The organism is Micromonospora sp. NPDC023888, assembly GCF_040639415.1.
Taxonomy (GTDB): Bacteria; Actinomycetota; Actinomycetes; order Mycobacteriales; family Micromonosporaceae; genus Micromonospora.
Genome location: NZ_JBEZZW010000010.1, coordinates 1 through 207,240 on the forward strand (window position 1 = coordinate 1; position 207,240 = coordinate 207,240).

Genomic DNA, 207,240 nt, shown 5'->3' on the forward strand with positions numbered 1-207,240 from the left:
ACGGTATTCCGCGAAGGCGATATTAGGTGAGGCCCGGGGACACTGAGTCACACCGACACCCTCCACAACCAGCCAGGCCCGCGCGTTGTTCCCCATCTACTCCTGACCGTCCGGCGGCGCGAAGGCGACCCTGGAGCGCAACTGCCGGAACCCGGTCCGTTCCAGTTCCGCGAGCACCGCCACCCGGTGGGCGTCCACGTCGGCGATGACCTCCCGGGCGCCGCCGGCGGCCAGCACCCGGACCGCCTCGGCCAGCAGCTCGGGTCGGGCCGCCTCGTCGAGCAGGCCGAGATAGGCAAGCAGCGGGTAGCAGGCGTCTCCGGCCGTGCCGACCAGACCCACCGGCTCCCCGGCATCAAGGGCGATCCGCCATTCCTCGGCCGTGTCGCCGAGCCAGGCCAGCGGGTCGGTGGCCAGGTCGACGCCGGCGACCGCCCGCGCGATCTCGACGCCGGTCAGCACGTCCGGCTCGGCGATCCGGGCGACCAGGGCACTGATCTCCGCCGTGTCGGCGGGCTGCCGGAAGTCGTAGCGCCCGGAGGACGCCGGGAGCGGGGTGCCGGCCCAGGAACACCTGAGCCGCTCCCCCTGCTCCACCAGGCCGGCGAGCCGGGCCGCCGCCATCGGCGCCCGTACCACGGCCAGCACCTCCGCTCGTCGGCGCCAGTGCGCCGGCAGCGCGGCGTAGTACCGGCCGGGACCGCCGAGCGCCTCGTGGGCGGCGCGCAGCAACTCGGCACCCACCTCCGGCTCGGCGTCGAGATCGAACCGCTCCAGCCAGGGGGCGCCGACAGCGCCCGGCGGGAGCAGCCAGGCGGCCCGGCCGACCACCCGGCCGGCGCGCAGGGCGACCCAGGTGGTCTCGGGTCGGTAGCCGCCGCCGGCGATCCCGTCGGCGTAGCCGACCTGGCGCAGTTGGGGCAGCGGATCAGGCATGGAGTCGAACAGATTTTCCTCGCCCGCGACGAGCGGACGGATGACCAGATCAGTCATGGGTGGGGCCTCCGGGAAGCGCGCGCCCCGGATCAGATCCGCGCGGACGCCGGAGCGCGGAGGGGGCGCAGAACATCGGACATTGTTCTGACCTCCTTCCAGCTCGACGGCGTGCCAGCAGACCATACGCGGGGCAGTCGTCGAGCCGCAATGGATCGTCACAGCGTCGGGTTGGTCTCCGACCCACGCCGGTGGGCTCGCTGGTCGAAGACGGCGATGGTGGCCAGGATCAGCGCCGCCGAGGCCGCCACGGCGACCGGCGGGAGCAGCACCATCGGTAGCGCCGCCACCAGCAGCGCCCCCGCACCGACGTACAGCATCCGGCAGCGCGGCGCGGATGGGCTCTCCTTCTCCAGGAAGCTCCGCCCGATCAGGAACAGCACCGGGCCACCGAACATGATGACGACCAGGGCCCAGTCGATCGGCGGGTGCGGGTCCTCGATGACCTGCCCGAAGCCGACCGCCGTACAGATCATGCCCCCGACGATGATCAGCAGGCTGTAGCTCGCCCACCGCGACAGCTGGATCCCCTGCCCGCCCGGGGTCGCGGCCTGACCGGACCGGACGTGGTAGAAGTAGATCCGCCAGAACGAGACAGCCGTCACGAAGGCGGCGACGAGGGTGACGGTCCCGTTCATGGTGAAGCCCGGAAAACTGACGGCGGCGCCGGCTTCGAGCACCACCTCGGCGAGAGCGATCATGAAGAACTGGTTGTAGCGCTCCGCGAGGTGTACGTGGGAGACGGCGACCCCCGTCCTGCTGAACCACTTCGTGCCGAGTGACGGTACGGGCCAGGTCGTGGCGGCGCCGGTGAGCTCGACGGCGAGCGCGAGGGTCCAGAAGACCCCCCGACCGAGGCCACCGCTGATGCCGCCACTGATCCAGAGCACGCCGGAGGCCGTGTGCCAGGTCAACACCCGGACCGCCATCGCCCGAGCCGGGTGACCACGCAGGGCGAACGTCAGGAAGAGCGGTCGACCGATCTGGATGAGGACGTAGGTGCACGAGAACACCACGCCGCGCCTGCCGAACGCCTCCGGCAACGAGACGGCCAGCACCAGCGTGCCGAACATCGTCGCCAGCAGGACGGCCTGGAGGTCCGCGCGGCGAGGGTCGTAGGTGCTCGCCAGCAGGGCGTTGAGCGACCAGATCATCCACATCGCCGTGAAGAACAGGACCGTCTGGCCCGCCTCCGACAGCAGCGTGTGCCGGACGATTGTCAGGTCGTCCGCCACCCGCCCGGCGAGGCGGGCGAGCGCGAAGACGTAGACGATGTCGAACAGCAGTTCCAGGACTGTCGCCGAGTCGGGGCTCCTGCTGTCGCCGAGCCCACGCAGGAACCCGGGGCGCGTCAGCACGGACGGCGGGACAGCTCAGCCGGCCAGAGCCGCCGGCACGGGCACGCCGGGGCGGTGACGGTGTTCGGCGACCTGCTCCGCTGCCATCGTCCCGGACCCTCTCGCCGACCGTGCCGCCTGATTCCTCCTGCGTACTTTATCCGGGTATATGAGAGTCTTCGTGGTTATGCCGGATAGCCCCACCCGCGGACCGGGCCGGCGCCCCCTCGCCCCCACCGGCGGTACGGGCGATCATTCGTGCCGTCACCCCCCGGTAGGAGCGGGGGTCCACGGGGAGCAGCCACTGCCGGGCCCGGGTCAGCGGGCCGAGGTTGAGCCCCAGGTCGTCGAGCACCTCGTCGATGTTGTGCATCGAGAACGGGATGATGTTCGTGCCACGGGCGTGCCGCCCGTTGGTGCGCGCCGCCATCCAGGCCAGCCGGGCGCGCACCTCGTCGCGCATCCGGGCCTCGGCCGGCAGGGTGATCCCACCGCGCAGGTACGCGGCCGTCCACACCGCCGCCATCTCCGCGCCGAGCGGGCTGAAGAACGACGAGTTGTAGCCGGCGAACGTCAGCCGTGGCACGCCGATCGGCAGAATCTGGCGGTAGAGCTGGAAGTTGCCCGCGTCGTCCTCCAGCCGGGCGTGCAGCGCGTCGTCGAAGAACGGCACGTGCTGGCGGAAGCCGGTGCCACAGATCACCAGGTCGGCGGGGAGCACCGTGCCGTCGGCCAGGCGCGCGGCGGGCCGGCCGTCCTGGACAAGCAGTTCGGTGATCTCCTGGTCGCGGTGTACGACGATGCGACCGTCGGCGACGCGCTCGAAGAAGCCCTCCGTGGCGAGGCTGACCGTGCTGCGGGCGATGTCCTCGAAGCTGCCCTTCGGCACCAGACCCAGCTCACGCAGTTTGAGCTGCCTGGTCGCGACCGAGCCGACGCTGTCGACCATCCGTTGGCGCAGGCCGTTACCCGGACCGTGCAGGAACCGCTCGAAGCCCTTCAGGTGGAGGTAGCGGAACAGGGCCTCACCCATCCGGGTGAGCAGCAGGTACTTGTAGTTGAGCGCGCCGCCGAGCTTGCGGGGCATCTTCCAGAGCAGGCCCCGGGCCACCACGTGGGTCTGGGCGGCGAGGTCGCTCAGCGGGACCGCCACGTCGCAGGACGACTTGCCGTACCCGACGACGAGGACGTTCCTGCCCCGGGCCGCCTCGACGTCGTGGAACTCCCCCGTGGCCAGGACTCGCCCACCGGCGGCGGCGAAGCCCGCGTGCCCGTCGAACGACGGAACGACCGGGTCGGAGAAGATGCCGTTGGCGACGATCAGGTGGTCGTACCGCTGCACCGTCACCGGGCCCTGGGCGCCCGTCGGCCGCGACGTGATCAGCCACCCGGTGTCGTCGTTGATGAGCTCGGCGGAGGCCACCTCCGTGGACAGCTTCAGCACGCTGGCGAGCCCGAACTTCGCCACGTAGCTCTCGAGGTACCGCTGGACCTGCTCACCCGAGGGCCACTGCGGATAGTCGGCGGGCATCGGCAGGTCGGACAGGTGATAGGTGCCCTTGTCGTTCTGCGTGTGCAGGCCGGGATAACGCCGGGTGCGACTCCACACCCCACCCACGTCCGGCGCCTTCTCGAACACGGTGACGTCGAACCCGCTCTGCCGCAGCACCTTCGCTGCGCTCAGCCCGGCGAATCCGGCGCCGACGACGGCAATCCTCATGGCATCCTCCCCAAGCGCGTGAACCACAGCGGCAGCGGTGGTGAGCGCACGCTAACGAGCAGGCCGCGACCGTCGCTATCCAGTGCGCGCGAGGTGTGTCCGCTGCGCGCAGCGGACCGGCCCGTGTCGGGTGCACGGCATTCCGGCACCGTCCCTCCCGGTCCCGCCTTATGGTCAGCGCACCAGGACGCCCGGGAGGGGTCGGATGGAGGCCGTGACGGTCCGGACGCAGGACGTCGACCAGGCCCGCGCCGAGGTCGGCAAGGTCTTCTGTCCGCACCGGCTCACCCCGCAGGCGGGGGTGCGCACCGTCGAGCTGCGGATGGCGGCACGCCGGGTGGGCGGGGTGGGCGTCATCGACCTGGACTACGGGCAGGCGGTACGGATCCAACCCCCCGCCCTGGAGAGCTTCTATCTCGTCCAGATCCCCCGGGCCGGCAGCACGCTGGTCCGGCACTCCGGCCACACCGTGACCTCGACACCCGACGTCGCCTCCGTCCTGTCCCCGTACGACCCGTCGGACATGCGGTGGTCCGAGGGGTCGCCACATCGGATCTTCTACGCCGACCGGCGCGCCGTCGACCGGGAACTCACCCGCCTCCTGGGCCGCCCGGTGGACGACCCGGTCCGCTTCGACATCGGCATGGTCATGACCACGCCGACCGCGCAGGCGTGGGCGCGCGGGGTGGCGTTCCTCGCCGACGAGCTGGCACAGCCGACGGACGCGTCCCTGTTCGACCACCCGCAGGTCGCCGCCCGTTTCGAGCAGGGGCTCATCGGCCAACTGTTGCTGGCCCACCGGCACACCCATTCCGACCTGTTCGCGGAGCGAGGCCACCACCCCAACCCCGGCCGGCTCGTCCGCCGGGCCTGCGCCCTGATCGCCGACCACCACGGCGAGGCACTGACCGTCGGTGATGTCGCCGAGGCGTTGCGGGTAAGCGTACGAACGTTGCAGGACTGCTTCCGGCGGGAGCTGCGGACAACCCCGACGGCGTACCTGCGGGCCTGTCGCCTCGACGCGGCGCACCGGTCCCTGCGGGCGGCCGAGCCGGGGGTCTCGGTGACGACCGTCGCGCTGCGGCACGGGTTCGTGCACCTCGGTCGGTTCGCGACCGAGTATCGGACCCGGTTCGGCGAGGCACCGTCCACGACCCTGCGCCGCTGACGGTGGTCCGGTCGGGTTGCCGCCGGGCCGATCGCCGCGCCGTCGTACCGTTCCCGGTGCCGGCTGGAACGGTACGACGGCGCAGACGTCAGGCCAGCCGACCGACTCCGGCACCTGCGGTGACCAGCGCCGGGACATCTGCCGCGGGGTCGAGCTGGTACGGGTAGTAGGTCCGCGGCTCGACCACCGTGCCGGCGGTCTCGGGCTGGCCGGAGTTGACGAAGACGTTGCCCCGCTGCACGGCGCGGCCCGGCCCGCTGTCGGCGTATCCGCTCGCGGAGTGCAGCGGGTACGGGACGTCCCGGAAGTAGTTGCCCTCCACCAGGACGCCGGCATTCTCCGTCGACGCGACGCCGTAGAGGGAATTGCCGAGGAAGTAGTTGTTGTAGACGTGCACCGGATCGCCGAACCGGACCCGGGGATGGCGTTGGCGGCTGTGGTCGAAGAAGTTGTGGTGGATGCTCACCTTGAGGTGCCCGATGTCGGTGGACGCCGCGCCGTCGGAGTGCCCGATCAGCATGCTCTTGTCGGCGTGGTCGAAGTGGTTCCAGGACACCGTCACGTAGTCGGCCCCCCGAACGATGTCGACCGAGCCGTCGATGGCGCCGGCGAAGCGGTTGTGGTCGATCCAGATGTGGTGCGAGTTCTGCCCGACGTTTATCGCGTCGTCCTCGGCCCCCGTGAAGTTGATGTTGCGGACGATCACGTTGTAGGACCGGTAGAAGTCCAGCCCACCCCCGGTGATCTCGGCGTTCCCGACACCGATGATCGTCTTGTTCGGCCGTACCCCCTGCTTGCTGCTGATCCGGATCACGCCGCTGACCTGGATGACCATCGGTCCGATGGTGTCGATGTGGTCGAGGAAGTCCGCCGCGTTTGTCGCGGTGACCACCGGGCCGCCGGCCCCGCCGGTCGTGCCGTTCTGGCCGAGCGCGACGACGCTGGCGAACCCGTCCGGCTGACCGGCCGGCACCGCGCTCGGCGAGGCGGCGGCGAGCGTCGACGGCAGCTTGCCCACCCCGGCACCGGCCGGAACGGTGGTCGGGACGTCGGCGGCGGAGGTGAGCTGGTACGGGTAGTAACCGCGCGGATCGGGAACGGTGCCACGGGTCTCGATCGGATGGTTGCAGGCGACGAGGATGTTTCCCCGTGCCACGATCCGGCCCAGGTCCCCGCTGAATTCCACCCGTCCTGGGTTGTTGACGGAGTAGAAGTAGTTGTTCTCCATCAGCACGGCGGCGTCGTAGGTGGACGCGACTCCGTAGCTGTTGTCGTAGTAGTAGTTGTTGTAGACGTGGGCCAGCGCGGAGAAGCGCACCCGGGGGTTGCGTTGGTCGGATCGGTCGAAGAAATTGTGGTGGTAGGTGACCCGCAGTCGGCCGATGTCCTGCGGGCCGGCGTCCTCGTCATGGCCCAGCAACAACGTCTTGTCGTGGTCGTGGAAGTGGTTCCAGGAGACGGTGACGAAGTCGGATCCCCGTTTGATGTCGACCGCGCCGTCGTCGCCGTTCGAGAACTCGTTGTGGTCGATCCAGATGTGGTGGGAGAACATCTGCACGTTGATCAGGTCGTCGCTCGCGCCGGTCAGGTGCAGGTTGCGGATGATGATGTTGTGCACCGCGTTCGCCGGTGGTGCGGTGACGTCGTCGTCGACCGGCACACCGATGTTCAGTCCTCCGCCGGAGAGTGTGGCGGTGGCGCCGAGGCCGATGATGGTCTTGTCCGAGGCGACGTCGTGCATTCCGTCGCTGGTGCCGGCGGGCAGGTTGATGGTGCCGGAGACCTGGACGACGTAGGGCCCTGGCCGGGCGATGTAGTCCAGGAACTGGGCGGTGGTGGTGACGGTGACTGTGGGTCCGCCGGCTCCACCCGTGGTGCCGGTCTGGCCGAGTGCGGCGACACTGGCGAAGCCGTCGGCGGGACCGGCCACGGCGCTGGTGGCGGGGTTCGCCGCGGCGGTGGGGCTGGCTTCGGCCAGCCCGGGCGGAGTGAGCAGGACGGTGGCGAGCCCGACGGCGGCGAGGGACCACCAGCGCGACGGGGCACGGCGAGCGGACGTGGCGAACATCTGGCTGCCTTTCGCGGGGCGAATCGCGGACCGGGCGGCGTCCGACGGGCCGCGGCGGCGGGCCCGAGCCGGTCCGCGACGCCTGGACGTCGGCGTCACGGGGCAGGGGCGAGCGCCGGATCGGCCGGCGATCCGTGGCGGTGGGTGGCGAGGTCGGAAAGCGCTTTCCAGCACCCATGCTAGGCACGGTGATTAATTCATGTCAATCAACGGATCTTCGTTTCCTGCAAACGGTTGTTGCATTGATCATGGTCTACGTTGCTCATCTCGCCACCGGCAGGCGGCAGCAGCACGGCACCCATCCTCACCAACGCGGATAAATGCCGCAGGTTCGCGACAGGGCATTGACGTCGATCCAGCTTCTGTGATTCCTTCGCTGCAAACCTTTGCAGGCTCGGGGGGTGAGTGCCGGTGCCGGTCGGGGCCATCGACCGCGGCCTCCACACCCGCGCCGGCACCCCTGCCGCACCGCGCGGCGGGTTGTTCGGCTGTCGGCAGGCGCCGGCCGAGGCCACCCGCCGGACCCGCGCCACGAACGACCCGGTTGATCGAGGAAAGAGCCCGACAATCGAACACCAGCCGTCGCGAAAAAGCGTTGAGAGACTGCGAATAACGCGCACGACTGTTCGGTGAGAACCGGACCGAATATTGGTCAGCTCGGCCGCCAGCGGCCGGGCAATACGCATTTCCCGAATAGGCTGCAACATACCTGCACACTCAATGCATTGACTCTCACCACTATGTCTCCCTACCGTTCGGGTATGGCTCATTTCCTATCCGTTACGCCGACGGATATCTGAGCCCGCCACCACCATCAGGGAGGCCCATGATGAAATCAACGAACCCTCGGGGTCGGCCGGGGCCGCGGCTGATCGCCGCGACGCTGGCCGCCGGTGCGCTCGCCGCCGCGGCGGTGCTCGTCGCCACCCCGCCCGCCTTCGCCGACACGCTGTTCGGTGACGACTTCTCCGACGGCAACTCGACCGGTTGGTCGCGGTCCGGGGGCAGTTGGTCGGTGGTGACCGACGGCTCACTGGCCTTTCGGCAGTCCGGCACCAGCAGCGACGCCCGGGCGTTGACCCCCGCCCCGGGCTGGGCGGACTACGGCGTCCAGGCGCGGATCAGGCCCACCGGGTTCGGCGGCACGAACCGGCACGCCGGGGTGATCGCCCGAGCACAGAACAGCAGCAGCTACTACGCGCTGGCGGTCACCGCCAGCGGCGGCGTGCAACTGCTCAAGCGGGCCGGCGGAGACCCGGTGGCGCTCGACTCGGCCGCCGGCGGCGTGACCACCGGCAGTTGGGCCACGCTGCGACTGGAGGCAGTGGGCAGCACACTGCGGGGCTACGTCAACGGCGCGCTGGTGGTCGAGGCGACCGACAGCGCGTTCGCCACCGGCCGGGCCGGGCTCGCCACGTCGTACGCCAGCGCCTCCTTCGACGACGTCCGGGTGGACACCGAGACCGGGGCGCCCGGGGAACCGCCGGGCGAGCCGACGCTGCCACCCACCGAGCCGCCACTGGACCCGGGCGCACCGCCGATCGGCTTCGCGTCGGTGAACGCGCTCGGCCAGAACGGCACCACCGGCGGCGCGGGTGGCCCGACCGTCACCGTCGACACCGCCGCCGAGTTCCTCGCCGCGATCGGCACCGTCGGCGCGTTGAACATCCGGGTCAGCGGAGTGATCGCACTGCCCGGCCCGATGCACGACGTGACCTCGGACAAGACGATCGTCGGCGTGGGTGCCAGCTCGGGCATCACCGGCGGCGGCCTGAACATCGGCCTGCCGGTGAGCACCGCGACCAGCCCACCGGCCAACGCCGTGCACAACGTGATCGTCCGTAATTTGAACTTCCGCAACACGGTGGACGACGCGATAAACGTGCAGATGTTCTCGCACCACATCTGGATCGACCACAACGACCTGGCGTACGGATACGACGGTCTGATCGACATCAAGCGCGGCGCCAGCTACGTCACGGTCTCCTGGAACCACACCCATCACCACACCAAGAACATGCTGCTCGGACACGACGACAGCAACGCCGCCCAGGACACCAGCTATCTGAAGGTGACCTACCACCACAACTGGTTCGACCGGACGCCGCAGCGCAACCCACGGGTCCGTTTCGGTGAGCCGGTGCACGTGTTCAACAACTACTTCGTCTACAACACCGACGTCGGGGTCGCCTGCCAGCTCAATTCGGGTTGCGTGGTCGAGGGCAACTACTTCGAGGACGTCGAGGTGCCGTGGTCGATCAGCTACGCCGGGGCCAAGGGTCGGCTGATCGCCCGGAACAACGTGCTCGCCGGCACCAGCGAGCCGGGTGACGCGGGCGGCACGGTGCAGGAGCCGAGCACCTACTACCCCTACACCGTCACCGACCCGAACACGATCAAGTCGGTCGTCTCGGCCGGCTCCGGCACCGGAAAGCTCGGCTACTAGCAGCGGCGACGGGGGCCGGACGACGGCACCGGCCCCAGCCAGCAAGGGACCACGCCGCTCACATTAATTGATGTCTATCGATTAATTACCACCACCAAGGAGGTTCCGTGCACACCACCGACACCTGGCGAAGGCATCGCCGAGGTCTCTTGATCACGATCGGGGCCGCGCTCGCCGCGGTCGCCCTCGCCCTCGGCATGGGCGCCACCGGCGCCTACGCCGACACCCTCTTCACCGACGACTTCGAGGACGGCAACGCCACCGGATGGACCGCGTCCGGGGGCAGCTGGACGGTCGCCACCGACGGCTCCCGCGTCTACCGGCAGTCCGGCACCAGCAGCGACGCCCGGTCGTTGGCCGGTACGGCGAGCTGGACCGACTACTCGGTCCAGGCCACCGTCAAACCGACCGCGTTCAACGGCTCCAACCGCTTCGTCGCGCTACTGGCCCGGGCGCAGAGCAGCACCAGCTACTACTACCTGGCCCTGCGCAGCAACAACACCGTCGAGCTCAAGCGGCTCAGCGGCGGCTCCAGCACCACGCTGGACAGCGCCAGCACCACGGTGACGGTCGGCACCGCGTACACGCTGCGGATCGACGTCGCGGGCAGCTCGCTGAAGGGCTACGTCAACGGCACGCTGCTGACCGAGGCGACCGACAGCCAGTTCGCCAGCGGCCGGATCGGCGTGGCCACCTTCAACGCCAGCGCGAACGTCGACAACGTCCAGGTCACCACCGCTACCCCCGGACCGGACCCGACCACCCCGACGCCAACCCCGACCGGCAACCCGGGCACGAACGTGGCCGACGGCTGGGCCTCGGTCGACGCCTGGGGTCAGAACGGCACCACCGGTGGGGCCGGCGGCCCGACCGTCACGGTGACCACCGCGGCGCAGTTCGTCGCCGAGGCGGCCTCGGCCGGCCCGAAGATCATCCAGGTCAGCGGCCTGATCGCCCTGCCCGGCCCGATGCACGAGGTCACCTCGGACAAGACGGTCGTCGGGCTCGGCGCCAACTCGGGCTTCACCGGCGGTGGCCTCAACATCGGCCTGCCGATCGACAACGCGGTCACCAGCCCGCCGGCGAACGCCGTCCACAACGTCATCCTGCGCAACCTGAACTTCCGCAACTGGGCGGACGACGCGATGAACGTGCAGATGTTCTCCCACCACATCTGGATCGACCACAACACCTGGACCACCGGCTCGGACGGCGGCCTCGACATCAAGCGCGGCTCGTCGTACGTGACGGTGTCCTACAACCACGCCGACGGCACCAACAAGAACATGCTGCTCGGGCACGACGACGGCAACGCCGCCCAGGACACCGGGCGGCTGAAGGTCTCCTACCACCACAACTTCTTCGACGAGACCCGCCAACGCAACCCCCGCGTCCGCTTCGGCGACCAGGTGCACGTCTACAGCAACTACTACCTCAACACCGGTGACTACGGCGTCGCCGCGACGGAGAACTCCGGCGTGATCGTGGAGGGCAACTACTTCGAGAACGTCGACGACCCGTACCACCTGGCCGAGGCCGACTCCGGCCCCGGTCGGCTCGTCGCCCGCAACAACTGCCTCGTCAACTCGGGCGCGGGCGAGACCGGCGGCAGCGTGACCAACCCGCCGTACGCGTACACCATCACCACCGCCTGCGACATCAAGGCCGTGGTGACCGCGCAGGCCGGGGTCGGCAGGGTCGGCCTGCCGGGCGGGCCGACCACCCCGCCCCCGACGACCTCTGCCCCGACCACCCCTCCCCCGACCACCCCGGCCCCGACTACCCCGCCGCCGACCACCCCGCCGCAGACCGGCCTGGTCGGCTGGGCCACCCAGAACGGTGGCACCACCGGCGGCGCGGGTGGTCAGACGGTCACCGTCTCCGACGGCCCGGCGCTCGCCGACGCCCTGGAGTCGGCGGCACCGCTGGTCATTCGGGTGCAGGGCTCGCTCACCATGCCGGACAAGATGAACGACGTCCGCTCCAACAAGACAGTGCTCGGCGTCGGCAACGCCACGCTCGACAACGGCCTGAACGTCAGCAGCGCCACAAACGTCATCATCCGCAACCTCACCTTCCGGGGCTGGGACGACGACGCGGTGAACGTACAGAACTCGCGCAACGTCTGGATCGACCACAACACCTTCGACGGCGGCTACGACGGCGCGTTGGACATCAAGCGGGAGTCCGACTTCGTGACCGTCTCGTGGAACCGGGTCATGAACCACACCAAGAGCATGTTGCTCGGCCACGACGACGGCTTCACGGCCGACATCGGGCACCTGCGCGTGACCTACCACCACAACTGGTTCGACGGCAGCAAGGAGCGGCACCCCCGGGTCCGGTTCGGTGACCCGGTGCACGTGTTCAACAACTACTACTTCGGGGCGGACTACGGCGTGGCGTCCACCATGGGGGCCGGCGTGCTCGTCGAGGGCAACTACTTCGAGAACGTGACCCGGCCGACCGCAGTCGGCTACGCCGAATCTGACCCGGGCGACCTCGTCCAGCGCGACAACGTCTTCGTCAACTCCGGTGCGCCGGAGAGCGCCGGCGATGTCGCCGCCATCCCGTACGCCTACCAGCTCGACGCCGCCAGCGGCGTGAAGGCGAGCGTCACCGCGGGTGCCGGCGCCGGACGCATCACTGTCTGACCCACCGGTGGGGCGGCGGTCGTCGGACCGCCGCCCCCTTCCCGTGCGCCTGCCGCTCACCCGGGCAGAAACCGTTATCCCGGCCCGGGCGGCCAGTCTCCTGAGGGGAAGGTGGGGGCAAGATCTCCCGCCACCACCGCGTCGGGTAGCGATGCGACCACACCGAGGAGTCGAGACGATGCGCACAGCCGGTCAGGGTGGAACGGACGCCGCGAAGGGAAATCGGGGCGTCCACGCGCAACCCGGACGCGGGTTGCTGGGCCGCCTCCCGATCGGTGCGAGGCGGCTGCTGTGGCCGCTCGCCGTGGCCGCCGTGGTCGTCGTACTGGTGACCGGGGTGATCGTCGTGGTCCAACCGACCGGGCCGGCGCCCGCTCCGGCGGCGGCCCCACAGGCCGTCGACGAGCTGCTGGCCACGGGCGCGGTATCCGCACCTGCCACCGCTACCACACCCACTGCCACGCCGAGCCCGACGAGAGCGACAGCGACGCCGATCCCGACGCCGACGGCGAAGCCGACGACCGGGCGCTCGGTCGCCCCGGCGGCACCCGCGGTGACCTCGAAGCGCAAGGGTGTCGGCGTGTGGACCTTCGACGGGGTCAGCCAGGCACTGGCCAGCTCCGGGGCGAGTTGGTACTACACCTGGGACGTGGCACACCCCGGCGTCACCAGCCCGAAGAACGCCGAGTTCGTCCCGATGATCTGGGGGGCGAAGAGCGTCACCGCCGGCAACCTGCAACGGGCCAAGCAGAACGGCGGTTACCTCCTCGGGTTCAACGAGCCGGACCTGAAGGGTCAGGCGGAGATGACAGTGGAGCAGGCGTTGGAGCTGTGGCCGCAGTTGGAGGCGACCGGGCTACCGCTGGGCAGCCCCGCGGTGGCCTGGGGCGGTGACCGGCCGGGCGAGTGGCTCGACCGCTTCATGGCCGGCGCGAAGCAGCGCGGCTACCGCGTCGACTTCATCGCCCTGCACTGGTACGGCGGCGACTTCACCACCGCCAACGCGGTCAACCAGCTCCGGTCGTACCTCCAGGCGGTGCACGACCGTTACCGGCTGCCGGTCTGGCTCACCGAGTTCGCCCTGATCGACTTCGCCAACGGCGTTCGCTTCCCGACCCAGGCGCAGCAGGCCGCGTTCCTCACCGCGGCGACCCGGATGCTGGGCGGCCTGTCCTGGCTGCACCGGTACGCGTGGTTCGGCCTGCCCGCCACCGACAAGGACCAGACCGGGCTCTTCCGCACCGGCAGCGAGGCCACCGCCGTCGGCCGCGCCTACCAGGCCGCGCGCTGAGGACGGCTACGCCTGATCCACGTGGTCCCGCCACGAGTGGCGCGGCTCGTATCCCAGGACCCGGCGTGCCTTGTCGATGCTGAGCAGGGTCTCGTGCTCGCCCAGCTCCTTGCGGATCTCGACGCCCGGGTAGACCTCGGCCAGCAGGCTGGCGCTGGACCTGCTCATGACGGTGTCGGCGTTGGCGATGATGAACACGTCGGCGCCGGGCCGGTCGTGGGCGAGGGCGCGCTCGACCGCCTGGGCCCCGTCCCGGGCGTCGATGTAACCCCACAGGTTCCACCGGCGCAGCCGCGGGTCGGCGTCGAAAGAGGGGAACGGCGCGTAGTCCTCGACGTCCATCACGTTGGAGAAGCGCAGACCCACCATGACCAGCTCCGGGTCCCAGCGGCAGAAGTGCCGGGCCATCTCCTCCTCAAGGGCCTTGTTCAGCGAGTACGTCGACTCGGGCCGCGGCGCGTACTTCTCGTCGACGGGCGCGTACGGCGGTGGGGTGTCGAACGGCAGCCCGAGCACCGTCTCGCTCGACGCCCACACCACCCGCTTGATGCCGGCCGCCCTGGCCGCGGCGAAGACGTTGTACGTGGCGGCGGAGTTGTTGGCGAACGTGGCCGCGTTCGACATCAGCCCGGGGGCCGGGACCGCCGCCAGGTGCACGATCGCCTCCACCCCACCGGCGTGCTCGTCGGAACCACCGGTGAACGCCTCCACCACCTGCCCGTAGTCGGTCAGGTCGACCAGGAGGAACTCGCCGTTGACGTCCCGCGGGTCGCGGCCACCGGCGCGGTCCACCGCGAGCACGTCGACGCCCACGGCACGCAGGTGGGCGACCACGGCACGGCCGAGCTTGCCGGTGGCACCGGTGACGACGACACGCCTGGGCAGTGCGGAGTTGGTCATCACCACATCTTCGCCGCCAGGGGCCGGAGGTCGGCACGGGGGTCCCGCGCCACCTGCGGCGGTGGGCCTCAACTCCTCATACCACGGTGGTCAGGATGGTTGGGTGCGTAACGTGCAGGGGTAACCCTGACGCGACGAGGAGAGACTGCATGTCCAAGCCACCGCTGCCCGAGCCCGCGATCGCCATGCTCCAGAAGGCGAACCCGGCCGTGATGACCACGCTTCGCAATGGCGGTCAGCCGGTCTCCGCCGCCACCTGGTACCTGTGGGAGGACGGCCGGATCCTGGTGAACATGGACGAGAGCCGCCGCCGGCTGGAGCACGTCCGCAACGATCCCCGGGTGTCGCTCACCGTGCTCGACGAGGCCGGCTGGTACACCCACGTCAGCATCATCGGGCACGTCGCCGAGCTGCGCGCCGACGAGGACCTGGCGGACATCGACCGGTTGTCGAAGCACTACACCGGCAACGCGTACCCGCGCCGGGAACGTGCCCGGGTCAGCGCTCTGATCGAGATCGACCGCTGGCACGGTTGGGGCTCGCTCAAGGACAACGACCAGGTCGGCTGACCACTGCCGCCCGCCCTGTCGCCCGGACGGCTGCCGTCCGGGCGACAGGGCACCGACCGGTCAACCCTTGACCGTGGAGTGTGGTCGGCTTAACTTCATCAATCAGATAAGTGTCTTTACTGATTGTGCGCCAACCCACGTGGGAGTGTGCCGATGCGACAGTTCCGCCACCGCCGTCTCACCGCCGTCGTCGCCCTGGCGACCCTGTTGATCACCGCCACCCCGCCCACCGCCGCCAGTGCCGGTGACCACCAGCAAGGCCGCGCCGGCTACCACCGGGTCGGCTACTTCACCCAGTGGGGCATCTACGGGCGGGCCTTCCCGGTCAAGAAGCTCGACACCTCCGGGGCGGCGAGCCGCCTCACCCACGTCAACTACGCCTTCGGCAACGTCAGCGAGGACGGACGCTGCTACCTCGACGGCGGGCCGGGCGAGGGCGACGCCTGGGCCGACTACCAGCGACCCGTCCCCGCGGAGGAGAGCGTCGACGGCGTCGCCGACGCCCCCGGTCAGGCGCTCAACGGCAACTTCGGCCAACTCGCCAAACTGAAGGCCAAGCACCCCAACCTCAAGGTGCTGATCTCGCTGGGCGGCTGGAGCTGGTCGACGTACTTCTCGAACGCGGCCCGCACCGACGCCTCCCGCAAGGCGTTCGTCGCGTCCTGCATCGACCTCTACCTCAAGGGCAACCTCCCGGGGGCCCCGGGCGCCGCCGCCGGGGTCTTCGACGGCGTCGACCTCGACTGGGAGTGGCCCAACTGGGCGGGCGAGCCCGGCAACGTCATCCGCCCCGAGGACCGGGAGAACTTCACCAAGCTGCTCGCCGAGTTCCGCCGGCAGCTCGACGCGTACGGACGCACGACCCGGGCACACCACCCGCTCACCGCGTTCCTGCCGGCCAACCCGGCCACCATGGACGCCGGCTACGAGGGCCGCAAGATCTTCAAGTACCTGGACTTCGCCACCGTGCAGGGGTACGACTTCCACGGCGGCTGGGAGGCGGTGGCCAACCAGCAGTCGGCGCTGCGCGTACCGGCCGGATCGCCGGACAACCCCGACTTCTCCGTCGAGGTCGCCATCGACGGCTGGATCGCCCGGGGCGCGCCGCGCGACAAACTCGTTCTCGGCATCCCGTACTACGGTCGGGGCTGGACCGGCGTCACCGGCGGCGGCAACGGCCTCTTCCAACCGGCCACCGGGCCCGCGCCGGCCACCTTCGAGCCCGGCTACGAGGACTACAAACAGCTCAAGACCCTGGCCGGCAACGGCTACACAGTGCACCGCGACCTGCGCGCCGGGCACGCCTGGCTCTTCGACGGTACGACGTTCTGGACGTACGACGATCCGGCCGTCGTGTTGCAGAAGACGCTCTACATCCGCCGAGCCGGTCTGGCCGGCGCGATGATCTGGTCGCTCGACGGCGACGACGACAACGCCACGCTGACCAAGACCATCGGGCTCGGCCTCACGACCTGGTAGGGGTATCCCTCACGGACTGTTTTGAGGGGTGACCGCGCGCACCGCGGCGTCGATGAGCGCGGTCACCTGGTCCATGTCACGCGCCTGACGAACGTCCACGTCGGCCGTCCATCCGTTGGGCCGGGCGAGCCGCACCGTCACGTCCTCACGGCGGTGGATGAGCCAGCCGGCGATCGCCTGCACCAGCACCATGGCCGCGCCCGCGTCGTCGACCGCCACCCTCAGCGGGGACGTGCCGTCGGCCGACGGCTCACCGGCCGGCGTCTCACCGGCCGGCGTCTCACCAGCCCGTGGCTCACCGGTCGGTGGCGAGGTCACCCCGTCGCGCAGCCGGTCCTCGGCGCGCAGCCAGGACGCCAGAGAGCGCCGAGCATCGGCGGACGGCAGATCCGGATGAACCGAGAGGGTGATCATCTCTGGCATGTGTCCTCCTCCTCAGACGACGACAGGCACACGCCACCATCCTGCCACTCCGCATCGGAACCGGCACGCCGTGTAGTCAGCAATGTCGATCAGACCTTGACCGCCGTGTCGGCGGGTTCATAGGCTCCGGCCACTGCGAGGCTCTCCCCGAGAAGGGACCCGAAACATGGCCCCATCGTCACGTCCGTTCTGGATGGTCCCCCCGAGACGGCTGGCGGGTGCCGCCACGATCGCGCTCCTGCTCGGCCTGACCCCCCTGCTCGGCGGCACGCCGGCAGCGAGCGCCGCGCGGCCCGCACCGTGCGTCGACGACCCGACCGCCCGGTTGGGCACGGTGCCCGCACCGGAGGCCGTGTTCGGCTTCCCGCTCGGCGTGGGTCAGGAGCGGGTCGTCACCAACGAGGAGGTCCGCACCTACCTGACGGCTGTCGACCGCGCCTCGGACCGGGTCGTCACCGGAGTGCTGGGCACCAGCGTGACCGGTCAGCCCCTGCCGTACGCGGTGGTGTCGAACGAGCGCAACGTGCGGCCCGCAGCGCTGCGCCGGATCGCCGACGACGTACGGGACCTGCGTGATCCACGTCGGACCAGCGCGCGGACGGCCGCCCGGACGGCGAAGGACAGCCCGGCCATCGTCTGGGTCACGGCGAACGTGCACGGTGGCGAGAAGAGCGGCACCGACGCGGCCCTCAAGACGCTGTACGAGTTGGCGGCGGGCCTGTCCTGCGCGGTCGCGGACCGCAACGACAACCTGGTCACCATCATCGTGCCGACCCAGAACCCGGACGGCCGCGACGCGACCCGGCGGCAGAACGAGTTCGGCTTCGACCTGAACCGGGACTGGTTCGCCCGCACCCAGCAGGAGACCGACGGCAAGCTCGAACTGCTGCGCCGCTACCCGCCGCAGGTATTCGTCGACGCCCACGAGATGGGCGGCCGGCAGTACTTCTTCCCGCCCAACGCCGACCCGATCCACCACGAGATCGCCGGCGAGGCGGTGGACTGGATCAACCGGATCGGCGAGGCCAACAAGGCCGGCTTCGGCTACAACGGCGCCTGCGACGAGACAGTCACCACCGAGTGCTACTTCAACTACGACACGTACGACATGTTCTTCATGGGTTACGGCGACACGGTGCCGACCACCGGCTTCGGCGCGGCCGGCATGACGTACGAGAAGGGCAGCGGGTCGGCGGTGGCCGACCGGGTCCAGCAGCAGTTCCACACCCAGTGGTCGACGTTGGGTTGGGCCGCCGCGAACAAGCGCGAGGTGCTCAGCGGCTACTTCGACATCTGGACCGACGCGCTCGCTCAGGGCCGGGCGGGCACCCTGGAGCCGAACGAGGTGGTGCAGCCCACGAACGAGGTCCAGTTCCCCGTACCGGACATCAAGATCCGCTCGTACTTCCTGCTGCCGGACCGGCAGCTCGCCGACGTCCGCCAGCTCGTCGAGCGGCTGCGCCGGATGGACGTCGAGGTGTACGAGGTGCAGAAGCCGACCCGGGTCCCGACCGCGCGGGTCTTCGGCGGGCGGACCGCCACGAACGTGACGGTGCCCAGGGGCGCGTACTGGATCCCGATGGACCAGCCGCAGAAGCACTGGATCCAGGCCATCATGGGCGAGGACCCGTACACGCCGTTCCCCTACTTCTACGACGTGTCGTCCTGGAGCAACCCGCTGCTGATGGGCATCTCCACCATCTACACCGGCGACAACGTCCGGCCGCAGGCCCAGCTCGTCCGCGCGATCTCCGGCGGCCGGACCGCCCCGGCCTGGCCGTGGGGCTCCTACACGTACCCGCTCGACTCGGCGGCCGCCGCGGAGCTGACGTTCAGCCTGCTCGGTCGCGGCGTTCCGCTCGTACGGGACCTGACGACCAGCCGGGTCGCCATCCCGGCGACCAAGCTGAGCCGCACTGTCGACGAGCTGGCCGAGTCGTTCGGGGTGACCCTCACCCCGGGCGGGCGACCCACCGGCATCCCGCTCGCCCTGCCCGACGTGGGGCTGTTCCAGGGCACCGGCATCTCCACCACCTCCGGCTCGCACGGCGAGGCCCGCTACGTCCTCGGCAAGCGGTGGGGGCTCGACCTCACAGCGGTCACCACTGCCGACATCAACGACAACACCGAGGCGTTCACCGGGCGTACCGTGCTGCTGGTCCCCGACGGCAGCAGCGCGACCGGCGGCCTGACCGCGACCGGTCAGGCCAACCTGCGCGACTGGATCGCCCAGGGCCACACCTACCTCGGGCTGCGCAACGAGGGCACCCGGCTGGCCCGCGCCGCAGGGCTCACCTCCACCACCGAGAAGACCAAACCGGCCGACTACCTGGTGATCGGCTCGCACCTGCGGGTCGACGTGGACACCGACAGCCCGGTCGCGCTGGGACGCCCGGCGGAGGACTTCGAGTTCAACAACAGCGACCCGATCCTCAACCCGAGCACCACCGGGACGAACGTGCTCAGCTACCCGACGGGTGACACGTTCTGGGCCAACGGCTACACCGTCGGCGAGGACGCCCTGAAGGGCACGGCGGCAGTGGTCGACGAGCCGACCGGTGCCGGGCGGGCGGTGCTGTTCGCGTTCAATCCGCTCTTCCGGGCGTACAACGAGAATGGCCTGCACCTGGTTGCCAACGCGCTGCTCTACCCAGCGGGCACGCCGGCCGCCCGGCGCACGGCGGGCATCGACCCGGCGCGCGCCAGCGCCGCCGCCGCGCCGGTCACGCCGGACCTGGGCGGCGGGTGGCGGCCGATCACCGTCGAGGTGGCGGCGAGCGACCTGCCGCGCACCCGGGCCATCGTCGAACGCTTCACCACCGACGCGAGGACGTCCGCGAAGGACAGCTCGGCGTACGTGGTGATCCCCAACCCGCAGGGCCTCCAGGTCGACGAACACCCGTTCGCGAGCGAGCTGGTACGCGCGCTACGCGAGGCCAAGGTGCCGCTGCGGTCGGTGGTCGGCTGACGAATCCCGCACAGCGAAGCGCCCGTCCCTCGATTGGGGACGGGCGCTTCGCTGTGTTGAGCGGCTACGACCGCCGGGCGACCTCGGTGACGAACGCCCGCCAGGCCACCGGCCCGAAGAGCAGCGCCGGCCCGGTCGGGTCCTTGGAGTCCCGCACCCCGACGACGCCCGGCAGGTTGTCCGCGACCTCGACGCAGTTTCCGCCGCCGGAGCCGCTGCGGGTGGACGTGCGCCACACAGCGCCGATCAGGTCCATGACGTCACCACTTCCTTCATCAGATCCAGTGACTGCCGGCGGGGTAGCGCTTCGCTACGAACCATCTCCCACCTCGACATGAGGGTATCCACATCGTCGTCGCGGTCGATGACCACGCCACCGAGTTGGTTCTCCATCTCGGCCACCCACTTGTGGTCGGGCAGTCGCGCCAGGCTGAACGGCCCGGTCAGGCCGACGTGCATGCTGACCTCGTCCGGCAACAGGTGAACACTGATGTTCGGTCGCTCCGCGAGGGTGGTCAACTGCTTGATCTGCCCCGCCATGATGTCGCGGAAGTCCGCGCGGGCGCGCCGGAGCACCGACTCGGCGATGACGGCGACGAAGTGCGGGGCGGTCGCTTTCGTGAGGCTTTCCTGCCGGCCGATCCGGTGGGCGAGCCGCTTCTCGACCTCGTCGTCGCTCAACGTGTCGTTGCAGCGGATGACGGCACGGGCATAGCTCTCCGTCTGGAGCAGGCCCGGTACCAGGCTCGGCTGGAAGCACCGGAGCTGCGTCGCGGTGCGCTCCGCGTCGAGCCACGGCAGGAACCAGGACGGGGTGCCGAGCTTGCCCACCATGCGCTCGAACAGGCCGCCGTTCTTGAGTGCCCGGTCGGCGCCCTTGATGAAGTCCATCGTCAGCGCCCGCGTCTCACTCTCCACGGCGCTGACATGGGAGGCGCTGAAACCGGCACCCCGGCCGAAAGACTCCTGGGTCATCCCCGCGGCCCCCCGGGCCCGGCGGATCTCACCCACGATGAACGCGGCGAGCGGGTGCGGCAAGTCGGCCATGCGAAGCTCCCCCAACCGGAAGATCGACTACTCACGCCGCTTACCGGCGTGGCACGTTTCGCCAGCTCACTCCGCACCGGCGAAACACCGCCCGAGCGTAGCGACCTCCACAGCGGAGTGTCACCAACGGCGCGACAGGCCGCGATCCCACGCTGAGGTCGGCAACGATTCACGCGGGCGGTGACGAGGACGCAGCTCCCGAGGGCAGCTTGTCCGGGTCGACGATCAGGTCGATGGCAGCAATGCGATCGCCGCGAATGGTGACGCCGACCACGGCGACGAGCTTGCCGCTCCGGTCCCGGGCGACGACGCCAGCGAGCCCGTTGACAAGCGCGGGAACGCAGAGGCGCGCGAATCGTGGCCCCGCGTCGGCGGCGCGGGCGGCCACGGCGTGCGCGCCGGTGAGCAGGGCGGGTGCGAGCCGCGCTCGGCGTCCGTGGTCGGCACGGAACACCACGTCGGGGTCCAGCAGAGCCAGCAGAGCGTCGAAGTCACCGGCGCGGGCGGCGGCCAGAAACGCGTCGACGACACGTCGCTGGGCGGGCAGTCCCACCCTGGGCTGCGAGGCATGTTCACGCAGTCGTCGCCGGGCTCGGCTGGCCAGTTGCCTGGTGGCCGCTGGTGTACGCCCCACGACGGTGGCGACCTGCTCGAACGGCATACCGAACATGTCGTGCAACACCACCGCGAGCCGCTCGGCGGGCTCAAGGCTGTCCAGCACCACAAGCAACGCGATGCCGACCGCGTCGGCGTGCAGGCTGGCCGCCTCCGGATCACCGTACTCGCTGACCAGCGGCTCCCAGGTCGCGCCGAGCAACTCGCGGCGCGCCTGCCGGGCCCGCAGCATGTCGATGCACACCCGGCCGACGAGCGTGGTCAGCCACGCCGCGGGATTGGTGATCGTGGCCGGGTCGGCGCGCGTGGTACGCAGCCACGACTCCTGCAACGCGTCGTCGACCTCGGTCGGCGACCCCAGCAACCGGTAGGCGACAGACCGCAGACGCGTGTGGTGTTGTGCGAACTGCTCCGCGAACCACTGCTGGTCGTCCATCTCTTTATTTCCCGAACGCTTCGCGGCGCAGCATCGCCCAGAGTGTCGGAGCGCCCTCCGCTGTGGTGACAGCCACGGTCCGGTCGACCCACGCGGTGTCGGTGGCCTGGGCCAGTAGGCAGGCCGCCAGGTCCGCCCGGCTGGTGAAGACACCGTCGGCGCGATTCTCGGAGAGCCGGTAGCGGGTGATGTTGTCGCTGTCGAAGAGCCCCGACGGGCGCACGATCGTCCAGTCGAGGTTGCTGTCGCGCACAAGCGCCTCCATGACGCGCATGTCGTCGTAGGTGGTCCTGCCGATGGTGGCTGTGACCAACGGCTGGATGACGCGGTTGAGGAGGAAGCCGCCCTCGGCGTGGTGATGCGGCTCGGTGGCGCTGGAACTGACCACCACGAGCCGCCGCACACTCGCCCGGCGCATGGCGGCCAGGACCGTCGCGGTGCTACGGCTGTAGAGCATCACCGGTTGCCGGGTGAACGGCACTCCGAGCGTCGACAGCACCACCTCGGCGCCACCCACCGGAGCCTCCACTGTGACATCGGCGGCCACCACTTCCAGACCCGGACCGCTGACCGGGAACGACTGCGGCTGCCGGGTCACCGCCCGTACCTCATGGCCGGCGTCCAACGCCTGCTGTACCAGGCGACGGCCCGTGCCCCCGTTCGCGCCTAGAACGACGATACGCATCCGGTGTGCTCCCTCCCGAGGTGGTCTTTCGAAGGGAACGTCGATCCACGCGGTTCGGTTGTGACAAACCGCAGGTCACGGCGAGGGACGTGCGGCCACCTGTTGACCGGAGGTCCGGCCGGCCCGAGCGAACGGGCCAGCCGGACCACGGCTGTGGTGTCAGCCGGTCGTGCAGACGGTGCCGTTGAGGGTGAACGCCGTGGGCAGCACGTTCGGCCCGCTGTACGCCCCGACGAAGCCGGCGCTCACGCTGCCGCCCGCCGCGATCTGCCGGTTGTCGTCGGTGGGTGTGACCCGGACGGCGGTGCCGACCTGCTCCCAGGTGGCGCTCCACCCGCTGCTCACCTGCTGCCAGCCGGTGGGCCAGGTCCAGGTGAGCGTCCAGCCGTTGATCGGGCTGGTGCCGTTGTTGACGATCTCGACACCGCCGATGTAGCCGTTGCCCCAGTCGTTGTTCGTGGTGAAGCGGACGGTGCACGAGCCGTCGGCGGGACTGCCGGTGGCGAAGGTGAGCGGCGGTGAGGCCCAGGACACCCGGCCGGCGGTGTCGCGGGCCAACACGTTGACTGTGTACCTGCTGCCCGGCACCAGGTTGTCGACAGTGAACGAGGTGCTCGTCGACTCGCCGAGCTGCTCGCTCACCGCGCCGTGCTGCCGGTACACCTCGTACTTGGCGATCGGGCTGCGGCCCGGGGTCGCCGCCGGCCAGGAGATCGTCGCGGCGCGGTCGGTGACGTCACTGACGGTGGGTTGGCCCGGCGCCGAGGGGCCGCCGGCGGTCGCGCCGGCCGGGCGCAGCACGAGCGTCGTCAACGAGTACGCCGGCAGGGTCCGACTGGTCGCGGAGCCGGACTGGCTGGTGGCGATGCCGCTGGCGCCGTTGGTGAGGGTGGAGACGGTCGGCGCGGCGGCGGACGGGGTGAACCCGGCGTAGTCGATGGCGACCTGGTGCGCCGCGTCCGGGTCCTTGTTGACGAGCAGCACCGCGAGATCGCCGTTGCCCCGGCGCACGGCGTGCGCGGTGACCAGCGGTTCGTCGGTGCCTGCGCGGACGAACTGGTCGCCGGCCCTGGCGAACAGCTTCATCATGGTCAGCCCGTGGTACGGCGCGAACGGTGTGTTCAGTGGCGGCTCGCAGACCGAGCCGTCGGCGGTGCAGGTGCCGCTGGAGAGCATCCCGAAGTCGTTGTAGTCGGTCTGGCCGGCCACCTCCGACACGGTGCCGATGCCGTTGTGCACGTTCCACCACTGCACGGTGAAGATGCCGTTCTCCAGCAGCTCGCTGTAGGCGTCGGCCAGGAAGAGCGCGGCGGGTTGGGTGGCCCGGCCGGCATCGACGTTCAGCTCGGTGAGGCTGATGCCGATGCGGTCGGCGTTCGGGCCGGCGTACCGGCTGATCTGCTGCCGGAGCAGGTACGTCGCGTCGGGGATGTGGCTGGTGCGGGCCAGGGACTCGGCGGCGGTGCCGCCCGGGTACCAGTGCACGTCCACGAAGTCGATCTTCGGGCCAGCGAGGGAGAGCACCGTCTGGTTCCACGGGCCCGGGTCGCTGCCGGCGGTGATCCCGTCCGGCCAGTTGCCCGGCATCGTCAGCACCGCGCCGACCTTGACACTCGGGTCGACCGCCTTCATGGCGTCGGCGTACTCGACGACGAGCCGCGCGTACTGTGTCGCGCTCTTGTCCGGGTGGTCGTCGGCCTCCCAGGCCGACCCGTAGTGGCCGTTGCCGTAGTTCTCGTTGCCGACGGCCCAGTACCGCGCGCCGTAGCCCTTCGTCACGTTGGCGTACCGCACCCAGTCGGCCGCCTCGGCGGGAGTCCCGGTGCCGTAGTTCGCGATGATCATCGGCTGTGCGCCGACCCGCTTGACCGCCGCCATGAAGGTGTCGAAGTCGGTCCCCGGCGCGACGTAGCCGCCGGGCGCGGTGTGGTCCTTCCAGTGGTAGATGTCGGCGTACGAGCCGCCGGGGTACCGCATCATCTGCACACCGGCGTCGCGCAGGAGGTCCGACGTCGCCGTGGTGCCCAGGTTCTGGTCCCAGATGGCGTGGTTGACGCCCAGTGCGGTGTCGGGCACGGTCGCCAGCCCCGCGCGGGCGTTGACGGTCACGGTGACCGGGTCGGGAGCCGCGCTGGCCGTCGGCGGGTTGATGCCGGCGAGCGCGGTCGCGGCGAGCAGCGCGCTCGCCACGAGGGACACGCGCCTCTTCTGGTTCTGCATGGGCTGGGGTTCCTTCGCGGGAATGAGTGCACGGATGGCTCTCGGCGGTCCATCGCTCGTCGCACCGTCCCCCAGCACCCGTACCGGATCCTGGTTGCCCATCGGACGGACATCGGCCCCGCGCGCGGCCTGTCATCGACGCACAAGAATGTCACGGTCGGCTCGGGAATCTCAAGGCCGAGCCGGTCGGCTGACGTCATACGTTACAGCTTGACGAACGGCATGTTATCGCTCACAGTCGATGTCGAGGCGAACAGCGTTCGCGGCTCGCCGGGAGAGCCCCCGCTGGTCAGCCTCGGTGTCACGACGTCCCCGGGCAGGCGGGCGTCGCATCAGGACTTGACCGCGGCTGCCGACGACGCGCGGCGGACGACGCGCGTCCGCGCCCCACCGGAGCACCCCGTGCTGCCGCCGAGTCCCCGACCCAGCACAAGAGGAAGCGCCGATGAAATCAAGGATCGCACTGCTGGCCGCCGCGCTCGCGACGGCCCTGGCGACGACGACGGCCGTGGTCACGGCCGCCACCCCAGCGTCGGCCGCGACGCTCACCCAGGTGACCAACTTCGGCACCAACCCGACGAACCTACAGATGCACCTGTACGTGCCGGACCGGGTCGCGGCCCAGCCGGCCCTCCTCCTCGCCCTGCACTACTGCACCGGCAGTGGCCCGGCGGTGCACTCCGGCTTTGGGCTCAGCACCCTCGCCGACCGCTACGGCTTCATCGTGATCTACCCGTCGGTGACCCGGAGCAGCAAGTGTTGGGACGTCTCCTCCCCGCAGGCGCTGCGGCGGGACGGCGGCAGCGACCCCATCGGCCTCAAGTCCATGGTCGACTACGTCCGGGCCCGCTACCCGGTCGACGCCAACCGGATCGCCGTGGGTGGCTTCTCCTCCGGCGCCATGATGACGAACGTCATGGTCGGCCTCTACCCGGACCTGTTCAACGCCGGCTTCAGTTCCTCCGGGGTCCCGTTCGGCTGCTTCGCCACCACGAACGGCGCCGAGTGGAACAGCGAGTGCTCCGGCGGGCGCATCGTCCGGACCCCGCAACAGTGGGGTGACCTGGTGCGCAACGCCTACCCCGGCTACACCGGCAAACGCCCCCGGGTGCAGATCTGGCACGGCACCACCGACACCACCCTGAGCTACGTCAACTTCGGCGAACAGATCAAGCAGTGGACGAACGTCCAGGGCGTGTCGCAGACCCCCGCCTACACCGACTCGCCGCAGACCAGCGCCACCCGCACCCGCTACGGAGGCACCGGCGGCACGGCACCGGTGGAGGCCATCAGCTTCCAGGGGTACGGCCACTCGATTCCGTTCGACGCCGCGCAGGCCATTCGGTTCCTCGGATTCGACACCACGAGTCCCACCACACCGCCACCGAACCCGACCACCCCGCCACCGGGCGGCACGGCAGGGCCGCTGCGCAACGTCAACGCCGGTCGTTGCCTGGACGTCCCGTCGAGGTCGCAGACGAACGGCACCCAGGTCGCGTTGTGGGACTGCAACGGCGGCACCAACCAGCAGTGGACGCCGACCGCCGCGAAGCAACTCCAGGTGTACGGCACGAAGTGCCTGGACGCCGAGGGCGCGGGGACCACGTCGGGCACCCGGGCGATCATCTGGGACTGCAACGGCGGCACCAACCAGCAGTGGAACCTCAACACCGACGGCACGGTCACCGGGGTGCAGTCCGGCCTGTGCCTCACACCGAACGCGGCCGGCACCGCCAACGGCGCCCAGGTGGTCCTCTCGACCTGCAACGGCACGAACAGCCAGCGGTGGACCCGAAGCTGATGCGGTGAGCGGCACCGACGTACCCCGTTTGTCGCTCGGACGACCGGTGGCCCGGCTCGGGAGCCTTCCCGAGCCGGGCCATTGGTCTGGTCGTGGCCGCCGGTGGTGGGTGTGCCTCAGCCCACATGGGAGTCCCGCTGCTCGGGCCCGGACTCCGAACAGCGGGACTACCAGACGCCCCGGCCACCCTGCCGCGAACCGATAATGGCCCCGGCTGTTGCTCTGCCCCGCGCGTCTGTGGCCGACCATGCCTCGAACGGACGGCGCGCGGGTCACCCGGTGGTGAGCCGGGGCCGTCCCGCGTCGGCCACGTCCCACCCGCCCCACGCCGTCGGCGTCTCCGGATCAGGAGTCGGTGCGCTCACCCGGAGCCAGTCGAGAATCGACGACTGTCGGCCACGTTAGCGCTAACAGGACACGCATGTCCATAGACAATTATCGTTGCCGAGGGGCGTCATCGGTCGAGGCGCAGCAGGTGACGGCCGGGGAACGGGCCGCCAGGGGCTACGCCGACGATGCCGGCCGTCGCGGTGGCGCGGCACTGTCGCGCACGATGAGCTCGGTGGCGAGTTCGACCCGAGGGCTTTCGGTCTTCTCCCCGCCGGCGAGGCGCAGCACGGTCCGTGCGGCCAACATCCCCATCTCGGCCAGGGGTTGACGGACGGTGGTCAGCGGCGGCGAACACCACCGGACCTCCGGCAGGTCGTCGAAGCCGACCACGCTGATGTCGTCGGGCACCCGCAGCCCGCGCTTGCGGACCGCCTCGTAGACGCCGAGCGCCATCTGGTCGCTGGAGGCGAAGATGGCGGTCGGCGGGTCGGGCAGGGCCAGCAACTGCGTACCGGCGCTGAAGCCGGCCTCGTGGTAGAAGTTGCCGGGGCGGATGAGGTTGTCGTCGACGGGAATGTCGGCGGCGCCGAGGGCGGCACGGTAGCCGTCCATCCGAGCCCGACTGCACATCAGGTGCGGTGGCCCGGCGATGAAGCCGATCCGGCGGTGGCCGAGGCTGATCAGGTACTGGTTGGCGCTCAGGCTGCCGGCCCAGTTGGTGGCGCCGATGGTGGGCGACTCCTGCGGGTCGACTCCGGCCGGGTCGATGATGACCACCGGCAGGTGGAGGCGACGCAACTCGGCCTGCAACGGTGGGTTCACCATCGAGGTCACGAAGATGATGCCCTCGGTGGAGCGCGTCCGCATGTTGTCGAGCCACTGCTTGGCCGAGGAGATGCGCCAGTGGATGGCCGACACCACGGTGCCGACGCCGCTGGTCTGGCCGACGTCCTCCACCCCACGGATGATCTCCACGGCCCACGGGCTGTCCAGGTCGTTGAAGACCAGGTCGATGAGCGCGGCGTCGGTGCGCCGGGCCGGCGACCGGCGGCGGTAGCCGTGCCGGTTGAGCAGCGCCTCGACACGTTCCCGGGTGTCCGGGGCGACGTCGGACCGCCCGTTGATGACCCGGGAGACCGTGGGCACAGAGACACCGGCCAACCGCGCGATCATCGCGATGGTGACGTTTCGGCCGTTCTCCGCGCCCACGGTCGCTCCTTCGTCTGCCGGGAAGCTTCAGGTCTGCTCGCGGTGCTGCGATGTCATCCCTTGACGCTGCCGGTGAGGCCGCCGATGAGCTGCCGTTCGGCCACGGCGTAGAAGCCCAGGGCCGGCAGCATGGACAGCACGACGTACGCCAGCACCCGGGCGGTGTCGTCGGCGTACTGGCCCTGGAACGCCTGGACCCCGACGGGGAGGGTCCACCAGCTCTGGTCGCTGAACACGACAAGCGGGAGCATGAAGTTGTTCCAGCTTGTCACGATGGCCAGCACCGACACGGTGGCCAGGGCGGGACGGGCCATCGGCAGCAGGACCCGCCAGAAGAACCCGAACGAGCCGCAGCCGTCGAGGACGGCGGCCTCCTCGACCTCGGCCGGGATGGTGCGGAAGAACTGGCGCAGGATGATGATGGTGATCGGCAGCCCGAAGGCGGCCTGGGGCAGGATGACGCCGAGCGGGTTGTCCAGCAGGCCCATGCCGCGCAGCAGGACGAACAGCGGCAGGATGGCCACCGCGAACGGGAACATCAGGCCGATCGCGAACAGCGTCACCAGGAACTCGCGGCCCCGGAAGGCGTAGCGAGCGAAGACGAACGCGGCCATCGCCGCCGCGCCGACGACGATGACGGTGCTGCTCACCGCGATGAGGAGACTGTTGCCGAGCTGCCGCCAGAACACGCCGTTGCTGAGGATGTCGAGGTAGTTCGGCACCCAGGGGTCGGGCCAGCCCAGCGGGTTGGTGGACAGTTGGCCGTTGTCCTTGAAGCCGCCGAGCACGCCGAACCACACCGGCACGACGATGAGCGCGCCGACGGCGATGCAGACGAGGTGCAGCACGACGCTGCGGGTCCGCTGGGCACGGCTCGCCGTGGCGGTCATCGCTGGCCTCCCTGGTTGGTGATCGCGCCCGCGGTGTCACGACGCAGCACGATGCGTTGGTAGAACAGGGCGAAGACGAGGCTCAGCAGGAACATGACGATGCTGATGGCGCTCGCGTAGCCAACCTCGAAGCGGCGGAAGCCGTACTGGTACATCGTGACGGCCAGCGTCTCCGAGGTGTGGATCGGACCACCGCCGGTGAGCACCCAGACCATGTCGAACAGTTGGATGGTGCCGATGACGGACAGGAAGATGCTGATCCGGATCGTCGGGCCGAGCAGGGGCAGGGTGACGTGTCGGAACGCCTGCCAGGCGGTGGCGCCGTCGGTGACCGCGGCCTCGGACAACTCCTTGGGGATGCCCTGTCGGGCGGCCAGGAAGAGCATCATGTAGAGGCCGAAGTACTTCCAGGACACCACCAGGAAGACGGCGAACAGCACGGTGTCCGGGTCGGCGAAGACCGCGCCGGCGTCGGCGCCCAACCACCGGGAGACCCCCTCGCCCAGCCCTCGGTTCGGTGAGAAGACCAGGGTGAACAGGACGGCCGTGGTGACCTCGGAGAGCACGTACGGGGCGAAGAAGATCAGCCGGTAGAGGGCCCGGCCGCGAAGCGGCTGGTTGAGGAGCATGGCCAGGGCCAGCGCGGCCGGAAGCTGCACGACCAGGGACAGCACCACGAGCACGAGGCCGCGCTGCAGGTCGCCCCGGAAGGTGGGGTCGCTGAAGGCGCGGGTGTAGTTGTCCAGCCCGATGAAGTTCTCCGGCAGCCCGAAGCCGTTCCACTTGTAGAGGCTCGCGTAACCGGCCACCACGATGGGGGCGAGGACAAGTAGCACGAACAGCGCCAGGGCAGGCGCCAGGAACACGGCGAGGACGCCAGCCCGGCCCGGCCGGGGCTGGCGGCCGCGCAGACGCGCGGTGCCCGGCCCCGGTGCCGGCGGATCGGTCGCCGTGTCGCCGCGCCTCGTGTCCGACACGGTCGATGGCCTGGTCATGCCTGCTCCACTCGGGTTCTACGGCCGGCTACGGATGGGTGCTGGATCACGGTCAGACGGTCTTCGCCACCTGCGTGATGTCCTTGAGGATCGCCGCCGGCGACTTCTTGCCGGCGATGATCTCGGCGACGCTGTCGTTGATCTGCTGCCCGAGTGCGGGCGCGTACGCCTGGTCGAGGTAGAGCTGGAAGCCGGTGTTCTTGGCCAGGGTCTCCGCGACGACCTTGTTGTTGGCGTCGCTGATCGCCGAGGTGGCCTCCTTCACCGTGGGCAGCACCGCGCCGGTCTGTGCGGAGCGCTTCTGGTTGTCGACGCTGAGCAGGAACTTCAGGAAGTCGATGGTGGCGGCCGGCGCGTCCTTGCCGACGGCGAAACCGTTGCCGCCACCGAAGACCTCGGTCGCGGAGCCCTTGCCGCCGTCCACGGCCGGGAACGGGAAGAAGCCCAGCTTGTCGCCGAGGCCCTTCTTGCTCGTGGAGCTGGACGCCTGCACGGCCGGCGCCCACTGCCCCATCAGCTCCATGCCCGCGCCGCCGTTGCCCATCGTGGCGGCCTGCCCGTCGGGCGAGCCGAACTCGGCGCCCAGGAACCCCTTCTGGAAGGGTTGCAGGTCGACAAGCTCCTTGAGCCGCTCGCCGGCGGCGGCGAGGTCGGGGGTGTCGAAGTTCTTGTCGTCGACGGCCTTCTGCAACGCGCCCACGCCGCCGATGCGCATGGCGAGGTAGGACCAGTAGAAGTGGGCCGGCCACTTGTCCTTGCCGGCCAGGGCGACCGGGGTGATGCCGGCGGCCTTGAGCTTGCGGACCGCGTCGAGCAGGGCGGCCCAGGTGGCGGGGGCCTCGGTGATGCCGGCGCGGGTGAAGAGGTCCTTGTTGTACCAGAACCCGACCATGCCGATGTCGAACGGGATGCCGTAGATCTTGCCGTCGATGGTGTAGGGCTGCATGGCGGCGGGCAGGATGCCGCCGACCAGGTCCTTCACGTCGTCGGTGAGGTCCTTGACCAGGCCCGCGTCCACCTGCTGCTTGAGCACGCCTCCGCCCCAGGACTGGAAGAGGTCCGGCGGGTCACCAGCCTGCGTGGCGGTGGTGAGCTTGGCCTTGAACGCCTCGTTCTCCAGCGGCTGGATGTCGATGGTGACGTTCGAGTGCGCGGTCTTGTAGTCGTTGGCCAGCGCCGCCCAGACCGGAAGCATCGGTTCGGTGTTCTGGATGTGCCACCAGTTGATGGTCTGCGGCGCGTTGGGGTCGCTGGACTTCTCGTCGCCGCTACAGGCGCTCAGCAGATAGGCGCCGGCGCCGGCACCGGCGAGGCCGAGCAGCGTTCGGCGGGAAACGTGCGTAGTCATGATCCATCCCTTCGGGGACTCACGGGGTGCTCGGACACCGGCCAGGCCGGCGGTGGGACTTATGGATCTCCGGAACTTTCATTGCTTCGCCGGTATTACCGGTCGATGGCCGGCACGCTACGAGCTGTGGCCGCAACGGTCAAGACCTCTGTCCTATTGCGAAAAGACCGGCTAGCGTAGGCAGGACTTCCAGTGATCCGGGACCGCAAGTTTCCGGAAGTTCCAGACAGTCGTCCAGAGGAGCCCTCGTGTCGACCGACATCGCTAACGTGGTGACCGCTGCCCGGTCGATCCGCAACCCTGTCCTCGCCGGGTTCCACCCGGACCCGTCGATCCTGCGCGTCGACGATGACTACTACCTGGCCACCTCGACCTTCGAGTGGTACCCAGGCGTGCGTGTGCACCATTCGCGTGATCTCGTGAACTGGCGCACCCTGGGCGGGATCATCACCGACCGCCGCCTGCTCGACCTGCGCGGCTGCGGTGACTCGAACGGCGTGTGGGCACCCGACCTGACGTACCACGACGGTCAGTTCCACCTCGTCTACAGCGACGTGGCCAGCTTCGCCAGCGGCTACTGGGACCCACAGAACTTCCTGGTCACCGCCGACGACATCGCCGGCCCCTGGTCGGATCCGGTGAAGCTGCACGGTCGCGGTTTCGACGCCGCCCTGTTCCACGACGACGACGGCACCACCTGGCTGCTGAGCATGAGCGCGGACTGGCGGCCCGGCCGGGACCGCTTCGGCGGTATCGAGATCCAGCAGTACGACCGGGCCGCGCGCCGCCTCGTCGGCCGGCCCCGCATCCTGTTCACCGGCACCCCGGTCGGGGTCACCGAGGGCCCGCACCTGTACCGCCACGACGGTTGGTACTGGCTGATCACCGCCGAGGGCGGCACGAGCTGGGAGCACCAGGTCACCGTGGCCCGGTCCCGGGAGCTGTTCGGGCCGTACGAGGTGGACCCGGACGGCCCGCTGCTCAGCTCGGTGGGCCGGCCCGACCTGCGGTTGCAGAAGGCCGGTCACGGCAGCCTGGTACGCACCCAGGGCGGCGAGTGGTATCTGGCCCACCTGGTGGGTCGCCCCTACTCACCGCTTGGCAGTTGCGTGCTGGGCCGGGAAACCGCGATCCAGCGGGTCGAGTGGCCCTCGGATGGCTGGCCCCGGATCCCCGGCGGCGTGCCGGCGGACGAGGTGGTCGCACCGGACCTGCCCGCGCACCCGTGGCCGGCGCAGCCCGACACCGACCACTTCGACGCCCCCGAGCTGGGTTTGTGCTGGTCGACGCTGCGCCGGCCGGCCACCGACGACTGGATCGACCTGCGGTCGCGTCCGTCGCACCTGCGGGTGCACGGCGGGCAGTCACCTGTCGGTCGGCAGGCTCCCAGCCTGGTGGCGCGACGTGTGGAGGCGACGCACTGCTCGCTGGAGACCGTTGTGGAGTTCGACCCGGTCGACCACCGTCAGCTCGCCGGGGTCACCGCCTACTACAACACCCTCAACTGGCACCACCTCTACCTGACCCGCGCCGACGACGGGCGGACCGTGCTGGAGCTGCTCAGCTCCGACAACGGGCGACGCACCCCGTACCCCGAGCTGACCGTCGACGCCAGCGGGGTCACCCGGGTCGGTCTGCGGGCGGTGTTCGACGGGCCGGTGGTGCGCTTCGACTACGACCTCGGCGCCGGTTGGCAGCGGCTCCCGGTCGAGCTGGACGCGACCATCCTGTCCGACGAGCACGCCGCACTGATCATCGACGGCGAGCCGGCCGCGTGGGGCTTCACCGGAGCGTTCGTCGGCCTGTGGGTGCAGGATCTCGGCGGCGACGGCGCGTACGCCGACTTCGACCTGGCCACCTACCGCGAGCAGTGAGCACGCGGACGGCACCCCGGCGGGGTGCCGTCCGCGTCCCCCGTCGACCTACCTGACCTGGGCGGTGACGGCGCGGAGCTGGTCGAGGGTGGTGCGGAAGCCGTGGCCGGACGCGGCCGGGTCCTCGGTGACCAGGCCGCTGACGGCCATGGCCTGCGAGCGGGACACCACGACCGCGTCGTCACCGGTCCCGGCCACGTCGAACACCCCGAAGTCGCCGCTGAGCGTGCGGAACGTCGGCGCTGCCGGGTCCTTGGCGAGGTAGAGCACCACGACCTGACCCGCCGCGAGCGTGGACATCTGGGCCATGTCCGCCACGCCGCGATCCAGGCTGGCGAGCGTGATCCGCGTCCCGGCCCCGACGGACGATCCGTTCGCCGCGCGCAGCACCTCGTCCACCCGGAACCCGGTCGCCTCGACCTCACCCCGTACCACCAGGTCAGCGGCCTCACTGAGCTGCCGCACCGTCCCGTACCCGCGCAGCTTGCCCTTGGCCGGCGGGAGCGCGGCTGCGGACAGCGTGGCCCCGGTCGACGCGGCGGCGCTCGGCGCGCCGACCGGGTCGGCGGCGTCGGTGCTGCCGCAGGCGGACAACGCCGCCACGGCGAGCACGGCGGCGGCCGTGGCCCACAGGAACCGGGTACGGCGGAGGTGGACTGCCATCAAGCGCTCCTTGCGTGTCGGTGCCGTCCCGGGTCCTCTCGCCCGGGAACGCGGCACTGCTCACGCCATCTAACTGGGTGCTCCGGGGCTCGCGTACCCCGGTGGCCGTCCTAGCGCACAACGCCCGCCGACAACGAGATGAACATGCGTTGTCACGGCCTGCGGTCGTCGATTGACGGCGCCCCGACGTACTGATATCTGTTAATACAGTTTCCAAATGCTCGCGGTGCCCGCCGGGGCCGATCGCCGCGCCGGGCCACCGACCGGCCGGCGGCATGCCGCCCCTTCCCCGAGGAACACCATGCTGCACAAGAGAACAGCCGCCTACGTCGTGGGCACCCTGCTGATCGGCGTCGCGGCGGTCGGCTACGGCCTGCCGTCAGCAAGCGCCGCGACCGCCGGCCCGATCACCGGCCTCGGCGGCAAGTGCATCGACGTCGCCGGGGCCAATCCGGCGAACGGCACACCGGTGCAGCTCTACGACTGCAACGGCAGCGCGGCCCAGACGTGGACGGTCGGCAACACCGACGCCTCGATCCGGGCACTCGGCAAGTGCCTGGACGTCACCGCCGCGTCGACCGCAAACGGCGCCAAGATCCAGTTGTACGACTGCAACAACACCGGCGCGCAGAAGTGGACGCCCAGCAACGGCGCCCTGGTCAACACCGCCTCGGGCAAATGCCTCGACGTGACCGACAAGAGCACCGCCAACGGCGCCAGGTTGCAGATCTGGACCTGCGGCGGCACCACCAACCAGCGGTGGACGCTGCCCGGCGGCGGCACACCCACCCCCACGCCGACCGCCACCGTGCCGGCCGGCGCCAACCTCGACGACCCGGCGAAGAAGGACGTCGCCATGCAGCTCGTCTCGGCCGCGGAGAACTCCTCGCTCGACTGGCGCGCGCAGTTCTCCTACATCGAGGACATCGGCGACGGTCGCGGCTACACCGCCGGGATCATCGGCTTCTGCTCCGGCACCGGCGACATGCTCGAACTGGTGCAGGCGTACACGAACACCAAGCCCGGCAACGTGCTGGCCGGGTACCTGCCGGCGCTGCGCGCCGTCAACGGCACCCCCTCGCACTCGGGTCTCGACCCCAACTTCCCCCGGGACTGGCGGGCCGCGGCCAACGACTCGGTGTTCCGGGCCGCGCAGGAGGCCGAGCGGGACCGGGTCTACTTCAACCCTTCGGTACGCGACGGCAAGAACGACCAGGTCCGGGCACTCGGTCAGTTCGCCTACTACGACGCGGCGGTCATGCACGGGTACGAGGGGATGCGGCAGATCCGCAGCCGCGCCCTCTCCCGGGCGAAGCCCCCGGCGCAGGGTGGCGACGAGCGGACCTGGCTCAACGCGTTCCTCGACGAGCGGGTCATCGAGATGAAGAAGGAGGAGGCCCACTCGGACACCTCCCGCGTCGACACGGCCCAGCGGGTGTTCCTCAACAACGGCAACTTCAACCTGAACACGCCCCTGGCGTTCGCCGTCTACGGCCAACAGTTCCGCATCGGCTAGGGCCCTCCCGGCACGCGCAGACGCTCAGGGCGCCGCCTCGCGGCGCCCTGAGCCGTCCCCGGGGCGCGACCTTGCCTTGACGCTGACGACAAGGTTTAGCCTGGTCGCGACGGGCAGGTCGAGGAGGTCTGATGCTGATCGGTGAGCTGGCGGAACGGGCCGGCACGAGCACCCGGACGCTGCGCTACTACGAGGCCCACGGCTTGGTACGCCCGCAGCGCTCGGCCAACGGCTACCGCGTCTACGACGAGGCGGAGCTGCGTGTCGTCCGGGAGATCCGGGCGCTGCTCGACGTCGGCTTCGGCCTCGACGACGTCCGTCCGTTCGTCGCCTGCCTGCGCGCCGGAAACGCGTCCGGCGACGTCTGCCCCGATTCCGTGCTGGTGCTGCGGCGCAAGCTCGCCGAGGTCGACGACTACCTCGATCGGCTCACAGCGGTCCGCCAGCAGTTGCGCACCCAGCTCACCCACGCCATCGCAAACCGGGAGGAAACATGCAGCAGGAGACGACCGTCGGCTCCCTGATCACCGTCACCGACGCCACGTTCACCGAGGTGGTGCTGACCAGCGACCGGCCCGTCGTTGTCGATTTCTGGGCCGAGTGGTGCCCGCCCTGCAAGATGATCGAGAAGAGTCTCGTCGAGCTGGCACAGGAGTTCGGCGACCGCCTGACCATCGCCAAGCTCAACTCCGACGACAACCCGCAGGCCACGCGGCGCTACGCGGTCATGTCCCTGCCGACGCTGCTGGTGTTCCGCCGGGGCGAGGTCGTCGGCTCGGTCGTCGGGTCCCGGCCGAAACTGCACCTGCGGCAGAGCCTGACCACGCACGCCGGGCTGTGAGGGTCACGGATCGAAACGCAGCCCCACCACTGGCACACTTGCCGACATGGTCGACTGGTACACCCGAGCCGAGGCGGGTAGCGGCGTCATCCGGATCTCGGAACCGCACGTCAACGAGCTCCTGTCGGCGAACTTCTGGTGGTTGCGCGGCGACGATCGCGACCTGGTGATCGACGCCGGGCTCGGGGTCGTCGCCCTCCGGGAGGCGATTCCGGCCATGTTCGACCGCGATCCGATGGTCCTGCTCACCCACGCGCACCTGGATCATGTCGGTGGGGCCGTCGAGTTCGCGGACCGGGCCGCGCACCCCGCCGAGGCGGAACTCCTGACCGCGGGGGTGCCGGCGAGCCTGTACGGCGCGGAACTCTACGACAAGCTCGGGATCGACGCGGCTGGCGAACCGGTCCCGGAGCTGATGATCGACGTCCTGCCCGATCCCGACTACGACCCGGCCACCTACCGCATCGCACCCCTGACCCTGCACCGCCTGCTCGACGACGGCGACCACGTCGACCTGGGCGGGCGAACACTTACCGTGCTGCACCTTCCGGGCCACACACCGGGCAGCATCGCCCTCCTCGAGGAGCGCACCGGAACCTTGTATTCCGGCGACATCATCTACGAGGGCACCCTGATCGACGACCTGCCGAACTCCGACGTGGCCGCCTACCGGCGCAGCATGGAGTTTCTCGCCCACCTCGACGTGTCAGTCGTCCATCCCGGCCACGGGCGCAGCTTCGACCGGACACGCCTTCGCCAGTTGGCCGAGACCTACCTGCGCGCAAACGCCTAGGTCGAGTCGCGGGCCGACCGCCGGCCGGCCCGCGCACCATCGGCATCAGCCTCATCGGCGAGGCGCTGGCCGTGACCCGCCGGAGCGGGCCACCGGCTCAGCTCTCGACCCAGCCGTGCGAGCGGGCGTGGTCGACAAGCGACTGCCGGATCGTGGAGACCTGGGCCGCGGTCAACGTCGGCACCCGCTCGATCAACAACTCCGTCACCTCGTAGCTGAACTCGCGCGGCGACAGGACGTCGCACAGGCCGTCGTCCTCACCGATCTGCCCGGTCCGCGCCGGCGCGACGTCCGGTGCCCGTTCCGGCCGGGAGACCGCGACCGGTTCGACGATCCGCAGGGACGCCACCTTCAGCCCCCGGTCGCCGGCCTCCACCTGATATTCGACGCGCATGCCGGGATGCACGAGATGCCGTTGCTCGCCGAAGTCGTTCGCGTGGACGAAGATGTCCTCGCCGCCTTTCGACGGTGCGATGAAGCCGTAACCACGCGCCTCGTCGAACCGGATGACTTTACCCGCCGCCCACACAGCCACCACCCACTCCACCACTCAACCAGGACCTCGACAGTGTCCGCACACTGCCCGCCAACGATACCGGAATCTCGCGGTGACCTGGCATCCACCAATCACCGCATCGCCCCATTCCGCGCAGCGGGCGCGGCTGGCATCCTGTTCGTACCATCGCCTCACAGGTGTGGGAGGTCGTCGTGTCGATCGAGGATCGGGCAAGGAAGCCGAAGCTACCGCCGCGCTGGTTCATCCGGACGGCCTGGTCCGTGCACCGGGGCCTCTACCGGGTCTTTCGCGGCCGAGTCGGGCTCTGGCGGCCCCGCCCGGACCGGTGGGGCACCCTGCGGCTGACCACCACCGGTCGCCGCAGCGGGCAACAGCGCGGTGTGATCGTCGCGTACCTGGAGGATGGGCCGAACCTGTTCACGTTGGCGATGAACGGTTGGGGCGAGGGTGAGCCCGCCTGGTGGCTCAACCTGCGGAGCCATCCGGAGGCCACAGTCGACCTGGTGGACGGTCAGCGGCTCGTCCGGGGGCGCGCCGCGACCGGCGACGAACGGGCCCGCCTCTGGGCCCGCTGGCGCGACATCGACACGAACCTGGACGCCTACGCGGCGCTGCGCTCGTCCGAAACCGCGGTGGTGGTGCTCGAACCCCGCTCCGGTGACGAGGGCGTTGTCAGCCAGCCGTAGCTCGATGCGGGTCCCGCCCGCTCCCGGCGCGGTGAGTTGACCTCAAGTTTGGGTGAGGTCCTAACCTCCGTATCGGAGGTACGCATGAGTATGGAATTTACCGCGTGGACGTCTCTGCACCACGCGATGAACGCGCAGGAAGAACGACCGCTTTCCCGTGTCACCCTGAAGCGCATCGTGGGATTCGCGCGGCCGCACCGGGCCCTGATCGTCAGGTTCCTGCTGCTGAGTGTCGTCACCGCGGTCCTCACGGTGGCGGCACCGGTCCTCGCCGGCCGGGTGGTGGAGGCCATCGTCGACGGCGCCGACAGCGGCGTCGTGATCCGGTTGGCGGTGCTGATCGCCGTGATCGCCCTGGCCGAAGCCGGCCTGGGCCTGGTGACGCGGTTCCATTCCGCCAGCATCGGTGAGGGGCTCATCGTCGCGCTGCGGACGGCCGTCTTCGACCACGTCCAACGCATGCCGGTGGCGTTCTTCACCCGGACGCGCACCGGTGCGCTGGTCAGCCGCCTGAACAACGACGTTATCGGCGCGCAGCGGGCCTTCAGCGACACCCTGTCCGGGGTCGTCGGCAACACGGTCACCCTGGCGCTGACGCTGGCGGTGATGCTCAGCTTCTCGTGGCAGATCACGGTGCTGGCGCTCGTGCTGCTGCCCATCTTCGTCCTCCCGGCGCGCCGGATGGGTTCGAAGCTCGCCCAGTTGCAGCGTGAGGCGGCCGAGCACAACGCCGCCATGAGCACACGGATGACCGAACGTTTCTCCGCGCCCGGCGCGACCCTGGTCAAGCTGTACGGGCGGCCGGCTGAGGAGTCGGCCGAGTTCGCGGCACGGGCGCGTCGGGTGCGGGACATCGGCGTCCGTGCCGCCATGCTCCAGTGGGTCTTCATCACCGCGCTCACCGTCGTCGGCTCGCTGGCGCTGGCCCTGGTCTACGGGCTCGGTGGTCTCTACGCCCTCCGGGGCAGCCTCGACGCCGGGACCGTGGTCGCCCTCGCGCTGCTGCTGTCGCGCCTCTACGCGCCGTTGACCTCGCTGGCCAGCGCCCGGGTGGAGGTGATGAGCGCGCTGGTGAGCTTCGAGCGGGTGTTCGAGATCCTCGACCTCAAGCCGCTGATCCTCGACCGGCCCGACGCGCGCCCGCTTCCCGACGGGCCGGTCGCGGTCGAATTCGACGACGTAAGGTTCGGCTACCCCTCGGCGGACAAGGTGTCGCTCGCGTCCCTGGAGGACGTGGTGAAGCTCGATGCCCGCGGCGGCGAAGAGGTGCTGCACGGGGTGTCGTTCCGCGCCGAGGCGGGACAGATGGTCGCCCTCGTCGGCTCCTCCGGGGCGGGCAAGTCGACGATCGCGCAGCTCGTCCCCCGCCTGTACGACGTCGAGGACGGCGCGGTGACGCTCGCCGACGTCGACGTACGCGACCTGTCGGCCGAGTCGATCCGGACGGCGCTGGGCGTGGTCACCCAGGACGGGCATCTCTTCCACGAGAGCATCCGCGCCAACCTGGCGTTCGCTCAGCCGGACGCCACGGAGGACGAGATGTGGGAGGTGCTCCGGCGGGCCCGCCTCGACGACCTGATCCGCTCACTTCCCGACGGGCTCGACACCGTCGTCGGTGAACGCGGGTACCGGCTGTCGGGCGGGGAACGGCAACGGCTCACCATCGCCCGGCTGCTGCTGGCCCGTCCGCGCGTGGTCATCCTCGACGAGGCCACCGCGCACCTCGACTCCACCTCCGAGGCCGCGGTCCAGGAGGCCCTCGCCGAAGCTTTGACCGGCCGGACGAGTGTGGTCATCGCGCACCGGCTCTCCACCATCCGTGCCGCGGACCAGATTCTCGTCGTCGAGGACGGCCGCATCGTCGAGCGTGGGCGACACGGCGACCTGCTCGCCGCCGGTGGCCGGTATCAGGAGTTGTACCGCACCCAGTTCGACCAGGCCCAGCCGACGGTGCAGGAGCAACGCGTCGCCATCTGAGGCGACGTCACCGGACGCCTGCTCCACGACGCGAGCCGCCGCCCGCCCCGGGCGATCCCCGTGACGGGCGGCGGCAGCGGACGGTCAGTCGTCGTCGTCCTTGTCGTCGGACCTGTCGTCCGCGTCGTCGTCGTTGTCGTCGTCATCGACCGGCTCCTGCTCGGCCTTGACCACCGAGCCGTTGTCCCGGTCGACGTCCACCTCGTGCTCGGTGTCGCCGGCGACGATCTCGACGCTCCACACCGGCCGGCCGTTCTCCTGCTCGGCCTCGACCTCGACGATCTGGCCGCCCCCGGCCTTGGCGAGCGCGATCTCACCGGCGCGCCTCTCGTCGACCGCGCTGCCCGCCGGCGCGCTGCCGGTGGTCGGCGTACCGCTCGACGGCGTACCCGATGGGGTGCCGGCCGACGGCGTACCGCTGGGCCCCGGCGTGGTCGCGCCGCCCTCCGGCGCGTCCGTGACCGTCGGGGCGACGGTCGCCGCGGCGAGTGCCGTGCCGCCCGTCCGCGTGTCGTTCGCGGCGTCGACGCCCAGCGCGACCCCGGCCACCGCCAGCACCGCCGACCCGCCGACCGTCGCCAGAAGCAGATTGGTGCGCTTCATCGTGGTGTCCACCTTTCCTCGGTTGTCGACTCCGAGGATCGGTCGGATCGCGATAGCACCGCGCTGTCCGAACGCTAAGGCCGGGTTAAGCCGCGTGGGCCCTTGGTCCGAGCGCTCCGGGCTCCACGACGGCCCGCACTGGTCAGAGCGCCATCCGCATGAAGACGTCGGCGCGGGCGTACGGCGGCAGCGGGATCTCTTCCGGGCTGACGTGCTGGAAGCCGGCGGTTTCGTAGAGGTGCACGGCGTTCGCGAGCTTGGTGTTGCTGCCCAGGAACAGGGTGGCCGCGCCGAGCTGGCGGGCGCGCTCGATCGCCGCCGCGATGAGCTGACGACCGAGGCCCTTGCCGCGCACCGCAGGCGTCACCGTCATCTTCGACAGTTCGAAGACGTCGTCCGAGCTGCGGACCAGGGCGACACAGCCGACGATCTCCCCGCCGTCGCGGACGATCAGGACGTCGCCGCCCGGGTCGACGATGGCGGCGAACGGGTCGTCGAGCGTTCGGCGGTCCGACTCCTCGATGGTGAAGAAGTGGGAGATCCATTCTTCGTTGAGCGTGCGGAAGGCCTCGGCCTCCTCGGCGGTCGTCATGGACGTGACGGTCAGCGTGCTCAAGTTCATGGTTCGATTCTCCGACCACCGCTATTCGAACGTCCAATATCTTGTTCGGGGTCATTCGTATCCTTGACGTATGGAACCTGAGTTGCGTCACCTGCGCTACTTCGTCGCGGTCGCCGAGGAGCTGCACTTCGGCCGGGCCGCGGTGCGGCTGCGGATGGCCCAGCCACCGCTGTCGCAGCAGATCCGCCAGCTCGAGGCGATGATCGGTACGCCGCTGTTCGTCCGCACCTCCCGATCGGTGGCACTGACGGCAGCGGGTGAGGCGTATCTGGACCGGTGCCGGCGGGTGCTGGCCGCGGTGGCCGACGACGTGCACGAGGCGGGCCGCATCGGGCGCGGCGAACAGGGACGCTTCGACATCGGTTTCGTCAGTTCGGCGATCCAGCTCGGGCTGGCGGGGCCGATCCGTCGTTTCCGCGAGCGCCATCCGGCAGTCCACCTACGCCTGCACGAGGCGTACACGGCGCACATCGTCGACCGGTTGTTGAACGGCGAGGTCGATCTCGGCGTCGTTCGGGACGCGGACGACCACGACGACCTGGTCGGCGTCACGTTCGCCACCGAGTCCTTCGTCGCCGTCCTGCCAGCCGATCACCCGCACGCGGGAGACCGCGATCAGCGCCGCGGTGCTGCGGGACGACCCGTTCGTCTTCTTCCCACGGGTGGCCGGCGAGCGGGCCTACCAGCGCAATCTCCGGCCGTGCCTGGAAGCCGGCTACACACCGCGCATCGTCCAGGACGCCACCAGTTGGGCCACGGTGGCGCACCTGGTCGCGGCCGGCCTCGGGGTGACGATCGCACCGGCGAGCGTCTCCGCCGTCGTGCCCGCCTCGGTGGGAGTGCTGCCGTTGACCGACACCGAGGCCACCACCGAGGTGCAGATCCTGCGCCGCCGCGATGACGGCCGGATCACCTCGACGGGCTTCGGGGCCGCGCACCCCGACCCGGTGCCCAACCAGTCACCCCGGCACCGCTAGCCGCGCCTGTTGAGTTCCGCTTCGAGGCGCTGGACGAGCGTCTTACGGTCCTTGCCGGCATGCTCGTTGCGCAACGCGGTCCTGAGCTGCCGCGTGTCGAGGCCCCGGACCAGCTTGGCGGCCTCGGCGACCGACATCTCCGACATCCGGCCGGCCGTGGTGGCGTCTCGACGCGCCCGCTTCGCCGGCCCGGTATTGGCGACGAACTGCTTGCCGGATCGAGAGGCGGCCCGCTTCTTGGAGTCGGTCGCGCGCTTCTGGCTGTCCGACATCTCGTCCCAGGCCTTCTTGGGCAGGTAACGACTCGTCGTGTCGCCCTTGCGGGCGCGGGTGTCGCCCTCTTTCGTCTGCCACTTCTCGTTGCCCCAGCGCTGGAGCGACTTCTGCCGCTCGTCCTTTTCGCCCAGGAATCCCCCGCCGCGCCTCTTGTACTCCTGAGTGACCAGCTGCGACTTGCGCGCCGACCACTGCCCCGGCCTACCACCCTTGTCGGAAGCCTTGATCTCTTCCTTGATCTGCTCTCTGAGCTCGGGTTTCGTGTACCGCGCCATAGCTGGCAGCTACCCGGCACCGCAGCGCCTATGCCTGCCCCCGCGAGCTTGGCGGACCGAGCCGCAGCAGCACCTGCGCCCCGCCCCTCGGGCCGGCGCGCACCTCCAGGCAACCGCCGCCGGCCTGCGCGGCGCGCCGGGCGATGTCCAGGCCGAGGCCTGTCGACCCGGCCGCGCTGGCGCCCCGCCGGACCGCGCCCAGCGGCATGCCCGGCCCCTCGTCAACGACGGTGAGGACCACCTGCCCGCCGTCTCGCGCGAGCCGGACGGCGAACGGCGTTCCGTCGGGCGTGTGCGCGAAGACATTTCCGAGCAGGGCGTCCACGGCCGCCGCCAGGTCGTCGGCCGCCACACCGACCGGCAACGGGCCGGGAACCAGGTCGAGGGTGACGGCCCGGCCGGTGTCCTCGGCCAGCACCGACCAGAACGCGACCCGGTCGGCGACGATCGCCGCCGCGTCCGAGGCGGCCGGCTGCGCCGCCGGCGAGTGCCGCCACCGGGCCTGGCGGATCAGCCCGGTCACCGCGCGTTCGAGACCGTCGGCCGCCGCGGTGATCCGGGCGGCGTCGTCCCGGTCCCGCAACGACTCCGCCTCCAGCCGCAACGCCGTCAACGGAGTACGCAACCGGTGCGACAGGTCGGCGACCTGCTCGCGTTCCTGCACCAGGAGCACCTGGATCCGGGTGGCGAGGTGGTTGAGCGCCCCGGCCACCTCGCGCAGCTCGGCCGGGCCGGCCGGGGTGACCCGCGCGTCCAGCTCGGCGTTGGCCAACCGGTGTGACACGGCGGAGAGGTCGCTGATCGGCCGGACCAGGTCACGGGCCAGCCGGTCGGCGACCAACAGACCGATCAGCACCAGCAGCACACCGAGCAGGGCCAGCACCAACCAGGCCCGGGTGACCCCGGCGGTCAGCTCGTGCCGTGGCACCACGATCCGGATCACCCCGGTCCCGTCCGCCCGACCCTGCACGGCGATGACCACCTCCCGGCCGGCCGCCGACTCCCCGGTGAGGCTCTGCCCGCGCGCGGCCAGGGCCACCGCCGGCGTACGGGGGGTCTGCGCGCCGAGCACCGACCCGTCGGGCAGAAAGACGCTCACCGGTCGCCCGGACTCCGCGGCGAGTTGCTCGACGGTGAGCCGGATCGTCGCCGCGTCGGCGGTGCCGACCACCGGCACCAGACTCTGCGCGTCGGCGGTGGCCGCGACGGTGGCCCGGTCCTCCGCGACGGTGCGCACCAGCAGTGCCAACGGCACCAGGAACGCGATGAGGGTGAGCACGCTCACCGCTGCGACAAGCAGCGCGAGCCGGGCCCTCACGGCTGCGCCGCCGGCGCCTCCAGACGCACCCCGACCCCGCGCACGGTGTGCAGGTAGCGCGGCTGCTGGGCATTCTCCCCCAGCTTGCGGCGCAGCCAGGACAGGTGCACGTCGACGGTCTTGTCCGCGCCGCCGTACGGGATCTGCCAGACCTCGGTGAGCAGTTCACGTTTGGTCACCACCTGGCCTGGCCGGCCGGCCAGGTGGTGCAGCAGGTCGAACTCGCGCGGCGTCAACTCCACAGAGGTCCCGTCCAGGGTGACCTGTCGGGACCGGGGGTCGACGCGCAGCCCGCCCACGACGAGCGACGGGTCCTGCCCGTCCGCGCCGGCCGGGCCCCGCCGCAACACCGCCCGGACACGGGCGTCGAGCTGCGCGGCGGTGAACGGCTTGACCACGTAGTCGTCGGCGCCCGCGTCGAGCACCCGGACGATCTCGGCCTCGTCGTCGCGGGCGGTGGCCACGATGACCGGCACGGAGCTGACCGCGCGCAGCATCCGCAGCAGCTCACGGCCGTCCAGGTCGGGAAGGCCCAGGTCGAGCACGACGAGATCGGGCCGGTCCTCCAGGGCGTCGCGCAGGCCGGCCATCGCGGTCGAGGCGGCGGCCACCGCGTGCCCGCGTTCCCGCAACGCCCGGATCAGCGGCGTACGGATCGTCAGGTCGTCCTCGATGAGCAGTAGACGCGGCACACCTCGCAGGCTAGCGGCTCACCGCCTAGGACCACGCGATCTCGCCGTGGCGGTCGACGAAGCGACCCGAGCCGTGTCCCGGGCCTTCCGTCGCGAGCGCGACGATGGCGTCGGTGCCCTCGGTGACGGTCTGCGGACCGCTGTTTCCGTTGAGGTCAGTGGCGGTGTATCCGGGGTCGGCGGCGTTGATCCGGATGTCCGTCAACGCCTTGGCGTACTGGGTGGTCAGCATGGTGAGCGCCGCCTTGGAGGACGTGTAGACGGGGGCGATGAGTCCCGATTCGGCTCGCGACCGGTCATGGGTGGCGGCGAGTGAGCCCATCGCACTGCTCACGTTGATGATCACCGGGTCGGGTGAGCGGCGCAGGAGCGGCAGGAACGCGGTTGTCGTCCGCACCACGCCGAGGAGATTGACATCGAGGACGGCCAGCAGGTCGCCGCTGGTCAGTTCGCTCGGGTCACCGAACGGGCCGTGGATGCCCGCGTTGTTGATCAGCACGTCGATGCGGCCCTCGTGCTTCTCGACCTCGGCGGCCGCGGCCGCGGCCGAGTCGTCGTCGGTGACATCGATCTGCACGAAACGGGCTCCGAGGGTGTCTGCCGCAGCAGCGCCCAGCTCGGGGTCGCGAGCGCCGACGAGAACGGTGTGGCCCAGCTCGATGAGGCGGCGGGCGGTCTCGCGACCGAGCCCCTTGTTGGCCCCGGTGATGAAGGTGATCGTCATGCACCCATCGTTTGCCGCCGCGCGGGTAGGTGCCAGGGACGTCGCGACGGTAGGACAAGCAATACCACCCTCTTCGTGGTGGGGTGGGAAACAATCGAGGCGTGATGACGCAGGCCGCGGGACTGGGGGCGACGATCCGTGCCTGGCGCGACCGCCTGTCGCCGGCCTCCACCGGGCTGCCCGCCGGCCATGGACGCCGAGCCGCCGGGCTGCGACGCGAGGAGTTGGCCGAGCTTGCCGGGGTGTCGGTGGACTACATCGTGCGCCTGGAGCAGGGTCGGGCGACCACACCCTCGGCACAGGTCACCGCCGCGCTCGCTCGCGCCCTCCAACTGACCTCCGCGGAGCGCGACCACCTGTTCCGGCTGGCTCACCTGGCTCCCCCGGCGGACGACCAGATCACCGATCACATCCCACCGGGCGTGCAACGGGTGGTGGGTCGTCTCGGTGACGCGGCCGTCGCCGTGTTCGCCGCGGACTGGCAGGCGATCTGGTGGAACCGGAGTTGGGCCGCACTGCTGGGGGATCCGTCGATGTCCCCGCCGGTTCGTCGCAACTTCGCCCGCGACACCTTCCCGGTGGACTCCGACGGGCCGGGGATGTCGCGCTGGCCGGTGGTCTCACTGGACGCCGACGCCACGAGCGCCGCAGTCGTGTCCGACCTCCGGCGCGCCACCGGCCGGTTTCCCCGTGATCGCCGTCTGGCGAGGCTCATCCGCGAACTCACCGAGGGCAACGAGCGGTTCGCCGAGCTGTGGGCGGCCGGGACGGTCGCCGCACACCGCGAGGACCGCAAGATCATCGAGCATCCGTCGGTCGGCGCCGTCACGGTCGACTGCGACGTTCTGACCGACGGCGACGCCGAGCTGAAGATCGTGATTCTCACCGCAGCTCCGGGCACCAGCGACGAGACCAGCATCCGCCTGGCCACGGTGGCCGGAGTTCCCGACCCGCCGAAGCCCGGCGATCCCGGCGACACAGCCCGGCACCACAGCAGGCGTTAACCGTCCCTTACACCAGCCGGAGGCGCAGCGCGCGGTTCCCGGTGAACTGCGGCGAGCACGACGGCCCGATCAGCAGCAGGTCCCCGATGTTGAGCGTGGTCATGGCACCCACCCGAGAAAGCGCAGGCGGAGCGCGCCCGGTGGAGTCCAGCTGATGTCCCGCTCAGCGGACAGCAGGAGTACGCCCATATAGACCGCGAGCGTGAATGGAGCGTCGGCGTACTCGCCGGCGCGCGAGGGTCATCGCCACTGACAGCAGGTAATCGTCAAACCGGGCTCTTCGCACCTGACCTCCCACAGTCCATCGCCCTTCGCAACCGACCGTAGACCAGCCTGTACATCTAGTACAGCCTGCTTAACCTGTTTAGGACGAGTAGCCCGTACCCGACGCTCAGCCCGTATGAGCCGTCCATAGGCTGCCGATCATGGTCGACGAGATGTCCCCGGTGCCGTTCTATGTCCAGCTCGCGGATGCTCTCGCCAAGCAGATCGAGAGCGGGAAGTTGAAGCCGCGCCAGCCGCTCCCGAGCGAGTCGACGTTGCAGCAGGAGTACGGCGTGGCTCGCGGAACGGTCCGGGCGGCGGTGCGTCTGCTGCGCGAGCGCGGACTGGTCGTGACGTTCACCGGTCGGGGCACGTTCGTCGCGGAGCGATAGACAGGCGGATACCCCTCCCCCGCATTGCGGCTGCACGTTCGGAGGTCCGGCGAGAGCCCGCAGGGCGTCCAACCCGGATGATGGGCCATCCGGCGGAGGCCGGATCTGTACAAGACCTAACCGTTCTTTAGGGTCCGCATGTGCCGGCAATCACCCCGGATCGGGGATAGTCAGCGCATGGGCCGCCGTTCGATTCTCGTCGCCGCCGGGTGGGTGACCACGGTCGCCGTGGCCACCCTGATCGGGTTGGGCGCGATCCAGCTTGTCGGGGAGAGCATCACCGGCACCCCGGGTGGGGTGCGCAGCGAGACGGAGATCGAACGGGCGCTCGCCGCACCGGAGCCGGTGCCCACCGGCACCACGGGCCTCGGCTCGGCCGCTCCGGGCACGACGGGCACCGCACCGAGCGCCAGCCCCGGGGTCCGTCGCGTGTTCGCCACCGACGGCGGCACGGCCGTGGCCGAGTGCGGGACCGGCGGCGTACGCCTCGTCTCCTGGGCGCCCGCGCAGGGCTACCGGGTCCGCGACGTGGACCGGGGCCCGGACGACGACGTCGAGGTCACGTTCGCGGGGTCGACAGGCGAGTACGAGCTGAAGGTGCGCTGCATCGGCTCGGAGCCGGTGGCCGTGGCCGACGACTAGCCGCACCGCGCGAATCTGAAGGCCGTTAAGCTCTCGGCCGTGATCCGCACCCTCGTTGTCGCCTCCCTGCTGCTGGTGACCGGCTGCTCCTCGGCCGAAGCGCCCTCCCCCACTCCCAGCTCCACCACGCCCTCGGACAAGTCCGCCGCCAACGCGTGCACCCGGGTCGTCCTCGACATCGAATCGAGCGCTCCGCCCTTCGGGGACGCGGGCACCGCGGTGCGCGCCATCGAATCGACCGATCCCGGTGTCCGGGAGGCCGGTCAGCGGCTGGGGTCGACCGCCAAGGAAGTCGCTGAACTCTGGGTGCTGAACGACCCCACCGTCGACAAGGGGCCCGCCACCCAACGCGTGTCCACCGCCCGGCAGGGTCTGCTCACGGCGTGCACCAACCTGTTCGGGGAGTACCCGTGGCCGTTCACCCGGACGCCCGCGCCGACCCCCAGCAGCTAAGTGCCGGACGTGGCCGGCACGGGGTGCCCGTGCCGGCCACGTCGGCGGTGGTGGTTCAGCTCGTGTACGCCTCCACCTCCCAGAGCGAATGGCCGTATCCGGTGCCCCGGGCGGTGCCGTAGATCCGCAGGTAACGGCCGTTGGCGCCGAGCCCGGTGTGCTCGTCCACACCGCCGTCGGCCCCGGTCACCGTCTTCGCGGTGGTCCAGGTGGTGCCGTCGTTCGAGGTCTGGATCTGGTACGCGCTGCTGTACGCCGCCTCCCAGCTCAGCTTGACCCGGCCGATCGCGGTGGGGCTGCCGAGGTCGACGCGGACCCACTGCGGATCGGAGAACGTGCTCGACCAGCGGGTGGTGAGGTTGCCGTCGACCGCCTGGGCGCCCGACACGTCGGCGCCCTCGTTGCTCGACGTCGACGTGGGTTTGTTCAACAGCAGGTTGCCGCCGGTCGAGCCGCCGGTGCCGCCGTACACCTCGAACTCGAACAGCGAGTAACCCCAGGCGGTGCCCCGGGTGGTGCCGAGCAGCCGAATGTACCGGCCGGAGCCGGTGAGCCCGGTCAGGTCGTCCACGCCGCCGTCGCCGCCGGTCACCGTGCGGATCGTGGTGAAGGTGACCCCGTCCGGCGAGGTCTGGATCTGGTACCCGCTGCCGAACGCCGCCTCCCAGGTCAGCTTGACCCGGTTGATGGCGTACGAGGCACCGAGGTCCACATCGATCCACTGCGGGTCGCTGAAGGAGCTGCCCCAGCGGGTGCCGGTCGCGCCGTCGAACGCGTTGGCCGGGGTGTAGGCCCCTTCGAAACTTGACGCGCGGGCCGGCTTGCCCCGCGCCAGGTTGGCGCCCGGTTCGGGATCCGGGTCGGGGCCGGGTCCACCGGGGCTGGCGGAGAGGGTGAACTCGTCGATGTCGAACCACGGGCCGGCGCCCTTGAAGACCAGGAACAGGGTTCGGGTGCCGGTCGGGGCGGTGACCCCGCCGGTGACAGTGGCGAAATTGGCGTACCCACCGGTGGGCGAAACGGTGGCCGAGCCGACCAGGGGCCCGGTGGGCGAGTCGACCCGCAGCTCAAGCGTGCCGCCCCCGCCGGCCGGGGCGCCGACCCGGGCGCTGAACGACTGGACGCCGGTCAGGTTGTACGGCCGGAACGAGATCCAGTCGTTGTTGTCGATGTAGCCGACCGCCGCGCCGCCGTGTCCGGCCGCCCCGGAGACGACCTGGACGCCTGACGAGTCACCGAAGTGCTCGGCCTGACGGACCCGCGGTTGCAGCACCGCCTGGGTGTGCGTGGTGAGCGCCGGTTGGCCGCCCCCGCCCAGGTCGGTGTACTCGGCGTCGATGATGCCGAAGATGTTCGCCGCCGTGTCGTGCTCGCCGTCGGCGGTGGTCTGGATGACCCCGGTGCAGCCCTGCGCGCTGCCGAGCTGGTGGCCGTGCGAGTCGTGGCCGAGGACGTAGTTCACCTTCACCCGGGCGCAGTTGATCGCACCGTCCTGGGCGTCGGTGACCGTGACGCTGAACGGCACGGCGTCCCCGAAGGCGAACGTCTGCCCGTTCAACGGGGTGTTCACGGTGACCACCGGCGCGCTGTTGCCGACCGTGACGACCACGCTCGCGGTGGACGTCTTGCCGGTGGTGTCCCGCACCGTCAGTGTCGGGCTGCGGGTCCCGTTCGTGGTGTAGGTGAAGCTCGGGTTCGCCGCGGTCGAGTCGGTGCTGCCGTTGTTGTCGAAGTCCCAGGCGTAGGTGAACGGGTCACCGTCCGGGTCGAGGGTGCCGGCCGAGGAGAAGGCCACGGTCAGTGGTGCGGTGCCGCTGGTGGGGGTGGCCGACACCTTCGCCACCGGCGCTCTGCCCTCGCGGGCGTACTCGATGCGGTAGAGCGCCGAGTTGGCGTCGCCGTTGAACCAGCCGGTGCCGTAGTCGAGCACGTAGAGCGCGCCGTCCGGCCCGAACTCCATGTCCATGACCTGCGTGCCGGTCCACGGGAACGGGTTGATCTTCAATGGTTGGCCGGCCGGGTCGAGCTTGATGTTCTTGATCCAGCGACGGCCGAACTCACCGGCGAAGTAGGTCCCGTCGTAGTACTGCGGGAACGCCACCGGCGAGGTGTTGTTCGGGTCGTACCGGTAGACCGGACCGCCCATCGGTGACAGGCCGCCGCCGGTGAACTCCGGCGGCGAGCCGGAGCCGCCGTACGGCAGCCACGCCGGGATGGCCGGCGGCAACTGGGTGATGCCCGTGTTGTTCGGTGAGTTGTTCACCGGCCCGCCGGCGCAGTCGAACTTCGGCCCGGACGGACCGGACGGGAAGGTGTAGTCGTTGTAGGCGTCGTTGCGGGCGGTGCAGTACGGCCAGCCGTAGAAGCCGGGCCGGTCGATGCGGGCGAACTCCACGTTGCCCGCCGGCCCCCGGTTCGGGTCGGCGGTGCCCGCGTCGGGACCGTAGTCGCCGAGGTAGACGACGCCGGTGGCCTTGTCCACGCTCATCCGGAACGGGTTGCGGAAGCCCATCGCGTAGACCTCGGGACGGGTCCGCGCGGTGCCCGGGGCGAACATGTTGCCGGCCGGGATGGTGTAGCCGCCGGCCGCGCTCGGCTTGATCCGGAGCACCTTGCCGCGCAGGTCGTTGCTGTTCGCCGAGGTGCGCTGGGCGTCGGAGGCCGGGTTGCGCCCGGCCCGCTCGTCGATCGGGGTGAACCCGGCCGAGTCGAACGGGTTGGTGTCGTCACCTGTGGACAGGTAGAGGTTGCCGGCCGCGTCGAAGTCCATGTCGCCGCCGACGTGGCAGCACATGCCGCGACTGGTCGGCACGTTCAGGATCAGCGTCTCGCTGGCCAGGTTTATGGTGTTGTCGGCGTTCACGGTGAACCGGGCCAGCCGGTTGACGCCGTCCCAGACGGCGAAGTCGGCAGGGGTGCCGGTGGCCGGGGCGCCGCCACCGGGGGTGTTCAGTGGCGGGGCGTAGTACGCGTACACCCAGCGGTTGGTGGCGAAGTTCGGGTCGGCCTTGATGCCCTGGAGGCCCTCCTCGTCGCCGGTGTAGACCGGCAGGGTGGCGGCGACCTTGGTGTTGCCGGCGGCGTCGGTGTGCCGGATCACGCCGTTGCGGGAGGTGTGCAGCACGCCTCGGTCCGGCAGGACGGTGAGGCTCATCGGTTCACCGGTCTCGGCCGCGCCCTTGGCCAGCTCCACCTGTTGGAAGCTGCTGGTGACGGTGGGGCCGCAGTCGGCGTCGACCGCGCCGGCCGCGGTCTGGATGCCGCCGAGCAGGTGCTGGCGGAAGTTCGCCTCGGTGTACGACGCGTCGGTGTGGCCCAGGCCCGTGTACCAGGCGCGACCGCCGGAGTAGTTCTGGCACCAGGAGATCGGGTGGTCGGCCCCCATGCTTCCGCCGGTGTAGGTGCTCTCGTCCAGGGTGGCCAGCACGTGCGCGGCGCCCCGGGGGTTGGTGCGGTAGTTGTACAGCTCGTCGAACCGGCTCCAGCGCTGCGGCAGGGTCGCGGTGGACGGGTGCACCTGGTCGGCGACCTTGACTGTGACGTTCTGCTCGGCCGGGTGCGAGGCGAAGTACGCCCCGACCAGTCCGCCGTACCAGGGCCAGTCGTACTCGGTGTCGGAGGCGGCGTGCACGCCCACGTACCCGCCGCCGGCGGTGATGTAGCGCTCGAACGCGGCCTGCTGGGCGGCGTTGAGCACGTCGCCGGTGGTGGACAGCCAGATCACCGCGGCGAACCGGTCCAGGTTGGCGTCGGTGAACTGGGCGGCGTCCTCGGTGGCTTCGACTGTGAACCCGTTGGCGGCGCCGAGTTGCTGGATGGCGGCGATGCCCGGGGTGATGGAGCCGTGCCGGAATCCGGCGGTCTTGCTGAAGACCAGCACGGTGAACGGTGCGGCGCTGGCCGTGGGTGGCACGGCGACGATGCCTCCGGCCACGAGGATCGCGCTCAGCGTGACGCCGAGCCACGATCTCAGGGATCTGCGCACGGTTGTCCTTTCGTGGTGCGAGGACGGCGTGCGCCGATCACGCCTGGCGGTGGAGCGAGGTATGTGAATGCATCGTTGCGGTCGGATCACGGGCGCGTCAAGCCTCTTCCGCCATCCGTGAGAGCGTTATCTCCGCAGGTCAGGCACGACCGCGCCGAGCAAGATCGAATAACGGTTTTCGAGGCGGCGATCCACGCCGGTCACCCCCGTCACCGGTCCGGGACCTGCCGTCGGGCTCTCAGCGACCGCCCGCCACCAGCTCGGCGATCATCCCCTCGCAGCTACGGACGACGACCTGGGCTCCGCGCCGCTGCGCCAGCGGAAGCAGCGGGTCCTCGGCCCGGTCCCGCCACCGCCACTGCGCGTCGGTGGCAACCTCCCAGAGCCGCTGCACTGTCGCCTCGTGCTCGACACCCAGCCGGGCCGCGAGGCCCACCCCGTCACCCCCGACGAGCCGCTGCGCCTCGGCGGCCAACTCCGCGTCGAAGCCGAGCCGGGCGTTGCGCAGCGCGACAAGCAGGCGTAGCTCGCGGAACTCGTGCGCACCGGCGAGGATCCGCTCGACCGCGCCGGCCAGCTCCGCGGAACCCGGGATGGGCTCGGACCGCAGCAGCGTCTCGACCGCGGCCAGCGCCGACCGGGCCTTGAGGGTGTCGCCGCGGTCGATGAAACAGCGTGTCACCGACTCACGCAGCTCGGTGAGACCGCTGCGCCGAATGAGTTCCGCCGAGAGTTTCACCCGGCTGTCGAAACCACTGCGCACCAGTGTGGTCGCCAACCGGACGCCGAACAGCCCGAACCGATCCAGCAGCGCGGCACGCACCTCGGTCTCCAGCCGCACCGGCAGCTCGCCGTGGAGGAAACGGTCGGCGGAGATCAGGTGGGGGTCCAGCTCGGCCCGGGGCACCCGGGCGACGGTGGCGAGCGCGGCGAAGTCCGACTCACCGAGCATCCGGCCCGCCAGGCCGATCATCCCACTGCACGCCACCACGTTCACGCTGAGCGCGTTCACCCGGGGGTCGCGGTAGTGCCGACGAGCGAGCTGGCGGGCGGTGAGCAGGCCGTCGATCCGGCCTCCACCGATCTCGTCCGCCCGGGACAACACCATGATCACGTTGACCGGGGCGGCCTGCCCGACCACGCCGTCCCGTCCCGACTCCAACGCCCGCAGATCACTGTCGCGAGCGTCACGGGTCAGATACAACACCGCGTCCGAGTCCCGCAACACCCGCTCCAACACCGGCGCCCGGCCCTGCTCGACGGTGCCGGTGACCGGCGGGGTGTCGATCAGCGTGACCTGCCGCAACGCCCGCGTCGGCCACCGCACCACGATGTCGTGCACGTCCCCCGCGCCCCAGCCGAGATCCACCCGCAGGCCGGTCGCGGACTTGACCACAGTCAACTCCTGCGGAGGCTGACCGACCGGATAGGCGGTCGCGTGCGGCTCGGCGCCGTCCTCGTACCAGGTGAACGCCCCGTCCGCCCGCTCGACCGGCGCGACCTCCTCGCCCATCAGGGCGTTGAGCACCGTCGACTTGCCGGAACGCCAGGGCCCGGCAACCGCGATCCGCAGCGGCTGCTCCAAACGGGCGACCTGACGGCGTAGCTGCGCGACGGCCCGCGGGTGGCCCTGGTAGAGGTCGATGGCCTGGTGCAACAACCCCCAGGCCGCCTCGTCCAGGCGCAGGCCCACGGTCATGCCTGCGGCTCCAGCAGCAGCGGGGCGGAACGGGTGCCGGTCAACTGCTGAGCCTGCTCGTAGAGCGCGGCCAACCGGGTCATCTTCAGCCGGATCTCGCGCTGCCGCTGCTCACGCAGCGAAGCATCGGTGTCGGCCTCCTGCTTGGCGCTGCGAAACGACTGGACGATGGCCTCCTGAAGCTCCTCGGTCAGCCCGGTGAAGTGGTCCCGCAGCATCCGCTGCACCTGGCGGGCGGTGTCCCGGCAGTCGCGGATCATCCGGACGAAGAAGTCGTCGACATGACGCTGGATGGCCGTCTTGACCGTCGCCTGACGGCGACGGAGCAACTGCTTGCTCTCGTCGCGGATGCTCTTGCCCCCGAACAGGGCCCCGATGCCGACCGAGACCGGGTTGATCATCGGCATGCCGGCCAGGGTGGTCGCCAGACCGAACATCAGCATGCCGCCGTACGAGCCCTTCATACCGGTGAACAGCTTCTGCCCCGTGGTGAACCTGTCGATCGTCGGCATCTGCAACTCGGGCACCCGCTGCCCGATGTCCTCCGGCATGGTCATCGACCAGGGCGGCAGCACGTCGTAGCCGTACCTGTTGAAGTTGGCGGCCACCCGGCGGGCGATCCAGTCGCAGCGCTGGATCAGCCACTCGTGGTTGGCCTGCGCCGCCTCCACCAGGCTCCGCTCCAGCCAGTCCTGGAACGTGTCCCAGGCGACCAACGGATCGGCCGTGTCGAACGCCTCGTCGACCGTACGCAGGATCTCCCGGGTCCGGTCGCGCAGGTCGTACTCGATGTCGGACAGCAGATCGCCGATCTCGTCGCTGAGGGTGTTCTGCCACCGGGTCGAGCACCGGCGCAGCTCGTCGACCTCACGCTGCGCCGCGTGCAGCCGGGAGATCGGCCCGGACTGCTCCTCGGCCTCCTGGGTCGCCAACTCGGCGCGCAACGGGGCTGCCAACTGCTCCACCACCGTCCGGGCCACCGTCTGCACCGAGGCCCGGGCGAGCTGGTCGGCCTTGCCGGCCAGGTCCCGTTGCAGTCGGGCGATCAGCACGGGAAAACCGGACTCGGCGTTGAGGTCCCGGTCGTCGGCCCCGGCGGCGCGCAGTCGCAGCGTCGCCGAGACCGGGATCAGCGGGGCCGGGATGCCCGCCTCGGCCAGGTGCTGCCGGTTACGCTCGGCCACCGCGCGCCAGTCCGCCACCAGATCGGTCTTGCTCTGCACCACCACCACGTTGGGGTGTGCACGCATCACGTGCAGCAGCATGTTCAGCTCGGCGACCGACAGGTCCCGGGTGGAGTCGGAGACCAGCAGCACGGTGTCCGCGCGGGCCGGCGCGGCGACCGAGGCGGCGGCACCGATGCCGGAAACCTCGTCGGTGCCGGGGGTGTCCACAAGCACCAGCCCGGCGCCGAGCAGGGCGCGGGGCACCCCGACCTCGACGTACGCCGGGCCGCCACCGGGCCGGCGTCCGACCAGGCCGGCCACGCTCTCCGCGACCTGGTTCAGTGCCACCGGGGTGCGCTCCACGGCCACCGCGACGGCCGCGCCGCCCCGGGCCGGCGGCGGAGCCTGGGCGACCGCGACCGACGGGGCCTCGGCGTGCTGCACCACCGTTGGCAGGACTGTCGTGCGGCCGTCGCCGACCGGGCAGGCCGGCGCGTTGATGATCGCGTTGATCAACTGGCTCTTGCCCTGGTTCGGCTCACCGATGACCAGGACGCGCAGCGTCGGATCCAGCAGTTGGGCGCGCTTCTGCCGGACCGTCTGGAGCAGGTCACCGCGACCGTGTGCACTGCACGTACGGGCGATGTCGTCGAGCACGTCCAACCAGATCCCGGCCATCACCGCACCAAGTGTGCTGATTTCGGCTCAATTATCAAGAGGTAGCCGACGGGGAACCGGAGAGGGCCGGATCGTCCGAGACGATCCGGCCCTCCGCTCCGACCGGAGAACCGGATCAGAGCAGGCCGCCGGTGATGCCCAGCAGCCCGTGATCGGACGAGGCGTGCGAGTCGCCGCCGAGCACACCATCGGTGACCCCGCCGGTCACGTCGCCGACCGTGTCGTGCACACCGGGGAGGAGGCTGTCCACCTGGTGCGTCACGCCGCCCACCGCCGACGGCACGTCGAGCGGCGGGACCACGCCGCCGACGACACCGTCGCCGTGCCCGAGGCCCAGCCCGCCGAGGGTGTCGTCGACACCGAGCGAGCTGACGACCCCGCCGATCTGACCGTGGGCGCCGGAGAGGACGCCACCGGTCAGGTCGCCGCCGATCAGATTCGGGTCGGTGCCGCCGAGCAGGCCGCTCGGGTCACCGACGGTGCCGGTGACGTCACCGAGCACCGGGTCCGCGATCGCGTCCACCGGCTGCACCACGTCCGCGTCGAGGGTGTACGCCACGTCGGAGACGCCGGCAAAGTCGGTGTCCAGGCCGGACGGCCCGACGCCCAGGCCGATCCCCGGCAACACGGTCACCCCGGCGGCCGCCGTCGACGGGTCGACCGCGATGGCACCGAGCACGCCGGCCTTGACGTCCACGCCGGTGGGCGAACTCGTGACGCTGATCTGCTGCGCCACGCTCTGCAACTGACCCACCACGTCGGTGCTGTCGGTGAGCAGCGGGTCGAGGCCGAGCTGCCCGACCGGCGAGGCCAACGGCGCGAGACCCGCCCCCGGCGCGTAGTCGACGACGAGCGGCACGACGTCCTGCACATCCGCCGCGGTGATGTCGGTGAGCCCCGCGCCCCGCAGCGCGCCCTCGGGGTCGAGGTCGAATGCCGACCGCGCGTCGGGGTTCGTCAGCAGGTCGAGCACGAAGTCGTGGAGGGTCTGTTGCGAGTCCATGTGCCGGTTCTCCTCGGAAGTGGCGCCGTCGTACGTCGACAGTGACGCTATTGCCGGGGCCCGTCCCCGGGCATCGGGGCTCAGCCCGCATCCGGCCCGGTTGAACTAGGGGCTCCGCGACCTCGTACGTTAGGGGGACAGGGGGAAACCGTCCCGGCGAGATTAGGGTCCCGACCAGGGGCTGATCTCTGGTACGAACGTAGGAGCCCGCGGGGTTCGCCGGGGGTGGGTCGTCGGCAGCACCGACACCATCGCCACCGGCCGGCCAACTCACGGGGGGAGAAGAGACGATGCCGTACGTCCTGGGGATAGACATCGGGAGCACCAACACCGCTGCCGCGGTCGCACGGCGCACCGGCGCGACCTGGACGCGTCCCGAGCCCGTACCGCTGCACGTCGACTCCCCTCTCGTACCGTCGGTGCTGTGCCTGGCCGAGGACGGCTCGCTGCACGTCGGCGAGCCCACGACCGACGACGGCAGCCGCACCACCCGGGACTTCGTCCACCGCATCGGTGACGACGTGCCCCTGCTGCTGGGCGGCGAAGCGTGCACACCGCAGACGCTTGCCGCGGAACTCGCGGCGTGGGTGGTGGAGCGGGTGCACGCCCTGGAGGGCGGCCCGGCCGAGGCGGTCGTGCTCAGCCACCCGGCGGGGTGGCGCCCGTACCGCCGGGAGGTGCTGCACCGGGCCCTGTCCGACTTCGGCCTGCGGCACGTGACGTTGCTGCCGCGCACGGTCACGGTGGCCGAGAGCCACGCGGCCCGTGGGTTCGCGGGCACCACCGCCGCCGTCTACGCCCTGGGTGGCAACAGCTTCGAGGCCGCGCTCGTGCGTCGCACCGCGCGCGGCACCTACGAGACGTTCGGCACGCCGCAGGGTCTGGACTCGGTCGGCGGCGCCGACTTCGACGAGGCGCTTGCCGGACATGCCCGTACGGTGCTGGCCCGGGAGCTGGCCAGCACCGCCCGCCGCGGCACCCAGGCCGCGCTGCGCGGGCTGCGCGCGGAGTGTGACCGGGCCAAGCGGGCGCTGACCGTCGACCTGACGGCCGACGTGGTGATGGCCCTGCCGAGCGGCCCGGCACGGATACCGGTGACCCGGGCGCAGTTCGAGCACATGATCCGCCCGATGGTGCAGACCACCGTCGACCTGCTGCTGCGGGCCGTGCAGAGCGCCGACCTGACGCCGGCGCAGCTCGACGGGGTCCTGCTGGCGGGCGGCTCGACCCGCGTTCCGCTCGTCGTCGAGTTGATCAGCGCGGCCCTCCCGGTGCCCGTCGAGGTCGAACCGGACTCGCAACTGACCGCCGCCGTCGGCGCGGCGCTGGCCGCCTGCCAGGTGGTGTCGCCGCGCCCCCGCCAGCCGGCACCGGTCGGCGACGCGGTGCGCAGCGCCGGGCGGGCCACCATCCCGGCACCGCGCCGCCCCCACCACGACACCGTTCCGGGCGATCCGCCACCGCGGCCCCCGGTCCGGGTCCTCCCACTGGACCTGCCGAAGCCGTCCCGCCTGGCGCTGGCCCGCAGCCGGGGACGCGAAGGATGACCCCAATGATCATGAACGACATCGCCGCGCCAGGGCTGACGCTCGACAAGGGACCACAGGCCCTGCTGGACACTGTCGCGCGGGACCCGAGCGGCCCACTGGCCGTCGGCATCGCCGGCCCCGGCGGTCACGGCAAGACCGCGCTCCTCGCCGAGCTGGCGCGGGTGCACCAGCGGGCCGGGATCACCGTGCGCACGGCCGCCCCGGAGCCCGGCGAACCGGTCGACCCCGACACGCTGGTGCTTGTCGACGACGCGCACCTGCTCGACGACGCCCGGATCGAGGTGCTCCTGCGCCTGGTCGGCGCCCGCCGGCACCGCCTGGTGGTCGCCCACCGCCCGTGGCCCCGGTCGGCGGCGCTCAGCGAGCTTGTCGACACCCTTCGGCGGGACGGGCAGGCCGTGCTCCTCACGCCGTTCACCCGGGAGCAGACCGCCACCTACCTCACCGCCACCCCGGAGCTGGGCCGTGGCGACGACCTTGTCGACTTCGTCCACACGCAGACCTGCGGCGTACCCCGGGACGTGGAACGGCTGGCCCGCGGCCTGGCCGGCGCGGAGACCCGGACCGGCACGCTGGTCAACCCACCCCGGTCCGTCGTCGCCGAGTTCGGCCCGGACCTGGACGTGCAGCCCGCCGCCGTCCGACGGCTGTTGCTCGCCGTCGCGGCCGGCGGGTCACTGCCGGCGAACATGCTCGCCACGCTCCTCGGCGTGGACCCGTCGGCGGTGGACGAACTGATCGCCACCACGCGGGCGGCCGGGCTGCTCGGCGCCGACGGCCGGCTCGCGCCGATCGTCCGGCGGGCGGTCACGACGCTCAGCCCCACCACCGACCGCACCGCGGTCTGGCGGCGGCTCACCGAGGTACAGCTCGCCCGGGGCGGCGCGGTGCTGCCGCTGGTCCGCTCCCTGCTCGCGGTCGGCGCGCTCGGCGACTGCCCGGCCTCGACCCTGACCGCCGCGGCGGGCGAGGCCCTGGCCGACGAGCCGGCGTTCGCCGCCGAACTGTTCGCCGCCGCCACCGCGGCTGGGCAGCCGGCCAGCGCGCAGCAGGCGCTCGCCGCCGCGCTCGCCGGAAACCTCGACGACGCCCTGCGGTTGGCCGACCGGCTGCTTGCCACCGCCGCCCCGCCCGACCGCTCCGAGGCGGCCGTGGTGGCGGCGACCGCCCTGGCGCACCGGGGCCACGTCGGCCGCAGCGTGGAGCTGTACCGGTGGTCGGGCACCGCCTCGGCGCTGGCCTTCGCCGTCGTCGGCGGGCTCGCCACCGGGGACCCGCACGCCGCCGCCGAGCCACCGGCGGGTGACCCGCTGGGCGAACCACCGACCCTGCACGCCAGCGCCGCCCGACTGATGGCCGGCGGAGTACGCGAGAGCGTGAGCGGCCCGCCGACGGCCGCGCTCTCCGCGCTCGTGCAGGCCGCCGCGCTGCTGGAGCCGGACGGACGGGCGGCCCTCCTCCCGGACAGCCCGGCGGCGCTCGCCGCGCTGACGGCGGTGCACTGCGGTGAGCTGGAGATCGCCGAGCAGGTGCTGCACCGGGCCCTGGGCGCCGGCGTCGGTGGTCCGCTGATGGCTCGCCGCCACCGACTGTTGCAGGCCTGGATCCTGATGGTCCGGGGCGAGACGCGCGCCGCGAGCGAGCACCTCGCCGCGGTGACGCTCGACGGGCGGCAGTTGGAGTCCCGCGACCTGCTCTTCGCCGCCGCGATCCGGATGGGCGTCGGCCGCCGCACCAGCGACATCGGGGCGCTCAAGCGTGGCTGGGGGCAGGCGCTGGAGGCGGTGGTCCGGCACCCCGTCGACCTGTTCACGCTCCTGCCACTGGGTGAGCTGGCCATCGCGGGCGCGCGCCTCGGTGACCTGGCCCGGCTCGAACCGTACCTGCGGGAGGCGCACGCGTTGCTCGGTCGGCTCGGCAATCCACCACTGTGGAGTGTTCCGTTGCACTGGAGTGGCCTGCACGCGGCGATCCTCACCGGCGCGCCGGCCGTCGCCGACGAACACGTCGCGGCCCTGCTGGCCGCAGCCGACCACAGCCGGTACGCCGCCGTGGTCGCCGCCGCCGCGGAGTGCTGGGTGGAGGTGCTCCGGGGTGTCGTCGACCCGGCCCGCGTGGAGGCCGCCGCCCGAGCGTTGCACGACACCGGACTGCGCTGGGACGGTGCTCGCCTCGCCGGCCAGGCCGCCATCCGCACCGCGGACCGGCGGGCGATGACCACCCTGCTGGAATGTGCGCGGGCACTACAGGGGCGACCACCCGGCGGCCACGGCGAGCAGCCGCCGACGACCACCGAGAGCGCCACGCGGGCCGCCGGCCCCACCCAGCAGGGGCTCAGCGACCGCGAGTACGAGGTTGCCGAGCTGGTGCTGGCCGGGTTGACCTACCGCGAGATCGGCGACCGGCTCTTCATCTCGGCCAAGACGGTGGAACACCACGTGGCGCGGATGCGCAACCGGCTGAACTGCGCCAACCGCACCGAGTTGCTGGCTCTGCTGCGCACCCTCGTCGCCGACCGGGCCAGCGACACGGCCGGGCAGCCGTGGCCGCAGCGGGCGACCCGATGAGGGCCCCACGCGGGGGACGCCGCCGCACCGAGCGGAGCGGGACGTGACGCCCAACGAGGTCCGGCTGATCCGGACCAGGCTTGTCGTGCTGGCCGCCGTCCTGGTCACCCTCTGGTCGTACGCGGCCTACCTGACCAGCCAGGACGCCGTCGACCTGCTGCGCGTGCGGGCCCTGGCGGACACCCTGGGCCAGCCCATCGACCGGCTGGTCCTGAGCCTGCAGGCCGAACGCCGGGCCAGCGCCGAGACGATCGCCGGAGCGACGGCGAGCCCGCTGGGCGGGGCGCGCGAGGTCACCGACCGGGCCGTCGCCGAGCTTCGCAGGTTCACCGCGGGCCGCGACGTCCGGTTGCTCAGCGCCGGCGAGGTGCGCGACCGGGCCGACGAGCTGGTCCGCCGGCTCGACGGGCTGAGCACCATCCGGTCCCAGGTGGACGCCGGGCAACTCGACCAGGCCGAGGCGGTCGACGGGTACGACCAGGTCGTCGACGTCGCCTTCCGGGTGTACGGCCCGGAGTGGGGCGCGTACGAGAGCAGGCTGGCCGCCGACACCCGTGCGGTGATCGCGCTGGCCCGCGCCCGGGAGTTGCTCGCCCGGGAGGACACCCTGGTCAGCGCGGCCCTCACCGCCGGACGGCTCGGCGTGGACGACCGACGCCGCCTGACCGAACTCGTCGACAACCAGCGATTCGCGCGGGCCGAGGCGGCGGCCGGGCTGCCCGACGACGGCCCGGTCGAGCACCAGCGGATCGCGACCAGCCCCGAGTTCGCCGAGCTGATCGCCCTGGAGGACAGGCTGTCGCGGGCGGACGCCGCAGACGCCCTGGCCGGGACCACCCTGGAGACCTGGCGGGCCGCCGCGGACGCGGCCCTCGGCGCGTTGCAGACACTGGTGACGAGCACAGCCCGCAGCAGCGTCGAGCGGGCCACGCCGGGTGCCGCCGTGCTCGTCGCCCGGACCGGCGTCGTGCTGGGGTTGGGCCTCATCGTCGTGCTCGTGCTCCTGGTGAGCTGGGCGAGCACCGTCCGACGGCTGACCGACGAGTTGACCCGGCGGCCCGTCGACGCCCCGGCCCCGACCCCGGATGCCGTGGTCACGCCCGACGGCCCCGACCGGGAGCTGTTCCTGCGAATCACCCGCCGCAACCAGGTCCTGCTGCGCGATCAGCTCAACCTGCTGGACGGGATGCAGCGCCGGGAGCGGTCCGCCGAGGAGAGCGGTGAGCTGTTCCAGCTCGACCACCTGACCACCCGGGTCCGGCGTAACGTGGAGAAGCTGATCGTCCTCGCCGGCGCGAGGCCCGCCCGCCGCTGGCGGCGCGCGGTGCCGCTGCTCGACGTCGCGCGCGGCGCCGTCGCCGAGGTGCCGGACTACCACCGGGTCCTGATCGCGCCGCACTGGCCGTGGTCGCTCACGGGCCCGGCCGTCACCGACGTCGTCCACCTGCTGGCCGAGCTGATCGAGAACGCCCTCTCCTTCTCACCGGCGGACACCACCGTCCGGGTCAACGGCGAGCACCGACCACAGGGGTGCGCCGTCGTGGTCGTCGACGACGGGCCCGGCCTGGACGCCGCCGCGCTGGCCGACGCGAACCACCTGCTCGGCAACCCGCCGGCCGGACCACCCACGGGCCCCACCGGCCTGTACGCCGTCGCCGTGCTCGCCGACCGCTGTGGCGCCCACGTCTCGCTGCATCCCAGCCGGCGCGGTGGGACGGCGGCGGTCGTGCTCCTGCCGGCCCAACTGGTCTCGGTGACCGACACCGGCCGGGGGCCGGCCACCGCATCCCCCACCACCCCGTACCCGCCGGCGCACCACGGCACCGGCCGGCCCGACCCGAACGGCGACGGCGCGCTGCCGACCCGGGTCCGTCAGACCGGGCCCACCGGCCCCGAACACGGCAGGGCCGGCCTCGACACGGTCGAGATGCCGGCCGCCAGAGCGACGAGGAGAAACCCATGACCTCCGCAGTGGTCACCGACGACGGCCTGACCGGTGCCCTGGACCGCCTGGTCGACCGAGTGCACGGCGCGGATTTCGCCGTCGTGCTCTCCCCGGACGGGTTGCCCCTCGGCGGCTCCCGCCAGGTGGAGCCGAAACTGGCCGAGCAGATCTCCGGCGTCGTCGCCGGTCTGATCGCGTTGGGGCTGGCCGCCACCCGGACCTGCGACGCTGGCGCTCTGCGTCAGGTCGTGGTGCAGATGGCCCGAGCCTTCCTGTTCGTCGCCACCATCCCGAACGGGACCATCCTCACCGTGCGGATCGCCGGTGACGACGTCAAGGTCGGCGACATGGCGTACGAGGTGGCGCTCTTCGTGGGGCAGGCCGAGCGGCACCTGCCGATCACACTGGGACCGGCCTCCTCCGCGACGATCGGGGACACTGGTGCACACCAGCGGCACCGCTGACGAGGCGTGGTACGACGACGACGCGGGCCCGGTCGCCCGGCCCTACACGATGACCGGCGGGCGTACCTCTCCCACTCGCGGTCAGTTCGACCTGATCTCACTTGTCGTCGCCCGGCGGGCGGCCACGCCTCCCACACCGCTCTTTCCCGAACAGGCGCGGATCGTCGAGCTGTGCCACCATCCAGTGTCGGTCGCCGAGGTCGGCGCCGAGCTGGACCTCCCGCTGGGAACCGTCCGGGTGTTGCTCGGCGACCTGCTCGCGACCGGGCTTATCGAGACGCACGATCCGCCGATGCTGTCGGAGCTGCCGACCGAGGATCTGCTCGAGGCGATACTCGTCGGGCTCCGCGCCCTGTGACAGGGCAGGTGCCATCCGCGACCCGGACGGGTCGCGGGCGTCATCCGGCGACGAACTGAAGGGGAGACAGGCAGTGCCGGCAACACCACCCCAGCCACGCCGTACCGTGGCGATCATCCTGCTGGACCGGATCGTGGCCCTCGCCACGGCTGCCCGGCGGGTGCTCAGCGGTCGGGACGACGCCTCGCGGGTCACCTGGGTCGTCGTCATCGCGGTGCTCGGGGTGCTTGTCGCGACGGCCGTCCTCGTCACCGGGGTGCTGCGTACGCCGGGGAAGCTGGCGCCGGTGACTCTCGACCCGCCACTGTCGGTCGACCAGGTGAGCACACCGCCGGCCGGCACTCCTCGGGCGCAGGCAAGACCGGCGGCCACCAGCCCGGCGGTGGCCGCTCCCCCGCCGTCGGCCTCGGTCACCGCGGTCCCACCGAGCGTCGGGGCCACGACCAGGCCCGCGCCGACGGGTTCGACAGTGGCGCCCACGCCGACCGCCCTGCTCGCCGACTTCGCCATCGAGGACAACGCCCTGCTCAGCTACGGCGCGGCCGTGACGATCACCAACCCCGGGCCGGCGTCGGCGTCACCGTGGACGCTGGTGCTCACCTTGCCCCGGGAGTCGCTGCGGGTCAGCGCCGTCGAGGGCGCGCGGGTCAGCCACGACGGTGCGGTGTGGACGTTCGTGCCGGACGAGGGTGCCGGCCAGGTGCCCGGCGGCGCGTCGGTCCGGGTGACGTTCCGGGTCAACGGTGCGCCCGCTGGCGCCGCCCCCGACGCGTGCACCATCGACGGAGCCGCCTGCGCCGGGCTGTCGAACTGAACGGGTCCTCAGTGGACCGAGATGGGCAGATCGGCGCGCTCCCCCTGCTGCCCGAGTGCCGGCAGCGCCGGCGCGAACGCCAGCAGCATGGCCAGTCCGGCGACGGGTAGCAGGTCGAGAGTGACAACCGGCAGGACGATGCCGGCGATCAGGAGCGGCACGCTCCACCACGGCAGCCGCCGTCTCGCGGCGAGCATGCCCGCGAGGACGACCAGACCGAGGAAGAAGAACTGGGGTACGACGTCGTAGAAGGCCATCTCGACGCCGGGGATGTCCTTGAAGTCCGCGCCGAGGGCCGACATCTCGGCCCGGTCGGCGGCCAGGAGACCCTCCACGATGTCGGCGCCGAACTGCACCATCGTCGCGGCGAGCCCCACCATCGTGAGGGTCACCACCCCGGTACGCCAGGGGCTACCGGGCAGGAGGCGGGACAGCGCCAGCACACCCGGGACGAAGCACACCATGCCGGCGAGCGCGACCAGATGAGCGGCCTGCCAGTCGATCCCCGGCCCGTACACACCGTCGGATCGTGCCCACAGGCGGACCAGGCCGTAGGCGGCGATACCGGCCGGTCCGGCGATCACGTAGAGCGCAGCGCGTTTCATGGCGATCATCATCTGATCGTCGGCGCCCCGCCGGCCTCCGGGAACATCCCTCGGCCGGCCCTGGGTTCCGGCTCAGGTTTTCCACCGAGCGGACCCCCGGTGCCCAGGCGGCGTCCGGCCTCAGGCGCGCCAGATCGGTTGCGCGGCGGCGAGCGCGGCCTCCTGGTACGGCGTCCGCGGCGAGTCCCCGGCGATGACCTCCACCGGCCACTTCTGCCGCAGCGCGACCCAGAGATTCGACATCACGCCCGAATACGTCGACAGCTCGTCCGCGCCCTCGGCCACCCGCAGCACGTACGTCCACGTCGCGGCGTCCGGCGCGCCGTCACGTGGCGTCCGCCAGGCGCGGTGCAGGCTGCGACCCTGGCGGCGTGGGGCGTCGGCGGACAGCAGGGTGTCGGCCGGAGCCGGGTCGGGCGCGTCAGTGGGGCCGTCGGCGCTGAACCGGTACGACAGTGGCGGCACCTGCTCGATGGCCGGCACGTCGGCCAGGTCGGGGCCGTCGGGGTCACCGATGACGGTGCGCAGCAGTGCCCGTTCCTCGCTGGTGATCCCGACGCCGTAGAACGCCAGGCTGAGCAGGAGGGTGGCGTCGGCCAGGTCGAACTCACCCGCGGCGTAGTGCTCCCGCACGGTGCCGAGGACATCGCCGGGGAGCCGGCCCACGAGCCGCCGGCACACGTCGGCGACAGTCGCGTACGTCTTCGCATCCATGGTGTTCATTTCTTCTTGTAGTCGCCGAGCTCGGTGCGGGTGACATTGCCCTGGTCGTCCTGGACCACCCTAATGATCTTGTTGCCCTTCGGGCCCTCCCAGGTCCAACTGCCGTCGCCGCCGACGTCGGGATTACTGTAACGGGGAGGGTTGCCCATCGGGATTCCCTGCGGAGCGGGGTTCGGCGCCGGCGGGTTGCTGATGACGCCGGGGTTGGTCTTGTCCGGCGGGAAGGCGGTACGGATCTCGCCGTCGGCGAGCACCGTCGTCTTGACCTGCACACCATCGACGACGCCGATGTAGTCGTAGGCCCACGCCGGGTTGCCGTCCGCGTCCTTGGTCGGGTACGGCCCCTTGTTCGGTGGCCCCTGCTGCGTCACCTGGTGCGCGGCGTCGAGGATCTTCGCCTCGTCCCAGCTCTTCGGGAACTCCGTCTTGTTGGAGAAGCCGGTGCCCGCGAGGTGGCCGCCCTGTCGACCACCGTCGCCCTCGATGATGTGCTTCCTCGACGCGTCGCTGTGATGGATGCCGTCCGCCGTCGGCGGCTTGGTCGGCGCGGGAGGTGGCGTCGGCTTCGTCGGCTTGGTGTTGCCGGGCCCCTGACCGACCCCGGGTGGATGGCCCTGCTTCGCTGCCTGGCCGGTGGCCTGCTGAGCGCTGGAGATGCCCTTGCCGGCGTTGATACCGCCGTAGCTCTTCGGGGGTTTGCCGGCGCCGCCACCGCCACCCGTGCCGCCGCTGCCGCCGGGTTTTCCGGGCTTCGCCATGGACGCCTTATCCGTTCAGGATGCGGGTGAGGTTGGTCAGGCTGGTGATCAACGCGCCGACGTACATGAGGATGCGCCCGCCCCACTTGACCACGGCGGCGGTGATCTGCGCGGCGATGACCGGGATCGTGACGACGAAGATGGCCTCGACCGCCCAGACGATCACGCGGGCCACCAGGTCCGCGATGAGGTCACGCACGATGTCGCGGGTGAACGCCACCAGGTTGCCGGCACCTTCGGTGGCCGCAGCCATCGCGGCGGAGACCGCGCCGAGCCCACCGAGCGCCTCGACGTTGTGGTCCATCAGGCCGTGGTAGGCCACCGCGGCCTGGCCGTACCACTCGGGCAGGTCGCCGTCGAGGTGCGCCCGCAGGTCGTTGGCCATGCTGTGCAGCTCGGCGGCCATGTTGTTCCAGGTCGCGGCGTGTGCGGCGACCACGTCGGGCATGCCGGTGAGATTGTCGAGCATCTCCCGCAGCGGCTCGAAGTATTCCATCGCCCAGCCCAGACCGTTGGCGAGCAGCGCGCTGAACGGATCCAGCACGGTCACCGCCGCGTCGAGCCCGAACGCGGCACCCGCGAGCAGATCGTCGACCCAGCCCTCGCTCCTGATCGCGTCGACCAGACCCTCGACGCTGTCGGCCAGGGAAGCGCCGGTCCAGACCTCCCGGGTCGAGGTGACGTCGGCGACAAGTGACATGTCGGTCATCGGGTCGCCCTCATCCGGTCAACTGGCTTTCCACGCCGCTCATCAGCGCGGCGTTGTCGCCGTCGACGGTGTCGTAGCCGTCGGCGGTCTGGCGCAGCCCCGAGGCGGCAAGCGTCAGATTCTCCTCGACCTCCGCGAACAACTCGTCCTGCCGAGCGTGCTTGCCCGCCAGGACTGCGGCGATCCAGCCGCAGAGCAACCCGTACGCCGAGTCGTCCTGGGTGATGTGCGCGCTGGCCGCCTTCACCGCCGCGAAGCGCCCCGCCAACGCCTCGATGTTGCGCGCGTGGGCGCGGATCTCGTCCGCGTCGACCGCGAACCCGTCGTTCACCAGAATCACCGCCAGCCTCGGTGGCCGTCAGCTCGCCGCGCCACACCGCCCATGATCATCAATGGCGGAGTCTAACAAGCGCTCACCTTCGAGGTGACCCCGCGTCAGGCCCGTCCGGCCGGCGTCGCGAGGGCGGCGACAACGCTCGGGTGGCGAGCGTCGCTCATGCTGAAGTGGTGATTCGTTTCGTACTGAATGTGCTGTGGCTCATCTTCGGCGGTGGCATCGTGCTGGCGGTCGGGTACGGCGTCGCCGCCCTTGTCTGCTTCGCGCTTGTCGTCACCATCCCGTTCGGAGTGGCGTCGCTCCGCCTCGCCGTCTACTCGCTGTGGCCCTTCGGCCGCACCCTGGTGCCGAAGCCCGGCGCGGGCATCGCGTCCGGGTTGGCGAACATCCTCTGGCTGGTGCTGGCGGGCTGGTGGCTCGCGCTGTCCCACATCGTCGCGGGGATCGCCCTCTGCGTGACGATCATCGGGATTCCATTCGGAATCGCCAACTTCAAGCTCGTGCCGGCGGCGTTCTGGCCCCTCGGCCGCGAGGTCGTGGACACGCCCTGAGCGTGGAAAAGGGGGACTCCCGGTCCCCCGCCACTTCTAACATATAGCGCACTGGGGGGCTTGCGGCAAGACCCGGGTCGTGCCGCAAAATCGTCGGCCGAGGCCAGAATCTGCCGAAATGGAAGTCATCATTTGAATTCCTCGCCTACCTCCGTGTTCGATCTCCCCGCGCACCTCTCCCCCAAGGCCGACCCCACGCTCATCGCCCGGGACGAGCAACATTTCGCGACGATGGCGCAGAGCCTCGACCGGCTGAACGCCGAGCTGTCCGAGCGCCTTGCCGCCGAACGCCTGGCACCTGGCGGCAAGGGCCGGCAGGCGATGGACCGGGACGAGGAGATCCGCCGGCTGACCGGCCGCCTGCGCGCCCTGAGTCGCTACGGCTTGGACCTGTGTCTCGGTCACGTGGTCGGTGCCGACGACGCCGAACCCGTGTACGTCGGGCGGCGGGGCCTCACCGACAGCACGGGTCGGCGGCTGCTGCTCGACTGGCGCTCGCCCGCCGCCGAGCCGTTCTTCGGCGCCACCCACGCCAACCCGATGGGCCTGGCCAGCCGTCGCCGGTACCGGTGGACCCGCGGCCGGATCAACGACTACTGGGACGAGGTGTTCACCCCCGACGGGTTCGTGGGGCACGCCGTGGCGCTCGACGACCAGTCCGCGTTCATCGCCAGCCTGGGCAGCGCCCGATCCGCCCGGATGCGGGACGTGCTCAGCACCATCCAGGCCGACCAGGACGCCATCATCCGGGCCGGATCGGCCGGCGCGCTCGTCGTCGACGGCGGGCCGGGCACCGGGAAGACAGTCGTCGCGCTGCACCGCACCGCCTACCTGCTCTACTCCGACCCCCGCCTGGGTCAACGCCGCGGTGGCGTGCTCTTCGTCGGGCCGCACCAGCCCTACCTGAACTACGTCGCCGACGTCCTGCCCAGCCTCGGCGAGGAAGACGTACAGACCTGCACCCTGCGGGACCTCGTCGAGGAGGGCGGCGCGGCGATCGTCGAAGGAGACCCGGAGGTGGCCCGGCTGAAGTCCTCGGCGGACCTGGTCCGGGCGATCGACGCGGCGGTCCGGTTCTACGAGGACCCGCCTGTCACACCGATGACAGTCACCACCGACGAGGCCGACATCCGGCTGAGCCCCGACGACTGGGCCGACGCGTTCCAGGCACCGGGGCCGGGCACCCCGCACAACGAGGCACGCGACGAGATCTGGGCGGAGTTGCTCACGATCCTCGTCGACAGGTACGACGGCGACGAGCCGGACGACGTGCTGCGCCGGTCACTGTCGCGAAACCGGGAACTGCGCACCGCCTTCAACCGCGCCTGGCCCGTGCTCGACGCGGCCGACCTGGTGGGAGACCTGTGGTCGGTGCCCGCGTACCTGCGCACCTGCGCGCCCTGGCTCAGCCCGGAGGAGATCCGGAAGCTGCGGCGCGACGACCCCCGGGCCTGGACCGTGTCCGACCTGCCGCTCCTGGACGCGGCCCGGCGACGCCTCGGCGACGCGGCACGGCCGCAGCGGCACGACCCCGCCGCCGCCATGGAACGGGAACACCGGGCCCGGGTCGTCGACGAGCTGCTCGCGGCCCACGCCTACGACGACGGCGAGGGCCTGCTGACGATGCTGCGCCAACCCGACCTGCGCGACGCCCTGGCCGACGACGAGTCCGCGTCGCCCACCGCCGACCCGGACCTGCTGGCCGGACCGTTCGCGCACATCGTCGTGGACGAGGCCCAGGAGCTGACCGACGCCGAGTGGCAGATGTTGCTGGCCCGGTGCCCGTCGCGCAGCTTCACCATCGTCGGGGACCGCGCCCAGGCCCGACACGGGTTCACCGAGTCGTGGCAGGAACGCCTTGAGCGGATCGGGCTCGACCGGATCACCCTGGCCTCGTTGAGCATCAACTACCGCACTCCGCGGGAGGTCATGGCGGAGGCCGAGCCGGTCATCCGGGCCGTTCTCCCGGACGCCAACGTGCCGACCTCCATCCGCGGCAACGGGCTCCCCGTCGTGCACGGCTCGGCCGCCGAGCTGGGCACGATCCTCGACACCTGGCTCGCCGAGCACACCGACGGGACCGCCTGCGTGATCGGCGATCCGGCGTTCCCGCCGACGTCACGCGTCCGATCGCTGAGCCCGGAGCAGGCCAAGGGTCTCGAATTCGACCTGGTCGTCCTGGTCGACCCGGACGCGTTCGGCACGGGCGTCGAGGGCGCGGTGGACCGGTACGTCGCGATGACCCGGGCGACCCAGCGACTCGTCATCCTGACGAGTCGCTGAGTCGCCCAGCCGGCCGATCCGCCCGCGGCGTCAGTTGCCGAGCGTGACGTGCAGGATCTTCTCGTTGCTGTTGTTCGGGGTGCTGTCCTTGTCGCCGACGGTGGTGGTGGTCAACCACAGCCCGCCGTCGGGGGCCGGCTCGACCGTCCGCAGGCGACCGTAGGTGCCACTGAAGTACGTCTGCACGTTGGTCAGGCTGCTGCCGCTGATCACCGCGCGATACATCCGGGCACCACGCGTGCAGGCCACGTAGAGGGCGTCCCGCACGATCGTGATCCCGGAGCAGGACCCCTCCGCCGTCGGATAGGTGCGCGCCGGCGCGATGAACCCGGCGGTGCCGCAGGTGCCGCTGGTGCCCTCGCACGACGGCCAGCCGTAGTTGCCGCCCTTCGTGATCAGGTTGGTCTCATCCATGATCGAGTTGCCGAATTCCTGCTCCCACAGGCGGCCCTGCGAGTCGAACGCCAACCCCTGCGGGTTGCGGTGGCCGTAGCTCCACACGTAGTTGCCGAACGGGTTGTCCGAGGGGACCGTGCCGTCCGGGTTGAGACGCAGGATCTTGCCTTCGAGGCTCGACCGGTCCTGCGCGTAGTTGCCGTTCTGCGCGTCGCCCGTGCTGGCGTACAGCTTGCCGTCCGGGCCGAAGCGCAGCCGGCCACCGTCGTGGTACTTGTTGCGCCGGATGCCGCTGACCAGCACCTGCTCGCTGGCGGTGTTGAGTCGCCCGCTCTCCAGCCTGATCCGCACGATCCGGTTGTCGCTCGGCGAGGTGTGCATGATGTACAACCAGCGGTCGCTGGTGAAGCTGGCCGAGATGGCGAGCCCGAGCAGGCCGCCCTCGCCGTCGGTGCTCTGCACGTTCGGGACCGTGCCCAGGTTGGTCTTGGCGCCGGTTGCGGTGTTGAGCTGGATGATGTCGTGCGCGTCGCGCCGGTTGTACAGGACGGTGCCGTCCGGCAACGTCACGAGCCCCCACGGGATGTCGGTGTCGGTGGTCACCTGACGCACCCCGCACACCGGGTTGCCGCAGCCCGCGCCGGTGGTCACCGTCGCGGTGGAGCTGCGCGACGAGGCGTTGCCCTGCGCGTCCCGGGCCACCACGTAGTACTGGTACGCGGTGTTCGCCGCCAGCCCGCTGTCGGTGAAGGTGGTCACCGGCGGCGTACCGGTGACCGTGCCGACCTGCGCGCCACCCCGGAAGACGTCGTACGCCCGGACGCCGACGTTGTCGGTGGACGCGGTCCAGCGCAGGGTCACCGTGGTGCCCGAGGCGGTGCCGGTGAGCTGTTGCGGCGCGGTCGGCGCCTGGGTGTCGGCCTGACACGCCGGGGGTGTGATCGACACGGTGGTGCTCGCCTGGGACACGTTGCCGGCGGCGTCGCGGGCGTTGACGTACAGGCCCCAGGTCGCTCCGGCGACCACAGTGAGGCTGGTGGACAGCGTCGAGCCGCTCACCGACGTCATGAGCTGACCGTCGTGGTAGATGTCGTAGAAGGCCACCGCGACGTTGTCCGTCGAGGCGTTCCACGCGAAGGTCACTGAGTTGCACGTCAGGCCGCTCACCCGCGGGTTGCCCGGTGCCGTGGGCGGCTGGGTGTCGGCGCTGCCCAGAGCCGTCGTCCACCGCTGGTTGGACTGCCCGTTGCAGGTCCAGAGACCAACCACTGTGCTGTTGGCGGTGCCGGCGCCGGTGCCGTCCAGGCACAGGCCGGACTGGACACCGACGATGGTCCCGTTGGTGGTGATCCGCCAGCGCTGGTTGGCGCCGCCGGTGCACGAGTTGATCTGCAACGCGGCAGGCGCGGTGGTGTCCTGGCCGACCACGTCCAGACACATCGTCTCGTCGTAGACCCGCAGCTCACCGGCCGCGGTGAACGTCCAGGCCTGGTTGGCCTGACCGTTGCAGTCATAGATGTTGATGCCGGCGCCGGCCGTCCGGACGCCGCCGACGACGTCCAGGCAGCGGCCCGACGCCGCGCCGACCACCGTCGAGGTCGCCGCGGCCGATGCCGGCACGCCGACCGCGACGCTCAGCAGCGTCACCGCTGCCATCGCCGCCGGCAGCAGCCGTCGTCGTGCGTGACGTGGGTGGGGCCGCGCGAAGGCTGACATCCGTCCTCCAGGATCGGGGCGTCGACCGGACCGACCCGGCGCCGGACGACCCGGCGCCCGCCCAAGTCGAACTATGAACATCGATAATCAAAGATGGGTCGACGGCGCATGTCAAACGATGTCACTCGATCGGCGACAAAGCCCCAGATCGATGCGATGTCCGGCAGGGCGGCCGGGCCGGCGGGCGACGAGTCAGTCGCCCCGCAACGACTCTCGGACGTGCCGGCGGGCGTGGTGGATCAGGGACTTCAGCGTGCCGACCGGTATGCCCAGTTGCTCGGCGATCTCCTGGTAGTCGAGCTGGCACAGGTCGGACGGGCCCGGCCCGGCCGCCGCTGCGACGCACCCGCCGGGCCCTCACCCTCGTCGGCGCGGTGGCCGCGACGCTTGTCATGACCGGTTCGTCCGCCGCCTCCGCCACACCGCCGGGCTGGACCCGGGTACGCGACGTGACCGGCACCGTCTCCGTCGCCGTACCCGACGACTGGGCCCGGCAACTGCGCGACGGCGGCTGGAAACCGGCAGTGGTCGGACTGCCCGGCGGCCACGGCCCCGGCCTGCTCGTCGGGCCCGACCTCACCGGCTGGGCCGACGCGGACAGTCCGACGCCCGGGGTGTTCGTCGGGGTGAGCCCGTCGCTCACCGGCACGTCGGTCCAGCCGACACTGCCCGACCACCCCTTGTGCACCCGTGCCGCCGACCGCACGATCACGGTCGGCAGCCTCCGCGGGAGCGCCCGGCACTGGACGCGGTGCGCCGACACCGCGACGTCGTTCAGCGAGGTCACACTGGTCGCGGCCGAGGCCACTTCGGCGTCTACGTCCAGATCAGACAGACCGGTGACGTCGACCGCACCGACGAGATCCTGAACACGCTGCGCCTGGACGCCTCCACGGCCGCGCAGGGCTAGTAGCGTTCCCAGTTCCCGCTGCCGTCGGCCTGGCGCCACCGGCGGGTCTCGGTGCCGCCGTCGAGCCGGCGCACGGTGGCCTCCACGTTCTGGCCCACCAGCCGGTACGACACGAACGTCATGACCCGGTCGCCGGCGGAACTGGACTCGTCTCCCTTGATGACCGGCCACGCGTACCGTCCCCGGCCGTTGTCCGAGAGCTGCACGGGCACCAACGCCTGACGTCGTGCGGCGTCCGGGTTGCCCAGCTCGACGAGGACGAGCGCGTCCTCTGTCGACGGCGCGTTCGCCGGCTCCTCGACGAGGAACTCCCCGTACACCGGCCGCGCGCCGCCGGGCAGGATCCGGCACGGCACGTCGAACCCGTTCGACCCGTTGCGGAACGCCACGGCGTCGTCGGACTCGCCACAGAAGTCGAGCTTGCGGATCACCGCGTTGGGCCAGTTGGTCCGCCTGATCTCGCTCACTCCAGCGCCCGACCCGGAGGTCCGGGTGGCCGGCGCGCCCGGGGTGGGGCTGCCGGCGGCCGGCGCGCTCGCACTGGCGGTCGTCGGTGCGGTCGACGCCGACGGGCTCGCGCTGCCGGACGGGGAGCCGGCGGGCGCGGCGTCGCCGCCGACCCGGTCGACCGACGGCGTGCAGCCGGCCGCGAACGTAACGGTGAGCGTCACACCGACGAGCAGTTTGCCGCGCATGGGCGGTCCTTTCCTCTGCGGGATCTGTCACAGGGTTCGATGCCCCGCCACGGGCGCTGGTTCACGCGGACGGGCGCGGATCTTTCCACCGTCGGTGCACCCGGTCCTCCTCCTCAGGTCGCAGAGGCATTGCCGTCCTGCGCCAGATGGTTCGGCGCGTCCCGTCGAACAGGCTGGTGCCACGGCATCGGGTGACGCCGTACGGACCCGCTCCGGACACCCGGTCGCCGGGGAAGGCACCGGCAGACAATGCGCTCTCGCACTGTTCTTCGACCCCACTCACCCCGACGCGCGGCAACGATCGCCCGGCTCGGCGCGATGCTGGCGGCCACGGCCCTCGTCGCGGCGACCACCGCGGGCTGCGGCGCGTCGCCCGGCAGCCCGGCCCCGCCCGTCGGCACTCCGGCCGCTCCCGCCGGCCCGAGCGGCAGCGGCCCCGCCCTGACCGAGGCCGACGCCACCGCCTGGCTCGACGGCCTGCTGCCCGCCGCGCTCGACCGCACCGGCATCGCCGGGGCCACTGTCGCCGTCGTCCACGACGGCAGGATCATCACCACCCGGGGGTACGGCTACGCCGACACCGGTGACGGTGGCACCGGGGCGGTACCCGTCGACCCGGACCGGCATCTCTTCCGGATGGGGTCGGTGTCGAAGCTCGTCACCGCCACCGCCGTCCTGCAACTGGTCCAGAGCGGCAAACTCGATCTCGACGCCGACGTCGAGACGTACCTCGACTTCCGCCTGCCGCACCGCTACGAGCGGGCCGTCACCCTGCGGCACCTGCTGACGCACACCGCCGGTTTCGAGGAGCGGATCGCCGGCCTCATCGGCACCGACGGTGGCGACGTCGACCTGCGCCGGGCCCTGGTGACCGACCCACCGGAGCAGATCTACGAACCGGGCACCGTCCCGGCGTACTCCAACTACGGCAACGCGCTCGCCGGTTACGTCGTCGAACGGGTGAGCGGGACGCGCTTCGAGGAGTACGTGCAGCGCAACATCCTGGACCGGGCGGGCATGCCGTCGTCGAGCTTCGAGCAGCCCCTCCCGGCGCCGCTGCGCGATCGGATGTCCAAGGGGTACGACACGTCCGCCGCGCCCGCCGCGCCCTTCGAGATCGTCGGCACTCCCCCGCCCGGCGCGCTGAGCGCCCCGGCCACGGACATGGCGCGGTTCATGCTCGCCCAACTCGGTGAGCCGGTCGGGTTCGGTCCCCTGCTGGACCAACCGACCCGCGAGTTGATGCAGCGTCCGGCGCTCGACGCGACAACGCTCGGCACGCTTGCCGACGGACCCCGGATGACACTCGGCTTCTTCGACGAGAGTCGCAACGGCCACCGGATCCTCGGCCACGGCGGCGACACCACGTACTTCCACACCCACCTGCAGATCTTTCCCGACGACCGGGCCGGCATCTTCCTCTCGCTCAACAGCAACGGCTCCGACGCCCTCGCCAGCCACGACCTTCGTCAGGCCGTCGTGAACGGCTTCGCCGACCGCTACTTTCCCGCCCGCGACGGGCAGCCGAGCACCGGCGTCGACCCGGCGACCACCGCCGAACACGCCGCGCTGGCGGCCGGCACGTACGAGTCCTCACGCGGGGTGCGCAGCAACTTCCTGACCGCCATCGGCCTGGTCGGCCGGACGACGGTAAGCGTCGTCGACGACGACCGGTTGCTGTTCGAGCCGGGTCCACTGTCCGACTCGCCCGCCCGCTACGAGGAGGTGGCGCCCTGGGTCTGGCGCGAGGTCGGCGGCCAACGCACGATCGCCATGCGGGCGACCGACGACCGGGTCGAGGCGATCGGTTTCGACTCCGCGTTCGCCCTGCTGCCGGTCGCGCCCGCACGCGCCTGGGCGGTGGTCGTTCCGGTGCTCGCCGGGTCGACAGTCGTGCTGCTGCTCACCGTCCTGTCCTGGCCGATCGGCGCGCTCGTCCGCCGCCGACTCGGTCGCGCCCCACGCGAGCGGGCCGGGCGCACCGCGCGGATCCTGAGTCGCGTCGCCGTCGCCGGCACGCTCCTCGCGTTCGTCGGTTGGGTGCTGAGCGTCAGCAGCATCATGAGCCTGCGGGACGTCCCCGGCTCGGTCCTGCGCACCGTGCAGGTGCTGCAACTGGTCGGTCTGCTCGGTGTGCTGCCCGCCGCCGTCCGGCTGGCCGACGACGTCCGACGCCACGTCGGCTGGCCGAGGGTCGCCGGCAGCGCTCTGCTGCTGCTCGCTCTCGCCGGTGCGGGCTGGTTCGCCGTGGAGTTCCGGCTGCTCGCGCCTAGCATCTCCTACTGACCCGCCTGACCCGGGACGACCCGGAGCAAGGATGCGCACCGCATGAGGGACCACACCGGCACCGAACCCGGCTCGCCGCGACTGACGAGATGGCTCGACGGACGGCTCACCCGACTCGGCGTGACCGGGGTGTTCCCCCGGGACTGCCTGCTCGCGGTGGTGCTGACCGTGACGACACTCGTCCTGCTGACGGTGCTGCTCTGGTTCGTGGCACCCGAGGACGGGGTGTCCTTCGACCCGACGCGGGCGGGGCTGCTCATCGCCGGCTGCTGCGCCCAGGCGATGGTGCTGTGCCTGCGTCGGGTCCGCCCGCTGCTCTGCCTCGCGCTCGTCGTCGGCCTCCAACTGCTCGTCACCGGCGTCTCGCTGCCCGAGGCGACCGTCCGGGGCGTCGCGCCGTTCGTGGTGGCGTACACCATCGGGTCGGTGCTGCCGCTCCGGCGCGCGCTGCCGGCCGTCGGCGCGGCCGTGCTCGTGGAGTCGATCGGGGCGGCCTTCGTGGTGACCCCCGATCTGCTGACGGTGATCGCGTACGTCTCCGCAAGCGCGCTGACCTACCTCAGCGCGACAGTCGTCGGCAGCTACGTGGCCACGTACCGGCGCTACGTCGAGTTGGTCCGGGTGCGGGCGGAGGAGGCGATCCGGGAACAGCAGACGAAGATCCAGGGGGCGATCGGCGCGGAGCGCACCCGGATGGCCCGCGAGCTGCACGACGTGGCGGCCCACCACCTCTCCGGCATGGTCGTGCAGGCGGCGGCGGTCGAGCGGTTGATCGACCGTGACCCGGCAGCCGCGAAGGCCGGGGTGGCCTGGATCCGCAGCCAGGGCAAGGAGACCCTGGACAACCTGCGGCTGGTCGTCGGTGTGCTGCGCGGCCGCCCCGGGTCCGAGGGCGGCGACGGCAGCGCCCCGGTGCCGGGTCTGGGCATGCTCGACGACCTGGTCCGCACCGCGGACAACCTCACCGGTCCGGTGGAGCTCGTCCGCGAGGGGCAGCAGCGCGAGGTGTCGCCGATCGCCGACGTCGCGCTCTACCGGATCGTGCAGGAGTCACTCAGCAACGTCCGTCAGCACGCCCCGGGCGCTGCGGCGCGGGTGGTGCTCCGCTTCCTGCCCCGCTCGGTGTCACTTGAGGTGGTGAACGAACCTGCCGCCCGGCGTACCGTGCCGGCGGCGCGGACCGGCGGAGTCGGCCTGGTCGGCATGCGCGAACGCGCGAAGCTGATCGGCGCGACGTTCGCGGCCGGCCCGACCCCGGCCGGTGGTTGGTCGGTCACCGCGACGCTACCGACGAACGATCCCGTCGCGTCGCATCCGAAGGGAGAGGCCCCGGCATGATCAGAGTGATGCTCGTCGACGACCAGGCGGTCGTCCGCGCCGGCTTCCGCGTCATCCTCGAAGAGGCCGGAGACGTCGAGGTCGTGGCGGAGGCGTCCAGCGGTACGGCCGCCGTCGAGTTGGCCCGTCGGCTGCAACCGGACGTGATCTGCATGGACGTCCGGATGCCGCACGGCGACGGGCTCACCGCGACGCGGCAGATCGTCGCGGACGCCACCGGAACACCACCGGCGGTGCTGGTGGTGACGACGTTCGACCTCGACGAGTACGTTTTCGGGGCGCTGGAGGCCGGTGCCAGCGGATTCATCCTCAAGGACTGCGAGCCGGAGGACCTCGTCGAGGCGGTGCGTCGCCTCGCCGGCGGGTACGGCCTCGTCGACCAGGCCGTCACCCGCCGGGTGATCTCGGAGTTCGCCAGGCGCACCCCCGCTCCCCGCTCGGACGCGGCGGCGGCCCACCAGCTGACCGCGCGGGAGACCGAGATCGTGCAGCTACTCGCGCAGGGGCTGTCCAACGTCGAGATCGCCGATCGGCTCTTCATCGAGACCAGCACGGTCAAGTCGCACCTCGGGCGGGCCATGGGCAAGATCGGCGCACGGGACCGCCTACAGACGGTCGTGTGGGCGTACCAGAACGGCGTGGTCCATCGCTGAGAGGCACCCCGCTTCAGTCACTCCACTCCTTGGCGAGCAGTTCGTAGGAGCGGACCCGGTCGGCGTGCGCGTGGGTGATCGTGGTGACGAGCAGTTCGTCGGCGGCGGTGACGTCCCGCAGGGTGCCCAGCCGCTCGGCGACCGTCCCGGGCGATCCGACGAACTGGGTGTCCACCCGGTCGGCGACGAGGTGCCGGTCGGCGTCGGTCCACGGCAGCACGGCGGCCTGCTCCGGGCTCGGGAAGGGCATCGCTCCCGCGCCACTGCGGATGCTGCGCACCCACGGTCCGTACGGTGCGGCCAGCCGGCGGGCCGTGTCGTCGGTCTCGGCGACGACCACGTCGGCGGAGACCACCACGTACGGCTCGGCGAGCGCGGCCGAGGGCTGGAACGCGGCCCGGTAGGCGGCGACCGCGTCGAGGATCGAGGAGGGGCTGACGTGGTAGTTGGCGGCGAAGGGCAGGCCCAGCGCGCCCGCGAGTTGGGCGCTCTCCCCGCCGCTGCTGCCCAACAGCCACACCTGGAGGTCGGTGCCCTCCCCCGGCACGGCGTGCGCGTCCAGGCCGTCGGCGTCGGTGTAGTCGCCGCGCAGCAGGGCCAGCACGTCGGCCACCTGCTCGGCGAAGGGCGGCGGCTGTGCGCCCGGCTGGTGCAGCAGGGCGGTGCTCAGGGCGAAACGCGGTGAGGCCAGCACGCTGGCGTAGGAGAACGGTGGTGGGATGAGCAGCCCGTCGACCACCCGAGCCGCCACCGGCGGCGGGGTGGGCGCGGCGCTCTCCCGGGCCGCCTCGACGCGCCGCTGGCCGGACCGGCCCAGCCCGAGGTCGATGCGGCCGGGGTACAGGGCGGCGAGGGTGCCGAACTCCTCGACCACCGACAGGGCGGTCCGGTGCCCGACCTGGACGGCCCCGGAGCCGACGCGGAGCACGCTGGTGGCCGCGGCGATCTGCCCGATCAGCACGGCCGGCGCGGAACTGGCGACACCGGCGGCGAGGTGGTGTTCGGCCAGCCAGTACCTGTGGTAGCCGGACTGCTCGGACCGACGGGCCAGGTCGACGGTGTTGCGCAGGGCGTCGGTGACGGTGCCGCCGGCGGGCACCGGCGACAGGTCGAGGATGGACAGTGGCGTGGACGGCATGATGGTCCCCGTTTCTGGTCAGGCCACCGCGGTGGCGGTCGCCGGCGGCGCGAAGGGGCGGCTCGGGATCTCCCGGCGCAGCACCGGTGCCACCTCGGCCTGGAAGAGTTCCAAGCTCTCCCGGTGCTGCTTGTCGGTGAGCCCGTCGCGGTCGGCCTGGAGATGGATGACCTCGTGGCCGAACTGCTCGTGGTACCGCAGCACCTTGTCCACCAACTGCTGCGGGCTGCCGACCAGGATCGAGCTGCGCTCGATGGCGTCCTCCAGGGTGCCGAAGACCGGCTGGACGCCGAGCCGCCGGAACGCGGCGACGCGGGCCTCGAAGATCGGCCGGTACCTGTCGATCGCCTCCTGTGAGGTGTGGGCCACGAGGAAACCGGCGGTGCCGGCACCGACGAGGGCGTCGGCCGGATCGTGCCCGTAGTGGACCCACCGTTCCCGGTAGTGGCGGATGAGTTCGGCGTACGGCTCGATCGGGTTGGTGACGTTGGCGGAGAAGATCGGGTCGCCGTACCGGGCGGCGAGGTCGACCGATTCCCTGCTGGTGGCGCTGCCATGCCAGACCCGGATGGGCTGTTGCAGCGGGCGGGGCCAGGTCTCGGCGTCGGTGAGCGACGGCCGGTACGTCCCGGACCAGGTGACCCGGTCCTCCCGCCAGAGCCGGCGGAACAGCTCGTAGCCCTCCCGGTTGCGGTCCCACTGGTCCTCGGCGGTGACGTGGAACAGTTGTGCCTGCGCCGCGCCGTTGCCCTTGCCGATGATCAGTTCGAGTCGGCCGTCGCTGAGGTGGTCGAGGGTGGCGTAGTCCTCGTAGGCGCGGACCGGGTCGAGCAGGCTGAGCGTGGTGACCGCCGTGAACAGCCGGATGGTGGAGGTGCGGGCCGCGATGTGGCTCAACACCACGGGCGGCGACGACGAGATGAACGGACGCTCGTGGCGTTCACCGACGCCGTACCCGTCGAAGCCGAGCTCCTCGGCGAGGACCGCCGTGTCGACCACGTCCCGGAACCGTTCGGTGGTGCTCCTGCGTTGGCCGGTGACCGGGTCGGGCAGGTGGGTGATGAGCGTTATCAGCAGGAACTTCACGCGGCGACCATCACTTTCGGCTGGAGGGTCAGGCGACCGGGGCGACCGGACGGGCAGGGCCGAGACCGAGGTGGTCGCGCAGGGTGGTGCCGGTGTACTCGCTGCGGAAGACACCGCGTTCCTGCAACAGCGGCACGACCTGGTCGACGAACTCGTCGAGCCCGCCGGGGGTCAGGTGCGGCACCAGGATGAACCCGTCGGCGGCGTCCGACTGCACGAAGTGGTTCATCCGCTCGGCGACCTGCGATGCGGTGCCGACGAACGACTGCCGGCCGGTGACCTCGATGATCAGATCGCGGATGCCGAGGCCCTTCTCCTCGGCCAGCGCCCGCCACCGCCGGGCGGTGTCGACCGGGTCGGGATACATGCCGGCGCGACCTCGGCTGATCGCGTCGCCGGAGACGTCCGGGTCCTCGGCGGGCAGTGGTCCCTCCGGGTCGTACCCGGACAGGTCCCGGTTCCAGAGTTGTTCCAGCAGCAGGATCGCGGTCTGCGGGCTGACCTGCTGGCGACGGATGTGGTGAGCGCGTTCCTGCGCCTCGGCGTCGGTGTCGCCGAGCACGAATGTGACACCGGGGATGACCAGCAGGTCGCCGGGTTGGCGGCCGTACCGGGCCAGCCGGGACTTCACGTCCCGGTAGAAATCCTGACCGTCCTCCAGCGTGCCGTGCCGGGAGAAGATCGCGTCCGCGCTCGACGCCGCGAACTCGCGCCCGTCCGGAGAGTCACCGGCCTGCAGGATCACCGGATGCACCTGCGGGCTGCGGGGCACCGTGAAGCGCCCCGCGATGTCGAACTGGTCGCCCCGGTGGGCGAATGCGCCGACGTCGGCCTCGGTGACGAAGCGGCCGGCGTCCCGGTCGCCCACGATCGCCTGCGCCGGCCACGACTCCCACAACTCGCGCGCCGTACGCACGAACTCGGCGGCCCGGTCGTAGCGCAGCGAACGGTCCAGGTAGCCACCCCGGCGGAAGTTCTCCCCGGTGAACGCGTCGGAGGTGGTGACGACGTTCCAGGCCGCCCGCCCGCCGGAGAGGTGGTCGAGGCTTGCCAACTGCCGGGCCAACTCGTACGGCTCGCGGAAGGTGGCGTTGAGCGTGCCGGCGAGACCCAGGTGCGTGGTGACCGACGCCAGGGCGGCGAGCACCGTCAACGTGTCCGGGCGACCGACGACGTCCAGGTCGTGGATACGGCCCCGCTGCTCGCGTAGCCGCAGCCCCTCGGCGAGGAAGAAGAAGTCGAACTTGCCCCGTTCCGCGGTACGGGCCAGGTGGACGAAGGAGGAGAAGTCGATCTGACTGCCGGACGCCGGGTCGCGCCACACGGTGGTGTTGTTCACGCCGGGAAAGTGCGCGGCCAGGATGATCTGCTTGGGCATGACGGGTCTCCAGTGCTCAGGCGGTCGCCGCGGCGGCGTACCGGCTCGCCGGTCGGGGCAGGCCGAGCAGGTCACGCAGCGTCCCGACGGCCGGATAGCCGACGCGGAACAGACCGCGATCCCGCAGCGCGGGCACCACCGCCCGGGTGATCGCGGTCAGGTCGTCGGGGAGCACCGCCGGTCGCAGCCGGAAACCGTCCACTCCGGCGCGGTGCCACTCGGCGAGCAGGTCGACCAGTTGCCCCGGGGTGCCGGCGAAGACCGCCGCGTCGGAGGTGAACTCCGCGCCGTGCAGCCCGTCCAGGCGGGCTGCACGCTGCCGAGCCAGCGTCGACGTGTCGTCGAGCAGCACGACCAGGTCGGCGAGGACGCGCAGTCGCCCGTCGCTGCGGCCGACGGCCTCCTCGGCCGCCCGTACCTCCGCCACGATCGCGGTGGCGTGCCCGGCATCGGTCGGGGTGACGAAGACGACGTCGGCGTGGCGGGCGGCGAACGCGTACGGCACCGCCGAGTGGGCCAGCGCGGCGACGACCGGCTGCCCCTGCGGTGACCGGGGCACGATGGAGGGGCCCCGGAGCGAGAACCACCGGCCGGTGAAGTCGATGTAGTGCAGCCGCTCCCGGTCGACGAAGCGGCCGGTCGACACGTCCCGGATCACTGCGTCGTCCTGCCAGCTGTCCCAGAGCCGGCGAACCACCTCCACCGCGTCGCCGGCCTCGGCGATGAGGTCACCGACGACCCGGACGGCCTCCGGTTCGTCGAGCCGGTCCGGGTCCAGCGGCGGGATGTCGCGGCGGCCGAAGTGCCCGGCCTCGGCCCTGCGCGCGGAGACGCGGGGCCGCCAACCGGCCCGCCCGCCGCTGACGTGGTCGAGCGTGGCGATCGCCGTGGAGAGGTGGAACGGCTCGGTGTGGGTGGTGCTCGTGGTCGGGACCAGCCCGATGTGCCGGGTGAGCGGGGCGACCCGGGCGGCGATCTGCACCGCGTCGAGCCGTCCCCGGAGCTGGTCGGTGCGGTCGTCGGGGCCGTCCGGCCGGGACGTCTGGAGGTCGAGGCTGTCCTCGATGGTGAGCAGGTCGAGTGCGCCGTGTTCGGCCTCCCCCGCGAGGGCGTTCCAGTAGCGGGCGGTCAGTGGCGCGGTGGCGTCGGCGCGAGAGAGCCGCCAGGCGGCGGGATGCCAGCCGAGACCGTCGAGCGCCACGGCCAGGTGCAGACTCTTGTCGGTCATGGGTGTTCCTCCTACGGTCGGCCGGCGGTGACGAGCGTGGGCAGCGCGTCCAGCAGGGACCGGGTGTAGTCGTGTCGGGGGTAGCTGAAGACGTCGCCGACCGGGCCCTGCTCGACAACCGCGCCGTCGTGCATGACAAGCACCCGGTCGCTGAGGTGGTGCACCACACCCAGGTCGTGGGAGATGAACAGCAGGGCGGTGCCGTCGGTGGCGCGCAGGTCGGCCAGCAGGTCGAGGACCTGGGCCTGCACGGAGACGTCGAGGGCGGAGACGGGTTCGTCGCAGACGAGCAGGGTGGGTCGGGGCGCGATCGCGCGGGCGATGGCGACCCGCTGCCGTTGTCCGCCGGAGAGGTGCCGGGGGTGCCTGTCGAACAGGTCCGCGCCGAGACCGACCCGCCGCAGCAGGTCGACGACGCGGTCCCGCCGTTCCGACCGGCTGACGTCGCCGCCGAGGTTCTCCGCGACGACCCGCCCGACCGTGTAACGGGGGTCGAAGGAACTCAACGGGTCCTGGGAGATCAACTGCAACCTGCGTCGCAGCGGGCGGCGGGTCCGCTCCGGCACGCCGGCCCACCGGACGCCCTCGAAGGTGACGGCTCCCGCGTCGGCGTCGAGCAGGCCGGCGACGATCCGGGCGACGGTGCTCTTGCCGGAGCCGGATTCCCCGACCAGGCCGAGCGTCTCGCCCCGGGCGATGGTGAAGGAGACGTCCCGCACGACGGTGTGGTCGCCGTAGGTCTTGGTCAGCCCGGCCGCGTCGAGCACCGTGTCGTCGGCACGGACCTCGGGCCGGGCGGGCAGTGCCGCCCGTGCCTCCCCGGACTCAGACACCCCGAGCCGGCGGCCCCGCGACGTCGCCGAGGGCACCGCGGCCAGCAACTGCCTGGTATACGGATGGGTGGGGGCCCGCAGCAGCGTGTCGGTGGGACCGTGCTCGACGATCCGACCGTCGCGCAGCACCAGGACCCGGTCGGCGATCTGGGCGACGACCGCCAGGTCGTGGCTGATCAGCAGCAGACTCACCCCGGCGGCCCGCCGCTCGGCGAGCAGCCGCAGGATCTGCGCCTGCACCGTGACGTCCAGTGCGGTGGTCGGCTCGTCGGCGATGAGCAGGGCCGGTTCCCCGGCGATCGCCGAGGCGATCAGCGCCCGCTGCCGCAGCCCTCCGGAGAGCTGGTGCGGGTACTGCCGCGCGCGACGCTCCGGCTCCGGGAGGTGGACCTGGTCGAGCAGGTGGCCGACCCGGCCGGCCCGTTCCCGGCGGCCGACGATGCCGTGGGTGGTGAGCACCTCGCCGATCTCGGCGCCCACCGTTCGCAGCGGGTCGAGGGAGACAAGCGCGTCCTGCAGGACCAGCCCGGCGAGCCGGCCACGGACCCGCCGCCAGTCCCGTGGCCGGTGGCCCCGCACGTCCTGGTCGGCCAGTTCCAGTCGGGCGGCACGGACCCGCGCGCCCGGGCCGGCGAGACCGACCAGGGTACGAGCGGTGACGCTCTTGCCGGAGCCGGACTCGCCGACGACTGCCACGCACTCGCCGCGCTCGACGGTGAAGCTGATCCCCCGCACCGCGGCCACCCGACCGGTCGGGGTGTCGAAGTCGACGTGCAGGTCCTCGACCGTGACCAGGGGGGCCATCAGTGCCGCCGCCCGTCGAAGCGGGCCTGCCAGTGTCGACCGACGACGGTCAGCGACACCACGGTGGCGGTGACCGCCAGGCCGGGCAGGATGCTGATCCACCAGGCCACCTGGAGGTAGTTGCGTCCCTCGGAGAGCATCGCGCCCCACTCCGGTGACGGTGGCTGCGGACCCATGCCGAGGAAGCTGAGCCCGGCGGCGGCCAGGACCGCCTCGCCGAGCCCGATCACGGCGAGGACCGGCACCGGGCCGACCACGTTGGGCAGCACGTGCCGCAGCACCAGCCGAGGCCGGGACTGGCCGAAGGTGACGGCCTGCTCGACGTAACCGGAACGGCGGACCACAAGTGTCTGACCGCGCACCACCCGGGCGTGGTGCGGCAGGGTGGCGATGCCGATCGCCACGATCAGGCTGACGGTGCCGGGACCGGCGATGGCGATGAACAACAGCGCCAGCAGCAGCATCGGGAACGCCGACAGCGCGTCGAGCGTGCGGCTGAGCGCCTCGTCGGCGACCCGGTGCGCGAGGCCGGCGAGCAGGCCGAGCAGCACGCCGCCGGTCACCGCGATCGCGGTGGCGGCCACGCCGATGGTGAGTGAGTGCGCGGCACCGTGCACCACCCGGGTCCAGACATCGCGGCCGAGGTGGTCGGTGCCGAGCCAGTGCGCCGCGTCCGGCGGCGTGAGCACTGCCAACGGGTCGGCCGCGAGGGGGTCGCCGGGGGCGAGCGCCGCCGGCCAGGCCGCGGCGACGACCAGCAGGACCAGGTACGCCCCGGCGGCGAGCAGGCCCGGTCGTAGCCGGGGCCGTCGGCGTACGGCCGGAGGGGCCTGGTCGGCGAGGATCAGCGCCGGGGCGTCGGTGAGCGGTGGGCCCAGGGTGACGGTCATCGGTCAGCTCCTTCGCAGACGCGGGTCGACCAGCAGGTACGCCAGGTCGGCGGCGGTGTTGACCACCACGTAGACGGCGGCCGAGAGGGTGACGACGGCCAGCACCACGGGCATGTCCCTGCTGGTGACGGCGGTGAGGGTGACCTGGCCGAGGCCGGGCCGACCGAAGACCTGTTCGACGATCACGGTGCCGCCGAGCAGGATGCCGAAGAGCCAACCGGCCAGGGTGACGGCCGGCAGGAGAGCGTGCCGCAACGCGTGGCGCAGCAACACCGTTCGTTCCCGTACGCCCCGGGACCGGGCGGTGAGCACGAAGGGCTCGTCGAGAGCCCGGTCGATGCCGTCGCGCAGCACCTGGGCCAGCACTCCGGCGATGGGCAGCGCGAGCGTGACGGCGGGTAGCACCAACGCGGTGACCCCCTGGTCGCCGGCGACCGGGAAGAGCCCGAACCGGAACGACAGCACACTGAGCAGGACGAGTCCGATCAGGAACGACGGGGTGGAGACCAGCAGCAGTTCGGTGCCGGAGCTGGCCCGGCGCAGCCAGGGCCGCCGGTCCCCGGCGGTGGACACCGCGATCAGTAGCGCGAGCAGCACCCCGAGCCCGGCGGCGGCGGCAGCGAGGGCGAGGGTGGGGGCGAGTTGTTCGCCGATCACCTCGGTGACCGGGCGTTGCAGCAGGTAGGAGCGGCCCAGGTCGCCGCCGCCGAGGCGGCTCAAATAGTCGACGTACTGCACGAGGACCGGCCGATTCAGACCCCACTCGGCGATGATCTCGGCACGGATCTGCGGGGTGTCCGCACCGTCGCCGACGATGTTGTCCACCGTGTCACCGGGCGCGGCCAGCAGCGCCAGGTAGGCGGCGGTGGCCGCGACCCAGAGGACGACCAGGCCGGCACCGAGCCGGCGGGCCACGGCGCGTACGGGTGGGCGGCTCATGTCACTTCCCGATCCACAGGTCGTAGGCGCTGGCGGGAACACCGGCGGTGGGCTCGAACCGGATCCCGCCGACGCCGGTGCTGGCGGCGATCTGGTCGGCTGGCGCGTAGAGCGGCAGGGCCAGTGCCTGCTCGGCGACGACCTGCTGCTGCACGTCGGCGTAGATGCCGGCGCGCGTGGACGGGTCGGCGGCGGCCTGACCGGCTTCCAGGAGCTTGTCGATGCGCGGGTCGTTGACCTGGGTGCGGTTGATGCCGCCCTTCGAGTGCAGCAGCAGGTTCAGTGCCGCACCGGCGTCGGTGTCGGCGCGGGAGTTGTCGAAGACCTCGTACTCGTTGCGTTGGAACGCCTCGTTGGCGGTGCCCTGGTCGACGAGCGAGACCTTCAGGTCGATGCCGGCGCTCTGCTTCACCGCGGCCTGCACGGCCTGGGCTAGCACGTCGCGACGGTCACGGACGAAGGGGGCGGACTGCACGAGCCGTACGGTGAGCCGCCGGCCGTCCTTCACCCGGTAGCCGTCGGCGTCCCGGCTGGCCCAGCCGGCCTGGTCGAGCAGGGTGTTGGCCTTGGCCGCGTCGCCGCCGTATCCGCGTTCGAGGCGCTTGTCGTAGAGCGGGCTGGACGGGCTGATCACGCTCCAGGCGCGGGTGGCGGTGTCGCGGTAGACCGACCTCAGCACGGTGTCGACGTCGACGGCCTCCCGGAACGCCTGCCGGACTCGCAGGTCGTCGAAGGGCGCGTGGGAGGTGTTGAAGTAGTAGGAGTACGCGGAGCCGGAGTTGAGCTCGCGGGTCAGGCGCAGTGCCCGGTTGCCGGTGACCAGCGGCTGATCGGTGGCGGGCACCCCTTCGACGAGCTGCACCTGGTTCGACGTGAGGGCCCCGACGCGCACCGCCGACTCCTTGAGGAACCGGTAGGTGATCCCGTCGAGGTGGGCCGGGCCGGTGTGTGTCGCGGTGGGCGGCGCCCAGTCGTAGCCGGGGTTGCGCCGATAGCGCAGCTCCTGACCGGGGACGTAGCGCTCCAGCACGAACGGCCCGGTGCCGACCACGTCGGTGCCACCGGCCTTGAGGTTCTTCGCCTGCCGCAGTGACGTCGGGGAGACCTGCGCACCCTGCGGGGAGGCGAGGAAGTCGAGGATCAGCACGTCCGGCGCGGTGAGGACGAGTCGTACGGTGCGCGGATCGACGATCTCCACGGCCTTGAGGTTGCGCAGTTGGACGGCGGCGACGCCCGGGGCGTACCCGGGTTCGCGGAGTTTGTCGACGTTGGCCTTGACGGCCGCCGCGTCGAAGGGGGTGCCGTCGGTGAAGGTGACCTTGTCGCGCAGCGTCAGGGTGTAGGTCAGCCCGTCCGGCGTGACCTGCCAGCCGGTGGCGAGCCAGGGCACCAGCTTGCCCTGCTGGTCGTAGGTGAGCAGGGACTCGAAGGTGTTCCAGACCAGCAGGCGGGCCTTGGCCTGGGCGTACTGGTGCGGGTTGAGGGTGATCGGCTCGGTCTCCACGGCCCAGGTGAGGGTGCCGCCGGAGCGGGGCTGGCCGGCCGCCTCGGCGGCCGGGGTGGTGCCGGTGGAGCAGCCGGCGACGACGACGAGCAGGGGGGCGAGCGCGGCGGCGGCCAGGGTACGCAGACGGTACGCGGGCATGCGGAGATCTCCTGTCCAGGCAGGCGGAAGCGGGTGTGCCGACGCCGGGCCCGGCGCGTTGGCGGGGGCCGACGGCGTGTCGGTGCGGTGGTGGCGCGGCGGTGCGCCCCACCCCGGCGGGCCGGTGTGGCGGGCCGGGTCACGGGCGAGGGTGCCGGGTCAGGCCAGACAGGAACTCGACCACACCCGACCGAAGTCGATGTGGCCGCGGATCGTCAACCGCAGCTCGCTGGACATGAGCCGAGTCCACCTTCAGTGGGGTGGCGGTGTCAACGAATCCGTCGCCGGATGTCGGCTATCGCACGTGTGGACGTCGATCCGTTGACGCATACCCTACTAAAGCTATAGGCTTTGCAGGGATATTGCCTGACCGAGAACTCAGCAGAAAACCGTTCGGGCTCAATCCAGGTCGAGCAGGATCTTCCCGACCACCTGGCGCTCCCGCAGCGCGTCGGCCGCCTCCGCGAGACGCTGCCACGAGCCGCGCCAACCGATCGGCGCGCGCAGGGCTCCACGCGCCACCAGGTCCGCGAGCAGACCAAGATCCGACCCCGGGGCGGTGACGTCGCCGAAGGACCGCAGTGTCCGTGCCGCGCCCGGCGCGAAGGTGGAGTTCACCGGAAGGACGGCCGGCTCGCCGGAGGCCCAGCCGATGCTGTGCAGCACCCCACCCGGGGCCAGCAGGCCCCAGGCGGCCACCAGGTGGGCGCCACCGACCGTCTCCAGCACCACGTCGACCGGGTCGGTGATCGCGTCGAGGCCAACCACGACCTCGTCAGCGCCGAGATCCGCCAGCCCCGCGCCACGAGCCGGCGAGCCGACCACCGCGACCACGTACGCGCCGCCGTGCCTGGCGAGTTGGACAGCGACCCGGCCCACTCCTCCGGACGCACCCGTGACCAGCACCCGACGGCCGAGAAGCGGCCCCGACGTCCGCAGTGTGCGCAGAGCGGTGAGGCCGACGGTGGGCAGCACGGCCAACTCGGCCAGGTCGACGGCGGCGGGCACCACCGCGACACTGTCCACGTCGAACACCGCCAGGCGGGCCCAGGCCCCCGGCCCGAAGGCGACCACCCGGTCACCCTCGCGGGGCCCGGACCCGTCGATGCCGCCGCGCACCACGTAGCCCGCGGCGTCATGCCCGAGCACGGCCTCGGCCGGCCAGACGTCGAGGTGACGGATCTCGCCGGCGTTGACGCCGACGTGTCGCACCTCGACGAGAACCTGTCCCGGGCCTGGAGTGGGATCGGGCAGGTCCGTCACTCGGAAGCCCGCATGGGTGTCCGGAGCGGCGACGATCGCTTGCACGGTATCTCCTACCTGTGGATCGGGTGGGCGCGCCCGGTCAGGCGGCGGGACGGCGGGTCGCCCCGTACTGGTCGCCGGCCAGCCCGGCGTAACGGCCCCGGTGGTAGAGCAGCGGCGAGCCGACGTCGGCGTGCCGAAGCACCTCCGGCTCGGCCAGCACGACGGCGTGATCGCCGACGGTCACCCGGTCGACGACCCGGCAGAGCAGCCAGGCCAGGGTGTCGTCCAGGATCGGCACCTCCTCCGGGCCGGTCCGCCAACGGGTGGGAGCGGCGAACCGGTCGATGCCGCTCGTCGCGAAGGTCCGGGCCAGTTGCTGCTGGTGGTGGGCGAGAAGGTGCACTGCCACGTGCCGGGCACGGGCCACCGCGGGCCAGCTCGACGAACCGAGGTTCAGGCAGAACGAGACGATCGGCGGCGCCAGCGACACCGAGGTGAACGAGGTGGCGGTGAAACCGACAGCAGGCGAGCCGGGAGCGGTGACCACCGTGACGGTGCTGGCCTGGTGGCGCAGCAACGTCCGCAGCGCGTCGCTGTCGGCGTCGATCGGGGCGTCGGTGGACTGGGTCATGACGATCCTCCCGAGGGGTTGGTGCGCAGGGGCTACGAACGGTCGACGGAGTCGCCCGCCAGCCGCTCGTACGGGGTCTTCTCGCCGGCCTCGACGGCGATCGGCAACCGGTTCTCCGCCGGGGGCAGCGGGCAGGTCGCGAAGTCGGTGTACGCGCACGGCAGGTTGGTGGCCCGGTTGAAGTCGAGCGTCACCCGCCCCTGCTCGTCCGGAGCACCGACGGCCAGGGACCGGTTGGCCGGATACGTCGTCACACCGGAGGTGGCATCGGTGAAGAGCACCGACAGGCTTCCGGGCGTCGCGCCGTTGAACGCGGTCAGGCTCAGCGGCTCCCCGTCGACGGCGAACTCGATCTGGCCGGGTGCGTCGTAGACGTGCTTGAGCCCTTCCACCGCCGCGCCCACAGTCGTCGGCCGCGGGCTGGCGAACGGCACGAACCGTGCGCTCAGGACCCATCGGCGGTCGGGGGCATAGGTGGGCGTGCCCCGGTAGGCGACGCGCAGCGGGTGGTCCCGGCGCCGGGGACGCAGGATGTCGTGCCCGCCCCGGCGGGCCACCTCCAGCACCCCGGCGTCGAGACCCACTGTGACGCCGGCGCGCTCGGCGATGCGCCCGAACTCGTGCCGGCCCTGGACCTGCCGGCCGTCGACGACGAGCCGTTCGCCCGCACCGAGAGCCACCACCGGTCCGTCGTCGCCGGTGTGCCACTCCCCCGGCACGTCGGGGAACCGCTGCGGTCGCGGGGTCAGCCAGTGCAGACCGGTGACGGCGAGGAAGCCGTGCGGGTCGGCCCGAACCTCCTCGTGGCGTCGGTGCCACTCGCGCCAGGCCACCTCGAAGTCGGGCCGGGAGTCCACGACGGGCGGCAGAACTGCCTCGTTGGTCATGACAGGGTCCTCCTCGACGAGATGCACCGCCGCGCGGGGGTGCGGGGATGCCGGTCGCGACCGCGCGACGGCGACGGCGGCGGCGGGAAACCGGGGGCCGGCGAGGGCTGGGCAGCCCGCTCAGGCCGGGATGGGCGCGCCGGGACAGAGCTGCGCGGCGACCCGCATCAGGTCGACGACCCGGCGGGTGGTGAACAACCGAACCAGCGGCATGCCGTCGAGTTTCCTACCAATGAAGTAGGAATTCAACCCCCGGGGTCGAACGAGACGCCATCGACCCACCCCGTTAACAGTCGACAGTGGACATGACCGGAGTACGATCCCGCTGCGCACCGCAGTGGTGATCTCCCGCCGACGACCCCTCGATAGGAGCCCGGCATGGCCGGTCCGGACGCCGAACTCGCCGCGAAGCTTCAGACCGACGTGCCCCACGCGGCGCGGATCTGGAACTACTGGATGGGCGGCACTGACAACTTCCACTCCGACCGAGCGGCCGGCGACGCCGTCGCCGAGGTCTACCCGGAGATCGTCCTCATGGCGCAGCAGTCGCGCCTCTTCCTGGTACGGGCCGTGCGTCACCTCGCCGCCGAGGCCGGCATCCGGCAGTTCCTGGACATCGGCACCGGCCTGCCCACCATGCAGAACACCCACGCGGTCGCCCAGCACGTCGCGCCCGACTCGCGGATCGTCTACGTGGACAACGACCCGATGGTGCTGGTGCACGCGCGCACGTTGCTGGCCAGCACGACCGCGGAGGGCGTCGCCACCTACGTACCCGCCGACTACCACGACCCGGAGCAGATCCTCGCCGAGGCCGCGAAGACGCTCGACTTCGACCAGCCGATCGCCGTGATGTTCATGGGTGTGCTGGGCTACGAGCCCGACCTGGCCGTGGTGCGCTCCATCGTCGGGCGGACGATGGAGGCCGTGCCCTCCGGCTCGTACCTGGTGCTCTGGGACGGCACCAACACCAGCGCGGCGGTGGTGTCCGGCGCGGAGCGGCTGGCGCAGAGCGGCGGGGTTCCCTACCTCCTGCGCAGCCCGGAGGAGCTCGGGAGTTGCTTCGACGGGCTGGCGATGGTGGAGCCGGGCCTGGTGCCGATCCCGCTGTGGCGACCGGACGAGCCCGACGCCGTCGGGATCGACGCCTACGGGGCCGTCGCCCGCAAGCCCTGACCGACCTGACGTCGCCCCGCCGTCGCCGCGACGACGACAGCGGGGCGACATCGTTCACCCGTTACACGTCAGCGTCAACCCGTCGGGCACCGCGCTCGTCGACACGAGCACGCCGAACCTCGCCACACCATCGGGCGCCAGCGTCCCGTTGTAGGTGGCGTTGCGGACCGTGATGTCGGCGCCGACCGTCTCCAGCACCCCACCCCAGACCGTCTCCACCCGCTCGTCTCCCGACCACCGCCACGAGACACGCCACCGGTCCAACGGCAGGCTGCCGGTGTTGTGCACGGTGGCCGTGACGAGGAAACCGCTGCCCCATTTCGCGTCGATCGACGCCGTCGCACGGCACGACGTCAGTGGGGCGGTCCGGGCCGACGCGATCACGAACGGATCCCGCCGCCCCTCGGCGTCGGTGAACCGGTACCAGTACTCGGTGTCGGGCGTCAGCCGACCGATGGTCACCGAGCCGTAGCGCTCCGGCCCCGAGGCAGCCTCGGCCACGGCAGCCCGCCACTGTTGGGCGTCCTCGCGACTGGCGAAGAGGTGGACGGTCATCGGCGGGTCGTAGCCGCAGGGCGGCCGGAAGAAGATCGAGTACGAGATCGTCACGCTCGTGGTGGTGACCCCGGTCACGCTGGCGCCTATCGGTAACGCTGGCGGGCAGGCCGGGGTCGGTGTCGCCGACGGCGTTGGCGTGGACGACGGCGTTGGCGTGGGTGTCGCTTCGGCGGCTGCGGTCGTCCCGGTCCAGGCGGCCAGCGCCATTGTCGTGACAGCAAGGAACATGCGAAGCATCGCTACCTCCGTGGTCAGCGGGCACCGATGACCACGGAGGTAGCCGGTGCAACGCTCGGGTTCCCGGTCGCCGACGAGGCTGCCCGGCACGGGTGACATGGTCACCTCGCGCGCCTCGTGGACCGGAGGAGATCTGGTGCGCGCTGGCTCCCCGAGCACGACCGAACCACAGCATGGCAGCCGGCGAGCATCGATACAAGCCGATCCTGATCCCGTCGAACATCGTCCGCTTTCCCGTCGCCGCAGGGACACCCGCTGGGTGCCCGAGCCGCGAATGATCCATTGCGGTCTATTCATTCGGACACGGGAGCACACCATGCTCAACGCACACAGCACGACCCGGCGACCCCGGGGAGTGAGGGCACTGATCGCGGCAGGCGCTGCGGCAGTGCTGGCGGCCGCCGCGCTGGCCGCACCAACCCCCGCCGACGCCGCCGTCAGCCGGGCCGAGCTGGCCCTCCGGTGGGCGCCCATCCACTACCAGGACGTCGACGCCACCGGCAGCCACGCCCTGAGCGGCCAGTCGGACTACCTCACCCGGGTCGACTTCGACGGCGACCTGGACGGACGCAACAACTGGGACCGGACCGGCCAGGCAGGCACCGCACTCGCCGCGCACGCGTACTACTCCGTCGTGGAGACGAGCACCCACTGGTACATCACGTACTTCTTCTTCCACCCCCGTGACTGGACCGACCACCCGTTCTTCGAGACCGAACACGAGAACGACGGTGAGGGCGCGCTGTTCGCCATCGAGCGCGACGGCTCCACGTACGGCGTTCTCCGCTCGGCCGTCACGGTCGCGCACAGTGACTTCTTCTCCTACACGCCGACCGGCAGCACCTGGACCAGCGGCGGAGAGAGCATCGACGGCACCCTGCGGTTCCAGGCGTCACCGCACGACACGTTCCAGCACCCGGTCACGGCGCAGGAGGCACAGGGCCACGGCCTCAAGGCACACCCGCAGTACGACATCAACGGCGACGGCCTGGTCTACTACCCGTCGACCGTCGCCGAGACGCCGAGCAGCGGCAACGACCGTGACGTGCGGTATCAGCTGATCGACATCTTCGCCACGGGCGGCCTGTGGGCGCAGCGGTCCAACGCAAGCCTCTTCGCCAGCCTGGGCACGTTCGCCGGTGACACGTCCGGCGACTGCGGCGTCGGCACCTGGAGCTGTTCGACCAACTCGGCCAACGCGCCCTGGGGCTGGGACGACGGCAACGACGCCCCCGCGCGTGGCGAGATCGCCAGCGACCCGGCGAAACTGTCGGCCGCGTACTTCACCGTGCCGGCCGGACTGGCCCGCACCTACAGCTACAACCCGTACGCCGGCGCGGCGGCGGCACTCGCCGAGGCGGCGAGGACGGCTCCGCCGACCGTCGACTGATCGCTTCGTCTCCCCGGGGTCGGACCGTCCCGGTCCGTCACCGGGGAGACGCCAGATAGCGGCGTACGAGCTGCTGGCCGACCGGATCGACGCCGGCGGGCTGACAGTCTCGGGCGAGGGCGGATCACCCCCTCCGGCAGGACCGAATTCGCCCCGCCCGGTGGCACCGGGCGGGGCGAATTCGAGCGGGTGCACCGATCAGCGCTTGCCCACGAAGATGCCGATACCGTTGGCGACCAGCCGCTCCGTACCGTCGGACGGGCTGTTGCGGGCGGTGGCGGCCGCCTGGCCCGGCTCGCGGACGGCGACCGTGCTCGAACCGCCGCCGTCCAGGTTCACCGCGTCGTGCGCGCCGAGCGAGCGCATCAGGTCGGCGAGTTCGGCGATCGTGAAGCCGGCGCTGGCCGGGGCACGCCCGGCCAGGACGACGAGGTAGACCGTCCGGCCGTCCGGGCTGACACCGGCCGAGCTGCGTACCGCGGCGGTCTTGGTGTCCAGGCCGGCCAGCGGCGCACCGTCGCGCAGGATCGGCGCGCCACCGACCGCGAACGTCAGCTTCGGCTTGCCGGCGGAGTCGAGCTTCTCGCGAACCTGCACGCGGTCGCCGACGACGAGGTCGTCGAGCGTGTCCGCGCCGCCCTCCCGGCCGACCAGCACCTGGGTGCCGGCCGGGATCGCGCCCGCGCCGGGCGTCCGACCCGCCGCGACCACCACACCATCACGCACGGTCACCTCGTAGGTGTGGGTGCTGCACGGGTCGCTGCGGCTGGTGTCGGTGCCACAGGTCGACCGGACCCGGGAGGCGGCACCCCACTCGGAGGTGAACAGGCCGACGCCGTCGACCGGGAGCGCGTACTGGTTGAGGCCGCTGAGGGCGATCGTGCCCTTGCCGCTGCTGACCTCGCCGTCCAGGCTCAGGGTGTCGACGCGCGCCTTGCCGTTGACGCCCACACCGAACACGTCCCGGGTCGAGGTGCCGGGGGCGAGGCCGGGACCGAAGCGTTGCGCGGTCGGTACCGCGTACTTCAACTCCTCGCCGTCGGCGATCTCGGGACCGGACGACGAGTAGGTGGGCGTGACGCCGGCGTGGGTCTCACTGTTGTTGAAGAAGTCCCCGTTCACGCCGGCGATGGCGCCCTGGTCGTTCGCCATCGACGAGATGACCTTGCGCTGCGCGACCGCGTCGGGGTGCAGCAGGTCCAGGGAGACCTTGTTCTTCTTCAGGTCGGCCGTGAGCAGGTAGCCGACGGTGACGCCCCGGGGCGTGGTCACCTGGAACGAGCCGTACGTGACGCCCGGGGCGAGTTGCTCGGTCGAGGTGACGGTGATCGGCGTGCCCGACCCGGATACGGTTGCCGCCGAGGCGTGGGCTGCGCCGGCGGGTGTCACGAGCGTGCTCAGCCCTGCGGCGAGCAGCAGCGCCAGACTCGGGCGCACGAGGTTGAGGGGCCGCACTGCGCTCCTTTCTTGGTGCGATTCCCGGCCTGGGCCGGGGTGTTCGGGCCGGACCGGTGGTTGACCGGACCGGCGATGATCGTGTCGACCAGCCGATCAGGCGGGGGTGAACAGGAGAGGCGGGCGACGTGAACCATCCGCACCGTCTTGATCAACTGCGGGAGCGAGCCCGGGGGTGCCAAAAACTTTTGTGCACTTCCTACAACTGAGGGACGGTGGGTTCGGTGGTTGCGCCATAGCGCTCGCCGCCGCCAGCCGGAAGGGTGATCACTGCTGGGAGCCGTCGTCTCGCGGCGCGCAGTTCGAGGTCTAGCTAAGGGGTCAGTCGGGTGTTCAACCGTGTCGCCATCGTCAACCGAGGTGAAGCCGCCATGCGGCTCATCCACGCGGTCCGCGAGCTGGCTGCGGAAACCGGCAGACCGCTCGAAACCGTCGCTCTCTACACCGACGTCGACCGCACCGCCACATTCGTCCGCGAAGCGGATATCGCCTACGATCTCGGTCCGGCATCCGCCCGCCCGTACCTCAACCTGGCGGTGCTGGAGCGCGCGCTGATCGAGACCGGAGCCGACGCCGCGTGGGTCGGCTGGGGTTTCGTCGCCGAGGATCCGGCGTTCGCCGAGCTGTGCGAGAAGATCGGCGTCACCTTCGTCGGGCCGAGCGCGGACGCCATGCGCCAACTCGGCGACAAGATCGGCTCGAAGCTGATCGCGGAGAAGGTGGGCGTGCCGGTCGCGCCGTGGAGCCGTGGCGCCGTCGAGACCCTGGACGCCGCACGTGCCTCGGCGGCCGAGGTCGGCTACCCGTTGATGCTGAAGGCGACCGCGGGCGGTGGCGGGCGCGGCATCCGGGTGATCCGCAACGAGGCCGAACTCGACGACGCGTACGAGCGCACGAGTCAGGAGGCGGCGCGCGCGTTCGGCAGCGGCATCGTGTTCCTGGAGCGCCTGGTCACCGGCGCCCGGCACGTCGAGGTCCAGGTGATCGCCGACGGGCAGGGCACGGCGTGGGCGCTCGGCGTCCGGGACTGCTCGGTGCAGCGACGCAACCAGAAGGTCATCGAGGAGTCGGCGTCGCCGGTGCTCGACCCGGCACAGGCCGCCGAGCTCAAGAGGTCGGCCGAGCGGCTGGCCATCGCCGTCGGTTACCGGGGCGCGGCGACCGTCGAGTTCCTCTACCACCCCGGCGATCGACTGTTCGCGTTCCTGGAGGTCAACACCCGCCTCCAGGTCGAGCACCCGATCACCGAGTTGACCACCGGGTTCGACCTGGTCAAGGCGCAACTGCACGTCGCCTCCGGCGGACGACTCGACGGTGCGCCGCCGGCGGAGCGCGGGCACGCCATCGAGGCTCGGCTGAACGCCGAGGATCCCGACCGCGACTTCGCGCCGTCGCCGGGGCGGATCGCACGGCTGGACCTGCCCAGCGGCCCGGGCATCCGGGTGGACACCGGCGTCAGCGAGGGCGACACCATCCCGGCCGACTTCGACTCGATGATCGCCAAGATCATCGCGTACGGCCGCGACCGCGACGAGGCGCTCGGCAAGCTGCGTCGGGCGATGGCGAACACCACGGTGATCATCGAGGGCGGCGCGACGAACAAGAGCTTCGTGCTCGACCTGCTCGACCAGCCCGAGGTGATCGACGCCAGCGCGGACACCGGCTGGATCGACCGCGTCCGCGGTGAGGGCCGGCTCGTCACGCACCGCCACTCCGCGGTCGCGCTGGCCGCCGCCGCCATCGAGGCGTACGAGGAGGACGAGCGCATCGAGCGGCAGCGGCTGCTGTCGACGGCCTCCGGCGGGCGCCCGCAGGTGCAGCACGCCAGCGGCCGACCGTTGGACCTCAAGCTGCGCGGCGTCGGCTACCGCACCCGCGTGGCGCGGGTCGGCGCGCACCGCTTCCGCGTCGGCATCGAGGCGGGCGCCGCCGTGCGTACCGCCGACGTCGAGCTGAACCGCTTCGACCGGCACACCGGTCAGATCGTGGTCAACGGCATCCGGTACCGCCTGCTCACCGGCACCCACGGGCCGACCCACCTGGTCGAGGTGGACGGCGTGACCCACCGGATCAGCCGCGACGAGGGCGGCGTCCTGCGCTCCCCGATGCCCGCGCTCGTCGTCGCCACGCCGCTGGAGATCGGCGCCGAGGTGGAGGCGGGCGCACCGGTGCTGGTGCTGGAAGCGATGAAGATGGAGACGGTGCTGCGGGCGCCGTTCAAGGCGCGGCTGAAGGAGTGCGCCGTCTCGGTGGGCAGCCAGGTGGAGGCGGGCGCGCCGCTGCTGCGCCTGGAGCCGCTCGCGGACGAGGCCGCCGAGACGACGGCCGACCCGACAGGCGAGGCCGTCGAACTGGACCTGCCCACCGCCGCCGAGGACATGCCGGCCTCCGAGCGCAGCAGGCGCGGCCAGGAGGACCTGCGCGGCCTGCTGCTCGGCTTCGACGTCGACCCGCACGACAACCGTCGGGTGCTCGACGGCTACCTCACGGCCCGCCGGGCCGCCACCGGCCCCCGGCCGCTGGCCGCGGAACTCGATCTCATCGAGGTGTTCGCCGACCTCGCCGAGTTGAGCCGCAACCGGCCGACGGGCGAGGACGGCGGCGCCGCGCACGTGCACAGCGCCCGGGAGTACTTCCACACCTACCTGCAGAGCCTCGACGTCGAGCGGGCCGGGCTGCCGGACGCCTTCCAGACCAAGCTCGCCAAGGCGCTCGGCCACTACGGTGTCAGCGACCTGGAGCGCTCCCCCGCCCTCGAAGCGGCCGTCTTCCGGATCTTCCTCGCCCAGCAGCGGGCGTCCGCCGACGCCACGGTCATCGCGACGCTGCTGCGCGCCTGGCTGCGGGAAACCCCACCGGACGAGGCGCTTCGCGAGCCCGCCGGCCTCGCGCTGGAACGGCTGATCGCCGCCACGCAGGTCCGCTTCCCCGCGATCGCCGACCTCGCCCGTGGCGTGGTGTTCGCCTGGTTCGCCCAGCCACTGCTGCGCCGCAACCGCGCCCGGGTCTACGCCGGGGTCCGTGGGCACCTGCGGCACCTGGACGCCCACCCGGACGCGGCGGACCGCGCCCAGCGCATCGCCGAGATGGTACGCAGCACCGAACCACTGGTCCGGCTGCTCGGCCAGCGGCTCGTCCGCGACCACCTCGACAACGCGGTCATGCTGGAGGTGCTGACCCGGCGGTACTACGGCAACCGGGCGCTCACGAGTGTGCGTACCCAGGAGGTCGCGGGCTGCACGTTCGTGGTGGCCGGACGCGCCGATTCGAGCGTGGTCTCCGCAGCGGTGCGCTTCGACGCGCTGGGCGGCGCGCTGCGCGGGTTGGCCGAGCTGGCCGCCGACGAGGACTCCGTCGACGCCGACATCTACCTCGGGTGGGAAAACCAGCCGGAGGACTTCGACGCGATGGCGGCGGCGCTGGCCGAGGTCATCACCGCGCACCCGCTGCCGCCGCAGGTCCGTCGGGTGACCACCACCGTCGCGGGTCGCGGCGGGGCGGTCATGCACCACCACTTCACCTTCCGCCCGTCCGACGCCGCGATGACCGAGGACCGGTTGATCCGCGGCCTGCACCCGTACATCGCGCAGCGGATGCAGTTGGAGCGGCTGCACAAGTTCGACCTGACCCGCCTGCCGTCCTCGGACGAGGAGGTCTACCTCTTCCAGTGCGTGGCACGGGACAACCGGGCAGACGAGCGACTCGTCGCGTTCGCGCAGGTGCGCGACCTGACCGAGCTTCGTGAGCAGGACGGCCGCCTGGTGGCGCTGCCGACGGCCGAGGACGCCATCGCCGCCTGCCTCGACTCGATCCGCCGCGCCCAGTCGCGGCGACCGTCGAAGACCCGCTTCAACACCAACCGGATCGTGGTCTACGTCTGGCCGCCGAGCGAGCTGACCCGCGAGGAGATGGAGATGATCGCCGGGCGGGTCCGCCCGACGACCGCGGGCGCCGGCCTGGAGGAGATCCTGTTCATCGCGCGGCAGCGCGACCGCCGGACCGGCGAGCTGACCAAGACCGCCGTACGGATCTCGTTCGACGCCGCGGGCGGCGCGGAGCTGGTTGTCGGTGAGCCGCCGGTCGAGCCGATCGAGCCGCTCGACGAGTACCGGCTGAAGGTGCTGCGGGCGAGCAGCCGCAACACCGTCTACCCGTACGAGCTGACCGGTCGGCTCGGTGACTTCGTCGAGCACGACCTCGACGACGACCACGTGTTGGTGCCGGTGGACCGGCCGAAGGGGCGCAACAGCGCCGCCATCGTGGCCGGGGTGGTCACCACGCCGACCGAGCGGCACCCGCAGGGCGTCACCCGGGTGGTGCTGCTCGGCGACCCGACCAAGGCGCTGGGCGCCCTGTCGGAGCCGGAGTGCCGGCGCGTGATCGCCGCACTGGACCTCGCCGAGCGGATGAACGTGCCCCTGGAGTGGTGGGCGCTGTCCGCCGGGGCGCGCATCTCGATGACCACCGGTACGGAGAACATGGACTGGGTGGCCGCGGCGCTGAAGCGGATCGTCGAGTTCACCCAGGCCGGCGGTGAGATCAACATCGTGGTCGCGGGCATCAACGTCGGCGCGCAGCCGTACTGGAACGCCGAGGCGACGATGCTCATGCACACCAAGGGCATCCTGGTGATGACGCCCGACTCGGCGATGGTTCTCACCGGCAAGCAGTCGCTCGACTTCTCCGGTGGCGTGTCCGCCGAGGACAACTTCGGCATCGGCGGCTACGACCGGGTAATGGGGCCGAACGGGCAGGCGCAGTACTGGGCGCCGAACCTGACGGCCGCCCGGGACGTGGTGATGTCGCACTACGACCACACGTACGTCGCGCCCGGTGAGAACGCGCCCCGTCGGGCGGTCACCACCGACCCCACCGACCGCGACATCTCCGACTTCCCGCACGACGTGGCGGGCAGTGCCTTCCGCACCGTCGGGGAGATCTTCTCCGTCGAGCACAACCCGGACCGCAAGAAGCCGTTCGACATCCGTACCGTGATGCGGGCCCTCTCCGACCAGGACCACCCGGTGCTGGAGCGGTGGGCGGGCATGGCGGACGCGGACACCGCTGTCGTGCAGGACATCCACCTCGGTGGCATCCCGGTGTGCCTGCTCGGCATCGAGTCCCGGTCGGTGCCGCGGCACGGCTTCCCGCCCACCGACGGCCCGGACACCTACACGGCGGGCACGCTGTTCCCCCGTTCGTCGAAGAAGGCGGCGCGGGCGATCAACGCGGCCAGCGGCAACCGGCCCCTCGTGGTGCTGGCGAACCTGTCCGGCTTCGACGGCTCACCGGAGTCGATGCGCAAGCTGCAACTGGAGTACGGCGCCGAGATCGGCCGGGCGATCGTCAACTTCCGGGGGCCGATCGTCTTCTGCGTGATCTCGCGCTACCACGGCGGTGCGTTCGTGGTGTTCTCGAAGGCGCTGAACCCGAACATGACGGTGCTCGCCCTGGAGGGCTCGTTCGCCTCGGTGCTCGGTGGCGCCCCCGCCGCCGCTGTGGTGTTCTCCGCCGACGTCAACGCCCGTACCGCGGCCGACCCCCGGGTGCGGGACCTGGAGGCGCGCGCCGCCGCCGCGGCCGGCACCGAACGCGCCGCGTTGACCGCGGAACTCGACGAGGTGCGTTCGTCGGTGCGCGCCGAGAAGCTCGGCGAGGTGGCGACGGAATTCGACCGGGTGCACAACATCCAACGCGCCGTCGAGGTCGGCTCCGTCGACGCCGTCATCCGCGCCGCCGAACTGCGTCCGCGCATCATCGAGGCCATCGGGGCCCGCCTGGGGTAAAGGCAGCGGGACAGAAACGGGGCGACGGCCCGGGGTCGCGACGGCCACAATGGGCGCCGTGCAGAGATCAACGCGGCGCCTGCTCGACGACCTCGACGTGCTGCCGTACCCGCAGCGGATGGCGACGCTCGCGCGTCGGGCCGGCGACCTCAGCACCACCGGCGACCTGCCGGTGGTGCTGACGGATCTGCGGGCCGGGACGACGTACCACCGGTTCCTGGCGGTCACCGCCAGCCAGATCGTCGGTGACCACGCGGCGGTGCGGCTGGCGCTGGACGACCCGGACGGCGCGATCCGGTCCATCGCGGTGAAGGCCGGCCTGCGCGGCGGGTGGCTCGCCGGTCCCGACCTGCTCGCGCTCGTGCTCGACGCGCCGGCCGACCTGCGCAGCCTGGTCTACCGCTCGCTGCGGCACCTGCGTCGCTCGGCGATCGCCGACGGGCTGGTCGACGGCGTGTGGGATCGCTTCGGTGCCGCAGAGGTGGCCTCTCTGCTGCCGGCCTGCGGTCCGGACACGGTCCGCCGGCTGCTGCCGGCCGTCGAGCACGCGGTGCAGGGGTGGGCGCCACTGGCCCGTCGCCACGGCGACGTGCTGCTCGACCACGCCGAGGCGGTGTTGGCCGGTCTCAGCCCACGCGAGCGCATCAACTGGTGGATGACGCGTTCCGGGGGTGTCCTGCTGGCTGGCCGGGATAGACCGGACCACGCACTGTCGCTGCTGGAACGCTATGCCCCGACCGACTACCTCCCCGGCGACCTGAGCGCCTACGGTCCGCTCGCCGCCGCGTCGCCCCAACGGGTCCTGGCGATGCTGATCGCCCCCTCCCGGGCGGGCTGGGTGCCCTACCAGTGGCTACCTCCGGCGCTGCTGCGCCGGCTGGGTCGCCTGCCGGACGCGGAGCTGGTCGAGCTGGGTCGGCGGGTGCGGGGCCACGACGACTCGTTGGACCGGCTGTTGGCGGCCGTCGCACCGTCTCGGCGAGGCGTCCTCTACGACGCGGTGCACGCGGACATGGAGACCGCCGCCGGCATCCCGGGCCTACCGCTGGTCGAGGTGCTGCCCCGCGCGTGGCAGGGGCGGGAGGCCCGCCGGGTGCTGGCACTGGACCGGGTCCGCCACGACGAGGCGGCGGTACGGTCGTGGAGTTCCTTCCTGCCCTGGCCGCAGGCGTCCGCGGCGCTCGGCCCGGCGCTCGGCGCGGCCGACGCGCAGGACCGTGCCGTCGCGTACGAGCTGCTGCTGGCCGCCGCGCGGCGCAGCGCAGACCCAGCGGCGGCGGCCGAGGCGGTGGCCCGGCTGGGTCGGCTGCGCAACGAACAGGACTCGGTCCGCGCCGCGGCCCTGACCGCCCTGGTCCACCTGTCCCGGTTGCTGCGCGCGGACTCGGTCGACGTGCTGACCAAGCTCACTGTCGACGCGACGACCACGCGCGACGCGTCGAGTCGTACTCTGGCCGCGCTCGGCAGCCTCGCCGTCGCGGTGCTGGGCCAGCACCACGACGACCCGGCCCTGCTGGGCTGGGCACTGAACACCCTCGACCGACTCTTCGGCGGCCACCGGCTGCCCCCGCTGCCCCGGCTCGACGAGACGCTGCGCCACGGCCAGGAGGAGTTGGTCTTCGCCCGGCTGCGGCCGTGGATCGAGGCGGGCATGACCCGCGGGCTGTGCACCGAGCTGTTCGCGGTCACCCGGGCCCTCGGACGGCGGGCCTGGCGGCTGCCCCAGCTCCAGGAGCTGCTGCGCCGGGCGGGAACGCCGGGCTTCGTCGTCGTCGTTGTCCGCGAAGCCGTCGAGCTGTGGCTGGCCGACCCGACGACCCGGTCGCAGCGAGTCGAGCAGGTGCTGGCCCGCGACGTGTCCACCATCACGTTCCCCACGGTGTGGCGGGCGGTCAGCGCACGGCGTACCGACCTGCTCGACCGGGTGCTGCTCGGCCCACCGCCCAGCGGGGCGTTCCTGACCGCCGGCGCCCGCTGGGTTCCCGACCCACCCGAGCACGGCGAGCGGTGGCTGCCCCGCCAGCAGCAGGCCTACGTGCGCCTGCTGGAGCAGGTCGCCGCCGATGCCGGCACGCCGCGGCACGGCCGCGCCGCCGCCATCCGGGCCGCCGCGCCGATCCCCGGCGCTGGCCGCGATCTGGTGCTGCGGTACGCCGGGTCCGCTGACGTCACCCTGGCCGAGGCGGCCCTGGGCGCGCTGCCGTGGACCGACCGACCGGACGAGGCGCTGCCGCTGCTGCTGGCGCACGCCGACGACGATCGCGCCCGGGTCGCCATGTACGCGGCCGGTCGCGCGGCGCGCTTCATCCGGCCGACCGACCTGCTGACGCCCCTGTCTCGGGTGGCCCTCGGCCGAGGCAAGGTGACAAGCCGCAAGGCGGCGCTGCGGCTGCTCGGCCGGTACGTCCCGCAGGCGGCGATGCCGGTGCTGCTGGCGGCGTGGCGGCAACCCGACCAGCACCGCGACGTCCGGGTCGCGGTCGCCGCCGCGGCCCGGCAGCGGCTGCCGGGTCCGGAGAGCTGGGTGATCCTCGAAGAGGCGGCCACCGGCGGCCACGGGGAGGCGCAGATCGTCCTGAGGACCCCGCCGCAGCAGGTCGCCGGACCGGACCGCCCCCGCTACGGCGCCCTCGTGGCGCTTGCCTGCGCGAGCCCGGACCACGGCGTCGCCCGGTCCGCCTGGCCCCGGATGGCGCAGTGGATGCCCTGGGCGCCGGATCTCAGTGACCTGGTCACGGCGACGCTCACCGACCTCGGCGGCCACTCCGCCTGGCCGTCGGCGCGCCCGATCGTCGACGCGATGCTCGACCACCCGGACCGGCCCGAGCGGGACGTGCTCTCCGCCGCCCTGCGGGCCCTCGTCGGCATCGACGAGGCCGACCCGGACGACGGTGGGCCCTTCGCGGACCGCCCGGCCCGGCGGCGCATCAGCGCCATCCTGGACCAGGCGGGGTCCTGGGCGCGGTCCGCCGAGTCGCACCGGGATCGGGCTCCGGCCCGGGCGGCGGCCCGCGAGCTGGGACAGCACCCGGCGTACGTCGCCGAGGCGGCCACCCTGTTGACCGCGTTGCTGCGGCTGAGCGGCACCACACCGGACCATCTCACCGCCGACGTGGTCGAGATCGCCGATCTGGTCGCCGGACGGCCGGCGCTCGCCGCCCGGCTGGCCGACCTTCTCAGCCAGCGGACGGCGCGGTGGTCCCCGGTGGCACCCGATCCGGACCTCGTGCTCGCCACGGCCCGCACCCTCGCCGCGCGCGGCGATGCCACCACCGGCCTGTTCGCGGTGGCCCTGGTGCACGAGGGCAGGGCACGCGGCTGGGCGGAGCCCTGGCGGGACCTGCTCCGATCGCTGCGGAGGCACCCGGTCGCCGACGTCCGCGACGGCGCCTTCGACATCTGCATGGCGGCAGCCTGACCATGTCCGCCGTCCGACGGCCACCCAGGAGGCTGGCCGCCGGCTCGATCCACCCTCAGCCGGTTCGCCGGGTGTGGGTCGGGCCCCCGTCTGCCTGCCAGGCCGCGACGAGATCCTCGCGGGCCCGGGCGACGCGGGAGCGGATCGTGCCGACCGGGCACTGGCAGACTTCCGCGGCCTCGGCATAGGACAGGCCGAGCACGTGCGTGGCCACGAACGCCTCGCGACGCTCGCGGCTCAGACCGGCGATCACCTGCTGGAGGGTGACGCCGTCGTCGGCGCCGGCCGTGATCGCACCGGCGGCCTCGGCCGCTGCCTGCCAGTCCGGCACCGAGGCCAACCGTGGCCGGGCGACAGCCGTCCGGACGTGATCAACGGCAACGCGCCGCGCGATCGTGAACACCCAGGTACGCGCCGACGAGCGGCCGGCGAAGCCGGGCAGGTTGCGAAATGCCCGCAGGAACGTCTCCTGGGTCAGGTCGTCGGCCTCACCCGGGCCGGCCAGGTGCGACAGGAACCGCCAGACCTGGTCCTGCAGGGCCCGGACGAACGCCGTGGCGGCCTGCCGGTCGCCTCGGCCAGCCTCCTGCGCCCACCGGGTCACCTGTTCGTCGTCAGCGCCGCCGTTGCGCACAGACCACCGTCCTGGGTGCCACGGGCGCTCCTCCATGCCGAGATGCCGTCATCGGATCGCGCCGCTCAGCCGCGCACTCTGGTGGTCGGCGGGCGGTCCGGGAAAGTTCCCGGGACTCCCCGTTCGGCTGACACCGCCGTCCCACGGCGGCGGGTCGGCGCGCGGCCCGGCCACTCCTGAGCGCGCCTCGAAAACGGTGGGCGCAGCTAACGAATAGCTGACATGTGGCGACCAGGCTGACTGTCATGCGAAACGCGAACGTGAAGATGATCGGCGTGGCGGTGCTGGTGCTGTCGCTCGCGGCCTGCGGCGGCGACTCGGAGGGGTCGGGGCCGCAGGTGGCCACGATCCCGGGCGCGACCGTGTCGGCGAGCGCCGGCCCGGCCGGTTCGACGAGCGGCGCCGACCGCCAGCTCCCCCTCGGCGCGAGCAAGCAGGAGATCGACCGCCTGTACGGCGCCTACTACGCCTGCTGGACGCAGCACGGCGTGCCGTCGGCACCGGCGGCGGACGGAGACGGCGGCCCGCTTCTCAGCTACAAGATGGACGAGAAGAAGTATCAGCCGGCCGTGGACGCGTGTGCCGACAAGGAGCCGCTCGGCGCTCCGGAGCTCGACCCGCACCAGAACCCGAACTTCGCCGACGACCTCCGCGAGAAACTGCTGTGCGTGCGGAGCCACGGCCTGTCGATGGAGATCCGGCAGCCGGGAACCGAGAACGCCGGCATCTGGGTCGCGCCGGAGACGAAGGCCAACCTGGAGAAGGCGAACAGCGACGCGGGGATGGAGATCCAGCGTCAGTGCGAGATCTCGGCCTTCACGGCGAAGTAGCCGACCGTGCGGACGAAACCCCTCATCATCACCATCACCTGCGGCGTGCTCGCGCTGGGCGGCGGGGCCTACGCCGTCCACGCCAGCGGCGGCCAGGACTCCCCGACCGCCCAGCCGGCCGCGTCCGGGGTGGCCACGGCCGAGGTGGTCCGGACCGACCTGTCCGACTACTGGACCGAGAGTGGCACGGTCGGCTACCGCAAGCAGCGCACCCTGCGCGGCGTCACGCCGGGGGTGCTCACCTGGCTGCCCCAGCCGGGCAGCACCATCGCCCGGGGCGACATCCTGTACCGGTCCGGCGACCGACCGGTGGCCCTCTTCTACGGGCCGTCGCCGATGTTCCGCGACATCGACGTGGTCGGCATGGTCGGCCGCGACGTCAAGGTGCTCGCCGACAACCTCCGGGCGCTCGACTACCGGATCGGGCAGCAACCCACACCGGGAACCCGGGTCACCGTCCAGGGCGGGCCGGCGTCGAACGCGACCGGCCAGGACGCGGACGGGAAGGCTGGCGGGTCCGGGCCACCTTCGCCGCCGGCGGGATCCGGCACGAAGGCGTACCAGACCGTGTTGACCAGCCAGGACGCCGTCTTCACCCCATCGCTCAAGGACGCCGTGCGACGCTGGCAGGCGGCCAGGGGGATCCGACCGGCGACCGGCACCGTGACACTCGGCGACATTGTGGTGCTGCCCGGCGCGGTGCGGGTGGGCGCGGCGTCGGCACAGCTCGGCGACGACGCGACAGGCAACCTGATGGCGATCAGCGATCAGACCAAGGCGGTCACCGTCGAGATCGACGCCAGCCGGGCCGACGACCTCCGGGCGGGGCAGAAGGTGCAGATCACCTTCCCGGACAGCTCGCACACCAGCGGCACCATCAATTCGGTGAGCAGCAACGTCCAGGCCGCCCAGTCGGACGGCGGCAACCCGGGCTCGGAGGACCCGAAGGTGCAGGTCGTCATCGCGGTGGACAATGCCTCGGCGATCCAGAACATCAGCTCGGCCGCCGTCGAGGTCCGGTTCACCGGCACCACCGAGCACGACGTCCTCGCCGTCCCGGTCGGCGCACTGCTCGCGCTCAGCGGCGGCGGCTACGGCGTCCAGATCTCCGAGGGCGCCCTGACCGCGGTGACCGTGGGCCTGTTCGCCGACGGCATGGTGCAGATCACGGGTACGGGCATCACCGCCGGCACCCGGGTGGTGACGACGTCGTGACCACGGTGCTGGAGATCGACGGCGCCAGCCGGCGCTACGGCGAGGCCGTGACGGCGCTGCGCGACGTCTCGTTGCGGATCGACGCGGGCGAGTTCGTGGCCATCCTGGGGCCGTCCGGGTCGGGAAAGTCCACCCTGCTCAACATCATGGGCACCCTGGACCGGCCCACCGAGGGCCGGGTGCTGATCGGCGGGCGGGACGTCACCACCATGTCCGACCGGCAACTGTCCAGCCTGCGCGGCCGCTGGCTGGGCTTCGTGTTCCAGCAGTTCCATCTCACCGACGGGCTGACCGCGACCGAGAACGTGGCGACCGGCCTGCTCTACGCCGGCGTACACCGCCGGCACCGCCGGGCGCTGGCCCTGGCGGCGCTGGAGCGGGTCGGCCTGGCCCACCGCGCCGAGCACCACCCGCAGGCGCTCTCGGGCGGCGAACGCCAACGGGTGGCGATCGCCCGGGCGCTGGTCAACCGGCCCGCGCTGGTGTTGGCCGACGAGCCGACCGGTGCGCTCGACACGGCCACCGGCTCGGCCGTGCTCGACCTGCTCACCGAGCTGAACCGGGGCGGGACCACGATCGCGCTGATCACCCACGACCACGAGGTGGCCGCCCGGGTGCCCCGACAGATCCGCATCCTGGACGGCCGGCTGGTGGCCGACTCGGCGGCGAGCGGTGCGCTGGCATGAGGCGTACCCGTCACGCGGCGAGCGTGGACCGGGATGCCGCACCGGTCCGTCTCGCCCCGGCCGATCTGGTCGGTCTGGGCCTGCTCGGCCTCCGCACGCGTACGGCGCGAGCCGCGCTGTCGGCGCTCGGCATCGCCATCGGCATCGCCACCCTGGTCCTGGTCACCGGGATTCCCGCGTCGAGCCAGCGGGCGCTCGAGGAGAAGCTGGCCGCCCTGGGCACCAACCGACTACAGGTCACACCGGCGCCCAACCGTGAGCCACCGGTCCAGTTGCCCGTCGAGTCGGTGGACATGGTGTCCCGGATCGCGCCGGTGACGGTGGCGAGCGCGACAGCCGACTTCGGGCTGAACGTCGCCCGCTCCGACCGGACCGGCCCCGGCGACTACAACGCGATCGCGGTCGTCGCCGCCAGGACGAACCTGCTCGCGGCGATCGACGGCCGGGTACGGTCCGGCCGTTTCCTGGATTCCGCGATGGAGCGCCTGCCGACTGTGGTCCTCGGCTCGGTCGCCGCCCAGCGGCTCGGCTTCACCACAGTCGACCTCTCCCGGCCGGTCCAGGTCCACCTTGGCGGGCAACGGTTCAGCGTGATCGGCATCCTCGACCCGGTGCCACTCGCGCCCGAGATCGACCGATCGGCGATGATCGGCTGGGAGACGGCCGACCGCCTGCTGCGCTTCGACGGGCACCCGACGCGGATCTACGTGCAGACCACCGACGCCCAGGTGGCGGCGGTGCGCTCGGTCCTGGCCGCCACTGCCAACCCGGAGCATCCGAGCGACGTACTTGTCAGTCGCACCTCGGACGGGCTCGCCGCCAAACAGGCGGTGCGGCAGACCTTCAGCTCGCTGCTGCTCGGGCTGGCCGGGATCGCGTTGCTCGTCGGCGGCATCGGGGTGGCGAACACGATGTACATCTCGGTGCTGGAGCGGCGCCGCGAGATCGGCCTGCGCCGGGCCCTGGGCGCGAACCGGGGCCAGGTACGGATCCAGTTCGTGACCGAGTCGATCGTGCTGTCGGCGCTTGGCGGCACAGCGGGCGTGCTGGCCGGCGCGGTGGCCGTCGCGGGCTATGCCACCCTCCAGCACTGGCCGGTGAGCATCCCACCGGCGGCGGTCGCCGCCGGACTGGGAGGTGCGCTCGTCATCGGGGTGTTGGCGGGGGTCTATCCGGCGATGCGGGCCGCCTCGCTCGACCCCACCGAGTCACTGTCGAGCGTCTGAGCGGCCGTTAGGAATCTGTCAGGTCGGGCCGGAAATCGGTTCGGTGCCGCAGGTGCGACCTATCATCGCCGGCATGTGTGCGATGGTCCTGGTCGCTGACGACGATCTGCGGCACGCGGAGGGGATCCGCCGCTACCTCGTTGCCGCCGGCCACGAGACGATCGTGGTGCACGACGGGCGGGCGGCGCTGGACGCCGCCCGCCGGGACCGGCCCGACCTGCTGATCCTGGACGTGATGATGCCGGGGCTGGACGGCCTGCAGGTGTGCCGCACGCTGCGGCAGGAGTCGGACGTCCTGGTGCTCATGCTCACCGCGCGCAGCGCCGAGAGTGACCTGCTGCTCGGGCTGGAACTCGGCGCCGACGACTACCTGACCAAGCCGTTCAGCCCGCGGGAACTGGTGGCCCGCACCCGCACCCTGCTGCGCCGCGCGTCCCGGGGCGCGCCCCAGCCTCCCGCCCGGGGCATCCGGCAGACCGGCCGGATCACCGTCGACCCGGTCGGACACCACGTGACCGTCGACGGCGAGCGGATCGAGTGCACCCGGGGCGAGTTCGCCATCCTGGCCGCCATGTCCGAGCAGCCGGACCGGGTCTTCACCCGCGCGCAGCTCCTGCACCACACCCGTGGCCTCGACCGCAGCTCGACCGAGCGGACAATCGACGTCCACGTGATGAACCTGCGCCGCAAGATCGAAGACGATCCGAGACGTCCCCGGCAGTTGCTCACCGTGCACGGTGTGGGCTACAAGCTGGCTCCGAGTCCGACGCCGTGAGCAGGGACCGGGTGCCGCTGCGGCACAGCCTGGTGACCCGGCTGCTCGTCGCCTCCGTGGCGATCGCGCTTGCCGCGATCTCGGCCACCGCCTGGCTGGCGGCGACGACCACCACCCGCGCGATCAACTACGAGCAGGGCGGGGCTGTCGCCGACGAGAGGGCCGTCTACCAGGCGCTTGTCGGGTACGCGGCCACCCACCACGACTGGTCCGGGGCCGCCGACCTGGTTCGCTCGCGCGCCGCCGAGCTGGGCCGGCGCATCACGCTGACCACCGACGACCACACGATCATCCTGGATTCGCAGGCCGGACCCGCGCTGCGGAACATCCGTCCCTCGGCGGTGGTGGATCCGCTCCAGGTCGACCTCGGCCTGACCGGCGGCACCGAGCACATCGACGAGCGAGCCGTCGGACCCTACGTCGTGCCGACCGAAGACCGGTACGTGCTGGGCGAGGTAGCCAAGAACACCCTGACCTGCTTCAACAAGATGGGCTACGACGGCGTCATCGAGGTCGCCAAGACCGGCCGCCCGAGCGTCGTCCTCACCACCGTCCGCGCCGAGGCCGAGCGGCCACTGACCCGGTCCGTGACCGAGAGCTGTGGGTTCGAACTCGACAGCCTGGTTAGTCCCGCCGAGAAGCAGGCACTCCAGACGCTCACCACCTTGACCGCCCGCTGTCTCAGCCTGGGCGACCGCGCCTCCCAGTTACGCATCACGCCGGCCTTCACGGCATATCTGGGCGATTCGGCGGTCGTCCGGACCGCGCACGAGGACACCCAGGTGAAGCCGCCGTCACAGCTCACACCGGCCGGGCCGGTCGGCGTCGTGCAGGGCTGCATCGAATCAGGGCGCAGGACCCAACTCCGACCGTACGTGGCGCCCCGCGCGCTGCTGTTCGTCACCGCCCCCGGCACCGGCCGCACCACGCTGAGCCTGTCCGGCGGCAGCATCGGACGAATCGTGGGGGTCACCGGCGCGGTCCTGCTCGCCACCGTCGCGGCGACCGTACTGGTCGGGCGGCGCCTGGTGCGGCCGCTGCGCGACCTCGCCGTCGCGGCCGAACTGCGCACGCCCGCGCCGGTGTCCGGCCGCGACGAGATCGGCCGGTTGGCGCGTGCCCTGAACGACTCCGCGCAACGCCGGGAACGGGCCGAGGCGCAACGCCGCAGCATGGTCAACGACGTGGCGCACGAGCTGCGTACGCCACTGAGCAACATCCGGATCTGGCTGGAGGCGGCCCAGGACGACCTGGCCCCGACCGACGCCCAACTGCTGGCGCTGTTGCACGAGGAGGCGCTGCTGCTCCAGCACATCATCGACGACCTCGGCGACCTGGCGGCCGCCGACGCGGGCACGCTGCGGATCAACCCGGAGCCGACCGACCTGCGGGACGTGCTCACGCACGTGGTCGACAGCCACCGGGGCGGTGCGCTCGCGGCCGGGGTGCGCCTGGAACTCAGCGTCGTGGGCGATCCGGTGGTGCACGCCGACCAGGTGCGCCTGCGACAGGTGGTCGGCAACCTGATCTCGAACGCCATCCGTCACACCCCGTCCGGCGGCTCGGTCACTGTCGGCGCGAACGGCACGACCATCTCCGTACGGGACACCGGCAGCGGCATCGCCGCGGCGGACCTGCCGAGGATCTTCGACCGTTTCTGGCGGGCCGACGAGTCGCGCAGCCGGGTGACCGGCGGCAGCGGGCTCGGCCTGGCGATCGCGCGCCACCTGACCGAGGCACACGGCGGCACGATCGAGGTGCAGAGCGAGCCGGGCCGGGGCACACTCTGCACCATCCGACTGCCGGGCCTCGGCGGCTGAGACGGCGGTTCCGCCGCCAACCGCCGGGACCACAGCACGGACCGGGGTACGTGTCAGCGGACCAGCCCGATGCCGGTGAACGACCTGTCGTACTCGGTGAACGACTGGTTGTTGTACGGCGCGTAGATCCAGGTCCGCAGCGAGTTGGCGGCGGTGTCGACCTCGACCAGGCGGACCGGGTTGGTGGAGTTGGAGTGGAACGTCTGGAGGAACGAATAGATCTTGTTGCCGTTGACTCCGGTGTCGACCCGGTTGCCGGCGATGCCGGTGTGACCGGAGAAGACGAACCGGATGTTGGCGTACTGCTTGACCAGGTTGTCGAAGAGATACTGCGGGCTGGTCTCGCCGTAGGCGGCGCTCTGCTCGATGGTGCCGTTGCCGTCGATGTAGTCGTGGGTGACGACGATGACGTTGTGCCGGGGGTTGGCGGCGACGACGTTCCTGGCCCAGTTGACGGCCGCGACCCGGGGCCACAGCTCCAGGGTCAGCACCATCCACTGCACGCCGCCGGCCTCGAAGGTCGAGTACGAGTTGTCGACCTTGCCGGCTTCGAACTGTCCCTTGACCCCGCGGTACTGGCTGACGGTGAAGTACTGGTTGAACACTGTGGTGTCGCGCAGGAGTTCCCGGGTGTGGGCGGGGTCGCGGGCGGAGCCGCCGACGCCGGTGGCCTGGGTGTCGTGGTTGCCGAGGGCCAGGGCGTACGGGATGGCGGCGTTTTCGATCGGGCGCATCGCGTTGCGGGCGATGACGTACTGCGAGTGGTCCGGGGTGTCCCAGTTGACCACGTCACCGGAGGAGGTCACGAAGCGGAGGTCAAGCGCGGACCGGTTCTGCACCAGCCAGTTCGTACGGTTGAGGAAGCGGGTGTCGCCACTGTTGAGCACCTCCTGCTGGGTGTCCGGCAGGACGGCGAAGCTGAACTTCGTGTCGGTGGCGCCGGCGGTCTCCATCCGCGCGTACGCGATGTGGACGTTGCGGTCGCAGGTGTCGGTCCGGAAATCGTTGATGAGCTGGATCTGCACGGTGTGCTGGCCGGCGCCGACCGCCGCGCCGACCGGGTACGTGCCGTAACTGGTAGCGCTGACGATGGTGGTCTGGCCGACACTGACGCCGTCGACGGTCACCCGTACGGTCGGCCAGCCCTGGCAGTTGTCACCGATGGCCCCGATCAGCACCCGGCCGGAGCCATTGACGCTCGTGGTGGCGTAACTGGAATTGCCCCACAGCGACGCGTGCGTTCCGGAGGCGGGCACCGGGGTGCCGGTGGCCGTACGGATCGCACCGCCCACGACGCTGAACTGGGAGGGCTCGGCGGCGTGCGCCGTACCGCCGGCGACTGTTCCTCCCGCCACGGCGACCGCCACCGCCGCGGACATCGCCACGAACCTTGACCTGGATCTCGTGATACGCACCGCTGATCCTCTCCTGCCGATACGCCCAAGAATTGGACATTCGCAGCCTAGAGAGGATCGGGTCGACACATGTGAATGCCGTGCAACCATCCTGGGTACCCGGTCTGCACTTTCCGTTGCGCACGGATCACCTCGCGGAGGTCGCGCGTGGGACCGGGCACCCCGACAGGCGTTACGACTCAGCGGTCCGCCGCCCGGGGAGGCGACCGGCTCCGCCCTGTCGTGTCCGCCCTACCGCGAGGTGCCGCCGCCGGGCCGACCCGCGCCGGCGCTGGAGGGCCGGTGGGCGATGCGGGGAGCCCGCACGGCCGAGGAGTTGCCGGACCCCGGGCGGTAGTCGCGGGCGGCAGCGGCCACCATCTCGTCGGGATCGCGGGCGAGGGCCTGCCGGATGTGCGCCGGAACGATCTCGGAGGTCGCCATCGCCAGGCGGACCTGCACCGAACGGTCGTCGAGCAGGCCAGACAGGTCCGCCTCGTCCAACTCGACGGCACGCACCAGCGCGACACGGACGTCGACCACCGGGTCGGTGGCGAGCGCGCTGCGCTGCGCGGCGGTGGTCCGCGGGTTGCGGGCCAACCCCTTGCGCACGCGTGCGGTGCGATCGGCCAGCAGGGCGGTGAGCACGTCCGGGTCGTGGGTGTGGGTGGCGAGTCGCTCCCGTACCTCGGGTGAGACGTCGTCGACGAGCTTGGCGGCCAGCTCCGGCTCCAGGTCCCGGCGCTCCGCGAGGAGACCGCGAAGCTCCTTGTCCGATGCCTCGGACATGACCCGGCGGATCGACTCGTCACAGGCGGGGTTGCCGGCGACCGCCCAGCGGATCCACCGGTCGGCGTCCTTGACGAGACGCATGAGGTTGGCGATCGAGGCCGAGGGGTTGCTCGCCACGGCCTCGCGCACCTGACGATCATGGTCGCGGGTCAGCGGTCGCAGTGCCTGTGCGGGCGCGTCGGCCCGAGCGGCGACCGCCTTACGGACCGCTGGCGACGGATCGGACGCCAGGTCGATAAGTGTCATCTGTGGCGTGGTGGGGTCCTGGGCGAGGGCGAGCCGGGCGTCAGCGCTGCCACCGATCGGACGGTGGTCGGCGACGTCGGACCCGCTGTGACGGTCGGGCTCGCCGACGTCCTGCTGTTTCCCCATGGCGCAATCATGTCACGCGCCACCGGAGGCCTCAGGAGGCGACCGCTCCCGGTTCGGCCGGGGCGGGCGCGGCGGTGACCCGGGCGGGTAGTCGCAGGCCGGACATGCCGCCGTCCACCGGAAGCGACGACCCGGTCACCGACCCGGTCGACGGCGACGCGAGGTAGACGACGGCGGCGGCCACCTCGTCGGCGGTCACCAGCCGCCCCGTCGGCTGGCGGGACGCGAGTTGCCGTTTCTCCGCCGTCGGGTCGGCCGCGCCGGCGAGCAGGCGGGCCACCCAGGGCGTGTCCACGGTGCCGGGGGCGACGCAGTTGACCCGGACCCCCTCGGTCACCAGGTCGGCGGCCATGGCGAGGGTGAGGGCGTGCACGGCGCCCTTCGACGCGGAATAGAGGGCGCGTTGGGGCAGGCCGACGGTCGCCGCGATCGAGGAGACGTTGACGATCACCGCAGCCGACGACCGGCGCAGGTACGGCAGGGCGACGGCACTCATCCGGGCCACCCCGGACACGTTGACGTCGAGCACCCGGCTCCACAGCTCGTCGTCGTTGTCCTCCACCGTGCCCACGGCGGAGATGGCGGCGTTGTTGACCAGGATGTCGATGCCGCCGAAGGTGTCGGCGACCGAGGCGACGGCCGCACCGAGGGAGGACCGGTCTGCCACGTCGGCCCGGACGCCGTGGACGCGCGGGTCCTCGGGGAGGCCCGACAGGTCCAGGTCCAGTACGCCCACCCGGGCTCCGGCGGCCAGGAACGCCCGCACGCAGGCGTGGCCGATCCCCGAGCCACCTCCGGTCACCACCGCCACCAGACCGTCACACCGCATGACCCTCTCCCCTCCCGAGTAGTCCTCCGAGCCGACAGGCACCGCGATCAGGCGGCTCTCAGCGCGTTGCGCTGCCGGCCGAGGCCCTCGATCTCGACCTCCATCACGTCACCGGCGGCCAGGTACGGGAACCGGCCGGAGAGCGCCACACCCTGTGGGGTGCCGGTGTTGATGACGTCGCCCGGGTCCAGGACTGTGTACTGGGACAGGTGCCAGACCAGGTACGCCACGTCGAAGATCATGTCCTTCGTGCTGGAGTCCTGGCGGGGCTCGCCGTTGACCCAGGAGCGCAGCCGCAGCGCCTGCGGGTCGTCGATCTCGTCGGCGGTGACCAGCCACGGGCCGAGCGGTTGGAACGTCTCGCAGGACTTGCCCTTCGACCACTGACCACCGGAGACGGCGAGCTGGAAGTCACGCTCGGAGACGTCGTTCGACAGCGCGTACCCGGCGATGTGCCCGAGAGCGTCGGCCGGCGAGGCGAGGTAGCGGGCCTGCCGGCCGATCACCACCGCCAGTTCCACCTCCCAGTCGGTCTTCGTCGAGCCGCGCGGGATCAGGACGTCGTCGTACGGGCCGACGACCGTGTTGGGCGCCTTGTAGAAGATGATCGGGGCGGTGGGTGGCTCGGCACCCGACTCGGCGGCGTGCGCGGCGTAGTTCTGGCCGACGCAGAGGACCACACCGGGACGGGCGATCGGCGCGCCGACCCGCTGACCGGTGACGTCGATCTCGGGCAGGTCGCCTGCCTCGCGGACGCGCTGGACGCCGTCGCCGCCGAGGAACTCCGCGTCGATGTCGGCGGTGAGCGACGAGAGGTCGAAGTGCCGTCCGTCGACGTGCAGGACGGGGCGTTCCCGCCCGACGGGCCCGACGCGCATGAATCTCACGAACCATCCTCCGGTGCCTGGTGGCGGCAGAGTCATTTCCGATAGGATCTTGCTTCGCCAGTGTGTACTCGCTCACACCAACACAGTCAAGGCGGGTCGACGCCGCGATGCGGATAGCCCTCTTCATCACCTGCGTCAACGACATCGCATATCCGGCCACCGGCATCGCGGTCACCCGCATCCTGCGCCGGCTCGGCCACACCGTCGACTTCCCGACGGGCCAGACCTGTTGCGGGCAGATGCACGCCAACACCGGCTACCGGGCCGAGGCGATGCCGATGGTGCGCAACTACGTCGACGTCTTCGACACCTACGACGCCGTCGTCGTGCCGTCCGGGTCGTGCACCGCGATGATCCGCGACCAGTACCCGCGGCTGCACCCGCCCGCCACGTCGGTGGCCGCCCGCACCTACGAGCTGTCCGAGCTGCTCATCGACGTCCTCGGCGTCACCGATGTCGGTGCCGAGTTTCCGGAAACGGTGACCTACCACCCCACCTGCCACGGCCTGCGACTGTTGCGGCTGGGTGACCGGCCGTTGCGACTGCTGCGCGAGGTACGCGGCATCCGGCTGGTCGAGCTGGCCGACGCCGAGGAGTGCTGCGGTTTCGGCGGCACGTTCGCCCTGAAGAATCCGGACGTCTCCACCGCGATGCTCACCGACAAGTGCGCCCGGGTCGGTGAGACCGGAGCACGGGTGCTCGCCGCCGCCGACAACTCCTGCCTGGCGCACATCGGTGGCGGCCTCGACCGCCACCGGTCGGGCGTGCGGGCGCTGCACTACGCCGAGATCCTCGCCGCGACGGGGGCCACCTCGTGAACCGGCCTGTCGCACCGGCCACCGGGAGCGGACGGATCCGCACGCCGCTGCCCTTCCCCACCATGGCGAAGCCGGCCGTCGCCGACACGCAACTGCGGGCCAACCTGCACCGGGCCACCCGCACCATCCGCGCCAAACGCGCCCGGGTGGTCGACGAGGTGCCCGACTGGGAGGCCCTGCGCGACGCCGGCGCCGCGATCAAAGCGGACGTCCAACGGCGGTTGCCGGAGCTGCTGGTGCAGTTCGAGGCGTCCGTCACCGCCGCCGGCGCCACCGTGCACTGGGCCCGGGATGCGGCCGAGGCCTGCCGGATCGTGGTCGAGCTGACCCGGGCCACCGGGGCCGACGAGGTCGTGAAGGTCAAGTCGATGGCCACCCAGGAGATCGAGCTCAACGAGGCCCTGGAGGCGGCCGGGATCGCCGCGTACGAGACCGATCTGGCGGAGCTGATCGTGCAGCTCGGCGACGACACCCCGTCGCACATCCTGGTGCCGGCGATCCACAAGAACCGGACCCAGATCCAGGAGATCTTCAAGCGTCGCATGCCCGACGCGCCGGCCGACCTCAGCGACGAGCCGGCGGCCCTGGCCGAGGCGGCCCGCGCGCACCTGCGACGGCGTTTCCTCTCGGCCCGGGTCGCCGTGTCCGGTGCCAACTTCGCCATCGCCGACACCGGCACGCTCGTGGTCGTGGAGTCCGAGGGCAACGGGCGGATGTGCCTCACGCTTCCGGAGACGCTGATCAGCGTCGTGGGCGTCGAGAAGCTGCTGCCGACCTTCAGCGACCTGGAGGTCTTCCTGCAACTGCTGCCGCGGTCCTCGACGGGTGAGCGGATGAACCCGTACACCTCGTTGTGGACGGGCGTCACCCCCGGGGACGGCCCGCAGGACGTCCACGTGGTGCTTGTCGACAATGGCCGGTCCGCGGTGCTCGCCGACCCGGTCGGGCGGCCTGCGCTGTCCTGCATCCGCTGCTCCGCGTGCCTCAACGTCTGTCCGGTGTACGAGCGGGCCGGCGGGCACGCGTACGGCTCGGTGTATCCGGGGCCGATCGGGGCGATCCTGTCGCCCCAGTTGACCGGGGTGGCCGACAACGCGTCCCTGCCGTACGCGTCGACGCTCTGCGGCGCCTGCTACGACGTCTGCCCGGTGAAGATCAACATCCCGGAGATCCTGGTCCACCTCCGCCAGCAGGCGCCGCATCCGCTGGCCGAACGGGCCACCATGCGCGTCCTGTCCTGGGTGATGCGCAGCCCCCGGCGCTGGGCCGCCGCCCTGCGGCTGGCCCGCACGGGCGCGGGCCCGCTCGGCGCGTACCGCGAACGACGCACCGGCGCTCGGACGCTGCGCCGACTGCCCTGGCCCGCCTCGGCGTGGACCCGGTCGCGGGACCTGCCGCTGCCCGCGCCGCAGACCTTCCGGGAGTGGTGGGAGCAGCAGTGACCGCACGCGACGAGATCCTGGCCCGGCTCCGAACAGCCCTGGCCGACAACCCGCCGCCGGTGCCGGTGCCCCGCCGGTACCGCCGGGTCGACGACCGCCCCGACCTGGTCGAGGTCCTCGTCGACCGGCTGGTGGACTACCGGGCGACCGTCCACCGTGGCCTCGACGCCCTGGCCGGGCTGCTGGCCGAGGTCGACCGGCTCGCCGTCCCCACCGACGTCCCCGCCGACTGGTTGGCCGGCCACGGCGGGCAGGTGCACCACGACGATCCCCCGCTGACCCCGGCCGAGCTCGACGCCGTGGACGCGGTCCTCACCGGTTGCGCCGTGGCGGTGGCCGACACGGGCACCATCATCCTCGACGCCGGCCCGGCGCAGGGACGGCGAGTGCTCACCCTGGTGCCCGACCGGCACATCTGCGTCGTGCGCGTCGACCAGGTCGTCGGCCTGCTGCCGGAGGCGCTGACCCGGCTGGACCCACGCGCGCCCCAGACCTGGATTTCGGGCCCGTCCGCGACAAGCGACATCGAGCTCAACCGGGTCGAGGGCGTGCACGGCCCACGCCGCCTGGAGGTCGTGCTGGTCGGCGGCACCTCAGGACCGTGACGCCACCCGCCGGTCGCGGTCACGCCACGGCCCGCCGTCGCCGTAGTCGCCACGACACCAGCAGCACCCCGGCCGCGACCACAAGCGCCCCGCCGACGAGAGCCGCCACCCGGACTGCCGCACCGCTGCCACGGCGGGTGGCGACCACAGCCGGCGCGCCGTCGAGAATCCAGTCGTGGGAGTCCTCGCCCGCGCCGTACACCGCGCGCTGTCCGTCCGGGCCGGTGGCCGCCGCCCGGTACGCGGGGTTGAGGTCGGTCAGCGTCCGCACCGCGACGGTGACCGTGTGGACCGGCCCGGGGCAGGTGTAGTCGATTGTCGCCCCGGCCCTCGCCAGGGCCTTCGACTCGGCGACAGCGCCGAGGCAGGTACGCGCGCCGTCGGCGACCGTGATCTGCCTGAGCAGGTACGCGGAGAACAGCTCGGACGACGCGACCACCGCCGGATCCGTCGCGCGGTAGTCGACGGCACCGTCGAGCAGGACGCGCTCGGGCGGCAGCAGGCCCAGCGAGACCCCGAGCAGCGTCAGGTCGTCGGGGCCGCCGACGCGCCACCGCACCCGTACGACCTCCGGCCGCTGGTCGTCGCGCGCGACGGACACGGTCTGCGGATCGCCGGACGGGTGCGCCGCCGCAGCGACCGGCAGCGCCAGGACGGACGCGGTGACGGCCATCGCCGCCAGCGGGAGGACGGTCACCGCGCTTCGTTGACGACGTCGGTGCAGGGACACGAAGCGCTCCGGGGTCACGGCGACAGGAATCGCGCCCACGCTTCCGAACGCGCGGAAACGTGCAGGTCCGGGCAAGTGTTCGGGACCAGACCGCGACGTGAACAGTTCGTTGATCAGTTCGGTCAGCCGTCAAACCGAGTGGCACTACTGCTCACTACTGCTTAGCGTCAGGTCAGCCGTTGAATGCGGACCTTCGGGCGCACGTTCCTTAAGTGCCCTTGCTTGTGCTGGCGGACCTGCTCATCCCAGACCTCCTGGTCGTAGTCCGGGTCCGGTGGGATCCACTTGTGCGAGCCGTCGCTGTAGTGGAACTTCTCGTCACCCGGCCGCAGAATGCTCACCGAAGCCAGCCAAGGAAGCGTCTGTGCAGCGCACCCGCCGGCACCCAGGTCAGGTCCTCGGAGGCCCGCACCAACTGCGCACCAAGGTAGAGGGCCAGGGAGATCGGAGCGTCGTCGAACTCGGCGCGTAGCTCGCGCTGCCGCGTGCGGCAGGGCCAGGGCGCACCGCAGCCGTCGCAACTCCAGATCGGCAGCACCGGGCCGTGCGTGGTCATGCGCGGCCTCCGAGCAGCGCCGCCATCATCGACCGCGCCCGCCGGCTGGTCGCCCAGTCCACCTGCCAGCACGGGTACGGTGTGAGCAGCGACCACCGCACCGGGCAACCGGTGCACAGGCCGTCCTTAGCGAGCAGGATCTGCCGCTCGGCCTCGTTGCTCACTGCTCCTCCTCGGCGGGCCAGTGCCCCCGACTGATCGGGATGCGGTGTCGGCTGCGACAGGGCAGCTCCGCCCCACAGCGGCAGATCCAGCTCCACCTCCGCCACGACCAAGCCGGGCGGTGTCGCCGTGCCAGGGTCATCGCGACGGCGATCAGGTACTGGTCGTAGGTCACTCGTCGCCATGGTGGCGTCCTGTCCCGCATCACTGGCTCCCTCCACCGGGCAGCACTCCATGGCCGACCCCGAAACGACGGGACCGGATCTGGAACGTTCGGTAACTGCGACGCTACGATCACGACGACGGCGGTTGGACTCACCCGCAGTACGAGTGAGCAGGCCAGATGAGCTGCCGCAGCATTGGTATTACGGCGGAACGTCGACCACGGGTCAACGTAGGGATAACGCATGAGACGTCCCGGACGATCAGCACCACATCGCGGCGAGGTGACCGGCTACCTGTTCAAGCTGATCCGGGAGTCCATCCCGCTCACGCAGGAGCAACTCGCCGCAGAGCTGGACGTCGATCGCGTGACCGTACAGAGCTGGGAATCCGGGCGCCGGGCGTTCACCGCGGTACCGCTCGGGCAGGCGATCGCCGTTCGACGCCGGCTCGGACGGCTCGGCGCGAGCACACTCCTGCTCGCAGCACTTGACGACGCCGCCGAGGCGGATCTCATCCTCGCCGCCGTCCTCGACGAGCATGTGGGCCGCTGCGAGATCGCCGAACAGCCGCTGGGCTGGTCCGTACTCACCCACCGTCTGACCGACTTGATCCTCTGGGCCGTCCTCGGGCAGACACCGACCTTCGCCAGAGGGCTACCCGTCGCCCGTCCCCGGCGGGGTCCAGTCGCGTCCGGGCCGACCCTGCCCGTCGACGAGCAACGTGCGTTCTTCGCTCACCTCCGCGTGCTTGCCGATCGCGCTGCAACCGGACGGCACCGGAACGTGCTGCTTCACCGGCAAGCCTGCTTCCTTGCCGGCATGGACCCCACCAAGGCAGCAGTAGGTTGGCTCACCCAGACCACCACCCGAGCACGCCGCACGACGATTTTTCGCACCTGGTCACCGCTGTGGCCCGACGCCCGCTCCGTCGTCACGTCCCTCGCTAACCAGGGCGACCCGGAACCGTTACGAGACTTCATCGCTCGCGCGCATCCCGATGACGCCTGCGAGCGAGCGGCTCTCAACTACTCGGCCTACTGGGTGGGCGAGATCCCCTACCGCCACCGCGACGACTCCTTCATGCCCGAAGCGCTTGCTGACTGGCACGGCTCAGTCCTTCTTCGGCACCTGGTCCATCGCCTCGATCCAGGGCATCCCTTCGTTGACCTCAACATCCACAACGTCTGGGCTCTGCTGGCCGCACGACGCGGTCTCGCTCTCGACAACCCCGCCGCGACTGGGGCGCTCCTCGACCGCAGTGCCCCGCTCCTGGACAGTGACCGGATCTCCGCGCAGTCGCGGCAGGAACTAACCTCTATCGTCTACAGCCTGCGGGCGGACGGACTCACCGGCACAGGGACGGGCAGATGACCGACGATCACGACGCCGCCGGAGCGATGAACTTCATCTTCGAAGCTGGCGTCCTCAAACGCGCTGCCAGGACCGGATGGTGGTTCGCCGGCGTCAAGCAACCCGAGTCCATCGCCGAGCACTCCTTCCGAACGGCGCTCATCGGAATGATGCTCGCCGCCATGGAGGGCGCGGACCCAGCCCGAGTTTCGATGCTCTGCACCCTGCACGACACCCAGGAAACCCGAATCACCGACATCCCGCACATCGCCAAGCGCTATCTCACCGCCGTACCCAACACCGCCGTCACCGCCGACCAGGTCGCGACCTGTCCACCGGCCGTCGTCGAAGTCATCACTGCTGCCGTCGCCGAGTACGAAGCCGGCGAGACGCTGGAAGCCGTCGTGGCCCGCGACGCCGACAAGCTGGAATGCCTCGTCCAAGCCGTCGAGTACCGCCACCAGGGCATCGACAACGTGCAGCGCTGGATCGACAGCTCACGAGCCGCGCTCAAGACCGCCAGTGCCCACCGCCTTGCCGACGCCGCCCTCAGCGGACAACCCCTGGCCTGGCTCACTCCCCCGCCGCAGGAGTAAGCGTTCACACTTGGCGTTGTATTGATCCCGGCGATGGGCACAGTCGATCAAAGTGGACGAGACGCCTCGTGACCTGGGTTTGAAGGGGTCATAGCCGGTCATCGGTAGTCACTGCTGGTCCACCTAAGACGGCCCGGGAACGGCATGATCTTGGGGCTGCCGATGCCGGACCCCAGGCGGCATCAGACGCATACGGTTTAGGAAGGGTTTAGCGTCCACCGGCCCATCCGGTGTCATAGCAGGGGGTTCACTGAACATCTCGGCGGTGACATGCTTGATCATTCCGCACATGTTCCGGATCTAGCTTGATGCCGTGGCAGGGGCGACCTCAGTGCAGCTTGCGCTCTCTCTCACGCCGACCATACGCTCCCAGCGGTCTGACACCCGAGCCGATCCGCGCCTGGGAGGCGGTGCAGTGCCGGATGGTTGGCTAGCTCGATCGACTGTCGAGCTGGGCGAGTTCCCACTGACGGGACGAGCCATGATTCTCGCCCAAGAGGCCTATCTGACCTACCCGCCCTGCGAGCCGCCCCAGGGTGAGCAAGGGATGTGCGTGCTTCTCGCGGCCGTCTACGAGAGTCAGCTCAACTTTCTCAAAGAGCGCGTCGAGGTGCTGGCCTACGTCAGGCAACCAGGGACTCCACTTGGCTGGTGACGATTGGGCGTGTGCGAGACGTAAGCCACCGTTCAGCTTCGGCAGGATCTGGGGCGTTCCCGAGCCTGCTGGGTGAGACCAGTCAGGCTGGGACTTGAGCCCTGAACCCCTCCGGCGGTCGGTGGATCATCTCAGATCGGGCGGATCGGCGTCCTGACCTGCACGAGGCTCCTCGTTGCCTTACAGCGGTTGACAGCCCTTGTCGGCGTCAATTGTGCCGGCTTGTGCCCGACGATCTTGGCCGTCGATCGCCTGCCGCCAATGTCCTGGCTCCGGCCTCGACCCCTGCCGGGGGGTGCGGCCTCAGGTTGCCTAGCAATGTCGGTGCACATCAGACAGTGTCAACGGGCAGGTAGAGAGCATCGGTACGTGATGACTGGTGGTGCTCAACAGCGGAGGGCTTGCTGCCTCGTCGCTGCCTCTGTCTAGTTTTCGTGCGTGATCGAGGCGACACTCGGTGGATGCAGTGGCTGACCGCCGTCCTGTCGTTCCTCGGCGGCCTTATCTCGGCGTCCGTCGCGGCCTACGTCGTGGTGAGGACGAACAACCAGCGGATGACCGCCGAGGTCCGGGCTCGCTGGGACGGCGCACTCTTCGAGCGAAGCGCCGCCTTCGTCGCTTCGGCGCGCACCCTGCGCCACCTGGCAGAGCATCCCTCGCGTAGCGAGGATGAGAACAGCCATCGGAAGGCGCTAGACGAAGCACACCAAGGGATGCGGGTAGCGTGCGAGCAGCTTCGGCTACTGGGCAACCAGAGGGTCCAGACCGCAGCACGGGTAGTAACTCGCCATGCCTATGCCGTAAGGGCTCAGGCCGAAGACGGCCGGGACCCTCGGGCAGCGGAGTACCCCTCCAAGTCGCCAACAGCTCGCCTCAACGACGCTCTCCAAGAGTTCTACCGCGCGGTCCGCACCCAGCTCGGCGCAGAAGACCCAGAGGCTGTTCTGCATGACGATGACTTAGAAGCCGACCGGGCTACTCAGACGGAGCTGCGGTGAGCGCTCCGTCGACAGGCAACGCCAGTCACCCGACGTCCCGCTTACAAGCTCTGTGCACGTCGTCCGGGAACGGCTGCACGCTCGGAGTTTCATCCATGTCGGACTCTTAGCGTGCTTGCGTCCGGCGCGGTTGCTGTCAGCGTTGCTGTCGACAGCCATCCGGCAGGCGACCCAGGCCGACCCCCGCTGGGGGGACGCGGATTCATGCTGTCGGTCTTTGCCAGTTAGTAGCGGCCGGCATCGACGAACAGGTGGCGGGCCTCGTCGGTTCAGGTCGGGCCCCGGCCCGCATCAAACTTCGCGCTGCCTTCTTACTGCCCGCCGGCCGACGCGTCCCTAGCGCTGAAGAATTCGGCCGGCTCGGGCCGCACGCTCCGGATCTTGAAGGTCCAGGCCATCCTGAGTCAGCCAGTAGTCAGGCTGCGACGGCCTAGCGCTTATGCGACCAGGCCGATGGTCATAGAGCGATATCATGTGCTGTCGGTGCTGCCCTGTACTCGATTCCCGACGCCCCGGAAGGGGTGGCTGGTGTCTACCGGCCGTCCACGTCTCATGAAGATCGCGAAGTTCACAGCAGTCTCATTGCTTGTACTGGCGCTGCTAGTGGTCTCAGCCATCTCCGGAGGGGTGGGAGCGATGGTCTGCAACCTGATGGTTGATCTTGCCGCAGCTGTGATGGCCGGGAGTCGGGTAGAGGGCAGCACCTCGTCGTCACCTACGTGCCGCCGCCCCTGCCGGTGACCCCGCACTTGTAAGTTCTGGGCGCTCCGTTTAGGCCGGCCCGCGTCTGCATCTGACCTCGGGCGGCAATCCGTGGCTGTCCACCCGCAGCTATCCCCGTCTGTCGCCGTTGCTGTCGACAGCACCAGGACAACCGCTCAGGAGCAGAGGAAGTCAGGGAAGGCTCTCTTCCCGCCCGGTCTCCAATCGGCCTGCTCGACGGTGAAGTTCCGCAGCGATGGTGTCCCAGTCGGGACCGAAGGCATGTAGGTCGTTGGCCGCCACACGCAACAGCTCCATATCCTCCGGCCGTTGGAGGCAGGCCAGCCGGAGCGCGAGGTTTCGCGCCCAGACCGGAAGACCTATCCAGGCCTCCTCAGGCAGCACCTCCAGCATCGCCACGATCTCGTCAGCCGATGCGAAGGTCACCACCTCAACATATGCACTGGCAACGCGTTCGCTGTACCGTCGACCAGCGAGCAGCCGGGCCAACTCAAGCAGCGACATACACTCCGGGGCGTAGGGCTCGGCGTCAGAGGACTCCTCGGGACGATCCCTCGTACTCCTATCCAGCAACGCCCGCAGCCAACCCGTCGTCTTAACGACTTAGTACTCCAGCAGGAGATCCGTTTCAAGGCTGGTGATGGCTTGTCGGGGGCGTAGTGGCTGATCTTGGCTACGATGCGTCGTTACCCTGGGCAAGGACGGCAGCATCTCCGGCGGCTTCCCGCTCAGCGGCGAGGGCGTCAGAACCAACCCGCCGGCCTAACCACCGCATCCACGGGAGACCCATGGAAGTCAACGATTACGTCCGGCTCAGCCCCCGGATCATCGACCAGGTCGCACCCAAGATCAGCCCGAAGTACCGGTCGATGGTCCTGATGGCCAGAGGCGCCGGCGCCTGGGACCACGCGATCACGGACCTCGTCGGCGCCCTGTCGGAGGAGGACGTCGTGATCACCACGGCGGAGAAGGACGCGCTGCGGGAGCTCATGGAGTACCTCCGGGAACCTCTGACCTACCTGGAGCAGATCCGGACCTCGGACTGACGGCCGAAGCGTCGACCACCCACACCTGAGGCGTCACCAGATCAACCGCGGCCGTCGCCAGCCGCCGCCGCACACCGGCGACATCCCAGGTCGAGGACGTCAAGAACTGCTGCAAGTGCTGGTGATCGACCCCGAGCCGCTGCGCCATCGGCTGCATCGACTTACGCCGGCCGTCCAGCATCAGCCCACGCAGATACCGCAGACCAGTCGCCCGCTGATCCGAGCGCCGCAACCCCGCGAAGATCCCCGCCGCGAAGTCCTCCAACCGCGCCCGCAACCGAACGAGATCCCGCTCATCCACGCACCGCAGCCAAACACCGCCACAACACCCATACAAGCGACACGCCACAACGACCTAACAAAGCACTACTAGTACTTCAGCAGGAGATCCATCCGTTCTGACCTGCTGCGGCGGTGTGGTTTTGTCCGTGGGCGGGGAGCAGCCACCGCTGAGTCTCGTGGTTGTGTGGACCAAAGATACGGCGGTGGCTGCCGCCTACAGAGTAGACGTCCAGCGATGGTCTGGGCTGTTTGACGAGCTGATGGACGTGGTCGGGTCGCGCTTCGGCCGGCCTGAGCCGCGTCGGCGGGTGCGGGACTTCATGGCCGGGCTGCTGGCGCCGTTGCCGACGAAGAACTGTTGGACGATCGCGGAACACGCCGGTGACGACGGGCCAGGAGGATTGCAGGACCTGATCGGTCGGGCCAGGTGGGACGACGCGCAGGTCCGCGCCGACGTGCGGGACTTCGTCGCGGTCAAGCTCGGGCACCCGGACGGTGTGCTGCTGATCGACGAGACCGGTGACCTGAAGAAGGGCGTGCACACCGTCGGGGTGCAACGGCAGTACTCCGGCACCGCCGGGAAGATCGAGAACTGCCAGCTCGCGGTGCACCTTTCCTATGCTTCACCAGCCGGGCACACCCTGGTCGACGTCGCTCTCTACCTGCCGAAGTCCTGGACCGACGACCCCGCGCGTCGGGTGGAGGCTGGAGTGCCCGACACCGTCGGCTTCGCCACGAAACCGCAGCTGGCACAGCGGCTGATCGACACCGCCGTCTCCGGTGGGCTGCCATGCCGATGGGTTGCCGGCGACGAGGCCTACGGCGGTGACCCGCACCTGGCCGCGGCGTTACGCGACCATCGACTCGGTTACGTCCTCGCGGTCGCCTGCTCGCACCGGGTCCCGACCGGGCTTGGCATCCAGCGAGCGGACCAGATCGCCGCCGGCCTGCCGATACGGGCGTGGCAGCGGATCTCCGTCGGCCAGGGGGCGAAAGGGCACCGCTACTACGACTGGGCGTTCGTCACCCTGCCCCTGGCCGTCGACCAACACGACGGTCACCACTGGCTGCTGATCCGGCGCAACCGCACCACCGGTGAGCTGGCGTTCTACCGCTGCTGGTCACCCAACATCGTCCCCCTGCACCACCTGGTCGCCGTCGCCGGCCGACGGTGGAGCATCGAGGAATCCTTCCAGGCCACCAAGACCGGGCTCGGCCTGGACCAGCACCAACACCGCCGCTGGCGGGCCTGGCACCGCTGGACCACCCTCGTCATCGCCGCACACGCGTTCCTCGCCGCCGCCGCAGCGGCCAGCACCACCACCCCGGACGGCCTGATCCCGATCACCGTCAACGAACTCCGCCGCCTGTTCCACGCCCTGGTCATCGAACCCACCCGACGCATCGGCGACCTCATCGCCTGGTCCATCTTCCGACGCCAGCACCAAGCCGAAGCCAAGATCAGCCACTACGCACGACAAGCCCTCACTGAGCCCTGAAACGATCTCCTGCTGGAGTATTAGACGCTAGCCACTCCCCACCTGGCGAACCAGACACGGCCACAGACGCCCGGCAACAGTTCGACCCAGGTGAGTTGAAGCGGAACTAAGAGCTCCCACGCCGCTACCAGCGGCGACGCCTTCCGACACCTGCTCACACGGCGTCTTGGTGGTCATCGTTAGCGGCTGGTTGACGACGTTTGACAGTGTCTTGTGCCCCCTGTGTGCCCCGCACCGTTAGGAGTGGGCGGCGGTGGATCAGGCTGCCCGACTGCGCTCAACTGGGCGCGCCGAGCCCGCAGCTTCGGGCGAGTCGAGGTGCTTGTGCAGGCGATGCGAGCCGGAATCAACTCTAGGCCGGCGATCTGCTCCTCGGACACGACAGACAGGCCCCCACCTACCGCCGCAGACTACATCGATGACAGTACACTCGTCCTTTCGGAGGTCAACGGCGGTTCCTGGGGGTGAGATTGAAGGAGCATCGTAGTTTCGTGCGGCTAGCTTGGCGAGATATTGCAATCTCCGCTATCGTTTTTTGCGCAGCCCTGTTAGCAGTCCTGTCGGTAGTATCCACCGTAAAAGATGCGGACACCCTGTCCGTCGTGGCATTGGCTCTGGCAGTAATCGCATTCGTTGCTCAAATCATCATGTTTATCGTTCAGGCCGCAGCAGCGAATGACCAACAGGAGAAGGCTCAAGAAGTTTACGCACAGACGATGAGAGCCCTGACGCTTATCGAAGAAAAAATGGAGGGTACGCGACAGACCGTCCACACCATGAGCGAGAAACTTTTGACGCGCGTCCTTGGCGGAATGCCTGAGCCCGTAGCGAAGGAGGCGCTGGCGCTTGAAATTGAGAATTCTGCTCATCAGGCGTCCTCCTCTCGACTTCCGCAGCAGCGCCTCGCATACCCACCTTCAACAGGGGATGGCGACCTTAGTGGCAGCTCTTACGAGCTTCCATACTTGCCGCCCACTGCCAGCAGGGAGGCAGATCCTGAAATCGTTCGGATGATGCGTGAATTCCCAACCGGCGCAGACCTGGAATCGGCGCGATCTGCTCTAGCTGACGCCACGGTGCGCGAGGGCCACTACTTGTCCATGCTCGCGGACGATGAAATTAGGAGCCGGCAGCCGGGGTTCAAGTTTGGAGCCGGGCTATCTATCCTGCCGACGAGTAAAGAGCTATTTCAAAGAGGCCTCGTGCGCCAGGTACGGCTGCCGCACAACCCGAATAAGACAGTTTTTCTACTGACGAAAGAGGGCCGGAACGCGGCGCGAATCTTTACTGCGAGGGGAAGACCGCCATCCGGTTTTCCACAAGACCTTCTCGAACTGATTGAAAAGGTAGCCGATTACCAAAAGGAGATAAACGATCGGATAAATAGTCCTGATCCTAACGTCCCCGTCGATGATGCGTAGGAACCTTGCAGCCGTCCCGACGCTATTCGGACGTCTTCCATTGACCCCGCCGACGCGGGAGCTGTCGCAGTCTGGGTTCGGCGGCGTAGCCCTCGGACCTGGATCGTGCCGCATCCGGTCGCCTTGGTCGAGATACCCACCACCCGCCGCCTCTTTTACTGACGCGCCGAGGCAGATGCGACCGTTGCTGCGCCAGCATCAGCACCAGCCCGGCTTCCCGCTGCCAAGTCATCGCGCGCAAGGGCGGTCCCTGGCCCATCCGCCCACGCCCGTCGGGCCTCTGCCACGTCCACGGCTCAGCGGTGCAGTGCGGTGCCTGAAGGAAGAATGGCCAGTGCTGCGGTAACGCCGCTGGCGGCGGGCCGATGCGCCGCCCACCAGAACAGCCCCATTTACGCCAGCGCAGCAACCCTGCTCAACCCGGCGACCCACCCCACCATCCTCACTGTCTGCCGTCGACCCGCCCTGCTGGGGAGCGGGCCGCCGCCCGGCCCGCCTCGTCAAGACGGCCTTGACGCACGGTTGGACGCTGGCGGGTCGGGCGGCGGTCTGCTCGGCTCGCCCGGGTCGCCGGATGGCGGGATGTCCAGCCGGCGCCGCCGGCAAGCCCCAGACCGGTGGCAGGGTCGGCTGACGTCTCGCCGACCGCCGGGGTGGGCGTGGTGTCGCCGTCGATGAGCCGCCTGATGGCTGGCATGGTGGACGAGCTCAACCGACGATGTCCACGACCACCTTGCCGTTGGCGCTGCCGCTGGCGACCAGCCGGTGGGCGTCCATGACCGTGTCGAGCGTGAACGTGCGTGGGTCCAGTCGCGGGCGCATGGCCCCGGCTTCGGCAAGCGCCGCGACCTCGCGCAGAATCTCACAGTGGTGTTCACGACCGCGCCCGGTCAGCATCGGCAGCAGCGTGAACACCCCGGAATAGGTGGCTCCCCGGAACGACAGCGGGGCGAGCGAGTGCGTTCCCCAACCCAACGCGCTGACCACGTGTCCGTAATAGGTGCGCACCGCAGCGAACGACGCGTCGAGGGTGGAGCCGCCCACGTTGTCGGCGATGATGTCGAACCCCTCGCCCCCGGTGTACGTCTGCACGTACTCCTCGACGCTCGTCGAGGTGTAGTCGATCGGCACCGCGCCCAGGCTCTCGATCAGCGGCATGCTCGCCGGCCCGCCCGTGGCGTACGCCTCGGCGCCGCACGCCTGGGCGAGTTGGACGCTCACGTATCCGACACCACCGGCGCCGCCGTGCACCAGCACCTTCTGCCCGGCTCGGACTCCGGCCCGGTCGACGAGCCCCTCCCAGGCGGTGATCGCCGCCAGGGGCAACGCGGCGGCCTCCCGCATCGAGAGTGTGTTCGGCTTGCGGGCCAGGAGCCGGGCGTCCACGGCGGCGTACTCGGCGAGCGAACCCTGGAGGTCGCCCACGCCCCCGCACAGCCCGTACACCTCGTCCCCCGGCGCGAAGTCGGTCACCTCCGCGCCGACCGCCGCGACGACGCCGGCAACGTCCAGGCCGAGCACCGCGGGAAGCTGGATGCGCGCGTGCGCGGCCTTTCCCGCCTGGATCTTCGTGTCGAGCGGGTTGACCCCGCTGGCGACGATCCGCACCAGCACCTGCCCGCGCTCGGGGGTGGGTTGAGCGATCTCCTCGACTGTCAGCGGAACGTCGAACTCCCGCAGCACCGCAGCGCGCATACCATCCACACTCTCCGTGATCGAGGGGGCTTCAGGTGGACGCTATCCGACCAGATCGACGGCGGGGCGGCTTCCGCGGACCGGCCCGCGCCGCATCGGGCGGACCGAGGCGCGCCTCAGCCGTCGTCGGCACCGTCGAGCAGCGCGCGTCGCAGCGCCAGCCGGTGCTCCCGGCGGATCTCCGCCTCCCGGTAGCGACGCCGGTCCCCGTCCGTCTCCGGCAGCAGCGGTGGCACGGTACGAGGCTGGCCGTCGTCGTCGATGGCGACCATGACCAGGTGCGCGGTTGCCACGTCGGTGGGCGGCACCGCCCGGTCCCACCGGTCGGCGGTCACCTTGACGGCCACCTCCATCGAGCTGCGCCCGGCCCAGGTGATCCGGGCGTCGACGTGCACGACGTCACCGACCCGCACCGCGCGGAGGAACGCCGTCTCGTCGATCGCGGCGGTCACCGCCGGGCCGTCGGAGTGCCGGGCGGCGACCACACCGGCGACGGAGTCGATGAGGTTGAGGATCCGGCCGCCGTGCACCGTACCCATCAGGTTGGTGTGGTGCTGGTCCATGATCTGCGAAAGGGTCAGGTGCGACGCCGACGGCGCGCGGCCGGCGATCGTGGTGGTGTCGTGCACAGCGGTAGTCCGTCCCTCGGGAAACCACACCGCCGGGTCGCGGACACACGCTGACGAGGACGTGGCCGCGCACGCACGGCCCGTCACCCGCTCAGCCCACCCGCGAGGCCGACGGCAGCGCACACGGTTGTGTACGCGGCGCCGGCAGGTCTTCGGACTCGCGGGCCTGACCGGTCGTGCCGGTCCCCTACTGGCCGTCGCTTCCCGGGCCGTTGGCCCAGTGCTGATGACGGCTGTCGTTCCCACTCACCGCTGCGGGGCAGCCCCGGATTTTCACCGGGTTCCCTCTTACGACGCCCCGCCGGTCACGACGGGGCGAACCAGCGCCGCCGGCGAGCATAGCTGGCCAGGGAATCTGTCCGCCCGGGGCGTCCTGCTGCGGTGGCGTACGGCGTCATCGTCAACTTTTGTCAATCGAGGAAGAAGATCGCCACCTCTTGAAAAAAGTCTCGCGGCGGTGAGGATATCCAGATGCGTCGTCTCCCCCAGACTTGCGGGCGGGTGGTCTCGGGCCTCCTCGCGTTCCTCCTCGCCTCGGCGGTCGCCCTCCTCGCGTCCGCCCAACCCGCCGCAGCTCACGGGACTCTTGCCATGTCCACACCGGCGAGCGGCGCCACGGTGCGCGAGCCGTTGACGGAGGTGCGGCTCTACTTCACCGAGAAGGCCGCCGCCAACGCGTTCTTCACGATCACCGCCCCGGGCGGCACCCGGGTCGACAACGGCTGGTCGCAGGGGGAACCGAAGCCCCTGGAGAAGCCGGTACGGGAGTACTTCCTGGTCAACGGGCAGTTCGAGCCACGGGAGTACACGACGGGGTTCCCTGCGGTGGTGACCGTCGCCCACCTGCCCGCCAAGGGCCAGTATTCGGTGAGCTACCTGTCGCTCGCCTCGGACGGCGACGCCGTACGGGGCACCCTGACCTTCCGCTACGACGGGCGGGTGACGGCGGCGCCACAGGGGTGGACCCCGCCGTCGACCCAACCGGACCCGGCGCTGGTCGCCGCCGCCGAGCAGCACGGCACGTCCGGGCAGGCCTCCGCGGTGCCGACCACTGCGGACGATCCGTCGACCCCGCCGGCTGCGGCGGGCCCGTCGACCGGGTCGACCGAGGAGAGCGGATCCGGAGCACCGGCCTGGGCCGGCTGGGCGGTGGCGATCGTGGCGGCCGGGGCGGTGGCCGGGTTCGTCGTCTGGCGTCGCCGATCGGCATCCACCGGCCGGGGCCGCACCTCGCCGGCGACCTCCGGTCGACGCGGCGGTGGCGGCCGTTCCACGAACAAGGCCGGCGCGGGCAGGAGCGTCGGGAGCAAGGCCGCCGGGGACAGGACCGTCGGGGGCAAGGCCGGCGCGGGCAAGACCGCCGGTGGCAAGCGGCGGCCCGCCACCGTGCCGGCGGCGCGAAAGGGCAACACGGTCGTCACGGCCCGCACGGGCGTCGCGGTCGAGCCGACGCCGACCGATCAGGTGGCGGAGGCCGTCACCAGCACGGACGGCGAGCCGACGACCGGCCCCGGAGCACTGCCCGACCCGGACCGCGCCGCCGCGACGTCCGGATCCCGGCTGAGCAACACCCAGCTGGCGCTGTTCGTCGGCGGGCTGGTGATCGCTCTGCTGGCCGGGTTCGGGCTGGCCCGCATCGGGACCGGCGACGAGAACCCGGCGAACCGCGACGCCCGACAGCCCGCGGGCGGTCCGCCCGCCTCGGGGCAGGTGGGCTCCGCGACCGACGGGCACCAACACCCGGCGGGCACCGGGCCGCACACGCATCGCGGTGACGCCGCTACGGGCGAGACGCTGGCGACCGGGACGACGGTCAGCGCCGGCGGGTACACCCTGCAACCGCTGGAGCGGTCCCAACCGCCCGGGGTACGCGCCGACTACCGCTTCCGCATCGTCGGGACCGACAGGCAGCCGGCGACCCGCTTCGCTGTCGTCCACGAGAAGCCGTTGCACCTGATCGTGGTCGGCCGTGACCTGTCCGGCTACCAGCACCTGCATCCGACGATGGCGTCCGACGGCACCTGGAGCGTCCCCCTGACGCTGGCCCGGCCCGGCGGTTACCGCGTCTACGCCGACTTCTCCGTCACCGCGACCAACGGCGCGCAGCTTCCTCTCGTGCTGGGCGTGGACCACACCGTGCCCGGCGCGCACACCCCGACGGCGCTGCCGCCGGTGCAGGCCCAGGCGACGGCCGGGCCGTACACGGTGTCGATGAACGGCACCCCGACGGTGGGGGTGACGGCGCCGATGCACTTCCAGGTCAGCGCCGACCCGACCGTACCGGTGCGGTTGGAGCCGTACCTGGGCGCGTACGGGCACCTGGTCGTCGTCCGCGAGGGCGACCTCGGGTACGTGCACGTCCACCCCGAGCCGGAGCTGGTCGACGGGTCGGTCAAGTTCTGGCTGACCGCCCCGAGTTCGGGCCGGTACCGGGCGTTCTTCGACTTCCAGGTCGGCGGCAAGGTGCACACCGCGGAGTTCACGATCAACGTGCCCTGAGACCGGAACTTTCTCCCCGCTGCGGCCGACCATCCAGCCAGCAGCAATCATCGGAGGAAGAACACATGCGCACCACCAGCCCGCTCGGTTCACACCGCTCGGCCACCGTCCTCGCCGCCGCGATCCTGGCGCTGGGCGCCGCCGGTTGCGACTCGTCCGACGCTTCGTCGGCGGCGCAGCCAGGCCCGTCCGCGTCGGTCTCGGCCAACTCGGACGCCGGTGTGCTCGGCGTTCGGGACCCGTGGGTGAAGGCGGCCGACAAGGGAATGACGGCGGCCTTCGGGACCCTGGTCAACGACGGCGACAGCGATGTCACGGTGACAAGCGCCACGACCTCGGTGTCGCCGATGGAGCTGCACGAGATGGCCATGGAGGACGGCAAGATGGTCATGCGGCCGAAGCAGGGCGGCATCGTGATCAAGGCCAAGGGCACGCACGCGTTGGAGCCCGGTGGCGACCACCTGATGCTGATGAACCTCACCAAGCCCGTTCAGGCCGGCGACGAGTTGACAGTCACCCTGACCTTCGCCGACGGTCGGACCCAGCAGTTCCGCGCGGTGGCCAAGCCGTTCACCGGCGCGCAGGAGAGCTACGCCCCCGGCCACGGGGAGCCCATGCCCGGCACGAGCGCGACGCCGGGGATGAGCATGAGTCCGGCATCGTGACCGGGACGTCGCCCGTCCGGCCGGTGAGCAGGCGTGGCCTGCTCACCGGCGGGGCTCTCGCCGCCGGCGGCGCCGTGGCCGGCGGGACCGCGATCGCCGTGACCCGCGCCGGGAAGGCCGAGCCATCGTCGGTGACCGCCGTCGACACGACGCTGGCGGCGAGCGTGGGCGGCCTGGTCGAGCCGTTCCACGGTGCCCGGCAGGCCGGGGTCGCCACCGAACCGCAGGCGCACGCGGCGTTCGTCGCGTTGACCCTGCGGGCCGGCACCGACCGGGCCGCGCTGGGTCGGATGCTGCGGCTGCTCACCGACGACGCGGCCCGGCTCACCCAGGGTCAACCCGCGCTTGCCGACACCGAGGCCGAACTCGGGCTGCTGCCGGCACGGCTGACCGTGACCTTCGGCTTCGGGCCCGGCCTGTACCGGGCCGCAGGTGTCGACGATCGGCGGCCGGCCTCGGTCGGCGACCTGCCCTCGTTCCGCGTCGACCGGCTCCAACCGGCCTGGTCCGGCGGTGACCTGCTGGTGCAGATCTGCGCGGACGACGCGGTCACCGTCGCCCACGCCCAACGGGTCCTGATCAAGGACAGTCGGCCCTTCGCCACCGTCCGGTGGGTCCAGCGGGGTTTCCGGCGCAGCCCGGGCGTCGAGCCGGGCGGCCACACGCAGCGCAACCTGTTCGGCCAACTCGACGGCACGGCAAACCCCCGGCCCGGCATCCCGTTGGACACCGCCCTCTGGGTGCCGGACGGCCCGGCGTGGCTGCGCGACAGCACCACGGTGGTGGTGCGGCGCATCAGCATGAACATGGAGACCTGGGACCTGCTCGGCCGCGCCGACCGCGAACTCGCCATCGGGCGGCGGCTCGACACCGGCGCACCCCTCACCGGCACCGCCGAACACGACGAGCCCGACTTCGCCGCCACCGGCCCCGACGGGCTCACCGTCATCCCCGACTTCTCCCACCTCACCCGTGCCCGGGTCACCGACGACCGGCTGAAGATCCTGCGCCGGCCCTACAACTACGACGGTGTGCCGACAGCCGAGGGTCACGCCGACAGCGGGTTGATCTTCACCTCGTACCAGGCCGACGTCGCCCGGCAGTTCCTGCCCATCCAACGCCGGCTGGCCGAGCGGGACCTGCTCAACGAATGGACCACGCCGATCGGGTCCGCCGTGTTCGCCATCCCACCGGGATGCCCGCCGGGTGGCTGGATCGGCGAGCAGGTGCTCGGATGACCACCGGAGAGGCCGCCGTGCCCGGGCCGCCGCCCCGCCCCACCGCCGTCCGGCTCGGCGCGGCGGTGCTCGCCGTCCTCGTGGCGCTGCTCGTCCCGGCCGCCCCGGCCTGGGCGCACAACTCGCTCAGGTCGTCGACGCCGGCTCGGGACGCGACCCTGTCGAGCGCGCCGACCGAGATCGCCCTGGAATTCATGCAGCGGCTCGACCCCACGTTCACCACTATCGTGCTCACCGACGCCGCCAGGCGGAAGCTCGCCACCGGCGAGCCGGTGGTCGCCGGGGCCACGAGCACGGTCGAGGTGACCGACACACTGCCCAACGGCAGGTACACGGTCGCCTACCGGGTCGTCTCCGCCGACGGGCACCCGGTTCAGGGGTCGTACCCGTTCACCGTGGCCGACCCGGCGTCCAGCGCCGCGCCGGTCGCCGACGCCGGTACGTCGGCGGCCACCCCGTCCGCCGCCGCAGTGGTGGAGACCGCCGGCGGCCCGGGTGCCGGCGTACTCGTCGCGGGTGCCGCGCTGGCCGGCCTCGTCGTGGTGGCGGCCGGGCTGCGGTGGCGGCGGGCCGCCCGTCGCTGACCCGACCCGCTCTCGCGCGGTCGCGTCACCTCATCACGTCACCAGCGGATTCGACCGTCCCCAGTTCCTGGGAACCGGCGGCGTCGGTGACCCGACTACCAGACAAGGGCCGACGCGACACACCACCGGGCGACCAGACCAGTACGGGAGATGCCTTCGGGTGCTTCCCGACTCTTCCGATCGGATCACCATGTCTCTCACCGAGTTGTCCGGCACGTCGACGCCGGAGCCGTCCACACCCGAGAAACCCGCCCGGCCGCCCCGACGCCCGTCACCGTTCGGCGCGCTGCTGCTGCGGCTGCACTTCTACGCCGGCATTCTCGTCGCCCCGTTCCTGGTGGTCGCCGCGCTGACCGGGCTCGCCTACACCACGACCCCGCAACTCGACTCGCTCCTCTACGGGGACAAGTTGACAGTCGCCCAGGTGGGTGAGCGTCAGCTCCCGTTGGCCGAGCAGGTCGGGGCCGCACGCAACGCGCACCCCGCCGGCACCATCGCCGCCGTGCAGCCCGGCGACGGCGACCGGAGCACCCGGGTGGTGTTCTCCCTGCCGGAACTCGGCGAGAAGCAGCACACCGTCTACATCAACCCGTACACCGCCGGGTCGCAGGGGCAGCTCACCACCTGGTTCGGTTCCACGCCGGCCGCGACGTGGCTTGACGACCTGCACCGCCACCTGCACCTGGGCACGGTGGGCGAGCACTATTCGGAGCTGGCCGCGAGCTGGCTGTGGGTGATGGCGCTCGGCGGGGTCGTCCTCTGGTGGCGTCGGCGCAGCGCCGCCCGAGCCACCGCCCGGCACCTGCTCGTGCCGGACCTGTCCACGGGTAGGGGCGTTCGCCGTACCCGGGGTTGGCACGCCACCACAGGTGTCTGGCTCACCGTCGGCCTGCTCTTCCTGTCGGCCACCGGCCTGACCTGGTCCCGCTACGCGGGCGCGAACTTCACCTCCGGTCTCGACGCGCTCAACGCCCGCACGCCGGAGATCTCCACGAGCCTCGCCGCCGTGCCCGTCGAGCCTGCCGGTGGTCACCACCACGGTGACGCCGGGGAGGGCGGGACAGTCGAGTCGGCGGCCTTCGACCGGGTGCTGACAGTCGCCCGCGACGCGGGACTCTCCGGGCCGGTCGAGATCGTCCCCGCAGCGGAGCCGGGCTTCGCCTGGACCGTCACGCAGACCGACAACACCTGGCCGGTCGCCAAGGACCGCATCGCCGTCGACCCGGCCGCCAGCACTGTCACCGCCCGCAGCGACTTCGCCGACTGGCCCCTGCTGGCCCAGCTCAGCGGCCTCGGCATCCAGGCCCACATGGGCCTGCTCTTCGGCCTGGTCAACCAGATCCTGCTCGCCGCGCTCGCCCTCGGGCTGCTCTGCGTCATCGTCTGGGGCTACCGCATGTGGTGGCAACGCCGACCCACCCGCACCGACCGACGCGCCCTCGCCGGCACCCCGCCGGCCCGTGGCGGCGTACGCGGCCTGCCGCTCTGGGCACTGCTGATCGGCGTACCGGTGACCGTGGCGATCGGCTGGGCGCTCCCCCTGTTCGGGCTCACCCTGCTCGCCTTCCTCGTCGTCGACGTCGTCGCCGGCGCGGTGTCCCGACGCCGACGACCTGCCCAGGCGCCCACCTCGCCGGCACCCGTCGGGAGGTGATCCGCCGCCCCGTGCGGACGGGGCACCGGATCAGATCACCACCTGTTTGGTGGTCGGCAACTCGTCGACCATCGACTTCTGCACGTTTATCGTGTCCGCGATGACCTCGTGGGGCGTGTTGGCCATCCACTGCATCACCGAGATGTCCTCGAAGCGGGGATGCCGGAACATCTCCAGGAACACCAACGGCTCGTCACCGGTGTTCTCGATGTAGTGGCCGTACGCGAACGGCACGTAGCCCACGTCGCCGGCCTGGAAGTCGAACGTCCGGGCGGCGGCCTGCGCCGCGAAGACGCCCATCCGACCGGTCCCGGAGATGTAGTACTGCCACTCGTCGGTGGTCGGATGCCAGTGCAGCTCGCGCAACCCACCGGGCTCGACCTCGACGAGCGCGGCAGCGGTGGTCACGGACGCCGCGAAGTTCGTCGAGTCGGTGACCCGGACCGTTCCGCCGCGGAAACGCTGCGGCGTCTGTGCGGTCATCCGGTGCTTGAAACTGCGCGGGATGTCGCCGGTGGGGCTGATCACCCGGTCCTGTTGCAGGGGCGGTGGGACGTCGCCCTGGAAGATGTACTTCTCCCGCTCGGGCAGGTTCTCCATCTGCGCCATCGTCCAACCGAAGTTCTTGGCGAGGACGTGCCGGGGCGTGTGGGCGAAGAAGTCGCTGAGCAGGAACGTGTTGTTCTCCGAGAAGGCGCCGTCGTCGAAGACCAGGAGGAACTGGGCGCCGTCGGCGAGCGCCTGGATGTTGTGCGGCACGCCCTGCGGAAAGAACCACAGATCACCGGCCTTGACGTCCTCGATGAAGTTGCGTCCCTCGTGGTCGACGGCGGTGATCCGGCAACTGCCGCTGAGCATGTACGCCCACTCCGACTGCTGATGCCAGTGGATCTCCCGGTACGCGCCCGGCTCCAGTCCGAACTGGACACCTGACAACTGCGTGGCGATGGGCAGGTCGCGACTGGTGACCTCGCGGGTCCAGCCGCCCTTCTCCACCCGGGTGTGCGCCTGGGAGAACGAGAACTTGAGGTTGGGCACCAACCGGCTGTCGGTGGTGGGCGGCACCAGCAGATCGGGGTTCTGCCGCTCGACCTCGACGTTACGGCCCGCGAAGGGCGGGGCCCCCTGGTCGCCGCGGCGCGGCTCCGGATCGCTGTTCGCCATGATCGCTGTCTCCTTACTCCGGTTGGCCCGGACTGGGCGCGGGAAGGGATCCACCTCGCGGGCGTAACCGGTACGGCAGCCCCAGGAAGGCGCGCACCGCCGGCCAGCCGTACGTCACAGCGATCGCGGCGGGAACCGCTGCCGCGGTCGCCACCAGCACCAGGCGGGTCCACGGCGGAGCGTGTCCACCCGCCCCGGTGCTGGCGAAGAGGACGAGAGCCAGCATGACGACCCGGAGTCGGTACCGGCCGGGAAGCTGGGTCGATGGGGTCATACCCTCGATGATCGGGGTCCAGCCACCGCCGTCACATCCCGTGATCGCGCCATTACCGCAGGTCAGATAGGGGACGGCGTGGACCATCAAGCGCAATCGGGTCGGTTCGTCGATCTGGTCGCCCGCTCCGGACGCCGTGGCTAGGCTCGGTCGCAGGACGGCATTTCGACGCGCCGGGTAACCACCGGGGAGAACGCCATTGTCCAAATCATCCCTCGACGCCGGCACGTTCCCGGCTGACGACTCCGCCGACGCCGAGCAACGACGGCATGCCGTGTTCGCCGCGGCGGACACGCTCCGGCTCGCCGGGCACGGGACGGAGTCGCTGCGCATCCTGGCGGCGGAGCTCGCCGGGCACCGGCACGGCGACCGTCACCGGGTCCAGGTGCTCGGGCACCTGGCACAGATCGCGGCACGGGAGCAGCCGTCGGTCGCCCTCGCCGGCCTCCGGGAGGCGCTCGACCAGGGCCTGGACGACCGGAGCCGGAGCACTCTGCTCGCCCTGGTCGCCGCGACCGCCGCGCGCACCGGCCACCCCGACGCCGATGCCCTGCTCCGGGACGCGGGCACCGCGCACGCCGCGGCGGGTGACCATTCCTCCGCTCGCCACCTGGCTCTCGGTCGGGCGGCGCGCTCGCTGTCGCACGGCGATCTACCGGGTGCCGACGCGGTGCTGGCGGCCCTGGACCCGGACGCCTCGGTGGCACGACCTGACGCCACGGCCATCCGCGCCGAACGGGTCCTGGTGCACCTCGGCCTGGGCCGCCACCAGGACGCGCGGAGCGCGACGGCGGCGGACGAGACGACAGCGCCCGGCACCCCGGTGAGCGGCCGACTGACCGCGCTGGACTGCCTGCGGATGGTTGCGGTGGGAGAGCTGCCCGAAGCGGGCGCGCTGGCTGTCACGACGCTCGGGGCGGGCTCGACGGACCTCAGCCCGGAGGCGCGTGCCCTGCTGATCGCGGTGATCGCCGAGGTTCGCTACCGCCGTGGCGAACACGACGCGGCCCGCGCCGTCCTGCGGGCGTGCCTGCGGGAGAGACGATGGCCCGACAGTACGACGTGGACGCCGGCGTTCTGTGTCGCGGTCCGCGACCCCGCGTTCCGCGAGCCGGCGCGTCTGCTCGACAGAGTGGTCTCCGACTTGCACCGGTCGGTTCGGTCGCTGTTGCCCGTGCCGCAGTTCGGCCCGCGACTGGTGCGCGCGGCCATGGTCGTTGGCGACACCCAGGCGGCCCGGCGGGTCACCGAACTGGTCGAGTTGGTCGCCACCCGCACCCCGGTCCCGCTGTGGCACGCGCTTGCCGCGCAGACCAGGGGTCTGTTCGATCGCGACCCGGACGCGCTGCGGTCGGCTGTCGACGGGCTGCGGACGACCGCCGCCCGGCCGGCACTCGCCGACGCGTTGCTCGACCTCGCGAACAGCCCCCGACTGCGCGCGACCGAGGCGTGGGACGCCGCGCACGAGGCGGCTGCCCTCTACGCCCGCATCGGCGCGCCGGGCGACCAGGCGACCGCCGACCGGCGTTGCGCCGAGCTCGCGGCCACCCCGCGCCGTCGGTCGTCGATCGACGAGCCGCCGCGCACGGGCATCGAGGCGCTCACGCCCGCCGAGGAGCGGGTGGCCGAGATGCTCGCCACCGGCGCCACCAAGAAGGAGGCGGCCGGGCACCTCTTCGTCTCCTTCCACACGGTGGACACCCAGCTCCGGTCCATCTACCACAAGCTGGGTATCCACAACCGGATGCAGCTGGTGCGAGCCTGGGACCGGTACAAGTCGATAATCAGCTGATGACCGAACAATCCGACCTGACCCCGTTCGCCGAGGGCGTGGAGTGCGAATTCATGTACTCCTACGTGTCGCAGGTGCCCGAGCCCGCGTACACCGATCTCGGTATCGCGACCACGCGCATCGGCGGCGGTGTCGCCCTCGCCATGCGCAACGACCCCTCCAGTGGTTACTGGAGCAAGGCGCTCGGCTTCGGCATCACCGAGCCGTTCACCGCACGGACCCTGGATCGCGTCCTCGACTTCTACCGGGAGCAGGGCGTCGCTCAGGCCGTCCTCCAGCTTCTTCCGTCGGTGCTGCCCGCAGGCTTCGACGAGATCGCCGCGGCTCGCGGGCTCGAAGCGGGGAGCACCTGGGTCAAGCTCGCCGCCCGGCCCGGTGACGTCGCTGCGGCCCCGACCCGCCTGCGCGTCGGCCCGGTGCCGGCGGCCGAGGCGGAGCGCTGGGCGAACGTGCTGCTGTCCGGCTTCGGCATGCCGGCCGGTGGGCTCACCGACATGCTGACGGCGACCGTGGGCGAACCGGCCTGGAGACCGTACGCGGCGTGGGACGGCGCGGAGCTCGTGGCGGGCGGCAACCTGTTCCTGCACGACGAGACCGCCTCACTCAACGCCGCCGCGACGGCACCTGGTCACCGCGGCCTCGGTGCGCAGTCGGCGTTGATCGCCGCCCGCGCCCGAGCCGCGACCGAGGCCGGATGCCGGTGGCTGTTCGCCGAGACCGGAAAGCCCGCACCCGGCACGCAGAACCCGTCGCTGACCAACCTGCGCCGGGCCGGGCTGGTGCCGCTCTACGAGCGCCGCAACTGGCTCTGGCGGCCAGCTCCCTGACCCCGCCGTCACTTCTCGCTGTCGAGCAGGTCCATCATCGGTGCCGCGTACCGCTGGCCGGAGGCGGCGCCGGCCGGCACGGCACGCTCGATCTCGTCCAGTGCCTCCCGGTCCAGCACCAGGTCGGCCGCCACCAGCGACTCGGTCAGCCGGTCCCGCCGCCGCGCGCCGACAAGCGGCACGATCTGCTCGCCCTGCGCCGCCACCCAGGCGATCGCCACCTGGCTCGTGGTCGCTCCCAGCCGCTGCGCGACCCGGCCCAGCGCGTCCACGAGGCGTAGGTTCGCGGTCAGGTGCTCGCCCTGGAAACGCGGGCTGTTCGCCCGGAAGTCGGTGCCGGTCAGCTCGCGGTCGGCCGACCAGTGCCCGCTCAGCAGACCTCGGGACAGCACCCCGTAGGCGGTCAGGCCGATGCCCAGCTCGCGCAGCGCCGGGAGGATCGCGGCCTCGGGGCCACGGGACAGCAGCGAGTACTCGATCTGGACGTCACTGATCGGCGCGACGGCCGCCGCCCGGCGGATGGTGTCCGCGCCCACCTCGGAGAGCCCGATGTGCCGGATGTAGCCGGCCTGCCGCATCTCCAGCAGCGCGCCAACTGTCTCCTCGATCGGCACCTGCGGGTTCAGCCGGGAGGGCCGGTAGATGTCGATGTGGTCGGTGCCCAACCGGCGCAGCGAGTACGCCAACCGGTCCTTCACCGCCGCCGCCGACACGTCGTACGGTGCCGCCTGGAACGCGCCGTCGGGTGTCCGGCGCGCACCGAACTTCACGCTGAGCACCACCTCGTCCCGACGGCGTTCGCGCAGCACCCGACCGATGAGCATCTCGTTGTGGCCCGAGCCGTAGAAGTCACCGGTGTCGACCAGGTTGACGCCGGCGTCGATGGCCGCGTGCAGCGTCGCCACGCTCTCCGCCTCGTCGGACGGTCCGTACAGGTCCGACATGCCCATCGCGCCCAGCCCGATGATCGACACCTCCGGCCCGGAGGCACCCAGCCGTCGCCGTGGTAGAGCCGTCATGTTCCTCGTCTCCTTCGGTCGCCGTCGCGGCGCGTCCCGAGGGGCGGGCACCGCTGTGTACGCTGTGTCCATATAACCATTTTGTAGACACGCCGTCCATATAACCGGGAGGACCAGTGGCCCAGCTCACGCCGGACGCCCCCACGCCACCGCGCCGGGGTCGCGGCCGTCGCCCCGCCGACCAGGTACGCGCGGAGATCCTCACGGCGGCCGGCGCTCTCCTGCTGGCCGAGGGCATGGCCGGCTTCACCATCGAGAAGGTCGCGGCCCAGGCCGGGGCCAGCCGGATGACGATCTACAAGTGGTGGCCGTCCAGGGGGGCGCTCGCCCTGGACGGCTACTTCACAGTCGTCGCGCCCACGTTGGCCTTCCCCGACACCGCGGACATCGTCGCCGACCTGACCAACCAGCTCGTCGCCTTCGTCCACCTCGTGCGGGACACCTCCGCCGGGCGGGTCATCAGCCAACTCATCGGCCAGGCGCAGACCGACCCGGAACTGGCCGCCGCCTACCGGGAGCGCTACTCCGGCCCCCGCCGCGCGCTGGCCGTCCAGACCCTCACCAGAGCCATGGCCCGGGGGCAGCTACGCGCCGACATCGACGCGGAATCCGTCGTCGACCAGCTCTGGGGCGCCTGCTACCACCGGCTCCTGGTCCCCGACCTGCCGCTGACCGAGGACTTCGCCCGCACCCTCGTCGACAACCTCGTACGCGGGCTGCGCTGACGGGCCGGCGGTCACCGCACCGGGCCGCGCCAGGGATCGGCCGGGCCCTGCGGACGGTCGCCGCGCAGGGTGATGCGATGGACGACCCGCCGCGCGCCGCCGTAGTCACGGTTGGCGTAGTGGGCGGTGCTGCGGTTGTCCCACATCGCCACGTCACCGGGGCGCCACCGGTGTCGCACCAGGTGCTCCGGCTTGGTGAGGTGTGCGTAGAGCAGGTCCAGGATCGCCCGGCTCTCGGCCTCCGACACTCCGACGATGTGTGAGGTGAAGCCGGGGTTGACGAAGATGCCCCGGCGCCCGGTCTCCGGATGTACGCGCACCACCGGGTGCTCCACCGGGTCCAGCCGGGTGACCACCTCGCCGTCCCACACGCTCCCCCGACCACCACGGCGTTGGGCGAGGTAGTAGCCGAACTCGCGGTTGCCGTCGTGCACGGCCACCAACGTGTCGACAAGCCGACGCACCGGCTCGGCCAGCGAGTCGTACGCGAGTTGACTGTCCGCCCAGGTCGTGTCGCCACCGCTGGGCGGCAGCGTCACCGCGCGCAGGATCGAACCGAGGGGTGGACGGGCAACGAACGTGACGTCGGTGTGCCACACGTCCGCGAAGCCGTTGTCGGCACTGTCCAGGGCGTACACCTCGGGGTGGCTCTCGTCCACCCCGCCGACCACGGGGTGGGAGGCGGTCAGCTCGCCGAGCCGGCGGCCGAGGCGTACCTGGCCGTCGTCGTCGAGGCGCTGGTCGGCGAAGAACAGCACCTTGCGGTCCACGAGCGCGGCCCGCACCGCCGCGAGTTCGTCATCCGTCGCGTCGTGCAGGTCGAGGCCACGCACCTCGGCACCGAAGTGCGGCCCGAGTGGTTCCACTGTCAGGTTCACGAGCGTGTCGGTCACGGGGGTGCCCTTTCGATCAGGCGGCTGCGGCACGTACGGCGTGGCCAATCGTGGCGCGCAGGGCCGCGTACTCGGGTGAGCCGCGCAACTCGTCGGGTTCGACGCCGCTGCGCGGAAGGTCGACGTCCAGGTCGAGGGCCACCCGGCCGGGCCGGCGGGTCAGGACGATCACCCGACTGCCCAGGAAGACGGCCTCGTCCACGCTGTGCGTGACGAACACACACGTACGGCCGGTCTCGGCGCTGACCCGGCGCAGGTCTTCCTGCAACCGCTCCCGGGTGAGCGCGTCCAGGGCCGCGAACGGCTCGTCGAGCAGCAGCAACGGGTTGTCCACGGCCAGCGCCCGCGCGATGGCGACCCGCTGCTGCTGGCCGCCGGAGAGCTGCCAGGTACGGCGGTGCGCCACGTGCGGCAGGCCGACCCGGTCCAGCAGCGCGGCCACCCGGGGCGACCGCTCGGGCCGTGGCACACCTGCGTAGCGCAGCGCGAGACCGACGTTGCCACCGACCGTCTTCCACGGCAGCAGCCGCGGTTGCTGGAAGACCAGACCGGCGTTCCGCCCCGGCACCGGCGGCAGACCGGCGGCGGTCACCGTCCCGGTCGTCGGCCGTTCGAAGCCGGCGACCAGCCGCAGAAGCGTCGTCTTGCCGCACCCGGAGGCGCCCACGAGGACCAGGAAGGTGCCCGGCGGCACGCGGAGGTCGACCGGGCCGAGGGCGGTGACCGCAGCCGCCCCGGTCCCGTACGTGTGGGTGACGTCGCGGACCTCGACCGCGGCGTCAGGGTTGGAGGACACTCGGCAGGCCCTTGGTGTAGATGGCCGCCTCGAACACCGACCGGTCCGGTATCGCGTCGATCTTCTTCTGCGTCTTGAGGAAGACCGCCGCGTTGTACAGGTTGTCGGCGAGCGCACCGACCTTCTCGGGCGAGCCCAGCCACTCCGGGCTGGACAGGTCGGCGGGCTTGAGGAACACGCCCTGACTCAACTGGTGCTGGGCCGCGGCGGCGTCCAGGTTCAGTTCCCGACCAACGGCTGTCGCCGCGGCGGTCGGGTCGTTCGCGATCAGGTCGAGGGCCTTCGCCTCCGCCTTGCGCCACGCGTCGACGGCCTCGGGGTGCGCGTCGGCGAACGCGGTCGAGACCACCCCGAGGTCCAATGTGGGCTTGCCGGCGGCGGCCAGTTCGCGGCTCGTGACGAGCACTTTGCCGGTCTTCTTGAGGTCGTCGAGCGAGGGCAGCCAGGAGTACGCGGCGTCGAGGTCACCGCGGGTCCAGGCGGCGAGGATGTCCTGCGGCTCCAGGTCGACAAGGGTCACCTCGCTCTCCTTGACCCCGGCGCGCTCCAGGGCGGCGAGCAGGCTGAAGTGCGCGGTCGAGGCGAACGGGGTGCCGATCTTCTTGCCCCGCAGGTCGGTGATGGTGGCGACGCCGGCGCCCTCGCGGGCCACCAGCGCCTCGTTGTCACCGGCGACGTCGAGGACGAAGGCCACCCGGTAGGGCAGATTCAGTGGCGCGGACAGCCCCCGCGCGACCGGGCTGGAGCCGATCGCGGCGATGTCCACGCTGCCGGCCGCGAAAGCGGTGTTGATGCTCGCGCCGGAGTCGAACTTGGTCCAGGTGATCGCGTAGTCCGGCAGCGCCTCTTCCAGCAGTCGTTGGTTCTTCACGATCAGGTCGCCGCTCGGGAACGCCTGGTAGGCGAGCCGGATGCTCTTGCGCTGTGGGTCGCCGCCGCCGCTGGCGGCGCCGTTGCCGCACCCGGTGAGGGCGACGGCGGCCAGGAGCAGGGTGGCCGCGAGGAGGGTTCCGACACGTGGTCTGCGCACGGGACGTCCGTTCTGCGAGGGGGAAGAGCGCGGGTCAGCTTCGACCGCGCCAGGGAACGAGCCGGTCCTCCGCTGTGCGCAGCAGTGCGTCGATGAGGAGGCCGGACAGGCCGATGGCGAACAGGCCGAGCACCACCACGTCGGTCTGCGAGTACCGTTGCGCGTCGCGGACCATCCCGCCGATGCCCGGTACGCCGTTGATGGTCTCGGCGGCGACCACTGACGAGTAGGCGATGCCCACGGCGAGCCGGATGCCGGTGAAGATCTCCGGAAGCGCGTGGGGCAGCACCACGTCGCGGGTGACCGCCCAGCGACCGCCGCCCAGTGCACGGGCGGCCTCGACGAGGGTGGCGGGCGCGGCCCGGACGGCGGAGGCGGTGGCGACCGCGACCGGAGGCAGCGCGGCGATGGACAGCAGCCACAACTTCGGGGTCTCGTCGATGCCGAACCAGATGATGAACAGGCTGAAGTACGCGAGTGGCGGCAACGCGCGGACGAAGGTGACGACCGGTTCGGTCGCGACCCGCACCCAGGGGACGGTGCCCATCACCAGGCCGAGCACCAGCCCGGCCGCCACGCCCACCACCGAGCCGATGAGGATGCGACGCAGACTCACGCCGAGGTGCTCGATCAGCAGGTGACCGCTGTAACCGCGAACACCGTCGTGAGTGGTCGAGGTCTGCACCAGGCGGTCCCACACGGCGTCCGGCGAGGGGATGAACGTGGGGTTGTCGGTGAGCGTCGCGAGGATCTGCCAGATCGCCAGCAGGACCACCAGGGACACGGCGCGGAGCGCGACGCGTCGCCGCCAACCGGCCCGCCCCGCCGCGCGCGGGGGACGTACCGGCGGTGGGGCGCCGACATCGGAGCCCACGGCCGGCGCTGGGGTCACAACAGTCATGGCTTCTCCCGATCCGTATGACCCACTATTCCTACAGTTTTAGTGGGGTATACACAAGGGGCGGCCCACTGCGTGGAATCCACACCGGACCGACCGCACCTCGGGGTCGGGAGACACCATCGGCCGAGCACGACGATGCCGGTGAGTGCCGACTCACCGGCATCGGGCTGGCGGGCTCACTCGGGCGGTTTGGCGCCCGACTGCTCACTGACCAGGTATGCCGCGTACCAGTCGGGCCAGTTGTCGTCTCTCTCGCCCGTGCGCTTCTCGTGCTCGCCGTGGGCGGCGGCCGCGCGCCGCAGCGCGCTCGCCAGGTCGCTCGCGGATCCGAACGAGGTCAGGCCGCCCTCGATGCGCCCGGGAAGCCTGGTGGTGATCTCCTGCATCAGCCAGGTGTTGCCGTCCGGGTCGCGCAGCGTGGCACGCGAGACGTAGCTGCGCCGGTCGGGGTCCGGCCCGTCGACCGGGCCGTCCGGGGTGATGTGGAAGACGTCGCCGACCTCGACACCGGCGGCGACCAGGGCGTCGCGGGCCGCCTCGATGTCGGAGACGACCAGGTACGCCACGGCCGAGCCGGGCGCCGCCGACGTGAGCCCCGCACCGAACTGCACGGAGCAGTCGGAGCCGTGCGGCGTGAGTTGGACGATGCCGGGCGGCGTCTGGTCGAGCCGCCACCCGAGGCGTTCGTAGAACGCCTTCGCGCGGTCGACATCCGCCACCGGGATGACGATCACCTCGAGTGCGACGTCGACGTTCTCGATGCTCATGTCGCCCTGGGCGCTCTTCGGGCTCATCGCGTTCCCCTCCCGGTCGCTGCTGTTGGTTGGGTGGTCCTCGTGGCCCGGCGCACCCCGAACAGGGCGACGAGGGCGAGGAGGATGACGGCCACGGAGTACTCGTCGGCGGTCTGCGGCAGGCCGCCCGCGTAGACCACCAGAAAACCGGCGATCACCGTCGGGAGGCCGAACCCGACGTAGCAGACGATGTAGAGCAGCGACAGCACGCTGGAGCGCTCGTGTGCCTCCACCAGCGGTGTGATCGTCTTGAGGCTGCCCTGGAAGCCGCCACCGAAGCCGATTCCGCCGAGCGCGAGACCGACGAAGAATCCCGGGACGGACTCCGCCATGACCGACACCAACGTGACGATCATGCCCAGCACGAGGGCGACGATCCCGGTCACGATCACCGTCCGGGCGGCAGCGTTGCGCAGCAGCACGACAGCGACCGACCCGAAGACGGCGAAGACGAAGAGGACCAGCCCGCCGACCACGATCGACGTGTTCATGAGGCTGCGCACCAGCGCCGGTCCGAGCGCCCCGAAGAAGCCGGCCAGCGCCCAGACCGCGAACAGCACCGGAACGACGACAAGCAACGGTTCGCGAACGGCGCGCGGCAGGGTGATCTCCGGTCGCAGACTTCTGCGCGCCCCCGCCATCGGCGTGACCGTCTCCGGCATCAGCGCGACCCCGACGAGTTGGATCAGGAGGATCACCAGGAGGACGACGTACACCAGCCGGGTCGGCGCGGGCAGGAAGTCGATGAGCAGCGCCGAGAGCAGGGCGCCGCTCCCGGTGCCGAGGCCGGGGGCGATCGAGTTCGCGAGCGTGCCGCGGGCCCGGTCGATGTCGAGCATCCCGGCGCCGACGGCGCCGGTGGCGGCCCCGGCGGCGAGCCCCTGGAGCAGCCGGGCGACAAGCAGCGTGGGTACGCCGTTGGCGAAGACGAAGACGACGAGCGAGAGCATCTGCACCGCGATCGCCACCGCCAGGACCGGTCGGCGACCCACATGGTCGGACAACTTGCCGAACGTGAGCAGCGACACCAGCACCGCGAGCGCGTAGACGGCGAACACCACGGTGGTCGTGACCGGTGAGAAGTGCCAGCGTTCCTGGTAGATGCCGTAGAGCGGGGTCGGCGCGGCCGACGCGGCCAGGAACGACACGAGAATCGACGCCAGCAGCACCAGGGAGACGCCCGGCGAGAGTCGGGTCCTCCCGGCGATCGGCATGTCGGTGCTCCTCGGCTGCGGTGCGGACGGTGGAACCCGGAGATCCTGCTGGTGAGCGACCGCCGGGTACCCGCTTTGCGCCGTCACATGCGTACGCTCGGGCAGCCGGTCACCTCCGTACCGCAGACGCCCGGAACAGACACGCGACGGTCTGCTCCAGGCGGGCGGTGCGACCTCGCCGAAGGGCACCGCCGCACGGGTGGCCGACCATCGGCGCTCTACAACTCGGGGTGGCCGAAGAGCCCCGGCAGTCCCCCGCTGTGCAGGAAGACGACCTTGTCGCCGTGCGGGAAGCTGCCGGCCAGCAGTCCGGCCATCGCCCGGCCGGTGTACGTCGGGTCCAGGAAGACGCCCTCCTCGCGCGCGGTTGTCTCCAGCGCTGCCCGAGCGCCGTCGGTCAGCGTGCGGTACCCGGCGCCCACCTGGGAGCCGTCGATCCGCAGCGCGTCCGGCTCGACCTCGCCGTCGAGCAGGCCGGCGACTGTCGCACGGGGGTCCGGCAGGGCGCCGACGTCCACGCCGACCACCCGTGCGGCGCCCAACTCCCGCACCAGCCCGGCCATCGTGCCGCCGGAGCCGAGCGCCACCACGACGTCGGTCCCGTCGATGTCCGGCACCTGGGCCCGCAACTCCCGGCCGCCGTTCACGTAGCCCTGGACCGACGCGGGCGAGGTGCCACCGAACGGGATCACCCACGCCGACCGCCGCTCCGCCTCGGCCGCCACCACCTCGGCGAGCGGGCTGTCCCCACCCCAGATGACCTCCGCACCGGCAAGCCCGTCGAGGATCAGGTTGCCACGCCGCTTCGCCGCGGGCGGGCCGCCGAGCACCAGCACGCAGGTGAGGCCGAGCCGCGCGGCGGCAGCAGCGGCGAGCCGCGCATGGTTGCTCTGCGGTGCACCCGAGGTGATCACCGTGGTGGCGCCGGCAGCGATCGCCTGGGCAGCTGTGTACTCCAGCTTGCGGATCTTGTTGCCGCCTCCGCCGAGGCCGCTGAGGTCGTCACGCTTGAACCAGAGCTCGGCCAGTCCCAGCCGGGCGGCGAGTCGGGGCGCGGCCTCCAACGGTGTCGGCCACGTGCCGAGAGAAACGGGAGTGATCATCCGTGCAGCTAATCACCCCGCCGCTGCGCACGCAGCCGGTCGGCCCCGCCGCCGGTGACCCGACGCACGGTGTCGGGTCCACCCACCCCGGAGAGGACGGCGGTCGCGGCAGTGCGCGACCACCGCCCCCGACGAGGTTCAGGACCCGGCGACCGCCGCGTCGTCGGTGTGGGCTGCGGGTGGGATCGGGAAGTTCCGGTTGAAGACGTTGTCCGGATCGTAGGTGGCCTTGATGGCGCGCAGCCGGGTGAGGGCGGGCTCGGGCCAGGCATCCGACAGGCGAGCCGGATCGGTGTCTGTCTCGAAGCTGAGATACAGGCCGTCGAGATGCGGATACAGCTCGGTCCACAGCTTGTCGAGGTGGGTTCTGCGGTCCGGCACGGTGGCGGCGAGCACGGAGAAGTTCTGCGTCCGGTGCGGGTAGGCGGTCGCGTCGGCGGCGACGTCGTTCACCGCCGCGCCGACGGATCGGAACTGCATGATCATCACGTCGCCGGAACCCATCATGGTCGCCACGAGATCCGCCGCCTGCGGCGTGATGTGGTGCAACAGCCCGCTGCGGGTGTCGTTCAGTCCCTCCCCCCGATGCCGGTTGCCGGGCGGCGCGACGATCGCGGAGTAGGGCACGAGCTGCGCCTGCTGGTCGAGAATCGGTCCGATCTCCAGGAACGGGCTGAGGGCCGACTGTGCCGCCTCGATGTCGTCCCCGGCGTGGACGAGGGTGACCTGGGCGGTCGGCGGGTTACCCCGACGACCGGGAAAGAGGGACAGGAAGCTGGTCAAATCCCGTGGCGCCTCCTCGACGAGTTGGCCCCAGCGGCGCAGCAGTTGGGCGGTGTCGGTCGCGTCCGCGACGAGCTGGGCGTAGACGACGTTGTCGACCTCGTACGCCTCCATCTCGATCGCGGTGACGACGCCGAAGTTGCCGCCAGCGCCACGAACGGCCCAGAACAGGTCGGAATGATGCTCGTCGTCGACACGGAGCAGGCGGCCATCCGCGGTCACGATCTCGACGGCGACGACGTGGTCGATGGTCAGCCCGTGCTTGCGCGCCAGGTACCCGATGCCAGCGGTGGTGGCGAGGCCACCGACGCCCACGTCACCGTAGTCGCCCGAACTCATGGCGAGGCCGTACGGGGCGAGCGCCTGGGCCACCTGCCCCCAACGGGCGCCCGCCTCCAGCCGGATCCGGCGGGTTGCCCGGTCGAGCACCTCGACCTTGTTCATCAACGACATGTCGATGACGACTCCCCCGTCGTTCGTCGACCGGCCGCTGATGCCGTGACCGCCGCTGCGCACGGACAGCGGTACGTCCTGCGTCCGCGCGTACGACACGGCGTCGAGCACCTCGGCGACGCCCTGGGGACGGATCACCAGGGCTGGTGATCCGTGCCAGCTGTAGCTGTGCCGAATCCCTTCGTACTCCGGGTCGCCGGGCTCGACGGACCGGGCGGCCAACGATTCCGGTAGCGCGTCGTAGTCGAGGCCCGGGTGACGCTCGGCCAGGGCGGCGACGGTGCGGACCGGTCGCGTGCCGGGCCCGCCTGCCGCCCGCTCCTTGGCGACCGCCTCGCGCAGCGCGGGGGCGATCTCCTGCCCGAAGGTCTGGATCAGGTGCGGGTCGTCGCGGCCGATCAGGAAGGTGCTGAACCCCTCGTCGAGGACCATCGGGAGAAGCTGCTCGACCCACTGCTGGGGCGGCCCCTGGAGGAAGCCACGACTGTGCGACGAGACGTCCACGGTGAACAGGTTGAGGAGCCGCCGGATCTCCCGGGGGTCGCGCCCCGCCGCGACGGCCGCCTCGTCGATCAGCCGGTTGGCGGTCACCCGGTCCGGCGACCGCAGGTACTCAAGCGTCGGCAGCCAGCCGTTCGCCTGCTGACCGGTCAACGCCAGCATCTTCGGCTGGTACGCGCCGAGCCAGATGTCGATGTCGTGCGCCGGCTCCGGGCCGCGCCGCATGCCGGGGACCGGGTAGAACTTTCCGTCCTGCCGCAGCGGCCCGGGTGCTGTGACATCCCAGACGCCACGCAGGACGTCGATCGCCTCGCGGAGCGCCTCGACGCCCTGCCCCGGCGTCAGCCGGCGAGCGCCCATGCCCTCGATCCCGTCCCAGAACGCGCCGGCACCGAGGCCCAGCTCGAAACGGCCGTGGGACAGCCGGTCCAGGCTCGCTGCCGCCCGGGCGAGCACGGCTGGCGGGCGCAGCGGAAGGCTGAGCACGTTGCCGGAGATCCGCAGCCGTCGGGTACGGGCCGCGACCCAGCTCAGCAGGGTCCAGGTGTCGAGGAACTCGGCGTTGTACGGGTGGTCCTGGAAGGAGGTGAGGTCAAGTCCCGCCGCTTCGGTCAGCTCGGCGAGCGCCACCACCTGGTCCGGGTTCTGCGCATCAGGTGTCAGAAACGTCCCAAAGCGGAGTTCGTGCCCATAATCTGGCATCTCTTCAACATCCCCGTAGTCATGTTGTCAAAATATAATCTGTTTTACAGATCGTATGGCCGACAACGCACTTCCCCACGGGCTCATTCCCTGCCCGACATCGGCCGTACCGCCGTCAGGCCGTACGGTGAGGCGATGGTCCAGCGTGACGGGGGGAGGCCGGCGATGCGGTACCACCTGCTCGGGCCGGTCGAGGTGTGGTCTCCCGCCGGGGAACGGCTGGCCCTCGGCACGCCGATGCAGGTGCGCCTGCTGGCCGTCCTGCTGTCGCAGCCGGGCAGCGCGTGGTCCATCGACCAACTCGTCGACGAGCTGTGGCAGGGCCGCCCACCGAAGACGGCAGCCGGCAACGTGAAGACCTACGTCTGGGCGTTGCGCCGAGCGTTGCGGCCCCCGGGCGCACCCGAGCCCGCCATCCTCGCGGGAGCCACCGGCTATCGGCTCGTCCTCGATGGGCAGACGGTGGACAGCGTCACCTTCGACGACCTGGCCCAGCGCGGGTATCAGGCGTTGCGGCAGGACCGCCTGTCGGATGCCCTGGGAGCGTTCGAGGCGGCTCTGGCGCTGTGGCGGGGCGAACCGTTCGCGGGCCTTTCCGGCGCGGGGGTGCTGCTCTCCGTCCGGGCTCGGCTTCAGGAGCAGCGGTCGAGTCTGCTGGAGGAGGTCGCGGACCTCCAGCTCCGCGCCGGCCGGCACAACGAGCTGATCGAGCCGCTCCGGACGCAGATCGACGGGAATCCGCTGCGCGAGCGCCCCTGGGGGCAGCTCATGGTGGCCCTGACCAGAGCCGGACGGCGGGCGGACGCGCTGGCGACGTACCGGCAGTTACGCCGAGTCCTGGCCGAGGAGGTGGGCGTCGAGCCCGGGGCCGATCTGCAACGGCTGCACACGAGCATCCTGCGGGCCGACCGGGAGGTGTCGACATCCGGGGCGCGACCGCGGCGACCCGCGCCACGGATCGTTCCCCGGCAGTTGCCGGCCCCGCCGACGTTGTTCACCGGCCGGACCCGCGAGCTGGCCCAGCTCACGACGCTGCTGCTCGACGACACCGAACCGGCCGGCACCGTCGTCGTCACCGGCACCGGCGGCGTCGGAAAGACGTGGCTGGCGTTGCGCTGGGCACACGACAGCCTGCACCACTATCCGGACGGGCAACTCCACGTCGACCTGGGCGGTTTCGGCGCGGCCACACAGGAGGTCACACCGTCCTCCGTCGTCGTACGCTCGCTGCTGCCCGCCCTGGGCGTCAAGCCCCTGGAGATACCCGCCGAGCCAGCGGCCCAGTTCGCCCTGTACCGGAGTCTGACCGCGGACCGCCGGCTGCTCGTGTTGCTCGACAACGCGCGCGACGCCGAACAGGTCCGACCGCTGCTTCCCGGATCCAGCCGATGTGGCGTGATCGTGACGAGCCGCCACACGCTGCCCGGCCTGGTCGCCGCCGAAGGCGCCCACACCGTCGCACTGGATCTGCCCAGCGCCCCCGAGGCACGCCAGTTGCTCGTCCGTCGACTGGGTGCACGGCGGGCCGCCACCCAGCCGGCCGCGGTGGACGAGCTGATCAGCCGTACCGCACGGTTGCCCCTCGCGCTGTCCATCGTGGCCGCGCGAGCGGCCGCCCGACCCACGTTCCCGCTCCAGGCCATCGCCGACGATCTGGCCGAGAGCAGGGGCGGGCTCGCCGCCCTGGCCACCGACGACGCCGCCACCGACCTGCGTACGGTGCTCTCCTGGTCGTACCGTCTCCTCAGCCCGGACGCGGCCCGGCTGTTCCGGCAGATCAGCCTGCACCCCACGGCGGACATCAGCGCGGCGGCGGCGGCCAGCCTCGCCGGGGCGCCCCCGCACCTGATCCGGCCGGCGCTCGACGAGTTGACCCGGGCGAACCTGCTGGCCGAGCAGTCCCCCAACCGCTTCCGCTGCCACGATCTGCTCCGGGCCTACGGGCAGGAGCTGACCGACACCCACGACCGCGCGGCCGACCGTGGCGCGGCGCGCGAGCGCGTGTTCGACCACTACCTGCGGGCCGCACTCGCCGCGGCGAGGGTTGTCGACGACGGCCAGCAGCCGGTCGATCCGTTGCCCCTGCCCGCCGACGGGTCAGCGCCGGCGTTCGCCGATCACCGGTCCGCACTGGCCTGGTTCACCATCGAACAGGGGGCGCTGCTGGCCGCCGTCGACGACGCGGCCGCCCACCGCTTCGACGCGCACGCCGGGCAGCTCGCCGAGGCGCTCACCCCCCTGCTCGGCCGGTTGTCGCGGTGGCACGACCTGAGCGCCGTACAGGCCGTCGCGGTCACGGTCGCCCAACGCCGCGGCGAGCCGCGGGCCGAGGCGGTGGCGCACCGGGACCTCGCGCTGGCACACCTCCAGCTTCGCCGGTACGACGCGGCCCGCCGCCACCTGCGCAGCGCGATGGCACGGTACGACCGGATCGGTGACCGGCCGGGGCAGGCGAACACCCACCTGCATCTCGCCTGGGTGTACGACATCGAGGGCAACCCGCGGGCAGCGCTGCCGCACGCCGAGAAGGCGCTGGCGTTGTCACGCGGCAGCGACGACCGACGCGGCGTGGCCGCCGCGCTGAACGCGATCGGGTGGGGCCACGCTCGGCTGGACGAACACGCCCGCGCCATCGCCTACTGTGAGCAGGCGCTGACCCTCCATGAGGAAGTCCAGGACCCGGTGGGCTCGGCCCACACCTGGGACAGTCTGGGCTTCGCCCATCAGGGCCTCGGGGCGCACCCGACGGCGGCGGCCTGCTACCGACGCGCTCTCGCACTGTATTCCAGCGCTCAGGACCAGTGCGGACGGGCGGAGACACTCGTCCGGCTCGGCGACACCCATCGGGCGGTGGGCGACCACGACACGTCGACGGACCTGTGGCGACAGGCGTTGGAGATCTTCGACCGGGTCGGTCATCCGCAGGCCGGGGAGCTGTCCGAGCGGTTGGCGACCTCGCGCTGAGATACCCTGCGGACCGGCATGGATCCGGCGTGGACCGGGCACCGGCAGGCTGGGCGAATGCTGACCATGAAGAGACCCACCTTCTGGCGTCGCAGCGGGGTCGACCGCCGGCGCCCACCGCTTGCCCGTCGCCTTCCGGCAGTCGTCGCGGTCCTCGTCGCCCTGTCGCTCAACGCCCCACCGGCCTTCGCGGGCCCCACCCCGGCGTCATCCGGCGGCACCGGGCCGGCCACCGGTTCGGTCGCCGGGAGCGGCACCGACGGGTGGAACGGCCGCATCGACTGGCGGGCGTGCCCGGAACGGCCCGACGATCCGGGTACGCGTTGCGGCACCCTGCGCCTACCTGTCGACTGGGCCCGACCGGGAGGGGAGACCTTCGAGCTGGCCCTGGCCCGGCGCACCGCCACCGACCCGGCCGCCCGCATCGGCGTCCTGGTCTACAACCCCGGCGGCCCCGGCCTGTCCGGGGTGGACGTGGCGCTGACGGCCGACACCCAGCTCGGGCCGGACGTGCTGCGCCGCTTCGACGTCGTCGGATTCGATGCCCGGGGCACGGTCCGTAGCGCACCGGTGCGCTGCTCATCGGCGTTGCTGGCCCGGCACCCCTCCCTGGCGCCCGCCACCGCGGCGGAGTTCGAGCGGCTCCGCACCTACAACCGCCAGCTACGCGAGGACTGCCGCGCGCAGAGTGGCCCCCTGTTCGACCACATCGACAGTGTGAGCGTCGCGCGTGACACGGACGCCATCCGGGCGGCACTCGGTGAGCGGCAGCTCAGCTTCTACCAGTGGTCCTACGGCACCCTGGTCGGGCAGGCCTACGCCGAACTGTTTCCCGACCGCGTCCGCGCACTGGCCATGGACAGCGTGATGGACCACAGCCAGGGCATCGCGGAGTACACGCGCAGCGGGGCGGCCAGTAACGAGGCCCTGTTCCACGAGTTCGTGAGCTGGTGCGAGCGGACCGCGAGCTGCGCACTGCACGGACGTGACGTGCCGGCGCTGTACGACCAACTGATGCGCCGCGCCGACGCCGGCACGCTCGTCGACGCGGGCACCGGCACCACCCTTGACTGGTTCGAGCTCGGGTTCGCGACATTCGTCAACTTCTTCGACTCAACCTGGGCCGACCTCGCGAACATGCTTCTCGCGTTGGAGCGGGGCGAGCCCGCCTCACTCGCGTCCCCGATGGTGCCGGTCGACGGCGACGAGCTGACCGAGTACGCCCTACCCGCGTTCTGCCAGGACTGGTCGCTGCCGGTCGACGGGTTCGCCGACTGGAACCGCTACCTGGAGCTGTCCCGCGCCGCGGCACCGCACCTGCGGGCCTCCCCGTTGGTCGTCCGCTTCGCAGCGATCTGCCTGGGCTGGACGGCTGTCAACCCGCAGCATCAGCTGCGGGTGCGGACGAGCACCCCGGTGCTGCTGCTCAACGGTCGCTACGACCCGGCCACCCCGTACGACGGGGCGCAGCGGGTGGCACGCCAACTCGGCACGCATGGCCGCCTGCTCACCTACGAGGGGTCCGGTCACGCCAGCTACCCGCGCACGGAGTGCACCCGCAGTAGCGTCGAGCGGTACCTCGTCGATCGAGCCGTGCCGCCGGCCGGCGCGAGCTGTCCGGCCGCCCCGGCCTGAGACATCGTGTCGTCCGGGCGAGCGTGGACGACACCGTGACACCCGGGTCGGCGCCGAGGCTGAGGGCCTCGGCGCCGACCCGGCGTTCGCGGGCGGGTCGTCTGCGTGGGCCTCAGTGGCAGCGCCACACCAGCGGTCGGTGCTGCTGGTTCTCGTAGACGGCACCGACCACGGTCCGGCCGTCGTCACTGATCCCGTTGGCCGTGTACGTGCCCGCCTCGGTCGCCGGGATCTCGGCCCGTTCCGGCAACCTGCGCGACGTGCCGTCCGCTGCGACGACCAACGGCGCGGTGTCACTGACCAGCAGGTCGCCGTTGGCGGCGACCCCGTTCGCCGACGGGTACGGCAGCAGGCTCGCCGCCCCGGTCGTGAGGTTCCACCGCACCGGCAGCATCTGCACGCTCCCGCCCCGCTGGGCACCGGGGACCATGCCGATCGCCCAGTTGCCATGTGCCGAGTCGACCGAGGCGTGCGGGTAGCCGTCCGGCACCGCCAGCTCGGCCCCGACGCCCTGGGGCGTCCACCGGTACGGCTGATCGCCCATCGTGCCGACGACCGTGCCGTCCTCGGTGATCCCGTTCGCCGCGGATCCCGGTCGGCCGAGCAACCGGTACTGCTGCGGGCGGTCCACCGACCACAGCACGGCACGGTGCGAATCGTTGGCGCCCCGGGCGGTGCCGACGATGTCACCCCGGCCGTTGACCGCGTACACCAGGACCGCGTCGTAGCCGGGCGGGGTGGCCAGGGTACGCAACGTCCCACCCCGGTAGACCCAACCGGTGCCGTCGCCGTTGGTACCGACCACGTACCCGCCGGCGTTGACCGCGGCCCCGTGCCGGGCGGCGGCCGGCAGGACCTTTGCCCGACCGTCGGTCCACAGCACGACCCGCCCGTCCTCGTTCCCGGTGCCGATGTCACCGACGATGTGCCGCCCGGTGGGATCGACAGCGGTCGCCACCGCGACCGGACCGCCGATCGGCTGCGGCAGCAGGGACGCCTCGCAGGTGAGCGACCTGGCCGGCGCGGTCGACACGGGCGCGGTCGGCGACACCGCGAGGGCCGGCGGAATCGGAGCGGGCTCGCTGGCGGCCCCGCCGAACTGGACGGTGCCCACGGCGCCCAGCCCGGCCAGCACCGTCACCGTGGCGAGACCGCCGACCCGGCGGCGCTGGCGTCGACGCCGGCCGTCGCGGATCGCGCGCTGCACGTCCACGCGTGGCTCGGGGACCGGCGCCGATCGCAGCAGTGTGGCGATCCGCTTGTCGTCAAACGTGGTCATTTCAGATTCCTTCCGGCCATCTCGGTAACGTCGAGCACCTGCCGGATCGCCGCCAGCGCCCGAGCCGTCTGCGACTTCACGTTGCCTTCGGAGCAGCCCATCGCGGCGGCCGTGTCGGCAAGCGACAGGTCGCACAGGAACCGCAGGACCAGGACGGTGCGCTGGCCGCGGGGCAGGTGGGCGAGCGCGGCGACCAGGCTGTCCCGCTCGGCCACCTCGTCGTGCGGCAGGACCGGGCGCTCCGGCTCGGGCGTCGACCCCGACAACCGGACCTTCGACCAGCTCAACCGCTTCTCGTCGACGAGCTTGTGGACAAGCATCCGGTGCACGTACGCGTCGACGTTGTCGGCCCGGCTGACCTTGCGCCAGTGCACGTACAACGCCGTGATCGTCTGCTGCACCACATCGTCGGCCAGATGGGCGTCGCCGCACATCAGGAACGCGGTCCGATGCAGGCTCGGCAGTCGCGCGGAGGCGTACTCCACGAACTCCCGCTCGGCATCCATCATTGAGGCTCCCTCCTCCGCAAGCTCGACGGGTCCGGACGACCGTCGGGTTGCGTCGGGGCCGAGATTCGGCGGGATGCCAGGTCAGCGCCGGTGACCGTAGCAGCGCTGCCGCCACCGGCGTCGCGAGTAGGTCCCTCCGGAGAGGGAGCACCTCCCCTGTCGGCGGGGTTCGCCCGCGCCGGGGCAGCGGAAGGATCGGATGCATGGCGACATCAATCGCCGGCAGGACGGGCCACGGCCTGACGTACGCGGTGCTCGGCTGGGCCGTGGCATACGGGGGCTTACGTCTGGCGTGGACCGTCGGCGATGCCCCGCAGTTCCGGCAGTTCGGGTCGGACCTGTTGGGGTTCACCGGTTGGCGATCGGTGGCGTTGTGTCTGGCCGCGGCCGCTCTGGCGGTGGCGCTGGACCGGGTGCGGTGGTGGCGGCCGGTGCTCGCGGGAGTCGCCTGGGGGGGCACCGGGGCGCTCGTCGCCGCCGCCGCGATCCTGCTGCGTGCGAGGCCTGCGGGCGGTGACGGGAGCCCCAGCCGGGCGCTGGGGCTCCCGCTTCGCGACCGGCCCGTGGGGTTCGCGGGCCGCGCCCGGTCAGTGCGAGTGGCGGGGTACGCCGCTGCCGCTGCCGCCGACGAGAAAGTCGAGGTCCGCGCCCTGGTCGGCCTGGAGAACGTGCTCGCTGTACAGCCGCGCCCACCCCCGGTCGGCCGTCAGCGGTGGCGGTTGCCAGCCGGCGCGGCGTTGGGTGAGCACGGCGTCGTCGACCAGGAGGTCCAGGCGCCGCGTCGGGACGTCGACCCGGACCAGGTCGCCGGTGCGCACGAGCGCGAGCGGGCCACCCACGGCGGCCTCCGGGGCCACGTGCAGGACACAGGTGCCGTACCCGGTGCCGCTCATCCGGGCGTCGGAGATCCGCACCATGTCCGTGATGCCGGCGGCGAGCAGCCGTCGTGGCATGGGCACGTTTCCGACTTCCGGGAAGCCGGGATAGCCGCGTGGGCCGGCGTTGCGGACCACGATCACCGTGTCCGGTGTGACGTCGAGGTCGGGATCGTCGGCGGCGACGACGTAGTCCTCGATCCGGTCGAAGACGAGCGCCGGCCCGGTGTGCTGGAGAAGGTGCGCGGAGGCGGCGGAGACCTTCAGCACGGCCCCGGACGGCGCGAGTGACCCGCGCAGCACCACGGTGCCCGAGCCGGCGGGCTGGAACGGTTCCGCCAGGGTGCCGATGACCTGCCGGTTCCAGCACTGCACACCGCTGATGTTGTCGGCGACGCTCTTGCCGCTGACGGTGACGTGGTCCATGTTCAGCAGCGCGGCGATCTCGTTCATCACCGCCGGAACGCCCCCCGCGTAGGCGAAGTCCTCCATCAGGTACGCCCCGGAGGGCATCAGGTTGACAAGCATGGGCACGTCGGCGGTGAGGGTATCGAAGTCCTCCAGGGACAGCGGGACGCCGAGGCGTCCGGCGATCGCCAGCAGGTGGACGACGGCATTCGTGGAACCGCCGATCGCGGCGTTGACCCGGATGGCGTTCTCGAACGCCTCCCGGGTCAGCACCGTGGACAGTCGTTGGTCCTGCTCGACCATGGCGACGATGCGACGGCCGGCGGCCTGCGCGAGCGCGTACCTGCGCGAGTCGACGGCCGGCACGGCTGCCGCGCCCGGCAGTTGCACGCCCAACGCCTCGGTCACGCAGGCCATCGTGGAGGCGGTGCCCATGGTCATGCAGTGCCCCCGGCTGCGGGACATGCCGACCTCCGCCTCCGCGCAGTCGGCCGCGGTCATCCGGCCGGCGCGCTGCTCCTCGGTGAAGCGCCAGACGACGGTGCCCGACCCGATGTCCTGACCCCGGAACTTGCCGTTCAGCATCGGACCGCCGGTGATCATCAGGGTGGGCAGGTCGACGCTCGCCGCACCCATCAGCAGGCCGGGGGTGGTCTTGTCACAGCCGGAGAGCAGCACCACCCCGTCGAGCGGGTTGGCGCGGACCGACTCCTCCAACTCCATGGCCAGCAGATTGCGGTAGAGCATGGTCGTGGGTCGCATCAGGGGCTCGCCCAGGCTCATGGCGGGGAACTCCAGCGGCAGGCCACCGCTCTCCCACACCCCCCGCTTCACCGATTCGGCCAGGTCACGCAGGTGGGCGTTGCAGGGTGTCAGCTCCGACCAGGTGGTGGCGATGCCGATCACCGGGCGACCGTCGAAGACGTCGTCCGCGAAACCCTGGTTGCGCATCCAGGAGCGATGGATGAACCCGTTGCGGCCCTCCGCACCGAACCACTGCCCGCTGCGCAGCGGACGATCCGTCGTCGACATCAGCACACCTCTCTGTCATCAGTGCGGCCGCGTCAAGGCGCGGCGATCAAGGGGTGGTACCTACCGGAGGCCGCCGACGGACAGCCCGCCGCGCCAGTGCCGTTGCAGGCTGAAGAACGCGATGATCAGGGGGATCACGGACACCAGCGAGCCCAGGATGATCAGGCTCCACAGCGAGGTGCCTCCCGTGTTGTTCGCGGAGGCGATGCCCTGCCAGAGGCCGAGGCCGACGGTCACCGGGAAGAGCCGGTTGTCGGAGAGCATGGCCAGCGGCAGGAAGTAGTTGTTCCAGGACGCCACGGCGGACAGCAGGAGCACGGTGACCACCGCGGGGCGCATCAGCGGGAGGGCGATCTGGACGAAGGTGCGCACCTCGCCCGCGCCGTCGACCCGTGCCGCGTCAAGCAACTCGTCGGGTACGGCGTCGCGCGCGTACACGTGCATCAGGTAGACGCCGAACGGGTTGAGCAGCGACGGGAGGATCACCGCCCAGACCGTGTTGGTCAGGCCGAGCCGGGAGAACATGATGAAGGTCGGGATGACCAGGGCGGTGGCGGGCACCATCAACGCACCGAGCACGACGGCGAAGCTGAAGCGCCGGGCCGCGAACCGGTACTTGGCGAAGCCGTAGCCGGCCATCACCGACAGGACCGTGGCGCCGAATCCGCCGGCGATCGCGTACAACGTGGAGTTGAGAATCCACCGCAGGTAGATGCCACCGTCGTAGGTGAAGAGCTGCCGGAGGTTGCCGAGATAGTCGATCTGGTCGGAGAACCACAGGGTGTTGCCTCCGCCGAACAGTCCCGGTGCGTCCTTGGAGCTGTTGACGATGACCCACCAGAACGGTACGAGGAAGTAGATCACCATGAAGCCGAGAAGGATCTGCAGAGGCAGGTAGCGTTGCGGTCGGCGGGGGCCTGCGCTGACGCTTGTGCGGTTGGCCATCAGAGGAAGCTCCTCCGCTTGCGGGTGAAGAACAGGAATGCGTACACGCAGATGAACACGATGCCGCCGAGGGCGAACGAGATCGCCGATCCGTAGTTGAAGTTGGCGAGTGCGAACGCCTGCTGGTACGCGTACATGTTGGGGGTGAAGTCCGTCCCGATCGTGCCGGCGGCGAGATACCGCAGAATCTGCGGTTCGTTGAAGAACTGCAGGGTGCCGATGAGCGAGAAGACCAGGATGAGGATCAGCGCGGGCGCGATCATCGGGATCTTGATCCGCACCGCTACCTGCCATCGTCCGGCGCCGTCCATCCGGGCGGCCTCGTAGAGCGTCGGGTCGACTCCCTGCAACGCCGCGTACAGGATGATCATGTAGTAGCCGACCCACTGCCAGGTGACGACGTTGAGCAGGCCGTAGAAGATCAGGTCGCTGCCCAGGAAGTCGGGTGCGGTGGCCCCGAACAACCCGAAGATGTCAGTGAGCGGGCCGAAGCCCTTGCTGTAGAGGAACCCCCACATCACCGCCCCGATCACCGTGGGGATCGCGTAGGGGAGGAAGATCATGAGGCGGGAGAAGCGCGCGAACAGGGACGTCACGGAGTCCAGGATCAGCGCCATCGCGAGCGCGATGGCGATCTGCACCGGGATGGCGACGAGTGAGAAGCGGATGACGAACCACGCCCCGGACAGGAAGCTCGGGTCGGTGAACGCCTTCACGTAGTTGTCGAAGAGGACGAAGCTGGTGCCGCCGATCAGCTTCTTCTGAAAGAGGCTGAGGTACAGCGCGTATCCCAGCGGGGCGATGAGGAACGCCAGGAAGACGACAGCGAATGGCCCCACGAAGAGCCACCCCATCAGGTGCTCGCGGAGGTGCACCTTGCCACGGATCTTGCGCGTCTCAGTGCGGGTACGCGGTGTGCGCTGCTCGGTCAGGAGTGTCATCTTTGGTCTCCGGGACGTGGACGCTGCGGGTCGTGGGTGGGCCGGCCGTCGAGCGGCGGCACGGCCCACCCATCCGGTCACTGAACGGTGAAGCCCTGCTCCTTGGCGTACTTCGCCACGTCCTCCTGGAGCTTGTCAGCCGCCTGCGAACCGGTGACGGAGCCCTTGATGATCTCGCTGACCTGCTTCGTCATGGCGTCGAGGTAGTACTGACCGAAGGGTGCGTAGGCGACACCCTTGTAGGCCTCGGCGGCGGGAAGGTAGACCTCCTTGTTCGCCTGCTGGCCGTCGAAGAACGCCACCTTCAGGTCGACGAACGCGGGATCCTTGAGCGCCGCGAGGTTCAGCGGGAAGATGATCTGGTTGGTCCAGCCGTCGGTGAGTGACTCCTTGTCGGCGTAGAGCCCGTAGGCGACCTTCGCCGCCAGCTCCGGCTTCTTGGCCTGCTTGGTCACCGAGAAGGCCGACCCACCCCAGTTGACCTGCACCGGGTTGTTCGCATCCCACTGCGGCAGCGGCGCCACCGCGAACTTGCCGGTGTCCTGGCCCTTGCCGACGCCCGCGCCGGTGAGGTAGCCGGGCGCCCAGGCCGCCGAGATGTACGTCGCGTAGTTGCCGTTGATCACGCCGGAGATGTACTCCGGGGTGAACTGGTCCTGCGTACCGACCAGGCCCTTCTTGGCGAGGCCGCCCCAGTAGTCAAGCACGTCCTTGGACGCCTGGTCGTTGAGCTTCACGCCGATGGCCTTCGGCTGCGTCGGGTCGTAGGTGAAGGGTGAGGCGCCCTTCTGGATCTGGAGCGCCATCAGGACCGCCGGGACGTTCGCGCCGAGGTCGCCGAAGAGCGGGCCACCCGCGTCCTTCACCTTCTGCGCGGCCTGCTCGTACTCGGCCCAGGTCTTCGGTGGGGTGATCTTGTACTTGTCGAAGATGTCCTTCCGGTAGATCATGCCCATCGGGCCACCGTCGACCGGGACGCCGTAGACCGCGTCGCCGACCGAGACGTCCTTCCAGGCGCCCTCGCCGTAGTTGGCCTTGACCGCGTCGAAGCCGTACTTCTTGATGTCGATGAGCGCGCCCTGGATCTGGAAGGTCGGGATCCGGTCCGCCTCGACCATGATCACGTCGGGCGCGCCGGTGCCCGCCGAGATGGCCGTCTGGAACTTGTCGTACTCGTCGCCGCCCTGCCCGACGTTCGTCCAGCAGACCTGCACGTCGTCGTGCTGCTTGTTGAAGTTGTCGACGACGAGCTGGGTGTTGGGGTACCAGCCCCACATCGTCACCACCGGCACGTTCTGCTTGGTGATGGTGTTCGTGCAGTTGCTCGCGTCGCTTCCCCCCTCGTCGGAGGAACAGCCGACGAGGCCGGCCCCGGCCGCGAGCATGGTTACCGTGGCGAGTATTCGTTTCGTCTTCATTGACGGGATTCCCTTCGGGGATCGCGGTACGACAGTTTCCTGCGAGGCCGGCACCACCGGGGCAGGAAGCCTGCTCCCGGTGGTGCCGTGGGTTGAGGTGCTCCTAGCGCTTGAACAGGCGCGGCGCCAGGTCGATGAGGTTCTTCTGCCACACGTCCCAGCCATGCGGCCCGGGGGTCACCCCGTCGAACTCGTAGCGGATACCGAGGGTGTCCAACGTGGTGAGGGACGCCATGAAGCTCGGGTACACGAAGTCGGTCTGGTCACCGACGTACAGGCGCAGCATCTTCGTGCCGCTGTTGATCGCCTCGACGTCGACGCCGGTGCCGCTGCCGAACCCGGCCGACAGTGCCGCCACGTACGCGAACTCGCCCGGGTAGGCCCGGAGCACCCCCAGCGCCTGCCCGCCGCCCATCGACAGACCGGCGAGGGCCTGCTGGGACGACTCGCTGGAGATGTGGTAGCGGGCGCGGGCCGTCGGCACGATGTTCTCCAACAGTTCCCGGTTGAAGTTCGACGAGTTGCCGTTGCCCATCACGACGACCATGGGCGTGAGGTCACCGTCGAGGAACTGGTGGTCGAGGATCTGCTTGGCGCGGCCCATCTCCACCCAGTCGGTGTAGTTCTGACCACTGCCGTGCTGGAGATAGAGGACCGGGTACGGCCGGGCCCGGTCGGGGTCGTACCCGGGTGGAGTCCACACCAGGGCCGTGCGGTCCTGGCCGGCCACCGTGCTGCGATAGGTCATGCTCTCGACCGTCCCGCCCCGCCCGGCGGGCACGTCCGTCAGCAGTCGGGCGCCCGGTCCGGGGATGAGGAAGGTGCTCCACGTCGGTTCCGTGGTCACAGTCGTCGGGTTCGAGGTGTCCTTGACCGCGACCCGGTCCACGATCAGCCGGTAGTAGTAGAACCAGGGCTTCAGCGGGCCCACTGTCGCCCGCCACCGGTCACCGTCGCGGGTCAGCGGCACGCGCAACCAACTGCCGCCCGGCGCGATGTTCGCCCACACCGTGACGTGCTGAGCATCAGTGAAGTCCGGGCCGGTCTCGAACGTGACGAACCCGTCCTCGGTGACGAAGGGCGTCGGGGTGGTGCCGGCCGGCGGCGGAACGAACTCCCCCTTCAGCGGCCGGTGACCGGGGCTCGGACCGCGGTCCGACACGTGCTGGAACAGTCGCGGCGCGAAGTCGACGAGATTTTCCTGCCAGGTGGTCCAGTTGCCGCCGCCGTCCGGGTCGACCCCGTCGAACTCGAACCTGACATCGGCTCGGTCCAGCGCCTTCGTCAGTCGGTAGGTGGCGTTGTACGCGGGATCTGTCACGTTGCCCGTGTAGACGCGCAACACCTTCACGGTGCGGTTGACCGTCCTGGCGTCCGACCGGTCGACCTGTGGGACCGACCGGCCCGAGAACCAGCCGACGTAGCCGAACTGGCCCGGCCTGGCCAATGCGGCTCTGACCGCCGCCGTCGCGCCGTCGGACACGCCAGCGATCGCCTGGTGCGCGGGGTCGCGCAGGACCCGGTAGCTGTCGGCGACCGCCTTCCGGAGGTCCGTGAGGTCCCGGCCGTCCGCGCCGTTGGCATCGTTGATCACGACCACCATCGGCTTGATGGCGCCCGCGGCCGAGAGGTTGTCGAGGATCTGCTTCGACCGGCCGAGGTCGAGCCAGTCGGTGGCGGCCGCACCCTCGCCCGACTGGAGGTAGAGCACCGGATAACCCTTCGGGCCCTTGGCCGCGTACCCCGGTGGTGTCCACACCACTGCCGACCGCTGCCCGGCCCTGGTCCGGTAATTCAGGGTCCCGATCGTGCCGCCGGTGCCCGGCGGTGCGTCCGCCAGCCACCGCGCCGAGTCACCCGGGACGAGGAAGGTGCTCAGGAGAGGATCGGACGCCACTGTGGTGCCGTTGGTCGGATCCTTGAGGCTCTTGGTGTCGTCGGCGGTGACCCGGTATTGGTAGAGCCCCGGCTTGAGCGGGCCGAGGATGCCCGACCACACGTCGCCGCGCCGGGTCAGGCCAAACTCCGCCCAGGCAGCGGAGGGGCCGATGTTGCCCTCGACGACGACCTGCGACACCGAGCCCAGCCGCTCCTGGACGTACGCGGCCGGGACGGTGAACGAGGCGTAGCGATCCGGGGAGACATCCAGCCACGGTGTCTCCGCCGCCGCCGCCGGTTGCGGCGCGAACAGAACGGCCGCGGCCGCCATGACTCCGGCGGTGAACACCGCCGAGAGCCGACGCACGCCCGATCGGCGTAAGCGCCCGTGGTACGTTGCGGTTGTCACGCTCCACTCCTTTCCTGCGCCGGCAGCGGATGCGACCCGCCGGGCCGGCTCAACTCATCGGTGGATCTCGCCGTGGCACTGCTTGCACGCCTCCTTCGCGGTCCTGCCACGGGCGCACCTGACGCAGACGCTCGGTGCGGCGGGCGGGGGTCACCCTCGTGTCGCGTTTCGTGGTGGCGCGCTCGAGCCACGGACGACGAGGCTGGTCGGGAGCACGACCTGGCGCGGCCCCTCCCACTCGTCGGTCACCAACGACTTCAACATGCGCGCGGCCTCGTAACCGAGCTGGTACATCGACTGGTCCACGGTGGTCAGACCCGGCTCGGTCAACGCCGACTCCGGGATGTTGTCGAACCCGACGACGGACAGGTCCCCGGGGACCGAGAGCCCCAACTCCGCGGCGACCTCCAGCACCTTGAGGGCCATCCCGTCGCTCGCCGCGAAGATCGCCGTCGGCGGGTCGGCTCGTTGCAACAGCTCGCGCGCCAACGGTGTCGCCGACTCGGGGTTGAAATCCCCCTGGCCGATCAACGTCGGGTCGACCGGGATGCCGGCGTCGGTGAGCGCCGCCCGGTAGCCCTCCTCGCGCGACCACGCCGCCGCCAGGCTGGAGCGGCCCGCGATGAACCCGATGCGCCGGTGACCGAGGCCCAGCAGGTGCTCGACCGCGGTGGTGGCGCCCGTGAGGTTGTCGGCTGTCACCGAGGGCCCCGTCGAGCCGCGCACCGGGTCGATGGCCACGATCGGCGTCCGGCTCTGCACCTCACCCCAGGGCGTGACGACGATGCACCCGTCGGTGAGGGTGCCCGACAGGCGGGTGACGTGCCGCTTCTCCCAACCCTCCGAATATGATCCGTAGAGGTCGCTGTTGGCGTAGATGATCAGGTCGAAGCCGGAGCGGCTCAGCGCCTTCATCGCTCCCTTGAGCACCTCCGCCGTGTACGACTGGAAGCTGTGCGTCACCAGGCCCAGGACGTTGGTGCGGCTGCGCCGGAGGCTCGTGGCCACCAGACTCGACTCGTAGCCGAGTTGCTCGATGGCCGAGCGGACCTGAGCGATCGTGCGGGCACTGACGCCGTAATGTCCGTTGACCACCCGCGAGACGGTGGCTGTGGAAACGCCGGCGACCCGCGCAACATCACTCATTGTCGCCGGGGCATTGACCTCAATCATGCCGCTCCCTCTGGACTGCAATCGTTATCGGTTACGTTTCCAGGGTGTTGCCAACGTAACCGACAGGGGTTACGAGCACAAGACCTCCAGCCGTCCCCGTAACGCCTGGAACACCGTCCTACCAGGACTGTCAGCAGGGCCTGACGACGCGCCGGAGATCGTTACGGAAATGTGGACGGAGGTCACTCTCGGTGGCCGATGGAAAGTGCCGATTCCGCGGTTGTTCGGCCCGGTGAGAACGGGCGGAAGGGCGGCGGGATTCCATTTCGCACCGCAGCGTGAAATGCGGCCGACCGATAACCGGATCGGTTCGCCGGGCACCACGCGCGGGAGTGCGGCGGTCAGGTATCGCCGGGCTCGGGGTCGACAGTGGTCACCCGGGTCGCGAACTTTGATCGCTGACTGCTGTTCCCTACCGTAAACGTAATCGGTAACGTTTACATAGATCGAGAACGTAGCCCACCGCCATCGCGATGTCCAGACCCACCCGGACCACCACCCCTCGGTCCCCGCGCCGCGGCAGCGATCTCGGCATCGGGACCTCGCACGAAGGGAGCCCGTCCTGAACCCCCACCTCGACACGGCGCCGGCGCACCTCACCGACACCGGATGCCCACTCCCCCACCGCCACCGGTTGCCAGCCCGGCCCCGGCCAGCACGGCTGGCCGGGATCGGGCCCACGGCCAGCGGGGAGGCGTCGTGAACACCGCCCGCCTGAGCCTGGACCCGCGTCGGCGCGTGGCGCCGGTGCCACGTCGGCTCTTCGGCTCGTTCGTGGAGCACCTGGGCCGTTGTGTCTACACCGGCATCTACGAGCCCGGGCACCCGACGGCCGACGCCGACGGCTTCCGGCGCGACGTCCTGGCGCTCGTGCGGGAGCTGGGCGTGACCACGATCCGCTATCCGGGTGGCAACTTCGTCTCCTCCTACCGGTGGGAGGACGGCGTCGGGCCGGTCGACAAGCGGCCAGCCCGGCTCGACCTCGCCTGGCACAGCCTGGAGACCAACGCGTTCGGGCTCGACGAGTTCATGCGCTGGCTCGGCAAGGCCGACCTCGAACCGATCATGGCGGTCAACCTCGGCACCCGCGGCACCGCCGAAGCCGTCGACCTGCTGGAGTACGCCAATCACCGCGGCGGCAGCCACCTCGCCGACCAGCGGCACGCCAACGGCGCGGCCGACCCGTACGGCATCCGGCTGTGGTGCCTGGGCAACGAGATGGACGGCCCGTGGCAGGTGGGTCAACGGAGCGCGACCGAGTACGGGCGCCTCGCCGCGCAGACCGCGAAGGCCATGCGCCGATTCGACCCCGATCTCGAACTCGTCGCCTGCGGCTCGTCACACCTCGGCATGCCCACGTTCGGGAGCTGGGAACGTGACGTGCTCACCGAGGCGTACGACGACGTCGACCTGATCTCGCTGCACGCCTACTACCAGCCGGTCGACGGCGACCTGCCCAGCTTCCTCGCCTCCGCCGAGGACATGGACAGATACATCGACGCCGTCACCGCCATCGCCGACTCGGTCGGGGCGATCCGGCGGTCGACCAAGAAGATCATGATCGCGTTCGACGAGTGGAACGTCTGGTACCAGTCCGCCACCCCGTCCACCCCGCCGAGCGGCGAGGACTGGCCGGTCGCGCCGCGGCTGTTGGAGGATCACTACAGCGTGGCCGATGCCGTCGTCGTCGGTGGCCTGCTGATCAGCCTGCTCCGGCACAGCGATCGGGTGACGGCGGCGTGCCAGGCCCAACTGGTGAACGTCATCGCACCGATCATGACCGAACCGGGGGGCTCGGCCTGGCGGCAGACCATCTTCCACCCCTTCGCCCGCACCGCCCGGCACGCCCGGGGCGCGGTGCTCGACGTGCTCCGCGACGGCAGCACGACGCACACCGACCGCTACGGTGAGGTGGCGGCTGTCGACGCGGTCTCCACGTGGGACGACAGCACCGGCGAGATGACGGTGTTCCTCGTCAACCGCGTCACCGACACCCCGGCCGAGGTGACTGTCGACGTCAGCGGCGCCGAGCTGACCGGGATCATCGAGTGCGTCACCGTCGGCGGCACCGACCTGGACGCCAAGAACACAGCGGACGGCCCGGACCACGCCGCACCGCGACCCAACGACACAGCGCGACAGACCGACGCCGCCGTTCGGGTGACGCTGCCGCCCGCGTCCTGGACCATGCTGCGGATGCGGGCCACGGAAGCGACAGCGTGACCGGCTGAGGCGGACGCGCCCCGGCCGCCACTCCTGTCAGCAGGGGTGGCGGCCGGGGTTCTTCCGATCGCACCGGGGAGGGTGCCGGGCCCGTGCTAGCGGGCGTCGACAGGTGCGCTCTGTGAGGCGTTGAAGAGCCCGTCACCCCGGTAGTGCGCGACCACCGGAGCATCCAGTCCACCATGGACGGTCTTCTTCAGCCGGGCGACACCGTTGTGCACCGGGGCCGACCCGAGGTGGGTGTCACCCGCGTAGAAGTCGACCCGGCCGGAGGGGGCCGTGGTGCTGGTGCTGACGCTGCCGACCGTCGCGGTGGCGGTGACCCTGCTGTGCTGCGAGGCGCCGGCGGGTGCCGACGTGACGTCGAGACCGGTCGTGGTGGCCCGGAACGTCAGGGTGCGCAGGTAGTGGTCGAGCAGCGGACGCCAGACGTGCCAGGTGTGCACGCCCGGCACGTTGTACTCGTCGAGTTCGACGCCGGCGGCCCGCAGGGCTGCCGCGTTGCGCTGTGAGTTCTCGGCGATGTTGCCCAGGCGGTCCTGGAGCCCGGTGCCGATCATGATGCCGCCGGCCACCGCCTTCATGCTGTCGATCTGCGCCTGGGTGGCGGCCGGTCCGCCCGCGCTCCAGGCGGCGTGGTAGCCGAACAGGTCGGTGTGGTCGTACATGAGGGTGTAGGCCCGGCTGCCACCCGCGGAGAAACCGGCGAAGGCGCGGTCCTGCGGTCGGGTGGAGACGCGGTAGTTCTGCTCGACGAACGGGAAGATGTTGTCGCGCAGCTCGTTGACGTAGCCCTCGTTGCCGCCGGGCAGGCCGTTGAAGTCGGTGGACACGATCACCATCGGCTCCACGGCACGGTCCGCGATCGCGTTCTCCAGAATCAGGTGGGCGACGCCCTGCATCGTCCACGCGGTCGAGTGGTCCCCGCTGCCGTGGCTCAGGTAGAGGGTCGGGTACGGCGTGGCCCGGTGGGGGTCGTAGCCGTGCGGCAGGTAGACGACGATGTCGTGCACCCCGGGCGGGTTCGTCGACAGCGGCGAGGTGTACCGCCGGGACTCCAACCGGCCGACCCTGGCCACCGGCGCCTGGTAGCCGGTGTCGTACGTCGGGAACTTCCTGCTGGCCGGGACGTAGATGGTGCTGCGTACCGCGCCGGGCGCGCCCGGGTACTGCGGCTGGATCTGCCAGCGGTTCGCCGGGTCGTCGTGCAGCGTGCAGCCGGTGGCCAGCTCGTTGGCGCAGTCGTGGGTGAACGCGTAGCGGAACGTGCCCGCGGGCAGCGGCGTGGTGAAGGTCCACACCCCGTCGGGGCCCTTGCGCATGGGTTGGATGTGCCACGGGGTGGCCGCGACATCGCCCGGCTGCCACTCGGCGGGTGGCCGGGCGTCGCCGCAGTCCTGGCAGGTGATGTTCTCGGGCCGGGAGTAGAACCAGTCGCCGTAGACGTGGACCTGCTGGACGTCCTCGGGCGCCCGGTACCGGAAGGTGACCTCGTACCCGGTCGGTGCTCTGTCGGTGCGGGTGACGGTCGGGCCCAGCGGCGCGGGTGGGGCGGCCGACGCCGCCGGGGCGACGACAGTGGTGGCCGCGACGGCGACGGCGGCGAACAGGGCGAGCAGCAGCCGGCGCCGGGGCGGCGTCGGCAGGGGACGGGGGACTGCGACGGGCATGTTCCTACTCCCTCTTCGGCGTGTGGCAGACCGCCGGGGGGCGGTCTGCCGACGATTCGACGGGTGCGGTGAACGGATACCGGCGCGGCTATGCCACCGCTGACTCCAACCTCCCGTCGACTCGCCGGGGAATGGCGGTATAGCCGTCCTGTAGTTCCTCGGGAAGGATCCAGACTGGGGCGTCCTGCCAGGCCAGCGGCCGCAGGAAGCGCCGGATCGAGGTGGCGCCGACGGAGGTGTGCACGGCGTTCGTCGAGGGCCAGGGTCCGCCGTGGTGCTGGGCCCACGACACCCGGACGCCGGTGGGATAGCCGTCGAAGACGATGCGACCCGACCGGCCGGCGAACCCGTCGACAAGCCGGCGTACGACACCGGCGTCGTCGGACGGTCCACTGTGGATGGAGCCGGTCAGCGACGGTGGGACGGTCGCCAGCACCGCGTCGAGCTCGGCGACGTCGTCGTAGCGCACCACGACCAGGAGCGGGCCGAAGCACTCGTCGGCGAGTTCGGCGGTGAGGCCCGGCAGACCGACCTCCAGGAGCGTCGGCGCGACGCGGAAACCCGCCTCGGCGTCGATCTGGGGCCGCGCCGCGACCTGGGCGCCGGCCTGCTCGAACGCCGTCGCCTGCTGCTCGTACGCGGCCCGGATGCGGTCGTTGAGCAGGACCGCACCGCCCGTGGCGGCGACCTTCTCCCGCAGCGCGTCGACCAGGCGCGCGCCGCTCGGATCGGACGGGACGAACGCCAGTCCGGGCTTCGTGCAGAGCTGGCCGCCCGAGCTGGTGAAGGAGGCGAACAGCCCTTCGGCGATCTGCTCTCCCCGGTCGGCGGCCGCGCCGGGCAGGATGACGATCGGGTTCACGCTGCTCAGTTCGGCGTAGAGGGGAATGGGATCCGGGCGTTCGTCGATGGCCGCCTGGATGGCACGGGCGGCGCCGACGGAGCCGGTCAGGGCTGCCGCGCGGATCGTGGGGTGGCGCACCAGCGAGCGGCCGGCCTGCTCGCCGTACACGGTCGCGATCACGCCGTCGGGCCCGCCCAGGTCGCGGACGGCCGCCGCGATGGCCTCGGCCGAGGCGTGTGAGGTCAACGGGTGCGACGGGTGGGCCTTCAGGACCGTGGGACAGCCGGCGGCGAGCGCGGCGGCGGTGTCACCTCCGGCGACCGAGAAGGCGAACGGGAAGTTGCTGGCTCCGAAGACGGCCACCGGCCCGAGGGGTACGAGCATCCTCCGCAGGTCCGGGCCGCGTCCGAGCGGTGTGTCGGCGGCGTGGTCGATGGCGGCCTCGACGTAGCCCCCGTCGCGCAGCACGTCACCGAACATCCGGAACTGGATCGCCGCCCGGGTGAGTTCCCCGTCGAGTCGCGCGTTACTCAGACCGGTCTCCGCCTCCGCCGCCGCGACCAGCTCCGCGCGACGGGCCTCCAGGGACGCGGCTATCGCGTCCAGCAGGTCCGCTCGGCCGAGTCTGCCCAGGCCGGACAGCCACTGGGCGGCCTGGGACGCCTGGCTGGTGATCGCCTCCAGGCCGGACTCGTCGGTCTCGCGAAGATCCGTCGTGCGAGTGCGGCCGTCGCGTGGGTCGACAGTGCTGACCATGTTCACAGCAGTCCTCTCCTTACCAGATTGCCCATCAGATCCCGGACGCCGAACTGCCAGGGCTCGCACTCCTGGGCGTGCCGCACCCGGTTGACGAGCGTGCCGAGAGCCGGGCAGCCGATCCGTACCACATCGTCGATCTTGTGGGTGAAGCCCTCGCCGGGGCGGTCCCGGTCCTGGGTGGGCGCGAACATCGTGCCGAGCATCAGGGCCGCGCCGTCGGGATAGCGGTGGTGCGGGCCGATCAACTGCCGCACCAGTTCCGCCGGGTCGCGCGACATCCGCGTCATCTCCGAGACCGCCTCCAGGTGAAAGCCGTCCACGCCGCGGATGTCCAGGCTCACCTCAAGCTCACGCACCCGTTGCAGGTCGAACCGTTCGTCGAACAGCCGGATCAGGGGACCGAGGGCGCACGAGGCGTTGTTGTCCTTCGCCAGGGGAAGCAGAAGCGCCGAGCGGCCCTCGACATCCCGCAGGTTCACGTCGTTGCCGAGGGTGGCGCCGACGATCCGGCCGCTGGACTGGATGATCAGCGTGACCTCGGGTTCCGGGTTGTTCCAGGTCGACGCGGCGAGCACCCCCACCGGGACGGCGGTGCCGACGGCGGAGAGGACCTGGCCCTTGGTGAAGATCTCGGCGTCCGGCCCGATCCCCACCTCCAGGTACTGACTCCAGATGCCCTCGGCGATCAGCAGGCTCTTGAGCCGGTCGGCCTCGGCCGAGCCCGGAGTCAGGCTGTGCAGGTCGGCACCGATGTCGGCGAGCATCCGCTGCCGGATGTCCGCCGCGAGCGCCAGGTCGCCGCGGGCCCGTTCCTCGATGACGCGTTCGATCATCGAGACGGCGAAGGTCACGCCGGCGGCCTTGAGGGCCTGAAGGTCGACCGGGGCGAGCAACCAGGGCCGGGTGTGGTCGCGGGTCGCGGCGGCCGTGTTGGCGAGCACCTCGCCGAAGTCGCCCAGGCGCGGCCCGTCGAGCCCGGCCACCGTCGCGGCGGGGTCTCGTAGTTCGCAGATGTCCCGGATCGTGGGGAATTGCTGACTGAGGTCGATGACCTGACCGTCCCGGACGGTCACGGGTGAGGGGCCGTCGCCGGCCGGGTCCCAGATCCGGCCGATGAGGACACTGTCGTCGACGTCGTCCGGCAGCGCCTCGGCGGCGGTCCCGAACCAGTCCGCGCCGTCGGGCTGTCGCCGGGGCTGTGGCACCGTCATGAGCCGCTCTCCAGGTTGAAGAAGGACCGCTCGTCTCGGGGACGGATGTCGTACACGGCGTCCTGGAACATCCGGAGCGGATGCGGCGTGAACGGGTGGCGCTCGATCGCCGCGAGATCCAACTCGATGCCCAGTCCGACCCCGGTCGGGATGAGCACGTCGCCGTCGGCGGTCAGCACCAGCCGCTCGTTGGTGATTTCGGGTCGCCACGGCACGTCCGTCGCCATGATCTCCAGGTACCGGAAGCTTGGCAGTGTCGCCCCGAGTTGCAGCGTCGCGGCGGTACTGAGGGGGCCGCTCGGGTTGTGCGGCGCGAACCCCACGTAGCTGGTCGCCGCGAGCGTCGCGATGAAGGCCAGCTCGGCGATCCCGCCGGCGTGGGTCACATCGGGTTGGACGAAGTCGACGGCCTGGCGGGCGAGGGCGGGGGCGAAGCCCTGCCGGCCGTACCACCGCTCCCCCGCCGCGATGGGCACTGGCGACGCGCGGCGGATGTCCACGAGCGCATCGAGGTTGTCCGGCGGGCAGGGCTCCTCGAACCACACCGGGTCGAACTGGGCGATCTCCTTGGCGACCTTTATCGCGTGCCGGACGTCGAAGCGGCCGTGCCCCTCGACGAACAGCTCGACCTCACGGCCCACCGCGGCACGGACGGCGTCGATCTGGGCGAGCACCCGATCCAACTGCGCGGTGGTGATGGTGAGGTCGTAGTTCTCGAACGGGTCCCACTTGAGGCCCCGGAAGCCCGACTCGACAGTGCGGCGCGCGGCCGCCGCGTAGTCCTCCGGCGTGACGGCGCCGGAGAACCAACCGTTCGCGTACGCGCGCACCCGGTCCCGGGTCGCGCCACCGAGGAGCCGCGAGACCGGGACACCGAGGTCGCGCGCCGAGATGTCCCACAGGGCCATCTCCAGCGAGCTCAACGCGGTCATGATGACCGGCCCGCCGCGCCAGTACCAGTCCCGGGCGGTCTCGTAGAGGATCTTCGAGATGCGGGTGGGGTCCAGGCCCACGACCGCCTCGGCCAGCTCGGCGATGGCGCCCTGGACGGCCCGCTCCTTGCCCTCCAGGGTTGCCTCACCGAGCCCGATGATCCCCGCGTCGGTGTGCACCCGCACGATGACGAGGTTCGTGCGGTAGAAGTCGACGACGAGCGTGTCGATGGAGACGATCTTCATTTTTCGGCTCAACCCTTCACCGCGCCGGCGGTCATGCCGGACACCACGTACTTCTGCACCAGCAGGTAGAAGGCGACGGCGGGCAGCGTGAACAGGAAGGCGACGGCCATCACCGTCTGGATCGGCGTACCCAGCTCACCGATGAAGTTCGCGATGCCGACGGAGGCCGGCTGAAGGTCCGGATTGAAGATGAACGTCACCGCGAACACGTACTCGTTCCAGGCGTGGAAGAAGGCGATGACCGCGGTCGCCGCGATCGACGGCGCGATGAGCGGCACGTTGATGCGGGTCAGGGTGGTGAAGGGTCGGGCACCGTCGGCACGCGCCGCCTCCTCCAACTCCTTCGGGATGCCGTCGATCGCGCCCTTGAGGATCAGCGCGACGATCGGCAGGACGAAGGCGGAGTTCACGAGGATGAGGCCGGTCAGCGAGTCGAGCAGCTCGAACCGGCGGAACAGCGCGAACAACGGCACGACCATGAGCGCTTCGGGAAGCATCTGCGTGAACAGCAGCACGACGGTCAGCACGGCCTTGCCCCCGAACGAGAACCGGGACAGCGCGTAACCGAGCGGGATACCGAGGCCGACCGAGACGACCATGGTGCCCACCGCGATGATCAGGCTGTTCAGCAGCCACCCGGCCGCCTTGCCCTCGGCCAGCGCGTCGACGAACACCCCGAACTGGCCGAGGTCCGGCGTGAGTCGGGGCCGGTCGGCGAAGAGGTCGCTGTTGCTCGACAGCGCCGTGACGAACATCCAGTACAGCGGGAACACCGCGACACCGAGTACGACGAGCACGGCGACGATTCGTGCGGTGACACCGAAACGGAAGCGCCTCATCGGGCGTGCTCCTTCTCCACGGCGCGGGCGACCAGTCGGCTGCCGATGATGACGATGAGTGAGATGACGACGCCGACCATCCCGATGGCCGCCGCCGATCCGAGTTCCTTCGAGTCGAACGCCTGCGAGTAGAGGTCGATGACGAGCGTCTCGGTGGCGCCGACCGGCCCGCCCTTGGTCATCAGCCAGATCAGCTCGAACCGCCGCAGCGACCAGATCGTCATCAGCAGCGCCAGGAGTCCCACAGTGGGCTTGATGACCTGCCAGGTGACGGCCCGGAAGGTGGCCCATCGTCCCGCCCCGTCCACGGTCGCGGCCTCGTTGAGGTCCTGCGGAACGGACTGCAGGGCGGAGAGCAGCACCACCGAGGTGAACGGGAACAGCTGCCAGATGGTCGTCGCGAGCACCGCCGGGAGCGCGTAACGCGAGCTGTCCAGGATCGCGCCACCGGGCACACCGAGTCCCACCGCGTCGAGGAACCGGTTCACGATCCCGTACTGGGCGTTGAGCATCCAGGTCGCGATGAGCGCGACCGCGATACCGGGAGCGGCCCAGGGGACGGTGACCAGCGCCCGCGCCACACCGCGGCCGCGGAATTTCCTGTTGAGCAGGAGCGCGACGCCGAGTCCGGCACCGATCGCGACGACGACGCAGGTGATCACGTAGACGACGGTGATCAGCAGGGTGTGGCGGAACTCCGGGTCGCCGAAGATCCGGTTGAAGTTGTCGAGCCCGACCCACTCACTCTTGGTCGGGTTGAGCAGTCTCGTCCGGGTGAAGCTGAGGTACACCTCCTGGACGAGAGGCACCGCCTGGAAGACGAAAATGAACAGTGCGGCGGGTGCCAGGAACAGGTACGGCGTCCACTTGCTCCCCAGTGGGCTGGGCCGACGCCGGGCTCGGGGTGTTGTCTTCGGTGCTCCGGTCTGCTCGACCACAGTCATCGGGTTCGATCCTTCTGGGGAAGGACGCTGCCGGCGCAGGTTCCGTCGCGCCGGCAGCGTCGCCGTGTCGAGCTGTCAGCGGACCAGTTCGGTCGCCTGCTGCTGGGCGCGGTCCAGTGCCGACTTCAGGTCGGTCTTACCCTGCAGGGCCGCGACCACGTTCTGCACGACCACCTTGCGGATGTCCGGCGTCTTGGCCTCGAACCCGAGGACGATCTGCGGCAGGCTGGTCTCGGTGAGCCCGTCGAAGACGGTGAGGAACGGGGTCGCCTTGAGCGTCTCCGGGCTGCGCTGCGTGGTGGTGGCGACGCTGCTGGCGCCGAGGATCTCCTGCAGCTTGACCTGGTTCTGCGGCTCCAGCGCCCACTTGATGAAGGTGCCGGCCTCGTCCTTGCCCTCGCTCGCCTCGTTGATCACGATCGGCGCGAGGATCGCGCCCTGCTTGCGGACCGGGAACGGGATGGGCGCGACGCTGAAGTTCAGCTTCGCGTTCTGGCCGCGGGTGGCGGTCACGTATCCCCCGTTGTTGAGCTCCATCCCGACCTTGCCCTCGGCGAACATCCGCCGGAACGTCGCGGCGTCCGCTCCGCGCGGGATCACGTTCGCGTCGTACAGGTCCTTGAACGCCTGCAGGCCCTTGAGGTTCTCCGGCGAGTTGATCGTCAGGTTCTTGCCGTCGGACCACGCGCCGCCGAAGCCGTAGACGTAGTTGAAGATGTCCTGCCAGACGCCGGCCTCCTCGGCCTCCGTCTGGCGGAACGCCAGGCCGAAGACGTCGCCCTTCGTGAGCGACTTGGCGGTGGAGGTGAACTGCTCGTAGGTGGTCGGCGGCGTCGGGATCAGGTCCGCGTTGTAGAACATCGCGTAGTTCGACGCTTCGAAGATGACGCCGTGCCGGACACCGTCGTGGACCATGAACTGGTCCGGCTGCTTGAGCAGGTCGTACTTGCCGGCGTCGATCACCTTGTCCAGCGGTGCGACGAGGCCGGCGTCCGAAGCGGCCTCGAACTCGGGCATGTCGAAGCGGACCAGGTCGGGGCCCTTGCCGCTGCCCATCTGCGTGAGCACCGTCTGACCGAAGGTCGGGTACGGCACCGCGGCGGCGGAGACCTGGACCTTGTCCTGGCTCGTGTTGAACTCGTCGAGCCACTTGGTCAGCAGTGGTCCGCGGCCCGGGTCGCCGAAGGTCGAGGCGGCGAAGGTCAGTTTGGTGACACCGTCACCCGAATCGCCGTCGGAGCCACAGCCGGTCAAAAGAGCGGCGACCATGCCGAGGGCACATGTGGCCCCGGCGATGCCGACGCGAGCGCGCTGGTTACCCATCGTTACTCCAGTGTTACGAGTCAGAGTCTTCGGGATGAAATTGCAACGATCGTAGCGCCATGCGCAACGGTGTCAAGTGGCGATTGCGCATCGCGTCGTCTACATTGCACATATTGCAACGCAAGCGGCGGCCGTCCCGTCGCTTCGAGGGGGAGGCATAGCCTTGGCGCAATCGATTCGCCGCGCGATCGACCTCATCCGTCGATCGGCGGAGCACCCGCTGTCGCTCACCGAGGCGGCGGACGTGCTCGGCGTGCACAAGTCCACGGCCCTGCGCATCCTGCAGACACTGGAGTCCGCGCGCTTCGTCCGCAGGACCGGCGCGGGCACCTACGTGCTCGGCAGCGGGCTCATCGAGCTGTCCGAGCTGGCGCTCGGCTCGATGGACCTGCGGCAGTTCGCAGCCGCGCACCTGCGCGCACTACAGCGCGAGACCAGCCACACCGTGCACCTGGCACAACTCACCGGCGACGAGATCATCTACATCGACAAGGTGGACAGTCCGGCGTTCGACGCGGTCAAGCTGCCGTCGCGGGTGGGGCGGGCGGTGTCGATCTACGCGAGCGCCGTCGGCAAGACGATCCTGGCGTACCTGCCGGCGGAGGAACGCGACCGGCTGCTCTCCCACGTCGTCTTCGAGAGATTCACCGGCACCACCTTCGCCGACCACGAGTCCCTGGAAGCCGAACTCGTGCGCATCCGCGAGAACGGCTGGGCCACTGACAACGGCGAGCACGACGCCTACGTGATGTGCGTCGCAGCGCCGATCAGGGATTCCCGGGGCCAGGTCATCGCCGCCGCCTCGATCACGGCGATCGAGGTCATCGCCAGCCTCGACCAACTGAAGAGCAACCTACCGCGCCTGCTGGAGACCGCGAACAAGATCTCGGGCGAACTCGGCTACACACCTCCGTCCGCACCGAGCCCGGACGCTGCGCAGGACGGCGGATAACCGGGGACGTCGCTCAGCGTTCGGTCGACCCGGGCGCGGTCCACCACCACGTTTCCAGCAGCTTCGACTCCCCCAGCCCGTTGACCCTCTCGACCAGGGCGTCGTCGCCGCGGACGTATCCGGAAGTAGGAGCATCCAGGGCCGGCGGCAGGTGTACGGCGATGTCCATGCCGCCGGTCGGCCGTGCGGCGCTAAAGATCTCTCCGTCGTGCGCGGTAACGACCGCCCAGACGATGGACAGGCCGAGCCCGGCCCCGCGGGTGCCGTTGCCGGCACCCCGGACGAACGGCTCGAACAACCGCCGCTCCTCCTCGGGCGTGACCAGCGGGCCGGTGTTGACCACCCGCAGGAACGCGTGCCCGTTCGCGATGCCGGAGGTCACCGCGACGTGTCCGCCGGCGTGGTTGTAGCGCAGCGCGTTCTCCAGCAGGTTACCGGCCATCCGTTCCAGCAGCACCGGCTCGCCGCTCGCCGGCGCCGGCCGCAGGTCGGTACGGAGGGTGACGGCGCCGTTCGCCGCCCGGTCGACGCCGTCGGCGACGGTCGCGGCGACGTCGGCCAGGTCCACGGGCGTTCGGCGGGGCGGGCTGGCCTGGCTGCGGGCCAGGACCAGGAGTCCGTCGAGGGTGCGCTGGCTGGTTTCGACGGCGGTGGCGATGTCGCCGGCCATCGCGATGAGTTCGGCTCGGTCGGGTTCGCCGTCGAGGGTGACGTCGATGGCGGTGCGCATGGTGGTGAGCGGGGTGCGTAGTTCGTGCGCGGCGTTGGCGACGAACAGGCGATGGCTGTTGAGGAGCCGGTCGCGTTCGGTGATGCCGTGCTGGATGCGGTCCAGCATGCCGTTGATGGTGGCGGCCAGCGTGGCGAGTTCGTCGGCGGGCTGGCGGACGGGTATCCGTTCGGACAGGTTTTCCGCGGAGAGCCGGTTCGCGGTACCGGAGATCGTGCGGATGGGGCGCAGTATCCGCCCGGCCACCACCCAGCCGGTCAGCCCGGCCAGCGCGGTCACGACCAGCAGCGCCGGTGCGGCCTGGGTCAGCAGCTTGGACATCGCCTCGTCGATACGCAGCCGCAGGCGGTGAAACAGCAGCAGGTACGTCAGCGCCGTGAGCAGGAACCCGGCGGCCAGCACCAGGCCGGTGTACACGAGCGTGAGCCGGCTGCGGGCGGTCAGTCGCCGGATCATGGGGCGATCCGGTACCCGGCACCGGTCACGGTTTCGATCAGCTGTGGATCACCAAGCTTGCGGCGCAGGGTGCTGACGGTGATCCGCACGGCGTTGGTGAACGGGTCGGCGTGCTCGTCCCACACCTTGTCCAGCAGAGTCTCCGCGCTCACCACGGCGCCGTCGGCGGCGAGCAGCCGTTCCAGCACCCCGAACTCCTTCGGGGTCAGCGGCAGCAGCCGGCCATCCCGTTCGGCGGTGCGCCGGGCCGGATCGAGTTCGACATCCCGCGCGTGCAGCACCGGAGGGCGGGCCGGCGTGCTGCGCCGGGCCAGCGCACGCACCCGGGCGACCAACTCGGAGAACGCGAACGGTTTGCCCAGGTAGTCGTCGGCGCCCAGGGCCAGCCCGTCCACCCGGTCGGACACGGCACCGGACGCGGTGAGCATCAGCACCCGAGCGGTGCCGCGCTGCGCCAACAGCCGGCACACGGTGTCACCGTGCACCACCGGAAGGTCCCGGTCCAGGACCACCACGTCGTACGGGACGATGTCGCATTTATCCAGTGCCTGCTGACCGTCGTGTGCCACGTCCACGGCGCAGCCATGCTTGTTCAGCCCGGCCGCGATGTAGGTGGCCAGGGGTTTTTCGTCCTCGACCAGCAGCACCCGCATCCGCCCAGTATCCCCAGCACCGCATATGAGTGGCGTATGGGCCGGCGATCGGTTGACGATGCCCGGTCGTCGGTAGACCTGCATCGGTCCGTGTGTCGATCGGGAAGGACGTGATCATGGAATCGGCTTCACGTGGTGTCGACCGGCGGCGGCTGATCAGCTGGGGCGGATTGGCCGCCGCCGGCGCGGTGGCCGGAGTGCCGCTGATGGGTGCCGGGATCGGCTACGCCGGCTCGGCCCCGACCGGCTCGTCCGGGCACGACCGCATCCCGCCGGACACCCTGCCCGGCGGAGCCTACGACCGGTACGTGGCGCAACTGGCCACGGAGGGCAGGTTCTCCGGTGTGGTGCTGCTGTCGCACCGGGGGCGGACGGTGCTGTCCCGCAGTTACGGCATGGCCGACAAGGAGAAGGGGATCCGCAACCACGAGGGGATCGCGTTCAGCCTCAGTTCGGCGGGCAAGCCGTTCCACGCGGTGGCCGTGTTGCAGTTGGCGCAGCAGGGCAAGGTGCGGCTGACAGACCCGGTGGGCAGGTACCTGACGGGCTTTCCCAAGGACATCGCCGAGCAGGTGACCATCCACCACATGCTGGCCGGCAACTCCGGGATGAACACCCCGGCCGAGGACACGGAACGCGTCTTCCAGAGTCGGGAGGAGGTGCGCGAGTACTGCGAGCAGTGGGCCCGGCAGTCGAAGCTGGTGGCCCCCGTCGGCACTCCCACCGACCACGCCGGCGCCGAGGTCGCCATCCCCGCGTTGATCATCGAGGCCGTGACCGGCAAGACATACTGGGACTACGTCCAGGAGAACATCTTCCGGCGCTGCGGCATGACCGGCACGGGGTTCTACACCAGGCCCCAGTGGCTCACCGACAGGCACATCGCGCACCCCTACATGATGTTGGCCGACGGCAACCGGGTCGACGCCGTCCGCAACCTGGACAAGAGCAGCCCGTACCTGGCCGGCAAGAACCCGGGCCGCGCCTTCATCGATGCCCCGGGGGACGGCGGCTTCGCCACCGCGCCGGATCTGGTCCGGTTCGCGCACGCGCTGGGCGACGGCACGGTGCTGAACCGGCCCTGGGCCGACCTGCTCACCGCGGCCAAGATCCCCCACGGTCCGGCGTCGTTCGGGTCTTACACGATTCCGGTCCGCATCGTCAACGGTCAGTGGATGTTCGCGCGTGCCGGCGGCAACCCCGGTGTCGGCGCCAGCTGGAGCAGCTACCCGTACACCGGCTGGGTCGGGGTCATCCTCAGCAACAGCGACGGCGCGCCGCTGCAGGAGATGAGCCAACGGGAGATGCAGGCCGTCACCGGGGGTTCGCCCGACGGCGGCGGGCCGGGTGGGGGTGGCTGACGCGATCTCCTGACCTGTTCGTGGGTGGTTCACGCCCGGCAGCGGTTGGTTGGGCCAGCAGCCGTTCAGGGACGGCCTGGGTGGACGGACGGAAGCGGAGTTGGCGTGCTCAAAGACTGGCACTACTGGATCGGTACGTTCACCGGCGTGGTGGCGACCACGATGGCCGCACTGCCCTTGGCCGCGCTGGCGGTGTCGGCTCTGGCACGCCGCCGCAAAGCCACCGGCAGCACGCCGGCGTGGGCGTGGCGGATGTCGCTCGCCGAGGTCGGCATCGTCTACCTGACGGTGCCATGGGTATGGATGATCCTGTTGCCGGGCACCCGGGCCGGGACGAGCCTGGTACCGCTGCTGGATCTGCTCGCGATCCTCACCGACCGGGGGCCGGTGACGCTGACGGGCCAGGTCGTCGGCAACCTGCTGGTGTTCGCGGCACTGGGATTCTTCGCCCCACTGCGGTTCGCGGTGCTGGCGTCGGTGCCGCGGATCGTCGCGCTCGCGGCGGGCTGCTCGGTCCTGGTCGAGGCCGCGCAGTACGTCCTGCGGCTGGATCGGGTGTCGTCCGTGGACGACGTACTGCTCAACGCCGCCGGCGCCGGACTGGCCGCGCTGGCGTCACGCCGCTGGTGGCGCACTGCGAACCGAGCGTCGTCAGATCCATCTCGATCACCCATGGCAACGCGACGCTGAAGACCAGCGCCAAGATCAGACGTCGAGGGGGGTTAAGGCCGGCCTGACACCTCGCGCTCTCGTGCGGGAGCCGGTGGCGCCGCCGTGGAGGGTCACGCGGGGCCGCGTTCCCTCTGACCCGCTCGGCCGAGGTCTGGCGACCGCTTGAGCAGGACGACACCGCCCACGATGAAGATGATGCTGAGGACCAGCCCGGTGACGTTGCCCTGGGCCAGGGTCGCGAAGAGGCCCAGGAGGCCCACGATGACCGCCACGCCGCCGACAAGTCGCATGACGTAGCCGCCGACTGACTTGACTCGTTCATTCGCCATGGTGATTCTGTGCCCGACGGGCCGGTGCCACAAACACGGGATGGCGGCGGAGCGCTCAGGCGCCGCCGAGCCGGTGGTGCTCGTCGGTCTCCATGTCGATGAAGGCCTGGATCATGCCGCGGTAGATCCGCTCGATCAGGTCCGGATCCGCGCCGGCGTCGCCCGCGAGCGTGCGGACCCGGGCCACCACCTGCGCCACCCGGTCCGGCGCGCGGACCGCCTGCTTGTCGCTCTTGAGCGGGGCCGCCCGCCGGACCAGCGCCTCCCGGCGGGCGAGCAGCACGACGAGCGCCGCGTCCAACTCGTCGATCTGGGCGCGGATGTCGGTAAGCGCCGACGCGGTGTCTGTCATGCCGGAAATCGTCGCACGGCGGGAGCGGCTGCTCGGACCGTCTCCAACCGATCGAACGCCGAGAACGGCGGTGTCCCCGGCCGTCTGTCGGCCGGGGACACCGTCGAAGCGCTGGATCGGGTGCGACCTCAGGGGCAGTCGAACCAGCGGGTCTCCTCGCCGTCGCCGTAGTAGGCGTTCATCGGGCAGTTGTACCAGGTTCCGGTGGCGTGCGCGTAGATCTGCGCGTACTCCGGGTACCACTCGGAACCATTACTTCCCTTGTAGACACCGATGAAGTCCGGGCGTCCGATGTCGAACCACGAGAATGGCCCGAAATAGTCATTGCTGTTGCGCTCGAAGTTGTCGGCCGAGTTGTCGAGGTTGACGTAGCCGGGCGACTCGGCGACCGTGCCGTAGACCTTCATCTTCACTGTGGCGTCGGTGCCGGCACCGTTGATGTTCGCGGTGTGCACGAAGATCGTGTACCGCTGAACAGCGTTGACGCCCATGTCACCGGCCGCGGCGGCGCTGGCGGCGGTGCCGCCGAGCAACGCCGTCATCATCACGACGAGCGCGCCGGCAACTGCGATGGGAATTCGGAATCTCATGACTGACTTCCTCCTACTGGGAGCTGAGCACGATTACTGCGACGACTGTGGCAGCGCCTACTGCCGCGACGCTGACGTGGCGCTGAAAATGCCGGCACCGTCCGGTCTCCGACTGAGCCGTCCAGGCCGCCTGTTCGGTCGATAACCTGAGCCGAATCGTGTGGTTGAGGCGGGGGGCCCAATGCGAGTCAGGCTTCTTGGACCAGTCGACGTGACCACGGAGACGACCGTCCTCACGATTTCCGGACTCCGCCGCAAAGGCGTGCTCGCCGTGCTCGCCCTGCACCCGGGCGTCATCGTCAGCACCGACCGCCTGATCGACGTGATCTGGGCGGACCAGGCTCCCGCCACCGCCCCGAACAGCCTGCAGAGCCACGTGTCCTACCTGCGTCGTGTCCTCGGTGCCCGCGGCGCGATCGTGGGTCGCCCACCCGGCTACCTGCTGGATCTGCCCGGCGAGGCCACCGACGTCGAGGTGGCCGAGCGGCTGATCCGCGAGGGCACCCGGTCGACCGACCACGGACGGGCCCGCACGCTGCTGGCCGATGCCCTTGACCTGTGGCGGGGTCGTTCACTTGTCGATGTCGCAAGCCTCGACTGGCTGCACGCGCAGGCCGAACGCCTGGAACACCTCCGGTTGGTCGCCGTGCGCGCGCTCACCGACAACCGCCTGGCGCTCGGCGAGCACGCCCGACTCGTACCGGAGCTGGAGCTGTTGGCCCAGCACCATCCCCTCGACGAGCACATCCACGAACAACTCATGGTGGCGCTCTACCGCGCCGGCCGACAGTCCGACGCGCTCACGACGTACCGACGGTTGCGCCGCACCCTCCGCGACGACCTGGGCATCGAGCCGAGCCCGGCGTTGCGCGACCGGGAGCGCGCCATCCTGGCGCAGGACCCGGCGCTCGCCTGGTCGGCGCCGGCCGGCGAGGTGGTCACGGTCGCGGCCCGGAAGTCCGCGCCGGCCCAACTGCCCCCGGCGGTACGCGCCTTCGCCGGTCGTCACGACGAGTTGCGCTGGCTTGACGAACGGCTCGGCCGGTCGGGTGCGCCAAACCCACCCGGGGTGGTCATCTCGATCATTTCCGGGACACCGGGAGTCGGCAAGACGACGCTCGCCGTGCACTGGGCCCACCGGGTCGCCGACCACTTCCCGGACGGTCAGCTCTACGTCAACCTGCGGGGCTTCGATGCCGGTGGGGCGGTGCTGGACCCCGCCGACGCGATCCGGGGATTCCTGGACGCGCTCGGTGTGCCGGTGGAGCGCGTCCCGGCCGGCCTGTCCGCCCAGGCCGCGCTCTACCGCAGTCTGCTGACCGGCCGGCGGGTCCTCGTCCTGATCGACAACGCGCGCGACGCGGAGCAGGTCCGCCCGCTGCTGCCCGGCTCGGCCGGCTGCCTTGCCGTGGTGACCAGTCGCAACCAGCTCACCCCGCTCGTCGCCGGCGAGGGCGCCCAGCCGCTCGCTCTCGACCTGCTGCCCGCGTCCGAGGCCCGGGACCTGCTGGCCCGCCGGCTGGGCGGTCATCGGGTCGCCAGCGAGCCGGTCGCCGTCGATCAGATCATCGCGAGCTGCGCCCGGCTGCCCCTCGCGCTGGCCGTCGCCACCTCGCGGGCCGCCACCCGTCCCGGCTTCCCGCTGGCGGCCCTGGCTGGCGAGCTACGCGACGCGGCCGACGCGTTGGACGCCTTCGACGGCGGCGACCCGACCACCGACGTGCGCGCCGTCTTCTCGTGGTCGTACCGGGCGCTGAGCCCGGCGGCCGGTCGGATGTTCCGGCTGCTGGGCTTGCATCCCGGTCCGGACATCGCCGTGCCCGCCGCGGCCAGCCTGGCCGGCGTCCCGCTGCGCGAGGCCCGTGGGCTGTTGACCGAGCTGACCCGCACCCATCTGGTCATCGAACACGCGCCCGGCCGGTACGCCATCCACGATCTGCTGCGCGTCTACGCGACCGAGCTGACCCACGACCTCGACAGCGACGGCGAACGTCGGGCCGCCGTGCGCCGGGCGCTCGACTCGTACCTGCACATCGCGTACGCCGGTGCCCGGCTCCTGCAACCGTTCCGCGATCCGATCGACCCGGGCATCGTCGACCCGGGCGTCGCGGCGGTGACGCCGGCCGACGCCGGGCAGGCGATGGCCTGGTTCATCGCGGAGCATCCGGTGCTGCTCAACGCCGTGACCCGCGCGGCCGAGGACGGGCTGCACGCGCACGCGTGGCGGTTGGCCTGGACGATGGCCGACTTCTTCGACCGCAAGGGTCACTGGCAGGACTGGGCCGCGACCCACGAGACGGCGGCGACCGCCGCCGACCTGCTCGCCGACCGTTGGGCGGCCGCGAGCGTACGTCGTGGTCTGGGCCGTGCCCGCGCCCAACTGGGCCAGTTCACCGAGGCGCACGCCCAACTCCGACAGGCGACCCACCTGTACGCCCTCCTGGGCGACCTGACCGGCCAGGCGCACGTGGCCCGCAGCACCGCCTGGGTCTGTGCCCGGCAGGGGCGGCACCGGGAGGCCCTGGCCCACGCCCAGCACGCGCTGGCGTTGTTCGAAGCCGTCGGCGACCGCGCCCTCCAGGCCCGCGCCCTCAACTCGGTCGGCTGGCAGTACGCCCAACTCCGCGACCACGGTGCGGCCCTGCGGCACTGCCGGCGGGCGCTGCGCCTGGTACGCGAGGTGGGCGACCGGTTCGGTGAGGCCAACACCTGGGACAGCATCGGCTACGCCCACCACCACCTCGGCGACTACCGGCAGGCCACCGCCTGTTACCAGCGGGCGGTGGAGCTGTTCCGGGATCTCGGCGACCGCTACTACGAGGCCGACACGCTCACCCACGCCGGGGAGAGCCACCAGGCGGCGGGTGACCCGGAGGCCGCCCGGCTCGCCTGGGTGCGGGCGTTGGACATCCTCGGCGCGCTCGGCCACTCCGACGCCGACCGGCTCCGCGCCATGCTCCGCCACCACCCGCCCGTCCGACCCCCGACCCCGGCACCCTGCGCCTGACCCGGCCCGGCCGCAGGGCACCCGTCGGCCGCTGGCGGAGTGGGCTGCGACTCCGACACGGCGCCCGGTGCGTCAACGCCCGCAGGTTCGCGTGGATCCCGCGCCGGTGGCCGTTTTCAGCGCCCGTGCCGGGCGGCGTAGCGACGTGGGGGCTCGTATAGTTCCGACGGTGCAGAGGGCGAAGGTTCGGCAGGCGTACGGGTCCATCGCAGATCTCTACATCGACCTGTTCGGCACGAGCCAACAGGTCGACCCCGACGACCTCGCCTTCATCGGCCGACACCTGGCAGGTCAGCCCGGCACGGTGCTCGACCTCGGCTGCGGCCCCGGCCATCTCACCGGTTACCTTCGTTCGCTGGGCGTCGACGCCAGGGGGATCGACCTGGTCCCCGAGTTCGTCACCCACGCACAGGCGGCCCACCCGGGCGTCGAGTTCCAGCTCGGGTCGTTCGAACGCCTCGACGTCGCCACCGGCTCCATCGACGGCATCCTGGCCTGGTTCTCGACGATCCACCTGCCGCCAGCGGAGTTCGACGGGGTGCTCAGCGAGTTCCGGCGGGCAGTGGCCCCGGGTGGGCGGTTCGTGCTGGGCTTCTTCGACGCCGACGAGGTCGGTCCCTTCGACCACAAGGTGGTGACCGCCTACCGCTGGCCCCCCGACGAGGTCTCCGAGCGACTCAACCGGGCCGGCTTCCGGGAGGTCGCACGCCAACAGCGGCCCAGCGAAGGCGGTCAGCGGCCATATGCCGCTATCGCGGCCGTCGCGCAGGGCCGAGCCGGGTAGCCGGGACCGTCAGCGCGGTGGGTGTCGATCGGGTCGGTCGGCGCCGTCGACGAACGCCGCACGCGGTTCGAGATGCTGCCCCTGCGCGTACTCCGCGGCGAAGCCGGCCGCGCCGAGCGCCTCGACGGCGGCCGCCCGCACGGCCGCCAGGTCGGCCGCGTCATCGGGATCGGGCACCTGGCCCAGCGCCGCGAAGGCGGCGTCCGTGACGGCGACCAGCCGACCGGCCCGCGCGTGGTCACCGTGGGCCGACGCGAGCGCGGCGCCCGCCAGGCAGACGTACGGGACGAAGTCCGCCCAGCCGTTCCGGAAGACCCTCTCCCGACTCGCGGCGAACAACGTCCGTGCCGAGTCGAGATTGCCGAGACCCAACTCGCAGAACCCGAGGTTGTGGGTCTCCGAGTTGACGAGTCTGGGCTGGCCCAGAGCCTCGTTGAGCGCGATGCTGTCCTGGTAGAGCTGCCGAGCCCGGGTCAGGTCGCCGGACATCCGGGCCACGGCGGCCAGCACGTGGCGGGGTCGCTCCTCAAGACTCCGGTCGCCGGAGCGAAGAGCCACCCCGAGCGCCTGCCGAGCGCGCGCCTCCCCGCCAGGGAGGTCACCCGCACGGATGGCGACCCGGGCGAGGGCGTACCGGGCCTCCACCTCCCCCGACGGATCACCGGCCGCCCGCGCCCGGTCGATCTCGGCCTCGCTCATCCGCACCACCGCGTCGGTCTCGCCCCGGCGGAAGGCCGCGCGAACATCCTCGCTGAAACCCACGTCTGTCGTCCCTCCCGCTCCGGGCCGCGCCTCGATCCGTGCTGGCCTGGTCAAGTGCGCCGCCGCCGGCGTCGTGTCGTCGGCCAGGTCAGCCCGGGAAGCGAGTATGCCCTGGGCCGGTTTCCACAGCCGGGAAACCGGCCCCAGGCAGGTCGATTGTGTCGCTCGGCCGGTTGCGGCCGCGCCGACGGTCAGGCGGCGAGCTTGCCGGCGATCGTCACTACCCGCTGAGCCATGTGGTCGAGGGCGTTGAACTGCGCGTCGCCCAGCGGCGCGTCGTTGCTCCCGCCGGTGACGTGCGAGACGCCGTACGGGTTGCCGTCGGCGAACTTCACCGGGTCGGTGTAGCCGGGTGCGACGACCAGACCGCCGAAGTGGTGGATCGTGTTGTAGAGCGCCAGGAGCGTCGACTCCTGCCCACCGTGGGCGGTCATGGTCGCGGTGAAGCCGGCGTACACCTTGTTGGCCAGCAGGCCCTGCCCCCACTGCGGGCCGAGGGTGTCGAGGAACTGCTTGAGCTGGCTGGCGACGTTGCCGAACCGGGTGGGGCTGCCGAACAGCACCGCGTCGGCCCAGACGACGTCGTCGGCGGTCGCCTTCGCCTCGTTCTTCGTGGCGTCGAAGTGCTGGCTCCAGGCAGCGTTGGAGGCGATGGCCTCCTGCGGGGCAAGCTCCGGAACCTGGCGCAGCCGCACCTCGGCGCCGGCCTTCTCGCCGGCCTCGGCGAGCCGCTTGGCCATGGCGTGGACGGTGCCGGTCGAGGAGTAGTAGATGACGGCGAGCTTAGTCATCGGAGGGGTCCTTTCGTCGAGGTAGTTGCCGCCGATAAATTTGCGCCGGCAACAATCTGACTCTAGCAACGGCAGCGACCGGTTGCCACCGGACCCCGTCGCTCGACGCGTCCGCCCACGGTGAGGGCCTCAGATTGCGACAAACGGTGCTCGGCGGCGGAGAACCGGCGGCCCCTGGGGCAGGCCAGTGGCCGGTACGATCGGCCGCGTGGATCTGGACGTCACCGCCGACCGGCTCGGGGTACCCGTCGACGACGTCGACCGCGTGCACCGCCTGGCGAACGACCATCCGTCGGCCCCGCTTCCCGCCAAGGCCGACGCGCCCGCGATCCTGGACCGGCTCGCGGTACGGCCGGACGACGCCGCCGAGATCATGGCCGGCTGGCCCGACCCCGACTCACCATCGTGGACCCCGGAGTTGCGCTGGCTGCTCGACCGCTCGACCGCTCTGGTCCTCGCCGACCTCGGAGGCCACGCCTGGCTGCCGCCCGGTCCGGAGCTGCCGCGCGAACGAGGTCCGGCCTGGCGGCACCTCTACGTGTACGCGTACCTGGCCCTGGTCGACGTCGTCCGGGGATACCACCGCGACCACGGCATCACCGATGAGGTGTCCTGGGCGACCCTCGCGGACCTGGGCCGCAACCTCGCGATCGACAGGCGGATGCACCGCGAGGGTTGGCCGGTCATGCAGAGCTGGCTGACGTTGCACGCGCGCGGGGGCCTCTACGAGTTGGGCCGACTGCAGCACCAGCGCGGCGGCAGCGCCATCGACCTGCACATCCCCGAGGCGGGGCCGCTGACCCCGGAGGCCGTCGCGGCGTCGCTCGACCAGGCCCGCGCGTTCTTCCCACGCCACTTTCCCGACGAGCACTACACCGCGTTCGCCTGCGGCTCCTGGCTGCTCGACCCGCAGTTGCGGGAATACCTGCCCGAGGCCTCCAACATCATCCGGTTCCAGCAGCGCTTCGAGCTGGACCCCTACGAGGAACCGGAAGGGCTGGACGCCGATGTCGAGGTGCTGCGATTCGTGTTCCGCACCCTGACCACCCCACTCGACTCGTTGCCGCGCGACACCGTGCTCCGGCGTGCCGTCGTCGACCACCTGAAGGCCGGCCGCCACTGGCGCTGGCGCCGGGGCCGATTCCCGATCTAGCCAGACCACTGGCGACGGTGCCACCACGGGCCGCCCCGTTCGCGGCCCCTCAGCCGCACGCGTACCGCGCCGCACCGGTCGGCGGGCGTCCACGGCGGTGACCGGTGGGTCACTGCAGAATCTCGACGTACCCGTCGCTGCCATGTACGCGGATCCGCTGTCCGTCGGAGATCAGCCGGGTGGCGTCCACCACGCTGACGACAGCCGGCAGGCCATACTCCCGGGCGATCACCGCGCCGTGTGTCATCAATCCTCCGACCTCCGTCACCAGGCCTGCGATGGCGACGAAGAGAGGCGTCCAGCTCGGGTCCGTGTGCGCCGTGACGAGGATGTCACCCGGTTCGAGATGAGCCTGGGCGATGTCCAGGATGACGCGGGCGCGCCCTTCGACGGTCCCGGCGGAGACCGGCAGGCCGATCAGGGCGCCGGCCGGCGCGTCGTCGCGTCGGTACGCCCCGGTGAGGGCCTCGCCGTCGGAGGTCAGCACCCGGGGCGGCGTGAGCGCCTGGTACGACCGGAACGCGTCCTTGCGTTGCTGGATCAGCGTGTCGTCCACCACCTGCTTCGAGCGCACGACGTCGTGCAACTCCTGGAAGGTGAGGTAGAAGGCGTCCTCCCGCTCGCGGAGCACGTTGGCCCGCACGAGGCGCTCGGCCTCCCGCAGCAGGGCCTGCTTGTAGACGAAGTAGCGGCTGATGATGCCGTACTTCGGGTACTCCCGGTAGCCGACGAAGATCCGGACGCGGTCGATCATCCGCTTGGTCTCGTCGGCCTTCTGCTCCCCGTCCGGCAGTGCCCGCAGGCGCGTCAACACCTCCTGCGTCTTCTTCTCAGCCTCCTGCCGCCCCTGCTCGAAGCGCCGCTGGGCGGCGCCCGGCGCGAAGTTCGCGACGTTGTCGAGGAGCACGGGCAGGAGCGTGGCGGGGCGTTCGCGCCACCGCGGTCTCGTGATGTCGATCTCGCCGACGCAGCGCATGCCGTACCGGTCGAGGTAGGCCTCGATGGCGTCGCGCGCTTCGGTCCCGCCCGCGAGCTTCGGCAGCTCGTCCAGGAAGTCGTCGTCCTCGACGCCCCGCAGGAACTCCACCACCTCCGGGTACGGACGGATCACGTCCGCGACGTCGAGCAGCGCGAGCCCCATCTCCGAGGTGATGTTGCCGGGGGCGGACAGCGTGAGGGTGTCGGCGGCGTTCTTCTCGCCGAGCCACTCCGACAGCCGGTCGTTGAGCCACCAGGTGGCCTGCATCCCCGCCATGATCGCCTGCATGCTCAACGGATCGCCGAGATTCCGCTTGTGCTCCGCGAAGGCCTCCAGCAGGAAGTCGAACAGCGCTGGCCCGGTCAACGTGTCGATGTCGTGGCGCAGGGCGGCGATGGACGCCTCGCTGCGCTCGATCAGCCCGGTGACGATGGCCGGATCGTTCTCGATCGGGGTGGACGTCGCACCGCCCGGCGGCCTGACGGGCTCGCTGTCCGGCAGCGCCGGGACGAAGTCGGGGCGGTCGAGGACGGTCTCCAGCGCGTCCCGGGTCAGCGGATCGATCCGGCCGGCCATCTCCAGGAAGTTGGCACGGCTCGCCGGCGCGGCCAGCATCCGGGTCGCGTCGACGAACAGCCGGCCGCCGGCCTCGTGCATCGGCGCCATGGCCGTCAGCTGCCACATGGAGAGGCCCAGCGGCTTCATGGGATCGGTCATCATCTGCTGGTGGCCGACGGAGAGGTAGATGTGGTTTTCCTGGTCGGGGGCCGTGGGGATGGGGAAGAGCGTGGTGATCGGCCGGCTCTGCACGATCTGGAAGTCATCGTCGACCAGGCACCATTCGATGTCCTGCGGACAGCCGACCTGCGCCTCGATCCGCCGCCCGAGCCGCACGAGCCGCACGACCTGCGCATCCGTCAGCGCCGGCTGCTCCTGACGCTGCGGGTCGATCGGCACCTCCTGCGTTCCGCCACCCGGTACGGCGTGCACGGCGACCTGTTTGGCGGCGACCGCCCTGGCGACGACCGCACCGTCGCGCACCGTGAAGACGTCCGGGTTCACCCGGCCGGAGACCAGGGCCTCGCCGAGGCCGAAGCTGGCGTCCACCGTGGCGACCTTCCGGTTGCCGGTGACGGGGTCGGCCGTGAACAGGACACCGGCCGACCGCGGGAAGACCATCTGCTGCACGACCACGGCCATGCCGACCTTCCGGTGGTCGAAGCCGTTGCGCAGCCGGTAGGTCACGGCCCGCTCGGTGAACAGCGACGCCCAGCACCGACTGACGTGCGCGAGGATCGCCGCCGGGCCCAGGATGTTCAGGTAGGTGTCCTGCTGGCCCGCGAAGGAGGCCGTCGGCATGTCCTCCGCGGTCGCGCTGGAACGCACGGCGTAGGCGGACTGCTCGCCGTGCACGAGGAGCGCGCCGGTGATCGCCGCGGCGAGATCGTCGGGGATGGCGATCCCTTCGATGCGCTTGCGGACCTCGGCGCTGAGCGCGCCGATCGCCTCCCGGTCATCCGGCCTCAGGCGGGACAGTTGATCAAGCAGGCCGCCGATCGCCGGCCCTTCCGCCACGATCCGCCGGAAGGCAGCAGTGGTGACGCAGAATCCCGCAGGCACGCGGATGCCGTCGATCCGCGACAGCCCACCCAGGTTCGCGGCCTTGCCGCCGACGAGTGCGACACGGCTCTGGTCGACCTCTCGAAGATCCACAACGTACTGCTCGATCATCGCCGCACCTCCCGGGCCGCCGTGCTCCGTCGCATCGCGGCCGCCGAAAACGCCAGCAACCGCCGCGCCGATCTCATCCGCGGACCGCGGTGGCCGCGCCCCCCGTACAACGACAACACACCCACGTCGTACCCCCGTTTTTCGTCGGCGCCGTGTCCGGCCGCCGATTCTGCGCCACGACCCGGGTCTTGCCGCAAGCCCCCAGGTACGGTATAAGTTAGAAGTGGCAGGGAGTCTGATCTCCCTGCCTTTTGTTGTGGTCGCCCGTCGCAGGCTGAGGCCCCTCGTTACGCCGGCCCGGCCACCGACGCCAGGCGACCGACCCGAGGATGCTCAGCACCGCCGGTGCGAGCACCAGCCGGATGACGGTGACGTCGATGATGACCGCGGTCGCCAGACCGATACCGATCATCTTGATGCTGGTGTCCTGGATCGGCACGAAGGACAGGAACACCACAGTCATCACCGCCGCGGCGGCCGTGATCAGCCGACCCGTGCCGTCCACGCCGACGAGGATGGCGCCCTGGACGTCGTGGCCGCTGTCGTACTCCTCCTTGACGGCCGAGAGCAGGAACACCTCGTAGTCCATCGAGAGCCCGAAGAGGACCGCGAACAACAGCATCGGCACCATCGACATGATCGGCACGGGTTCGTCGATGCCGATCAGCGACAGGCCCCAGCCCCACTGGAAGATGACCACCAGGACGCCGAACGCCGCGCCGATCGACAGCAGCGCCAGCACCGCCGCCTTGATGGCGATCACGGGCGCCCGGAACATCGCGATCAGCAGCAGTGCCGCCACGACCAGCACGGCGAGCACCATCCAGGGCAGCCGACTGCCGACCGCGTCGGACAGGTCGGTGACGAAGGCGGTGGGACCGCCGACATAGATGCGCCCGTCCGTGCCCTGCTCGGCCGCCGGTGCCACGTCATCGCGGATGCGGTGCAACAGGTCACTGACCTCGGCGTCCTGCGGCGAGTGCCTGGGCACCACGGTGAGTAGCGCGAAGCCACCGTCCTGGCTCGGCTGGGCCGGGGTCACCACTGACACTTCCGGATCGGCCGAGAGGCCGCTGCTCAGCTTCTGCATCATCGCGTCGCCCTGCCCACCGCTCGGCAGGTCGGCAACGACCAGGAAAGGCGCGTTCCAGCCGGCGCCGAACTCCGCGGCAACCGTGTCGTACGCCTTGCGCTGGGTGAAGCTCGTCGGGGCGTTGCCGTCGTCGGGTGTGCCCAGCCGCAGGCTGAACATCGGGATCGTGAGCACGACGAGGACCAGCAGCGCACCGGCGGCGTACGCGTAGCGGTTCTTCGCGACGCGGTCCGCCCACCGGCCCCAGCCGCCGAGCGCCTGAGCCGCGCCGGGCTCTCCGGCGACCGGCGCGTCCTTGCGCCGACGGCCGATGCGGAGGGCGTTGACCTTCGGCCCCAGCAGCCCGAGCACCGCCGGCAGCAGCGTCAGTGCGGCGAGCATCGTCATGCTGACAGTCAACGCCGCGGCCACACCCATGCCGCCGATGAACGGGATGCCGGTGAGCAGCAGGCCGAGGATCGCCGCCACCACCGTGGCGCCGGCGAACAGCACCGCGTGGCCTGCTGTGGCGAGCGCCCGGCCGACGGCGTCGGCCTTCGGCATACCGGTCGAGAGGTAGTGCCGGAACCTCGTGACCACGAACAACGCGTAGTCGACACCCGCCCCCAGGCCGAGCATCACCGCCACGATCGGGGCGATGGCCGGGATGTCCATGCTGGTTCCGGCGATCAACACCAGTGCGGTGCCGGCCATCAGCCCGAGCACGGCAACCAGCACGGGCAGTCCGGCGGCGACCACCGAACCGAACGCGAGCAACAAAATGAGCAGCGCCGCTCCGACGCCGATGAGCTCGGAGCCGCTGGTCTCCGGGGTGGCAGCGAGATCCACCACCAGGCCACGGAACTCCACAGTCAGCCCGGCGGCACGAGCCCTGTCGGCAGCGGCGTCGAGCCGCTCGCTCTGCTCGGCGGTGAGGTCGCCGAGCTCCCTGTCGTACTGCACGGAGCTGATCGCGGTGCGGCCGTCGGCGCTGAGCTGACCGCCCCCCTCGGCCAGCGGGTCGGCGGCGGACCGGACATCCGGCTGGCCGGCGAAGTCCGCGACCACCGCGCGGATGGCGTCGGCCCGGGTCGGATCGCGCAGGGTGCCGCTGTCGCTGTGCCAGACGACGTCGGCGCTGGCGGCCCCGAGTTCGGCGAAGTGCTTCTGGGTGAGGTCCACGGCACGTTGCGACTCCGCGCCGGGAATGCGGAACTCGTTGACGAAGACGCCGCCGCTGGCCTGAGCCACACCGAGCAACGCGAGGACGCTCACGACCCAGGCCGCGATCGTGAGCCATGGGCGCCGGGCGGTGGTACGCCCCACCCGCTCAAGGGTTCTCTGCATGCCCACACGGTAAGTGCAGCGAGCGCATTATTGCAATGACTGCAACATCAGGGCTTGTAGGATGCAGCGATGACGGGCAACATGGGCCTTCGCGAGCGGAAGAAGGCGCGCACCAGGCAGGCGCTCGTCGACGCGGCGATCGCACTGTTCGCCAGCAAGGGATACGACGAGACCACAATCGCCGACGTGACAGCCGCCGCCGACGTCTCGCCCCGCACCTTCTTCGTCCACTTCGCCAGCAAAGAGGACGTCCTGTTCGACGATCCCCCGCTCAAGCTGGACCTCTTCACCGATGTGCTGGCGCACCCCGGTCCGGACGAGACCCCCGCGCAACTGCTGCTCCGGGCGTTCCGCTCGGTGCTCCACTCCGACACCGACCTCATGGGCCAGTCCGAGCGCATCCGCGCCGACCTGATCCTCCAGACACCGGCACTGCAGGCCGGTGCCGTACGCAAGGTGTTGGAGGGTCAACGCCAGCTCGTCCGAGCGCTGCTCGACGCGTATCCCGACACGTTGGACCCGGTAGCCGCCTCGGCGCTTGTCGGTGCCGTGGTGGGCACCCTGGTCGGCGCGATCACCGTGCTCTACTCCGACGCCGCGGTGGCGGCCCGGTTGGCCGCCGATCCGCAGCAGATGCGCGCCGAGCTGGAAACGGCCATCACGTCCACCTGGCAACACCTCGGCGGCACCGGCTGATCCACCTGCGCGAAACGCGATCGGGCGCCCCGTCGGGGCGCCCGAACCACTCCTGACCCGACGCCGATCGACTACTCGCGTACGCCCGAGACCGGGAAGCTGCCGAACATGCCGGCCTTCACCGTGCCGGCCATGGTGTTCTCGTCGACGACGGTCGTGAAGGTCAGAGTCACGTTGAACCTCGACATCTTCATCTTCCAGTGCAGGTCGGCGCCGGACACCGCGCCGTCAAGTACCTCGCTCGTCAGGCCGCTGTCGAGATTGGTGACGGTTCCCGTGACCCGGTCTCCGGCGGTCTGGAGGTCGAGCTGGAGCCGCTGCTTGCCCATCGGGCTGTCGGTCGTCAACTGCCACTTGCCCTCGGCGCTCATGCGACCCCTCCCCGAACCAGCGTGGATGTCCCCGCCCAGGGTAGGAATCCCGGCCGCCCTGGGAGCACCCCTACCTCACCCCTAATCCCGGCACCGGCCTGGAGCCGGACGGCGTCACGCACCCCGTGCGGTATGGCGCCGTCGGTAGGGGTGGCCCACCGCGGTAGGCCCGGCTAGGTTCGAAACGTCCGAAAGTACGTGCGGCAGGCGTCGATCACACCCGCGACCCTGACCGTGCCTGCGGCGCGCCGCCGGGTACGACGAGAAGGGTCCCGTGCTTGTGCTGCTGAGCTGGCTGCTCGCGTCGACAGACGAGAACCCGGATGCGATCCGGATCGACGACCGGGCGGCGTCGTGGGTGCAGTTGCGCCGGCTCGCCGCCGCGGTGGCCGACGACCTGCACGGTGTGGACCGTGTCGCTGTCGACGCGACTGCCAGCCTGCACACGGTGGTCGGTGTGGTCGGTGCGTTGCTGGCCGGGTCCACGGTCATCCCGGTGCCGCCGGACGCCGGCCCGCTGGAGCGCGAGCACATTCTGCGCGACTCGGCGCCCGGAGCGTTGCTCGTGCCGGCCGACGGTGAACGCCGGGAGGCACTCGACGGGCTACCGACCATCCCGATCGACCTCGGACGAGGATCGGACACCATCCGTCCGGAACCGGATCCGGCCGGCATCGCGCTGATTCTCTACACGAGTGGCACCACCGGCGCGCCGAAGGGCGTGATGGTCTCCCGCCGAGCCATCGCCGCCTGCCTCGACGGGCTCGCCGCGGCGTGGCAGTGGACGCCGGACGACCTGCTCGTCCACGGCCTGCCGCTGTTCCACGTGCACGGCCTGGTGCTCGGCGTGCTCGGCCCCCTGCGAGTGGGAAGCCGGCTGCACCACGTGGGCCAACCCCGACCCCAGCGGTACGCGGCAGCGGCCGGCTCCCTCTATTTCGGCGTCCCCACCATCTGGTCCCGGATCGCCGCCGACCCGACCTCGGCCCGGGCCCTCCGCGCCGCGCGGCTGCTGGTGTCGGGGAGCGCCGCCCTGCCCGCGACGGTCTTCACCGACCTGGCCGGGCTCACCGGCCACCAGACCGTCGAGCGCTACGGGATGACCGAAACGTTGATCACGGTGAGCGCCACCGCCGACGGTCCCCGCCGCCCCGGCGCGGTCGGTCTGCCGTTGCCGGGAGTACGCACCCGCGTGGTGGACGAGCAGGGCCGCTCGATGCCCACCGACGGGGTGGCGATGGGCGAGCTTGAGGTGTGCGGCCCGACCCTCTTCGACGGGTACCTGAACCGGCCCGACGCGGACGCGGCCACCCGCACCGGGGACGGATGGTTCCGCACCGGCGACGTGGCCACGATCGGCCCGGACGGCTGGCACCGCATCGTCGGCCGGGCCGCCACCGATCTGATCAAGAGCGGCGGTTATCGGATCGGCGCGGGTGAGGTGGAGGACGCGCTGCTGGCGCATCCCGGTGTCCGGGAGGCCGCGGTGGTGGGTACGCCGCACCCCGACCTCGGCCAGCAGGTGACGGCGTACGTCGTGGGTGACGGGGTCGACGAGGCGCAACTGATCGAGTTCGTGGCCCGACAGTTGTCGACACACAAACGGCCCCGACAGGTGCGCCTGCTCGAAGCCCTGCCCCGCAACGCGCTCGGCAAGGTGCAGAAGAGCCAGCTCAGGGCAGAGTGATCCGGCTGGGGCGCTCAGCGCGGCGGCCCACCGAGCGACACGCCGTTACCCACCGCCACCGCCGTGAGCAGCAGTCCACGGTCCACCATCCACCGCCCGGAGAAGCCCACGAGCGGGCCGGGCACCAGCAGACGCGCCTCGAACCGGCGGCCGACCGGGTCGAGTGACACGGCCGCGTCCTCGAAACCCAACCACCGGCGGGTCAACGGAAACCACGCCTTGTACACCGCCTCCTTGGCGCAGAACAGCAACCGGTCCCAGTGCACCGTCGGATCGTTCGCGCGGAGCTGGGCGATCAGGTCGCGCTCACCGGTGCCGGCGATGGCGTCCAGGATCCCGGTCGGCAGCGCCTCGTGCGGCTCGGCGTCGACACCCACCGCGCTCAGCAGCGTGGCGGGAGCGGCCACGGCGGCCCGGTATCCCGCACAGTGGGTGATGCTACCGACCACACCGTCCGGCCAGCGCGGTGCTCCTCGCTCCCCCGCCGTCAGCGGGACGGCGGGATGCCCGAGCTTCGCCAGCGCCTCCCGGGCACAACGCCGACCGGTCGCGAACTCGCGACGACGCGTGGCGACCGCCCGCGCGACCAACTGTTCCTCCTCCCGGAAGAGCGGGGCCGGCAGTTCGTCGTCGAAGGCCTCGGCCGTGGCCGCGCCGGGTGGCAGGATCCGCTCGATCACGGTGCCACCACGCGGACCAGGGCGCACCGGTTCACGCAAGGATCCTGTCGTGGTACGCCCGGACCAGCGCATCGGCGGCATCGGCCACCGCGAGCGTGCCGGCCGCCACCGCCGCGTCCACCCCGGCTGGCACCGGCACCGCTGCCAGTTCGTCCAGGACCGCATGCCGGGCCTGCACCCGGATCGCCTCGACGCTCTGTTCAGACCGACGCCGCGCCAGCTCGCCCGACTCGGTGCCAGACCGGTACCTGGCGGCCAGCCGGTCGGCGAGCTCGACCAGTCCGGTGCCGTCGAGGGCACTACAGGTGAGCACGGGCGGCACCGGCCGGCCGTCCCGGGGCAACAGCCGCAGCGTCCCCGCAAGCTGGCGCGCCGCGGCCTGGGCCGGCTTGTCGCGGTCGCCGTCCGCCTTGTTGATCACGATCAGATCGGCGCGCTCAAGCACGCCCATCTTGAGCCCCTGCAGGTCGTCGCCCGCGCCCACCAGTCCGACCAGGAGGAAGGTGTCGGCGATGGCAGCCACGGCGGTCTCCGACTGGCCGACGCCGACCGTCTCCACGAGCACGACGTCGTATCCGGCTGCCTCCACCACCGCCACCGCCGCCGAGGTGGCGCGGCCGAGGCCGCCGAGCCGCCCGGACGAGGGCGACCCCCGCAGGTACGCCTCCGGTGCCGCCGCCAACCGGGACATCCGGGTGGCGTCGCCCAGGATGCTGCCACCGGTGCGCTCCGACGACGGGTCGACGGCCAGCACCGCCACCCGGTGCCCGCGCTCGATCAGCAGGGCGCCGAGCGCGTCGATCAACGTGGACTTCCCGGCGCCGGGCACGCCGGAGACGCCGATCCGGTGGGCGCGCCCGCGGTGTGGGGCGAGCTGGCGCAGCAGTCTCCGCCCGTTGTCGCGGTCGGCCGGCAGCGTCGACTCCAGCATCGTGATGGCCCTGCCGATCGCGGCCCGTGAGCCGGCGAGGACCGCCTCCGCGCAGGCCTCCACACCGGTGCTCACCGGGTGCCGCCAGCGCGATCGTCCAGGATGGCGAGCAACTTCTGAGCGGCTTGTGCGATCACCGTCCCGGAACCGAAGATCGCGGCCGCGCCGGCCGAGCGCAGCGCATCGTGGTCGCCCGGTGGGATGACCCCGCCGATCACCACGAGGATGTCGCCGCGGCCCATCGCCACCAGCTCGGCCCGCAGCTCGGGCAGCAGACTGAGGTGGCCGCCGGCGAGCGAACTCACCCCGACCATGTGCACGTCGGCGTCGACCGCCTGAGTGGCGACCTCACGCGGCGTCTGGAACAGGGGCCCGACGTCCACGTCGAAACCCAGATCGGCGAGTGCCCCGGCGACGACCTTCTGTCCACGATCGTGTCCATCCTGCCCGATCTTGGCGACGAGGATCCGGGGCCGGCGGCCGTGTCCGACGGCGAACGCGGAGACCGCCGCCCGGGCGTCCCGGACCGCGCTGTCGTCGCCGCTCTCCCGCTGGTAGACACCGGACACCGTCTGGACGGTGGCGACATGCCTGCCGTACACGCGCTCCAGCGCGGCCGACATCTCCCCCACCGTCGCGCCGGCCCGCGCCGCCTCCACGGCACAGTGCAGCAGGTTACCCGGTCCGGTGGCGCTGGACGGGCCGGCCGCGGCCACCACCATCGCCTCCAGGGCGGCGGCGCAGGCAGCCTCGTCCCGGACTTCCCGCAGCTGGCGCAGACGCTCGGTCTGGGCCCGCAGCACCGCGGCGTTGTCCACCTTCAGCACCTCGATCCGCTCCCCTTCGGGCGCGGGAAAGACGTTGAGGCCAACCACCGGGCGGCGACGCGCGTCGATCCGGGCCTGCGTCCGCGCCGCGGTCTCCTCGATCCGCATCTTCGGCAGTCCCTGCCCGATTGCCTGGATCATGCCGCCGGCCGCTTCGATCTCGGCGAGATGCGTACGGGCCCGGGCGATCAGGCCCGCGGTCAGGTGCTCGACATACCCGCTGCCGCCCCACGGATCGATGACGCGGGTGGTGCCGGCCTCATCGCGCAGCAGGAGCTGGGTGTCCCGGGCGATCCGGGCGGAGAAATCGGTAGGCAGGGCGAGCGCCTCGTCGAAGGCGTTCGTGTGCAGCGACTGGGTGTGCCCCTGGGTGGCCGCCATCGCCTCCACAGCGGTGCGTACCACGTTGTTCAGGACGTCGTGCGCGGTGAGTGACCAGCCCGAGGTCTGACAGTGCGCACGCAGGCTCAGCGATTTGTGGCTGTGCGCCCCGAAACCGGACACCAGCTCGGACCAGAGCACCCGGCCGGCCCGCAGCTTGGCGACCTCCATGAAGAAGTTCATGCCGACCGCCCAGAAGAACGACAGCCGCTGGGCGACCTTGTCGATGTCCAGGCCGGCGTCGCGGGCCGCCCGCAGGTACTCGAGGCCGTTCGCCAACGTGTAGGCGAGCTCCAGATCCGCTGTGGCTCCGGCCTCGTGCATGTGATAGCCGGAGATGGAGATCGAGTTGAATCGGGGCATCCGGGCTGCCGTCCAGGCGAGGATGTCGGCCACGATCCGCATCGACGGCGCCGGCGGATAGATGTAGGTGTTGCGGACCATGAACTCCTTGAGAATGTCGTTCTGGATGGTCCCGCTGAGCTTCTCCGGGGGAATCCCCTGCTCCTCCGCCGCGACGATGTAGAGCGCCAGGATCGGGAGCACGGCCCCGTTCATGGTCATCGACACGCTCGTCCGGTCGAGCGGGATGCCGTCGAAGAGGATGCGCATGTCCAGGAGGGAATCGATGGCGACGCCGGCCATCCCGACGTCGCCGCGCGCCCGGGGATGGTCGGAGTCGTAGCCGCGGTGCGTGGGCAGGTCGAAGGCGATCGACAGACCGGTCTGCCCGGCCGCCAGGTTGCGGCGGTAGAAGGCGTTGGACTCCTCGGCGGTGGAGAAACCGGCGTACTGGCGGATCGTCCACGGCTGGGTGGTGTACATGGTCGGGTAGGGGCCGCGGAGGAAGGGCGGCGCGCCGGGCACGCCGCCGCCGACGCCGCCGACGGTGTACCGGTGCCGTAGCGGGATGCCTTCGAGCGTGTCACCGGCACTGCTCTGGCTGGTGATCAGGGCCGGTTCGGGCTCGCCGAACTCAAGGTCGCCGAAGTCCGGGATCATTGTGGCGCTCCCGCCTGGTCCAGCATCGCCGCGAGCACGGCCACCGCGTCGCAGCCCGGGTAGATGAGGCCGTCCGCGATCACGCCGGCCGTCGGAGGGGCGACGGCCCAGAGGTGTACCCCCGGACGGCGCAGTCGCTCGGGGATCGGGTCGCCGTCCAGCCCGCAGACACACACCACAGTCGCGGTGGACACCTCCTCGGTGGTGCGCAGGCCGGCGAGTTGGAGGACCCGCTCGACGATCGCGGTGTCGGCGGCCGCTGCCGGTGAGTCGAGCACCACCAGGCCGATCGGGGACACCTTGCCGTCCGCGGCGCGGTCGCGCAGCCGCTCGAACTCCACCGCGTGCCGACCTTCCGTGAGGGTCGCGGGTGGGTCCTCGTCGAGAGCGGGAAACTCGGTGACGCCGACGATCGGGCGGCGCAGGCGGCGGACGTCGGCTCGGCGCCGCTGCGCGGCCTGGGCCAGTTCGTCGGCGACCGTGCCGTCGGCGACGGAGGCCACCATTCCGCCGTTGCGCTCGATAGCGCGGAATCGGTCCCAGGCGGCGAGTGCCAGGTCACGGGTGAGGTGCTCGGCGTACCAGGAGCCGGCAGCCGGGTCCTCGACGCGCCCAACCTCGGTCTCCAGCCGCAGCACAGCGTGAGTCGTGCGAGCCAGCCGCCGGGCGTCCGCGCCGGACGGGCCGCGGCACGCGTCATGGGGCAGAACGGTCACCGCGTCCGCCCCACCCACGACAGCGGCGAACGCGGCCACTGTGGACCGGACGATGTTCGTCCACGGAGCGCGGGCGGTCATCATCGGCCGGGAGGTGACCGCGTGTTGACGTTGGCGCAGCGGTCCGGCGACTCCGGCAGCCCTGGCCACCCGGGTCCAGAGGAGCTGAGCGGCGCGGAGCTTGGCGATGGCCTGCCACTGGTCGCAGCCCACCGCGTAGCGGAACTCGATCTGACCCATGGCGGTCCGCACGTCGAGGCCCGCGGCGGTCAACTCGCGAAGGTAGGTGACTCCCGCGGCCAGCGCGTAGGCCAGCTCCAGCACGTCTGGCGCACCGGCATCGTGGTAGACGCTGGCGTCCACGGTGGCGGCCCGCAGCGGCGGGTGCTCGTCGACACAGCGGCGGGCGAGCCGGGTCAGCGGCGCCATCCGGGGTGACCGATTGGTGCGGATCGCCAGCCCCAGTGGGTCGGCACCGAGGTTTCCGCACAGTGGCACCGGGCGGTCCCGCAGTTGGCGCAGGAGCGCGTCGGCGGCCACCTCGGTCTGCGGGCCGGCGTCGAGCACCAGGCAGAGGCCACTCGACAGGACCGCGGGCGGCACGTCCTCGCCGACGAGCCAGAGCGAGGTCGTCCCCCCGGCCACCTCGTCGGCCAGATCGGCCTCGTCAGTGAGTTGCTGGCGGACGTCCCACGGGCCCGGGGCGGGGTGCACCTCCGGCACCGCGGGACCGTCCACGTACAGCGGTGCGATCGTGACGCCGTCGTCGGTGGTCGTGCTGAGGATGCGGTCGACGTCGGCCGCGTCGACGACCTTTCCGGTCCTGCGGAGCACCGGCAGGGCCAGCTCGCGCCAGAGATCCAGGGTCGCCGGGCTTTCCGTGGTGACTGACACTACTGCGCCTCCTTCGTGGTCCAGGTGTCGGCCTGCTGAAGTAGCTCGTTCAGCAGTTGCTCAGGGCTCGCGTCGACGGCTGCGTCCCGCAGTTGCTTCTGGACGAGGTCGCCGTAGCTGGGTCGGTGGACGTTTCGAAGGACGCCGATCGGGGTGGTGCCCAGGTCGGAGCCGGAGAGTCGGGTGAGGGCGAAGGCGTAGGCCGGATCCTCGACGGTGGCGTCGTGGACGATGGCCCGACCACCTTCCTGGACCTTGAGGCCGAAGCCGCCGTCCGGCTGCACGACAGAAAACTGTCGTTCGGCGCCGAACGTGATCGGCTGGCCGTGCTCCAGGCGGATCAGATGGTCGTCGCGACTGGTCGGATCCTTGATCAGCTCGAAGGCACCATCGTTGAAGATGTTGCAGTTCTGGTAGATCTCGACGAGGGCGCTGCCCTGATGCTCGGCGGCGGCGCGGAGCACCGTCTGAAGGTGCTTACGGTCGGAGTCGATGGTGCGCGCCACGAACGTGGCCTCGGCCCCCAACGCCAACGAGAGCGGGTTGAACGGTGGGTCCGCCGAACCGGCCGGTGTCGACTTGGTGATCTTCCCGAGTTCGGAGGTCGGAGAATACTGGCCCTTGGTCAGACCGTAGATCCGGTTGTTGAACAGCAGGATCTTGAGGTTGACGTTGCGGCGGAGTGCGTGGATCAGGTGGTTGCCGCCGATGGAGAGCGCGTCGCCGTCGCCGGTGACCACCCAGACCGACAGGTCCGGCCGGGACACCGACAGGCCGGTCGCGATCGCCGGGGCGCGGCCGTGGATCGAGTGCATCCC

At 71.0% G+C, this 207,240-nt stretch carries 172 protein-coding genes, 2 pseudogenes and 1 riboswitch; of the genes and pseudogenes, 70 read left to right on the forward strand and 104 right to left on the reverse strand.

What is annotated here, in order from left to right; all coding sequences use genetic code 11:
* Nucleotides 1-96: 96 nt before the first annotated feature.
* The 3 genes from AB0F61_RS11395 to AB0F61_RS11405 all read right to left on the reverse strand — a co-directional run bounded on the left by AB0F61_RS11395 (nt 97) and on the right by AB0F61_RS11405 (nt 4,050).
* The gene (locus tag AB0F61_RS11395; protein WP_357807160.1) at nt 97-993 is read right to left on the reverse strand and encodes an acetyltransferase; all 897 of its coding nucleotides are present in this window, start codon (nt 991-993) and stop codon (nt 97-99) included.
* 158 nt (nt 994-1,151) lie between these two features.
* Nucleotides 1,152-2,351, reverse strand: coding sequence for a low temperature requirement protein A (locus AB0F61_RS11400; protein ID WP_357807163.1), 1,200 nt, complete (start codon nt 2,349-2,351; stop codon nt 1,152-1,154).
* Between the two features lie 136 nt (nt 2,352-2,487).
* Entirely contained in the window at nt 2,488-4,050 is a 1,563-nt protein-coding gene (locus AB0F61_RS11405) for an NAD(P)/FAD-dependent oxidoreductase (protein ID WP_357807166.1), read from the reverse strand.
* 205 nt (nt 4,051-4,255) lie between these two features.
* Here AB0F61_RS11405 and AB0F61_RS11410 point away from each other — a divergent pair, with 205 nt between their 5' ends.
* A complete protein-coding gene (locus AB0F61_RS11410; RefSeq protein ID WP_357807169.1) occupies nt 4,256-5,218 on the forward strand; it encodes an AraC family transcriptional regulator in 963 nt (320 codons plus the stop codon).
* Nucleotides 5,219-5,306: 88 nt separating this feature from the next.
* Here AB0F61_RS11410 and AB0F61_RS11415 read toward each other — a convergent pair whose 3' ends face one another.
* Both AB0F61_RS11415 and AB0F61_RS11420 read right to left on the reverse strand, forming a co-directional pair.
* Entirely contained in the window at nt 5,307-7,286 is a 1,980-nt protein-coding gene (locus AB0F61_RS11415; RefSeq protein WP_357807172.1) for a hypothetical protein, read from the reverse strand.
* Nucleotides 7,287-7,492: 206 nt separating this feature from the next.
* Nucleotides 7,493-7,993: a hypothetical protein gene (locus AB0F61_RS11420; RefSeq protein ID WP_357807175.1), complete on the reverse strand. Its 501-nt coding sequence runs from the start codon at nt 7,991-7,993 to the stop codon at nt 7,493-7,495.
* A 122-nt stretch (nt 7,994-8,115) separates the two neighbouring features.
* On the opposite strand from AB0F61_RS11420, the gene AB0F61_RS11425 reads away from it, so the two are divergent.
* The 3 genes from AB0F61_RS11425 (at nt 8,116) to AB0F61_RS11435 (ending at nt 13,677) form a co-directional block, all read left to right on the forward strand.
* Nucleotides 8,116-9,732: a family 16 glycoside hydrolase gene (locus AB0F61_RS11425; protein WP_357807178.1), complete on the forward strand. Its 1,617-nt coding sequence runs from the start codon at nt 8,116-8,118 to the stop codon at nt 9,730-9,732.
* Between the two features lie 107 nt (nt 9,733-9,839).
* Entirely contained in the window at nt 9,840-12,386 is a 2,547-nt protein-coding gene (locus AB0F61_RS11430) for a right-handed parallel beta-helix repeat-containing protein (protein ID WP_357807181.1), read from the forward strand.
* 178 nt (nt 12,387-12,564) lie between these two features.
* Nucleotides 12,565-13,677, forward strand: a complete 1,113-nt coding sequence (locus tag AB0F61_RS11435; protein ID WP_357807183.1) for a glycoside hydrolase family protein — start codon at nt 12,565-12,567, stop codon at nt 13,675-13,677.
* 6 nt (nt 13,678-13,683) lie between these two features.
* Here AB0F61_RS11435 and AB0F61_RS11440 read toward each other — a convergent pair whose 3' ends face one another.
* Nucleotides 13,684-14,577 carry an NAD(P)-dependent oxidoreductase gene (locus AB0F61_RS11440; protein WP_357807185.1) on the reverse strand — a complete coding sequence of 298 codons (894 nt, stop codon included), beginning with the start codon at nt 14,575-14,577 and terminating at the stop codon, nt 13,684-13,686.
* 149 nt (nt 14,578-14,726) lie between these two features.
* On the opposite strand from AB0F61_RS11440, the gene AB0F61_RS11445 reads away from it, so the two are divergent.
* Both AB0F61_RS11445 and AB0F61_RS11450 read left to right on the forward strand, forming a co-directional pair.
* Entirely contained in the window at nt 14,727-15,146 is a 420-nt protein-coding gene (locus AB0F61_RS11445; protein WP_357807188.1) for a PPOX class F420-dependent oxidoreductase, read from the forward strand.
* A 153-nt stretch (nt 15,147-15,299) separates the two neighbouring features.
* Nucleotides 15,300-16,625: a glycoside hydrolase family 18 protein gene (locus tag AB0F61_RS11450; protein WP_357807190.1), complete on the forward strand. Its 1,326-nt coding sequence runs from the start codon at nt 15,300-15,302 to the stop codon at nt 16,623-16,625.
* 9 nt (nt 16,626-16,634) lie between these two features.
* Here AB0F61_RS11450 and AB0F61_RS11455 read toward each other — a convergent pair whose 3' ends face one another.
* Complete coding sequence (locus tag AB0F61_RS11455) at nt 16,635-17,048, reverse strand: hypothetical protein (RefSeq protein ID WP_357807193.1); 414 nt, start codon at nt 17,046-17,048, stop codon at nt 16,635-16,637.
* A 193-nt stretch (nt 17,049-17,241) separates the two neighbouring features.
* On the opposite strand from AB0F61_RS11455, the gene AB0F61_RS11460 reads away from it, so the two are divergent.
* Nucleotides 17,242-20,016: a M14 family zinc carboxypeptidase gene (locus AB0F61_RS11460; protein WP_357807196.1), complete on the forward strand. Its 2,775-nt coding sequence runs from the start codon at nt 17,242-17,244 to the stop codon at nt 20,014-20,016.
* 64 nt (nt 20,017-20,080) lie between these two features.
* On the opposite strand, the gene AB0F61_RS11465 is transcribed toward AB0F61_RS11460, so the two are convergent.
* The 5 genes from AB0F61_RS11465 to AB0F61_RS11485 all read right to left on the reverse strand — a co-directional run bounded on the left by AB0F61_RS11465 (nt 20,081) and on the right by AB0F61_RS11485 (nt 25,019).
* On the reverse strand, nt 20,081-20,272 hold the full coding sequence (locus AB0F61_RS11465; RefSeq protein WP_357807199.1) for a DUF397 domain-containing protein: 192 nt from the start codon (nt 20,270-20,272) through the stop codon (nt 20,081-20,083).
* Nucleotides 20,263-21,063 carry a helix-turn-helix transcriptional regulator gene (locus AB0F61_RS11470; RefSeq protein WP_357807201.1) on the reverse strand — a complete coding sequence of 267 codons (801 nt, stop codon included), beginning with the start codon at nt 21,061-21,063 and terminating at the stop codon, nt 20,263-20,265. Before AB0F61_RS11470 ends, AB0F61_RS11465 begins: the two co-directional genes overlap by 10 nt.
* A 169-nt stretch (nt 21,064-21,232) precedes the next feature.
* Nucleotides 21,233-22,114, reverse strand: a complete 882-nt coding sequence (locus tag AB0F61_RS11475; RefSeq protein ID WP_357807204.1) for a sigma-70 family RNA polymerase sigma factor — start codon at nt 22,112-22,114, stop codon at nt 21,233-21,235.
* A gap of 4 nt (nt 22,115-22,118) precedes the next feature.
* Nucleotides 22,119-22,799, reverse strand: coding sequence for an NAD(P)H-binding protein (locus AB0F61_RS11480; protein ID WP_357807206.1), 681 nt, complete (start codon nt 22,797-22,799; stop codon nt 22,119-22,121).
* Between the two features lie 159 nt (nt 22,800-22,958).
* The gene (locus AB0F61_RS11485) at nt 22,959-25,019 is read right to left on the reverse strand and encodes a cellulose binding domain-containing protein (RefSeq protein WP_357807209.1); all 2,061 of its coding nucleotides are present in this window, start codon (nt 25,017-25,019) and stop codon (nt 22,959-22,961) included.
* Between the two features lie 445 nt (nt 25,020-25,464).
* Between AB0F61_RS11485 and AB0F61_RS11490 the strand changes: the two genes are divergently transcribed.
* Nucleotides 25,465-26,820, forward strand: a complete 1,356-nt coding sequence (locus AB0F61_RS11490; RefSeq protein ID WP_357807212.1) for a PHB depolymerase family esterase — start codon at nt 25,465-25,467, stop codon at nt 26,818-26,820.
* 504 nt (nt 26,821-27,324) lie between these two features.
* Here the strand turns inward: AB0F61_RS11490 and AB0F61_RS11495 are convergent.
* Genes AB0F61_RS11495 through AB0F61_RS11510 form a run of 4 tightly spaced genes read right to left on the reverse strand, consistent with a single transcriptional unit; the run spans nt 27,325 to nt 31,592 of the window.
* Nucleotides 27,325-28,359: a LacI family DNA-binding transcriptional regulator gene (locus tag AB0F61_RS11495; RefSeq protein ID WP_357807215.1), complete on the reverse strand. Its 1,035-nt coding sequence runs from the start codon at nt 28,357-28,359 to the stop codon at nt 27,325-27,327.
* A 53-nt stretch (nt 28,360-28,412) separates the two neighbouring features.
* Nucleotides 28,413-29,249, reverse strand: coding sequence for a carbohydrate ABC transporter permease (locus tag AB0F61_RS11500; RefSeq protein WP_357807218.1), 837 nt, complete (start codon nt 29,247-29,249; stop codon nt 28,413-28,415).
* On the reverse strand, nt 29,246-30,244 hold the full coding sequence (locus AB0F61_RS11505) for a sugar ABC transporter permease (RefSeq protein ID WP_357807221.1): 999 nt from the start codon (nt 30,242-30,244) through the stop codon (nt 29,246-29,248). Before AB0F61_RS11505 ends, AB0F61_RS11500 begins: the two co-directional genes overlap by 4 nt.
* 52 nt (nt 30,245-30,296) lie before the next feature.
* Nucleotides 30,297-31,592, reverse strand: coding sequence for an extracellular solute-binding protein (locus AB0F61_RS11510; protein ID WP_357807224.1), 1,296 nt, complete (start codon nt 31,590-31,592; stop codon nt 30,297-30,299).
* Between the two features lie 248 nt (nt 31,593-31,840).
* Here AB0F61_RS11510 and AB0F61_RS11515 point away from each other — a divergent pair, with 248 nt between their 5' ends.
* Nucleotides 31,841-33,466 carry a glycoside hydrolase family 43 protein gene (locus AB0F61_RS11515; protein WP_357807226.1) on the forward strand — a complete coding sequence of 542 codons (1,626 nt, stop codon included), beginning with the start codon at nt 31,841-31,843 and terminating at the stop codon, nt 33,464-33,466.
* Nucleotides 33,467-33,514: 48 nt separating this feature from the next.
* Here the strand turns inward: AB0F61_RS11515 and AB0F61_RS11520 are convergent, their stop codons facing one another.
* Nucleotides 33,515-34,129 (reverse strand): hypothetical protein, encoded by a 615-nt coding sequence (locus tag AB0F61_RS11520; RefSeq protein WP_357807229.1) that lies wholly within the window; start codon nt 34,127-34,129, stop codon nt 33,515-33,517.
* Between the two features lie 301 nt (nt 34,130-34,430).
* Here AB0F61_RS11520 and AB0F61_RS11525 point away from each other — a divergent pair, with 301 nt between their 5' ends.
* The 4 genes from AB0F61_RS11525 to AB0F61_RS11540 all read left to right on the forward strand — a co-directional run bounded on the left by AB0F61_RS11525 (nt 34,431) and on the right by AB0F61_RS11540 (nt 37,279).
* Nucleotides 34,431-35,645 (forward strand): chitosanase, encoded by a 1,215-nt coding sequence (locus AB0F61_RS11525; RefSeq protein WP_357807232.1) that lies wholly within the window; start codon nt 34,431-34,433, stop codon nt 35,643-35,645.
* 131 nt (nt 35,646-35,776) lie between these two features.
* Nucleotides 35,777-36,169 (forward strand): MerR family transcriptional regulator, encoded by a 393-nt coding sequence (locus tag AB0F61_RS11530; protein ID WP_357807234.1) that lies wholly within the window; start codon nt 35,777-35,779, stop codon nt 36,167-36,169.
* Nucleotides 36,139-36,486, forward strand: coding sequence for a thioredoxin (gene trxA, locus AB0F61_RS11535; protein ID WP_357807237.1), 348 nt, complete (start codon nt 36,139-36,141; stop codon nt 36,484-36,486). Before AB0F61_RS11530 ends, trxA begins: the two co-directional genes overlap by 31 nt.
* A gap of 46 nt (nt 36,487-36,532) precedes the next feature.
* Complete coding sequence (locus AB0F61_RS11540) at nt 36,533-37,279, forward strand: MBL fold metallo-hydrolase (protein ID WP_357807239.1); 747 nt, start codon at nt 36,533-36,535, stop codon at nt 37,277-37,279.
* Between the two features lie 97 nt (nt 37,280-37,376).
* Here the strand turns inward: AB0F61_RS11540 and AB0F61_RS11545 are convergent, their stop codons facing one another.
* Nucleotides 37,377-37,808 carry a cold shock domain-containing protein gene (locus AB0F61_RS11545; RefSeq protein WP_357807618.1) on the reverse strand — a complete coding sequence of 144 codons (432 nt, stop codon included), beginning with the start codon at nt 37,806-37,808 and terminating at the stop codon, nt 37,377-37,379.
* A 179-nt stretch (nt 37,809-37,987) separates the two neighbouring features.
* Between AB0F61_RS11545 and AB0F61_RS11550 the strand changes: the two genes are divergently transcribed.
* Together AB0F61_RS11550 and AB0F61_RS11555 are read left to right on the forward strand one after the other, a co-directional pair.
* Nucleotides 37,988-38,482: a nitroreductase/quinone reductase family protein gene (locus tag AB0F61_RS11550; RefSeq protein ID WP_357807242.1), complete on the forward strand. Its 495-nt coding sequence runs from the start codon at nt 37,988-37,990 to the stop codon at nt 38,480-38,482.
* Between the two features lie 84 nt (nt 38,483-38,566).
* A complete protein-coding gene (locus tag AB0F61_RS11555) occupies nt 38,567-40,459 on the forward strand; it encodes an ABC transporter ATP-binding protein (protein ID WP_357807245.1) in 1,893 nt (630 codons plus the stop codon).
* A gap of 84 nt (nt 40,460-40,543) precedes the next feature.
* Here AB0F61_RS11555 and AB0F61_RS11560 read toward each other — a convergent pair whose 3' ends face one another.
* Together AB0F61_RS11560 and AB0F61_RS11565 are read right to left on the reverse strand one after the other, a co-directional pair.
* Nucleotides 40,544-41,062 carry a PepSY domain-containing protein gene (locus tag AB0F61_RS11560; RefSeq protein ID WP_357807249.1) on the reverse strand — a complete coding sequence of 173 codons (519 nt, stop codon included), beginning with the start codon at nt 41,060-41,062 and terminating at the stop codon, nt 40,544-40,546.
* Nucleotides 41,063-41,204: 142 nt separating this feature from the next.
* Nucleotides 41,205-41,684 carry a GNAT family N-acetyltransferase gene (locus AB0F61_RS11565; RefSeq protein ID WP_357807251.1) on the reverse strand — a complete coding sequence of 160 codons (480 nt, stop codon included), beginning with the start codon at nt 41,682-41,684 and terminating at the stop codon, nt 41,205-41,207.
* A gap of 70 nt (nt 41,685-41,754) precedes the next feature.
* On the opposite strand from AB0F61_RS11565, the pseudogene AB0F61_RS11570 reads away from it, so the two are divergent.
* Nucleotides 41,755-42,661: pseudogene (locus tag AB0F61_RS11570) on the forward strand (LysR substrate-binding domain-containing protein).
* Here the strand turns inward: AB0F61_RS11570 and AB0F61_RS11575 are convergent.
* The 4 genes from AB0F61_RS11575 to AB0F61_RS11590 are packed head-to-tail and all read right to left on the reverse strand — an operon-like array spanning nt 42,658 to nt 45,946.
* Nucleotides 42,658-43,212, reverse strand: coding sequence for a DUF5872 domain-containing protein (locus AB0F61_RS11575; RefSeq protein ID WP_357807254.1), 555 nt, complete (start codon nt 43,210-43,212; stop codon nt 42,658-42,660). The pseudogene AB0F61_RS11570 and the gene AB0F61_RS11575 sit on opposite strands and share 4 nt — an antisense overlap.
* A gap of 28 nt (nt 43,213-43,240) precedes the next feature.
* Nucleotides 43,241-44,530, reverse strand: coding sequence for a HAMP domain-containing sensor histidine kinase (locus AB0F61_RS11580; RefSeq protein WP_357807257.1), 1,290 nt, complete (start codon nt 44,528-44,530; stop codon nt 43,241-43,243).
* Entirely contained in the window at nt 44,527-45,222 is a 696-nt protein-coding gene (locus AB0F61_RS11585) for a response regulator transcription factor (RefSeq protein WP_357807260.1), read from the reverse strand. Before AB0F61_RS11585 ends, AB0F61_RS11580 begins: the two co-directional genes overlap by 4 nt.
* 25 nt (nt 45,223-45,247) lie before the next feature.
* Entirely contained in the window at nt 45,248-45,946 is a 699-nt protein-coding gene (locus tag AB0F61_RS11590; RefSeq protein WP_357807264.1) for an SDR family NAD(P)-dependent oxidoreductase, read from the reverse strand.
* Between the two features lie 104 nt (nt 45,947-46,050).
* Between AB0F61_RS11590 and AB0F61_RS11595 the strand changes: the two genes are divergently transcribed.
* From AB0F61_RS11595 to AB0F61_RS11610, 4 genes are all read left to right on the forward strand, one after another.
* Entirely contained in the window at nt 46,051-46,950 is a 900-nt protein-coding gene (locus AB0F61_RS11595; protein ID WP_357807621.1) for a helix-turn-helix transcriptional regulator, read from the forward strand.
* 425 nt (nt 46,951-47,375) lie between these two features.
* On the forward strand, nt 47,376-47,606 hold the full coding sequence (locus AB0F61_RS11600; protein ID WP_279518097.1) for a GntR family transcriptional regulator: 231 nt from the start codon (nt 47,376-47,378) through the stop codon (nt 47,604-47,606).
* A 177-nt stretch (nt 47,607-47,783) separates the two neighbouring features.
* Complete coding sequence (locus tag AB0F61_RS11605; protein ID WP_357807267.1) at nt 47,784-48,248, forward strand: septum formation initiator; 465 nt, start codon at nt 47,784-47,786, stop codon at nt 48,246-48,248.
* Nucleotides 48,249-48,287: 39 nt separating this feature from the next.
* Nucleotides 48,288-48,701, forward strand: a complete 414-nt coding sequence (locus AB0F61_RS11610; RefSeq protein WP_357807270.1) for a hypothetical protein — start codon at nt 48,288-48,290, stop codon at nt 48,699-48,701.
* A gap of 55 nt (nt 48,702-48,756) precedes the next feature.
* On the opposite strand, the gene AB0F61_RS11615 is transcribed toward AB0F61_RS11610, so the two are convergent.
* The 4 genes from AB0F61_RS11615 to AB0F61_RS11630 all read right to left on the reverse strand — a co-directional run bounded on the left by AB0F61_RS11615 (nt 48,757) and on the right by AB0F61_RS11630 (nt 57,232).
* The gene (locus AB0F61_RS11615; RefSeq protein ID WP_357807274.1) at nt 48,757-52,686 is read right to left on the reverse strand and encodes a ThuA domain-containing protein; all 3,930 of its coding nucleotides are present in this window, start codon (nt 52,684-52,686) and stop codon (nt 48,757-48,759) included.
* 238 nt (nt 52,687-52,924) lie between these two features.
* Complete coding sequence (locus tag AB0F61_RS11620) at nt 52,925-54,385, reverse strand: hypothetical protein (RefSeq protein ID WP_357807276.1); 1,461 nt, start codon at nt 54,383-54,385, stop codon at nt 52,925-52,927.
* Nucleotides 54,382-56,229 (reverse strand): dynamin family protein, encoded by a 1,848-nt coding sequence (locus AB0F61_RS11625; protein WP_357807623.1) that lies wholly within the window; start codon nt 56,227-56,229, stop codon nt 54,382-54,384. Before AB0F61_RS11625 ends, AB0F61_RS11620 begins: the two co-directional genes overlap by 4 nt.
* 115 nt (nt 56,230-56,344) lie before the next feature.
* Entirely contained in the window at nt 56,345-57,232 is an 888-nt protein-coding gene (locus tag AB0F61_RS11630; RefSeq protein ID WP_357807279.1) for an IniB N-terminal domain-containing protein, read from the reverse strand.
* Between the two features lie 290 nt (nt 57,233-57,522).
* On the opposite strand from AB0F61_RS11630, the gene AB0F61_RS11635 reads away from it, so the two are divergent.
* From AB0F61_RS11635 to AB0F61_RS11660, 6 genes are all read left to right on the forward strand, one after another.
* Nucleotides 57,523-58,779: an Hsp70 family protein gene (locus tag AB0F61_RS11635; protein ID WP_357807282.1), complete on the forward strand. Its 1,257-nt coding sequence runs from the start codon at nt 57,523-57,525 to the stop codon at nt 58,777-58,779.
* Between the two features lie 5 nt (nt 58,780-58,784).
* Nucleotides 58,785-61,349: a LuxR C-terminal-related transcriptional regulator gene (locus AB0F61_RS11640; RefSeq protein ID WP_357807285.1), complete on the forward strand. Its 2,565-nt coding sequence runs from the start codon at nt 58,785-58,787 to the stop codon at nt 61,347-61,349.
* Nucleotides 61,350-61,392: 43 nt separating this feature from the next.
* Nucleotides 61,393-63,312, forward strand: a complete 1,920-nt coding sequence (locus AB0F61_RS11645) for a nitrate- and nitrite sensing domain-containing protein (RefSeq protein ID WP_357807288.1) — start codon at nt 61,393-61,395, stop codon at nt 63,310-63,312.
* Complete coding sequence (locus tag AB0F61_RS11650; RefSeq protein ID WP_357807290.1) at nt 63,309-63,758, forward strand: roadblock/LC7 domain-containing protein; 450 nt, start codon at nt 63,309-63,311, stop codon at nt 63,756-63,758. Before AB0F61_RS11645 ends, AB0F61_RS11650 begins: the two co-directional genes overlap by 4 nt.
* On the forward strand, nt 63,736-64,116 hold the full coding sequence (locus AB0F61_RS11655; RefSeq protein WP_357807293.1) for a DUF742 domain-containing protein: 381 nt from the start codon (nt 63,736-63,738) through the stop codon (nt 64,114-64,116). The genes AB0F61_RS11650 and AB0F61_RS11655 overlap by 23 nt, the downstream gene beginning before the upstream one ends.
* 73 nt (nt 64,117-64,189) lie before the next feature.
* Nucleotides 64,190-64,930 carry a cellulose binding domain-containing protein gene (locus tag AB0F61_RS11660; RefSeq protein ID WP_357807296.1) on the forward strand — a complete coding sequence of 247 codons (741 nt, stop codon included), beginning with the start codon at nt 64,190-64,192 and terminating at the stop codon, nt 64,928-64,930.
* A gap of 8 nt (nt 64,931-64,938) precedes the next feature.
* Here AB0F61_RS11660 and AB0F61_RS11665 read toward each other — a convergent pair whose 3' ends face one another.
* From AB0F61_RS11665 to AB0F61_RS11685, 5 genes are all read right to left on the reverse strand, one after another.
* Complete coding sequence (locus tag AB0F61_RS11665; RefSeq protein ID WP_357807298.1) at nt 64,939-65,535, reverse strand: hypothetical protein; 597 nt, start codon at nt 65,533-65,535, stop codon at nt 64,939-64,941.
* Between the two features lie 120 nt (nt 65,536-65,655).
* Nucleotides 65,656-66,258 carry a hypothetical protein gene (locus AB0F61_RS11670; RefSeq protein WP_357807301.1) on the reverse strand — a complete coding sequence of 201 codons (603 nt, stop codon included), beginning with the start codon at nt 66,256-66,258 and terminating at the stop codon, nt 65,656-65,658.
* Nucleotides 66,255-67,016, reverse strand: coding sequence for an EndoU domain-containing protein (locus AB0F61_RS11675; RefSeq protein WP_357807304.1), 762 nt, complete (start codon nt 67,014-67,016; stop codon nt 66,255-66,257). Before AB0F61_RS11675 ends, AB0F61_RS11670 begins: the two co-directional genes overlap by 4 nt.
* A 7-nt stretch (nt 67,017-67,023) precedes the next feature.
* Entirely contained in the window at nt 67,024-67,725 is a 702-nt protein-coding gene (locus AB0F61_RS11680) for a hypothetical protein (RefSeq protein WP_357807306.1), read from the reverse strand.
* A 10-nt stretch (nt 67,726-67,735) separates the two neighbouring features.
* Entirely contained in the window at nt 67,736-68,056 is a 321-nt protein-coding gene (locus AB0F61_RS11685) for a type VII secretion target (RefSeq protein ID WP_357807308.1), read from the reverse strand.
* Between the two features lie 176 nt (nt 68,057-68,232).
* Here AB0F61_RS11685 and AB0F61_RS11690 point away from each other — a divergent pair, with 176 nt between their 5' ends.
* Nucleotides 68,233-68,613, forward strand: a complete 381-nt coding sequence (locus AB0F61_RS11690) for a YccF domain-containing protein (protein WP_357807311.1) — start codon at nt 68,233-68,235, stop codon at nt 68,611-68,613.
* 153 nt (nt 68,614-68,766) lie between these two features.
* Nucleotides 68,767-70,896: an RNA polymerase recycling motor ATPase HelR gene (gene helR, locus AB0F61_RS11695; RefSeq protein WP_357807315.1), complete on the forward strand. Its 2,130-nt coding sequence runs from the start codon at nt 68,767-68,769 to the stop codon at nt 70,894-70,896.
* A gap of 30 nt (nt 70,897-70,926) precedes the next feature.
* Here helR and AB0F61_RS11700 read toward each other — a convergent pair whose 3' ends face one another.
* Both AB0F61_RS11700 and AB0F61_RS11705 read right to left on the reverse strand, forming a co-directional pair.
* Nucleotides 70,927-73,008, reverse strand: coding sequence for a PQQ-dependent sugar dehydrogenase (locus AB0F61_RS11700; protein ID WP_357807318.1), 2,082 nt, complete (start codon nt 73,006-73,008; stop codon nt 70,927-70,929).
* Between the two features lie 192 nt (nt 73,009-73,200).
* Nucleotides 73,201-73,317, reverse strand: a complete 117-nt coding sequence (locus AB0F61_RS11705; RefSeq protein ID WP_357807626.1) for a sigma factor-like helix-turn-helix DNA-binding protein — start codon at nt 73,315-73,317, stop codon at nt 73,201-73,203.
* An 83-nt stretch (nt 73,318-73,400) separates the two neighbouring features.
* Here AB0F61_RS11705 and AB0F61_RS11710 point away from each other — a divergent pair, with 83 nt between their 5' ends.
* Complete coding sequence (locus tag AB0F61_RS11710; protein ID WP_357807321.1) at nt 73,401-73,877, forward strand: hypothetical protein; 477 nt, start codon at nt 73,401-73,403, stop codon at nt 73,875-73,877.
* A gap of 37 nt (nt 73,878-73,914) precedes the next feature.
* Here the strand turns inward: AB0F61_RS11710 and AB0F61_RS11715 are convergent, their stop codons facing one another.
* A complete protein-coding gene (locus AB0F61_RS11715) occupies nt 73,915-74,613 on the reverse strand; it encodes a hypothetical protein (protein WP_357807323.1) in 699 nt (232 codons plus the stop codon).
* A 318-nt stretch (nt 74,614-74,931) separates the two neighbouring features.
* Here AB0F61_RS11715 and AB0F61_RS11720 point away from each other — a divergent pair, with 318 nt between their 5' ends.
* From AB0F61_RS11720 to AB0F61_RS11730, 3 genes are read left to right on the forward strand one after another with little or no spacing between them, the layout of a single operon-like run.
* Nucleotides 74,932-76,899, forward strand: a complete 1,968-nt coding sequence (locus AB0F61_RS11720; protein WP_357807325.1) for a serine hydrolase domain-containing protein — start codon at nt 74,932-74,934, stop codon at nt 76,897-76,899.
* A 42-nt stretch (nt 76,900-76,941) separates the two neighbouring features.
* A complete protein-coding gene (locus tag AB0F61_RS11725) occupies nt 76,942-78,237 on the forward strand; it encodes a histidine kinase (protein ID WP_357807328.1) in 1,296 nt (431 codons plus the stop codon).
* Nucleotides 78,234-78,890, forward strand: coding sequence for a response regulator transcription factor (locus tag AB0F61_RS11730; protein ID WP_357807332.1), 657 nt, complete (start codon nt 78,234-78,236; stop codon nt 78,888-78,890). The genes AB0F61_RS11725 and AB0F61_RS11730 overlap by 4 nt, the downstream gene beginning before the upstream one ends.
* Nucleotides 78,891-78,903: 13 nt before the next feature.
* Here AB0F61_RS11730 and AB0F61_RS11735 read toward each other — a convergent pair whose 3' ends face one another.
* The 11 genes from AB0F61_RS11735 to AB0F61_RS11785 form a co-directional block, all read right to left on the reverse strand.
* Nucleotides 78,904-80,028 carry an LLM class flavin-dependent oxidoreductase gene (locus tag AB0F61_RS11735; protein WP_357807334.1) on the reverse strand — a complete coding sequence of 375 codons (1,125 nt, stop codon included), beginning with the start codon at nt 80,026-80,028 and terminating at the stop codon, nt 78,904-78,906.
* Nucleotides 80,029-80,046: 18 nt separating this feature from the next.
* Nucleotides 80,047-81,114, reverse strand: a complete 1,068-nt coding sequence (locus tag AB0F61_RS11740) for an LLM class flavin-dependent oxidoreductase (RefSeq protein WP_357807337.1) — start codon at nt 81,112-81,114, stop codon at nt 80,047-80,049.
* Nucleotides 81,115-81,142: 28 nt separating this feature from the next.
* Nucleotides 81,143-82,492, reverse strand: coding sequence for an NtaA/DmoA family FMN-dependent monooxygenase (locus AB0F61_RS11745; protein WP_357807340.1), 1,350 nt, complete (start codon nt 82,490-82,492; stop codon nt 81,143-81,145).
* A 16-nt stretch (nt 82,493-82,508) separates the two neighbouring features.
* A complete protein-coding gene (locus tag AB0F61_RS11750; protein WP_357807343.1) occupies nt 82,509-83,720 on the reverse strand; it encodes an LLM class flavin-dependent oxidoreductase in 1,212 nt (403 codons plus the stop codon).
* Between the two features lie 11 nt (nt 83,721-83,731).
* Nucleotides 83,732-85,357: an ABC transporter ATP-binding protein gene (locus AB0F61_RS11755; RefSeq protein ID WP_357807345.1), complete on the reverse strand. Its 1,626-nt coding sequence runs from the start codon at nt 85,355-85,357 to the stop codon at nt 83,732-83,734.
* Nucleotides 85,357-86,247: an ABC transporter permease gene (locus tag AB0F61_RS11760; RefSeq protein ID WP_357807348.1), complete on the reverse strand. Its 891-nt coding sequence runs from the start codon at nt 86,245-86,247 to the stop codon at nt 85,357-85,359. The genes AB0F61_RS11755 and AB0F61_RS11760 overlap by 1 nt, the downstream gene beginning before the upstream one ends.
* A 3-nt stretch (nt 86,248-86,250) precedes the next feature.
* On the reverse strand, nt 86,251-87,186 hold the full coding sequence (locus AB0F61_RS11765) for an ABC transporter permease (RefSeq protein ID WP_357807350.1): 936 nt from the start codon (nt 87,184-87,186) through the stop codon (nt 86,251-86,253).
* 1 nt (nt 87,187) lies between these two features.
* On the reverse strand, nt 87,188-88,831 hold the full coding sequence (locus tag AB0F61_RS11770; RefSeq protein ID WP_357807353.1) for an ABC transporter substrate-binding protein: 1,644 nt from the start codon (nt 88,829-88,831) through the stop codon (nt 87,188-87,190).
* Nucleotides 88,832-89,230: 399 nt separating this feature from the next.
* A complete protein-coding gene (locus AB0F61_RS11775) occupies nt 89,231-90,139 on the reverse strand; it encodes a zinc-binding dehydrogenase (protein ID WP_357807356.1) in 909 nt (302 codons plus the stop codon).
* A gap of 37 nt (nt 90,140-90,176) precedes the next feature.
* Complete coding sequence (locus tag AB0F61_RS11780; RefSeq protein WP_357807359.1) at nt 90,177-90,710, reverse strand: flavin reductase family protein; 534 nt, start codon at nt 90,708-90,710, stop codon at nt 90,177-90,179.
* 32 nt (nt 90,711-90,742) lie between these two features.
* On the reverse strand, nt 90,743-91,597 hold the full coding sequence (locus tag AB0F61_RS11785) for a DUF1684 domain-containing protein (RefSeq protein ID WP_357807362.1): 855 nt from the start codon (nt 91,595-91,597) through the stop codon (nt 90,743-90,745).
* Nucleotides 91,598-91,975: 378 nt separating this feature from the next.
* Between AB0F61_RS11785 and AB0F61_RS11790 the strand changes: the two genes are divergently transcribed.
* On the forward strand, nt 91,976-92,773 hold the full coding sequence (locus tag AB0F61_RS11790; protein ID WP_357807365.1) for an SAM-dependent methyltransferase: 798 nt from the start codon (nt 91,976-91,978) through the stop codon (nt 92,771-92,773).
* Nucleotides 92,774-92,827: 54 nt separating this feature from the next.
* On the opposite strand, the gene AB0F61_RS11795 is transcribed toward AB0F61_RS11790, so the two are convergent.
* Entirely contained in the window at nt 92,828-93,406 is a 579-nt protein-coding gene (locus AB0F61_RS11795) for a cellulose binding domain-containing protein (protein ID WP_357807369.1), read from the reverse strand.
* A 478-nt stretch (nt 93,407-93,884) separates the two neighbouring features.
* On the opposite strand from AB0F61_RS11795, the gene AB0F61_RS11800 reads away from it, so the two are divergent.
* The gene (locus AB0F61_RS11800; RefSeq protein WP_357807372.1) at nt 93,885-94,958 is read left to right on the forward strand and encodes a hypothetical protein; all 1,074 of its coding nucleotides are present in this window, start codon (nt 93,885-93,887) and stop codon (nt 94,956-94,958) included.
* Between the two features lie 198 nt (nt 94,959-95,156).
* Here the strand turns inward: AB0F61_RS11800 and AB0F61_RS11805 are convergent, their stop codons facing one another.
* Nucleotides 95,157-96,413 carry a phosphodiester glycosidase family protein gene (locus AB0F61_RS11805; RefSeq protein ID WP_357807374.1) on the reverse strand — a complete coding sequence of 419 codons (1,257 nt, stop codon included), beginning with the start codon at nt 96,411-96,413 and terminating at the stop codon, nt 95,157-95,159.
* A 329-nt stretch (nt 96,414-96,742) separates the two neighbouring features.
* On the opposite strand from AB0F61_RS11805, the gene AB0F61_RS11810 reads away from it, so the two are divergent.
* Complete coding sequence (locus AB0F61_RS11810; RefSeq protein ID WP_357807377.1) at nt 96,743-102,199, forward strand: carboxyl transferase domain-containing protein; 5,457 nt, start codon at nt 96,743-96,745, stop codon at nt 102,197-102,199.
* A 58-nt stretch (nt 102,200-102,257) separates the two neighbouring features.
* Nucleotides 102,258-105,617: a hypothetical protein gene (locus tag AB0F61_RS11815; protein WP_357807380.1), complete on the forward strand. Its 3,360-nt coding sequence runs from the start codon at nt 102,258-102,260 to the stop codon at nt 105,615-105,617.
* Nucleotides 105,618-105,672: 55 nt separating this feature from the next.
* Here AB0F61_RS11815 and AB0F61_RS11820 read toward each other — a convergent pair whose 3' ends face one another.
* The gene (locus tag AB0F61_RS11820) at nt 105,673-106,251 is read right to left on the reverse strand and encodes a sigma-70 family RNA polymerase sigma factor (protein ID WP_357807382.1); all 579 of its coding nucleotides are present in this window, start codon (nt 106,249-106,251) and stop codon (nt 105,673-105,675) included.
* 245 nt (nt 106,252-106,496) lie between these two features.
* Between AB0F61_RS11820 and AB0F61_RS11825 the strand changes: the two genes are divergently transcribed.
* The 6 genes from AB0F61_RS11825 (at nt 106,497) to AB0F61_RS11850 (ending at nt 112,803) form a co-directional block, all read left to right on the forward strand.
* Complete coding sequence (locus tag AB0F61_RS11825) at nt 106,497-107,081, forward strand: hypothetical protein (protein WP_357807386.1); 585 nt, start codon at nt 106,497-106,499, stop codon at nt 107,079-107,081.
* A gap of 6 nt (nt 107,082-107,087) precedes the next feature.
* The gene (locus AB0F61_RS11830) at nt 107,088-108,296 is read left to right on the forward strand and encodes an efflux RND transporter periplasmic adaptor subunit (RefSeq protein ID WP_357807388.1); all 1,209 of its coding nucleotides are present in this window, start codon (nt 107,088-107,090) and stop codon (nt 108,294-108,296) included.
* Nucleotides 108,293-108,982 (forward strand): ABC transporter ATP-binding protein, encoded by a 690-nt coding sequence (locus AB0F61_RS11835; protein WP_357807391.1) that lies wholly within the window; start codon nt 108,293-108,295, stop codon nt 108,980-108,982. Before AB0F61_RS11830 ends, AB0F61_RS11835 begins: the two co-directional genes overlap by 4 nt.
* Nucleotides 108,979-110,208, forward strand: a complete 1,230-nt coding sequence (locus AB0F61_RS11840; RefSeq protein ID WP_357807394.1) for an ABC transporter permease — start codon at nt 108,979-108,981, stop codon at nt 110,206-110,208. The genes AB0F61_RS11835 and AB0F61_RS11840 overlap by 4 nt, the downstream gene beginning before the upstream one ends.
* A gap of 73 nt (nt 110,209-110,281) precedes the next feature.
* Nucleotides 110,282-110,983: a response regulator transcription factor gene (locus AB0F61_RS11845; RefSeq protein ID WP_357807396.1), complete on the forward strand. Its 702-nt coding sequence runs from the start codon at nt 110,282-110,284 to the stop codon at nt 110,981-110,983.
* Complete coding sequence (locus AB0F61_RS11850; RefSeq protein ID WP_357807399.1) at nt 110,980-112,803, forward strand: HAMP domain-containing sensor histidine kinase; 1,824 nt, start codon at nt 110,980-110,982, stop codon at nt 112,801-112,803. The genes AB0F61_RS11845 and AB0F61_RS11850 overlap by 4 nt, the downstream gene beginning before the upstream one ends.
* Before the next feature lie 53 nt (nt 112,804-112,856).
* Here AB0F61_RS11850 and AB0F61_RS11855 read toward each other — a convergent pair whose 3' ends face one another.
* The 4 genes from AB0F61_RS11855 to AB0F61_RS11870 form a co-directional block, all read right to left on the reverse strand.
* A complete protein-coding gene (locus tag AB0F61_RS11855) occupies nt 112,857-114,182 on the reverse strand; it encodes a carbohydrate-binding domain-containing protein (protein WP_357807402.1) in 1,326 nt (441 codons plus the stop codon).
* Nucleotides 114,183-114,449: 267 nt separating this feature from the next.
* Nucleotides 114,450-115,361: a hypothetical protein gene (locus tag AB0F61_RS11860; protein WP_357807405.1), complete on the reverse strand. Its 912-nt coding sequence runs from the start codon at nt 115,359-115,361 to the stop codon at nt 114,450-114,452.
* A 31-nt stretch (nt 115,362-115,392) separates the two neighbouring features.
* Complete coding sequence (locus AB0F61_RS11865) at nt 115,393-116,190, reverse strand: SDR family oxidoreductase (protein WP_357807409.1); 798 nt, start codon at nt 116,188-116,190, stop codon at nt 115,393-115,395.
* Between the two features lie 47 nt (nt 116,191-116,237).
* Nucleotides 116,238-117,077: a fumarylacetoacetate hydrolase family protein gene (locus AB0F61_RS11870; protein ID WP_357807412.1), complete on the reverse strand. Its 840-nt coding sequence runs from the start codon at nt 117,075-117,077 to the stop codon at nt 116,238-116,240.
* A 107-nt stretch (nt 117,078-117,184) separates the two neighbouring features.
* On the opposite strand from AB0F61_RS11870, the gene AB0F61_RS11875 reads away from it, so the two are divergent.
* The 3 genes from AB0F61_RS11875 (at nt 117,185) to AB0F61_RS11885 (ending at nt 119,942) form a co-directional block, all read left to right on the forward strand.
* The gene (locus AB0F61_RS11875) at nt 117,185-117,895 is read left to right on the forward strand and encodes a (Fe-S)-binding protein (RefSeq protein ID WP_357807416.1); all 711 of its coding nucleotides are present in this window, start codon (nt 117,185-117,187) and stop codon (nt 117,893-117,895) included.
* A 62-nt stretch (nt 117,896-117,957) separates the two neighbouring features.
* Nucleotides 117,958-119,337 carry a LutB/LldF family L-lactate oxidation iron-sulfur protein gene (locus AB0F61_RS11880; RefSeq protein ID WP_357807630.1) on the forward strand — a complete coding sequence of 460 codons (1,380 nt, stop codon included), beginning with the start codon at nt 117,958-117,960 and terminating at the stop codon, nt 119,335-119,337.
* The gene (locus AB0F61_RS11885; RefSeq protein ID WP_357807419.1) at nt 119,334-119,942 is read left to right on the forward strand and encodes an LUD domain-containing protein; all 609 of its coding nucleotides are present in this window, start codon (nt 119,334-119,336) and stop codon (nt 119,940-119,942) included. The genes AB0F61_RS11880 and AB0F61_RS11885 overlap by 4 nt, the downstream gene beginning before the upstream one ends.
* A gap of 19 nt (nt 119,943-119,961) precedes the next feature.
* Here the strand turns inward: AB0F61_RS11885 and AB0F61_RS11890 are convergent, their stop codons facing one another.
* The 5 genes from AB0F61_RS11890 to AB0F61_RS11910 all read right to left on the reverse strand — a co-directional run bounded on the left by AB0F61_RS11890 (nt 119,962) and on the right by AB0F61_RS11910 (nt 121,565).
* On the reverse strand, nt 119,962-120,639 hold the full coding sequence (locus AB0F61_RS11890; protein WP_357807422.1) for a hypothetical protein: 678 nt from the start codon (nt 120,637-120,639) through the stop codon (nt 119,962-119,964).
* A 200-nt stretch (nt 120,640-120,839) separates the two neighbouring features.
* Entirely contained in the window at nt 120,840-121,013 is a 174-nt protein-coding gene (locus AB0F61_RS11895) for a hypothetical protein (protein WP_357807425.1), read from the reverse strand.
* On the reverse strand, nt 121,010-121,228 hold the full coding sequence (locus tag AB0F61_RS11900; RefSeq protein WP_357807428.1) for a hypothetical protein: 219 nt from the start codon (nt 121,226-121,228) through the stop codon (nt 121,010-121,012). The genes AB0F61_RS11895 and AB0F61_RS11900 overlap by 4 nt, the downstream gene beginning before the upstream one ends.
* Nucleotides 121,225-121,392: a hypothetical protein gene (locus AB0F61_RS11905; protein WP_357807431.1), complete on the reverse strand. Its 168-nt coding sequence runs from the start codon at nt 121,390-121,392 to the stop codon at nt 121,225-121,227. The genes AB0F61_RS11900 and AB0F61_RS11905 overlap by 4 nt, the downstream gene beginning before the upstream one ends.
* The gene (locus AB0F61_RS11910; protein WP_357807434.1) at nt 121,389-121,565 is read right to left on the reverse strand and encodes a hypothetical protein; all 177 of its coding nucleotides are present in this window, start codon (nt 121,563-121,565) and stop codon (nt 121,389-121,391) included. The genes AB0F61_RS11905 and AB0F61_RS11910 overlap by 4 nt, the downstream gene beginning before the upstream one ends.
* A 232-nt stretch (nt 121,566-121,797) precedes the next feature.
* On the opposite strand from AB0F61_RS11910, the gene AB0F61_RS11915 reads away from it, so the two are divergent.
* From AB0F61_RS11915 to AB0F61_RS11925, 3 genes are all read left to right on the forward strand, one after another.
* Nucleotides 121,798-122,925 (forward strand): helix-turn-helix transcriptional regulator, encoded by a 1,128-nt coding sequence (locus tag AB0F61_RS11915; RefSeq protein ID WP_357807437.1) that lies wholly within the window; start codon nt 121,798-121,800, stop codon nt 122,923-122,925.
* Nucleotides 122,922-123,500: an HD domain-containing protein gene (locus AB0F61_RS11920; RefSeq protein WP_357807440.1), complete on the forward strand. Its 579-nt coding sequence runs from the start codon at nt 122,922-122,924 to the stop codon at nt 123,498-123,500. The genes AB0F61_RS11915 and AB0F61_RS11920 overlap by 4 nt, the downstream gene beginning before the upstream one ends.
* 1,116 nt (nt 123,501-124,616) lie before the next feature.
* A complete protein-coding gene (locus AB0F61_RS11925; RefSeq protein WP_357807443.1) occupies nt 124,617-125,153 on the forward strand; it encodes a hypothetical protein in 537 nt (178 codons plus the stop codon).
* An 894-nt stretch (nt 125,154-126,047) separates the two neighbouring features.
* Here the strand turns inward: AB0F61_RS11925 and AB0F61_RS11930 are convergent.
* Complete coding sequence (locus AB0F61_RS11930; RefSeq protein ID WP_357807446.1) at nt 126,048-126,302, reverse strand: hypothetical protein; 255 nt, start codon at nt 126,300-126,302, stop codon at nt 126,048-126,050.
* 362 nt (nt 126,303-126,664) lie between these two features.
* On the opposite strand from AB0F61_RS11930, the gene AB0F61_RS11935 reads away from it, so the two are divergent.
* On the forward strand, nt 126,665-126,922 hold the full coding sequence (locus AB0F61_RS11935) for a hypothetical protein (protein ID WP_357240601.1): 258 nt from the start codon (nt 126,665-126,667) through the stop codon (nt 126,920-126,922).
* A 10-nt stretch (nt 126,923-126,932) separates the two neighbouring features.
* On the opposite strand, the pseudogene AB0F61_RS11940 reads toward AB0F61_RS11935, so the two are convergent.
* A pseudogene (locus tag AB0F61_RS11940) lies at nt 126,933-127,223 on the reverse strand (transposase); the annotation flags it as partial.
* Nucleotides 127,224-127,464: 241 nt separating this feature from the next.
* Here AB0F61_RS11940 and AB0F61_RS11945 point away from each other — a divergent pair.
* Together AB0F61_RS11945 and AB0F61_RS11950 are read left to right on the forward strand one after the other, a co-directional pair.
* The gene (locus AB0F61_RS11945; protein WP_357807633.1) at nt 127,465-128,703 is read left to right on the forward strand and encodes an IS701 family transposase; all 1,239 of its coding nucleotides are present in this window, start codon (nt 127,465-127,467) and stop codon (nt 128,701-128,703) included.
* A gap of 602 nt (nt 128,704-129,305) precedes the next feature.
* The gene (locus AB0F61_RS11950) at nt 129,306-130,124 is read left to right on the forward strand and encodes a hypothetical protein (RefSeq protein ID WP_357807449.1); all 819 of its coding nucleotides are present in this window, start codon (nt 129,306-129,308) and stop codon (nt 130,122-130,124) included.
* Between the two features lie 708 nt (nt 130,125-130,832).
* Here the strand turns inward: AB0F61_RS11950 and AB0F61_RS11955 are convergent.
* Together AB0F61_RS11955 and AB0F61_RS11960 are read right to left on the reverse strand one after the other, a co-directional pair.
* Nucleotides 130,833-131,819, reverse strand: coding sequence for a zinc-dependent alcohol dehydrogenase family protein (locus AB0F61_RS11955; RefSeq protein ID WP_357807452.1), 987 nt, complete (start codon nt 131,817-131,819; stop codon nt 130,833-130,835).
* Between the two features lie 116 nt (nt 131,820-131,935).
* Nucleotides 131,936-132,448, reverse strand: a complete 513-nt coding sequence (locus tag AB0F61_RS11960) for an acyl-CoA thioesterase (RefSeq protein WP_196926077.1) — start codon at nt 132,446-132,448, stop codon at nt 131,936-131,938.
* Nucleotides 132,449-132,573: 125 nt separating this feature from the next.
* Nucleotides 132,574-132,788, reverse strand: a riboswitch (cobalamin riboswitch).
* A gap of 131 nt (nt 132,789-132,919) precedes the next feature.
* On the opposite strand from AB0F61_RS11960, the gene AB0F61_RS11965 reads away from it, so the two are divergent.
* The 5 genes from AB0F61_RS11965 to AB0F61_RS11985 all read left to right on the forward strand — a co-directional run bounded on the left by AB0F61_RS11965 (nt 132,920) and on the right by AB0F61_RS11985 (nt 139,088).
* Entirely contained in the window at nt 132,920-134,947 is a 2,028-nt protein-coding gene (locus tag AB0F61_RS11965; RefSeq protein ID WP_357807455.1) for a copper resistance protein CopC, read from the forward strand.
* Between the two features lie 65 nt (nt 134,948-135,012).
* The gene (locus AB0F61_RS11970; protein WP_357807458.1) at nt 135,013-135,612 is read left to right on the forward strand and encodes a copper chaperone PCu(A)C; all 600 of its coding nucleotides are present in this window, start codon (nt 135,013-135,015) and stop codon (nt 135,610-135,612) included.
* Nucleotides 135,609-136,850 carry a Dyp-type peroxidase gene (locus tag AB0F61_RS11975; protein WP_357807461.1) on the forward strand — a complete coding sequence of 414 codons (1,242 nt, stop codon included), beginning with the start codon at nt 135,609-135,611 and terminating at the stop codon, nt 136,848-136,850. Before AB0F61_RS11970 ends, AB0F61_RS11975 begins: the two co-directional genes overlap by 4 nt.
* Nucleotides 136,847-137,434 (forward strand): copper resistance CopC family protein, encoded by a 588-nt coding sequence (locus AB0F61_RS11980; protein ID WP_357807464.1) that lies wholly within the window; start codon nt 136,847-136,849, stop codon nt 137,432-137,434. The genes AB0F61_RS11975 and AB0F61_RS11980 overlap by 4 nt, the downstream gene beginning before the upstream one ends.
* 190 nt (nt 137,435-137,624) lie before the next feature.
* On the forward strand, nt 137,625-139,088 hold the full coding sequence (locus AB0F61_RS11985; protein ID WP_357807467.1) for a PepSY domain-containing protein: 1,464 nt from the start codon (nt 137,625-137,627) through the stop codon (nt 139,086-139,088).
* A gap of 30 nt (nt 139,089-139,118) precedes the next feature.
* On the opposite strand, the gene AB0F61_RS11990 is transcribed toward AB0F61_RS11985, so the two are convergent.
* Together AB0F61_RS11990 and AB0F61_RS11995 are read right to left on the reverse strand one after the other, a co-directional pair.
* Nucleotides 139,119-140,252 (reverse strand): cupin domain-containing protein, encoded by a 1,134-nt coding sequence (locus tag AB0F61_RS11990; protein WP_357807470.1) that lies wholly within the window; start codon nt 140,250-140,252, stop codon nt 139,119-139,121.
* Between the two features lie 13 nt (nt 140,253-140,265).
* Complete coding sequence (locus AB0F61_RS11995) at nt 140,266-140,526, reverse strand: hypothetical protein (protein WP_357807473.1); 261 nt, start codon at nt 140,524-140,526, stop codon at nt 140,266-140,268.
* A gap of 199 nt (nt 140,527-140,725) precedes the next feature.
* Here AB0F61_RS11995 and AB0F61_RS12000 point away from each other — a divergent pair, with 199 nt between their 5' ends.
* Both AB0F61_RS12000 and AB0F61_RS12005 read left to right on the forward strand, forming a co-directional pair.
* A complete protein-coding gene (locus AB0F61_RS12000) occupies nt 140,726-142,318 on the forward strand; it encodes a helix-turn-helix transcriptional regulator (RefSeq protein WP_357807475.1) in 1,593 nt (530 codons plus the stop codon).
* Nucleotides 142,318-143,145, forward strand: coding sequence for a GNAT family N-acetyltransferase (locus AB0F61_RS12005; protein WP_357807479.1), 828 nt, complete (start codon nt 142,318-142,320; stop codon nt 143,143-143,145). The genes AB0F61_RS12000 and AB0F61_RS12005 overlap by 1 nt, the downstream gene beginning before the upstream one ends.
* Before the next feature lie 8 nt (nt 143,146-143,153).
* Here the strand turns inward: AB0F61_RS12005 and AB0F61_RS12010 are convergent, their stop codons facing one another.
* The gene (locus tag AB0F61_RS12010; protein ID WP_357807481.1) at nt 143,154-144,164 is read right to left on the reverse strand and encodes an aldo/keto reductase; all 1,011 of its coding nucleotides are present in this window, start codon (nt 144,162-144,164) and stop codon (nt 143,154-143,156) included.
* 116 nt (nt 144,165-144,280) lie between these two features.
* Here AB0F61_RS12010 and AB0F61_RS12015 point away from each other — a divergent pair, with 116 nt between their 5' ends.
* Nucleotides 144,281-144,889: a TetR-like C-terminal domain-containing protein gene (locus tag AB0F61_RS12015; RefSeq protein WP_357807484.1), complete on the forward strand. Its 609-nt coding sequence runs from the start codon at nt 144,281-144,283 to the stop codon at nt 144,887-144,889.
* Nucleotides 144,890-144,900: 11 nt separating this feature from the next.
* Here the strand turns inward: AB0F61_RS12015 and AB0F61_RS12020 are convergent, their stop codons facing one another.
* The 8 genes from AB0F61_RS12020 to AB0F61_RS12055 all read right to left on the reverse strand — a co-directional run bounded on the left by AB0F61_RS12020 (nt 144,901) and on the right by AB0F61_RS12055 (nt 154,059).
* Entirely contained in the window at nt 144,901-145,782 is an 882-nt protein-coding gene (locus AB0F61_RS12020) for a TauD/TfdA family dioxygenase (RefSeq protein ID WP_357807487.1), read from the reverse strand.
* Nucleotides 145,783-145,798: 16 nt separating this feature from the next.
* Nucleotides 145,799-146,578 (reverse strand): ABC transporter ATP-binding protein, encoded by a 780-nt coding sequence (locus tag AB0F61_RS12025; protein ID WP_357807490.1) that lies wholly within the window; start codon nt 146,576-146,578, stop codon nt 145,799-145,801.
* On the reverse strand, nt 146,562-147,608 hold the full coding sequence (locus tag AB0F61_RS12030; protein ID WP_357807493.1) for an ABC transporter substrate-binding protein: 1,047 nt from the start codon (nt 147,606-147,608) through the stop codon (nt 146,562-146,564). Before AB0F61_RS12030 ends, AB0F61_RS12025 begins: the two co-directional genes overlap by 17 nt.
* A 34-nt stretch (nt 147,609-147,642) precedes the next feature.
* A complete protein-coding gene (locus AB0F61_RS12035) occupies nt 147,643-148,509 on the reverse strand; it encodes an ABC transporter permease (protein ID WP_357807496.1) in 867 nt (288 codons plus the stop codon).
* Between the two features lie 176 nt (nt 148,510-148,685).
* Nucleotides 148,686-149,303 (reverse strand): VOC family protein, encoded by a 618-nt coding sequence (locus AB0F61_RS12040; RefSeq protein ID WP_357807498.1) that lies wholly within the window; start codon nt 149,301-149,303, stop codon nt 148,686-148,688.
* Nucleotides 149,300-150,517 (reverse strand): MFS transporter, encoded by a 1,218-nt coding sequence (locus AB0F61_RS12045; protein ID WP_357807501.1) that lies wholly within the window; start codon nt 150,515-150,517, stop codon nt 149,300-149,302. The genes AB0F61_RS12040 and AB0F61_RS12045 overlap by 4 nt, the downstream gene beginning before the upstream one ends.
* A 218-nt stretch (nt 150,518-150,735) precedes the next feature.
* Nucleotides 150,736-151,620, reverse strand: coding sequence for a pyridoxal-phosphate dependent enzyme (locus AB0F61_RS12050; RefSeq protein ID WP_357807504.1), 885 nt, complete (start codon nt 151,618-151,620; stop codon nt 150,736-150,738).
* Between the two features lie 138 nt (nt 151,621-151,758).
* Nucleotides 151,759-154,059, reverse strand: a complete 2,301-nt coding sequence (locus AB0F61_RS12055; RefSeq protein ID WP_357807507.1) for an LLM class flavin-dependent oxidoreductase — start codon at nt 154,057-154,059, stop codon at nt 151,759-151,761.
* 165 nt (nt 154,060-154,224) lie between these two features.
* On the opposite strand from AB0F61_RS12055, the gene AB0F61_RS12060 reads away from it, so the two are divergent.
* Nucleotides 154,225-157,023: a BTAD domain-containing putative transcriptional regulator gene (locus AB0F61_RS12060; RefSeq protein ID WP_357807510.1), complete on the forward strand. Its 2,799-nt coding sequence runs from the start codon at nt 154,225-154,227 to the stop codon at nt 157,021-157,023.
* Between the two features lie 66 nt (nt 157,024-157,089).
* Nucleotides 157,090-158,658 carry an alpha/beta fold hydrolase gene (locus AB0F61_RS12065; RefSeq protein WP_357807514.1) on the forward strand — a complete coding sequence of 523 codons (1,569 nt, stop codon included), beginning with the start codon at nt 157,090-157,092 and terminating at the stop codon, nt 158,656-158,658.
* Nucleotides 158,659-158,770: 112 nt separating this feature from the next.
* Here AB0F61_RS12065 and AB0F61_RS12070 read toward each other — a convergent pair whose 3' ends face one another.
* From AB0F61_RS12070 to AB0F61_RS12105, 8 genes are all read right to left on the reverse strand, one after another.
* A complete protein-coding gene (locus AB0F61_RS12070; protein ID WP_357807517.1) occupies nt 158,771-159,937 on the reverse strand; it encodes a hypothetical protein in 1,167 nt (388 codons plus the stop codon).
* Nucleotides 159,934-160,446, reverse strand: coding sequence for a SigE family RNA polymerase sigma factor (locus AB0F61_RS12075; RefSeq protein ID WP_357807519.1), 513 nt, complete (start codon nt 160,444-160,446; stop codon nt 159,934-159,936). The genes AB0F61_RS12070 and AB0F61_RS12075 overlap by 4 nt, the downstream gene beginning before the upstream one ends.
* Before the next feature lie 587 nt (nt 160,447-161,033).
* A complete protein-coding gene (locus AB0F61_RS12080) occupies nt 161,034-162,761 on the reverse strand; it encodes an IlvD/Edd family dehydratase (RefSeq protein ID WP_357807522.1) in 1,728 nt (575 codons plus the stop codon).
* Nucleotides 162,762-162,821: 60 nt separating this feature from the next.
* Nucleotides 162,822-163,706, reverse strand: coding sequence for a carbohydrate ABC transporter permease (locus tag AB0F61_RS12085; RefSeq protein ID WP_357807525.1), 885 nt, complete (start codon nt 163,704-163,706; stop codon nt 162,822-162,824).
* Nucleotides 163,706-164,647 (reverse strand): sugar ABC transporter permease, encoded by a 942-nt coding sequence (locus AB0F61_RS12090; protein ID WP_357807527.1) that lies wholly within the window; start codon nt 164,645-164,647, stop codon nt 163,706-163,708. The genes AB0F61_RS12085 and AB0F61_RS12090 overlap by 1 nt, the downstream gene beginning before the upstream one ends.
* A gap of 77 nt (nt 164,648-164,724) precedes the next feature.
* Complete coding sequence (locus tag AB0F61_RS12095) at nt 164,725-166,065, reverse strand: extracellular solute-binding protein (protein ID WP_357807530.1); 1,341 nt, start codon at nt 166,063-166,065, stop codon at nt 164,725-164,727.
* A gap of 103 nt (nt 166,066-166,168) precedes the next feature.
* Complete coding sequence (locus AB0F61_RS12100; protein WP_357807533.1) at nt 166,169-168,352, reverse strand: alpha/beta hydrolase-fold protein; 2,184 nt, start codon at nt 168,350-168,352, stop codon at nt 166,169-166,171.
* A gap of 150 nt (nt 168,353-168,502) precedes the next feature.
* Complete coding sequence (locus AB0F61_RS12105; protein ID WP_357807535.1) at nt 168,503-169,525, reverse strand: LacI family DNA-binding transcriptional regulator; 1,023 nt, start codon at nt 169,523-169,525, stop codon at nt 168,503-168,505.
* 699 nt (nt 169,526-170,224) lie between these two features.
* Here AB0F61_RS12105 and AB0F61_RS12110 point away from each other — a divergent pair.
* The gene (locus AB0F61_RS12110; protein WP_357807538.1) at nt 170,225-171,748 is read left to right on the forward strand and encodes an alpha-N-arabinofuranosidase; all 1,524 of its coding nucleotides are present in this window, start codon (nt 170,225-170,227) and stop codon (nt 171,746-171,748) included.
* Nucleotides 171,749-171,843: 95 nt separating this feature from the next.
* Here AB0F61_RS12110 and AB0F61_RS12115 read toward each other — a convergent pair whose 3' ends face one another.
* The 7 genes from AB0F61_RS12115 to AB0F61_RS12145 all read right to left on the reverse strand — a co-directional run bounded on the left by AB0F61_RS12115 (nt 171,844) and on the right by AB0F61_RS12145 (nt 180,516).
* The gene (locus tag AB0F61_RS12115; RefSeq protein WP_357807541.1) at nt 171,844-173,418 is read right to left on the reverse strand and encodes an alpha/beta hydrolase-fold protein; all 1,575 of its coding nucleotides are present in this window, start codon (nt 173,416-173,418) and stop codon (nt 171,844-171,846) included.
* Nucleotides 173,419-173,506: 88 nt separating this feature from the next.
* Nucleotides 173,507-175,018: an aldehyde dehydrogenase family protein gene (locus AB0F61_RS12120; RefSeq protein ID WP_357807636.1), complete on the reverse strand. Its 1,512-nt coding sequence runs from the start codon at nt 175,016-175,018 to the stop codon at nt 173,507-173,509.
* Between the two features lie 2 nt (nt 175,019-175,020).
* Nucleotides 175,021-176,232: a fumarylacetoacetate hydrolase family protein gene (locus AB0F61_RS12125; RefSeq protein WP_357807544.1), complete on the reverse strand. Its 1,212-nt coding sequence runs from the start codon at nt 176,230-176,232 to the stop codon at nt 175,021-175,023.
* A complete protein-coding gene (locus AB0F61_RS12130) occupies nt 176,229-177,410 on the reverse strand; it encodes a mandelate racemase/muconate lactonizing enzyme family protein (RefSeq protein WP_357807546.1) in 1,182 nt (393 codons plus the stop codon). Before AB0F61_RS12130 ends, AB0F61_RS12125 begins: the two co-directional genes overlap by 4 nt.
* An 8-nt stretch (nt 177,411-177,418) precedes the next feature.
* On the reverse strand, nt 177,419-178,249 hold the full coding sequence (locus AB0F61_RS12135; RefSeq protein WP_357807549.1) for a carbohydrate ABC transporter permease: 831 nt from the start codon (nt 178,247-178,249) through the stop codon (nt 177,419-177,421).
* Nucleotides 178,246-179,193 (reverse strand): sugar ABC transporter permease, encoded by a 948-nt coding sequence (locus tag AB0F61_RS12140; protein ID WP_357807552.1) that lies wholly within the window; start codon nt 179,191-179,193, stop codon nt 178,246-178,248. The genes AB0F61_RS12135 and AB0F61_RS12140 overlap by 4 nt, the downstream gene beginning before the upstream one ends.
* Nucleotides 179,194-179,268: 75 nt before the next feature.
* Nucleotides 179,269-180,516: a sugar ABC transporter substrate-binding protein gene (locus AB0F61_RS12145; protein ID WP_357807554.1), complete on the reverse strand. Its 1,248-nt coding sequence runs from the start codon at nt 180,514-180,516 to the stop codon at nt 179,269-179,271.
* A gap of 163 nt (nt 180,517-180,679) precedes the next feature.
* Between AB0F61_RS12145 and AB0F61_RS12150 the strand changes: the two genes are divergently transcribed.
* A complete protein-coding gene (locus AB0F61_RS12150; RefSeq protein WP_357807557.1) occupies nt 180,680-181,468 on the forward strand; it encodes an IclR family transcriptional regulator in 789 nt (262 codons plus the stop codon).
* A 13-nt stretch (nt 181,469-181,481) separates the two neighbouring features.
* Here the strand turns inward: AB0F61_RS12150 and AB0F61_RS12155 are convergent, their stop codons facing one another.
* Together AB0F61_RS12155 and AB0F61_RS12160 are read right to left on the reverse strand one after the other, a co-directional pair.
* Nucleotides 181,482-182,654 carry a HAMP domain-containing sensor histidine kinase gene (locus AB0F61_RS12155; protein ID WP_357807559.1) on the reverse strand — a complete coding sequence of 391 codons (1,173 nt, stop codon included), beginning with the start codon at nt 182,652-182,654 and terminating at the stop codon, nt 181,482-181,484.
* Complete coding sequence (locus AB0F61_RS12160; RefSeq protein ID WP_357807562.1) at nt 182,651-183,307, reverse strand: response regulator transcription factor; 657 nt, start codon at nt 183,305-183,307, stop codon at nt 182,651-182,653. The genes AB0F61_RS12155 and AB0F61_RS12160 overlap by 4 nt, the downstream gene beginning before the upstream one ends.
* A gap of 116 nt (nt 183,308-183,423) precedes the next feature.
* On the opposite strand from AB0F61_RS12160, the gene AB0F61_RS12165 reads away from it, so the two are divergent.
* Nucleotides 183,424-184,668: a serine hydrolase domain-containing protein gene (locus AB0F61_RS12165; protein WP_357807564.1), complete on the forward strand. Its 1,245-nt coding sequence runs from the start codon at nt 183,424-183,426 to the stop codon at nt 184,666-184,668.
* Between the two features lie 105 nt (nt 184,669-184,773).
* Entirely contained in the window at nt 184,774-185,358 is a 585-nt protein-coding gene (locus AB0F61_RS12170; RefSeq protein WP_357807567.1) for a VanZ family protein, read from the forward strand.
* A gap of 92 nt (nt 185,359-185,450) precedes the next feature.
* Here the strand turns inward: AB0F61_RS12170 and AB0F61_RS12175 are convergent, their stop codons facing one another.
* The 3 genes from AB0F61_RS12175 to AB0F61_RS12185 form a co-directional block, all read right to left on the reverse strand.
* On the reverse strand, nt 185,451-185,669 hold the full coding sequence (locus AB0F61_RS12175; protein ID WP_357807570.1) for a hypothetical protein: 219 nt from the start codon (nt 185,667-185,669) through the stop codon (nt 185,451-185,453).
* A gap of 55 nt (nt 185,670-185,724) precedes the next feature.
* Nucleotides 185,725-186,021, reverse strand: a complete 297-nt coding sequence (locus tag AB0F61_RS12180) for a chorismate mutase (RefSeq protein WP_357807572.1) — start codon at nt 186,019-186,021, stop codon at nt 185,725-185,727.
* Nucleotides 186,022-186,149: 128 nt separating this feature from the next.
* Nucleotides 186,150-186,611: a PLAT/LH2 domain-containing protein gene (locus AB0F61_RS12185; protein ID WP_357807574.1), complete on the reverse strand. Its 462-nt coding sequence runs from the start codon at nt 186,609-186,611 to the stop codon at nt 186,150-186,152.
* A 211-nt stretch (nt 186,612-186,822) separates the two neighbouring features.
* On the opposite strand from AB0F61_RS12185, the gene AB0F61_RS12190 reads away from it, so the two are divergent.
* Entirely contained in the window at nt 186,823-189,618 is a 2,796-nt protein-coding gene (locus AB0F61_RS12190) for a BTAD domain-containing putative transcriptional regulator (RefSeq protein WP_357807576.1), read from the forward strand.
* Between the two features lie 169 nt (nt 189,619-189,787).
* Nucleotides 189,788-190,402 (forward strand): class I SAM-dependent methyltransferase, encoded by a 615-nt coding sequence (locus AB0F61_RS12195; protein ID WP_357807579.1) that lies wholly within the window; start codon nt 189,788-189,790, stop codon nt 190,400-190,402.
* A 9-nt stretch (nt 190,403-190,411) separates the two neighbouring features.
* Here AB0F61_RS12195 and AB0F61_RS12200 read toward each other — a convergent pair whose 3' ends face one another.
* Nucleotides 190,412-191,164, reverse strand: a complete 753-nt coding sequence (locus tag AB0F61_RS12200; RefSeq protein WP_357807581.1) for a tetratricopeptide repeat protein — start codon at nt 191,162-191,164, stop codon at nt 190,412-190,414.
* 191 nt (nt 191,165-191,355) lie between these two features.
* Complete coding sequence (gene wrbA / locus AB0F61_RS12205) at nt 191,356-191,955, reverse strand: NAD(P)H:quinone oxidoreductase (RefSeq protein WP_357807584.1); 600 nt, start codon at nt 191,953-191,955, stop codon at nt 191,356-191,358.
* 208 nt (nt 191,956-192,163) lie between these two features.
* Here wrbA and AB0F61_RS12210 point away from each other — a divergent pair, with 208 nt between their 5' ends.
* On the forward strand, nt 192,164-193,108 hold the full coding sequence (locus AB0F61_RS12210) for an acyltransferase domain-containing protein (RefSeq protein WP_357807587.1): 945 nt from the start codon (nt 192,164-192,166) through the stop codon (nt 193,106-193,108).
* A gap of 109 nt (nt 193,109-193,217) precedes the next feature.
* Here AB0F61_RS12210 and rph read toward each other — a convergent pair whose 3' ends face one another.
* Nucleotides 193,218-195,818, reverse strand: coding sequence for a rifamycin-inactivating phosphotransferase (rph, locus tag AB0F61_RS12215; RefSeq protein WP_357807589.1), 2,601 nt, complete (start codon nt 195,816-195,818; stop codon nt 193,218-193,220).
* 217 nt (nt 195,819-196,035) lie between these two features.
* Nucleotides 196,036-198,237 carry an MMPL family transporter gene (locus AB0F61_RS12220; RefSeq protein ID WP_357807592.1) on the reverse strand — a complete coding sequence of 734 codons (2,202 nt, stop codon included), beginning with the start codon at nt 198,235-198,237 and terminating at the stop codon, nt 196,036-196,038.
* 69 nt (nt 198,238-198,306) lie between these two features.
* On the opposite strand from AB0F61_RS12220, the gene AB0F61_RS12225 reads away from it, so the two are divergent.
* A complete protein-coding gene (locus tag AB0F61_RS12225) occupies nt 198,307-198,933 on the forward strand; it encodes a TetR/AcrR family transcriptional regulator (RefSeq protein ID WP_357807595.1) in 627 nt (208 codons plus the stop codon).
* A gap of 71 nt (nt 198,934-199,004) precedes the next feature.
* On the opposite strand, the gene AB0F61_RS12230 is transcribed toward AB0F61_RS12225, so the two are convergent.
* Nucleotides 199,005-199,304: a hypothetical protein gene (locus tag AB0F61_RS12230; protein ID WP_357807598.1), complete on the reverse strand. Its 300-nt coding sequence runs from the start codon at nt 199,302-199,304 to the stop codon at nt 199,005-199,007.
* Between the two features lie 274 nt (nt 199,305-199,578).
* Between AB0F61_RS12230 and AB0F61_RS12235 the strand changes: the two genes are divergently transcribed.
* The gene (locus tag AB0F61_RS12235) at nt 199,579-200,991 is read left to right on the forward strand and encodes an acyl-CoA synthetase (RefSeq protein WP_357807601.1); all 1,413 of its coding nucleotides are present in this window, start codon (nt 199,579-199,581) and stop codon (nt 200,989-200,991) included.
* 14 nt (nt 200,992-201,005) lie between these two features.
* On the opposite strand, the gene AB0F61_RS12240 is transcribed toward AB0F61_RS12235, so the two are convergent.
* The 5 genes from AB0F61_RS12240 to AB0F61_RS12260 form a co-directional block, all read right to left on the reverse strand.
* Nucleotides 201,006-201,671 (reverse strand): 4'-phosphopantetheinyl transferase superfamily protein, encoded by a 666-nt coding sequence (locus AB0F61_RS12240; RefSeq protein ID WP_357807604.1) that lies wholly within the window; start codon nt 201,669-201,671, stop codon nt 201,006-201,008.
* A 31-nt stretch (nt 201,672-201,702) separates the two neighbouring features.
* Nucleotides 201,703-202,677, reverse strand: a complete 975-nt coding sequence (gene meaB / locus AB0F61_RS12245) for a methylmalonyl Co-A mutase-associated GTPase MeaB (protein WP_357807606.1) — start codon at nt 202,675-202,677, stop codon at nt 201,703-201,705.
* A complete protein-coding gene (gene scpA, locus AB0F61_RS12250; RefSeq protein WP_357807609.1) occupies nt 202,674-204,812 on the reverse strand; it encodes a methylmalonyl-CoA mutase in 2,139 nt (712 codons plus the stop codon). Before scpA ends, meaB begins: the two co-directional genes overlap by 4 nt.
* Nucleotides 204,809-206,422: a methylmalonyl-CoA mutase family protein gene (locus tag AB0F61_RS12255; protein WP_357807612.1), complete on the reverse strand. Its 1,614-nt coding sequence runs from the start codon at nt 206,420-206,422 to the stop codon at nt 204,809-204,811. The genes scpA and AB0F61_RS12255 overlap by 4 nt, the downstream gene beginning before the upstream one ends.
* The coding region (locus tag AB0F61_RS12260) for a 2-oxoacid:ferredoxin oxidoreductase subunit beta (RefSeq protein WP_357807615.1) at nt 206,422-207,240 on the reverse strand (819 nt) is incomplete at its 5' end. The genes AB0F61_RS12255 and AB0F61_RS12260, both read right to left, overlap by 1 nt.

What these genes read in the sequence shown, in the direction of transcription:
- rph (WP_357807589.1), bottom strand. Translation starts at nt 195,818, where the DNA reads ATGATCGAGCAGTACGTTGTGGATCTTCGAGAGGTCGACCAGAGCCGT.
- AB0F61_RS11425 (WP_357807178.1), top strand. Translation starts at nt 8,116, where the DNA reads ATGAAATCAACGAACCCTCGGGGTCGGCCGGGGCCGCGGCTGATCGCC.
- AB0F61_RS12230 (WP_357807598.1), bottom strand. Translation starts at nt 199,304, where the DNA reads ATGAGCGCCGAGGGCAAGTGGCAGTTGACGACCGACAGCCCGATGGGC.
- AB0F61_RS11920 (WP_357807440.1), top strand. Translation starts at nt 122,922, where the DNA reads ATGACCGACGATCACGACGCCGCCGGAGCGATGAACTTCATCTTCGAA.
- AB0F61_RS12085 (WP_357807525.1), bottom strand. Translation starts at nt 163,706, where the DNA reads ATGGCCAACCGCACAAGCGTCAGCGCAGGCCCCCGCCGACCGCAACGC.
- AB0F61_RS12165 (WP_357807564.1), top strand. Translation starts at nt 183,424, where the DNA reads ATGGAATCGGCTTCACGTGGTGTCGACCGGCGGCGGCTGATCAGCTGG.
- AB0F61_RS12135 (WP_357807549.1), bottom strand. Translation starts at nt 178,249, where the DNA reads ATGAGGCGCTTCCGTTTCGGTGTCACCGCACGAATCGTCGCCGTGCTC.
- AB0F61_RS11605 (WP_357807267.1), top strand. Translation starts at nt 47,784, where the DNA reads ATGGGCCGCCGTTCGATTCTCGTCGCCGCCGGGTGGGTGACCACGGTC.
- AB0F61_RS12080 (WP_357807522.1), bottom strand. Translation starts at nt 162,761, where the DNA reads ATGTCGACGACGGATCGTCCGCTGCGCAGCGGGCAGTGGTTCGGTGCG.
- AB0F61_RS11640 (WP_357807285.1), top strand. Translation starts at nt 58,785, where the DNA reads ATGATCATGAACGACATCGCCGCGCCAGGGCTGACGCTCGACAAGGGA.
- AB0F61_RS11470 (WP_357807201.1), bottom strand. Translation starts at nt 21,063, where the DNA reads ATGGCCGACTTGCCGCACCCGCTCGCCGCGTTCATCGTGGGTGAGATC.
- wrbA (WP_357807584.1), bottom strand. Translation starts at nt 191,955, where the DNA reads ATGACTAAGCTCGCCGTCATCTACTACTCCTCGACCGGCACCGTCCAC.
- AB0F61_RS12175 (WP_357807570.1), bottom strand. Translation starts at nt 185,669, where the DNA reads ATGGCGAATGAACGAGTCAAGTCAGTCGGCGGCTACGTCATGCGACTT.
- AB0F61_RS11825 (WP_357807386.1), top strand. Translation starts at nt 106,497, where the DNA reads ATGCGAAACGCGAACGTGAAGATGATCGGCGTGGCGGTGCTGGTGCTG.
- AB0F61_RS11500 (WP_357807218.1), bottom strand. Translation starts at nt 29,249, where the DNA reads ATGACCGCCACGGCGAGCCGTGCCCAGCGGACCCGCAGCGTCGTGCTG.
- AB0F61_RS11985 (WP_357807467.1), top strand. Translation starts at nt 137,625, where the DNA reads ATGTCTCTCACCGAGTTGTCCGGCACGTCGACGCCGGAGCCGTCCACA.
- AB0F61_RS11755 (WP_357807345.1), bottom strand. Translation starts at nt 85,357, where the DNA reads ATGGCCCCCCTGGTCACGGTCGAGGACCTGCACGTCGACTTCGACACC.
- AB0F61_RS11480 (WP_357807206.1), bottom strand. Translation starts at nt 22,799, where the DNA reads ATGCGTATCGTCGTTCTAGGCGCGAACGGGGGCACGGGCCGTCGCCTG.
- AB0F61_RS11530 (WP_357807234.1), top strand. Translation starts at nt 35,777, where the DNA reads ATGCTGATCGGTGAGCTGGCGGAACGGGCCGGCACGAGCACCCGGACG.
- AB0F61_RS11405 (WP_357807166.1), bottom strand. Translation starts at nt 4,050, where the DNA reads ATGAGGATTGCCGTCGTCGGCGCCGGATTCGCCGGGCTGAGCGCAGCG.
- AB0F61_RS11565 (WP_357807251.1), bottom strand. Translation starts at nt 41,684, where the DNA reads ATGAACTTGAGCACGCTGACCGTCACGTCCATGACGACCGCCGAGGAG.
- AB0F61_RS11620 (WP_357807276.1), bottom strand. Translation starts at nt 54,385, where the DNA reads ATGACCGTGGGCCTGCGCCTGGACGAGGCGGCCTGGGGGTTGTTGCAC.
- AB0F61_RS11600 (WP_279518097.1), top strand. Translation starts at nt 47,376, where the DNA reads ATGGTCGACGAGATGTCCCCGGTGCCGTTCTATGTCCAGCTCGCGGAT.
- AB0F61_RS11455 (WP_357807193.1), bottom strand. Translation starts at nt 17,048, where the DNA reads ATGCCAGAGATGATCACCCTCTCGGTTCATCCGGATCTGCCGTCCGCC.
- AB0F61_RS12055 (WP_357807507.1), bottom strand. Translation starts at nt 154,059, where the DNA reads ATGCCAGATTATGGGCACGAACTCCGCTTTGGGACGTTTCTGACACCT.
- AB0F61_RS12040 (WP_357807498.1), bottom strand. Translation starts at nt 149,303, where the DNA reads ATGAGCCCGAAGAGCGCCCAGGGCGACATGAGCATCGAGAACGTCGAC.
- AB0F61_RS12060 (WP_357807510.1), top strand. Translation starts at nt 154,225, where the DNA reads ATGCGGTACCACCTGCTCGGGCCGGTCGAGGTGTGGTCTCCCGCCGGG.
- AB0F61_RS11925 (WP_357807443.1), top strand. Translation starts at nt 124,617, where the DNA reads ATGCAGTGGCTGACCGCCGTCCTGTCGTTCCTCGGCGGCCTTATCTCG.
- AB0F61_RS11710 (WP_357807321.1), top strand. Translation starts at nt 73,401, where the DNA reads ATGACCGGTTCGTCCGCCGCCTCCGCCACACCGCCGGGCTGGACCCGG.
- AB0F61_RS11510 (WP_357807224.1), bottom strand. Translation starts at nt 31,592, where the DNA reads ATGACTACGCACGTTTCCCGCCGAACGCTGCTCGGCCTCGCCGGTGCC.
- AB0F61_RS11900 (WP_357807428.1), bottom strand. Translation starts at nt 121,228, where the DNA reads ATGACCACGCACGGCCCGGTGCTGCCGATCTGGAGTTGCGACGGCTGC.
- AB0F61_RS11490 (WP_357807212.1), top strand. Translation starts at nt 25,465, where the DNA reads ATGAAATCAAGGATCGCACTGCTGGCCGCCGCGCTCGCGACGGCCCTG.
- AB0F61_RS11450 (WP_357807190.1), top strand. Translation starts at nt 15,300, where the DNA reads ATGCGACAGTTCCGCCACCGCCGTCTCACCGCCGTCGTCGCCCTGGCG.
- AB0F61_RS11575 (WP_357807254.1), bottom strand. Translation starts at nt 43,212, where the DNA reads ATGGCGCGGTACACGAAACCCGAGCTCAGAGAGCAGATCAAGGAAGAG.
- AB0F61_RS12010 (WP_357807481.1), bottom strand. Translation starts at nt 144,164, where the DNA reads ATGACGGCTCTACCACGGCGACGGCTGGGTGCCTCCGGGCCGGAGGTG.
- AB0F61_RS11875 (WP_357807416.1), top strand. Translation starts at nt 117,185, where the DNA reads ATGCGGATAGCCCTCTTCATCACCTGCGTCAACGACATCGCATATCCG.
- AB0F61_RS11520 (WP_357807229.1), bottom strand. Translation starts at nt 34,129, where the DNA reads ATGGCAGTCCACCTCCGCCGTACCCGGTTCCTGTGGGCCACGGCCGCC.
- AB0F61_RS11625 (WP_357807623.1), bottom strand. Translation starts at nt 56,229, where the DNA reads ATGGCCGGGATCTGGTTGGACGTGCTCGACGACATCGCCCGTACGTGC.
- AB0F61_RS11435 (WP_357807183.1), top strand. Translation starts at nt 12,565, where the DNA reads ATGCGCACAGCCGGTCAGGGTGGAACGGACGCCGCGAAGGGAAATCGG.
- AB0F61_RS11780 (WP_357807359.1), bottom strand. Translation starts at nt 90,710, where the DNA reads ATGACCCAGTCCACCGACGCCCCGATCGACGCCGACAGCGACGCGCTG.
- AB0F61_RS11485 (WP_357807209.1), bottom strand. Translation starts at nt 25,019, where the DNA reads ATGCAGAACCAGAAGAGGCGCGTGTCCCTCGTGGCGAGCGCGCTGCTC.
- trxA (WP_357807237.1), top strand. Translation starts at nt 36,139, where the DNA reads ATGCAGCAGGAGACGACCGTCGGCTCCCTGATCACCGTCACCGACGCC.
- AB0F61_RS12155 (WP_357807559.1), bottom strand. Translation starts at nt 182,654, where the DNA reads ATGATCCGGCGACTGACCGCCCGCAGCCGGCTCACGCTCGTGTACACC.
- AB0F61_RS11800 (WP_357807372.1), top strand. Translation starts at nt 93,885, where the DNA reads ATGCTCAACGCACACAGCACGACCCGGCGACCCCGGGGAGTGAGGGCA.
- AB0F61_RS11475 (WP_357807204.1), bottom strand. Translation starts at nt 22,114, where the DNA reads ATGGACGACCAGCAGTGGTTCGCGGAGCAGTTCGCACAACACCACACG.
- AB0F61_RS11410 (WP_357807169.1), top strand. Translation starts at nt 4,256, where the DNA reads ATGGAGGCCGTGACGGTCCGGACGCAGGACGTCGACCAGGCCCGCGCC.
- AB0F61_RS12005 (WP_357807479.1), top strand. Translation starts at nt 142,318, where the DNA reads ATGACCGAACAATCCGACCTGACCCCGTTCGCCGAGGGCGTGGAGTGC.
- AB0F61_RS11990 (WP_357807470.1), bottom strand. Translation starts at nt 140,252, where the DNA reads ATGGCGAACAGCGATCCGGAGCCGCGCCGCGGCGACCAGGGGGCCCCG.
- AB0F61_RS11745 (WP_357807340.1), bottom strand. Translation starts at nt 82,492, where the DNA reads ATGCCCAAGCAGATCATCCTGGCCGCGCACTTTCCCGGCGTGAACAAC.
- AB0F61_RS11880 (WP_357807630.1), top strand. Translation starts at nt 117,958, where the DNA reads ATGGCGAAGCCGGCCGTCGCCGACACGCAACTGCGGGCCAACCTGCAC.
- AB0F61_RS11590 (WP_357807264.1), bottom strand. Translation starts at nt 45,946, where the DNA reads ATGACGATCACCTTCATCACCGGGGCCAACAAGGGGCTCGGTCGCGAG.
- AB0F61_RS11730 (WP_357807332.1), top strand. Translation starts at nt 78,234, where the DNA reads ATGATCAGAGTGATGCTCGTCGACGACCAGGCGGTCGTCCGCGCCGGC.
- AB0F61_RS11700 (WP_357807318.1), bottom strand. Translation starts at nt 73,008, where the DNA reads ATGTCAGCCTTCGCGCGGCCCCACCCACGTCACGCACGACGACGGCTG.
- AB0F61_RS12070 (WP_357807517.1), bottom strand. Translation starts at nt 159,937, where the DNA reads ATGACCACGTTTGACGACAAGCGGATCGCCACACTGCTGCGATCGGCG.
- AB0F61_RS11440 (WP_357807185.1), bottom strand. Translation starts at nt 14,577, where the DNA reads ATGACCAACTCCGCACTGCCCAGGCGTGTCGTCGTCACCGGTGCCACC.
- AB0F61_RS11855 (WP_357807402.1), bottom strand. Translation starts at nt 114,182, where the DNA reads ATGTCCGCGGCGGTGGCGGTCGCCGTGGCGGGAGGAACAGTCGCCGGC.
- AB0F61_RS12035 (WP_357807496.1), bottom strand. Translation starts at nt 148,509, where the DNA reads ATGACTGTTGTGACCCCAGCGCCGGCCGTGGGCTCCGATGTCGGCGCC.
- AB0F61_RS11420 (WP_357807175.1), bottom strand. Translation starts at nt 7,993, where the DNA reads ATGTTGCAGCCTATTCGGGAAATGCGTATTGCCCGGCCGCTGGCGGCC.
- AB0F61_RS11505 (WP_357807221.1), bottom strand. Translation starts at nt 30,244, where the DNA reads ATGACCAGGCCATCGACCGTGTCGGACACGAGGCGCGGCGACACGGCG.
- AB0F61_RS12090 (WP_357807527.1), bottom strand. Translation starts at nt 164,647, where the DNA reads ATGACACTCCTGACCGAGCAGCGCACACCGCGTACCCGCACTGAGACG.
- AB0F61_RS12120 (WP_357807636.1), bottom strand. Translation starts at nt 175,018, where the DNA reads ATGGTCAGCACTGTCGACCCACGCGACGGCCGCACTCGCACGACGGAT.
- AB0F61_RS12220 (WP_357807592.1), bottom strand. Translation starts at nt 198,237, where the DNA reads ATGCAGAGAACCCTTGAGCGGGTGGGGCGTACCACCGCCCGGCGCCCA.
- AB0F61_RS12160 (WP_357807562.1), bottom strand. Translation starts at nt 183,307, where the DNA reads ATGCGGGTGCTGCTGGTCGAGGACGAAAAACCCCTGGCCACCTACATC.
- AB0F61_RS11970 (WP_357807458.1), top strand. Translation starts at nt 135,013, where the DNA reads ATGCGCACCACCAGCCCGCTCGGTTCACACCGCTCGGCCACCGTCCTC.
- AB0F61_RS11865 (WP_357807409.1), bottom strand. Translation starts at nt 116,190, where the DNA reads ATGCGGTGTGACGGTCTGGTGGCGGTGGTGACCGGAGGTGGCTCGGGG.
- AB0F61_RS11965 (WP_357807455.1), top strand. Translation starts at nt 132,920, where the DNA reads ATGCGTCGTCTCCCCCAGACTTGCGGGCGGGTGGTCTCGGGCCTCCTC.
- AB0F61_RS12145 (WP_357807554.1), bottom strand. Translation starts at nt 180,516, where the DNA reads ATGGGTAACCAGCGCGCTCGCGTCGGCATCGCCGGGGCCACATGTGCC.
- AB0F61_RS11525 (WP_357807232.1), top strand. Translation starts at nt 34,431, where the DNA reads ATGCTGCACAAGAGAACAGCCGCCTACGTCGTGGGCACCCTGCTGATC.
- AB0F61_RS11395 (WP_357807160.1), bottom strand. Translation starts at nt 993, where the DNA reads ATGACTGATCTGGTCATCCGTCCGCTCGTCGCGGGCGAGGAAAATCTG.
- AB0F61_RS11555 (WP_357807245.1), top strand. Translation starts at nt 38,567, where the DNA reads ATGAGTATGGAATTTACCGCGTGGACGTCTCTGCACCACGCGATGAAC.
- scpA (WP_357807609.1), bottom strand. Translation starts at nt 204,812, where the DNA reads ATGATCCCGGACTTCGGCGACCTTGAGTTCGGCGAGCCCGAACCGGCC.
- AB0F61_RS11650 (WP_357807290.1), top strand. Translation starts at nt 63,309, where the DNA reads ATGACCTCCGCAGTGGTCACCGACGACGGCCTGACCGGTGCCCTGGAC.
- AB0F61_RS11935 (WP_357240601.1), top strand. Translation starts at nt 126,665, where the DNA reads ATGGAAGTCAACGATTACGTCCGGCTCAGCCCCCGGATCATCGACCAG.
- AB0F61_RS11665 (WP_357807298.1), bottom strand. Translation starts at nt 65,535, where the DNA reads ATGAAACGCGCTGCGCTCTACGTGATCGCCGGACCGGCCGGTATCGCC.
- AB0F61_RS11720 (WP_357807325.1), top strand. Translation starts at nt 74,932, where the DNA reads ATGCTGGCGGCCACGGCCCTCGTCGCGGCGACCACCGCGGGCTGCGGC.
- AB0F61_RS12130 (WP_357807546.1), bottom strand. Translation starts at nt 177,410, where the DNA reads ATGAAGATCGTCTCCATCGACACGCTCGTCGTCGACTTCTACCGCACG.
- AB0F61_RS12225 (WP_357807595.1), top strand. Translation starts at nt 198,307, where the DNA reads ATGACGGGCAACATGGGCCTTCGCGAGCGGAAGAAGGCGCGCACCAGG.
- AB0F61_RS11560 (WP_357807249.1), bottom strand. Translation starts at nt 41,062, where the DNA reads ATGAAGCGCACCAATCTGCTTCTGGCGACGGTCGGCGGGTCGGCGGTG.
- AB0F61_RS11445 (WP_357807188.1), top strand. Translation starts at nt 14,727, where the DNA reads ATGTCCAAGCCACCGCTGCCCGAGCCCGCGATCGCCATGCTCCAGAAG.
- AB0F61_RS12105 (WP_357807535.1), bottom strand. Translation starts at nt 169,525, where the DNA reads ATGATTGAGGTCAATGCCCCGGCGACAATGAGTGATGTTGCGCGGGTC.
- AB0F61_RS12045 (WP_357807501.1), bottom strand. Translation starts at nt 150,517, where the DNA reads ATGCCGATCGCCGGGAGGACCCGACTCTCGCCGGGCGTCTCCCTGGTG.
- AB0F61_RS12180 (WP_357807572.1), bottom strand. Translation starts at nt 186,021, where the DNA reads ATGACAGACACCGCGTCGGCGCTTACCGACATCCGCGCCCAGATCGAC.
- AB0F61_RS11770 (WP_357807353.1), bottom strand. Translation starts at nt 88,831, where the DNA reads ATGCCCGCGTACCGTCTGCGTACCCTGGCCGCCGCCGCGCTCGCCCCC.
- AB0F61_RS11765 (WP_357807350.1), bottom strand. Translation starts at nt 87,186, where the DNA reads ATGAGCCGCCCACCCGTACGCGCCGTGGCCCGCCGGCTCGGTGCCGGC.
- AB0F61_RS11680 (WP_357807306.1), bottom strand. Translation starts at nt 67,725, where the DNA reads ATGACCGACATGTCACTTGTCGCCGACGTCACCTCGACCCGGGAGGTC.
- AB0F61_RS12125 (WP_357807544.1), bottom strand. Translation starts at nt 176,232, where the DNA reads ATGACGGTGCCACAGCCCCGGCGACAGCCCGACGGCGCGGACTGGTTC.
- AB0F61_RS11785 (WP_357807362.1), bottom strand. Translation starts at nt 91,597, where the DNA reads ATGACCAACGAGGCAGTTCTGCCGCCCGTCGTGGACTCCCGGCCCGAC.
- AB0F61_RS11760 (WP_357807348.1), bottom strand. Translation starts at nt 86,247, where the DNA reads ATGACCGTCACCCTGGGCCCACCGCTCACCGACGCCCCGGCGCTGATC.
- AB0F61_RS12140 (WP_357807552.1), bottom strand. Translation starts at nt 179,193, where the DNA reads ATGACTGTGGTCGAGCAGACCGGAGCACCGAAGACAACACCCCGAGCC.
- AB0F61_RS12095 (WP_357807530.1), bottom strand. Translation starts at nt 166,065, where the DNA reads ATGAAGACGAAACGAATACTCGCCACGGTAACCATGCTCGCGGCCGGG.
- AB0F61_RS11460 (WP_357807196.1), top strand. Translation starts at nt 17,242, where the DNA reads ATGGTCCCCCCGAGACGGCTGGCGGGTGCCGCCACGATCGCGCTCCTG.
- AB0F61_RS11630 (WP_357807279.1), bottom strand. Translation starts at nt 57,232, where the DNA reads ATGGACTCGCAACAGACCCTCCACGACTTCGTGCTCGACCTGCTGACG.
- AB0F61_RS11715 (WP_357807323.1), bottom strand. Translation starts at nt 74,613, where the DNA reads ATGCGCGGCAAACTGCTCGTCGGTGTGACGCTCACCGTTACGTTCGCG.
- AB0F61_RS11540 (WP_357807239.1), top strand. Translation starts at nt 36,533, where the DNA reads ATGGTCGACTGGTACACCCGAGCCGAGGCGGGTAGCGGCGTCATCCGG.
- AB0F61_RS11790 (WP_357807365.1), top strand. Translation starts at nt 91,976, where the DNA reads ATGGCCGGTCCGGACGCCGAACTCGCCGCGAAGCTTCAGACCGACGTG.
- AB0F61_RS11840 (WP_357807394.1), top strand. Translation starts at nt 108,979, where the DNA reads ATGAGGCGTACCCGTCACGCGGCGAGCGTGGACCGGGATGCCGCACCG.
- AB0F61_RS11750 (WP_357807343.1), bottom strand. Translation starts at nt 83,720, where the DNA reads ATGACCGACAAGAGTCTGCACCTGGCCGTGGCGCTCGACGGTCTCGGC.
- AB0F61_RS11980 (WP_357807464.1), top strand. Translation starts at nt 136,847, where the DNA reads ATGACCACCGGAGAGGCCGCCGTGCCCGGGCCGCCGCCCCGCCCCACC.
- AB0F61_RS11465 (WP_357807199.1), bottom strand. Translation starts at nt 20,272, where the DNA reads ATGGACCTGATCGGCGCTGTGTGGCGCACGTCCACCCGCAGCGGCTCC.
- AB0F61_RS12065 (WP_357807514.1), top strand. Translation starts at nt 157,090, where the DNA reads ATGAAGAGACCCACCTTCTGGCGTCGCAGCGGGGTCGACCGCCGGCGC.
- AB0F61_RS11670 (WP_357807301.1), bottom strand. Translation starts at nt 66,258, where the DNA reads ATGAACACCATGGATGCGAAGACGTACGCGACTGTCGCCGACGTGTGC.
- AB0F61_RS12115 (WP_357807541.1), bottom strand. Translation starts at nt 173,418, where the DNA reads ATGCCCGTCGCAGTCCCCCGTCCCCTGCCGACGCCGCCCCGGCGCCGG.
- AB0F61_RS12185 (WP_357807574.1), bottom strand. Translation starts at nt 186,611, where the DNA reads ATGAGATTCCGAATTCCCATCGCAGTTGCCGGCGCGCTCGTCGTGATG.
- AB0F61_RS11675 (WP_357807304.1), bottom strand. Translation starts at nt 67,016, where the DNA reads ATGGCGAAGCCCGGAAAACCCGGCGGCAGCGGCGGCACGGGTGGCGGT.
- AB0F61_RS11915 (WP_357807437.1), top strand. Translation starts at nt 121,798, where the DNA reads ATGAGACGTCCCGGACGATCAGCACCACATCGCGGCGAGGTGACCGGC.
- AB0F61_RS11725 (WP_357807328.1), top strand. Translation starts at nt 76,942, where the DNA reads ATGAGGGACCACACCGGCACCGAACCCGGCTCGCCGCGACTGACGAGA.
- AB0F61_RS11845 (WP_357807396.1), top strand. Translation starts at nt 110,282, where the DNA reads ATGTGTGCGATGGTCCTGGTCGCTGACGACGATCTGCGGCACGCGGAG.
- AB0F61_RS11595 (WP_357807621.1), top strand. Translation starts at nt 46,051, where the DNA reads ATGACGCAGGCCGCGGGACTGGGGGCGACGATCCGTGCCTGGCGCGAC.
- AB0F61_RS12050 (WP_357807504.1), bottom strand. Translation starts at nt 151,620, where the DNA reads ATGATCACTCCCGTTTCTCTCGGCACGTGGCCGACACCGTTGGAGGCC.
- AB0F61_RS11735 (WP_357807334.1), bottom strand. Translation starts at nt 80,028, where the DNA reads ATGCCGTCCACGCCACTGTCCATCCTCGACCTGTCGCCGGTGCCCGCC.
- AB0F61_RS11415 (WP_357807172.1), bottom strand. Translation starts at nt 7,286, where the DNA reads ATGTTCGCCACGTCCGCTCGCCGTGCCCCGTCGCGCTGGTGGTCCCTC.
- AB0F61_RS11955 (WP_357807452.1), bottom strand. Translation starts at nt 131,819, where the DNA reads ATGCGCGCTGCGGTGCTGCGGGAGTTCGACGTTCCGCTGACAGTCGAG.
- AB0F61_RS12075 (WP_357807519.1), bottom strand. Translation starts at nt 160,446, where the DNA reads ATGATGGATGCCGAGCGGGAGTTCGTGGAGTACGCCTCCGCGCGACTG.
- AB0F61_RS11635 (WP_357807282.1), top strand. Translation starts at nt 57,523, where the DNA reads ATGCCGTACGTCCTGGGGATAGACATCGGGAGCACCAACACCGCTGCC.
- AB0F61_RS11995 (WP_357807473.1), bottom strand. Translation starts at nt 140,526, where the DNA reads ATGACCCCATCGACCCAGCTTCCCGGCCGGTACCGACTCCGGGTCGTC.
- AB0F61_RS11945 (WP_357807633.1), top strand. Translation starts at nt 127,465, where the DNA reads ATGGACGTGGTCGGGTCGCGCTTCGGCCGGCCTGAGCCGCGTCGGCGG.
- AB0F61_RS11860 (WP_357807405.1), bottom strand. Translation starts at nt 115,361, where the DNA reads ATGGGGAAACAGCAGGACGTCGGCGAGCCCGACCGTCACAGCGGGTCC.